Source organism: Rhizobium sp. P2_G2, assembly GCF_056403555.1.
This window is the reverse complement of the sequence record NZ_JBFUFF010000007.1, coordinates 1-182,222: the sequence shown is the minus strand read 5'-3', so window position 1 is coordinate 182,222 and position 182,222 is coordinate 1. Positions and strand designations below refer to the sequence as shown.

General features: G+C 60.5%; 191 protein-coding genes, 3 pseudogenes and 1 riboswitch. Of the genes and pseudogenes, 94 read left to right on the top strand and 100 right to left on the bottom strand.

The window, feature by feature from the left end:
* Window positions 1-154: 154 nt before the first annotated feature.
* From hslU to hslV, 3 genes are read right to left on the bottom strand one after another with little or no spacing between them, the layout of a single operon-like run.
* Window positions 155-1,459, bottom strand: coding sequence for an ATP-dependent protease ATPase subunit HslU (gene hslU / locus AC1D06_RS09080; protein ID WP_477985967.1), 1,305 nt, complete (start codon window positions 1,457-1,459; stop codon window positions 155-157).
* A gap of 7 nt (window positions 1,460-1,466) precedes the next feature.
* Window positions 1,467-1,970: a GNAT family N-acetyltransferase gene (locus AC1D06_RS09075; protein ID WP_477985966.1), complete on the bottom strand. Its 504-nt coding sequence runs from the start codon at window positions 1,968-1,970 to the stop codon at window positions 1,467-1,469.
* Window positions 1,960-2,517 carry an ATP-dependent protease subunit HslV gene (hslV, locus tag AC1D06_RS09070; RefSeq protein WP_477874598.1) on the bottom strand — a complete coding sequence of 186 codons (558 nt, stop codon included), beginning with the start codon at window positions 2,515-2,517 and terminating at the stop codon, window positions 1,960-1,962. The genes AC1D06_RS09075 and hslV overlap by 11 nt, the downstream gene beginning before the upstream one ends.
* A gap of 158 nt (window positions 2,518-2,675) precedes the next feature.
* Here hslV and hisB point away from each other — a divergent pair, with 158 nt between their 5' ends.
* From hisB to coaA, 7 genes are read left to right on the top strand one after another with little or no spacing between them, the layout of a single operon-like run.
* Window positions 2,676-3,281: an imidazoleglycerol-phosphate dehydratase HisB gene (gene hisB, locus AC1D06_RS09065; RefSeq protein WP_477985965.1), complete on the top strand. Its 606-nt coding sequence runs from the start codon at window positions 2,676-2,678 to the stop codon at window positions 3,279-3,281.
* Between the two features lie 3 nt (window positions 3,282-3,284).
* The gene (locus AC1D06_RS09060; protein ID WP_477985964.1) at window positions 3,285-3,752 is read left to right on the top strand and encodes a DUF2628 domain-containing protein; all 468 of its coding nucleotides are present in this window, start codon (window positions 3,285-3,287) and stop codon (window positions 3,750-3,752) included.
* On the top strand, window positions 3,752-4,402 hold the full coding sequence (gene hisH / locus AC1D06_RS09055; protein ID WP_477985963.1) for an imidazole glycerol phosphate synthase subunit HisH: 651 nt from the start codon (window positions 3,752-3,754) through the stop codon (window positions 4,400-4,402). Before AC1D06_RS09060 ends, hisH begins: the two co-directional genes overlap by 1 nt.
* A gap of 1 nt (window position 4,403) precedes the next feature.
* Window positions 4,404-5,132, top strand: a complete 729-nt coding sequence (gene hisA, locus AC1D06_RS09050; RefSeq protein WP_477985962.1) for a 1-(5-phosphoribosyl)-5-[(5-phosphoribosylamino)methylideneamino]imidazole-4-carboxamide isomerase — start codon at window positions 4,404-4,406, stop codon at window positions 5,130-5,132.
* Between the two features lie 13 nt (window positions 5,133-5,145).
* Window positions 5,146-5,922, top strand: a complete 777-nt coding sequence (gene hisF / locus AC1D06_RS09045; RefSeq protein ID WP_477985961.1) for an imidazole glycerol phosphate synthase subunit HisF — start codon at window positions 5,146-5,148, stop codon at window positions 5,920-5,922.
* Window positions 5,923-5,978: 56 nt separating this feature from the next.
* On the top strand, window positions 5,979-6,302 hold the full coding sequence (locus tag AC1D06_RS09040) for a phosphoribosyl-ATP diphosphatase (protein ID WP_477985960.1): 324 nt from the start codon (window positions 5,979-5,981) through the stop codon (window positions 6,300-6,302).
* Window positions 6,299-7,294: a type I pantothenate kinase gene (coaA, locus tag AC1D06_RS09035; RefSeq protein WP_477985959.1), complete on the top strand. Its 996-nt coding sequence runs from the start codon at window positions 6,299-6,301 to the stop codon at window positions 7,292-7,294. Before AC1D06_RS09040 ends, coaA begins: the two co-directional genes overlap by 4 nt.
* On the opposite strand, the gene AC1D06_RS09030 is transcribed toward coaA, so the two are convergent.
* The 6 genes and pseudogenes from AC1D06_RS09030 to AC1D06_RS09005 all read right to left on the bottom strand — a co-directional run bounded on the left by AC1D06_RS09030 (window position 7,295) and on the right by AC1D06_RS09005 (window position 10,564).
* Window positions 7,295-7,912 (bottom strand): alpha-ketoglutarate-dependent dioxygenase AlkB, encoded by a 618-nt coding sequence (locus tag AC1D06_RS09030; RefSeq protein ID WP_477874614.1) that lies wholly within the window; start codon window positions 7,910-7,912, stop codon window positions 7,295-7,297. It lies immediately after the preceding gene.
* Between the two features lies 1 nt (window position 7,913).
* The gene (locus tag AC1D06_RS09025) at window positions 7,914-8,342 is read right to left on the bottom strand and encodes a hypothetical protein (RefSeq protein WP_477874616.1); all 429 of its coding nucleotides are present in this window, start codon (window positions 8,340-8,342) and stop codon (window positions 7,914-7,916) included.
* A gap of 58 nt (window positions 8,343-8,400) precedes the next feature.
* The gene (locus tag AC1D06_RS09020) at window positions 8,401-9,285 is read right to left on the bottom strand and encodes a DMT family transporter (RefSeq protein WP_477874618.1); all 885 of its coding nucleotides are present in this window, start codon (window positions 9,283-9,285) and stop codon (window positions 8,401-8,403) included.
* A 103-nt stretch (window positions 9,286-9,388) separates the two neighbouring features.
* Window positions 9,389-9,598, bottom strand: a complete 210-nt coding sequence (locus AC1D06_RS09015) for a tautomerase family protein (RefSeq protein WP_477874620.1) — start codon at window positions 9,596-9,598, stop codon at window positions 9,389-9,391.
* A 111-nt stretch (window positions 9,599-9,709) separates the two neighbouring features.
* Window positions 9,710-9,814 (bottom strand): annotated as a pseudogene (locus AC1D06_RS09010) (SDR family NAD(P)-dependent oxidoreductase); the annotation flags it as partial.
* Window positions 9,815-9,823: 9 nt separating this feature from the next.
* Window positions 9,824-10,564 (bottom strand): SDR family oxidoreductase, encoded by a 741-nt coding sequence (locus AC1D06_RS09005; RefSeq protein ID WP_477874622.1) that lies wholly within the window; start codon window positions 10,562-10,564, stop codon window positions 9,824-9,826.
* 109 nt (window positions 10,565-10,673) lie between these two features.
* Between AC1D06_RS09005 and AC1D06_RS09000 the strand changes: the two genes are divergently transcribed.
* Complete coding sequence (locus tag AC1D06_RS09000) at window positions 10,674-11,567, top strand: LysR family transcriptional regulator (RefSeq protein ID WP_477874624.1); 894 nt, start codon at window positions 10,674-10,676, stop codon at window positions 11,565-11,567.
* Between the two features lie 39 nt (window positions 11,568-11,606).
* On the opposite strand, the gene AC1D06_RS08995 is transcribed toward AC1D06_RS09000, so the two are convergent.
* The 3 genes from AC1D06_RS08995 to AC1D06_RS08985 all read right to left on the bottom strand — a co-directional run bounded on the left by AC1D06_RS08995 (window position 11,607) and on the right by AC1D06_RS08985 (window position 15,177).
* The gene (locus tag AC1D06_RS08995) at window positions 11,607-12,860 is read right to left on the bottom strand and encodes a class I SAM-dependent methyltransferase (protein WP_477985958.1); all 1,254 of its coding nucleotides are present in this window, start codon (window positions 12,858-12,860) and stop codon (window positions 11,607-11,609) included.
* A gap of 114 nt (window positions 12,861-12,974) precedes the next feature.
* Entirely contained in the window at window positions 12,975-13,409 is a 435-nt protein-coding gene (gene arfB / locus AC1D06_RS08990; protein ID WP_477985957.1) for an alternative ribosome rescue aminoacyl-tRNA hydrolase ArfB, read from the bottom strand.
* Window positions 13,410-13,566: 157 nt separating this feature from the next.
* Window positions 13,567-15,177 (bottom strand): phosphoenolpyruvate carboxykinase, encoded by a 1,611-nt coding sequence (locus tag AC1D06_RS08985; RefSeq protein ID WP_477874630.1) that lies wholly within the window; start codon window positions 15,175-15,177, stop codon window positions 13,567-13,569.
* Window positions 15,178-15,478: 301 nt separating this feature from the next.
* Between AC1D06_RS08985 and AC1D06_RS08980 the strand changes: the two genes are divergently transcribed.
* From AC1D06_RS08980 to AC1D06_RS08960, 5 genes are all read left to right on the top strand, one after another.
* Window positions 15,479-16,210, top strand: a complete 732-nt coding sequence (locus AC1D06_RS08980; protein WP_477874632.1) for a response regulator transcription factor — start codon at window positions 15,479-15,481, stop codon at window positions 16,208-16,210.
* A 66-nt stretch (window positions 16,211-16,276) separates the two neighbouring features.
* Window positions 16,277-18,070 carry a stimulus-sensing domain-containing protein gene (locus AC1D06_RS08975; protein WP_477985956.1) on the top strand — a complete coding sequence of 598 codons (1,794 nt, stop codon included), beginning with the start codon at window positions 16,277-16,279 and terminating at the stop codon, window positions 18,068-18,070.
* Entirely contained in the window at window positions 18,070-18,531 is a 462-nt protein-coding gene (locus tag AC1D06_RS08970; RefSeq protein WP_477985955.1) for an HPr kinase/phosphorylase, read from the top strand. Before AC1D06_RS08975 ends, AC1D06_RS08970 begins: the two co-directional genes overlap by 1 nt.
* Before the next feature lie 140 nt (window positions 18,532-18,671).
* A complete protein-coding gene (locus AC1D06_RS08965; RefSeq protein WP_477874638.1) occupies window positions 18,672-19,073 on the top strand; it encodes a PTS sugar transporter subunit IIA in 402 nt (133 codons plus the stop codon).
* Window positions 19,074-19,099: 26 nt separating this feature from the next.
* Window positions 19,100-19,372 (top strand): HPr family phosphocarrier protein, encoded by a 273-nt coding sequence (locus AC1D06_RS08960; protein WP_477875121.1) that lies wholly within the window; start codon window positions 19,100-19,102, stop codon window positions 19,370-19,372.
* A gap of 29 nt (window positions 19,373-19,401) precedes the next feature.
* On the opposite strand, the gene AC1D06_RS08955 is transcribed toward AC1D06_RS08960, so the two are convergent.
* Window positions 19,402-19,746 (bottom strand): helix-turn-helix domain-containing protein, encoded by a 345-nt coding sequence (locus AC1D06_RS08955; protein WP_477874640.1) that lies wholly within the window; start codon window positions 19,744-19,746, stop codon window positions 19,402-19,404.
* Window positions 19,743-20,132: a type II toxin-antitoxin system RelE/ParE family toxin gene (locus tag AC1D06_RS08950; protein WP_477874642.1), complete on the bottom strand. Its 390-nt coding sequence runs from the start codon at window positions 20,130-20,132 to the stop codon at window positions 19,743-19,745. Before AC1D06_RS08950 ends, AC1D06_RS08955 begins: the two co-directional genes overlap by 4 nt.
* A gap of 273 nt (window positions 20,133-20,405) precedes the next feature.
* On the opposite strand from AC1D06_RS08950, the gene ahcY reads away from it, so the two are divergent.
* From ahcY to trxA, 7 genes are all read left to right on the top strand, one after another.
* Entirely contained in the window at window positions 20,406-21,800 is a 1,395-nt protein-coding gene (gene ahcY / locus AC1D06_RS08945; protein WP_477874644.1) for an adenosylhomocysteinase, read from the top strand.
* 328 nt (window positions 21,801-22,128) lie between these two features.
* On the top strand, window positions 22,129-24,645 hold the full coding sequence (locus AC1D06_RS08940) for an ATP-binding protein (RefSeq protein WP_477874646.1): 2,517 nt from the start codon (window positions 22,129-22,131) through the stop codon (window positions 24,643-24,645).
* Window positions 24,642-26,156, top strand: coding sequence for a tRNA (adenosine(37)-N6)-threonylcarbamoyltransferase complex ATPase subunit type 1 TsaE (gene tsaE / locus AC1D06_RS08935; RefSeq protein WP_477985954.1), 1,515 nt, complete (start codon window positions 24,642-24,644; stop codon window positions 26,154-26,156). The genes AC1D06_RS08940 and tsaE overlap by 4 nt, the downstream gene beginning before the upstream one ends.
* Window positions 26,157-26,162: 6 nt before the next feature.
* The gene (locus AC1D06_RS08930; protein WP_477985953.1) at window positions 26,163-26,891 is read left to right on the top strand and encodes a nucleotidyltransferase family protein; all 729 of its coding nucleotides are present in this window, start codon (window positions 26,163-26,165) and stop codon (window positions 26,889-26,891) included.
* A 3-nt stretch (window positions 26,892-26,894) separates the two neighbouring features.
* Complete coding sequence (addB, locus tag AC1D06_RS08925) at window positions 26,895-30,080, top strand: double-strand break repair protein AddB (protein WP_477985952.1); 3,186 nt, start codon at window positions 26,895-26,897, stop codon at window positions 30,078-30,080.
* Entirely contained in the window at window positions 30,073-33,615 is a 3,543-nt protein-coding gene (addA, locus tag AC1D06_RS08920) for a double-strand break repair helicase AddA (protein ID WP_477985951.1), read from the top strand. Before addB ends, addA begins: the two co-directional genes overlap by 8 nt.
* 84 nt (window positions 33,616-33,699) lie before the next feature.
* Window positions 33,700-34,020, top strand: coding sequence for a thioredoxin (trxA, locus tag AC1D06_RS08915; RefSeq protein WP_477680040.1), 321 nt, complete (start codon window positions 33,700-33,702; stop codon window positions 34,018-34,020).
* Between the two features lie 81 nt (window positions 34,021-34,101).
* On the opposite strand, the gene AC1D06_RS08910 is transcribed toward trxA, so the two are convergent.
* The 10 genes from AC1D06_RS08910 to AC1D06_RS08865 form a co-directional block, all read right to left on the bottom strand.
* A complete protein-coding gene (locus AC1D06_RS08910) occupies window positions 34,102-35,445 on the bottom strand; it encodes a bifunctional folylpolyglutamate synthase/dihydrofolate synthase (RefSeq protein ID WP_477985950.1) in 1,344 nt (447 codons plus the stop codon).
* Between the two features lie 12 nt (window positions 35,446-35,457).
* Window positions 35,458-36,387 carry an acetyl-CoA carboxylase, carboxyltransferase subunit beta gene (gene accD, locus AC1D06_RS08905; RefSeq protein ID WP_477985949.1) on the bottom strand — a complete coding sequence of 310 codons (930 nt, stop codon included), beginning with the start codon at window positions 36,385-36,387 and terminating at the stop codon, window positions 35,458-35,460.
* Window positions 36,388-36,422: 35 nt separating this feature from the next.
* A complete protein-coding gene (trpA, locus tag AC1D06_RS08900) occupies window positions 36,423-37,262 on the bottom strand; it encodes a tryptophan synthase subunit alpha (protein WP_477985948.1) in 840 nt (279 codons plus the stop codon).
* A 2-nt stretch (window positions 37,263-37,264) separates the two neighbouring features.
* On the bottom strand, window positions 37,265-38,485 hold the full coding sequence (gene trpB / locus AC1D06_RS08895) for a tryptophan synthase subunit beta (RefSeq protein ID WP_477874662.1): 1,221 nt from the start codon (window positions 38,483-38,485) through the stop codon (window positions 37,265-37,267).
* A 10-nt stretch (window positions 38,486-38,495) separates the two neighbouring features.
* Window positions 38,496-39,149, bottom strand: coding sequence for a phosphoribosylanthranilate isomerase (locus tag AC1D06_RS08890; RefSeq protein ID WP_477874664.1), 654 nt, complete (start codon window positions 39,147-39,149; stop codon window positions 38,496-38,498).
* Window positions 39,150-39,223: 74 nt separating this feature from the next.
* On the bottom strand, window positions 39,224-39,985 hold the full coding sequence (locus AC1D06_RS08885; protein WP_477874666.1) for a M48 family metallopeptidase: 762 nt from the start codon (window positions 39,983-39,985) through the stop codon (window positions 39,224-39,226).
* Between the two features lie 56 nt (window positions 39,986-40,041).
* Window positions 40,042-40,641, bottom strand: a complete 600-nt coding sequence (locus AC1D06_RS08880; protein WP_477874668.1) for a nitroreductase family protein — start codon at window positions 40,639-40,641, stop codon at window positions 40,042-40,044.
* A gap of 13 nt (window positions 40,642-40,654) precedes the next feature.
* Window positions 40,655-40,942, bottom strand: a complete 288-nt coding sequence (locus AC1D06_RS08875; RefSeq protein ID WP_477874670.1) for a DUF2218 domain-containing protein — start codon at window positions 40,940-40,942, stop codon at window positions 40,655-40,657.
* A gap of 107 nt (window positions 40,943-41,049) precedes the next feature.
* Window positions 41,050-42,138 carry a mannitol dehydrogenase family protein gene (locus tag AC1D06_RS08870; protein ID WP_477985947.1) on the bottom strand — a complete coding sequence of 363 codons (1,089 nt, stop codon included), beginning with the start codon at window positions 42,136-42,138 and terminating at the stop codon, window positions 41,050-41,052.
* Between the two features lie 11 nt (window positions 42,139-42,149).
* The gene (locus tag AC1D06_RS08865; RefSeq protein ID WP_477985946.1) at window positions 42,150-43,031 is read right to left on the bottom strand and encodes a GntR family transcriptional regulator; all 882 of its coding nucleotides are present in this window, start codon (window positions 43,029-43,031) and stop codon (window positions 42,150-42,152) included.
* 189 nt (window positions 43,032-43,220) lie between these two features.
* Here AC1D06_RS08865 and AC1D06_RS08860 point away from each other — a divergent pair, with 189 nt between their 5' ends.
* The 3 genes from AC1D06_RS08860 to AC1D06_RS08850 all read left to right on the top strand — a co-directional run bounded on the left by AC1D06_RS08860 (window position 43,221) and on the right by AC1D06_RS08850 (window position 46,377).
* Entirely contained in the window at window positions 43,221-44,240 is a 1,020-nt protein-coding gene (locus tag AC1D06_RS08860; RefSeq protein ID WP_477874676.1) for a zinc-binding alcohol dehydrogenase family protein, read from the top strand.
* A gap of 178 nt (window positions 44,241-44,418) precedes the next feature.
* The gene (locus AC1D06_RS08855; RefSeq protein WP_477985945.1) at window positions 44,419-45,729 is read left to right on the top strand and encodes a polyhydroxyalkanoate depolymerase; all 1,311 of its coding nucleotides are present in this window, start codon (window positions 44,419-44,421) and stop codon (window positions 45,727-45,729) included.
* 192 nt (window positions 45,730-45,921) lie between these two features.
* Window positions 45,922-46,377 (top strand): DUF2852 domain-containing protein, encoded by a 456-nt coding sequence (locus AC1D06_RS08850; protein WP_477985944.1) that lies wholly within the window; start codon window positions 45,922-45,924, stop codon window positions 46,375-46,377.
* A 194-nt stretch (window positions 46,378-46,571) separates the two neighbouring features.
* On the opposite strand, the gene gyrB is transcribed toward AC1D06_RS08850, so the two are convergent.
* The 5 genes from gyrB to AC1D06_RS08825 all read right to left on the bottom strand — a co-directional run bounded on the left by gyrB (window position 46,572) and on the right by AC1D06_RS08825 (window position 51,943).
* Window positions 46,572-49,019 (bottom strand): DNA topoisomerase (ATP-hydrolyzing) subunit B, encoded by a 2,448-nt coding sequence (gene gyrB, locus AC1D06_RS08845; protein WP_477874682.1) that lies wholly within the window; start codon window positions 49,017-49,019, stop codon window positions 46,572-46,574.
* A gap of 137 nt (window positions 49,020-49,156) precedes the next feature.
* A complete protein-coding gene (locus tag AC1D06_RS08840; protein WP_477874684.1) occupies window positions 49,157-49,534 on the bottom strand; it encodes a helix-turn-helix domain-containing protein in 378 nt (125 codons plus the stop codon).
* Window positions 49,531-50,094: a Smr/MutS family protein gene (locus AC1D06_RS08835; protein ID WP_477874686.1), complete on the bottom strand. Its 564-nt coding sequence runs from the start codon at window positions 50,092-50,094 to the stop codon at window positions 49,531-49,533. Before AC1D06_RS08835 ends, AC1D06_RS08840 begins: the two co-directional genes overlap by 4 nt.
* Window positions 50,084-51,196 carry a murein transglycosylase A gene (mltA, locus tag AC1D06_RS08830; protein ID WP_477985943.1) on the bottom strand — a complete coding sequence of 371 codons (1,113 nt, stop codon included), beginning with the start codon at window positions 51,194-51,196 and terminating at the stop codon, window positions 50,084-50,086. Before mltA ends, AC1D06_RS08835 begins: the two co-directional genes overlap by 11 nt.
* A 6-nt stretch (window positions 51,197-51,202) precedes the next feature.
* Window positions 51,203-51,943 carry a Tim44/TimA family putative adaptor protein gene (locus AC1D06_RS08825; RefSeq protein ID WP_477985942.1) on the bottom strand — a complete coding sequence of 247 codons (741 nt, stop codon included), beginning with the start codon at window positions 51,941-51,943 and terminating at the stop codon, window positions 51,203-51,205.
* Window positions 51,944-52,039: 96 nt separating this feature from the next.
* Between AC1D06_RS08825 and AC1D06_RS08820 the strand changes: the two genes are divergently transcribed.
* Window positions 52,040-52,519, top strand: a complete 480-nt coding sequence (locus AC1D06_RS08820; RefSeq protein WP_477874692.1) for an FxsA family protein — start codon at window positions 52,040-52,042, stop codon at window positions 52,517-52,519.
* A gap of 198 nt (window positions 52,520-52,717) precedes the next feature.
* Entirely contained in the window at window positions 52,718-53,203 is a 486-nt protein-coding gene (secB, locus tag AC1D06_RS08815; protein ID WP_477874694.1) for a protein-export chaperone SecB, read from the top strand.
* Between the two features lie 54 nt (window positions 53,204-53,257).
* On the opposite strand, the gene dnaQ is transcribed toward secB, so the two are convergent.
* From dnaQ to AC1D06_RS08790, 5 genes are read right to left on the bottom strand one after another with little or no spacing between them, the layout of a single operon-like run.
* Window positions 53,258-53,983 carry a DNA polymerase III subunit epsilon gene (gene dnaQ, locus AC1D06_RS08810; RefSeq protein ID WP_477985941.1) on the bottom strand — a complete coding sequence of 242 codons (726 nt, stop codon included), beginning with the start codon at window positions 53,981-53,983 and terminating at the stop codon, window positions 53,258-53,260.
* A gap of 3 nt (window positions 53,984-53,986) precedes the next feature.
* A complete protein-coding gene (gene coaE, locus AC1D06_RS08805) occupies window positions 53,987-54,568 on the bottom strand; it encodes a dephospho-CoA kinase (RefSeq protein WP_477985940.1) in 582 nt (193 codons plus the stop codon).
* Entirely contained in the window at window positions 54,568-55,428 is an 861-nt protein-coding gene (locus AC1D06_RS08800; protein ID WP_477985939.1) for a shikimate dehydrogenase, read from the bottom strand. The genes coaE and AC1D06_RS08800 overlap by 1 nt, the downstream gene beginning before the upstream one ends.
* Complete coding sequence (locus tag AC1D06_RS08795) at window positions 55,421-56,020, bottom strand: Maf-like protein (protein WP_477985970.1); 600 nt, start codon at window positions 56,018-56,020, stop codon at window positions 55,421-55,423. The genes AC1D06_RS08800 and AC1D06_RS08795 overlap by 8 nt, the downstream gene beginning before the upstream one ends.
* 20 nt (window positions 56,021-56,040) lie before the next feature.
* Window positions 56,041-56,859: a pyruvate, water dikinase regulatory protein gene (locus tag AC1D06_RS08790; RefSeq protein WP_477874704.1), complete on the bottom strand. Its 819-nt coding sequence runs from the start codon at window positions 56,857-56,859 to the stop codon at window positions 56,041-56,043.
* 400 nt (window positions 56,860-57,259) lie between these two features.
* On the opposite strand from AC1D06_RS08790, the gene hemE reads away from it, so the two are divergent.
* The 8 genes from hemE to AC1D06_RS08750 all read left to right on the top strand — a co-directional run bounded on the left by hemE (window position 57,260) and on the right by AC1D06_RS08750 (window position 66,212).
* Complete coding sequence (hemE, locus tag AC1D06_RS08785) at window positions 57,260-58,297, top strand: uroporphyrinogen decarboxylase (RefSeq protein WP_477985938.1); 1,038 nt, start codon at window positions 57,260-57,262, stop codon at window positions 58,295-58,297.
* A 2-nt stretch (window positions 58,298-58,299) separates the two neighbouring features.
* The gene (gene hemJ, locus AC1D06_RS08780; protein WP_477985937.1) at window positions 58,300-58,830 is read left to right on the top strand and encodes a protoporphyrinogen oxidase HemJ; all 531 of its coding nucleotides are present in this window, start codon (window positions 58,300-58,302) and stop codon (window positions 58,828-58,830) included.
* Between the two features lie 180 nt (window positions 58,831-59,010).
* Window positions 59,011-60,276 carry a transcription termination factor Rho gene (gene rho, locus AC1D06_RS08775; protein WP_477874713.1) on the top strand — a complete coding sequence of 422 codons (1,266 nt, stop codon included), beginning with the start codon at window positions 59,011-59,013 and terminating at the stop codon, window positions 60,274-60,276.
* Window positions 60,277-60,591: 315 nt separating this feature from the next.
* Window positions 60,592-61,923 carry a tRNA uridine-5-carboxymethylaminomethyl(34) synthesis GTPase MnmE gene (mnmE, locus tag AC1D06_RS08770; protein WP_477985936.1) on the top strand — a complete coding sequence of 444 codons (1,332 nt, stop codon included), beginning with the start codon at window positions 60,592-60,594 and terminating at the stop codon, window positions 61,921-61,923.
* 55 nt (window positions 61,924-61,978) lie between these two features.
* Complete coding sequence (gene mnmG / locus AC1D06_RS08765) at window positions 61,979-63,847, top strand: tRNA uridine-5-carboxymethylaminomethyl(34) synthesis enzyme MnmG (protein WP_477985935.1); 1,869 nt, start codon at window positions 61,979-61,981, stop codon at window positions 63,845-63,847.
* 38 nt (window positions 63,848-63,885) lie between these two features.
* Window positions 63,886-64,491: a 16S rRNA (guanine(527)-N(7))-methyltransferase RsmG gene (rsmG, locus tag AC1D06_RS08760; protein WP_477985934.1), complete on the top strand. Its 606-nt coding sequence runs from the start codon at window positions 63,886-63,888 to the stop codon at window positions 64,489-64,491.
* Between the two features lie 12 nt (window positions 64,492-64,503).
* Window positions 64,504-65,292 carry a ParA family protein gene (locus AC1D06_RS08755; RefSeq protein WP_477874721.1) on the top strand — a complete coding sequence of 263 codons (789 nt, stop codon included), beginning with the start codon at window positions 64,504-64,506 and terminating at the stop codon, window positions 65,290-65,292.
* 35 nt (window positions 65,293-65,327) lie between these two features.
* Window positions 65,328-66,212 carry a ParB/RepB/Spo0J family partition protein gene (locus AC1D06_RS08750; RefSeq protein WP_477874723.1) on the top strand — a complete coding sequence of 295 codons (885 nt, stop codon included), beginning with the start codon at window positions 65,328-65,330 and terminating at the stop codon, window positions 66,210-66,212.
* Between the two features lie 65 nt (window positions 66,213-66,277).
* Here AC1D06_RS08750 and holA read toward each other — a convergent pair whose 3' ends face one another.
* From holA to leuS, 3 genes are read right to left on the bottom strand one after another with little or no spacing between them, the layout of a single operon-like run.
* Window positions 66,278-67,327: a DNA polymerase III subunit delta gene (gene holA, locus AC1D06_RS08745; protein WP_477985933.1), complete on the bottom strand. Its 1,050-nt coding sequence runs from the start codon at window positions 67,325-67,327 to the stop codon at window positions 66,278-66,280.
* A gap of 31 nt (window positions 67,328-67,358) precedes the next feature.
* Window positions 67,359-67,886 (bottom strand): hypothetical protein, encoded by a 528-nt coding sequence (locus AC1D06_RS08740; RefSeq protein WP_477985932.1) that lies wholly within the window; start codon window positions 67,884-67,886, stop codon window positions 67,359-67,361.
* Window positions 67,873-70,503: a leucine--tRNA ligase gene (gene leuS, locus AC1D06_RS08735; RefSeq protein WP_477874729.1), complete on the bottom strand. Its 2,631-nt coding sequence runs from the start codon at window positions 70,501-70,503 to the stop codon at window positions 67,873-67,875. Before leuS ends, AC1D06_RS08740 begins: the two co-directional genes overlap by 14 nt.
* Before the next feature lie 160 nt (window positions 70,504-70,663).
* Here leuS and AC1D06_RS08730 point away from each other — a divergent pair, with 160 nt between their 5' ends.
* On the top strand, window positions 70,664-71,320 hold the full coding sequence (locus tag AC1D06_RS08730) for a YggS family pyridoxal phosphate-dependent enzyme (RefSeq protein ID WP_477985931.1): 657 nt from the start codon (window positions 70,664-70,666) through the stop codon (window positions 71,318-71,320).
* A gap of 7 nt (window positions 71,321-71,327) precedes the next feature.
* Window positions 71,328-71,852 (top strand): YcxB family protein, encoded by a 525-nt coding sequence (locus AC1D06_RS08725; RefSeq protein WP_477985930.1) that lies wholly within the window; start codon window positions 71,328-71,330, stop codon window positions 71,850-71,852.
* A 157-nt stretch (window positions 71,853-72,009) separates the two neighbouring features.
* Here the strand turns inward: AC1D06_RS08725 and AC1D06_RS08720 are convergent, their stop codons facing one another.
* Window positions 72,010-72,975 (bottom strand): bifunctional helix-turn-helix transcriptional regulator/GNAT family N-acetyltransferase, encoded by a 966-nt coding sequence (locus AC1D06_RS08720; RefSeq protein ID WP_477985929.1) that lies wholly within the window; start codon window positions 72,973-72,975, stop codon window positions 72,010-72,012.
* Window positions 72,976-73,128: 153 nt separating this feature from the next.
* Here AC1D06_RS08720 and leuB point away from each other — a divergent pair, with 153 nt between their 5' ends.
* Both leuB and AC1D06_RS08710 read left to right on the top strand, forming a co-directional pair.
* Complete coding sequence (gene leuB, locus AC1D06_RS08715) at window positions 73,129-74,238, top strand: 3-isopropylmalate dehydrogenase (RefSeq protein ID WP_477985928.1); 1,110 nt, start codon at window positions 73,129-73,131, stop codon at window positions 74,236-74,238.
* A gap of 30 nt (window positions 74,239-74,268) precedes the next feature.
* Window positions 74,269-75,003: a phosphatase PAP2 family protein gene (locus AC1D06_RS08710; protein WP_477985927.1), complete on the top strand. Its 735-nt coding sequence runs from the start codon at window positions 74,269-74,271 to the stop codon at window positions 75,001-75,003.
* Window positions 75,004-75,051: 48 nt separating this feature from the next.
* On the opposite strand, the gene AC1D06_RS08705 is transcribed toward AC1D06_RS08710, so the two are convergent.
* Window positions 75,052-76,926 (bottom strand): MFS transporter, encoded by a 1,875-nt coding sequence (locus tag AC1D06_RS08705; protein ID WP_477985926.1) that lies wholly within the window; start codon window positions 76,924-76,926, stop codon window positions 75,052-75,054.
* 347 nt (window positions 76,927-77,273) lie between these two features.
* On the opposite strand from AC1D06_RS08705, the gene AC1D06_RS08700 reads away from it, so the two are divergent.
* From AC1D06_RS08700 to AC1D06_RS08690, 3 genes are all read left to right on the top strand, one after another.
* Window positions 77,274-78,038: a bestrophin-like domain gene (locus AC1D06_RS08700; protein ID WP_477985925.1), complete on the top strand. Its 765-nt coding sequence runs from the start codon at window positions 77,274-77,276 to the stop codon at window positions 78,036-78,038.
* A gap of 453 nt (window positions 78,039-78,491) precedes the next feature.
* Complete coding sequence (locus tag AC1D06_RS08695; RefSeq protein ID WP_477985924.1) at window positions 78,492-79,523, top strand: aspartate-semialdehyde dehydrogenase; 1,032 nt, start codon at window positions 78,492-78,494, stop codon at window positions 79,521-79,523.
* 134 nt (window positions 79,524-79,657) lie between these two features.
* Entirely contained in the window at window positions 79,658-80,491 is an 834-nt protein-coding gene (locus AC1D06_RS08690; RefSeq protein ID WP_477874749.1) for a lytic murein transglycosylase, read from the top strand.
* A 155-nt stretch (window positions 80,492-80,646) separates the two neighbouring features.
* Here the strand turns inward: AC1D06_RS08690 and AC1D06_RS08685 are convergent, their stop codons facing one another.
* Together AC1D06_RS08685 and pdxY are read right to left on the bottom strand one after the other, a co-directional pair.
* A complete protein-coding gene (locus tag AC1D06_RS08685) occupies window positions 80,647-81,321 on the bottom strand; it encodes a carbonic anhydrase (RefSeq protein ID WP_477874751.1) in 675 nt (224 codons plus the stop codon).
* Window positions 81,322-81,336: 15 nt separating this feature from the next.
* The gene (gene pdxY, locus AC1D06_RS08680) at window positions 81,337-82,212 is read right to left on the bottom strand and encodes a pyridoxal kinase PdxY (RefSeq protein ID WP_477874753.1); all 876 of its coding nucleotides are present in this window, start codon (window positions 82,210-82,212) and stop codon (window positions 81,337-81,339) included.
* 156 nt (window positions 82,213-82,368) lie between these two features.
* On the opposite strand from pdxY, the gene AC1D06_RS08675 reads away from it, so the two are divergent.
* Entirely contained in the window at window positions 82,369-83,757 is a 1,389-nt protein-coding gene (locus AC1D06_RS08675) for an MFS transporter (RefSeq protein WP_477985923.1), read from the top strand.
* Between the two features lie 61 nt (window positions 83,758-83,818).
* Here the strand turns inward: AC1D06_RS08675 and purH are convergent, their stop codons facing one another.
* The 4 genes from purH to htpX form a co-directional block, all read right to left on the bottom strand.
* The gene (gene purH, locus AC1D06_RS08670; protein WP_477985922.1) at window positions 83,819-85,432 is read right to left on the bottom strand and encodes a bifunctional phosphoribosylaminoimidazolecarboxamide formyltransferase/IMP cyclohydrolase; all 1,614 of its coding nucleotides are present in this window, start codon (window positions 85,430-85,432) and stop codon (window positions 83,819-83,821) included.
* 76 nt (window positions 85,433-85,508) lie between these two features.
* Entirely contained in the window at window positions 85,509-87,113 is a 1,605-nt protein-coding gene (locus tag AC1D06_RS08665; RefSeq protein ID WP_477985921.1) for a heparinase II/III family protein, read from the bottom strand.
* A gap of 243 nt (window positions 87,114-87,356) precedes the next feature.
* Window positions 87,357-88,724 (bottom strand): RsmB/NOP family class I SAM-dependent RNA methyltransferase, encoded by a 1,368-nt coding sequence (locus AC1D06_RS08660; protein ID WP_477985920.1) that lies wholly within the window; start codon window positions 88,722-88,724, stop codon window positions 87,357-87,359.
* Window positions 88,721-89,743, bottom strand: coding sequence for a zinc metalloprotease HtpX (gene htpX / locus AC1D06_RS08655; RefSeq protein WP_477985919.1), 1,023 nt, complete (start codon window positions 89,741-89,743; stop codon window positions 88,721-88,723). Before htpX ends, AC1D06_RS08660 begins: the two co-directional genes overlap by 4 nt.
* Window positions 89,744-89,865: 122 nt before the next feature.
* On the opposite strand from htpX, the gene AC1D06_RS08650 reads away from it, so the two are divergent.
* Window positions 89,866-90,066: a DUF1674 domain-containing protein gene (locus AC1D06_RS08650; RefSeq protein ID WP_477874763.1), complete on the top strand. Its 201-nt coding sequence runs from the start codon at window positions 89,866-89,868 to the stop codon at window positions 90,064-90,066.
* 30 nt (window positions 90,067-90,096) lie between these two features.
* Here the strand turns inward: AC1D06_RS08650 and AC1D06_RS08645 are convergent, their stop codons facing one another.
* Entirely contained in the window at window positions 90,097-90,483 is a 387-nt protein-coding gene (locus AC1D06_RS08645) for an ester cyclase (protein WP_477985918.1), read from the bottom strand.
* Between the two features lie 246 nt (window positions 90,484-90,729).
* On the opposite strand from AC1D06_RS08645, the gene AC1D06_RS08640 reads away from it, so the two are divergent.
* Complete coding sequence (locus AC1D06_RS08640) at window positions 90,730-91,191, top strand: thermonuclease family protein (protein WP_477985917.1); 462 nt, start codon at window positions 90,730-90,732, stop codon at window positions 91,189-91,191.
* Window positions 91,192-91,256: 65 nt separating this feature from the next.
* Entirely contained in the window at window positions 91,257-91,526 is a 270-nt protein-coding gene (locus AC1D06_RS08635; protein WP_477985916.1) for an excalibur calcium-binding domain-containing protein, read from the top strand.
* Window positions 91,527-91,558: 32 nt separating this feature from the next.
* Here the strand turns inward: AC1D06_RS08635 and acs are convergent, their stop codons facing one another.
* On the bottom strand, window positions 91,559-93,511 hold the full coding sequence (gene acs / locus AC1D06_RS08630; RefSeq protein WP_477985915.1) for an acetate--CoA ligase: 1,953 nt from the start codon (window positions 93,509-93,511) through the stop codon (window positions 91,559-91,561).
* 219 nt (window positions 93,512-93,730) lie between these two features.
* Between acs and AC1D06_RS08625 the strand changes: the two genes are divergently transcribed.
* Complete coding sequence (locus AC1D06_RS08625; RefSeq protein ID WP_477874771.1) at window positions 93,731-94,432, top strand: DUF1013 domain-containing protein; 702 nt, start codon at window positions 93,731-93,733, stop codon at window positions 94,430-94,432.
* Between the two features lie 90 nt (window positions 94,433-94,522).
* Here the strand turns inward: AC1D06_RS08625 and AC1D06_RS08620 are convergent, their stop codons facing one another.
* Window positions 94,523-94,909, bottom strand: coding sequence for an ectoine synthase (locus AC1D06_RS08620; RefSeq protein WP_477985914.1), 387 nt, complete (start codon window positions 94,907-94,909; stop codon window positions 94,523-94,525).
* Window positions 94,910-95,033: 124 nt separating this feature from the next.
* Here AC1D06_RS08620 and AC1D06_RS08615 point away from each other — a divergent pair, with 124 nt between their 5' ends.
* Complete coding sequence (locus AC1D06_RS08615; protein WP_477985913.1) at window positions 95,034-95,921, top strand: LysR substrate-binding domain-containing protein; 888 nt, start codon at window positions 95,034-95,036, stop codon at window positions 95,919-95,921.
* Here AC1D06_RS08615 and AC1D06_RS08610 read toward each other — a convergent pair.
* Window positions 95,901-97,820, bottom strand: coding sequence for a propionyl-CoA synthetase (locus AC1D06_RS08610; RefSeq protein ID WP_477985912.1), 1,920 nt, complete (start codon window positions 97,818-97,820; stop codon window positions 95,901-95,903). The two genes, AC1D06_RS08615 and AC1D06_RS08610, sit on opposite strands and share 21 nt — an antisense overlap.
* A 134-nt stretch (window positions 97,821-97,954) precedes the next feature.
* Window positions 97,955-98,066, top strand: a riboswitch (TPP riboswitch).
* 44 nt (window positions 98,067-98,110) lie between these two features.
* Here AC1D06_RS08610 and thiB point away from each other — a divergent pair.
* From thiB to AC1D06_RS08590, 4 genes are all read left to right on the top strand, one after another.
* Window positions 98,111-99,118, top strand: coding sequence for a thiamine ABC transporter substrate binding subunit (gene thiB, locus AC1D06_RS08605; protein WP_477985911.1), 1,008 nt, complete (start codon window positions 98,111-98,113; stop codon window positions 99,116-99,118).
* 20 nt (window positions 99,119-99,138) lie between these two features.
* The gene (gene thiP / locus AC1D06_RS08600) at window positions 99,139-100,725 is read left to right on the top strand and encodes a thiamine/thiamine pyrophosphate ABC transporter permease (protein WP_477985910.1); all 1,587 of its coding nucleotides are present in this window, start codon (window positions 99,139-99,141) and stop codon (window positions 100,723-100,725) included.
* Window positions 100,722-101,408, top strand: a complete 687-nt coding sequence (locus AC1D06_RS08595) for a thiamine ABC transporter ATP-binding protein (protein ID WP_477985909.1) — start codon at window positions 100,722-100,724, stop codon at window positions 101,406-101,408. Before thiP ends, AC1D06_RS08595 begins: the two co-directional genes overlap by 4 nt.
* Window positions 101,409-101,539: 131 nt before the next feature.
* Window positions 101,540-103,096, top strand: coding sequence for a M48 family metalloprotease (locus AC1D06_RS08590; protein WP_477874785.1), 1,557 nt, complete (start codon window positions 101,540-101,542; stop codon window positions 103,094-103,096).
* 100 nt (window positions 103,097-103,196) lie between these two features.
* Here AC1D06_RS08590 and AC1D06_RS08585 read toward each other — a convergent pair whose 3' ends face one another.
* The 6 genes from AC1D06_RS08585 to AC1D06_RS08560 form a co-directional block, all read right to left on the bottom strand.
* Entirely contained in the window at window positions 103,197-103,787 is a 591-nt protein-coding gene (locus tag AC1D06_RS08585; protein ID WP_477985908.1) for a TetR/AcrR family transcriptional regulator, read from the bottom strand.
* A 9-nt stretch (window positions 103,788-103,796) separates the two neighbouring features.
* Window positions 103,797-104,288, bottom strand: coding sequence for a DinB family protein (locus AC1D06_RS08580; protein WP_477985907.1), 492 nt, complete (start codon window positions 104,286-104,288; stop codon window positions 103,797-103,799).
* 251 nt (window positions 104,289-104,539) lie between these two features.
* A complete protein-coding gene (locus tag AC1D06_RS08575) occupies window positions 104,540-105,112 on the bottom strand; it encodes a CarD family transcriptional regulator (RefSeq protein ID WP_477874791.1) in 573 nt (190 codons plus the stop codon).
* Between the two features lie 452 nt (window positions 105,113-105,564).
* Window positions 105,565-105,903 carry a ferredoxin FdxA gene (gene fdxA, locus AC1D06_RS08570; RefSeq protein WP_477874793.1) on the bottom strand — a complete coding sequence of 113 codons (339 nt, stop codon included), beginning with the start codon at window positions 105,901-105,903 and terminating at the stop codon, window positions 105,565-105,567.
* Between the two features lie 212 nt (window positions 105,904-106,115).
* Window positions 106,116-106,502, bottom strand: a complete 387-nt coding sequence (locus AC1D06_RS08565) for an RNA-binding S4 domain-containing protein (protein ID WP_477985906.1) — start codon at window positions 106,500-106,502, stop codon at window positions 106,116-106,118.
* 3 nt (window positions 106,503-106,505) lie between these two features.
* A complete protein-coding gene (locus AC1D06_RS08560; protein ID WP_477985905.1) occupies window positions 106,506-109,766 on the bottom strand; it encodes a helicase-related protein in 3,261 nt (1,086 codons plus the stop codon).
* Window positions 109,767-110,568: 802 nt separating this feature from the next.
* On the opposite strand from AC1D06_RS08560, the gene AC1D06_RS08555 reads away from it, so the two are divergent.
* Window positions 110,569-111,111 (top strand): dihydrofolate reductase family protein, encoded by a 543-nt coding sequence (locus AC1D06_RS08555; protein ID WP_477985904.1) that lies wholly within the window; start codon window positions 110,569-110,571, stop codon window positions 111,109-111,111.
* Between the two features lie 109 nt (window positions 111,112-111,220).
* On the opposite strand, the gene phbB is transcribed toward AC1D06_RS08555, so the two are convergent.
* Together phbB and AC1D06_RS08545 are read right to left on the bottom strand one after the other, a co-directional pair.
* Window positions 111,221-111,946, bottom strand: coding sequence for an acetoacetyl-CoA reductase (gene phbB / locus AC1D06_RS08550; protein WP_477874801.1), 726 nt, complete (start codon window positions 111,944-111,946; stop codon window positions 111,221-111,223).
* 69 nt (window positions 111,947-112,015) lie between these two features.
* A complete protein-coding gene (locus tag AC1D06_RS08545) occupies window positions 112,016-113,197 on the bottom strand; it encodes an acetyl-CoA C-acetyltransferase (protein ID WP_477874803.1) in 1,182 nt (393 codons plus the stop codon).
* A gap of 278 nt (window positions 113,198-113,475) precedes the next feature.
* On the opposite strand from AC1D06_RS08545, the gene phaR reads away from it, so the two are divergent.
* A complete protein-coding gene (gene phaR / locus AC1D06_RS08540; RefSeq protein ID WP_477874805.1) occupies window positions 113,476-114,060 on the top strand; it encodes a polyhydroxyalkanoate synthesis repressor PhaR in 585 nt (194 codons plus the stop codon).
* Window positions 114,061-114,121: 61 nt separating this feature from the next.
* On the opposite strand, the gene AC1D06_RS08535 is transcribed toward phaR, so the two are convergent.
* The 5 genes from AC1D06_RS08535 to mtgA form a co-directional block, all read right to left on the bottom strand.
* Entirely contained in the window at window positions 114,122-114,343 is a 222-nt protein-coding gene (locus tag AC1D06_RS08535; RefSeq protein WP_477985903.1) for a hypothetical protein, read from the bottom strand.
* Between the two features lie 73 nt (window positions 114,344-114,416).
* A complete protein-coding gene (locus AC1D06_RS08530; RefSeq protein ID WP_477874809.1) occupies window positions 114,417-114,821 on the bottom strand; it encodes a hypothetical protein in 405 nt (134 codons plus the stop codon).
* A 152-nt stretch (window positions 114,822-114,973) separates the two neighbouring features.
* Window positions 114,974-115,159: a 50S ribosomal protein L32 gene (gene rpmF, locus AC1D06_RS08525; RefSeq protein ID WP_449112517.1), complete on the bottom strand. Its 186-nt coding sequence runs from the start codon at window positions 115,157-115,159 to the stop codon at window positions 114,974-114,976.
* 224 nt (window positions 115,160-115,383) lie between these two features.
* Window positions 115,384-116,031 carry a glutathione S-transferase family protein gene (locus AC1D06_RS08520; RefSeq protein WP_477874811.1) on the bottom strand — a complete coding sequence of 216 codons (648 nt, stop codon included), beginning with the start codon at window positions 116,029-116,031 and terminating at the stop codon, window positions 115,384-115,386.
* A 70-nt stretch (window positions 116,032-116,101) separates the two neighbouring features.
* Window positions 116,102-116,776 carry a monofunctional biosynthetic peptidoglycan transglycosylase gene (mtgA, locus tag AC1D06_RS08515; RefSeq protein WP_477874813.1) on the bottom strand — a complete coding sequence of 225 codons (675 nt, stop codon included), beginning with the start codon at window positions 116,774-116,776 and terminating at the stop codon, window positions 116,102-116,104.
* A 245-nt stretch (window positions 116,777-117,021) separates the two neighbouring features.
* Between mtgA and AC1D06_RS08510 the strand changes: the two genes are divergently transcribed.
* Both AC1D06_RS08510 and hisC read left to right on the top strand, forming a co-directional pair.
* The gene (locus AC1D06_RS08510) at window positions 117,022-117,930 is read left to right on the top strand and encodes a polyprenyl synthetase family protein (RefSeq protein WP_477985902.1); all 909 of its coding nucleotides are present in this window, start codon (window positions 117,022-117,024) and stop codon (window positions 117,928-117,930) included.
* Window positions 117,931-118,986, top strand: a complete 1,056-nt coding sequence (gene hisC / locus AC1D06_RS08505; protein WP_477874817.1) for a histidinol-phosphate transaminase — start codon at window positions 117,931-117,933, stop codon at window positions 118,984-118,986.
* Here hisC and AC1D06_RS08500 read toward each other — a convergent pair whose 3' ends face one another.
* The 3 genes from AC1D06_RS08500 to AC1D06_RS08490 all read right to left on the bottom strand — a co-directional run bounded on the left by AC1D06_RS08500 (window position 118,987) and on the right by AC1D06_RS08490 (window position 120,136).
* On the bottom strand, window positions 118,987-119,400 hold the full coding sequence (locus AC1D06_RS08500) for a PIN domain-containing protein (protein WP_477985901.1): 414 nt from the start codon (window positions 119,398-119,400) through the stop codon (window positions 118,987-118,989).
* On the bottom strand, window positions 119,397-119,645 hold the full coding sequence (locus AC1D06_RS08495) for a plasmid stabilization protein (RefSeq protein ID WP_477874819.1): 249 nt from the start codon (window positions 119,643-119,645) through the stop codon (window positions 119,397-119,399). The genes AC1D06_RS08500 and AC1D06_RS08495 overlap by 4 nt, the downstream gene beginning before the upstream one ends.
* A gap of 89 nt (window positions 119,646-119,734) precedes the next feature.
* Window positions 119,735-120,136: a hypothetical protein gene (locus AC1D06_RS08490; RefSeq protein ID WP_477985900.1), complete on the bottom strand. Its 402-nt coding sequence runs from the start codon at window positions 120,134-120,136 to the stop codon at window positions 119,735-119,737.
* Window positions 120,137-120,466: 330 nt separating this feature from the next.
* Between AC1D06_RS08490 and sdhC the strand changes: the two genes are divergently transcribed.
* The 23 genes from sdhC (at window position 120,467) to AC1D06_RS08375 (ending at window position 140,342) form a co-directional block, all read left to right on the top strand.
* Complete coding sequence (sdhC, locus tag AC1D06_RS08485; protein ID WP_477985899.1) at window positions 120,467-120,859, top strand: succinate dehydrogenase, cytochrome b556 subunit; 393 nt, start codon at window positions 120,467-120,469, stop codon at window positions 120,857-120,859.
* Window positions 120,860-120,869: 10 nt separating this feature from the next.
* Window positions 120,870-121,253, top strand: a complete 384-nt coding sequence (sdhD, locus tag AC1D06_RS08480) for a succinate dehydrogenase, hydrophobic membrane anchor protein (protein WP_477874825.1) — start codon at window positions 120,870-120,872, stop codon at window positions 121,251-121,253.
* Between the two features lie 6 nt (window positions 121,254-121,259).
* Entirely contained in the window at window positions 121,260-123,104 is a 1,845-nt protein-coding gene (sdhA, locus tag AC1D06_RS08475) for a succinate dehydrogenase flavoprotein subunit (protein WP_477985898.1), read from the top strand.
* Window positions 123,105-123,158: 54 nt separating this feature from the next.
* A complete protein-coding gene (locus AC1D06_RS08470) occupies window positions 123,159-123,398 on the top strand; it encodes a FitA-like ribbon-helix-helix domain-containing protein (protein WP_477985897.1) in 240 nt (79 codons plus the stop codon).
* Between the two features lie 5 nt (window positions 123,399-123,403).
* On the top strand, window positions 123,404-123,853 hold the full coding sequence (locus AC1D06_RS08465) for a type II toxin-antitoxin system VapC family toxin (protein WP_477875127.1): 450 nt from the start codon (window positions 123,404-123,406) through the stop codon (window positions 123,851-123,853).
* The gene (locus tag AC1D06_RS08460; RefSeq protein ID WP_477874831.1) at window positions 123,846-124,625 is read left to right on the top strand and encodes a succinate dehydrogenase iron-sulfur subunit; all 780 of its coding nucleotides are present in this window, start codon (window positions 123,846-123,848) and stop codon (window positions 124,623-124,625) included. Before AC1D06_RS08465 ends, AC1D06_RS08460 begins: the two co-directional genes overlap by 8 nt.
* Before the next feature lie 5 nt (window positions 124,626-124,630).
* Window positions 124,631-125,455, top strand: coding sequence for a nucleotidyltransferase domain-containing protein (locus AC1D06_RS08455; protein WP_477985896.1), 825 nt, complete (start codon window positions 124,631-124,633; stop codon window positions 125,453-125,455).
* A gap of 80 nt (window positions 125,456-125,535) precedes the next feature.
* Window positions 125,536-126,078 carry an AprI/Inh family metalloprotease inhibitor gene (locus AC1D06_RS08450; RefSeq protein WP_477874834.1) on the top strand — a complete coding sequence of 181 codons (543 nt, stop codon included), beginning with the start codon at window positions 125,536-125,538 and terminating at the stop codon, window positions 126,076-126,078.
* Between the two features lie 20 nt (window positions 126,079-126,098).
* The gene (zapE, locus tag AC1D06_RS08445; RefSeq protein ID WP_477985895.1) at window positions 126,099-127,244 is read left to right on the top strand and encodes a cell division protein ZapE; all 1,146 of its coding nucleotides are present in this window, start codon (window positions 126,099-126,101) and stop codon (window positions 127,242-127,244) included.
* A 198-nt stretch (window positions 127,245-127,442) separates the two neighbouring features.
* A complete protein-coding gene (gene mdh / locus AC1D06_RS08440) occupies window positions 127,443-128,405 on the top strand; it encodes a malate dehydrogenase (RefSeq protein ID WP_477874838.1) in 963 nt (320 codons plus the stop codon).
* Window positions 128,406-128,440: 35 nt separating this feature from the next.
* The gene (gene sucC, locus AC1D06_RS08435; RefSeq protein ID WP_477874840.1) at window positions 128,441-129,634 is read left to right on the top strand and encodes an ADP-forming succinate--CoA ligase subunit beta; all 1,194 of its coding nucleotides are present in this window, start codon (window positions 128,441-128,443) and stop codon (window positions 129,632-129,634) included.
* A 5-nt stretch (window positions 129,635-129,639) separates the two neighbouring features.
* Window positions 129,640-129,942 (top strand): hypothetical protein, encoded by a 303-nt coding sequence (locus tag AC1D06_RS08430; protein ID WP_477874842.1) that lies wholly within the window; start codon window positions 129,640-129,642, stop codon window positions 129,940-129,942.
* Complete coding sequence (locus AC1D06_RS08425; RefSeq protein ID WP_477985894.1) at window positions 129,939-130,430, top strand: DUF1579 family protein; 492 nt, start codon at window positions 129,939-129,941, stop codon at window positions 130,428-130,430. The genes AC1D06_RS08430 and AC1D06_RS08425 overlap by 4 nt, the downstream gene beginning before the upstream one ends.
* 13 nt (window positions 130,431-130,443) lie before the next feature.
* Window positions 130,444-131,346 carry a succinate--CoA ligase subunit alpha gene (gene sucD, locus AC1D06_RS08420; RefSeq protein ID WP_477874846.1) on the top strand — a complete coding sequence of 301 codons (903 nt, stop codon included), beginning with the start codon at window positions 130,444-130,446 and terminating at the stop codon, window positions 131,344-131,346.
* A 100-nt stretch (window positions 131,347-131,446) separates the two neighbouring features.
* Complete coding sequence (locus AC1D06_RS08415; protein ID WP_477985893.1) at window positions 131,447-134,443, top strand: 2-oxoglutarate dehydrogenase E1 component; 2,997 nt, start codon at window positions 131,447-131,449, stop codon at window positions 134,441-134,443.
* Window positions 134,444-134,454: 11 nt separating this feature from the next.
* Window positions 134,455-134,766, top strand: a complete 312-nt coding sequence (locus AC1D06_RS08410) for a YciI family protein (RefSeq protein WP_477985892.1) — start codon at window positions 134,455-134,457, stop codon at window positions 134,764-134,766.
* A gap of 90 nt (window positions 134,767-134,856) precedes the next feature.
* On the top strand, window positions 134,857-136,065 hold the full coding sequence (gene odhB, locus AC1D06_RS08405; RefSeq protein ID WP_477985891.1) for a 2-oxoglutarate dehydrogenase complex dihydrolipoyllysine-residue succinyltransferase: 1,209 nt from the start codon (window positions 134,857-134,859) through the stop codon (window positions 136,063-136,065).
* 52 nt (window positions 136,066-136,117) lie between these two features.
* On the top strand, window positions 136,118-136,531 hold the full coding sequence (locus AC1D06_RS08400) for an MAPEG family protein (RefSeq protein WP_477985890.1): 414 nt from the start codon (window positions 136,118-136,120) through the stop codon (window positions 136,529-136,531).
* A 24-nt stretch (window positions 136,532-136,555) separates the two neighbouring features.
* The gene (locus AC1D06_RS08395; RefSeq protein WP_477985889.1) at window positions 136,556-136,975 is read left to right on the top strand and encodes a VOC family protein; all 420 of its coding nucleotides are present in this window, start codon (window positions 136,556-136,558) and stop codon (window positions 136,973-136,975) included.
* A gap of 20 nt (window positions 136,976-136,995) precedes the next feature.
* The gene (locus AC1D06_RS08390; RefSeq protein ID WP_477985888.1) at window positions 136,996-137,493 is read left to right on the top strand and encodes a hypothetical protein; all 498 of its coding nucleotides are present in this window, start codon (window positions 136,996-136,998) and stop codon (window positions 137,491-137,493) included.
* Window positions 137,490-138,242: an SDR family oxidoreductase gene (locus AC1D06_RS08385; RefSeq protein WP_477985887.1), complete on the top strand. Its 753-nt coding sequence runs from the start codon at window positions 137,490-137,492 to the stop codon at window positions 138,240-138,242. The genes AC1D06_RS08390 and AC1D06_RS08385 overlap by 4 nt, the downstream gene beginning before the upstream one ends.
* 24 nt (window positions 138,243-138,266) lie before the next feature.
* Window positions 138,267-139,673 carry a dihydrolipoyl dehydrogenase gene (gene lpdA, locus AC1D06_RS08380; RefSeq protein ID WP_477985886.1) on the top strand — a complete coding sequence of 469 codons (1,407 nt, stop codon included), beginning with the start codon at window positions 138,267-138,269 and terminating at the stop codon, window positions 139,671-139,673.
* A 156-nt stretch (window positions 139,674-139,829) separates the two neighbouring features.
* A complete protein-coding gene (locus AC1D06_RS08375) occupies window positions 139,830-140,342 on the top strand; it encodes a DUF2867 domain-containing protein (protein ID WP_477985885.1) in 513 nt (170 codons plus the stop codon).
* Here AC1D06_RS08375 and AC1D06_RS08370 read toward each other — a convergent pair.
* The 8 genes from AC1D06_RS08370 to tsaD form a co-directional block, all read right to left on the bottom strand.
* Window positions 140,318-141,412: a TraB/GumN family protein gene (locus tag AC1D06_RS08370; protein ID WP_477985884.1), complete on the bottom strand. Its 1,095-nt coding sequence runs from the start codon at window positions 141,410-141,412 to the stop codon at window positions 140,318-140,320. The two genes, AC1D06_RS08375 and AC1D06_RS08370, sit on opposite strands and share 25 nt — an antisense overlap.
* 69 nt (window positions 141,413-141,481) lie before the next feature.
* Entirely contained in the window at window positions 141,482-142,420 is a 939-nt protein-coding gene (locus AC1D06_RS08365) for a tyrosine recombinase XerC (protein ID WP_477985883.1), read from the bottom strand.
* A gap of 42 nt (window positions 142,421-142,462) precedes the next feature.
* Window positions 142,463-143,392, bottom strand: coding sequence for a cobaltochelatase CobT-related protein (locus AC1D06_RS08360; RefSeq protein WP_477985882.1), 930 nt, complete (start codon window positions 143,390-143,392; stop codon window positions 142,463-142,465).
* A 57-nt stretch (window positions 143,393-143,449) separates the two neighbouring features.
* Window positions 143,450-144,094 carry a class I SAM-dependent methyltransferase gene (locus AC1D06_RS08355; protein WP_477985881.1) on the bottom strand — a complete coding sequence of 215 codons (645 nt, stop codon included), beginning with the start codon at window positions 144,092-144,094 and terminating at the stop codon, window positions 143,450-143,452.
* Window positions 144,091-144,528 (bottom strand): EVE domain-containing protein, encoded by a 438-nt coding sequence (locus AC1D06_RS08350; protein ID WP_477985880.1) that lies wholly within the window; start codon window positions 144,526-144,528, stop codon window positions 144,091-144,093. Before AC1D06_RS08350 ends, AC1D06_RS08355 begins: the two co-directional genes overlap by 4 nt.
* A gap of 2 nt (window positions 144,529-144,530) precedes the next feature.
* Window positions 144,531-144,827 (bottom strand): YciI-like protein, encoded by a 297-nt coding sequence (locus AC1D06_RS08345; protein ID WP_477985969.1) that lies wholly within the window; start codon window positions 144,825-144,827, stop codon window positions 144,531-144,533.
* Window positions 144,828-144,838: 11 nt separating this feature from the next.
* Window positions 144,839-145,822, bottom strand: a complete 984-nt coding sequence (locus AC1D06_RS08340; protein WP_477874877.1) for an NAD(P)H-dependent glycerol-3-phosphate dehydrogenase — start codon at window positions 145,820-145,822, stop codon at window positions 144,839-144,841.
* The gene (tsaD, locus tag AC1D06_RS08335) at window positions 145,819-146,940 is read right to left on the bottom strand and encodes a tRNA (adenosine(37)-N6)-threonylcarbamoyltransferase complex transferase subunit TsaD (protein ID WP_477985879.1); all 1,122 of its coding nucleotides are present in this window, start codon (window positions 146,938-146,940) and stop codon (window positions 145,819-145,821) included. Before tsaD ends, AC1D06_RS08340 begins: the two co-directional genes overlap by 4 nt.
* A gap of 43 nt (window positions 146,941-146,983) precedes the next feature.
* Between tsaD and hemC the strand changes: the two genes are divergently transcribed.
* The 6 genes from hemC to AC1D06_RS08305 all read left to right on the top strand — a co-directional run bounded on the left by hemC (window position 146,984) and on the right by AC1D06_RS08305 (window position 152,783).
* The gene (gene hemC / locus AC1D06_RS08330; protein WP_477985878.1) at window positions 146,984-147,913 is read left to right on the top strand and encodes a hydroxymethylbilane synthase; all 930 of its coding nucleotides are present in this window, start codon (window positions 146,984-146,986) and stop codon (window positions 147,911-147,913) included.
* A gap of 6 nt (window positions 147,914-147,919) precedes the next feature.
* Window positions 147,920-148,642 (top strand): uroporphyrinogen-III synthase, encoded by a 723-nt coding sequence (locus AC1D06_RS08325; RefSeq protein WP_477985877.1) that lies wholly within the window; start codon window positions 147,920-147,922, stop codon window positions 148,640-148,642.
* 77 nt (window positions 148,643-148,719) lie between these two features.
* Window positions 148,720-149,889 carry a COG4223 family protein gene (locus AC1D06_RS08320; RefSeq protein ID WP_477985876.1) on the top strand — a complete coding sequence of 390 codons (1,170 nt, stop codon included), beginning with the start codon at window positions 148,720-148,722 and terminating at the stop codon, window positions 149,887-149,889.
* 3 nt (window positions 149,890-149,892) lie between these two features.
* Window positions 149,893-151,566: a heme biosynthesis HemY N-terminal domain-containing protein gene (locus tag AC1D06_RS08315; protein ID WP_477985875.1), complete on the top strand. Its 1,674-nt coding sequence runs from the start codon at window positions 149,893-149,895 to the stop codon at window positions 151,564-151,566.
* A 27-nt stretch (window positions 151,567-151,593) separates the two neighbouring features.
* Complete coding sequence (locus AC1D06_RS08310; protein WP_477874888.1) at window positions 151,594-152,031, top strand: tellurite resistance TerB family protein; 438 nt, start codon at window positions 151,594-151,596, stop codon at window positions 152,029-152,031.
* 14 nt (window positions 152,032-152,045) lie between these two features.
* Entirely contained in the window at window positions 152,046-152,783 is a 738-nt protein-coding gene (locus tag AC1D06_RS08305) for a glutamine amidotransferase (RefSeq protein ID WP_477874890.1), read from the top strand.
* 13 nt (window positions 152,784-152,796) lie between these two features.
* On the opposite strand, the gene AC1D06_RS08300 is transcribed toward AC1D06_RS08305, so the two are convergent.
* Entirely contained in the window at window positions 152,797-154,050 is a 1,254-nt protein-coding gene (locus AC1D06_RS08300) for an MFS transporter (protein ID WP_477874892.1), read from the bottom strand.
* Window positions 154,051-154,191: 141 nt separating this feature from the next.
* On the opposite strand from AC1D06_RS08300, the gene AC1D06_RS08295 reads away from it, so the two are divergent.
* The gene (locus AC1D06_RS08295) at window positions 154,192-154,482 is read left to right on the top strand and encodes a YggT family protein (RefSeq protein ID WP_477874894.1); all 291 of its coding nucleotides are present in this window, start codon (window positions 154,192-154,194) and stop codon (window positions 154,480-154,482) included.
* Between the two features lie 99 nt (window positions 154,483-154,581).
* Here the strand turns inward: AC1D06_RS08295 and ppa are convergent, their stop codons facing one another.
* A complete protein-coding gene (ppa, locus tag AC1D06_RS08290; protein WP_477874896.1) occupies window positions 154,582-155,124 on the bottom strand; it encodes an inorganic diphosphatase in 543 nt (180 codons plus the stop codon).
* A 171-nt stretch (window positions 155,125-155,295) separates the two neighbouring features.
* Between ppa and AC1D06_RS08285 the strand changes: the two genes are divergently transcribed.
* The 3 genes from AC1D06_RS08285 to AC1D06_RS08275 are packed head-to-tail and all read left to right on the top strand — an operon-like array spanning window position 155,296 to window position 157,221.
* On the top strand, window positions 155,296-155,919 hold the full coding sequence (locus AC1D06_RS08285) for a hypothetical protein (protein WP_477874898.1): 624 nt from the start codon (window positions 155,296-155,298) through the stop codon (window positions 155,917-155,919).
* Window positions 155,920-155,943: 24 nt separating this feature from the next.
* Complete coding sequence (locus AC1D06_RS08280; RefSeq protein ID WP_477874900.1) at window positions 155,944-156,573, top strand: hypothetical protein; 630 nt, start codon at window positions 155,944-155,946, stop codon at window positions 156,571-156,573.
* Window positions 156,574-156,576: 3 nt separating this feature from the next.
* On the top strand, window positions 156,577-157,221 hold the full coding sequence (locus AC1D06_RS08275) for a hypothetical protein (protein WP_477985874.1): 645 nt from the start codon (window positions 156,577-156,579) through the stop codon (window positions 157,219-157,221).
* 21 nt (window positions 157,222-157,242) lie between these two features.
* Here AC1D06_RS08275 and AC1D06_RS08270 read toward each other — a convergent pair whose 3' ends face one another.
* The 8 genes from AC1D06_RS08270 to AC1D06_RS08235 all read right to left on the bottom strand — a co-directional run bounded on the left by AC1D06_RS08270 (window position 157,243) and on the right by AC1D06_RS08235 (window position 165,180).
* On the bottom strand, window positions 157,243-157,752 hold the full coding sequence (locus tag AC1D06_RS08270) for an N-acetyltransferase family protein (protein WP_477985873.1): 510 nt from the start codon (window positions 157,750-157,752) through the stop codon (window positions 157,243-157,245).
* Window positions 157,753-158,000: 248 nt separating this feature from the next.
* Entirely contained in the window at window positions 158,001-158,426 is a 426-nt protein-coding gene (locus AC1D06_RS08265; protein WP_477874905.1) for an ester cyclase, read from the bottom strand.
* Window positions 158,427-158,535: 109 nt separating this feature from the next.
* A complete protein-coding gene (locus AC1D06_RS08260; RefSeq protein ID WP_477985872.1) occupies window positions 158,536-159,333 on the bottom strand; it encodes a hypothetical protein in 798 nt (265 codons plus the stop codon).
* Window positions 159,330-160,373: a GSCFA domain-containing protein gene (locus tag AC1D06_RS08255; RefSeq protein WP_477874909.1), complete on the bottom strand. Its 1,044-nt coding sequence runs from the start codon at window positions 160,371-160,373 to the stop codon at window positions 159,330-159,332. Before AC1D06_RS08255 ends, AC1D06_RS08260 begins: the two co-directional genes overlap by 4 nt.
* Before the next feature lie 143 nt (window positions 160,374-160,516).
* Window positions 160,517-162,349 (bottom strand): translational GTPase TypA, encoded by a 1,833-nt coding sequence (gene typA, locus AC1D06_RS08250; protein WP_477985871.1) that lies wholly within the window; start codon window positions 162,347-162,349, stop codon window positions 160,517-160,519.
* Window positions 162,350-162,480: 131 nt separating this feature from the next.
* Window positions 162,481-162,954 (bottom strand): hypothetical protein, encoded by a 474-nt coding sequence (locus AC1D06_RS08245; RefSeq protein ID WP_477874913.1) that lies wholly within the window; start codon window positions 162,952-162,954, stop codon window positions 162,481-162,483.
* Between the two features lies 1 nt (window position 162,955).
* Entirely contained in the window at window positions 162,956-163,432 is a 477-nt protein-coding gene (locus AC1D06_RS08240) for a hypothetical protein (RefSeq protein ID WP_477985870.1), read from the bottom strand.
* A gap of 161 nt (window positions 163,433-163,593) precedes the next feature.
* Entirely contained in the window at window positions 163,594-165,180 is a 1,587-nt protein-coding gene (locus AC1D06_RS08235; protein WP_477985869.1) for an alkaline phosphatase D family protein, read from the bottom strand.
* A 210-nt stretch (window positions 165,181-165,390) separates the two neighbouring features.
* Between AC1D06_RS08235 and AC1D06_RS08230 the strand changes: the two genes are divergently transcribed.
* Entirely contained in the window at window positions 165,391-165,969 is a 579-nt protein-coding gene (locus AC1D06_RS08230) for a DUF922 domain-containing Zn-dependent protease (protein ID WP_477985968.1), read from the top strand.
* Window positions 165,970-166,035: 66 nt separating this feature from the next.
* On the opposite strand, the gene AC1D06_RS08225 is transcribed toward AC1D06_RS08230, so the two are convergent.
* On the bottom strand, window positions 166,036-168,099 hold the full coding sequence (locus AC1D06_RS08225; RefSeq protein ID WP_477985868.1) for a M3 family metallopeptidase: 2,064 nt from the start codon (window positions 168,097-168,099) through the stop codon (window positions 166,036-166,038).
* Between the two features lie 169 nt (window positions 168,100-168,268).
* Here AC1D06_RS08225 and AC1D06_RS08220 point away from each other — a divergent pair, with 169 nt between their 5' ends.
* Window positions 168,269-168,757 carry a MarR family winged helix-turn-helix transcriptional regulator gene (locus AC1D06_RS08220; RefSeq protein WP_477874921.1) on the top strand — a complete coding sequence of 163 codons (489 nt, stop codon included), beginning with the start codon at window positions 168,269-168,271 and terminating at the stop codon, window positions 168,755-168,757.
* A 46-nt stretch (window positions 168,758-168,803) separates the two neighbouring features.
* Here AC1D06_RS08220 and AC1D06_RS08215 read toward each other — a convergent pair whose 3' ends face one another.
* Window positions 168,804-170,027 (bottom strand): argininosuccinate synthase, encoded by a 1,224-nt coding sequence (locus AC1D06_RS08215; protein ID WP_477985867.1) that lies wholly within the window; start codon window positions 170,025-170,027, stop codon window positions 168,804-168,806.
* A 249-nt stretch (window positions 170,028-170,276) separates the two neighbouring features.
* Between AC1D06_RS08215 and AC1D06_RS08210 the strand changes: the two genes are divergently transcribed.
* Window positions 170,277-170,987 (top strand): BA14K family protein, encoded by a 711-nt coding sequence (locus AC1D06_RS08210; protein WP_477985866.1) that lies wholly within the window; start codon window positions 170,277-170,279, stop codon window positions 170,985-170,987.
* Between the two features lie 30 nt (window positions 170,988-171,017).
* Here the strand turns inward: AC1D06_RS08210 and AC1D06_RS08205 are convergent, their stop codons facing one another.
* Window positions 171,018-171,437, bottom strand: a complete 420-nt coding sequence (locus AC1D06_RS08205; protein WP_477985865.1) for a nuclear transport factor 2 family protein — start codon at window positions 171,435-171,437, stop codon at window positions 171,018-171,020.
* 321 nt (window positions 171,438-171,758) lie between these two features.
* On the opposite strand from AC1D06_RS08205, the gene AC1D06_RS08200 reads away from it, so the two are divergent.
* Both AC1D06_RS08200 and AC1D06_RS08195 read left to right on the top strand, forming a co-directional pair.
* Window positions 171,759-172,622, top strand: coding sequence for an SDR family NAD(P)-dependent oxidoreductase (locus tag AC1D06_RS08200; protein ID WP_477985864.1), 864 nt, complete (start codon window positions 171,759-171,761; stop codon window positions 172,620-172,622).
* Window positions 172,622-173,263, top strand: coding sequence for a LysE family translocator (locus tag AC1D06_RS08195; RefSeq protein WP_477874931.1), 642 nt, complete (start codon window positions 172,622-172,624; stop codon window positions 173,261-173,263). The genes AC1D06_RS08200 and AC1D06_RS08195 overlap by 1 nt, the downstream gene beginning before the upstream one ends.
* Before the next feature lie 3 nt (window positions 173,264-173,266).
* Here the strand turns inward: AC1D06_RS08195 and AC1D06_RS08190 are convergent, their stop codons facing one another.
* The 12 genes and pseudogenes from AC1D06_RS08190 to AC1D06_RS08135 all read right to left on the bottom strand — a co-directional run bounded on the left by AC1D06_RS08190 (window position 173,267) and on the right by AC1D06_RS08135 (window position 180,386).
* On the bottom strand, window positions 173,267-173,671 hold the full coding sequence (locus AC1D06_RS08190) for a VOC family protein (protein WP_477874933.1): 405 nt from the start codon (window positions 173,669-173,671) through the stop codon (window positions 173,267-173,269).
* Window positions 173,672-173,700: 29 nt separating this feature from the next.
* Window positions 173,701-174,966, bottom strand: a complete 1,266-nt coding sequence (locus AC1D06_RS08185) for an RNA polymerase sigma factor (protein WP_477985863.1) — start codon at window positions 174,964-174,966, stop codon at window positions 173,701-173,703.
* Window positions 174,966-175,319, bottom strand: a complete 354-nt coding sequence (locus tag AC1D06_RS08180; protein WP_477874937.1) for a YciI family protein — start codon at window positions 175,317-175,319, stop codon at window positions 174,966-174,968. Before AC1D06_RS08180 ends, AC1D06_RS08185 begins: the two co-directional genes overlap by 1 nt.
* 96 nt (window positions 175,320-175,415) lie before the next feature.
* On the bottom strand, window positions 175,416-175,802 hold the full coding sequence (locus tag AC1D06_RS08175) for an MAPEG family protein (RefSeq protein WP_477874939.1): 387 nt from the start codon (window positions 175,800-175,802) through the stop codon (window positions 175,416-175,418).
* Between the two features lie 93 nt (window positions 175,803-175,895).
* A complete protein-coding gene (locus AC1D06_RS08170; protein WP_477985862.1) occupies window positions 175,896-176,522 on the bottom strand; it encodes a DUF1287 domain-containing protein in 627 nt (208 codons plus the stop codon).
* Window positions 176,523-176,603: 81 nt separating this feature from the next.
* A pseudogene (locus AC1D06_RS08165) lies at window positions 176,604-176,744 on the bottom strand (ABC transporter ATP-binding protein); the annotation flags it as partial.
* A gap of 5 nt (window positions 176,745-176,749) precedes the next feature.
* Window positions 176,750-177,076, bottom strand: coding sequence for a type II toxin-antitoxin system HicB family antitoxin (locus AC1D06_RS08160; protein WP_477875131.1), 327 nt, complete (start codon window positions 177,074-177,076; stop codon window positions 176,750-176,752).
* A 2-nt stretch (window positions 177,077-177,078) separates the two neighbouring features.
* Window positions 177,079-177,339 carry a type II toxin-antitoxin system HicA family toxin gene (locus tag AC1D06_RS08155; protein WP_477985861.1) on the bottom strand — a complete coding sequence of 87 codons (261 nt, stop codon included), beginning with the start codon at window positions 177,337-177,339 and terminating at the stop codon, window positions 177,079-177,081.
* A gap of 33 nt (window positions 177,340-177,372) precedes the next feature.
* Entirely contained in the window at window positions 177,373-178,545 is a 1,173-nt protein-coding gene (gene rlmN, locus AC1D06_RS08150; RefSeq protein WP_477875133.1) for a dual-specificity RNA methyltransferase RlmN, read from the bottom strand.
* Window positions 178,546-178,778: 233 nt separating this feature from the next.
* A complete protein-coding gene (locus AC1D06_RS08145; RefSeq protein WP_477985860.1) occupies window positions 178,779-179,336 on the bottom strand; it encodes an invasion associated locus B family protein in 558 nt (185 codons plus the stop codon).
* Window positions 179,337-179,596: 260 nt separating this feature from the next.
* A complete protein-coding gene (locus tag AC1D06_RS08140; RefSeq protein WP_477985859.1) occupies window positions 179,597-179,977 on the bottom strand; it encodes a YkvA family protein in 381 nt (126 codons plus the stop codon).
* Window positions 179,978-180,086: 109 nt separating this feature from the next.
* Window positions 180,087-180,386 carry a 4a-hydroxytetrahydrobiopterin dehydratase gene (locus AC1D06_RS08135; protein ID WP_477874949.1) on the bottom strand — a complete coding sequence of 100 codons (300 nt, stop codon included), beginning with the start codon at window positions 180,384-180,386 and terminating at the stop codon, window positions 180,087-180,089.
* A 30-nt stretch (window positions 180,387-180,416) separates the two neighbouring features.
* Here AC1D06_RS08135 and AC1D06_RS08130 point away from each other — a divergent pair, with 30 nt between their 5' ends.
* Window positions 180,417-180,887: a low molecular weight protein-tyrosine-phosphatase gene (locus AC1D06_RS08130; RefSeq protein ID WP_477985858.1), complete on the top strand. Its 471-nt coding sequence runs from the start codon at window positions 180,417-180,419 to the stop codon at window positions 180,885-180,887.
* Here AC1D06_RS08130 and AC1D06_RS08125 read toward each other — a convergent pair whose 3' ends face one another.
* Complete coding sequence (locus AC1D06_RS08125; protein ID WP_477985857.1) at window positions 180,888-181,274, bottom strand: hypothetical protein; 387 nt, start codon at window positions 181,272-181,274, stop codon at window positions 180,888-180,890.
* A 294-nt stretch (window positions 181,275-181,568) separates the two neighbouring features.
* Window positions 181,569-181,751, bottom strand: a pseudogene (locus AC1D06_RS08120) (thiolase family protein); the annotation flags it as partial.
* Between the two features lie 285 nt (window positions 181,752-182,036).
* Between AC1D06_RS08120 and AC1D06_RS08115 the strand changes: the two are divergent.
* Window positions 182,037-182,222 (top strand): transposase (locus AC1D06_RS08115; protein WP_477985856.1); only part of this gene is annotated, 186 nt, incomplete at its 3' end.

Below are 182,222 nucleotides of genomic sequence, written 5' to 3'. Positions count from 1 at the left end.
GGGTGAGGGCGAGTTTGGGATACGCTGGGTGCCACAAGCACACCTGCAGCAAAGGGAGATTGGGGCACCCACAGCGCCCCACACTCCCCTCACCCTAAGGCGCTTTTTCGGCGCAGCCAGAAAAGCCTCGAAGGGTCCTGCCAAAAACTCAGCCTTACAGAATATACCGCGACAGATCCGTATTCCCCGCCAGCTCGCCGACATGGCTCTGGACATAGTCCGCGTCGATCTTGACCTCGCGGTTGGCCTGGTCCGGCGCTTCGAACGAGATGTCGTCGAGTACCCGCTCCATCACCGTCTGCAGCCGCCTGGCGCCGATATTCTCGACACTGTCGTTCAGCTTGACGGCGACATCCGCCAAGGCATCGATCGCATCGTCGGTGAATTCCAGCTTGACGCTTTCCGTCTCCATCAACGCGATATACTGGCGGATCAGGCTGGCCTCTGTCTCGGTCAGGATGCGGCGGAAATCTTCCTTGGTCAGCGCCTTGAGCTCGACGCGGATCGGCAAGCGGCCCTGCAGTTCCGGCAGGAGGTCCGACGGCTTCGACACGTGGAAGGCGCCCGAGGCGATGAACAGGATGTGATCGGTCTTCACCGGCCCGTATTTGGTCGACACCGTCGTGCCTTCGACCAGCGGCAGCAGGTCGCGCTGCACGCCTTCGCGCGACACGCCAGCACCAACGCCGCCGTCACGAGCGGCGATCTTGTCGATCTCGTCGAGGAAGACGATGCCGTCGTTCTCGGCCGAAAGCACGGCCTCGCGGTTGATCTGCTCGCTGTCGATCAGCTTGTCGGATTCATCGGCGATCAGCAGCTTGTAGCTGTCGCGCACCGTCGTCTTGACCTTCTTCGACCGGCCGCCCATGGCCTTGCCGAGAATGTCAGACAGGTTGAAGACGCCGACATTGCCGCCCATCATGCCCGGCAGCTCAAACCCGCCCTGCGGTGCCTGGTCGGCGATCTCGACCTCGATTTCCTTGTCGTCGAGCTCGTTGTCGCGCAGCTTGCGGCGGAAGGAATCGCGGGTCGCGGGCGAAGCGGTGGCGCCAACCAGAGCGTCGAGCACCCGTTCCTCGGCATTCTGGTGCGCCTTGGCATTGACCTCGGCGCGCTTTTTCTCGCGCACCAGGCCGATGCCGACCTCGACAAGGTCGCGCACGATCTGCTCGACATCGCGGCCGACATAACCAACTTCGGTGAATTTCGTCGCTTCGACCTTGATGAAAGGCGCGCCGGCAAGCTTGGCCAGACGTCGGGAAATCTCGGTCTTGCCGACGCCGGTCGGGCCGATCATCAGGATGTTCTTTGGCATGACCTCGTCGCGCAGATCGCCGGTCAGTTGCTGGCGGCGCCAGCGGTTGCGCAGCGCGATTGCCACCGCACGTTTGGCTTCGTTCTGGCCGATAATGTACCGGTCAAGCTCGGAAACGATTTCTCTGGGTGTGAATGTCGTCATCTTTTTCTCATTTCGTCCCGGCATCCAGGTGCATCAGCACCACGGTGCCATATTCTGTGTTGCGAATCTCGCCTCTTGTGAAGCCGGCCTTCTCATAAGCGCGAATGGCATTGCGATTGGCCGGGTCCGGATCGGTCACGACGCGGACGGCGCCCTCGTCGAACAGTTTTCGGCAGAACGTCCGGATCAGCGCCGACCCATGGCCAAGCCCGGTCAATTCCGCCACGCCGATGAACTGGTCGATGCCGAACGTGCCGGGCGGCTGGTCCTGATACGGATGGTCTATCTCCTCATGCGGATCATAGGACTGGATGTAGCCGATCGGCCGGCCCAGGAATTCGACGATGAACGGTTTCACCGGCGAACCATCGAGGATTTCGGCAATCTCGATCACCGCGTCATCGGCATCCGGCCACCAGCGCGATACATGCGGCGTCTCCAGCCAGCTTTTGAGCATGAGCAGATCACCCTGCTCCACCGGCCGGAAATCATAGACCGCATTACTCGGCATCGAGCTTTTCGACCACCACGTTATAGTTGGTGTAGACGCAGATGTCGGCGGCGATCTGCATGGCGCGGCGGGCGATTTCCTCAGCCGACTTGTCGGTGTCCATCAGCGCACGGGCCGCGGCGAAGGCATAGTTGCCGCCCGAACCGATGGCCATCGTGCCATGCTCGGGTTCCAGCACGTCGCCATTGCCGGTGACGGCCAGGGTGATTGATTTGTCGGCGACCAGCATCATCGCCTCGAGATGGCGGAGATATTTGTCAGTGCGCCAGTCCTTGGCAAGCTCGACGCAGGCGCGCTGCAACTGGCCGGGATATTGTTCGAGCTTGGCTTCCAGCCGCTCCAGCAGCGTGAAGGCGTCGGCGGTGGCGCCGGCGAAACCGGCAATCACCTCGCCCTTGGAGAGGCGCCGCACCTTGCGGGCGTTGCCCTTCATCACGGTCTGGCCAAGCGATACCTGACCATCGCCCGCCATCACCACCTGACCGTCCTTGCGCACGGTGATGATGGTCGTGGCATGCATGGTTCCATAGGGATTGTGTTCACTCATACTTAGTTCTCTTTAATCTCTTACGCCGCGTTCAAGGCAGCCTGTTGCGGCTTATGTAATGGGATGTGATATAAATGCAATGCCGGGGATAGGTCTGGATTCTTCCTCCCCGGCCTGTTAAGGCAGCCGAGATAAACCGCCAGAAACAGGCACTTTTGATGGCAGAAACCGCCCTGACCCGCACGGCAAACGTGTCGCGCAAGACCAATGAGACGCAAGTCTCCGTCACCGTCAATATCGACGGCACCGGAACGTCGAAGATCTCGACCGGCGTCGGCTTCTTCGACCATATGCTGGATCAATTGTCGCGGCATTCGCTGATCGACATGGAGATCGAGGCCAAGGGCGACCTGCATGTCGACGACCACCACACGGTGGAGGATACGGGCATCGCCATCGGTCTCGCCATCGCCAAGGCGCTCGGCGACCGGCGCGGCATTACCCGCTATGCGTCGCTCGACCTTGCCATGGACGAGACGATGACTCGCGCTGCCGTCGATGTGTCCGGCCGGCCGTTCCTGGTCTGGAACGTCGTCTTCACCTCGCCAAAGATCGGCACGTTCGACACCGAACTGGTGCGCGAATTCTTCCAGGCGCTGGCGATGAATGCCGGCATCACGCTGCATATCCAGAATATCTATGGCGCCAACAATCACCACATTTCGGAAACATGCTTCAAGGCGGTGGCAAGAGTTCTGCGCGCGTCGACCGAGATCGATCCGCGCCAGGCCGGCCGCATCCCGTCAACCAAGGGCACGCTCTGACACATGGCCAGTTATTACGTCCTCACCCCGCCGGGCGCCACCGATCCTGAAAAGCAGACACTTTTCATCCGCGACGGCTTTTCCTGGCTGGCCTTCCTATTTCCGCTGCCCTGGCTGCTGGTCCGCCGGCTGTGGCTGATATCAGGCCTTTCCATAGCGCTTTTCCTGCTCGCCGTGCTGGCCGCTGAATATTTGAACCTCGATGGTCTGCCGCTCGCCTATACCGTGGTGCTCGGCCTCTGGACCGGGCTCGAAGGCGGCCATATCCGGGCGATGGCCTTGCAGCGCCGCGGCTGGGAGCTGCAGGCGAGCATTGCCGCCCAGTCGATCGACGAGGCAGAGGCGGTCTATTTCGACGAACTGCCGCAAACGAGCAGCAGCGGACCCGCGCCCAGCTTCTCCGGCGGATCCGGCTCGCATTCGACGCATATGGTGGCGCTCGGCCTTATTGGCCCCTACGGGGGCCGTTGATGCGCGTTGCGATCATCGATTACGGCTCGGGCAACCTGCGTTCCGCCACCAAGGCCTTCGAACGGGCTTCACGTGAAACCGGCGTCGACGCCGAGATCGAGCTGACCGACAAGGCCGATCGGGTCGCCACTGCCGACCGGATCGTGTTGCCGGGCGTTGGCGCTTATGCCGATTGCCGCGCTGGACTGAATGCCGTGCCGGGCATGGTCGAGGCGCTCTGTGACGTGGTCGAAGCCAAGGCGCGGCCTTTTCTCGGCATCTGCGTCGGTATGCAGCTCATGTCTTCGCGCGGGCTGGAGAAGACCGTCACTCAAGGCCTTGGCTGGATCAAGGGCGATGTCGTGCTGATGAAGCCGTCCGACGCCGAACTCAAGATACCGCAGATCGGCTGGAATACGCTGACACTGACGCGGTCGCATGCACTGTTCGACGGCATTCCGACCGGCGAAAACGGCCTGCATGCCTATTTCGTGCATTCCTATCATCTGGCAGCCGAGAACCCGAGCGACATTGTCGCCACAGCCGACTATGGCGGGCCGGTGACGGCCTTCGTGGCGCGCGACAACATGGCCGGTGCGCAATTCCATCCAGAAAAGAGCCAGACCCTCGGGCTTCGGCTGATTGCCAATTTCCTCAAATGGGCGCCCTGACATGATCCTCTTCCCCGCCATCGATCTCAAGGATGGCCAATGCGTGCGTCTGAAGCTCGGCGATATGGGCCAGGCCACGGTCTACAATCCCGATCCGGCGGCGCAGGCGAAAGCCTTCGAGGATCAGGGTTTCGAATGGCTGCACGTCGTCGACCTCAACGGCGCTTTCGCCGGTGAAAGCGTCAATGGCGCCGCAGTTGAGGCAATCCTGAAGGCGACGAAGAATCCGGTACAGCTCGGCGGCGGCATCCGCACGCTCGATCATATCGAGGCGTGGCTGGCCAAGGGTCTTGCCCGCGTCATCCTCGGTACGATCGCCGTGCGCGATCCGGCGCTGGTGATCGAGGCCTGCAAGCGTTTCCCCGGCAAGGTCGCCGTCGGCATTGATGCCAAAGGCGGCAAGGTGGCGGTCGAGGGTTGGGCGGAAGCATCCGAGCTCGGCGTCATCGAACTCGCCAAGCGCTTCGAAGGCGCCGGCGTTGCGGCGATCATCTACACCGATATCGACCGTGACGGCATTCTGACGGGCATCAACTGGACATCCACGTTGGAGCTTGCGCGCGCCGTCTCGATTCCCGTCATCGCCTCGGGAGGACTTGCCTCGCTCGACGACATCCGCCGCATGGCCCAGCCGGACGCCGCGATCCTCGAAGGCGCGATTTCCGGCCGCGCCCTATACGATGGTCGCATTGACCCGACAGAAGCTCTAAAGATATTGAAGGCCGTATGAGCGGAGAAGCGAGATGACACTCAAGGCCCGCGTAATCCCCTGCCTGGACGTCAAGGACGGCCGTGTCGTCAAGGGCGTGTCCTTCGTCAATCTGGTCGATGCTGGCGATCCGGTCGAGGCGGCGATCGCCTATGATGCGGCCGGGGCCGACGAACTCTGCTTCCTCGACATCACCGCGTCTTCCGATAATCGCGAGACGATCTTCGACGTCGTCGCGCGCACTGCCGAGCGGTGCTTCATGCCGGTGACGGTCGGCGGCGGTGTCAGGGCGCTTGCCGATATCAGAAAACTGCTGCTTTGCGGCGCCGACAAGGTTTCGATCAATTCGGCGGCGGTGAAGAACCCGGATTTCGTCGCCGAGGCGGCGGACAAGTTCGGTGATCAATGCATTGTCGCCTCGCTCGATTGCAAGAAAGTGTCTGCAGAGGGTGAGGCTGATCGCTGGGAGATCTTCACCCATGGCGGCCGCAATGCCACCGGCCTTGATGCGGTGGAGTTCGCGCATGCCATGGTCAGCCGCGGCGCCGGCGAATTGCTCGTCACCTCGATGGACCAGGATGGGCAGAAGAACGGTTATGACATTGCGCTGACGCGCGCCATTTCCGACGCCGTACATGTCCCCGTCATCGCCTCCGGCGGCGTCGGCACTCTCGACCATCTGGTCGAGGGAATCACCGAAGGTCACGCCAATGCCGTGCTGGCGGCGTCGATTTTTCACTTCGGCACCTATACGGTGGGGCAGGCAAAGCGCTATATGGCGGATCATGGCATCGCCATGCGCATAGACTAGTTTTGTGTTATGCTTTTTCGGGCAGACTGTCCGGAAAAGCATCCTAAGGACATCCGATGAGCGATTTCACGCTTGCCGATCTCGAAGCCATCGTTGCAGCCCGCKCGCAGGCATCCCCCGACGAATCCTGGACAGCCAAGCTTTTTCACGCTGGCCAGCCGAAAGCCGCCAAGAAACTTGGTGAAGAAGCCGTGGAGGCCGTGATTGCCGCGATCGCCAATGATCGCAAGAATCTCACCGACGAAGCGGCCGACCTGCTCTACCATCTTCTCGTCGTGCTGAAGATCGCGGGCATTCCGCTCTCCGATGTCATGGCCGTGCTGGAAGCGCGCACCGCTCAATCAGGCCTGACCGAAAAAGCTGCCCGGGTAAAGGCATGAACCAGGAAATCCGCCTCAGGGATCCCGGTGAACCGCTCGACCATCTGGTCGACGATGACTATTCGCCGTTCAAGTTTTTCACTGCCGAGGAATGGGCGCATTTCCGCGCCGACACGCCGCTGACGCTGTCGGCCAACGAAGTGCAACGCCTGCGCTCGCTCAACGACCCGATCGATCTCGATGAGGTCCGGCGCATCTATCTGTCGCTGTCGCGCCTGCTGTCGGCGCATGTCGAATCGTCGCAGATGCTGTTCCAGCAGCGCAAGCAGTTCCTCAATCTTTCCAACGACCAGAAGACACCGTTCATCATCGGCATTGCCGGTTCTGTGGCGGTCGGCAAATCGACCACGGCGCGTATTCTGAAAGAGCTCTTGTCGCGCTGGCCGTCGAGCCCCAAGGTCGATCTTATTACCACCGACGGTTTCCTGCAGCCCAATGCCTGGCTGCAAAAGGAAAACATGATGGACCGGAAGGGTTTTCCGGAAAGCTACAATATGCCGGCGCTGCTCAAATTCCTCTCCGCCATCAAGGCGGGGCAGGGTGATGTGCCGGCGCCGCTCTATTCGCACCTGACCTATGACGTGCTGCCGGATCAGTTCCAGGTCATCGACGTGCCGGATATCCTGATCTTCGAGGGTATCAACGTGCTGCAGGCGCGAGACCTGCCGGCCGACGGCAGGATCGTGCCGATGGTGTCGGATTTCTTCGACTTTTCGATCTATATCGACGCCGAAGAGCAGCTTATCCATCGCTGGTACGTGGCGCGGTTCATGCGGCTTAGGGAAACCGCCTTCCGCAAGCCGGAATCCTTCTTCCATCGCTATGCGACGATCTCCGAACAATCGGCGCTGGCGATCGCCGAGGGTCTTTGGGCCAATATCAACCTGAAAAACCTCAAGAAGAATATTCTTCCGACGCGGCCGCGCGCCGACCTCATCCTGCAAAAGGGCGAGAATCACCTGATAGAGAAGGTGGCGTTGAGGCGTCTCTGATTATTTGGCAAGTGTAACGCGGCGAAGCGTCAGGTTGATGCGCCCCTCGCGCTTCAGCAATGCGGACGTGCCCGGATAGATTCGGTCGACGCCGTGAAAGGCGAGCCGGTTGTCACCGCCGATAATGACGATGTCGCCGCTTTCCAGCCGGAAAGAGATTGTCCTCTCCTCTCGCCGCACACCGCCGACCCGGAAAAGGCAGGCATCGCCCAGCGAGATCGACAGGACCGGTGCGGAAGGTTCCTTCTCGTCTTTGTCCTGGTGCAGGCCCATTTTTGCTTCGGGACCGTAATAATTGACGAGACAGGCCTCCGGCTGGATGTCGGTGCCGGAGGTTTCGTTCCAGATGTCGACGAGCATTTCGGGGATCGGCGGCCACGGCAGACCTGTGACCGGGTGCGTCGGCTGGTAGCGATAGCCACGTTCCTGGTCTGTCACCCAGCCGAGCGAGCCGCAATTGGTCATCCGCACCGACATCGGCTGTCCGCTTCTTGGCATGATCGGCGTGTAAAGTGGTGCCTGTGCCACAATTTCGCGAATTACCTCGACCAACGCCTCCTGCCGGTCGCGGTCGAGATAGCCGGGAATGTGGCGGACGCCCTTGGGAAAGACCAGCATTCTATTGCTGCCCGTTGATGACGGTTTCGGGCACCTGGTAGTTCTTGATCCACGCAGTCTGCGCCGCATCCATCGGACCGATAATGTCGTCGATGTGCACCCAATGACCCCTAACGAGACGGGCCAGCCCCAGAACCGTCAACCCGTCCATGTCATCCTCCTGGCCGGCAAAGGCCGTTGTTTCCGGATCGATCGGCTTGCCGCCGGGACGCTGCGGATCGGCCATGACGAAGGCCCAGTCGCCATCGGTGCGCATGGCCTGGATATTGAATTCGACCGGTCCACGCATCTGCGCTTCGATCGCCGGCCGGATCGCATCGAGGATTGCCACTCGTTCCGCCGAGCCCTTTGCGGGCTCGTGGATTTGACCGGCAAGCGCGAGCGCAGCCGATGTCAGTGACAGAAAAATGGCGATGATCAGCCTCGGCATGACGATTCCCTCCGGCGTGATTGTTATGTCGGGCGAGTGCCTTGGCAAAGGAATTTATTCAGAGGCTGATCAATGCCGTACCGGCCACCGCCAAGGCCGCACCCAGCCAGGCCGGCGGCGCAGGTGCCTTGCCGGTGCGCAGCCAGACCATCGGCAGGATCACCACCGGCGTCATCGACGACAAGGTCGAAACGATGCCGACATTGCCATGCGCCAGCGCTGCCATCAGCAGCGACATGCCGAGGCCCGTGCCGCAGACGGCTGCGGTGACGGCGAGCAGCAGCATTTTCGGCGAAAAATTGTAAGGCTGCTTCCAGGCTTGCAACGGCAGGAAGGCAAGGAGGGTGAAGACGATCGCGGCCAGTCCTGAACGAATCGCCATGGCGGTGAACGGCTCGGCGCCTGCCGCCATGGCCGGCCGCGCAAACAGGCTGCCGAGCGCCTGGCCGAGTGCGGTGACGACGCCCAGTGCGATGCCGAACCACGGTACTTTCTCACCGGACGTCACAGCGGGATCGCTGCGGCCCGGCAAGCCGATTGCCATGATGATGCCGGCGAGAACGAGGACGATGCCGCCGCCCTGGCGCAGGCTGATCGTTTCACCGAAGACGAAATAGCCGAGCGCCAGCGCGAAAGGCGAGGTGAGCGAGAAGAGCAGCGCGGTCCGCCGCGGGCCGATCGAGTAGATGGTGGCAAAATAAGTAGTGCTGGCGATGATGATGCCGAACAGGCTGGAGCAGGCGAGATAGCTCAGCGCTTCCCATGTGATCGTCCGCCAGCCGCCGAGAACCAGCGACACAGCCGCCGTCATCAGGAAAGCGGCGGTCAACTGCCAGCGCGCCAGGCGCAGCACATGAACACGCCCCCTGAGTTCACCGATCAGCATGCCGCTGGTCGCGATGCAGGTCGCCGCAGCAATGGCGAGGATTTCGGAAAGGAACATGCAGAGTCGTCGATCGAGAAGATGATTCGCTATCGCATGAAGCCAAACGGCCGGCAAGCGCTCCCGCCGGCCGGCTGACCTGTGATATCGCTGAATGCAACAGCTATTTTGCCCGATAGGCATCAGGGATGACGAATACTTCGTCGGCGCGACCGTAGCCGCCATCCTTGACCTCCTCGATCAGCACCATCGTGTGCGGTCGGGCGGCTTCGGTGAAATAATCGACCATCATCGCCGTGGCGCGATGAACCAGTTCTTCCTTCTGGGCCTTGTTGAGCGCGCCTTCCGGCGTCTTGATATTGACGAAGGGCATGATGTTTCCTTTCCTGTTTCAGCGGGTTGGATGGAGGAGTCCGGTGAAGCCGATCCGCTCCAGGAACTGGGCGCGGACGCGGTCGGGCCGGCCGCCATGGGCGGAGAGGTCGCGCATAGAGGCATAGACCTGGTGGCCAGCCCGGGCGAGTGCGCGGGCCATCATGGCGCCAAAACCGCTTGCAGCCCCGGTCACGAGAACGATCTTCTTTTCCATGACATTACCTCAGATCACACCGCCATTGGCGCGGATCGTTTGGCCATTGACCCAGCCGCCGTCGCGGCCGGCGAGGAAGGAGACAAGGCCGGCGATATCGTCCGGCTGGCCCAGGCGGCCGAGCGGGTTCATACCGGATATCGCCTTGACCTGTTCGTCGCTCTTGCCGTTGAGGAAGAGATCGGTCTCGACGGGACCGGGTGCCACGGCATTGACGGTGATGCGGCGCGAYCCGAGTTCCTTGGCGAGAATGTGGGTCATCGCTTCGACGCCGGCCTTGGTCGCGGCATAGACGCCGTAGGTCGGCTGGTAGAGGCCAACGACGCTCGAAGAGAAATTGATGATCCGGCCGCCTTCCCGCAGGCGCTTGGCACCTTCGCGCATGCCGCGGAACACGCCACCGAGATTGACGGCGACCTGGCGTTCGAAGGCGGCATCGTCGGTGTCTGCGATGCGGGACAGCTGCATCATGCCGGCATTGTTGACCAGCACGTCGGCACCGCCAAAAGTCTTCTCCGCGGCGTCGAACAGCGTGGCGATGCCATCTGCACTGCCGATGTCGGCGCCGACCGCGACGGCGCCGCCGCCTTTCGCCTCGATCTCGGCGACGACTTGATCGGCCGCGGCCTTGCCCGAGACATAGTTGACGATCACAGCAAAGCCGTCGGCGGCCAGGCGCTTGGCGATTGCGGCACCGATGCCCTTGGATGAGCCGGTGACGATGGCGGTATGTGTTTCAGTACCAGACATGATCTTGTCTCCTTGCTTCAATCTGATGAGACAAAGGTATTTGTTCACGTTGATATAGACAATCACAGGATATTTGACATCTGAATTCGGCTGTGGTGAACAATGGCATATGGACCGTCTTGACCGAATGCAGCTCTTCGTCCGCATCGTCGAACGCCGCAGTTTTGCGGCCGCCGCTGCGGATATGGCGCTGGCACGTTCCACCGCGACCGAAGTGATCAAGCAACTCGAAGCGCAGATCGGCGCACGCCTGCTCGAGCGGACGACACGGCATGTGAAGCCGACGCTCGATGGCGAGGCTTTTTACCGGCGCTGTCTGTCCATTCTTGCCGAAGTGGAAGAGGCCGAAAACATATTCCTCGATGCCCAGCCGCGTGGATTGCTCCGGATCGATGCGCATCCGCTCATGACCCGCACCTTCCTGCTGCCGCGGCTGCCGGAATTCCTGGAGCGACATCCACTGCTCGACCTGCATATCGGCCAGGGTGACCGGCTGGTGGATTTGGTGCGCGAGGGAGTCGATTGCGTGATCCGCGCCGGTGCGCTGGAGGACAGCGGCATGATCGCCCGCAAGCTCACCGATATCACGGAAATCACCTGTGCGAGCCCCAGCTATCTCGAAAAGCACGGCATGCCGACATCGCCGGACGGGCTTGAAGGACACCGAATGGTCGGCTTCATGTCGTCGCGTACAAGTGAAGTCATGCCGCTCGAATTCACCATCCGAGGCGAAACACGGCTCGTGCGCCTGCCGAGCCGAATCACCGTCAACAATTCGGATACGATGGCCGATCTCGCGCGGCTCGGCTTCGGCCTGATCCAGGCGCCGCGCTATCGGCTGGTCGAGGATTTGCGCGACGGATCGCTGATCGAGGTGTTACCGGACTATCCGCCAACGAAGACGCCACTATCGGCGCTTTACCCGCAAAACCGGCAATTGGCGCCGAGGCTCCGTGCCTTCCTGACATGGGCAGCGCAGATTTTCGCCGAGGCGGAGCTTTAGACGCTTCACAATCAGACGTGCAGCGTCAATCAAGGCGGATCAGAACATCACTTTTTCCAGAGGTTTGCGCGTCTTTTCAAACTGCAGCAGCGCTGCCTCCCGCTCGGCAATATAGTTGCGGGCATAAGGCACCGTGTCCTGGTGGCGGGCCAGCTGGATCTGGAACACAAAGAGCCGGTCATGGCGGAAGGCGACTTCCGAGACTGCGAGATAGAATTCCCACATGCGGAAAAACCGCTCGTCGTAGAGCGCGACCGCATCCGCCTTCCGGGCGACGAACCGTTCCCGCCATGCCCGGAGCGTATGAGCATAGTGCATGGGCAGGACTTCGATATCCTTGATCAGCAGTCCGGCTTTTTCGATCGCGGGCAGCACTTCGGCGATCGACGGCATATAGCCGCCAGGGAAGACGTATTTCTCGATGAACGGGTTGGTCGCGTAGTTCGGCCGCGTGCGGCCGATCGAGTGCAGCACCATGACGCCCTGCTTGTCGAGGATGGAGGCTATCTTGCTGAAGAAATGCCGGTAATTGCCGATGCCGACATGCTCGAACATGCCGACCGAGACGATGCGGTCGAAACGGCCCTCGAGGTCGCGATAGTCCCTGAGCTCGAAGCGGACCCGATTGTCAAGGCCGCGCGTCAAAGCACGGTTGCGCGCGACTTTGAGCTGTTCCTGGCTGAGCGTTATGCCTGTGACATCGACATCCGCCGCTTCGGCGAGATAAAGCGCCATGCCGCCCCAACCCGAGCCAATATCGAGAACATTCTTGCCGTCCTCCAGCAGCAGCTTGGCGGCGATGTGGCGCTTTTTGGCAAGCTGGGCTTCGGCAAGGCTGATGCCGGGCGGCTCGAAATAGGCGCAGGAATATTGCCAGTCTTCATCGAGAAAGAGGTCGAACAGCTTGGCGCTCAGATCGTAGTGATGCGAAACATTGTGAAGATTACGATTGATCGGCACGCGCGATCGGATCTGCGCTGCAGCGATGCGGGCCAGTCCGTGGGTGACCATCCTCAGCGTCGCGGCTTTCTTGATGCCGTTGCGACGCACCAGCGACAGGAAGTCGAAAATATTTCCTTCTTCGACGATGAAGCGGCCATCCATATACATTTCCCCGAGCCGTAGCGCCGGGTCGCGGCCGATCGCCCGCTCTGCTGCTGTGTCGGTGATGCGCACCACGATCGTGTCTTCCGAACCGTCGCCGAAAATGTGGGTTTCGCCGGAGGCTCTGATGAGCTTCAGCGAGCCCTTCCTCACGATTTTGGCGATCATTGCAGCGATATCCAAGGCCATGCTTCCCCCAAAGCCGATGATCCAGATATGTGGCTTCCACTTTCCATGGATGAAAAAGGGGCCAGCAGCTTTAACGTGCCCGAAAAGGGAGCCAAGGACAATCGCTATCGGCGACTATTCGTCATCCACCTTGCCGCGCGCCTTTTTCACATCTGACCTGCCGGCCTTGGCCTTGAGGCGCCGTTCCACGGAGCCGCGGGTGGGCTTGGTCGGACGGCGCGGCGGAGGCGGCGGCTGATTGGCTTCAAGGATCAATTCCCTGAGCCGTTCGCGCGCGTCCTCGCGATTGCGGTCCTGGGATCGGAATTTGGCGGCAAAGATGACAACCACGCCTTCCTTGGAAAGCTTACGGCCGAAGACACGGCGGGCATTGAGCCTGACGCGTTCGGGCAGCGATGGCGAATGCAGCAGATCGAAGCGGAGTTCGACGGCGGTGGCGACCTTGTTGACATTCTGGCCGCCCGGCCCGGACGCCAGGACGAAATTCTCCGTCAGTTCCCAGCCGGCAATGGCGATCGTGTCATCGATGTAGAGCGTGTCGGCGGCCATGAAAAACTCCTTGCCGCTTCCTTGCCATGAAAGGCTGCGGGCCGGAAGAGCACCGACAAGCAAAACCCGGCGTGGTCGGCGCCGGGTTTCACGTGAATCCATTCTACCATCTCGTTCGAGAGGCGGCCTCCCTCCGCCTCTCGAACGAAAGTCTGGACTATTCAGCCGCGATGCGCATGCCCGGCGCCGCGTCACGGACAGAGCCATCGACGTGGTTCTCGAACTTGGCGAAATTGGCGACGAACATGTCGACCAGCTTGCGGGCCTGAGCGTCGTAGGCAGCGCCGTCAACCCAGGTCGAGCGCGGGTCGAGGATCTTGGTCGAGACGCCCTCGACGGCAACCGGAACTTCGAAGCCGAAATTATGGTCGCGGCGGAAGATCGCATCGTTGAGCTTGCCGGACAGGGCTGCCGTCAGCAGCGCCCGCGTGGCCTTGATCGGCATGCGTGAACCGGTGCCATAGGCACCGCCGGTCCAGCCGGTATTGACCAGCCAGCAGGTGACGCCGTGCTTGGCAATCAACGCCTTGAGCAGATTGCCGTATTCCGCCGGATGACGCGGCATGAACGGGGCACCGAAGCAGGTCGAAAAGGTTGCTTCCGGCTCGGTCACGCCCTTTTCCGTGCCGGCAACCTTGGCGGTGTAGCCGGAGAGGAAGTGATACATGGCCTGGTCCGGCGTCAGCCGGGCGATCGGCGGCATGACGCCGAAGGCGTCAGCCGTCAGCATGATGATGGTTTTCGGATGATTGCCACGGCCGCTTGCCGATGCGTTCGGAATGAAATGCAGCGGGTAGGCGGCGCGGGTATTTTCCGTCAGCGAGTTGTCAAAAAAGTCCGGCAAGCGGTTGGCATCGAGCGGCACATTTTCCAGGACCGTGCCGAAACGTTCGGTCGTGGCATAGATCTCCGGCTCGGATTCGCGCGACAGTTTGATGGTCTTGGCATAGCAGCCGCCTTCGAAATTGAAGACACCCTGCTCGCCCCAGCCATGCTCGTCATCGCCGATCAGCGTGCGGTTGGGGTCGGCCGAGAGCGTCGTCTTGCCGGTGCCGGATAGGCCGAAGAACACCGCCGTGTCGCCGTCGGCGCCCATATTGGCCGAGCAGTGCATCGGCATGACGCTCTTGGGCGGCAGCAGATAATTAAGCGCGGTGAACACCGATTTCTTCATCTCGCCGGCATAGGAGGTGCCGCCGATCAGGATCAGGCCATTGGTGAAATCGCAGGCGATCACGGTCTCCGAGCGCGTGCCGTGACGTGCCGGATCCGACTTGAAGTCGGGCAGATCGATGATCGTCAGCTTCGGCACGAAGCTTTCGAGGTTTGACCGATCGGGCCGGATCAGAAGGTTGCGGATGAACAGCGAGTGCCAGGCAAATTCGGTGACCACACGGGTGGGCAGGGCATTTTCAGGGTCGGCGCCACCGATCAGGTCCTGCACATAGAGCGATTTGCCTTTGGCATGCGCCAGCATGTCGGCTTTGAGCGTCGCGAACTGCTCCGGCGACATGGCGCGGGTATTGTCCCACCAGATCTGGCTGTCGGTGTTTTCATCGCGAACGACGTGCTTATCCTTGGGCGAACGGCCGGTATGTTGGCCGGTCAAGGCCCGGAGAGCGCCATGAGCCGTGAGCACCGCTTCGCCGTTGCGGATCGCGTCCTCATAGAGTTCCGCCTCGGAATAGTTGTAGCGAACCGACACCAGATCGATGAATCCCTGCGCTTCCAATTTGAGATCCTGGTTCGTCATTCCGAGCTCCTCCATGGCGTGTTCCTTTCCCAATGAGATAGCCGATTTGTTGAGATAGACAGAAAAATTTTAAAAATACAAGCGTCTAAAATTGGATTAAGTTAATAGTATCAATGATTTAATCGATTTAAAAAATCAGATTTAATTTTAAATCGTTTGAATCAGAGACTTAACAGATACCGCTGCCACCCAATGTCGCAGGCAAACCGCGCCAGGCAAAAACAAAGTCCAAAAGGGTTTGCCACAATTTGTTCCACGTTTATACTCATGCATGCGCCGCTGACCTCTGCGCGGACATTCGAAAATGGAGACTTTCATGGCGACAATCGCCCTGGTCGACGACGACCGGAACATCCTGACCTCGGTATCGATTGCACTTGAAGCCGAAGGCTATAAGGTCGAAACCTATACGGATGGTGCCTCGGCGCTCGACGGATTGCTGCAGCGGCCGCCGCAGCTCGCCATCTTCGACATCAAGATGCCGCGCATGGACGGCATGGAGCTGTTGCGCCGGCTCCGGCAGAAATCCGACCTGCCGGTGATCTTCCTGACGTCCAAGGACGAGGAGATCGATGAGCTGTTCGGACTGAAGATGGGCGCCGACGATTTCATCACCAAGCCGTTTTCGCAGCGCCTGCTGGTCGAGCGCGTCAAGGCGGTCATGCGCCGCGTGGCGAGCCGCGAAGCGGCAGCGGCCGGCGGTGCCATGCCTGCCAAGCCCGGCGCGGTGCAGACGAAATCGCTGGAGCGCGGCCAGCTGGTCATGGACCAGGAACGCCACACCTGCACCTGGAAGGGCATACCGGTGACGCTGACGGTGACCGAGTTCCTTATCCTGCATGCACTGGCGCTTCGGCCGGGTGTGGTGAAAAGCCGCGACGCATTGATGGATGCAGCCTATGACGAACAGGTCTATGTTGACGACCGCACCATCGACAGCCACATCAAGCGGCTGAGGAAGAAGTTCAAGATGGCCGATGACGATTTCGACATGATCGAAACGCTTTATGGCGTCGGCTACAGGTTCCGCGAAAGCCCGGGTGCCTGACAATATCGGGCCTGATAGTATCGTGAGAGTGATTCATGCCGCCACCGCGGCAAAGGCAAGCACGCAATGACCACCGTTGCGGATGTGGAGAACATCAGGAAACAGGATCGTCCGGCCTTGGCGAAAGCCCGGGCGCGGCGGCGTTCGCGCTTCTATCGCGGCTTTGTCTATATCCGGCGGCTGTTTGGCCATGCGTTGTTTTCCAGCCTGACGCGGCAGATCCTGTTCTTCAATCTTGTCGCGCTGGTCGTGCTCGTTGGCGGCATCCTTTATCTCAACCAGTTCCGCGAAGGCCTGATCGATGCCAAGGTCGAAAGCCTGCTGACCCAGGGCGAGATCATCGCCGCCGCCGTGTCAGCTTCGGCACAGGTGGATACCAATTCGATCACCATAGACCCGCAGAAACTGCTCGAGTTGCAAGCAGGCCAGTCAATCACCCCGGTGCCGAGTGATGAGGACCTGGAATTTCCGATCGATCCGCAGAAGATCGCTCCGGTGCTCCGGCGGTTGATCTCGCCGACGCATACGCGGGCGCGCATCTTCGATCCCGACGGCAGTCTGATCCTCGATTCCCGCTTTCTCTATTCGCGCGGCCAGGTGCTGCGCTTCGACCTGCCGCCGGTCAGTGACGAAAAGCAGTTCAGCGACAAGTTCGCGGCCTGGTTCAACCGCCTGCTGCAGCCTTCCAACCTGCCGCTCTACAAGGAAAGCCCCGGCGGCGATGGCTTGATCTATCCGGAGGTCAAGAATGCCCTGACCGGCGTGCGCGGCGCCGTGGTACGCGTGACCGAAGGCGGTGAGTTGATCGTCTCCGTCGCCGTGCCGGTACAGCGCTTTCGCGCCGTGGTCGGCGTTCTCCTGCTCTCCACCCAGGCCGGCGACATCGACCAGATCGTGCATGGCGAGCGCCTGGCGATCATGCGGGTGTTTGGCGTCGCCACCATGGTCAATGTGATTCTGTCGCTGCTTCTGTCCTCCACCATTGCCAATCCGCTCAGGCGGCTGGCGGCGGCAGCGGTGCGGGTGCGGCGCGGCGTCAAGTCGCGCGAGGAAATCCCGGATTTTTCCTTCCGCCAGGACGAAATCGGCAATCTGTCGTCAGCCTTCCGCGACATGACCAATTCGCTCTATGACCGGATCGCCGCAATCGAAAGCTTCGCCGCCGATGTCAGTCACGAACTCAAGAACCCGCTGACCTCCCTCAGGAGCGCCGTCGAAACCTTGCCGCTGGCCAAGAGCGACGATTCGAAGAAGCGGCTSATGGATATCATCCAGCACGACGTGCGGCGTCTCGACCGGCTGATCTCCGACATTTCCGACGCCTCGCGACTGGATGCCGAACTGGCCCGCGCCGACGCCAAGAAACTCGAGATGGATAAATTGCTGGAGAGCCTGATCGATATTGCCAGCCAGGTGCGCTCCAAGAGCAAGAAGGTCAAGGTGATCTTCGATGTCGACCGCAAGAGTGCCGGAAAGACCGGGTTCGCGGTCACGGGCTATGAATCGCGCATCGGACAAATCATTACCAATCTGATCGAAAATGCCCGTTCTTTCGCGCCCGACCCGGGCGGGCTGATCGCCGTGAAGCTGCGCAAGGACGGTGGCAACTGCATTGTCGAAGTCAACGACAATGGTCCCGGCATCGAGGCCGAGAATATCGACCGCATCTTCGAGCGTTTCTATACCGATCGGCCCAATAGCGAAGATTTCGGCCAGAATTCCGGCCTCGGCCTGTCGATCAGCCGCCAGATCGCCGAGGCGCATGGCGGCACCCTAGTCGCCGAGAACATCGTCGATGCAGCGGGCCAGCGGATTGGCGCTCGCTTCGTGCTGACGCTGCCGGAGAAAGGCCAGGGCTGATGCCACGCCTTTTTCATGGCACCGCGCTCGTCATCGGCACGACTGGATTGATCCTCGTCGGCCCTTCCGGCAGCGGCAAATCGGGCCTCGCGGTCCGTTTGATGGCCGAGGCCAGGCGTTCGGGGCATTTTGCGGCGCTGGTCGCCGATGACCAGGTGTTCATCGACTGGGTGAATGGCCGCGCGATCGCCACCGCGCCCGAGACGATCAAAGGCATGATCGAGCTCTATGGCAGCGGCATCGGTAAAATGCCGACGACCGATCGCGCGATATTGCATCTTGCCCTGCAACCTGTGGCCGCTGATTCGGCGACCCGCATTCCGGAGGATGGCCGGCGATGGCCGCCGGGGGAGGCAGACACGCTTCCGCTCGCCTTCATCGACCGTGCCGTGACCGATCCTTTCGACCGGCTGACTGTCCTGATTTCAGGCTTTCCGATCGCCGGCTGTTTTCAACTTTGAAACAAATCGTTTCAAAATTTATAGGCAGGGACTTGAACTTCCGACTTTCCTTGCCAGAATGACCGCCGGACAGTGGACGGGGCACTGCAATTCGGTTAACAGCGCGCCCTTATATCCAGCGATGAGGAGCTGTACCGCGTATGATCGGACTGGTGCTTGTGACGCATGGGCGTCTGGCGGAGGAATTCCGCTCCGCGCTCGAACATGTGGTGGGCGCACAGAAGGCCATCGAAACGGTTTCCATCGGTCCCGAAGACGATATGGATGCGCGCCGCCAGGATATCGTCGATGCGGTCAGCAAGACGGATGACGGCAATGGCGTGATCATCCTCACCGACATGTTCGGCGGCACGCCCTCCAACCTGTCGATCTCGGCCATGTCGCGCGGCAATACCGAAGTGATCGCCGGCGTCAACCTGCCGATGCTGATCAAGCTGGCCGGCGTCAGAACCGAAAACAACATGCAGAAGGCGCTTTCGGAAGCGTCCGAAGCCGGACGGAAATATATCTATGTCGCCAGCCGCGTCCTGAGCGGTAAATGAGACCAGAGCGAGGCGCCCTGACCCGTATGACGCTGGAAAAAGAGCTCCTGATCATCAACAAACGTGGGCTGCACGCACGCGCCTCAGCCAAATTCGTCCAAACCGTCGAACCCTTCGATGCCGATATCACGGTGTCCAAGGACGGGATGACGGTGGGCGGCACCTCGATCATGGGCCTGATGATGCTGGCCGCCGGGCCTGGTTCGTCAATCATGGTCAGCGCCTCCGGCAACCAGGCGCATGAAGCGCTCACCACAATCGAGGCGCTGATCGCCGACAAGTTCGGCGAGGAGATGTGACGGCAGGGTCCCCTCGGTTACACCGCACTTCAGGCGGTGGCAGCGCTTAGGGTGATTGTTCCAGGCTCTCCGCTTTTCGGATGCGGCTTCACGACGATCTCTACGTCCTGCTCGAATGCGGTCAGCATTTGCATGAGGCGGCCCACAGACCATCCCCTGAATTGGCCCCGAAGGATATGCGAAAGGTCACCCTGACTGATGCCGATAAGCTTCGCAGCGGCGGTCTGAGTGAGTTTCCGGGCTTTGATAAGCCGATGAAGCACAATCACCACCTGTGACTTAAGAAGGGTCTCCTCCGCATCCGGGAGGCCCAAATCCGCAAATATATTGCCGCTGCTCGCCTCGATAGCTACCGGCTCTTTCTCGGTTGTCATGGCTCCCGTCCTCCTTTGTTACAGTGCTCGCGATAATGCTCTTCGGCGGCCCGCAGGCGTTGCTTGACGAGGTCGATGTCAGGTTTGGGGGTTTCAGCGCCCTTTTTCGCCTTTTTCTGAAAGACGTGAAGCACATAGACCGCTTCGGCAAAGCGAATCGTGTAAACGGCCCTATAGGTGTCACTGTTGTAATCTTTGACGATTTCCAGAACCGATCGCCCACCAAAACCTTTCAACGCCTTGGCATCGATGGGCTCCTCGCCACATTGAACTCGATGGATCGCATGGCCGAAATGCTGACGCACATCCTCCGGCAAGCCTCGAATGTCCTTCGCGGCGGAGCCAACGAAGAAACATGCTTTTTGCGGCACGGTCGGCGGAATCATGAGACGATTATGGATAAATACCCATAAATGTCAACCAAGGATGAAAGATAAGTGATCATGCCGTCCCACAAGGCGAAGGTCGCCGGGATCCCACAAGGCATGAATTCATTGTGGCAGCCTGGACGCCTCATAAACACATAAAGATTTCTTTATATCATTCTTGCCTTCTCTTCCGAACGCTGGTAAAGGGCTCGCATGCCAAATTCCGGCGGGTCTTCCGCCGCTTTCCCACGCGCGATCAATCGCGGCGTGTCATCTAGCTGGAGAACAAGCATGGCCAACGACTATCTGGTTGCCGATATTGCGCTCGCCGATTTCGGCCGCAAGGAACTCAACATCGCCGAAACCGAAATGCCCGGCCTGATGTCGGCCCGCGAAGAGTTCGGCAAGACTAAGCCGCTCAAGGGCGCACGCATCACCGGTTCGCTGCACATGACCATCCAGACCGGCGTGCTGATCGAGACGCTGGTGGCGCTCGGCGCCGAAGTCCGCTGGGCCTCGTGCAACATCTTCTCGACCCAGGACCACGCTGCTGCAGCGATCGCCGCCGCCGGCATCCCGGTCTTCGCCAAGAAGGGCGAGTCGCTGATCGAATACTGGACCTATACCGATCAGATCTTCCAATGGGCCGATGGCGGCGTCTCCAACATGATCCTCGACGATGGCGGCGACGCCACGATGTATATCCTGCTCGGCGCCCGCGCCGAAGCCGGCGAGAACGTGCTGGCGAATCCCGGCTCGGAAGAAGAGGAAGTGCTCTTCGCCCAGATCAAGAAGCGCCTGGCGGCTTCGCCGGGTTGGTTCACCAAGCAGCGCGATGCTCTCAAGGGTGTCACGGAGGAGACGACGACGGGCGTGCATCGCCTCTATCAGCTGCAGGAAAAGGGCCTGCTGCCCTTCCCGGCGATCAACGTCAATGACTCGGTCACCAAGTCGAAGTTCGACAACAAGTATGGCTGCAAGGAATCGCTGGTCGACGGCATCCGCCGTGGCACCGACGTGATGATGGCCGGCAAGGTCGCCGTGGTCTGCGGTTACGGCGATGTCGGCAAGGGTTCGGCCGCCTCACTGCGTGGCGCCGGCGCCCGCGTCAAGGTCACCGAAATCGATCCGATCTGCGCGCTGCAGGCGGCTATGGACGGCTTTGAAGTCGTCCGCCTCGAAGACGTCGTCTCCAGCGCCGACATCTTCATCACCGCCACCGGCAACAAGGACGTGATCCGCATCGAGCATATGCGCGAGATGAAGGACATGGCGATCGTCGGCAATATCGGCCACTTCGACAACGAGATCCAGGTTGCGGCTCTCAGGAACCTCAAGTGGAACAATGTCAAGCCGCAGGTCGACCTGATCGAGTTCCCCAAGGGCAACCGCATGATCCTGCTCTCGGAAGGCCGCCTGCTCAATCTGGGCAACGCCACCGGCCATCCGTCCTTCGTGATGAGCGCCTCTTTCACCAACCAGGTGCTGGGCCAGATCGAACTCTTCACCAATGACGGCAAGTACACGAATCAGGTCTATGTGCTGCCCAAGCACCTGGACGAGAAAGTCGCCCGTCTACACCTTGAAAAGCTTGGCGTAAGCCTCACCGAGCTTTCGGACGACCAGGCTGACTATATCAGCGTCGAAAAAGCCGGCCCGTTCAAGGCGGAACACTACCGCTATTGATTTTCTAAAAATCGACCTACTAAATCTGGTGGCCGTGTTGTTTATGACAGCACGGCCTCTTTTTTGATCCAATCACTTTGCGAAGAAAGTCTGGCATTGTATTGTTTTTGCACATGATTCGATTGTTGCTGATTTCGGCCAAAATGCGGCTGGCGGAAAAATAAGCTTCAATCCACCGGGCTGACGTATTTGTCGTCCAAGAAAGATCATGGGTTCCCGAATGATTCTGGGGCCCCCGCCGGACATGCGGCCGGCGGAAACCGCGATCCATGGATCGGGCTGCAGCAGGCAGCATGGCAGAAGACAGGGCAGACGGGGACTGGTCTAGATGGCGGAACACAACAAGGCATTGGTGCGACGTGGAAGGGCTCGGGAGCGGAAATCCCGATCGGGCCTCTCGCTGACGCTCAAGAAGGCCTTGTTCTCGGCAAGCGCCTTGATTCCAGCGGCGGCCGAAGCGGCGGAAGTCGTTCCAGGCCGCTTTTCCTCCGTCAACATCATGGGGATCGCTGCGGCCGCCGGGCTGGTGTCGGTCTCGCTGATCGCCGCCTTCGCGCTGATGCGCAAGCGCAACGTGATGGAAAGCGAGAATCGCCAGATCCGTACCGCGCTTTTCGATGCGCGCAGCAAGATTTCCCGCTACGAATCGCTGATCGCGGACAAGAACCGTCGCATCGTCATCTGGGACGGCCAATCGAGCCAGGCCGAATTCCTCGGCCAGTTGCCGCCGGAAACCGGCGCGCCGGCCAATGACCGCGATTTCCTTGCCTTCGGGCGCTGGCTGAAGCCGCGCTCTGCCGGCGACTTGGAAAGAGCCATCGACCAGTTGCGCAGTCATGCGACCAGTTTCGACATGGTGATCGAGACGAGCCGCGACGAAGTGCTGGAGGCACAAGGACGAGTGTCCGGCGGCCGCGCCTTCGTCCGCTTCGTGGCGCTCAACAATCTGCGCGCCGAACTGGCCGAGCTGCAGATCGAGCGCGAGCAGCTGAATAGCTCGATCCGCACCTTCCAATCGCTGCTCGACGCCATAGACATGCCAAGCTGGCAGCGCGACAAGCAGGGCGCGCTCACCTGGGTAAACGAAGCCTATGGCGAAGCGGTGTCCGCCGCCAGCCCCGAAGCCGTCCTCAAGGAAAGCCGCGAACTGCTGGAGACGGTGACGCGCGAAAAGATCAAGGCGATCGCTACACCCGATAACCCGTTCCGCGACAAGGTCGGCACGGTGGTGGCCGGGAGCCGTACCTTCTACGAAGTGGTCGACGTGCGCACGCCGAACGGCTCGGCCGGCATTGCCGTCGACGTCTCGCGCTCTGAAGCCATCCGCGACGAATTGCGCCGCACGATCAAGAGCCATGCCGAAACGCTCGATATGCTGGCGACGCCGGTGGCGATCTTCGACGAGCGGCAGAGCCTGCAATATTATAATCAGGCCTTCCGCCAGCTCTGGGACCTCGATATTCCCTTCCTCGAATCCTATCCGACCCATGGCGAGCTGCTCGACAAATTGCGCAACCAGGCCAAGCTGCCGGAGCAGCTCAACTGGCGGAACTGGAAGGAAAGCGTACTTTCCGTCTATCGCGCCATCGAGCCGCACAATGACCTCTGGCACCTGCCGAATGGACAGACCTTGCGTGTCTTTGCCACGGCCCGGCCGCAGGGCGGCGCCACCTGGGTGTTCGAGAACCTGACAGAGAAGGTCGATCTCGAAACCCGTTACAACACGCTGCTCAAGGTGCAGGGCGAAACCATCGATCATCTGGCCGAAGGCGTGGCGGTGTTCACCCCCGATGGCAAGGTCACGTTCTCCAACCCCGCTTTCCGGGCGCTCTGGGGCATTACGGCGGAAGAGGCTGCGCCTGGCACGCATATTCGCGCCATCGAGACAGCCTGCCTGCCGTCTTATGAGCAGCCGGACGGTTGGAAGACGTTCACGCGCATTATCACCAGCTTCGACGACCAGCGCGCCCAGGCATCCGGCAAACTGGAGCTCAAGACCAGGCTGGTGCTCGACTATGCAGTGATCCCGCTGCCGAACGCGCAGACCATGCTGACCTTCGTCAACGTCACTGACAGCGAACTCGCCGAACGGGCGCTGAAGGAGAAGAACGAGGCCCTGCAGAAGGCCGACGAGCTCAAGAACGCCTTCGTCCAGCACGTTTCCTACGAGCTGCGCTCGCCGCTGACCAATATTATCGGTTTCACCGATCTTCTGCGCACGCAGGGCATGGACCCGCTCACCAACCGGCAGCAGGAATATCTCGACCACATTTCCAATTCGTCTTCGGTGCTGCTGACGCTGGTCAACGACATTCTTGATCTTGCAACGGTCGACGCCGGCATTATGGAACTGCATTATTCCGATGTGACGATCAACGACCTGCTCGACGAGGTGGCGATGCAGATTGCCCATCGGCTGCAGGAAAACCAGGTGACGCTGAAGATCACCGCCGATCACGATCTCGGCGTCATCCTCGCCGACCACCAGCGGCTCAAGCAGATCTTCCTGAAACTGCTCGCCAATGCGGCCAATTTCGCCCCTGACGGCAGCGCCATAGGCCTCAAATGCTGGCGCGAAGGCAGCGATTTCCTATTCACGGTCTCCGATTCCGGCCCCGGCATGGCGCCGGACATGCTGGCAAAGATTTTCGATCGCTTCGAATCCGACAGCCGCGGCGGGCGCAAGTCGGGCGTGGGCCTCGGTCTTTCGATCGTCGAAAGCTTCGTCAACCTGCATCACGGCTCGATCGAGGTCGACAGCGCACCGGGCCTCGGCACGCGCGTCACCTGCCGCATCCCGACCGGCGTGTTGTCGGCATTGTATCAGGAGAAATCCGCCGGATGACGGATTTTTCTGTATATCTGGCGGATGATGCGGCAACCGCCGCATTCGGCGAAGACCTGGCACTGACCGTCAAACCGGGGGACTGCCTGGCGTTGTCGGGCGATCTCGGCGCCGGCAAGACGGCACTCAGCCGCGCATTGATTCGCGCACTCGCCAATGATGACGACCTTGAAGTTCCAAGTCCGACCTTCACGCTGGTTCAGAGCTACGAGCTGAGAACTCCGGTCAGCCATTTCGATCTCTACCGTCTGGCGGACGAGAGTGAACTGGTCGAACTGGGCCTGGAAGAATCACTCGAAAAGGGTGTCGCGCTGATCGAATGGCCTGATCGCGCCGGCGATTCGCTGCCGAAACAATCGGTGCAAATCTCGATCATTCACGAGAATGACGGCCGGCGACTGACACTTTCGACTGGAAACCAGCGCTTCGCCGATCGGCTGAAGCGGGTCATGGCGATCCGCCGATTCCTGGAAGACCGGGGTTATCATGGCGCCCATCGGCGCTTCCTGACAGGCGATTCATCGCTCCGGGCCTATGAACGCGTCCTGACTGCCGGCGGCGAGCCCTATGTGCTGATGGATTCGCCGGCGCGCTCCAACGGTCCGCCGATCCGCGACGGCAAGCCCTATTCCCAGCTCGTGCATCTGGCAGAGAATGTCAGACCGTTTATCGCGGTTGATAAATATTTGAAAGATATCGGCCTTTCGGCGCCCGCCATCTACGAGAGCGATATCGTCCAGGGCATTTTGCTGATCGAGGACCTCGGCAACGAAGGTGTGATCGATGCGGAAGGCAAACCGATTCGGGAGCGTTACGAAGAAGCGGTGCGCTGCCTGGCGGATTTCCACAAACTGCCGATGCCGGAACGATTGCCGATCGGCAATGGCGAAGACCATGTTTTGCCGAGCTTCGAGCGTTCGACGCTGAAATTCGAATGTGAAGTGCTGCTTGACTGGCATATCCCTTGGCGGCGCGGAGCGCCTGCAAGCGAGGCCGAACGCGCCGAATATCTCGATATCTGGGACCACTTGATCGATGAATTACAAAGCGTCGAGAAACAACTGGTTTTGCGTGACTACCATTCGCCGAATCTCATCTGGCTCAAGGAGCGAATGGATTTCGACCGGATCGGCATCATTGATTTCCAGGATGCGATCATCGGTCCATCCTCCTATGACGTCATGGCGCTCAGCCAGGACGCTCGGGCGACTGTGCCGCGGCCGCTGCGCGACCGGTTGATCGAGATCTATATGGATGCGCGCGAAAAAGCCGGGCCATTCGATCGCGACCTGTTCCTGAAATCCTATGCGATCATGTCGGCGCAGCGCGCCTGCCGCCTGAACGGCCTCTGGGTGCGGCTGATGAACCGCGATCATCTGCCCGGTTACATGCGCCATATGCCGCGCACGCTCTGGCATTTGACCATGTCTTTCGAACATCCGGTGACAGCCCCCTTGCGCGATTGGTGCAAGCGGGCTGGAATCCCGACAGCCGAATCACCGGAAACCTGAACATCCATGATTGAAAATGCGATGGTGCTGGCAGCGGGCCTCGGGACCCGTATGCGGCCAATTACCGATACGATCCCCAAGCCTCTGGTGAAGATCGCCGGCAAGCCGTTGATCGACTATGCGCTCGACCTGCTGAAGGAAGCCGGATCCAGCCGCGCCGTGGTCAATGTGCATTATCTCGCGGATCAAATGCTCGCCCATCTCCAGCATTATCCGGGTCTGGACATCCTGATTTCGGACGAGACCGCCCTACTCCTGAATTCCGGCGGCGGGCTTGCCAAAGGCCTGAAACTGCTGCCGAAAGAACCGGCCTTCGTGATGAATTCCGATCTCTTCTGGATCGGTGAAAGACCTGGCTGCGAGAGCAATTTGCGGCGACTGGCGAAACTCTTCGAGTCCGCGCCGATGGATATGGCCATGCTCTGCGTCCGGCTCGAGGACACGACCGGCCATGACGGCAAGATCGATTTCTCGCTGCTGGACGATGGCCGACTGGTGCGCTACCGGCCCGATGCGCGACAGGGCGTGATCTATGCCGGCGCGATCGTCGTCGATCCGGCCATGTTCGACGACGCGCCGGAGGGACCGTTCAATCTCAACATCTACTTCGACAAGGCGATTGCCGCTGGCCGGCTTTTCGGCATGATTCTCGACGGCCATTGGGTGACGGCCGGCACGCCGGAAGCGATCGGTGCCGCCGAGGACGCGGTCGAACGCTATTCGGAAAGGGTATAGAAAATGTCCGGCGGCCGCGTCTTCACCATCCCGCCCGGCGCGCCCTTCCTCAAAACCCTGGCGCGGTCACTGGCGGACGGATTGTTGATCCCGAGCTTCCGGCTGACGCCGGATAATCCGATGAGTTTGGCACGCGCGACGATCTACGTGCCGACACGGCGCGCGGCGCGGGCGCTGCGTTCCGAATTCGTCGACCTGATGGATGGCCGCTCCGCCATTCTGCCGGTCATCCGGCCGCTTGGCGAAATCGACGATGATGCCGGCTATTTCGACGAAATCCCCGATAGCAATCTCGACCTGCTGCCGCCGGTCTCGCCGCTGACGCGGCTGATCGAGCTGGCGCGGCTGATCCTCATCTGGCGCAATCGGCTGCCGGACATGCTGCGCGACATCCACAATGATTCGCCGCTGGTGGCGCCGGCCAGCCCCGCCGATGCGATCTGGCTGGCGAAGGCGCTGGCCGAATTGATCGATCAGGTCGAAACCGAGGAAACCGGTTGGGAGGGGCTCGACAGGATCGAGCTCGGCGACCGGGCACTCTGGTGGCAGCTGACCGGCGAATTCCTGAAAATCGCCAGCGCCTACTGGCCGTCGCGTCTGGCGGAGCTCAACCGCTCCTCGCCAGCGCTGCGTCGCGGCGAGGCGATCCGTGCCGAAGCCCGCCGTTATGCGCGTGAGCGGACGCCGCATCCGGTCATCGTTGCCGGCTCGACCGGATCGATCCCCGCCACCGCCGACCTGATTTCGGCCATCCACGATCTCGAATGCGGTGTCGTGGTACTGCCTGGCCTCGACCAGACGATGAGTGACGCTCATTGGCAGCTTGCCGGCGCCATCCAATCCGATGGCACGACCAGCACCGACCCTGCCAGCCGCAGCCATCCGCAATATGGCGTTTACCATCTGCTGCAGAAGCTTCGTACGTTGCGGCGCGATGTCATTCCACTCATTGACGAACCACGGGAATTGCAGGCGCGGGGCGCCGCCGTCTCACAGGCCTTTACGCCGGCCGAAGCCGACGTCAATCATCGCCAGTGGCGTGAAGACGGAACCAAAGGCGATGCGACGCGACTGCAGGACGCCTTTGCAGACATCGCTCTGATCGAGGCCACCAATGAGCGCGAGGAGGCGCTTTCCATCGCCATCGCGCTTAAGCTCGCACTGACCGGCAATGACCAGGCGCAGGCAGCGTTGGTGACGCCGGATCGCGATCTGGCGCGCCGCGTGACGGCCGAGCTCAAGCGTTTCGGCATCGAAGCGGACGATTCGGCCGGCACGCCACTGATCTCTTCGCATCACGGCGCGCTCGTCCAGCTCCTGCTCGAATGCGTTCTGCGGCCCGGCGATCCAGTGGCACTGATCGGTCTATTGAAACATCCGCTGATCCGGCTCGGCCGCAGCCGCACCATTCTGGAAGGCGCGGTCAACCGGCTGGAAATGCTGACCATGCGTGGCGGCACAACGCTCGCCAATCCCTCGCAATTGACGCCGTTGATCGGCATTGCGATCGCGGAATTGCAGGAGAACAGGCACAAAAAGCAGTGGCAGGCGCATCTCGTCGTGCTCGATCACCTCGATGAGCTGACGCAGCTGGGTGCCACGATCGAGAAGGCAGTCGAACCGCTGGCGGCACTGCTGGCCCGCTCCGAAGACGGGCGTTCCTCCAGCCGCTTGTCCCTGAACCAGTGGGCGGAGGCGACCGGCCGGGTGCTGGAAAGTTTTTGCGCCGACGAGAGCGGCGATCTCGGCAGTCTCTGGGGCTGCGATGCCGGTCTGGCCCTTGCCAACCTGTTGCGCGACCTGATCGACACCGGCGATACGCTGGAAGCGGATGGGCCGCAATGGATCGATGCGATGACGGCGCTGATTGCCGGCATTGGCATCAGGCCGAAATCGGTCGACCATCCGCGCGTGATGATCTGGGGCACGCTGGAGGCGCGGCTGCAGAGTGTCGATACACTGGTTCTCGGTGGCTTGAACGAAGGTGTCTGGCCAGGTCAGACCGCCAACAATCCCTTCCTGTCGCGGGCGATGAAGACTGAGATCGGCATGGAGCCGCCGGAGCGACGTATCGGCCAGGCGGCCCATGATTTCGTCATGGGCCTCGGCACGAAGAAGCTGGTGCTGACGCGCGCGGTGCGGCAGGGCGGCGCGCCGTCGGTCGCCTCACGGTTTTTGCAGCGGCTGCTGTCGGTCGCCGGCGACGACTTCGGCAGGGTCATGATTGCCGCGGGCGATCGTTACAAGGAGATTGCCGGCACGATCGACCTCGGGCAAGACCAGCCGTTTTCGCCGCGACCCGCGCCGACGCCTGACGCCAGTCTGCAGCCCAAGGGTTATTCCTTCAGCGAGGCCGGGCGGCTGCGGCGCGATCCCTATGCGATCTATGCGCGACGGGTCCTCAAGCTCGATCCGATGGATCCGTTCAACCAGGATCCGGGGGCACTGGAGCGGGGCAACATCTACCACGCAGTGGTCGAGCAGTTCACACGCGAGGGCATCGATCCCCGCGCCCCAAATGCTTTCGTCGCGATCCAGGAAATTGCCCAGGACGTCTTCGACCAGGCGCAGTTGCCGCTGCATATCGATGCCATCTGGAGGCCGCGCTTCATGGACGTGGCGCGCGAATTCCTGACATATGAGGCGGCGCGGCGATCCGATATTATCAGCACTTCTGTCGAAATCGATGCGCGGATGGAAATGCCGGGGCTGACGGTCTCCGGCCGTGCCGACCGCATCGATATCCGCAAGGACGGCAAGGCGGATATCATCGATTACAAGACCGGGCTTTCGCCGTCGGTGAAGGAGGCAAGGTCGCTTCTCGATCCGCAGCTGTCGCTGGAGGCTGCCGCGCTCAGGGCCGGCGCTTTCAAAGGGTTGAAGGCGCTGGATACGGAAAACCTGATCTATGTGCGGTTGCGTCCCGGGCGAAATTTCAAGGCGGAGCCGGTCAACAACGACAAATCCCAACGCACCAGACCAGAGGATCGCAAATCGGCGGAGGATCTGGCCACCGAATCAATCACCCAGCTTGCCAAACTCACCGAAGCCCTGAAAACCGGCCGGGCCGGTTTCAAGTCGCGAGTCGCCCCCTTCCGCGACCGCGACTATGGCGGCGACTACGACCATCTTGCCCGCGTCGCCGAATGGTCCGCGGCGGATAGCGAGGAGGAGGCCGGCGATGAATGACACCATTCGCGACAGGCCAGCGCTGACCGCGCTGGACGAAACCACCCGGCGTCAGCGTCTTGCGTCTGGTCCTTCGCGCTCGGTCTGGGTGTCTGCCAATGCCGGGTCCGGCAAGACGCATGTGCTGACTCAGCGCGTCATCCGCCTGATGCTCGCCGGCACACGGCCATCCTCGATCCTCTGTCTCACCTATACCAAGGCAGCGGCCTCGGAAATGTCCAACCGGGTGTTCGAGCGGCTGTCGCACTGGACCTCGCTTGATGACGCGGCGCTGGCTGAGGAAATCTCCGAGATGGAAGGTGCCCGGCCGGACCGGATCAAGCTCGGCGAGGCGCGAAAACTGTTTGCCCGGGCGCTCGAATCGCCGGGCGGGTTGAAGATCCAGACAATCCACGCCTTCTGCGAAGCGCTGCTGCACCAGTTTCCACTGGAGGCCAATGTCGCCGGTCATTTCAGCGTCCTCGACGACAAGGCCGCTTCGAGCCTGCTCTCCGAGGCTCGCCGCATCCTGTTGACCGCCACGCAGGCGAAAAACAATCCTGCGCTGGCGAAAGCCTTCTACGACGTGCTCGGCATTGCCGATGAAAGCGGTCTCAATCGCTTGCTCAGCGATGTCATCAGCCAACGCACGGCGATCCGCCGCTTTCTTGCCTTTGCCGCGCCGCGCGGCGGCTTTGCGACAGCACTGGCCCAGTCGCTGGGGTTGAAGGGTGGCCAGACGCTCGAGGATATCGCCCGAAAAGCCTGGCCGCTGCCGGGCCTGGGGGCAGGTCAGGTACAGGATTATCTGGCGCTCGCCAATTCCACCGGTGGCGTCAAGGTGCAGGAAACGGCTTACAAGCTCAACCTCGCTGTGCATGAAAACGAACCGGTAAGCAGGCTGGAATTGTTGCGCTCCACTTTCCTGAAACAGGACGAGACGCCCTATGCCGATGCCAGCTTTTCAAGCGCGGCGATGCGCAAGGTCAACCCCGGTCTTTGCGATCGTGTCGCGGGTCTGCGCGACTTTATTCAGACGGTCTGGCAGGAATACAAGACATTTCGGATGTACGAGGCGACCGTCAGCGCGCTGACACTGGCCGAGCAGTTGATCGACAATTACGAACAGCTGAAGAAGGAACGCAGCTTCCTCGATTTCGAGGATTTCATTACCCGCACCGAGTCGCTGCTGAAGAAAGAGGACATCGGCCCTTGGGTGCACTATAAGCTCGACCAAGGCATTGACCATATCCTTGTCGACGAAGCGCAGGATACCAGCCCGACACAATGGCAAATTATCAACTCGCTTAGTGACGAGTTTTTTGCCGGCGCTGGTATGAGGCTGCTGACCCGAACCATGTTCGTCGTTGGCGACGAAAAGCAATCAATCTATTCATTTCAAGGCGCCCGACCTGAAAGATTCGCGCTCGAACGCCGCGCCACAGGAGAGCGTGCCAAGACAGGTGGCCAGGAATTTGAGCCGGTCAGCCTCTACGTTTCCTTCCGTTCCACCGAGGATGTGCTGACCGCCGTCGACAAGGTGTTCGAGAACCCCGACAATGCCCGCGGGCTGAGTTTTGAGCAGGAGGCGGTGGTGCACGAAACCAGCCGCCAGGGTCAGGCCGGTACAGTCGACATATGGGAGACGATCGCCGACGAGACGGAAACCGAGGAGGACGAGGACTGGCTGGCGCCGTTCGACCGGCTGCCCGAACAATCTTCCGCTGTGCGGCTGGCGCAGCGCATGGCTGCGTCTATTCAGGAAATGATCGGAAAGGCGACACTGAACACGCGAAAGGGACCGCGTGCCATCGTTGCCGGCGACATTCTTGTGCTGGTGCGCAAGCGTGACAGCTTTGCCGCGGCTCTGGCGCGCGAGCTGAAGAGCCGCCGCAATATTCCCGTTGCCGGCACCGACCGGCTGGTTCTGGCGAACCACATCGCCGTGCGCGACCTGATGTCGCTCGGCCGGTTCATTCTCCTGGTCGAGGATGACCTGTCGCTGGCGGAACTGGTGAAATCGCCGCTCTTCAATCTCGACGAAGACCGCCTTTTCGAGCTCTGCGCCAATCGGAACGCGTCCGAAAGCGTCTGGCAGAAGCTGAACCGGCTGGCAGGGACTGATCCTGTCTGGAGCTCGATGCGCGACGTGCTGGAGCGCTGGCGCCGGTCGGCATGGACGCTTCGAGTCTATGATTTCTATGCCACTTTGCTTGGCGCCGACGGTGGGCGGGCGAAATTCCTGGCTCGTTTCGGCAGCGAAGTGAGCGATGTGCTCGACGAATTCCTCAATTTCGCCCTCGATCACGAGCAGGCCGGCCTGCCGGGGCTGGCCGCCTTTATCGCCACGCTGGAACAGGATTCGCCGGAGATCAAACGCGAGCAGGACAAAGGCCGCAACGAAGTGCGGATCATGACCGTGCACGCCTCCAAGGGTCTGGAAGCGCCGGTGGTTTTCCTCGTCGACGGCAGTTCGAAACCGTTCGACAAGACGCTGCTGTCGAAGCTGCGGCTGATCGAGGATACCCGCGTGCCGGTGGCGATTCCTGTCTGGTATCCCGGCAAGGATTTTCTCAATCCGACGATCAGCGCCGATGACCTGCGTCTGGAACAAGCGGCCGAGGAAGAATATCGTCGGCTGCTCTATGTCGGCATGACACGCGCCTCGGACCGGCTGATTCTCTGCAGCTTCCGCAAGAAGCGCGATGTCGATGGCACCTGGGCGAAGATGACAGCCGCAGCGCTGAGCGGCGACGGTGCACGCTGCACGGAGGTGACGTTCCGAGCCGGTGCATTGGAATGGCAGGGCTGGAAATGGCGGCACAGCCCGGAAAGCGAGAACGTGGCGGCCGCCCCGGTCGAGGCTGTCGAGCGGAGCCAGGCGGAGCCTCCCGCAGCACTATTTTCACCGCTGCCGGCCCAGAGGCACCTGCCGAGGCCGCTTGCACCGTCCGGGGCGCATGTGATCATTGACGAGCAGGAGGGCGAGACAATCGTTCCATCCGCCCTGTTCGCCGAGAAGCAGCCGGCGGGACATGCGCAGATTCGCGGCAAACTTATCCATCGCCTCTTGCAGACGTTGACAGAGTTCGCACCGGAAGACCGAGCGGCGGCGGCAGAACGCTATTTGGCGCGCGCCGTGCCGCATTGGTCCGAGAGCGAGCAGCGGACTTTAGCCAACCGCGTGCTTGCGATCCTTGAGGAGCCGCAGTTTGCCGTCCTGCATGGCGAGAACTCACAGGCAGAAGTGTCGATCATGGGAATGATTCATATCGGCGGCCGTGACTATGCGGTCTCCGGCCGTATCGACCGGATGGGTGTGGATGGAGACGACGTCTTCATCCTCGATTACAAGACCAATCTGGTGCCGCCGGCGACCGCTGACGACATCCCCTTCGCGCATCGGGCGCAGCTGGCGCTCTATCGCGAGGTTTTAAAACCTATTTTTCCAGGCAAAACCGTGCATTGCCTGCTGATCTACACCGAGGGGCCACATCTTTATTCTTTGGGCGAAGCGGAACTTGGAAAAGCCCTGCTTGCTATTTCAAGCCAATGATTTACCCATTGAATATCAAGCGGCACATACACACATATTGTTGCAAGTTAGAGGCGGGCGGTGCCCGCATAGAAGGAGAGCATCATGGCAACCGTGAAAGTCGACACCAACAATTTCCAGACAGAAGTCCTCAATTCGGCCGAACCCGTGGTCGTTGATTTCTGGGCGGAATGGTGCGGCCCCTGTAAGATGATTGCTCCGGCTCTGGAAGAGATCGCCAATGAGATGAACGGCAAGGTGAAGATCGCCAAGCTCAATATCGACGACAATCCGGAGCTCGCTGCCCAGTTCGGTGTGCGCTCCATCCCGACGCTCGCGATCTTTAAGAACGGTCAGGTCGCCGACATCAAGGTCGGCGCTGCGCCGAAGACCGCGCTCAACGCCTGGATCAACGGCGCTGCCTGATTCACGTGAAACAATTCTGTGGAAAAGCTCGGTCATTGGCCGGGCTTTTTTATTGAAGGTTAACGGGAACCGGGATGGCCGCTATTCCGGCAGCGTTCCATTCTCTTCCAAAATATTACCGGCGAAATAAAGCGATCCACCAATGAGGATGCGCGGTGGCCGTTCATTTTCCTCGATCTCTGCGGAAATGTCGCTCAGCGCTGCGGCGGCGGATGCAGCCGGTGCGGCAACAAGACCGACTTCTGCCGCATCGCTCGCCAGCGCCACAGGGTCAAGGCCTGAATCCGAATTGCGGATCGCCACCGTAAAGACCTTTCGCGCCACCCCCTGGAAGGCCTCGAAGTAGCCTTTTGGATCCTTGGTATTGATCATGCCGGTGATCAGATAGAGCGGCCGCGGGTCACGCTCCTCAAATGCCACCATCGCCTCTGCCACGGCGCGGCCGCCATGCGGGTTATGGCCGCCGTCGAGCCAGACTTCGGCGCCCACCGGCGCGAATGGCATGAGATCGCCGGTCTTCAGGCGCTGCAAGCGGGCCGGCCAGGAAACATTCTTCATCGCGCGCGCGACGATGTCGGTCGTCAGTCTGAAGCCAGCGCTCTTGATCGCGCGGATTGCGGCGGCGGCGTTGGCATGCTGATGCCGTCCGGGCAGCGCCGGAAGCGGCAGATCCATAAGCCCGTCCTGATCCTGATAGACCAGCCGGCCATTTTCCTCATAGGCCAGGTAATCCTGGCCATAGACTTGCAGCCGGCTTCCTGCCTTCTCGGCCGTTTCGACCAGCAGGTCCAGCGCCGCCTGCTCTTCCTGGCGACCGACGACGACCGGGCGCCCCTTTTTGATGATACCGGCCTTGGCCTTGGCGATATCGGTGATCGTTTCGCCGAGCCAGGCCTGGTGATCATAGGCAATCGGCATGATCAGCGAAACGGCAGGATCGGTGATGACATTGGTGGCGTCGAACTCGCCACCCAGCCCGACTTCGACGATCGCGGCATCGGCCGGATGTTCCGAAAACAGAATGAACAGTACCGCCGTCAGGATCTCGAAAACCGTGATCGACTGCCCGGCATTGGCCTTTTCGGCGCGCAGCACCGCATCGCACAGTTCGTCGTCGCTGACCAGCCGGCCGCTGCCATCAGGCACACCGATGCGGTAGCGCTCGTGCCAGCGCACCAGATGCGGCGAGGTATGGACATGGGCGGAAAGGCCGGAAGCTTCGATCAATGCGCGGCTGAAAGCCGTCGCGGAACCCTTGCCGTTGGTGCCGGCGACATGGATGATCGGCGGCATTCGGTCCTGCGGTCGACCGAGGTCTTCCAGCAGACGGACAATCCGGTCGAGCGACAGATCGAAACCGCGCGGATAGATGCCGAGCAGCCGCTCGATCTCCTGTTCGGCGCGGCTGGGCACGGAATTCGACATGCTTTCGTCCGATTATTCGGCAGCCAGGGCTAGGACCGGCTTGCCCGCTTCGAAGCCCTCTTCCAAATCCTGCTCGACACCCGCGCCCGGCAAGCCGGTCATCATGCGGGTGAGGCGGGCAAGCGTGCCGGGAATGTCGTGGCGCTTGATGACCATGTCGACCATGCCGTGTTCCAGCAGATATTCAGAGGTCTGGAAGCCATCCGGCAGCTTTTCGCGGATCGTCTGTTCGATGACGCGTTTGCCGGCAAAGCAGATTTCAGCGCCTGGTTCGGCGAGATGCACGTCACCCAGCATCGCATAGGAAGCGGTGACGCCGCCGGTGGTCGGGTTGGTGAGCACGACGAAATAGGGAAGGCCGGCTTCCTTCAGCATTTCCACGGCAACGGTGGTGCGCGGCAATTGCATCAGCGACAGGATGCCTTCCTGCATGCGGGCTCCGCCGGAAGCCGGGAAAATCACCAGCGGACAACGTTCCTGGATGGCGCGCTCGAAAGCCTTGATGATCGCTTCGCCGGCGGCCATGCCGAGCGAGCCGCCCATGAAGGCGAATTCGTGGATCACGGCGACCATCTTGACGCCGCGCACCTGGCCGAGGCCGGCGAGGATCGTGTCTTCCTGGCTGGTCTTGGTGCGGCCGTCCTTCAGCCGGTCGGCATAGCGCTTGGAATCGCGGAAACGAAGCGGGTCCTGCGCCACTTTCGGCTGCGGCAGGGCTTCGTAGATACCATCATCGAAAAGATCGGCCATGCGATCCTTGGCCGGCATCTTCATGTGATAGCCGGAGCCGGGAATGACATATTTGTTGGCTTCCAGCTCCTTGTGGAAGACCATTTCCCCGGTTTCGGGGCACTTGATCCAGAGGTTCTCCGGAGTCTCGACCGCAGGACGTCCGAGCATCGAGCTGATCTTCGGCCGGACGAAATTGGTAATCCAGTTCATGGCAGTGAACTCCTTTTCCGGATCATATGGCGATATTATTCGGCGGCCGCAAGGCGAGCGCTGCGGACACCGGATGATAGGCCGTTAACGAAGGCGACGACCGCCTGCACCGTATCTGCGCTGGCATGACCGTCTTTATCGAGCGAAGTGGCAACCTGATTGACGATAGCGGTACCGACGACGACGCCATCGGCGGCCGCGCCGATCAGGCGGGCATGTTCAGCTGTCTTAACGCCGAAGCCGACACAGACCGGCAGGTCGGTGTGACCCTTGATGCGACGGACAGCGGAAGCGATCTTCGACGGATCGGGCAAAGCCGAGCCGGTGATGCCGGTCATCGACACATAATACACGAAGCCAGATGTGTTCGAGAGCACCTTGGGCAGGCGGCGATCGTCTGTGGTCGGGGTCGCCAGGCGGATGAAATTGATGCCTTTGGCCAGCGCCGGGATGCAGAGTTCGTCATCCATCTCGGCCGGCAGATCGACGATGATCAGGCCGTCAATGCCGGCTTCGACCGCCTCGTCGAGGAATTTGTCGACGCCGTGGACATAGATCGGATTGTAATAACCCATCATCACCAGCGGCGTGGTCTGGTCGGCCTTACGGAATTCGCGGGCCATATCCAGCGTTTTCACCAGGGTCTGGCCAGCCTTGAGCGCCCGCTGGCCGGCCATCTGGATCGCCGGGCCGTCGGCCATCGGGTCGGAGAAGGGTGCGCCGAGCTCGATAATGTCGGCGCCGGCGCCCGGAAGCGCCTTCATGATCGCCAAAGACGTTTCATAATCAGGGTCGCCGGCCATGAAATATGTGACCAGGGCCGGACGGCCTTCGGCCTTCAGATCGGCGAATTTCTTGTCCATGCGTGCAGTCATTCTCAGAGCCCCATTCCCAGAATCTTGCCGACGGTAAAGATGTCCTTGTCGCCGCGACCGGAGAGGTTCATCAGGATGATCTGGTCTTTATCCATTTTCGGTGCACGTTTGATCACTTCGGCAATAGCATGGCTCGGTTCCAGCGCCGGAATGATACCTTCGAGCTTGGTGAGCAATTGGAAGGCTTCAAGCGCCTCGGTGTCCATGATCGGCACATATTCGGCGCGGCCGATATCATGCAGCCAGGCATGTTCCGGACCGATGCCCGGATAGTCGAGGCCGGCGGAGATCGAATGGCCTTCGAGGATCTGGCCGTCGTCGTTCTGCAGGAGATAGGTGCGGTTGCCATGCAGCACGCCGGGCGAACCGGCAGTGATCGAAGCACAGTGCTCGACACCCTGGAGGCCGTGGCCGCCCGCTTCGACGCCGACGATCTTGACGCTGTCGTCATCGAGGAACGGATGGAAAATGCCGATGGCATTGGAGCCGCCGCCGACAGCCGCAATCACCATATCGGGCAGCTTGCCCTCGGCTTCCAAAAGCTGCGCCTTGGCCTCGGTGCCGATCACCGACTGGAAGTCACGCACCATTTCCGGATAGGGATGCGGGCCGGCCGCGGTGCCGATCAGGTAATAGGTGTCGTCGACATTGGTGACCCAGTCGCGCAACGCCTCGTTCATCGCGTCTTTGAGCGTGCCGTTGCCGGCCGTGACCGGCACGACCTCTGCCCCGAGCAGTTTCATGCGGAAGACGTTCGGTGACTGACGCTCGACATCGGTGGCGCCCATATAGACGACGCAAGGGTAGCCGAAGCGCGCGCAAACAGTGGCCGAGGCCACACCGTGCTGGCCGGCGCCGGTTTCGGCGATGATGCGCGTCTTGCCCATCCGCTTGGCCAGCAGGATCTGGCCGATGCAATTGTTGATCTTGTGCGAACCGGTGTGGTTCAGCTCTTCGCGCTTGAAATAGATTTTCGCGCCGCCGAGGTGCTGGGTCAGGCGTTCGGCATAATAGAGCGGGCTCGGGCGGCCGATATAGTGGGCGCCAAGCGACTTCAGTTCGGCCTGGAATTCCGGGTCGGTCTTGGCCTTTTCCCATTCCGCCTGCAGATCGAGGATTAGCGGCATCAGCGTCTCGGCGACGAAACGGCCGCCGAAAATCCCGAACCGGCCGTCTTCATCGGGACCGGTTCGAAGTGTATTGGGTTTGAAGGCCTCGTTCACTGATGTCTCCCTAGGCCGCCTGCATTGCCTGGCGCACGGCGGCGAAAAATGCGTCGATCATGTTCAAATCCTTGACGCCCGGGCTCGACTCCAGGCCGGAGGAGGCGTCGATGCCCCGCGGGCGGGCGATGCGCAGTGCTTCGCCGATATTGTCCTTGTTGAGCCCGCCGGACAAAAAATAGTCGATGGACGGGTCGAGGCCGACCAACAGGTTCCAGTCGAAGGACACGCCATTGCCACCTGGAAGTTCTGAATTCTTCGGCGGTTTGGCATCGAACAGGAACCGATTGGCAATCCCGTCATAGGGCTCGATCTTCCGGAGATCGTCGGCAGTCTGGATCGACAGTGCCTTGATCACCGGCAGGCCGGTCACGGCCTTGAGGTTGAGAATGCGCTCGGGCGTTTCCCTGCCGTGCAGCTGCAGCATATCGGGGCGAAGGAGATCGATGATCTCGTCGAGATCATCGGGGTCAGCATCGACGGTAACGGAGACGATCTTGGCCTTGCCGCGCACGCGGTCGGCCAGCCGGCCGGCATCGGCGGGCTCGATATAGCGAGGGCTCTTTTCAAAGAAGATGAAGCCGATATGCGTGGCCCCGAGCGCCACCGCGCGATCGACCGCTTCCTCGGTCTTCAGCCCGCAGATTTTGATATCGAGTGTCATTTGGCCCAAGTCGCACGAAATGCCTGCGAAGTCGAGTGTTTTTGCGCCGCAAATGCGCTGACATTACGTCAGTTTCAGCTTCCGAAGTCATGGACGTGAAGCAACGCGCCGTTCCTCTTCAACCAATGCTTGGCTTCGAGCGATTGCGGGCAGAGTTTTTCGCAGATCGCCCAGAACCTGTCAGAATGGTTCATTTCGGCAAGATGGGCCACTTCGTGAGCCGCGAGATAGTCGATCACATAGGGGGGCGCCATGACGATGCGCCAGGAAAAGCTCAGGTTTCCGTCATGGGAACAGGAGCCCCAGCGGCTCTTGGTGTCCTTGAGGGTGATCGAACTGACCTTTTTGCCGATCGCGCCAGCATGGGCCGCAGAGCGTTCAGCGAGGTCCTTGCGTGCCTCCGCCTTGAGAAAATCCTTAAGGCGGCGGGAAAGATGATCTTCGGCGCCGCCAACCAGCAGCACTTTTTCACCTTCGATCTCGACCGCTTCGGTCAGGCCGCGCAGCTTGCCGGTGCGCTCGACGCGATGCGGCACGCCGCGCAGCGATACATAGCGGCCTTCGGTCAAAGCATTGTTGCGGGGAAAACGGGCGAGCTTGGTCATCAGCCAGCCCTGATGACGCGCCAGGAAATCATCGATCTCGCGCGGCTTGAGGCCGCGCGGAACGGTGAGTTTCAGGGATTGGCCGCCGGGATCGATGCGTAGCGTCAGACGACGCGCCCGCGCATCGGTCTTGATCGTCAAGGGTAGCTTGCGCCCCTCGATCTCGATCGTGCGCGTTTGCTGGGCGCCCGGCCGCTCCGGTTTCTGCAGAAAGGTCAGTCGCGAAAGCATGCGCGAGACCTAGCAGATTCGACTGCGATCATAAACGGTATTCTCGGGGCACCCGCTCAGGCCTTGAACTCGCCCTTGAAGACGATTTCCGACAAAGGCTTGCGCTGGCTTTGCACTTCGCGGCCACGAAAACGCTCCGACAGCATCTCTTTCGGCGCAAGCCGGCCAACGGCGATGGCAGCCTCGACCAGGTATTCGGACTCGGGGATACCGAGTTCGGCGCTGATCTTGTCGGCATGGATGCCGGCCATCGGGTGGGCGATATAGCCCAGCATCGTTGCTTGCAGCGTGAAGGTCTGCATCGCGGCTCCGGCATCGAGCGAATGCGTCCGGTTTGGACGCGGCTCGGAACCGTCCTTCGGCATGGTGTGAAGTTTCGACGCCACGATCACCAGAGCCGAAGCATTGACCACCCAGGCACGGTTTCCCTCGACCAGGAAGTCGAGATATTGCTCCCAATTGGCGTCATTGCGCATGGCATAGCTGAAGCGCCAGGGCTGGTGGTTGCTGGCCGACTGCGCCCAGCGGGCGGCTTCGAACATGGTGAGCAGATCGCTTTCCGGCATCGGTTCGCCCGGGAAAGAGCGCGCTGCCCAGCGTTCGAGGAAGACCGGATCAATCGGGTGATCGGCCTTGCGATTGTTGATTTCAGTCATCTCCTGCCTGCCCTTACGCCGACTTCCGCCAGGCGAATTCAAGCTCTTCGCGAAAAGCGAAACGCTTCAGGTGATCCGCCACGACCGTTTCCATCCGCTCCAGAGCGTCATCATCGGCGGTGAGTGCCAGATGCAGTTCTGCGGCGTCGGCCTGGAGGTCGAGCCGCGCGCCCGAGGGAAATTCCACCCGGCCCTTTTCCGGATCGAATTCGGTGGTCATCTTGTGGGACCAGTGCTTGCAGAGCTGTTGCAGGTAGCGGCTGGCATTTTCGGTTTTCACATCGGCACGGGCTTCAACCATCGGAGATCCTCTTTCGCAAAATCCCCCCGTATGTGGTCGAAAAACAGCCCTTCGCCAAGGTGCAATGCAGCGACAAATCGTTCACTGGATGGCGATTGGCAGCAATCTCAGCCGGCTGAGGCCAGAAGTGCCTCAAGCGCAGGCGCGCGATTGCCGGACCAAGCGAGGAATCCACCCGCGCGGCGGCGGATTTTTTCCGCATGATTGTCGGCGATATCGGCCAGGCGATGGTTGAGGAAGGGGTTTTCGAAGCGCTCGATTGTCTGCGCCACGTAGGTTTCGGCTTCGCTGCCCATGCCCATGCGGGCAAAACCGGGCACCACGTCTTCGCCATAGAGACGCGCCAGCCGTTCGCGTTGGTCCGGGATTGCCAGGATCTCTCGCACGGTCAGGTCGCGCGGCAGGTCCGATTTCAGCCAGCCGTCCGTGAGGAAAGTGTGGCCGAGATTGAGGATGAAAAGCTTGAGATGGGCGAAGGAGGAAATATCGTCGGTAACGACGATCGAGGGATGCGTGCACGGCAGGACCTGACCCGGCCGGCTCTCGATTGCCCAGAGCGCATAGGGTTCGGCCACTGCGCCGGCAGGTTCGAGCGCTTCGGAGACGATCCGATCGACGAGAGTATTGGAGAAAATCACCGAGGAATCGAGCCATTCGAGGAAGGATGGCCTGAGGCCCCAGCGTTTTGCCAGTGTCCGGACAATGTCTCCCAGCACGTCGCCGTTGCGGCTGACAAGCTCCGCCGGCAATATGGTCAGCGGTTCGCCGCTGCGGTCGAAACGATAGTAGAGCAGTTTGGCAAGCTTGCCGGGAAACGAGGCTGGAACGCTTGCCGGATAAGCGCTCTTCTCGGCGGATATGTCATATCCCTTGTCGGCGGTGTTGCAGATCACGACTTTCGCTTCGTCGCCAAAAATCCGCTCGGTCTCGTCCCAGTCGGAATGCGCCGAGATCGCCCGTTTCACCGAGGTCACAGCCGTCACCCTGTCGACCACCGCGCCATCCTGCTTGCCGCGGATATGGACTGGAAAACCCTCCGGCGACGCCAAAGCTGCAAGTCTGTGGCTACGCTCGGCCGAACCGGTCGTCTGCACGACGGTGATGCCGCCCAGCGCGTCTTCGGCCTCGCTGACGAACAAATCGGCATGGGCCTGCAGGAAACGGCTGGTACCGAACTGGAGGATGGGCGTCCGCATTGCAAGTCTCCTCAATGGGGCACGGATTGCATCAAGGTCTCGCGCGCCGAACGCAGATGGAGGCGACAGGCCTCATCGATCCTGGCCGGGTCGCGCGAGCGCAGAGCTGCGATATAGTCGAGATGTTCGCGCAGCGCCCGCTCGTTGCGAATACGCGCGAAGGCTTTGTTCCACTGGTAGTGATAGTGGAAGATGAAGGCAATGACGTCGTAGAAATCGACGACGAAACGGTTTCCCGACGCCTTGTGCACCAGGAGATGGAAGCGCTCGTCGAGCGGCGAGAAATCCTTGTAGCGGCGGTCGATATCCGCGAGCATCTCGCGATGTTCTTGTTCGATTGCCTCCAGGTCGGCCCAGGCGGGATGGCTGGCGGGCAGCATTGCAAAGGCCGCGGCCGAGCGCAATTCGAACATCTCGCGCACTTCCGTCAGTTCGAGCGCGAAGTCCATGGTGAAACCCTTGAGCACCCAATGGCTGTTCGGCCGCTTTTCAATCAGGCCGAAGCGCGAGAAACGGATCAGGAATTCGCGGACGCTGGTGGTGCCGGCGCCGATCTCGCGCGCCAGTTCCGTCTCATTGATCTGCGTGCCCGGTTCGACCTGGCCGGTGAGAATCCGGCGCATGAAGCTGCGCTCGATGATTTCATTGAGCGAGTTGGTTTCGTCGTCGGGGAAATAATCCTGGTCCTGCGGCGGGCGCAGAATGACTTTCTGCCGCTTGTCCCAGGTGATCAGCCCGGAATCGCGCATGCGCGACAGAATCGCGCGAACCGTGGTGCGGCTGATGCCGTATTTCTCTCCGAGTTCCGGCTCCGAGGGCAGGTTTTGCCTGCCATCGAGATCGCCCAGGCAGCGATTATAGGCTTCCTTGAACACTGTGTTCTGCCGAGCCATGCAGCACCTACTCCCGTCTTTTCGTTCCCTTTACGACGCGCGGCAGCGGCGCGCGTTTTGTCATTGACGGCTAATTGTATATTGTAGATAAAAGACAAAATCAAATATGCAGAATGCTGTTCGCACAGCTTGGCCCTATCCGAGGCGGACCGCAGGCCGCAAGGGATTGCCCACAAAGGAAATTTCCAAATGAAAGCAGTGATCTGCAACGCGCCTGGCGATTTGGCGGTGATCAATCGAGATGCGCCGGGCGCGCTCAGGCCCGGCGAGGTGCGGCTTGCCATCAGTCATATCGGCATTTGCGGCACGGATTATCACATCTATGAGGGCAAGCACCCCTTTCTCGAATATCCGCGTGTGATGGGACATGAGATTTCCGCGCATGTGCGCGAGGCCCAGCCTAGTTCGGCCCTTCGCGAAGGCGACCTGGTGATCGTCAATCCCTACCTCTCCTGCGGCAAGTGCATCGCCTGCCGGCGCGGCAAACCGAACTGCTGCATGGCGATCAAGGTGCTGGGCGTGCATACGGACGGCGCCTTCTGCGAAGAGATCGTGGTGCCGGAGACCAATGTCTATCCGGCCGGCAATCTCAGGCCGGAACAGGCGGCGACTGTCGAGTTTCTCGCGATCGGTGCGCACGCCGTGCGCCGCGCCGGCTCCCAGCCAGGGGCGAAGGCGCTGGTGATCGGCGCAGGCCCGATCGGGCTCGGCACGGCGTTGTTTGCCCAGATTGCCGGCTATGACGTCACGATGATGGACATGAGCGAAGAGCGGCTAGAAGTCGCTGCCGACCGTTTCGGCTTCGCCAGCGCGATCGATGCGTCTGGCGATGCGTTGAAATCAGGCATGCAGATCAGCGGCAATGAGGGTTTCGAGGCGGTTTTCGACGCCACCGGCAATGCGAGATCGATGAATGCGGCGCTGCCCTTCGTCTCGCATGGCGGCGTGCTGGTCTTCGTCAGCGTGGTCAAGGACGATATCATTTTCGCCGATCCGGAATTTCACAAGCGCGAAATGACAATGATCGGCAGCCGCAACGCCCTGAAGGCGGACTTCGAACATGTCGCGGCGTCAATCGCATCGGGTGCTATAGATACAAATAAGCTGATTACCCATCGCACCGATTTCACTGCGGTGATCGGCGATCTGCCGCGCTGGGCGCATCAAAAAACCGGGCTCATCAAGGCGGTTATCCAGGCGCAAGCTTAACGGCGCATCCTCCTGATCACGCTTTGGATTGCAATCGTCATACTTTTTGATGTTTTGCACCGAAACAGGCCATATTGTTTCTTGTCGATCAAGACGGAACTGTTACAATTTGTTTTGTGTTGAATAAATTAGCATATGTTAAATAAAGCAAAACAACGCTGGAAGTGTGCAGGCTCTAATGTTCTATCAGTTCTATGAGTGGGGCCACGCGGCAATGGCCCCCGTCCGTGCCACAGCAGAAACCATGCGGGCAGCATACAAGAATCCGTTCAATCCGATCTCCTATACTTCCTTCGGCCGCTCGATGGCGGCAGGATTGGAAGTGTTCGAGCGCGCCACGCGGCGTTACGGCAAGCCGGAATTCGGCCTGGCGCAGACCGTGATCGGCGACAAGACAGTTTCGGTGCACGAAAAAGTCATCTGGTCGAAGCCGTTCTGTGATCTCCTGCATTTCGAACGTTGTCTGCCAGCCGGCCATAACAGCTACGATCCGAAAATCCTCATCGTCGCGCCGATGTCCGGCCATTATGCGACGCTGCTGCGCGGTACGGTCGAGGCGCTGTTGCCCTCCGCCGACGTCTATATCACCGACTGGAAAGACGCGCGCATGGTGCCGCTCTCCCAGGGTCTGTTCGATCTCGACAGCTATATCGACTACACGATGGAGATGATCCGTTTCCTCGGGCCGGACACGCATGTCGTGGCCGTCTGCCAGCCTTCGGTGCCGGTTCTGGCCGCCGTGGCGCTGATGGAGGAAGCCAATGATCCCTTGTCGCCGGCATCGATGACGCTGATGGGCGGACCGATCGATACGCGCATCAACCCGACCGCCGTCAACAAGCTCGCCCAGGAGCGGCCGCTGAAATGGTTCGCCGACAATGTCGTCATGGATGTGCCATGGCCGCAGCCCGGCATGATGCGCAAGGTCTATCCAGGCTTCCTGCAGCTCTCCGGTTTCATGTCGATGAATCTCGACCGTCACATGATCGCCCACAAGGATTTCTTCGTCCATCTGGTGAAGAACAATGGCGACTCGGCGGAGAAGCATCGTGAATTCTATGACGAATATCTCGCGGTCATGGACCTGACGGCGGAGTTCTATCTGCAGACCGTCGACACCGTGTTCATCAAGCATGCGCTGCCGAAGGGCGAGATGACGCATCGTGGCCACCGGGTCGATGCGTCTAAGATCCGCCGCACGGCGCTGCTCACCGTCGAAGGCGAGAATGACGACATTTCCGGTGTCGGCCAGACGCACGCAGCGCAGACGCTTTGTTCGGGCCTGACGGAGTCGATGCGCATGCACTACCTGCAGCCGGATGTCGGGCACTATGGCGTCTTCAACGGCTCGCGCTTCCGCCGGGAAATCGCGCCGCGCATCGTTCAGTTCGCCCGCGACCATCACCGCTCCGACGAGGTCGTCAGCAGCAATGTCGTCGCCCTGACCAAGCCGGTGCCGCGCCGCCGGACGCCCGGCGCTACGGCCTGAAGCTTCCAAACATGTCAAAGATGGCTGGCAAATCAAGGGTTTGCCAGCCTTTTCGTATGCGGAATTATCCCCGGATTATCAACGCTTTGTTCGATTTTAGCGAACGACATTCTTGAAGGTGCTGTTTTCCTTCCCACATCGATTACACCGGTTCGCACGGGGCGGCCGGGGTTACTATGAGGAAAACGACCCATGTACCGCAGCGCACTCTTACGGCCCGACTGGACGCCGGCCACCATCGGTCTGATGGTGCTCGGATTCATTGTCTTCTGGCCGCTTGGATTGGCCATGCTTGGCTACATTCTGTTCGGCGAACGCCTGCATGCTTTCAAACGTGAAGCCAATGAGAAGTTCGACGGTTTTACCCATTCCTGCCGCGGCGCCTGGCGCCAGAACGGCGGCCATTCCAGCTGGGGCCGGCACCATCATTTCTCCAGCGGCAATATGGCTTTCGACGACTGGCGCAAGGCCGAGATCGAGCGTATCGAGGAAGAACGCCGCAAGCTCAACGAGATGCGCGCCGAATTCGACAATTACATGCGCGAACTTCGCCGCGCCCGCGACCAGGAAGAGTTCGACCGCTTCATGCGCGAACGCAACGCTAACAGGAACCAGCCGCAGGATCCGCAAAACGGTTTTTCCGGTTGATGGAATAGGGCTGGCGGAACCGCCTTTCCGTCGTGCCCGACGCCGCCTGGAGACAGGCGGCGTTTTTGGTGAGGGTCACTCGATTTGCAGGGGCCGCGCCCATCCGCCCTCCCTGCTCTATTGTTTCACGTGAATCCAAAAACAAAAGGCGCCAGATCGCTCCGACGCCTTTTGTTTCTTGAAATGATCCGGGATCAGATATCCAAGTTCGCCACGCTCAGCGCGTTATCCTGGATGAACTCGCGCCGTGGCTCAACTTCATCACCCATCAGCCGGGTGAACAATCCATCGGCATCTGTAGCGTCCGTAACACGCACCTGCAGCAGCGAACGGACATTCGGGTCAAGCGTGGTTTCCCAGAGCTGCTCGGCGTTCATCTCGCCGAGGCCTTTGTAGCGTTGCATGGTCAGGCCCTTGCGGCCAAACGCGAAAATCGCCTCAAGCAGCCTGCTTGGGCCGGAGATTTCCACCGATTCTTCCTTGCGGTTCAGCTTCGGCGGGACGCCATAAATCTCCTTCAGCCGCGCTGCCATCTGGTCGATCAGGCGTGCGTCCTGCGAACCAATCAGCGCCATGTCGATGAACAGCAGTTCCTTGACGCCACGCACCATGCGCTCGAAGTTGAGGTTGCCGCTGTCGCTGATATTGCCGGACCAGCCGCGCTCGGTTTCCTCGGCAATACGGTCGAGACGCTGGGCGATCTCACCGATCACGCCTTGGCTRCGCGTGCGGTCGACCATCAGCTCGGCATTGAGGCCGCCGGCGATCGCCGCCTGCTCAATGAGCGGCCGGCTATAGCGCGAATGAAGGCCAGCGAGGAGGTTGCGCAGTCGGATTGCGTCTTCGACAATGTCTCGCAGATCAGCGCCGGCACGCATCTCGCCATTGGCGAGCGTCAGCGTTACATCCTCGAGACCGGCATTGATCAGATATTCCTCGAATGCGCGCTCGTCCTTGAGATAGGTCGAGGACTTGCCGCGGCTCACCTTGTAGAGCGGCGGCTGGGCGATATAGATATGGCCGCGCTCGATCAGCTCCGGCATCTGCCGGAAGAAGAAGGTGAGCAACAGCGTACGAATATGGGCGCCGTCGACATCGGCGTCCGTCATGATGATGATCTTGTGGTAGCGCAGCTTGTCGGGGTTGAAGCCATCGCGGCTTGTGCCGATCGGAATACCCGTGCCCAGCGCGGTAATCAGCGTGCCGATCTCCTGGCTGGAGAGCATTTTGTCGAAGCGAGCGCGCTCGACGTTGAGAATCTTACCGCGGAGAGGCAGAATCGCCTGATTTTCCCGCGAACGTCCCTGCTTGGCCGAGCCACCTGCCGAATCACCTTCGACGAGGAACACTTCGGATTTGGTCGGGTCACGTTCCGAGCAGTCAGCCAGCTTGCCCGGCAGCGAGGCAATATCGAGAACGCCCTTGCGGGTCGTCAGATCACGTGCCTTGCGCGCAGCCTCGCGCGCCGCCGCCGCCAAAACAACCTTGTCCATCACCACTTTGGACTCCGTGGGATGTTCTTCCAGCCAGTTGCTCAACGCCTCGCTGACCAGGTTCTCAACAACCGGCCGGACCTCGGACGAGACCAGCTTGTCCTTGGTCTGCGAGGAGAACTTCGGATCCGGCACCTTGACCGACAGCACTGCCGTCAGACCTTCGCGACAATCGTCGCCTTGCAGCCCCACCTTCTCTTTCTTGATAACGCCTGAGGTCTCGGCATAGCCCGTGATCTGCCGGGTCAGCGCAGCGCGGAAACCGGCAAGATGCGTGCCGCCGTCGCGTTGCGGGATATTGTTGGTGAAACAAAGCATGCTTTCGTGGAAGGTTTCGTTCCACCACATCGCCACCTCGACGGTGATGCCATCCTTCTCGCTACGGATGGAGATCGGCTTGCCGAGCAGCGGCTTCTTATCACGGTCGATGAAGCGCACGAAGGCTTCAAGGCCGCCGTCATAAAGCATCTCCTCCTGCTTGACATCGGAGTGGCGACGGTCGGCCAATATGATGCGGACGCCGGAATTCAAAAAGGCGAGCTCGCGCAACCGCCTCCCCAGCGTCGCATAGTCGAACTCGATATGGGTAAAGGTTTCGGAGCTTGGTGTGAAGGTGACCTCGGTGCCGGACTGATCCGCTGGGCAATCGCCGGTGATCGCCAGCGGGCCGTCGGCCACGCCATGCGTGAAGCTCATCTCATGGAGATGGCCCTTCTGGTAGATCTTCAGGGCAAGCTTGACCGACAGCGCATTGACGACCGAGACGCCGACGCCGTGCAGACCGCCGGAGACCTTGTAGGAATTCTGGTCGAACTTACCGCCGGCATGCAGCTGGGTCATGATGACTTCGGCCGCGGAGACGCCCTCGTCATGCATGCCGGTGGGGATGCCGCGACCATTATCGGTGACGGTCACCGAGCCATCGGCATTGAGCGTCACCGTCACCAGATCAGCCCAGCCGCCCAGCGCCTCGTCAATGGCATTGTCGACGACCTCATAGACCATGTGATGCAGGCCCGAGCCGTCATCCGTATCGCCGATATACATTCCGGGGCGCTTGCGCACTGCGTCGAGGCCCTTGAGGACCTTGATGCTGTCGGCACCATATTCAGTACCCGCCGGGACTGCTTCTTCGGACGATCCGGTCATGAAAATCTTTCTCTTTTCAATTGAATTCGGAGGTCTCCCCAGACGCTCCGAATCACTCGTGAAGGTGTATTTGAATATAGGTATTTTGCCGCGTCAGGCCAAATCCTAGCCAGAAAATTGCGGCAGAAAACCGTGTTTCAGCCGCGTTTTTCCCGGGAATTCTCTGCTCTCGACAATAAATCCGTCATCTGACGGATGGTCTCCAGCGGCAACTCGCGAATCTCACCGGCAAGCCGGTTGGCCAAGGCTGTATATTCCGCCGGCAAGCCTGTCGTATCAACCACAACGCGTGGATGCGAGATCGCCGCGACACGGAAAAGATCGTCCGCTTCGTCCCAGATGATGTGCAGATAGCCGGCGACACGCTGCAGGAAATCAAAGCCCGGACGGCCGCGCTTGCCGCTTTCGAGCGCCGAGAGATAGGCCGGCGACACACCAAGCGCCTCGGCCATGGCCTTCTGGGTAATGCCGCGCTCCGTGCGGATTTTCCGCACTGCCTCGCCGAACGGCGTCATTTCTCCTCCCGCGCCGGCCTGGAAAGGCGGACATAGAGCGCACCCTCGCCGCCATGGTTCTGCGCCGAGGTTTCGTAAGACGAGATCAGATGGCGGAATTCCGGCTTGGAGAACCACATCGGCACCGCTCGCTTCAGCGCACCGTCGCTGCCCATCGATGCGCCCTTGCCGGTGATGACAAGCACATGCCTGAGACCGCGCTCATGCGCCCGGACGATGAAACCATGAAGCAGAGCATGCGCCTCGGATTGAAACAGGCCGTGCAAATCGATGCGCGCTTCAAGTTCCAACCGACCCTTGGCGAGCTTGCGCTTCACCGGCCTTTCCAGCGGCTGATGACGGCCGGATGGTTTCTTTGGCGGCTCTGCAGGCGCCTCGGTCATGGTGACGGCTTTTATCGGCGGCACTTTCTGCGCTGCATTCGCGGCTGTCTGCGCTTCCAGCTCCCCCTCGAATTCCTCGATCGACTTCATACGGCCGGGCATGGGCCGGGTGCTGCGAGCCACCTTGCCCCACAGGATCCGGTCGTCGTCCGTCAATGTCTTCTTGCTATTGCGCATGGATGAAATTTGCCGCGATCGTCTTTGGAATCAATATATAGAAGTCCGCGTCGTTTTTCACATTGCCGGCGAGATTTCCAGCCGCTTCACCGGAGCCGGTGAAGATATCGCCGCGCGCCGGACCAATGATCGCGGTGCCGGTATCGAGTGCAAGCATCAGTCGCTGCAGTGGCCTGCCGCCGGTCAAATGCTTGAGGCTTTCGCTGCGGATATAAAAGGGCGAGCCGAATGTATGGATCAGCCTGTCGACGGCGATCGAGCGCATCGGCTCGAGCTGCACCTTGGCGGCGGCAATCGGCCCCAGTTCGGGATCATCGACCGGCGCGTCGCGAAAAAAGACGTAGGAGCGATTCTGCCAGAGGATTTCATTCTGGCGATCCGGGTGATCTGCGAGCCATTGGCGGATCGATTGCATCGAAACGTCAGCCAATGGGATTTCGCCGATATCTGCGAGATGCCGACCGATGCCGGTGAAAGGGTGGCCGGCCTTTGCCGCATAGGTGATACGGCGGATCGCACCATCCGGATAGCGGAGCCGGGCCGCGCCCTGGACATGAGCGAAGAACACGTCGACGCGGGATTTTGCCCAGGCGATTTCCAGTCCCTTGTTTGCCAGCGCGCCTTCGTCGATTGCCCGCCGATCGGAAAAGACGCCGATGCCATCCTTCGTCCGACGCCCGAAGGCATAGGACGGGTCCATTTCCACGGGACGGTTGGAATCATCGACATCCATGAGATCTTCGGGACGGCGATAGAAAGGATAGCACCAGGTCGAATCCGGCGCGTCCCGAACCTCGACCTCGGGCTCGTAGAACGCGGTGACGAAGCCTGGCTTGCCATCATTGCGGCTGATCAGGAAAGGCTGAAACCGACTTTCAAAGAAAGCCCTCGCCGCTTCGGCCGAGCCTGGATGCATGCCGGCGGCCTCGGTGAAAACCGCTTCGAGCGCCTCTGAGGGAATGCCGACTGCGCCCGTGCGATACGGCTTGACGTCGCGCATGTGCCGAAGACATCGTGCCATGACGGCAAAAAGGCTGGAAGGGTCATCCTCCTCCCAGCCTGGCAAGGCCGCGAAGGCCAAAGGCGTCAGCCGAAAATCCATGAGGCCTCAGCCCTCGGACTGGGTCGAGACAAGTCTCCAGTTCGGATCGCGGGAGCGCGTGTCGCGGGCGAAGGTCCACTGGTCCTTCACCTCGGCGACCGTCTCGGCATTGCCGTCAACCACGTCGCCGGCGGCATTGTAGGTCGCCGAAATCAGCTGGCTGACGATACGCATGGTGATCGTCGCTTCCGATCCCACCAGATCGGCCGAACTCATCTCTGCCCTGCCGACGCCGACGAAGCTCGACTTGACCTTCTCCCCGGCCTTCTCGCGCTCGCTGATCGCGGCATTGAAGCCCTCATAGACTTCGTTGGACAGCAGATTCTTCAGCGTCTTGCGGTCGCCATCGGCGAAGGCCATGACGATCATTTCATAGGCGGCCTTGGCGCCATCGACGAACTGCTTCGGATTGAACGACGAATCAGCGTCGAAGACGCGGCGCAGGCCCGCATTCAACTCCGTGCCTGGTGCGGCAAAGCTGTCAATCTCCTCATAGCGGTTGTCGACACTGACCGGACCCGCGTCCCCCGGCTGCGACGCTGTCGGACCAGACGTCCGACGCGGCAGCGTGATCACCTTGCCATCATCGGAAGGGGTGGGCGCGGAACGATCCGTATCCCTGCGGGTAAACGGGTCATATGGCGGCTTTTCACTGCCCGTCCGCTTGCCCAGTACGCTCCTCAGATTGAGRAAAATCAGCGCTGCGACAATCAGAAAAAACAGAGTGATGATACTGTCGGTACCCATATTGTAGCCTTGGCCCTTTGCTCTTCATTTTCTCGACTTGCTTCCCATATAGTCGTGATTTCAATATCATTCAAATGAATGGAGAAGGAACCGGCCATGCCTGCAATCGTGCCGCTGTTCGTATTGCTCGCCTTTCCAGTCCTGGAAATCGCGACCTTCGTCTATGTCGGTCAATGGCTCGGCGTATGGAAGACGGTTGGCCTGGTGGTGCTTGCGGCGATCCTCGGCGTGGCGATTCTGCGCTATCAGGGGCTCGGCGCGCTCCGAAAAATCAATCAGGACATCAAACTGCATCGACCGCCGGCGCGGGGCATTGCCAATGGTTTCATGATCGTCATCGCCTCCTTCCTGCTGATCATTCCCGGTTTCCTCAGCGACGTTGCCGGGCTGCTGCTGCTCGTGCCGCCGGTGCGGCAGCTGATCTGGCGGCTTGTCGGCCGCCGTATCAATGTCAGCTACCACACGCGTTACCGACGCGGCCGGCGGCAGGACGATTTCGTCGATCTGTCAAAAGACGACTATAGGCGCAACGACAATTCTCCCTCCTCCGGGCCACGGCTCAGGGGGCCTGACTGATCCCGAATCACCTGCGAGAGCCGAGGGTTGTAAGCCTCGGTGCGAAGTGCTAGATGGCAGGGCCCCTGTGTCGGGCAGCATCCGGCCGCGACCTGTTCCATGACGCGAACACTGGTTCGGTGCCGAAGAGCCTGACATGTGAAATTCCATCCGGCGGATCGAGGAGTGTGGATCCGCCCAGGCTTCGAGGACCAGCCCATGGCAGATGAAACCGCAAACGGCGGCGACGACCAGCGTCAGCCTTCGATCAATATCCTTGCACAATATACCAAGGATTTCTCCTTCGAAAATCCCGGCGCACCGCGCTCGCTGCAGGCCCGTGAACGGGCTCCGCAGATCAATATCTCCGTCAACGTCAATGCCAATCCGATGTCGGAAACCGATTTCGACGTGGTGCTGACGCTCGACGCTTCGGCCAAGGACGGCGACAAGGTCGTCTTCCATGCCGAACTTGCCTATGGCGGCCTCTTCCGGATTTCCGGTTTCGCCCAGGAGCACATGCTGCCGGTGCTGTTCATCGAATGCCCGCGGCTGCTCTTCCCCTTCGCCCGCCAGATCGTTGCCGATGCCACCCGCAATGGCGGTTTCCCGCCGCTGATGATCGACCCGATCGATTTCGCCGTCATGTTCCAGCAGCGCATGGCCGAAGAGCAGGCCAAGGCTCGCGTCGCCGCCAACAACTGACCAACTTGGTCGGATTTCTTTTTGATGAGCGCCCGGATCGATGATCCGGGCGTTCTATTTTGCGATCTCTGGTGTGACCGTGGTTTCCGAATATTTCAGCCAGATCGCCTTGTCGCCCATCTTCTTGACAAGCTCGGCATGGGCTTGGACCTCTTCGATGCGCAAGCGCGAACCGAGCGGGAACGGACGAGGCCGGAGGTGCACCGCGCTCTCCTCGGCTCGCGAGCCGCCGCCTCGGTTCTCCGCCGCACCAAAACCAAAACCTGCCTGCCGACCGCCGATCAGCTCGATATAGACTTCGGCCAGCAGTTCGGAGTCGAGCAGAGCGCCGTGTTTCAAACGGTGGGAATTGTCGATGCCGTAGCGTCTGCAGAGCGCGTCGAGCGAATTCGGACCCATGGGATGCTTGCGGCGGGCGATCTGCAGCGTATCGACCACCTTGGTGTTCGGGATCGGCGGCCGCCCGAGGCGGGCGAGTTCGGCGTTGATGAAGCCCATATCGAAGGTGGCGTTATGCGCGATCCACAGCGCATCGCCGAAGAATTCGGCGATCTCGTCGGCAAGCGCGGCAAAATTCGGCTTGTCCATCAGGGATTCGTCGCTGATGCCGTGGATGGCGAGCGCATCCGGATGCACCTTGCGGCCATCCGGATTGATGAACAGGTGAATGGTGCGGCCGGTCGGGAAATGATCCCTCAGCTCGACGCCACCGATTTCGATGATCCGGTCCTCACGCGAATCGAGGCCGGTGGTTTCCGTGTCGAAGATGATTTCCCGCATTCGCTACGCCTTCAATTGCATGAGTATCTCGCCGACACGCTGCCTTGCATGTTCAAGCCCCTGCCCCGTGTCGATGATGAAATCCGCCCGCCTGCGTTTTTCCGAATCAGGCATCTGACGAGAAAGAATCATCTGAAATTTTTCCTCTGTCATCCCGGGCCGTTCCATCACGCGTGCCTTTTGCACATCTGCATCGGCGGTGAYGACGACAACCTTGTCGACACGCGCCTCGGCGTGGTTTTCATAGAGCAGTGGTATGTCAAGCACCGTCACCGGTGTGCCGGCCTTTTCAAAAGCCTCGACCTGCTCTCTTTCCTTCCGCCAGACGAGCGGATGAACGATCAACTCGAGCGTCTTGAAGCCGGCTGGGTCGGCAGCAAGTTTCGCAGCCAGCCGGTGCCGGTCGACAACACCATCCACGACGGCGCCAGGAAAAGCGGCTTCGATCGGCGCCACCGCCTCGCCACGATAGAGATCGTGGACAATCGCATCCGCGTCGATAACCGGCACGCCGTGATCCCGGAACATCTGCGCCGTCGTCGATTTGCCCATGCCGATCGAACCGGTGAGGCCGAGCCGGATCATCAATGGCGCCCCAGGTCAGCAACGATTTTCGCCCTGAGTTCCTCAGTCACTTCGGGCCTACGGCCGAACCATTTTTCAAAACCCGGCACCGCCTGGTGCAGCAACATGCCAAGTCCGTCGGCGGTCCGCCGACCCTGCGCCTCCGCCTGCTGAAGGAAGGGGGTCATCAACGGCACGTAGACGATATCGGTGACCAGCCCGTCATCGGCCATCGGCGAGAAATCGATCGCCGGCGCTTCGCCGTCATCCATACCGAGCGAAGTCGTGTTGACGAACAGGTTTGCGCCATCGAGGCGTTCGGCCAGTGCTGCGATCGGCGCGGCATGGATCCGTTCGCCAAATCGATCGGCAAGTTCCTGCGCGCGCTCGACGGTACGATTGAAAACATGGATTTCGGCGAAGCCGCGATCGCGAACGGCCTGGATGATCGCCCGGCTGGCGCCGCCAGCGCCGAGGATCACGGCGATGTCCTTCTTTTCATCCCAGCCCTGGGCTCGATCATCGAGATTGGCCAGGAAACCGTAACCGTCGGTATTGGTCGCGCGCAGCCGGCCTTCCTGCTTATAGAGAGTGTTGGCTGCCCCGAGTTCGCGAGCCAATTCATCCGGTGCGTCAGCAAGCGCGAAGGCTCGCTCCTTGTGCGGGATCGTCACATTGCCACCGACAAATTCCGACTCAGCCGATTTCAGTCGGCCGATGAAGGCGGCGAATTCATCCGGCGCGACATCGACGGCGCGGTAGCCGCCTGCGATCCCAAACATTTTCAGCCAGTATCCATGGATGATCGGCGAGCGGGAATGCTTGATCGGATGACCGCAGACGAAGGCCTGCGTTAACGATGTTTCACGTGAATCACGCATCGATGACACCCAGGTTGCGCAAGCCGGCCAGCAGCTTCAGCATCGGCAGGCCGAGAATGGTGAAATAGTCGCCTTCGATAGTCTCGAAGAGCTGGATACCGGGGCCCTCGAATTGATAGGCGCCGACGCTTTGCAGAATGCTGTCGCCGGCCATGTCCAGATAGGTCCGCAGGAAGGACGGCGAGATCGCCCGCATGGTCATCGCTGCGATCGAAACATCCGACCACAATACCGCGCCTCGAAAGGCAATCGCCACACCGCAATTGAGATGATGCGTCTGGCCGGCCATGGCACGGATATGGTCACCCGCCTCGCCCATACTGAGCGGTTTGTGGAACAGGCGCATGCCGAGCGATAGGACCTGATCGGAGCCGATCACATAGGCATCCGGATGTCGATCCGACACCCATTGCGCCTTGGCCCGCGCAAGCTCGAGTGCGACATCCGGCGGCTTGGCATAGCGCGTCGACAGGCTGGCTTCGATGGCGCGCTCATCGATGTCAGCGGGGATCGATTCGTATTGCAATCCGGCACCGGTCATCAGCAACTGCCGGGAGGCGCTCTTCGAGGCAAGGATCAATTTCGCATTCATCGCTACCGGTCCGGTTTGCATCATCTCAGTCTCGGGCGCAGGGCGACAATGGCCGCGGCAGTTTCTTCAATCGATTTCCTGGTCACGTCGATGACCGGCCAGTTGTGACGCGCGCAGAGCTGCTTGGCATATTTCAGCTCCTCGGCGATCATCGACCGGTCCGTATAGGAATCCTGGTACCCGATCGCCGACCCTATCACGCGATTTTGCCGCACCTGTGAAATATGGTCGATCTGCGCGATCAGGCAGACGATCAATGGCTTGGTCGCGGCAAACAGTTTTTCCGGCAGCTTCAAACCGTTGACCACGGGGATGTTCGCCGTCTTGATGCCGCGATTGGCAAGATAGATCGCCGTCGGCGTTTTCGACGTGCGACTGATGCCGAGCAGCACGACGTCGGCTTCATCGATATCATGCGGCAGCTGACCATCATCATGGTCCATGGTGAAGTTGAGCGCTTCGATGCGCTTGAAATAGCCGGCGTTCAGCGCATGTTGTGCACCCACCCGGCGCCGTGACGGCGCACCCAAATAGGATTGGAAGATTTGCAGCACGGGCTCGATCACCGACACGCAGGGCACGCCCATCTCCCGGCAGGTCTGATCGATGACCGCCGCTAGTTCCTGATCGATGACGGTGTGCAGCACGATGCCGGGCGCGGCGTCGATCTCCGCCAGCACATCCGTCACCTGCTTGCGGTTCCGGACCAGCGGATAGACATGTTCCACCGCCATGCTGTCACCGAACTGCGATGCCGCGGCGCGGCCGGCCGCGATCAGAGTCTCACCTGTCGAGTCAGAAATCAGATGCAGATGAAAGAACTTTTTCTTGTTTTCCACGCTATAGAGTCCGGCCTGTTGATGGCGGTGGACAGAGCACCGATTTCTTCCGTCCGATTTCCTCTGTCGGGGAAAACCTGCGATTTGTCCACAGCGCTTCGCCGCGCGGAGAGTTTTGCGCCGCGCCTGTGCAAAAATCCATTAACCGAAAGTTAACTCTATTGCATTCATGGATTATCCACAGCAGCCAGCCAAGAGCGACGCCTGCTAGCCTCTTGAATCTCAAAACGGAATCCGAAAGCCACCTTATTTCCCACAGAGAGTTTCAGATAGAGTACATGTCGATGCGAGGGCGCGCGGGGCTCTGGAAAACGGACTGAGACACTTTAATCCTTGAATCTCACCGACTCTTAAGAAATAGCAAACCTTTATAGATCCTTTATTTTTTAAGAGGTGGGATGTGGAAAAGCCGAAACGGGCGATCATGGCGGTGCTGGAGGGCGAGACCGTCACGCCTCCGCCTGTATGGCTGATGCGCCAGGCCGGACGCTATCTTCCCGAATACCGGCAGACACGTCTACAGGCGAAAACCTTCCTCGAGCTCTGTTACACGCCGGAACTTGCGACAGAGGTGACGCTGCAGCCGATTCGGCGATATGGTTTTGATGCCGCGATATTGTTCTCCGATATCCTGGTCATTCCCGATGCCTTCGACCGCAATGTCCGCTTTGTCGAAGGAGAAGGGCCGAAACTTGATCCGATCGATGTCGCCGGTATCGATGCGCTGACCATGCCCGATATCGAAAAACGTCTGGCACCCGTGTTCGAGACGGTGGCACGACTCCGTTCGCAGCTGTCGGTCGAGACGACATTGCTTGGTTTCTGTGGGGCGCCCTGGACGATCGCCACCTACATGATTGCCGGGGAGGGAACACCGGACCAGGCGCCGGCGCGGCTTTTTGCCTATCAGCATCCGAAAAGCTTCGAGAAGTTGCTGGCATTGATTGCGGAAGCCTCGGCACGTTATCTGGTGGCTCAGATCGATGCTGGCGCCGATGCGGTACAGATCTTCGATTCCTGGGCTGGCGTGCTGGGCGACCGGGAATTCGAAACCCATGCCGTCAAGCCTGTGCGCAGGATCATCGATGCCGTGCGGGCCGAGCGGCCGCAGGCCCGGATTATCGCTTTTGCCAAAGGCGCGGGCTTCAATCTGAAGACCTATCGGCAGGGCACGACGGCCGACTGCATAGGCCTCGATTGGACTGTACCGTTGGATTTCGCCGCGGAACTGCAGAAGGCGGGCCCGGTGCAGGGCAATCTCGATCCGCTGCTTATGGTGGCGGGTGGAGCGGCGCTGGATGCTGGGGTGGATCGTATCCTGGACCGACTTGGTCATGGGCCTCTGATCTTCAATCTCGGCCACGGAATTACGCCGCAGGCCGATCCCGCCAACGTGACGCAGCTGCTTGATCGCGTTCGCGCCCATCGGGGGGCCTAATCATGACGTCGCCTTCCCCCTCGGGCAGCAAGGCCTGGCTGCGTGCCGGCATCGCACTTTCCGTCTGCGTCATTGTCATGGCTCTGATCGCGGCGCTCGATCGGGACAATCTCTATCTTTGGATCAAGGCCTTCCACATCATGGCGGTCATCGCCTGGATGGCGGGCCTGCTTTATCTGCCGCGGCTGTTCATCTATCACTTCGATACCAAATCCGGCTCGGAAGCGTCGGAACTATTCAAGCTGATGGAGGGCCGGCTCTACCGAATCATCATGACGCCGGCGATGATGCTCGCCTGGTTGCTCGGTCTCTACCTGGCCTGGACAGCGTTCCATTTCCAGGGCGGCTGGCTGCATGTCAAGCTTCTCGGCGTCGTGCTGCTGACCGCCGTGCACGTCTATTATGGCCGCAGCTATCGCGCTTTTCTACGCGATGAAAGACCTGGTAGTCAGCGCCATTGGCGGATCATGAACGAAGTGCCGGCGCTGTTGATGATTGTCATCGTGCTGATGGTGGTGTTGAAACCTTTCTGATATATCTTGCTAATCCATGGCATTTCTGGCAGACCGGTCTTGCGATGACGCAGACGAAGCATTATTTTTAACACAGTGCTTCACCGCATCGCGGCATGTCCCCATCCCCCTCGCACATGCCTTTCTCTCAAAACCGGTGTCGGTTTATTTCCCCTACCCCAACACTTTGTGGTCCCCTTTATGGCTGAAATGAAGCTTCAGGAACTTAAGAATAAAACAGCAACCGACTTGCTTGCTTTCGCCGAATCAGTGGCCGTCGAAAACGCGAGTGTGATGCGCAAACAGGAATTGATGTTTGCGATCCTCAAGAACCTTGCGGCCCAGGAAGTCGAAATCATCGGCGAAGGCGTGGTCGAAGTGTTGCAGGACGGATTCGGCTTCCTCCGCTCGGCCAATGCCAATTATCTCCCCGGTCCGGACGATATTTATATCTCTCCCTCGCAGATTCGCCGTTTCTCGCTGAAGACCGGCGACACGGTCGAAGGCCCGATCCGCAGCCCCAAGGAAGGCGAACGCTATTTCGCGCTGTTGAAGGTCAATACGATCAATTTCGAGGATCCCGAAAAGATCCGCCACAAGGTCCATTTCGACAATCTGACGCCGCTCTATCCGAATGAGCGCTTCAAGATGGAACTGGATATCCCCACCAACAAGGATATGTCGCCGCGTGTTATCGATCTCGTGGCGCCACTCGGCAAAGGCCAGCGCGGCCTGATCGTTGCGCCGCCGCGCACCGGTAAGACGGTGCTCTTGCAGAACATTGCCCATTCGATCACGGCGAATCACCCCGAATGCTATCTGATCGTGCTGCTGATTGACGAACGTCCGGAAGAAGTGACGGACATGCAGCGCTCGGTGCGCGGCGAGGTCGTCTCTTCGACCTTCGACGAGCCGGCGGTGCGCCACGTCCAGGTCGCCGAAATGGTTATCGAAAAGGCCAAGCGCCTGGTCGAGCATGGCCGCGACGTTGTCATCCTGCTCGATTCGATCACCCGTCTCGGCCGCGCCTACAACACCGTCGTACCGTCCTCCGGCAAGGTGCTGACCGGCGGTGTCGACGCCAATGCCTTGCAGCGGCCGAAGCGCTTCTTCGGCGCCGCGCGCAACATCGAAGAAGGCGGTTCGCTGACGATCATTGCCACCGCACTGATCGATACCGGCAGCCGCATGGACGAAGTCATCTTCGAAGAATTCAAGGGCACCGGCAACTCGGAAATCGTGCTCGACCGCAAGGTCGCCGACAAACGCATCTTCCCGGCTATGGACATCCTCAAGTCCGGCACCCGCAAGGAAGACCTGCTGGTTCCGCGTCAGGATCTGCAGAAGGTCTTCGTGCTCCGCCGCATTCTCGCGCCGATGGGCACGACCGATGCGATCGAATTCCTCATCGACAAGCTCAAGTCGACGAAGAACAATGGCGATTTCTTCGATTCGATGAATACCTGAGTTTTTGATCTTCCACTTCGGCCCGGTGTCCCACGCGAAAGCCGCTTGAGATGCCGGGCCGTTTCGTTTATGGACCCCACTCCTTCGTGCGATCACCGGATTTCTGAGGCTTGAGCTTCATATTGCCGCTACTTCTCGCGCCTAAAGGCATGTCTCCCGAAAGTGGTCACCGGCTTCGGGAGACATGCAAAAAATAAAGAGCTAAAGCGCCGGGAGCAAATCCCGGAGATCACGACGCGCTTTAGAGTCACTATTTTTGGCATGCTGACGCAGAACGCATACTGCGCTTCTGGAAAAGCATGCCTGGGGTAAAACATGTCGCGTGCTCAAGACACGATCTATGCTCTGTCGAGCGGCGCGCCGCCATCGGGCGTCGCCGTGATCCGGATTTCCGGACGCGACGCTGACATGGCGCTTGAGGCTATGTGCGGTCCGCTGCCCCAGCCAAGAACAGCGAGCCTTCGCCGGATTCGTGACCAGGACGGCAATGTCATCGACAAGGGCGTCGTCCTAGTTTTCCCGTCGCCCAATTCCTTCACCGGCGAGGACTGTGCCGAACTCCAGCTTCACGGCGGACGCGCCGTTATCAACGCCGTTCTGGCGCGGCTGGCTCAGCTCGGCCTGCGCATGGCCGAGGCCGGTGAGTTCTCCCGTCGCGCCTTTGAGAATGGCAAACTGGACCTTGTGGAGATCGAAGGTCTGGCCGATCTGATCGCCGCGGAAACCGAAATGCAGCGTCGTCTGGCGATCGAACAGAGCGACGGCCATTTGTCCGCGCTCTATCAGGGCTGGATGCGGCAGCTGACCCGGGCGCGGGCACTGATAGAAGCGGCCCTGGATTTTCCGGAAGAAGACGATATCCCCGGCGATGTCAGCGACAGCGTCTGGGAGCAAGTTTCCCGCCTGGCTGACGACATTCGCGATCATCTTGGACAGCAGAAGTCGGCCGAGATCATTCGGGATGGTTTCAAAGTGGTCATCGCCGGCCGGCCAAACGCTGGAAAATCAAGTCTCCTCAATGCCTTGGCTCGGCGCGACGCGGCAATCGTCACCGCTCTCCCAGGAACCACGCGCGATATCATCTCCGTGGACATGAATATTGGTGGTTTTCTCGTGACGCTCACCGACACGGCGGGCCTGCGCGAAACCGCCGATGTCATAGAAGTCGAAGGTATCCGCCGCACGCGCCGCTCATTGCAAGGCGCCGATCTGGTGCTTTTGTTGAAGGATATCCGTGACACTGGCCCCGATGAAGAAATTGGTGTACAGGCTGCCGTCGAGAGAATTGTGACGAAGGTCGATCTGGCAGAGAATCACCCTGGCGCGATGGATAGCGCCGGTGCCGCAGCAGCGATCTCTACATTGACTGGCGAAGGAATCGATTCACTTACGAAACGAATCCTGGCGCATGTCGAACGCGCTACGAGCATGCCGGGTGGCGCCACAGTGGTTCGGGAACGCCAGGCGGCGTTGTTGCGGGAAGCCCTGGAAATCCTCGAGAGGAGCGTCAGGGACCACGCACTGAATATCGAAGTCAGGTCCGAGTATTTGCGGCAGGTATCGCATATCCTCGGGAAGCTGACTGGGTTTGTCGACGTCGAAGAGCTGCTCGGGGTGATTTTCTCGGAGTTCTGCATCGGAAAGTGATCGGCGATCCATTTCGCGTGAGACCTCATGTGTGGGCTCGCAGAAGGACAGTGATATGAATACGCATTTTGATGTCATCGTCGTTGGGGGCGGTCACGCGGGCAGCGACGCCGCCGCGGCTGCGGCTCGATTCGGAGCCAGAACGGCTTTGATCACCCATAAGCGCGAGACGATCGGCGTCATGTCCTGCAATCCAGCCATTGGTGGATTGGGAAAAGGTCACCTTGTCAGGGAAGTCGATGCGCTCGACGGTGTGATGGGGCGCGTCGCCGATGCAGCGGGTATCCAGTTTCGCATGCTGAACCGGCGCAAGGGTCCCGCGGTCCGTGGCCCACGGACGCAGGCGGACCGAAAGCTCTATCGTCTCGCCATGCAATCGGCCCTGTCCGAGTATCAGAATCTGGAGATCGTCGAGGGTGATGTTTATGATCTTCGTATCGCCGACGGTTCGATCAACGGTGTCGTGCTCGCCGATGGCCGCGAATTTGGGTGCCGTTCCGTTGTCCTGACGACGGGCACATTTCTGCGTGGCTTGATTCATATCGGAGATCGCAAGATTCCGGCTGGTCGTGTTGGAGAGGATCCTTCTCTAGGCCTTTCAGGCACGCTTGCGCGGGCTGGATTTTCCCTGGCGCGATTGAAGACGGGCACTCCGGCGCGCCTGGACGGCAAGACGATCGACTGGGATTCCGTCGGGCGCCAGGGCGCTGATGACGATCCCATCCCGTTTTCGTTCATGACCGAAACGATTGCCAATCGACAGATCGAGTGCGGTGTGACGAGAACGACTCCGGAGACCCACAAAATCATCTCGGAGAATATCGGTCGCTCGGCGATGTATTCCGGGCAGATCGAGGGCATCGGTCCTCGCTATTGCCCGTCGATCGAGGACAAGATCGTTCGCTTCGGCGAGCGCGACGGGCATCAGATCTTCCTGGAGCCGGAAGGACTGGATGACGAGACCGTTTATCCGAACGGGATCTCTACCTCGCTGCCTGAGGACGTTCAGGAGGCCTTTATCCACACCGTTCCAGGGCTGGAAAAAGTTCGAATTCTACAGCCGGGCTACGCTATCGAATATGATCATGTCGATCCGCGGGAGCTCCATTTCTCCCTCGAAACGAAACGACTGCCCGGGCTTTTCCTCGCCGGCCAGATCAACGGCACGACTGGCTATGAAGAGGCCGCAGCCCAAGGCCTGGTCGCTGGATTGAATGCAGCGCGCAAGGCCGGCGGGTCGGATGCGATCGAATTCAGCCGGACAGAGTCCTATATCGGCGTAATGATCGATGATTTGACGTCGAAGGGTGTTTCGGAGCCCTATCGCATGTTCACGTCCCGGGCGGAATATCGTCTGTCGCTGCGCGCCGACAATGCGGATCAGCGCCTGACGCCACTCGGCATCGAGCTCGGCATTATCAGCCACGAGCGGCGAGAGAAATTCGAAATCTGGGCCGAAGAGCTTAATTGGGCGCGGGACTATGCGCAAAATGTCTCGCTGACGCCAAAGCAAGCGGTGGAATTCGATCTCAAGCTGAACCAGGATGGACAGAGACGGTCGGCCTATGATCTTCTGTCCTATGCGGATATCGATTTCGCCCGGATTGCGTCAATCTGGACTGATCTGGAGAAAACATCCGGGCGCGTTCGTGAGGCGCTGGAGATCGAAGCCGCCTATCATGTCTATATGGACCGCCAGGCTTCGGACATTGCTCAGGTCAAGCGAGAAGAAAGCCGCAGAATTCCCGATACTCTCGATTTCGCTACGTTGTCAGGGTTGTCAAACGAACTAAAGCAGAAGTTGCAACGGCACAAGCCGGCGAATATTTCGCAAGCGTCTCGAATTGACGGCATGACGCCTGCCGCGATATCGCTTCTTCTGGTGGCGATACGCCGTCACGGCGACGAGCGGATCGCCTCCTGATTGCAACATTTGAGAGTCTGATCCTAGTGACAACCGTAATGAGTGTTTCACGTGAAACGCGGGACCGCTTGGAGCGTTTTGCGGCGCTGTTTCAAAAATGGTCGCGCAGCATAAACTTGGTCGCTTCTTCGACGCATGCCGAGCTTTGGGATCGGCATATTCGCGACAGCTTACAGATTTATGCGCTGTCGCCCGGCGCATTCTCCTGGGTTGATCTGGGCAGCGGCGGCGGCTTTCCTGGAATAATTACTGCCATTTGCCTCGCCGAACTCGGCGACGGTTGGGTCCACCTGGTCGAAAGCAACCACAAGAAGGCGTCCTTTCTCAGAATGGCGCTGCTTGAAACAGGCGCTCGAGGTTCCGTTCATTCGATAAGAATTGAAACGGCTACGGAATTGCTCCCGTCTTGCGATCGTGTTTCGGCGCGGGCGCTCGCAGACCTGGATAGTCTTTGCGAATTTATTGAACCTTGGGCGACGCGAAATCAGAATCTCAAGGCATTTTTTCATAAAGGCCGGGATTACCGGCGCGAAGTCGAAATTTCGCATAGGCGCTGGAAATTCGATCTGGTAGAACATTCCAGTGTGATTGAAAGCGACTCTGTCATCCTTGAGATCAGCGATCTCACACGGAAGTCAATGTAATCGGTGGGCGGTATGAGAAAGAATCGTATCATTACCATCGCCAATCAGAAGGGTGGCGTCGGTAAAACGACGACGGCCATCAATCTGGCGACTGCGCTGGCGGCGATTGGCGAGAGTGTCCTTATTGTTGATCTGGATCCTCAGGGGAATGCCAGTACCGGTCTCGGCATCAATCGGCGGGACAGAAAGCTGTCGACCTACGATCTGCTTGTGGGCACACATAGCATAGCCGAAGTGGCGATTGCGACCGTGGTTCCCAATCTCTTCATTGCAGCATCCACGATGGACCTCCTTGGTGTTGAAATGGAGATCGGTCGTGAGAGCGACCGTGTATTCCGGCTCAAAAAGGCGCTCGCGGGCGGTGGCGCGGAGGCCTACGACTATATTCTAGTAGATTGTCCTCCCTCGTTCAATTTGCTGACAATGAATGCCATGGCCGCGGCGCAGTCGGTTCTGGTGCCGCTGCAATGCGAATTTTTCGCGCTTGAGGGCCTTAGCCAGCTGCTGGAAACCATCGATCAAGTACGGCAGACGGTCAATCCAACGCTGGATATCCAGGGCATCGTGCTGACAATGTTCGATGCCCGTAACAATCTGGCGCAACAGGTTGTTTCGGATGTACGAGAACATCTCGGTGAAAAGGTCTATCACACGCTGATCCCCAGAAATGTCCGCGTCTCCGAGGCTCCCTCCTATGGCAAGCCGGCGATCCTCTACGATCTCAAATGTGCCGGCAGCCAAGCCTATCTTCAACTCGCGTCGGAAGTCATTCAGCGAGAACGGCAGAGCAAAGCTGCCTGATTTGATTCACCTCCGAAATAACTGGTGCATGCGTTATGAACGATGATCCCTCAAAACGCCGTCTCGGCCGTGGACTTGCCGCACTCATTGGAGAGATGGACCAGCCGTTGACAGCGGCTCCAGGCCGTCCCGCGATCAGCGCGGACCGCAAGGTTCCGATCGAACTGATCAGCCGTAATCCGAAGAACCCGCGAAAGAATTTCTCCGAGGACGAATTGCAGGATCTGGCGTCTTCGATCCGGCAGCACGGGATTGTGCAGCCGGTCGTGGTGCGTACGGTCGGTGACAGTAAATACGAGATCATCGCTGGCGAGCGCCGCTGGCGCGCGGCCCAGCTGGCGGGGCTTGTCGAAATTCCGGTGATCATTCGCGATGTCGATGATCGCACGGCGCTCGAACTTGCAATTGTCGAAAACGTTCAGCGCTCCGACCTCAATCCGGTCGAAGAGGCGATGGGCTATGAACAGTTGATTGCAGAGCATGGCTACACGCAAAATGATCTTGGCGAAATCATCGGCAAGAGCCGATCGCATGTCGCCAACAGCTTACGGTTGTTGAAACTGCCGGATCCCGTGCGCCAGATGCTGTTCGACGGCAGCCTTTCCGCCGGTCACGCACGTGCTCTGATCCCGACGTCCGATCCTGTGGCGCTGGCCAAGGCGATCGTCAACAAGGGGCTTTCCGTGCGCGATGCCGAGCGGCTGGCGCAGAACGACATCAAGGCGCAGAGCAATCCCGCCGGCACCGAACCCAAAGCGCCGGAAAAGGATGCCGATACGATGGCGTTGGAGCGCGATCTTTCCAACCGGCTCGGCCTGCAAGTCAAGGTGTCTCACAACGGCGAGGGCGGACGCCTGGTGATTGCCTATAAGTCCCTGGAACAGTTGGAGCAGATCTGCCGGCTGCTTGAGCGAGTCTGATAGCGGATCGTATTGATCTATAGAATCGAACTGTGCCCGGGCTAGACGCAGTTTCCTTTGCCGCGTCAGCGACGGGTACTCTTGTTTCTCTCGGCAATCAACGTGGTCGCGAGCAGGGTTTGCATCGCGATCGTATCTTCCAGGGCGGCGCGCTGGCGTGTCTGCAGGATGGCAGACTGCAGCCGGTTGAGTTCGATGGAAATGGCCGTGGATGTCCAATTCCGCAGCGCGTTCTCGATGATCGGGCGACGTCGGAAATGCAGCGATCGCGCGTGTTGGCTCAGTGCATCGCCTGTGGAGATTTTCCGGGCGTCCATGTCGGAGCGCATGACGTCCAATAATTGAAATTGCCGCAGGCACCCCTGTAGGATCAGGAACACGCTGGTTTTCGAGGCGATGACTTTTTGGGTCGCGTGCAGGAAGCCGGCCTTGTCGCCTTGGAGGACGGCGTCAACGGCGTCATCGGTGGAAATAGCGCTCGCGTCGCCAATGATATCAAGCACATGCTGCAGTTTGATGATGGGCTCGCCCATGGCGTAGAGCGCGAGCTTGCGGATTTCACCACGGGAAGCGATGCGGTCCCCGCCGAGACTTTCCAGGAGAGACTGCCGCGCATCCGAGTCGATTCGCAGCTGAAACGAAGTCAGTTCTTCGTCGATCAACGCGTTCAGGCTCTTTGTGTCGTCGGCGTAACAGGGTATGGCGACCGCGGCGTGACCACTCTCAGCGGCTTTTCGCAGATTGGCGCCCTTCTTCAGGTCGCCGGCTTCGATGATGATCCAGGCATTCTCCGGCGCCTTCTCGGAGAGTGCCGCGAGTGCCTCCGACAGGTTCTTGTCGGCGCCGGCGCCTTTGATCCAGATGAGTTTCTCGCCGCCGAACAAGCCGGTCGAATAGGCTTCATCGAATAGACGGCCGGGGTCACCGGCCAGGTCCGATGCGTCGAGGCGCATGAAGGAAAAGGCGTCGTCGGTGCTGACGCCTGTGATCTTGACGAGCTCGCCGGCGCGTTCGGAAACCAGGCCCCGATCAGGGCCGTAGATCAGGAAGATGCGATAATCGCGGGCGCGCCGCTTCACGAATTGGTCGAATTCGTGGGCCTTGATCTCCGCCATGCGTCAAAATCCAGAAAAAACAGGTGGTTCGTCAGCGCGATATCCAGACCGCGAGGTCGGCGCGGATGAGTTCGGCGAGTTCGCGAGCGGAGCGGTCTTCGGCATCCTTGATGGCGCGCAGCTTGGCATATTGCTGGCCGGGGAAGTCGACGAGCGCCACGGAAGAACGATGACCGGTGCGCAGGACTTCGCCGGTCGAAATGCGCTTCAGCGTGAAATCCGCCTTCAATACCAGACGGCCGGCGCGCGGCAGATCGGTGGTCAGATCGAGCAGCACGCCGACATTGCGTTCGACGAGCTTGATATCGACCTGATATTCCGGATTTGCTGGCTCGCCGGCGCCGCCGGATGTCAGGAAGATCAGATCATTGCGCAATTGCAGCTCGACGCGCGTTTCGGCTTCCGAAAACACGATCGATTTCAGCGCCGGATCCACCTTGCTGTCCGTGGCATAAAGCGGCCGCACGGTGCAGCCGCTCACCAGCAGCAGAAGTGGCAGGACCAGCGCCGCCAGGAGGGTTTTTGCGCCGGACCGGACTTTCAGCTCAAACCACGACATTCACGATCCTCTGCGGAACCACGATGATCTTCTTCGGCATCTTGCCGTCCAGCGCGGAACGGACGCTGTCGAGCGCCAACACTGCTTCTTCGACCGAACTTTGATCCGCATCGCGCGCGATTGTCAAATCCGCCCGCTTCTTGCCGTTGATCTGCACCGGCAGCGTGATGACGTTTTCAGCCACCAGCGCTTCGTCATAGGCGGGCCAGCCGGCTTCGCAGACCATGCCGGTATTGCCGAGCAGGCCCCAGCACTCTTCGGCCAGATGCGGCGTCATCGGCGCAACAAGGCGGACCAGGATTTCCACGGCCTCTCGGGCGGCTGCGATTGTCACCGCGTCCGCCTTGCCGGAGGCAACCTGGGTCAGGGGTGCCGCAAGGGCATTGACCAGTTCGTAGATGCGGGCGACGGCCTTGTTGAAGCCCAACCGCTCATAGTCATATCCGACAGCCTTCAGCGTCTTGTGGGCAATCTGCGAGATGGCCAGCGCTTCGCCATCCTGAGCCGGCTTGCTTTGTACGCCCCTCAAAACGTCGGCCGCTTCGGAGACCAGCCGCCAGACGCGCTGGACAAAACGGTGCGCGCCCTCGACGCCGGCCTCGGTCCAGATCACGTCGCGATCGGGCGGCGAATCGGACAGCACGAAAAAGCGAGCCGTATCAGCACCATAGGAGCCGATAATGTCGTCGGGATCGACGACGTTCTTCTTCGACTTCGACATCTTTTCGATAGAGCCGATGGCGATCGGCTCGCCGGTGTCCATATGCGAGGCGATGCGCTTGCCGTCGATCTCGTCGACCTTGACGAAGGCCGGCTCGATCCATTCGCGGCCATGGCCTTCGCCGCGGCTATAGGTCTCGTGCACGACCATGCCCTGGGTGAATAGGCCCTTGAACGGCTCGTCGAGACCGACATGGCCGGTCTCGCGCATGGCGCGGGTGAAGAAGCGCGAATAGAGCAGGTGCAGGATCGCATGCTCGATGCCGCCGATATATTGGTCGACCGGCAGCCAGGCATTGGCGACGGCAGGGTCGGTCGGCGCATCTTCCCAGGGCGCGGTGAAGCGGGTGTAATACCAGGAGGAATCGACGAAGGTGTCCATCGTGTCGGTTTCACGACGCGCGTCGGCGCCGCATTGCGGGCAGGCGACGTGGCGCCAGGTCGCATGGCGATCGAGCGGATTGCCGGGCTTTTCGAAGTCGACATCGTCAGGCAGCTTGACCGGCAAGTCCTTCTTCGGCACTGGCACGACGCCGCAGACTTCGCAATGGATGACCGGAATCGGGCAGCCCCAATAGCGCTGACGCGAAATGCCCCAGTCGCGCAGGCGGAAATTCACCTTGCGTTCGCCTTGCGGCTGGTCGTGGATGAAATGACTGGCCAGGCGATTGGCAACCTCTTCGAAGGCGGCATCCGTGGTCATGCCGTCGAGGAAACGCGAATTGATCATCACGCCGTCGTCGACATAGGCGGTGTCGGTGACCTTGAACTCGTCCTTGTTGCCATCCTTCGGCATCACCACCGGCACGACCGGCAGGCCGTATTTGTTGGCGAAATCGAGGTCGCGCTGGTCGCCCGACGGGCAGCCGAAAATGGCGCCCGTGCCATATTCCATCAGCACGAAATTGGCGATGTAGACCGGAATCTGCCAGTCGCGGTCGAAGGGATGCAGCACGCGGATGCCGGTGTCGACACCCTTTTTCTCGGCTGTCTCCAAGGCAGCGACCGACGTGCCGGAACGGCGGCATTCCTCGCAGAACTCGGCGATCGCCGGATCGCGCTCGGCGGCAGCCTTGGCGACCGGGTGATCAGCCGAGATGGCCAGAAAGGAGGCGCCGAACAGCGTGTCCGGGCGGGTCGTATAGACCATGATGTCGCGGAGATCGCCGATCGTGTTGCTCGGCACCGTCTCCCAGCGAACGGTCAGGCCTTCGGAGCGGCCGATCCAGTTCTTCTGCATCAGCCGGACCTTTTCCGGCCATTGGTCGAGCGTGTCGAGCCTGTCCAGCAGATCCTGGGCGAAGGCGGTGATCTTGAAGAACCATTGCGTCAGCTCGCGCTGTTCGACCAGCGCGTCGGAGCGCCAGCCGCGGCCATCGATGACCTGCTCGTTGGCGAGCACGGTCATGTCGACTGGGTCCCAATTGACCTTGGAATTCTTGCGATAGACCAGGCCCTTTTCCATCATGTCGAGGAAGAGATGCTGCTGGCGGTGATAGTAGTCGACGTCGCAAGTGGCGAATTCGCGCGACCAATCCAGCGAAAGTCCCATGGATTTCAGCTGCTTGCGCATGGCGGCGATGTTGTCGTAGGTCCAGGATTTCGGATGGACCTTGTTCTTCATCGCCGCGTTTTCGGCCGGCATGCCGAAGGCGTCCCAGCCCATGGGATGCAGCACGTTGAAGCCGCGGGCGCGCTTGTAGCGGGCGACGACATCGCCCATGGCATAGTTGCGCACATGGCCCATATGGATGCGGCCCGACGGATAGGGAAACATTTCGAGGACGTAATATTTTTCACGCGGGTCGGTGTTATCGGTTTCGAAGACTTTCGCCTCGGCCCAATGCTGCTGCCAGCGCGGTTCGACCTCGCGCGGATTATAACGTTCTGATGCCATGTGATGCTGTCCGGAACCCAGAATTCTCGAATAAATTTGGGGCTGACCTTCATCATGAAAGCCGCGTCGCGTCAAGTTTTTCGGCGGAATGGATCGGCCCCGGTCTTGGCAATCATATGGTGGTTCCGCTACGGAGAAACCAGAAGTTTGGGAGTATGACATGTCGGTCGTCGAACAGTTCAACGAAGTCAAGGCGAGGATGGAAAAGGCGGCGGAAGAGGCGGGATGCCAGGATCGTGCCGACCTCGTCGCCGTGACCAAGACTTTTTCGGCCGAGCATATCCTGCCGGTGCTCGAAACCGGACACCGGTTTTATGGTGAAAACCGGGTGCAAGAGGCCGAGGGCAAATGGCCGGCGCTGAAAGCACAGTTTCCGGACATTGAGTTACACCTGATCGGACCGTTGCAATCCAACAAGGCGGTGGATGCGGTGGCGCTGTTCGACGTCATCGAGACCGTCGATCGAGAGAAGATCGCCCGCACCATCAAGGCGGAGATCGACAAACAAGGCAAGGCGCCAAAACTCTATGTCCAGGTCAATACCGGCCTGGAGCCGCAGAAGGCGGGGATTGCCCCGGATGACACGCTCGCTTTTGTCACATTCTGCCGCGACGAACTTTCCCTCAGAATTGAAGGGCTCATGTGCATTCCGCCGGCGGATGAAAATCCGGGGCCGCATTTCGCCCTGCTTGGCAAGCTGGCGCGAGAATGCGGTGTAGCGAAACTGTCCATGGGCATGTCGGGGGATTTCGAGACGGCGATCGGTTTCGGTGCGACCAGCGTGCGGGTCGGTTCGGCGATTTTTGGGCATAGATAGGAGAAGTATGGACCAGGATGTCGCTGTCGACAGATCCGTCACCTTAACTCTCACGCCGGACGATTTCGTTCGAGCATCTCAGTTAAGCATGATCCGATGGTACAAGAAGCCGGGGATATGGTGGCGATACGCGGCAGTTGGTATTCTCATGGGACTGGCGGTGATCGGACTGCTGGACGGCCAGTTGCCCCCGAACCCAATGGTCTTCATTGTCATCGTTATGGCGGCCTTGTACATCAGGCTGGTTTTGGCCTATTTCTTCTTTGTTCCGGCAACTGCACGGAAACGGTTTTCCCAAAGCAAGGCATTTCTTGGCCCGATCGTGTATTCCTGGTCGGAGCAGGAAATACAGTTTTTCGGCGAACTCGGCAGCGCTCGACTTCCGTGGAAGGACATGGCCGATCACGCGGAAAACGACGCTATGCTGTTGTTCTATCCGACGCCGCGAGTCATCTATATCGTACCGAAGCGTTTTCTCACCAGGAGGCAAATCGCGGACCTGATCAACTGCGCCTCTGCAAATATGGAATGATAACGGTTCATCCGCCTGCGTCCACCCTCATTGGGTCACTCGCACGGTGGACCCTTCAAGGCCTCATTCCGCTTCGCGTCATGAGGCGCTTTTTCGACACAGTCGGAAAAGCCTCGAAGGGTCCGGCCAAGCGCCGAAACAGACCCGGCAGGCGCACCTACATGGCCGCCGGCACCTTCCGCACGAACCGCTGCTCCGGCAGATCGAAACCCCATTGCGTCCCCCGCCACTCCTCCGCCAGTTCAAACCCAAAGGACTCATAAAGCTTTCGCGCTGCATCCAATCCCCGGAACGTCCAGAGGTGAATCTCCGGAAACCCGTACGCATCGCAGAATTTCACCGCCTCGGCCACGAGCTTTCGTCCGGTGCCCGTCCCGCGCAAATCGTCCTCGACGATTACCCAGCGCAGATGTGCCTTGCCATCACCCAGGTCTTCGCCATCGATGGCGATCGAGCCCTTGATCTGGCCGGTCTCGACGGCAAGCCACATCTGGTTGCCGGGACGATCCAGGCGGGGAACGAAATCGGCGAGGCCGCTCGCGACCTTGGCTTCGAAGACGGGCGGAAAATTCCAGTCGTCGGCATAGTAGCGACCATGCATTTCGGCAACGCGGCCAATGGCGCCCGGCAGAAAACCAGGGACGATTTCAACCTTCTTGTCCGTCCGTGAAACCCCGTCACCGCGTGTCATGCTCAGTGCACCGGCATAGGCGGAAAGCCCATCGATCACTTGCGTCCGCGCATGGTCTTCCAGCGAATTCAGCGCGCGGTCGACACGTGTGTTGGCGTATCGGTCGATATCGGCGAGCAGCGCTCGGCCGGACGGGGTCAGCATCAGGATTTTTGCGCGGCCATCGGTCTCGCTTGCGATTTCCGAGATCAGCCCGCGATCGACAAGTCGTGCCAACATACGGCTGATCGTGGATTTCTCCAGTCGCAGCGTCTGACCGAGTTCTCCGGCCGTCAAACCAACATGGTTGCCGATCTCGATGATGGCGTGCACGGCGGATGGCGAAAGATCGGTCTCGGCGAGGGTCGGCCGCATGAAGCCGAGGTCTCGCACCATGCGCCGGGAGGCATCGCGGACGGAAAGGATATCGGCACGGGTCAGGGCGGCATTCACGGCGGGACCTCGAATATAGTTGTATACTACAACTATATTCGAGGCGGTAACGTCTGACAAGAGCGTACTGCAAATCCTCGCATCGGCTTGAAAACCCGGATGTTGCGGACTAAGAGACGCCAGCCTCAACTCCAACCTTCAGAAAGTCTGGCAATGTCACGCACGCTTTTTCTGCTGCCCGGTGACGGCATCGGCAAGGAAACCATGGCGGAAGTCCGCAAGATCATCGCCGCGATGAACGAAAAGTTCGGCGCGGGTTTCGAGACCGATGAAGGTCTCGTCGGCGGCTCGGCCTATGATGCGCATGGCAAGGCGATTTCGGAAGAGGATATGGCCAAGGCGCTCGCCGCCGATGCGGTTCTGTTCGGCGCCGTCGGCGGCCCGAAATGGGATGGCGTGCCCTATGACGTGCGGCCCGAGGCCGGGTTGCTCCGGCTGCGCAAGGATCTGGCGCTGTTCGCCAATCTGCGGCCGGCGATCTGCTATCCGGCGCTCGCCAACGCTTCGTCGCTCAAGCCCGATGTGGTCGAAGGCCTCGACATCCTCATCGTCCGCGAATTGACCGGTGGCGTCTATTTCGGCTCGCCCAAGGAGATCATCGATCTCGGCAACGGCCAGAAGCGCGGCATCGATACCCAGGTCTATGACACGTTCGAGATCGAACGCATTTCCTCGGTCGCCTTCGAGTTGGCGCGTACGCGCAACAATAAAGTCTGCTCGATGGAAAAGCGCAACGTGATGAAGTCCGGGGTTCTTTGGAACGAAGTCGTAACCCAGACGCACAAGGCCAAATATCCCGACGTTCAGCTCGACCACATGCTCGCCGATGCCGGTGGCATGCAGCTGGTGCGTTGGCCGAAGCAGTTCGACGTCATCGTCACCGACAATCTGTTCGGCGATATGCTCTCCGACATCGCCGCCATGCTGACCGGCTCGCTCGGCATGCTGCCGTCGGCGTCGCTCGGCGCCCCCGATCCGAAGACCGGCAAGCGCAAGGCGATGTACGAGCCGGTGCATGGTTCGGCGCCCGACATTGCCGGCCAGGGTATCGCCAACCCGATCGCCATGATCGCCTCGTTTGCCATGTGCCTGCGCTATTCCTTCAACATGATCAAGGAAGCCGACACGCTGGAAAAGGCCATCGCCAATGTGCTCGACCAGGGCATCCGCACCGGCGACATCATGTCGGAAGGTGCCAAGAAGGTCGGCACAACCGAGATGGGCGATACGATCCTGGCGGAATTCCTCAAACTCTCTGCTTGATTTGCCGGAAGGCCGACGCATATCTCTGCAATGACAGAGAAAAAGCCCGGTCTTCTTGCACTCTACAGAGATCGCTATCGCGCCACGCAAGCGGAGCATCGGCCTGTGCCGGTGCTCTTTCCATTCCTGGCGGCTGTTGTTCTGGTGGCCGCTGCCTTCCTGTTCCTGGATCCGATCGCAGGTCGGCTCTATGGCCACTGGCCGGCCTGGCTCGCCGATCCTGCCGCGCATGTGACGGATGTCGGCCGTTCGTGGTGGATACTCACGCTGGCAACGTTGGTGGTTGTCGGTGCCCGGGCTTTTCAAAAATTGTCAAAGAGTGCTCGCGGCGGACAGATTGCGGCGCGCCTCATTCCGATCGCCATCTATATCCTTGTCTCGGTTGGCCTTGCCTCCCTGATCGTCAACACGGTCAAGCGGGTGATCGGGCGGCCGAGACCCGTGCTCTTTGCCGAGGATGGGCTGTTTTCCATGCACCCCCTGAGCTGGAATTTCAACCTGGAGAGCTTTCCATCGGGCCATTCGACGGTGAATGGCGCGCTGTTCATGGCGCTGTCGCTGCTTTTTCCGCGCTTTCGCTGGCCACTGCTGGTGTTGGGTTTTTGCTTCGCATTGACGCGCGTCTTCGTCGGCGCGCATTTTCCAAGTGACGTTACGGCGGGCTTTGCCTTCGGCATGTGGTTTTCGTTCGCCACGGCCTTGCTGTTTTCCCGCTTTGGCATCCTGTTCGACGGCAGCGGTGGAAAACGGATGGCGCGGATATAAAAACCCGGCGCGATCGCTCGCGCCGGGTAAGTCTGGGGGCGGGAGAACTCAGATCGTATGAATGTTGTTGTTCTTCGTCTCGCGCAGGAAGAGCGTGCCGATCACCAGGCTCATGACTGCGATGACGATCGGATACCAGAGACCGTAGTAGATATCGCCCTTCGCGGCGCTGAGTGCGAAGACGATCGCCGGAAGAAGGCCACCGAACCAGCCATTGCCGACATGATAGGGCAGCGACATGCCGCTATAGCGGATGCGGGTCGGGAACATTTCCACCAGCATGGCCGCGATCGGGCCGTAGACCATGGTCACGTAGATCACCAGCACGAAGAGGATGGCGATGCACTGGAACCAATTGACCTGCGCCGGATCGGCATAGATTTTGAAGTCACCGCCGCCCGGCACCTTGTAGACGGGCAGGCTGGCCGTACCGTTGAGATCCGCCGCGGTCATGATCTTTTCGCGGATCAGTTTGGCGGCCGACATGGTCTCCGGCGCCGTGGCCTTGACCTTGGCTTCGTCAAGGCCGAGTTCGGGATTGGCAGCGACGAAGGCGGCGATCTTCGGTTCAGCCACCTGGGCGGGAGCACGGGTGAGCGGATAGCCAGCGGTCTTCAGCGCCGTGAATGCCGCCTTTTCGAATTTGGCCGTGTTGGCCTTGGCGTCGGCGCCTGTGTTGACGAAACTCGGGATTGTCGCATCGCCGATCTTGACGGAGGCCACCGTGCCGGCTGCGGCTGGCGCCACGGTATACGAGACCGAGTTCTTGGCAAGGAAGGCAGTCGCCACGTCGCACGACGTGGTGAACTTGCTGGTGCCGGTCATGTTGAACTGGAACGAGCAATCTGCCGGATCAGCGGTCACCGTCGCATGGATGGTCTGCTGGGCGGTGTAGAGTGCCGGATTGCCGGCCCAGGTCAGCGCCTTGAACAGCGGGAAATAGGTGACGGCGGCAAGCAACAGGCCGAGCATGATGATCGGCTTGCGGCCGATCTTGTCTGACAGCCAGCCGAACACGACGAAGAAGATCGCGCCGAGGCCGAGAGCCACCGCGACCATGATGTTGGCCGAGGCGAGGTCGATCTTCAGCACGTTCTGCAAGAAGAACAGCGCGTAGAACTGGCCGCCATACCAGACGACGGCCTGGCCGGCGACGGCGCCGAACAAGGCGAGCAGCGCAATCCTGGCGTTTTTCCACTGGCCGAAAGCCTCGGTCAGGGGCGCCTTGGAATGTGTGCCTTCTTCCTTCATGCGCTTGAAGACAGGCGATTCGTTCATCCGCATGCGAATCCAGACCGAGATACCCAGCAGGATCGATGAAACGATAAAGGGAATGCGCCAGCCCCATTCGGCGAAGCCGTCCTTGCTCATCATGAACTGCACGAGCAGGATGACGATCAGCGACAGGAACAGGCCCATTGTCGCGGTCGTCTGGATCCAGGACGTATAGAAGCCGCGTCGGCTATCGGGCGCATGTTCGGCAACGTAGGTCGCCGCACCGCCATATTCGCCACCGAGTGCAAGGCCCTGCAACAGGCGAAGCGCGATCAGGATGATCGGGGCGGCGATGCCGAGCGTGGCCGCGCCGGGCAGGAGACCGACCAGGAAGGTAGACGAACCCATGATCAGGATCGTGACCAGGAAGGTGTATTTGCGGCCGACCAGGTCCCCCAGGCGTCCGAACACCAGGGCGCCGAAAGGCCGCACCAGGAAGCCCGCGGCAAAGGCGAGCAAAACGAAAATGTTACGGGTCGTTTCCGGATAGGAGTTGAAGAAGGCGAAGCCGATATAGGTACCGAGCGAGCCGTAAAGATAGAAGTCGTACCATTCGAAGACGGTGCCGAGGGAGGAGGCGAAGATGACCTTCTTCTCCTCCGACGACATGGGCCGCGATTGGGCCATGGACATGGTCATGTCTGCCATTGCAAATCCTCCAAAGTGCCGGCGCAGCAACCCTCCTCAAGGCTTTCCTCTGCGCGGATTGCAAAAAGATGGCAGAATTCGGCCGCACGCGGCAGCCTTGCTTTATGCTTATGACGAAAGTCTTAGGTGCAGTGCGGGATGGAAACGGATGGCTCCTGCAGGCAACAATCCTTGTCATCACAACGCCTCGGAAGCCCAGTGCGGACCGGTTTTTCCTGGACGCCTCTATGCCAGCCCGGAAAGCTTGAAGCATGCTGCCTGCGCTAGGCTAAAGACATCTCGCCAAGCCGCTGGCCAGCCGCTCGCATCAGCGCGGCGGACGATCAAATCAATGAAGCAGGACCGCAATGAACGCATTGTTATTGGCCTCATGTGTCTTCGTGATCCTCGGATTGTCGATGTCAGCCGGCATGGCCGTTCGCGATCGGCTTCCGGCGCATCACCTCAATACGGATTCGAAAGAGGTGATGCAGCTGGCAACGGCGGTTGTCGGAACGCTCGCAGCGCTGGCCCTTGGCCTGTTGATCGCTTCGGCCAAAACCGCTTATGACGATGCCGAGCGCGACCTCAAGGCAACGGCGGCCAACATTGTCCTCCTCGATCGCGTCATGGCGCAATATGGATCGGAAACCCATGACACCAGGCTCCTGCTGCGCAAGCTCATCCAGAACCGGCTCGACCGCGGTTGGAGCATCCAAACGAGCGATCAGGTAGGGGCCGGGACGCCACCGGAATTTCAGGACATTGAAACCATTCAGGCCGGCCTTCGGTCGCTCGACCCGCAGGACCATGCCCGAAAATTTCTCCAGAGCCGGGCGCTCGACGTGTCGGGAAAAATAGCCGAAGGCCATTGGCTGCAGGTTGAGACCGCGGACGAGGGCCTGCCATGGGGATTCTTCGTCGTTCTGATCTTCTGGCTCGCATTGCTGTTCGGGACCTTTGGGCTGCAGGCGCCCCCGAACGCCACGGTGATGATCATCAACACGATCTGCGCCTTGTCGGTGGCCGGCGCCATTTTCGCGATCTCCGACATGGACAATCCCTATGCGGGTTTCATCCACATATCCGATGCGCCGCTGCAGGGCGCGCTGACGCGGTTGGGGCAGTCCTGACATCCGGCCTCCGAATTTCAGGTGACATGATCGCCTTTTGCAAACTTTGCCATGCGAATGATCCCGAGCTGGCGGCATATGGATCATGGCAATTGCGGCGTATGCCTATGGTTCCCGGTCATTGGCGACTGCCTGGCGGCGTTGATGGCTGGCTTTTCCCTTGACTTGCCGGGAAAACACGCTACAGGAAATCCCGTTGAAAGGGACCACTTCATGACGGGTTGCTTGAGAGCGCCGGTTTCCATGTACCGTTCGGACGTCATGTCCGGCGCAGGTTCGCTTTTTTCTCCTGAATACAAAACCAGGGCCACCAAAACGACGACGAAAACCGTCTGACGTTCCTGGCCCGCCGCTCTCTCCCCGGCTCAAGGCCGGGAGCGGGACCTGACGCGGTTTTGGCGATCAAGGTCCGATCTCATCAACCGGTGGAGAGAAAAGAAAGAGACGATCACAATGGGTTTCAAGATTGCAGTCGTAGGCGCCACCGGCAATGTCGGGCGCGAAATGCTCAACATCCTCGCCGAGCGCGATTTCCCGGCCGACGAGGTCGTGGCGCTTGCCTCTGCGCGCTCGCATGGAACCGAGGTTTCCTATGGCGACAAGACGCTGACGGTTAAGAATCTCGAAAACTACGACTTCAAGGGCACGGACATCTGCTTGATGTCGGCTGGCGGCGCAGTATCGATGAAGTGGTCGCCGAAGATCGGCCAGCAGGGCTGCATCGTCATCGACAATTCCTCGGCATGGCGCTACGACGCCGAAGTGCCGCTGGTCGTGCCGGAGGTCAATCCGGATGCGGTGGTCAACTTCCGCAAGAAGAACATCATTGCCAACCCGAATTGCTCGACTGCCCAGCTCGTGGTAGCGCTGAAGCCGCTGCATGACCATGCCAAGATCAAGCGCCTCGTCGTTTCGACCTATCAGTCCGTGTCCGGCGCCGGCAAGGATGGCATGGACGAGCTCTTCAACCAGACCCGCGCCGTGTTCGTCGCCGATCCGATCGAATCGAAGAAGTTCACCAAGCGCATCGCCTTCAACGTCATCCCCCATATCGATGTCTTCATGGAAGACGGCTATACCAAGGAAGAATGGAAGGTGCTGGCCGAGACCAAGAAGATCCTCGATCCCTCGATCAAGGTGACCTGCACGGCCGTGCGCGTGCCGGTGTTCATCGGCCATTCGGAATCGGTCAATATCGAGTTCGAGCGCGAGATCACTGCCGAGGAAGCCCGCGAGATTCTGCGTGACGCACCCGGTTGCCAGGTGATCGACAAGCATGAGAACGGCGGCTACATCACGCCATATGAAAGCGCCGGTGAGGATGCGACCTTTATTTCGCGCATTCGCGAAGATGCGACGGTCGAGAACGGCCTGAATATGTGGATCGTCTCGGACAATCTGCGCAAGGGTGCGGCGCTCAACGCCATCCAGATCGCGGAACTTCTTGTTAACCGTGGCCTGATAAAGGCCGCCAAGGCAGCCTGAATCCAGTAGGGATGAATAAAACCCGCCCGGCAAACGTCTGCTTGGCGGGTTTATCCTTTGAAAAATTTAGGGCAGGCTAATCTTCAGTTCGGGCGATTCGACCCGTGACGGCCGGATCGACAATAGAGGACATCATGATCACGACACGAAAACTTGCTGTCGCATTCGCATTTCTCGCTGCTTCTTTCTCCATGACCTCCGGCGCGCTTGCCGCGTCCTGCAGCAAGACATCTGCCGGCTTCGACGAATGGAAGACCGAGTTTTCCGCCGAGGCTGCGGGAAAGGGCATCAACAAGCAGACGCTCGACCGGGTCATGGCCGCCATCATCTACAATAAGGCGACGATCCGTGCGGACCGCGGCCAGCATTCGTTCAAGCTGTCGCTGGACGAATTCATGCGCAAGCGTGGCTCGTCCACCATCGTTGCCCGTGGCCGGCAGATCAAGCGCGCGAATGCGGCGCTGTTCGCTTCGATCGAGAAGCGCTTCGGCGTTCCGGCGGGTCCGCTGATCGCCATCTGGGGCATGGAGACCGGCTTCGGCAGCTATATGGGCCACGAGAACACCTTGTCCGCCGTGGCAACGCTCGCCTTCGATTGCCGCCGCAGCCCCTATTTCACCGACCAGTTCTATGCGGCGCTGAAGCTCACCGAACAAGGTACGATCTCGACAGCGTCGCGCGGTGCCGCCCATGGCGAAATCGGCCAGACACAGTTCCTGCCGAAGAACGTGCTCACTTATGGCGTCGATGGCGATGGCAACGGCCGCATCGACCTGATCGGTTCCAAGGCCGACGCGCTTGCTTCGACGGCCAACCTCTTGCACGGCCATGGCTGGCGCGCCGGCGCCGGCTATCAGAAGGGCCAACCGAATTTCGCCGCCATCAAGGGCTGGAACGATGCTGCCGTCTACCAGCAGGCGATCGCCATCATGGGTGCCCAGATCGATGGGGACACGAAGGGCGAGTGAGTTAGGCGGGCCGGTTTCTCGGGCTTCGTCAGATTGAATATGCAAAATCGCCCGCGCTGATAGCGCGGGCGATTTTGCTTGGTGGCCTATGTTGCTTGATTTCGTGAGAGGCGTTTATGGCGTAGCCGGAAAAGCCTCGAAGAACCAATCCCGAACTACCCCTCGCCTTCCTCCGACACTGTCTCCTCTGCCAGCTGTGGGCGGCTGAAATCGCCGGTCTCCGGGTCCATTATCCAGAGCTCACCGGTGGAGATGTCGAACCAGGCGCCGTAGATCGCCAGCTCACCGCGCTTTTCCAGTGCTGCGATATCCGGAAATGTCCGGAGGTTCTCGATCGAATTGCGGATCGAGATGCGCTCCAGCGCCCGCTGCCGCTCAGCCGGGGTCATGAATTTGTATTGCGTCACCTCTTCGGCGGCCGGCCGCAGCAGGCTCATCCATTTGCCGATGAAATTGCCCGGCGACAGCGGTTCCCCATCGTTGTTGAGCGCCGCGCGGATGCCGCCACAGCGTCCATGGCCCATGACGACGATCTCGCGGATTCTGAGCCCCTGTATGGCGAATTCCAGCGCTGACGAGGTGCCGTGATAGTGCTCGTCCGGACCGTAGGGCGGCACCATATTGGCGACGTTGCGGACGACGAACAGTTCGCCCGGGCCGCAGTCGAAGATCGTCTCCGGCGCGGAGCGCGAGTCGCAACAGGCAATCATCATCGTCCGCGGCTCCTGGCCCTCGGACGCGAGCGAGCGATATCGATTCGATTCGGCCGAATAGCGGCCGTTCATGAAAGAGCGATAGCCGTTGAGCAAATGATCGGGAAACGAACTCATGGGACTTCCTTTCTGCTACCTCTTTTTCGCGCGGGACGGATGCATGAGATGGCGGAGCTGGACCATCGCCATCGGTGTGGCAAAACTCGAATAGTCTTCCGACAGCATAAGCTCGTCGGCGCCGCGCTTGACCGAGCGGGCGAGGATTTCGAACACCGCCGCGGTGGTCATCTGCAAAGCCCGTTCCTCGTCCTCGCCGCTGAGCAGGCGCGACAGGAAGAGCGCCGCGGTGAGGTCGCCCAGGCCGTTCGGCGGATTGTCGACCATGCGGTGCTCGGCGAGTAGCGCCAGTCGGTCGGTGAGCAGCAGATTGCCGACGCCGCCCGACATCATCGGCACGGCGGAGGTAACCAATACGCGGCGCGGTCCTAGCATCAGCGCCGCTTCCATGATTTTGGTATTGGTTTCGAGCGGCGCGCCGGAGAGCCAGGCGAGCTCATATCGGTTCGGCGTGGCAATGTCGGCCAGCGGCAACAGCTGGTCGCGGATGGCCACCGCGATTGGTTCAGGCACGTAGAGCCCCTGCAAGTCGCCGATGACAGGATCGCAAAGGAAGAGGAAATTTGGGTCTCGTTGCTTGAAGGCGCGCGCCAGCCGTGCAACCGCCGCGACCTGTTCCGGATCGCCGAAATAGCCGGTGATCAAAGCCTTGGGGCTGTCGGCCCATTTGGCAGCAATGATGTCATCGATCGCCGCTGAAAATTGCGCCGGCGGCACTGGAATGCGCGTCGAGCGACCGTGGCCGGGATGCCAGGGCAAGATGACGGTGGGCATCGACCAGACAGGATGGCCCATGGTCTCGAGGCTGAAGGCAACAGCGCGGTTTCCCACCGATCCGCGCACGACATGGCTGGAAATGGCGATGATTTCCGCCGGGCTTGGTCTGTCCATATTTTTGTCCTTACTCCCGGGCCTTTGATTGCCGCAGCGCAGCAAAAAGTCAACCGGATTCGGCTGCGGCGCTTTTGCCAGTCGCATGCGGCTCTCGTCTTGCCTTGTTCACGCCAAAATGCCAAGTTCGCCACGGCAAGTGAAGGGGGCGAGCAAGTGGCTGATATTGCTCAGAGAAGCGACAGGCGTGCCGGGCCGCTGGCCATCTTCGGCTGGATGATGTTCGACTGGGCGGCGCAACCCTTCTTCACAGTGGTGATCACCTTCGTCTTCGGCCCCTATTTTGCCGCCAGGATGGTCGCCGACCCGGTGGCCGGCGCATTTGCCTGGAGCAATATCGGCACGATTTCGGCTGTGTTCATCGCCGTGCTCTCGCCCGTGCTCGGCGCCGTCGCCGACGCCACCGGCAACCGCAAATTCTGGATCGGTTTCTTCGCCATCTTCCAGATCGGCGCGACCACGGCGCTCTGGATCGCGGCGCCCGGCAGTTCGGTGGTGTTGATCGGGTTTCTGATCGTCGTTGCTTCCATCGCCGCCGAATATTCCATCGTCTTCAACGATTCCATGATGCCGCGGCTGGTCGGCAGTGAGCAGATCGGCAAGATCTCAAACATTGCCTGGGGGCTTGGCTATGCGGGCGGGCTGATCGCGCTGTTCTTCGTGCTGCTCTGCCTTGCCGGCAATCCGGCGACGGGCAAGACGATCATCATCGGCATGACGCCGCTTTTCGGTCTCGATCCCGCCACCGGCGAAGATGCACGCATCACCGGGCCGCTCGCAGCGATCTGGTATTTTGTCTTCATCCTGCCGATGTTCCTGTTCACGCCGGATTCCTCCAAGCATGTGCCATTGCTGCCGGCGGTTCGTCAGGGGCTCGGCGAACTTCGCGAGACGTTGCGGCGGCTGTCGCACCGGCCGGGATTGATGAAATTCCTGATCGCCCGAATGATCTATCAGGACGGCGTCAATGGCCTGCTCTTCCTGGGCGGTGCCTTCGCTGCCGGCATGTTCGGCTGGGGCACGACGGAGATCGGACTCTACGGCATCATGCTGGCGACCGTGGCGATCTTCGGCTGCCTGGCCGCCGGCTATCTCGACTCCGCACTCGGATCGAAGCCTGTGGTGGTGGCCAGCCTCGTCGTCCTGATCATCGCTACATTCGGCAATATCTCCACCGGGCCGGGCTTCACCCTCTTCGGTCTGGTGCCGCTCTCGACCGCCGACAGCGGCGGTCTGTTCGGCACCGCGGCGGAAAAGGTCTACATTGTCTATGGTGCATTGATCGGCCTGGTCTTCGGCCCTGCACAGGCCTCATCGCGTTCCTACCTGGCGCGTAGCGTCGACATCGACGAAGCCGGCCGCTATTTCGGCATCTATGCCTTTTCAGGCCGCGCGACGGGATTCATGGCCACACTGGTCAACAGCATCTTGATTGCGTTGACCGGATCGGCGCGCGTCGGCATGGCTTCGCTGATCGCGTTTTTTGTCATTGGACTGGCGATCATGGCGTTTACGCCTTATCCAGCAAAAGAGGAAAATAAATAGCCTGCGATTGGATTTTCATCGCAGGCTATTTTATTTCGCGCAAGTTCTTGAGCGAACAGTCTTAATGCCGGAAATGCCGCATTCCGGTAAACACCATGGCGACGCCATGCGCATCGGCGGCATCGATCACCTCCTGGTCGCGCATCGAGCCGCCAGGTTGGATGACCGCCGTGGCGCCGGCGCCGATCACCGACAGCAACCCGTCGGCGAAGGGGAAGAAGGCTTCCGAGGCCGCAGCCGAACCGCGCGTCAGCGGCTGTGACCAGTTATTTGCCTTCGCCGCTTCTTCGGCCTTGAGGCCGGCGATACGGGCGGAATCGACGCGGCTCATTTGGCCGGCGCCGATGCCGGCGGTCTGGCCATCCTTGGCATAGACGACGGCGTTGGATTTCACATGCTTGGCGACCGTATAGGCGAATTTCAGGTCTTCGAGTTCCTGCGCTGTCGGCGCACGCTTGGTGACGACCTTGAGTGTGGCGTCGGCGATCACGGCATTGTCGCGGGCCTGCACCAGGAGGCCGCCGGAGACGGTCTTGGCAGTCAGGCCGGCGGTGCGCGGATCGGGAAGGCTGCCGGTTACGAGGAGCCGCAGGTTGGGCCTGGCGGCAATGATCGCCCTGGCTTCGGTGCTGACCTCGGGGGCAATAATCACCTCGGTGAACAGCTTGACGATCTCGGTCGCGGTGTCGGCGTCCAGCAGCGAATTGAGCGCGATAATGCCGCCGAAGGCGGAGGTGGAATCACAGGCGAGCGCCTTGAGATAAGCCTCCTTCAGGTTCGCACCTGTCGCCACGCCGCAGGGATTGGCGTGCTTGATGATTGCGCAGGCCGGGCCATTCCCCGGTGCGAATTCGGCCACCAGTTCAAAGGCGGCGTCCGTGTCGTTGATATTGTTGTAGGAAAGCTGCTTGCCCTGGATCAGCGTTGCATTCGACACGCCCGGGCGCGTATCGCCGGTGACATAGAAGGCAGCCTTCTGGTGCGGGTTTTCGCCATAGCGCATTTCTTCGCGCAGGACGCCGCCGATGGTGCGGTAGCGCGGCGTCTCGACGCCGAGATCCTCCGCCATCCAGTTGGCAATTGCCGTGTCATAGGCTGCGGTGCGGGCATAGGCCTTCTGGGCCATCAGCTGGCGGAAGCGATAGGGCACAGTGCCTTCGGCCTGCAGCAGTGCGATGAATTCGGCATAGTCGGCAGGGTCGGTCAGCACAGTGACATAGGCGTGGTTCTTCGCAGAAGCGCGGATCATTGCCGGGCCGCCGATGTCGATATTCTCGACGCTTTCCGGATAGTCAGCGCCGCGAGCCCGAACCTCCTCGAAGGGATAGAGATTGATCACCGCAAGATCGATGCCGCCGATACCATGTTCGGTCATCGCCGCCTGGTGCTCGGCGTCATCGCGGATGGCGAGCAGGCCGCCATGCACTTTGGGATGCAGCGTCTTGACCCGGCCATCCATGATCTCGGGAAAGCCGGTGACCTCGGAGACATCGGTCACCGCCACGCCGGCATCCCTAAGCGCCTTATAGGTGCCGCCGGTGGAAAGGATTTTTACGCCTTTGCCGGCAAGCGCCGCAGCCAGTTCAACGATGCCGCTCTTGTCTGAGACGGAGAGCAGCGCCGTCTTGATCTCCACGCGATCGGGTGCCGGAATGCGCTTGGAGTGGACTGCCATGATGATCTCCTGCCTGTGAATGGACGCCGTGGCGTTAGCACAGCGAAAGGCGGGATAAAACCCTCAAATCGGCAGATCAGGAATGCGGAGCGGCCTTCTTCATCAACACCCATTGCACTTCCGGCAGCTGTGCAGGGGCGAAGGCAAGTTCGATTTGCCTGGAAGCACGGATGCCGCTCGGATCGGCGAAGAATACGTCATCTTCGACAGCGAGTTCGACATCGATGGAGGACAGCGTCCAGCACTCGCCGTCCGGTGCCAGGAGCTGCACTTCATGCGCATCCACGGTCTTGATCTCGATCTGCGGATGGATATGGAAACGGATGACGGCCTGGTCCGTGGATGTTTCCGCGGGATCGCCGTTCTCGGCGGTTTTCAGCCGGTCCTTGCCACGGATCATCGTGCCGGTGGAATTGATCTGGATGGCGCGCTCGTGGATCAGCCCGAAGAGTTCGAGATAGCCGTCATGCGCCGCCGTCACTCCGCCGCCGTCGCCATCGCTATCGTGCCGCTCCAGCAGCACTTCGCTGACGCCGTCGGAGAAGGCGCCGCCCGCCGCCGATCCCTTGCCAACTCGGCTGGACGACGTGTCGTTGAGCGTCAGTGTCGAATGCGCCGCGGTGGCCCGCGCCAGCTGCCGGTAGTGATCGCCCGCAAAGCGGGGAGAACCGGAATTGATGATGTAGCGATGCTTGCCCGACGAAAGCTCGAATGACAGGCAGCCGGCATGGGCCGTCCTCGACAGTTCCGCCGATTGCGCCACTCCGGTATCCATCAGGATCACGGTGTCGCCGATGGTCAGCCGCTGGTAGCCCGCATGTGGCAGCGCCTTGAAGGGTGTGCCGGCGGTTTCGTCATAGCGCAGCACCGACATCAGCTCGTTGGCAAGCGTCGTCGTGGCGCCGTTGAACAGTGCCAACTCGCCGCCCTGATGGCGGAAGAAGCGCAGCGCCGGATACATGCGGTCGATCGCCGGGATCAGCCGCGGTGGCAGGTCGATGCCGAGATTGACATAGGTTTGCCGGAGCGGCAGCAGGTCGAGCAGGAGTTCGAGGCCGGCGCGCGGATTACGCGAGACATGGCCGCCATCGGCAAGAATTTGCCGGTCGAGTTCGGCATCGAGCATCTGCGCGGCCCGCCGCACCACACGCGGTGACGACGGAATGGCCATCGAGGCCGCGGCCAGCGCGATCCGCACCCTCAGCCGCGATTCGCCTTCGGGCAGGAAATCTGCCGTCTTTTCGAGATAGCTGACATTGGTCGCCAGGCTGCGCAGGAAGCGTCGATAGAAGGCGATATCGGCGTTGCGCAGCAGCACGGTGGAATGCGACAGCCAGGCAATGACGCGCTGCGCCACCGTATCGGCCTCCCAGGCCGGGCCGCTGGCCCGGCGGCCGGGACCGGCCAGCCATTCCTCGGCCAGCCGCCGGGCGACAATGGCATGGCTGTCTGACTTCGAAGCCCGCACATGCCGCAGCCATGAAAAGCTGTGCAGACGACCGGCGAATTCCCGCGAGGGCAGTTCCATGGCGAAGGGGGACTGCCCTTCCGTGGACAGGAGCCGCCCGGCCAATGGAAAGCGGCCTTCGGCGATCTCCGCGGCGACGAAGGAATCTGCAGCTCTAAGATCGGTCGGGGCAACGACAAGTCTGTCGGGCACGCGCTTGAGCGACGGCAGCATATCGGCGCGCCATACTGCAAAACGCAGCGAGGCCCGACGAAGAACTTCTCCGACAGAATGTGACAGGGTTCCTGGCCGCTTCGGTCCGCTCATATCGAATGTTAGTAATATCTTCGGATGGTAATCAAAATATTAATCGCGACGCGGCGAAAAGTCCGCCTTTGGAGCATCCGCACAGCAATAAAGTTTTTTTGCGGAAATCTTGCGAAATGAGCAGTGTCCTGGACGCGCGCGCCGGCATCTCTAATTCTTGGCCAGCACGGCGGCAAAGAAACCATCCATTCCGCCCAACATGGCAGGCGTCGTGCGGATTTCGCCATGCATGTTGATTGCCTGTTCCAAGCCCGGCCAATCCGTCTGCGAAATCGGTATCCGTGTAATACCGGGATGATTGGCCAGGAATTTCTCGATCAGCTCTTCGCCTTCCAGCGGATCGAGCGAACAATTCGAGAAAACGATTCGTCCCCCGACTTTTGTCAGCGACAGCGCGCTGTCGAGCAGCCGGTACTGCACGTCGGCGAGTTTTTCGATGTCCGCCGGGCCCTTGGTCCAGAGGACATCGGGATGGCGGCGTATGGTGCCGGTCGAGGAGCAGGGGGCATCGAGCAGGACGGCATCGAAGAGTTCTTCCGGCTGGAATTCTTCCAGTCGCGCCTGCATGAGATTGGCTTCGAGCTGCAATCGGGCGAGATTGGTTGCGAGCCGCTTGAGCCGGCTTGCCGACTGTTCGACGGCAGTGACGTCGGCTCCCTGGACGATCAACTGTGCCGTCTTGCCGCCCGGGGCGGCGCAGAGATCAGCGACGCGCTTGCCGGCAATGTCGCCCATCAGCCGGGCAGGGATGGCTGCGGCCGCATCCTGCACCCACCAGGCGCCCTCGGTAAAACCGGGAAGATCGGTCACCGCGCCTTCGAAACTGTCGAGCCGCACCGAACCGGTCGGCAGCAGCGTACCGCCCAGCGTGTTTGCCCAATGTTCAGGGTTCTGCTTGATGGTGAGGTCGAGTGGCGCGAGTTCCAGGAAGGATGCAGCGATTGCGGCGGCTGTGTCAGCTCCATAGGCGGTTTCGAGCCGCTCCCGAAACCAGGCAGGGAAGACGGAAGTCCCGGCCCGCACTTTCTCCAGCGCTTCCGTTTTCTCGCGCGACAGGCGGCGTAGAAGAGCATTGACGAGATTGGCGAAGCGGGTCGAACGCGGATCGTGCCGTGCCTGCTCGACCGCGATATCGACAGCGGAATGATCGGGCACGTCGAGGAAAAGGATTTGTGCAGCAGCGACAGCGAGGATGTGGCGCAGATGTCTTGCACCGTCCGGCAGCGGCTTTTCGAGGAATCCATCGAAGATGGCGTCGATCCAGGAGAGATGCCGGAGTGCGGAGTTAAGGATCGCCCGCACCAGCGCTCTATCCTGCATGGAGAGTGCCCGGAAGGCGGCGTTGCCATGATCTTCGTCGATCATGCCGTCGAGCGGCGTCTTCTGCTCGACTGCGGCGCTCAGCATCTTGGCAGCCGCCGCGCGGGCGGCATAACCCGGTTTGGTGGGCTCCGATACACGGTTTTGAGGTTTGCCTGATCTCGGCTTCGGTTTCGGGCGCTGCCCGGATTCGGTCATGGAGAATAAGGCCCTTCCGGCGGCTTGCGGTCACCACGACCCCATTGGATATTGGGTGTCGAAGCGGGTTTCGGCGCCGGTTTATCAGCCGCGGGCGTCTCCGTCGAGCGGCCCCAGGGGCCGGCAGGCGCATTTTCCGTCTCGTGCGGCTGGTTCACCCGCTGCTGGCCACGCATTTCCTTGGCCAATTCCTCAAGTGCAGCGATGCGGTTCTCGGTGCTTGGATGTGTCGAAAACAGGCTGTCCATTCGCTCGCCGGAGAGCGGGTTGATAATGAACATATGCGCGGTGGCCGGATTGGCCTCGGCATATTCATTGGGGATCTGATGGGCATCGGCCTCGATCCTGCGCAGCGCCGAAGCGAGCGACAGCGGCTTGCCGGAAATCTCGGCGCCGCGCCGGTCGGCGGAATATTCGCGGGTGCGGCTGATCGCCATCTGCACCAGCATGGCGGCGAAGGGCGCCACGATCATCGCCACCAGCACGCCGACGAAGCCGAACGGATTGTTGCGGTCATCGCGCGAACCACCGAAGAAAAAGGCGAAATTGCCGAGCATCGAGATCGCGCCGGCTATCGTCGCCGTGATCGTCATGGTCAGCGTGTCGCGATTCTCGATATGGGCAAGCTCATGCGCCATCACGCCGGCGACTTCGTCGGGCGTGAGGCGCCGCAGCAGGCCGGTCGAGGCAGCGACGGCAGCATTTTCCGGGCTGCGGCCAGTGGCAAAGGCGTTCGGCTGGTCGGAATTGATCAGATAGACGCGCGGCATCGGCAGGTTGGCGCGCGCCGAGAGATCGCGGATGATGCGGTAGAATTCCGGCGCGTTGTGCTCGTCGATCTCCTGTGCGTCATAGGACGACAGCACCATGTCGCCGGAATTCCACCAGGAAAAGATGTTCATGCCGGCGGCGATGACAAGCGCGATCAACATGCCGCTCTTGCCGCCGATCAGGAAGCCGACGCCCATGAACAACGCCGTCAGGAAGGCGAGCAGCATGGCGGTGCGGACGAAATTCATACCTTTCTCCTCTGCGTCGGGAAACAAAGTGTCTCCGGGGCACGGTTTTGCACTCTCGATTTTGTTGTCATATAGAATGGGATGACGCGGGGGAGAGTTCAATACGCTTCGAGGTGACCGCCATGAGCACGGCCGACAACGACAATGATCAATCCGGTAAGCGCCCGCTGCCGCCGGCGGCTATTCGCGCACTGAAAGAGGCCGAGGAACGCCGCCAGGCTGAGAAACCGTTCGAGATGCCGAAGGAAGTCGGCGGTCGTGGCGGCGCCGACCCTGCCCGGTTCGGGGACTGGGAGGTCAACGGCCGGGCGATCGATTTCTGATCCGGACCGGATCGTCTGGCGGTGCTGCACCTAAAGCTGGGCTTCGATCGCCTGCTTGTCGACGATCGACCAGACTTCAACGATCCTGCCGTCCCGGAATTTGTAGAAGACGTTTTCGGTGAACGACACCTTCTTTCCGTTCACGTCGAGACCGAGGAACCGGCCTTTCGGGCTGCAATCGAAGGCGAGCCGGCTGGCTATGAACGGCGGATTGCAGACCAGGAGTTCGATATTGAAAGCCAGGTCTGGAATGTCGTCGAAATCCTTTTCCAGCATTTGCCGATAGCCGGTCAGGCCGAATGGCCGGTCATTGTGCCGCGCGTCACCGGCGACGAATTGGCCGAGATTTTGCCAATCCTGGCGGTTCAGGCAGGCAATGTAGCTGCGATAGATTTCGGCGAGTTCGGTTTCGGTCATGGGGGCCATCTTTGCGGTGTCGTTGTCGTGCCTCTTTTCAAGCAGACAGTATCCCAGATTGTCCGACCATAAGCCGTCATTGCAAGTTCCATAGGCCGGGGTTCGGTCGTTTATCGAGTGGCAATACGTGGATTTCCATTTGCGGCCCCGTTTCTTAGGCCGGCGGCTTGCCGGCGCCTGTCGCAGCTCCGTATCAAGGATATAATTCCTATTGTCGTGCGAAGTTGCAAGGAATAAATTCCTTGTATGATGATCTCGCGATTTTTCATTGCCGTCCTGATTTTGCCGCTGCTGCCCGGCGCGGTCTCAGCCGAGACGCGAGACCAACGTTATTACATCGCTGGTCCTGTCGAAGCGGACCTCGTCTCGGTCATCGATGGCGACACGGTGATGGTCAATGCAAGGCCCTGGCCGCAGCAGACCGTATCGGTCCTGGTCCGCATTCGCGGTATAGATACGCCGGAACTGCATTCGAAATGCGAGAATTTCCGTCAACTGGCGCTGGCGGCAAAGGACGTGCTGGCGGAAGCGCTGGCAGCTGGAGGCGGCAAGCTGGCACTATCGGATATTTCAGGTGACAAGTATTTTGGCCGGGTGGTTGCCAGGGTCAGTTTCAACCACGGCCATGACGCCGGCGAGACAATGCTGGCTGCGGGGCTCGCAAGGCCATATGACGGTGGCAGGAAGCCAAAGGAAGGGTGCAATTGAACTGGTTGCAGATATAGCTGGACTTTCTCCCTGGATTGCGGTTGCCTCTGAATAGGGGCTTTTCCATGCAATTTCGAGCCGATCCCGCAACAAGCCTGCTTCTTGCCGCCATGATGGTCCTGCCGTCGTTTCATGGTGACACGGTTGTCGTCCTCGCCCGCGGGACCTGCAAGCAGGTCAGCTCCTGCGAGGAGGCCGTCGCTCTCTGGTGCGGCGGCTACAGTCGTGCGGATGCCGACAATGATGGCATTCCCTGTGAGAATGTTTGCCATTCCGTCGAGCAGGTCGAGGAAATCAAGCGGCGGCAAGGCTGTCCGGACATGCCTCCCCAATAGACTGTTTGGGAAGGCACGCGCGGAGTGGCGACTTAGCCCTTCTTATTCTGCCGATTGTTGATCAGCTCCTCGACCACGCCGGGATCGGCGAGCGTCGAAATGTCGCCCAGCGAGCCAAAGTCATCCTCGGCGATCTTGCGCAGGATGCGGCGCATGATCTTGCCGGAGCGTGTCTTGGGCAGGCCCGGTGCGAACTGGATCTTGTCGGGCGAGGCGATCGGGCCGATTTCCTTGCGGACATGGCCGATCAGCGCCTTGCGCAGGTCCTCGGTCGGCTCAACGCCGGCCATCAAGGTAACATAGGAATAAATACCTTGACCCTTGATGTCATGCGGATAGCCGACGACGGCGGCTTCCGACACATCGTGATGCGAGACCAGCGCCGACTCCACTTCCGCCGTGCCGAGGCGATGGCCGGAGACGTTGAGCACGTCGTCGACGCGGCCGGTGATCCAGTAATAACCATCCTTGTCGCGGCGGCAGCCGTCACCAGTGAAATATTTGCCCTTGTAGGTGGAGAAATAGGTCTGGATGAAGCGCTCATGGTCGCCATAGACGGTGCGCATCTGACCCGGCCAGCTGTCGGCGATGCAGAGATTGCCGTCGGCCGCACCCTCGAGGAGCTTGCCTTCATTATCCACCAGTTCCGGCTTGACGCCGAAGAAGGGCAGCGTCGCGGAGCCCGGCTTCAGGTCGGTGGCGCCGGGCAGCGGCGTGATCATATGGCCGCCGGTCTCGGTCTGCCACCAGGTGTCGACGATCGGCGAGCGCGCGCTGCCGACCACGTGGTAATACCATTCCCAGGCTTCCGGATTGATCGGCTCGCCCACCGTGCCGAGCAGGCGCAACGAGGCGCGCGAGGAGCGTTTGACGAAATCGTCGCCGGCGCCCATCAGCGACCGGATGGCCGTCGGTGCAGTATAGAAGATATTGACCTTGTGCTTGTCGACCACTTCCCAGAACCGGCCGGCATCCGGGAAGGTCGGGATGCCCTCGAACATCAGCGTCGTGGCGCGATTGGCAAGCGGGCCATAGACGATATAGGAGTGGCCGGTCACCCAGCCGACATCGGCCGTGCACCAGTAAATGTCACCATCATGATAGTCGAAGACATATTCATGCGTCATCGAGGCCCAGACGAGATAGCCGCCTGTCGTGTGCAGCACGCCCTTCGGCTTTCCGGTCGAGCCTGATGTATAGAGAATGAACAGCGGGTCTTCCGCTTTCATCTTCGCCGGCGGACAATCGGCTTTCACGCTTGCGGTTTCGGTGTGATACCAGAGGTCGCGACCCTCAGCCCAGCCGGTCTTGCCGCCCGTGCGGCGCACGACCAGCACGTTCTTGACATGCACATGGTTGCGCGCGGCGATGTGGATCGCCGCGTCGGTGTTTTCCTTGAGCGGCACCGGTTTGCCGCCGCGCAGGCCTTCGTCGCAGGTGATGACGAAAGTCGACTGGCAATCGATGATCCGTCCGGCGAGCGCTTCCGGGCTGAAGCCGCCGAACACGACAGAATGGATGGCGCCGATGCGCGCGCAGGCGAGCATGGCATAGGCCGTTTCCGGGATCATCGGCATGTAGATGGTGACGCGGTCGCCTTTCTTGACGCCGTGCTTTTTCAGCACATTGGCGAGGCGGCAAACGTGGTCGTAAAGCTCGTTATAGGTGATCTTCTTGTCGATATAGGGATTGTCGCCTTCCCAGATGATCGCCACCTGCTCGCCATGCTTCTTCAGGTGCCGGTCGATGCAGTTATAGGAAATATTGGTCTGGCCGTCCTCGAACCACTTGATCGACACCTTGCCCTTGAACGAGGTGTTCTTGACCTTGGTGAAGGGCTTGAACCAGTCGATGCGCTTGCCATGTTTCGCCCAAAAACGCTCCGGATCCTCGACGCTGTCCTGGTACCAGCGCTGGTATTTATCCTTGTCGATCAGTGCTCTATCCTTGGCGGACTTCAGCACGGGATAAGTCTTGGACGACATGCATTCCTCCCAGATCCAAAATGTGAAGCGCCTCCCGGGCGCTTTTGTGGTACATACATAGCAGCAAGTTTTGGCGCAGCAATGAGACTTTGGTCAATCGAATCTCAAAGAATTGCAATTACGCGACACTTGCGATATAAGCGCGCCGATTTCCCGGACATTGTGGATGACACAAACGGCCTGCGACCCCGGCGCAGGTGGCTTAGAAGGACTATATCCATGGCTCAGCAAACGCTTCTCATGCCCAAGGCAACTGCCGTCTGGCTGGTCGACAACACGGCGCTCTCTTTTGACCAGATCGCCCAGTTCACCAAGCTGCACCCGCTTGAGATCAAGGCGATTGCCGATGGCGAAGCTGCGCAGGGCATCAAGGGCCTGGATCCGATTTCCACCGGCCAGCTGTCGCGCGACGAAATTGCCCGCGCCGAAGCCGATCCGATGCGCAAGCTGAAGCTTTCCGACCCGAAGGTCCGGGTGCCGGAATCCAAGCGCAAGGGCCCGCGCTACACCCCGGTTTCCAAGCGCCAGGACCGCCCCAACGCCATTCTCTGGCTGGTGCGCAATCATCCGGAACTCAAGGATGCGCAGATTTCCCGCCTGGTCGGCACGACCAAGACGACGATCCAGCAGATCCGAGAGCGCACCCACTGGAATTCGGCCAACCTGACGCCGATGGATCCGGTGACGCTCGGCCTCTGCTCGCAGATCGACCTCGACATGGAAATCGAAAAGGCCGCCAAGAACCGTCCGTTCCAGACTGCCGAGGAAATGGGCGCGACGCTGGAATCGGCCCGCGAGACTGAGCGCGCCCCGGTCAGCCACGAGGACGATTTCAAGGAAATCGACGCCGATGCCGTGTTCGCCAAGCTGAAGTCGATGAGCGGCAAGCGCGATGAAGACGAGGAGGAGGATCGCTACTGATCCTCACGTCTTGTCAAAAATGTCAGGCGGCTCGATCGGGCCGCCTTTTTAGTTGCCGAAAATATCTGCGCAGACTGTGATGCCGCTTTTTCAGTAAGCCGATCCCTGTGCCGCATCGAGGCTGTGGCGCTCCCGGCCGGTCAGCGGCGGGTTGAAGACGCTGACCAGGATCAAGTCCTTGTCCTTGCCACCGCGCAGAAAATGCTTGTCGTGCCGGTCGAGCACATAGATGTCGCCGGGACGGATCGGGTAGACATTGCCCTCCATATCCTCCACCTCGCCCTCGCCGGCAATGCAGTAGCACGCTTCCAGATGACGGCGGTATTCGAGCAGGGATTCGCTGCCGGCCGCGACAATCGTGTGGCAGACGGTAAAGCCCATGCCGTCGGTTTCGGTGAGCATGCGGTGGCTGGTGCCATTGCCCCAATTGACGAAGAAATCCGTGGCTTCGACATCGGCAAGGCTGCGCTTGAACATGACTGATCTCCCAGTTTTATTGACATGTAACGACGCCTTCGCGACGCCGCATGCCGAAAATTATGATGGAATCGCAGCCCGAACCATTGATGTGTTTTGTTCGATAAGTTAGTTTTCCTCACATATGGATCTGCCGCCCGCCAACGCTCTTCGCGCCTTCGAGGCCGCCGCGCGCCTGCTCAGCATTTCGCGGGCCGGTGATGAATTGAACGTGACGCATGCGGCGATCTCGCATCACGTCCGCCATATCGAGGATTGGATCGGCCAGCCGCTGTTCCGGAAATCCGGCCGCGCCATCGCGCTCACTGAGACGGGACTGGCCCTGAGCCTGGTGGTGACCGACAGCTTTCGCCAGATCGAGGCACAGTGCCGCGCGATCCGCCGGCCCGGCGCCGGTCATGGTCTGACTATTGCCTGCATTCCGTCGATTGCCGCCCGTTGGCTGATCCCGGCGCTGGCGGATTTTCGCTCGGCCCAGCCGGAATTGGCACTCAGGGTCGTCTATGCCCGGGCGAGCGACCGCCTCGGCGACCTCGACGCGGATGTGCTGATCACACTGACAGCGGGCGACGAACGCGGAACGTTGAATCACAGGCTTTTCTCGCGCGCCAATCGGCCGGTGGCGAGCCCACATTATCTGGCGCGCCGACCGGCGCCACTCGTCACTGTGATGGACATCGCCTCCGCCGACCTGCTGCATGATGAGAATCCGGCCAACTGGGCCGATTGGTTCCGCACAGCCCATGTACCATTGCCGCCGCTCAACGGCCCGATCTTCCAAGATTTCAACCTGCTGGCCACGGCCGTGGTCGCGGGCCATGGTGTGGCGCTCTGCCCGGTCGATGTCTTTTCGCGTGAAATCGCCGCCGGCGATCTCGTCGTGCTCTCGGACATCGCCACCCTGGAAAGCGAAAGCTACTTCATGGTCACTTCGGCGCGGGCATCGCATGAAACCCGCGCCTTCACCGGCTGGTTTTCGGCTCTGGTCGCCTCAGCGCGCGGGCTGGCATAGGCCGCGCGCCTTGAGCGCCTCGGTGATTTCCGTGAGGATGGCAGGATCGTCGATCGTTGCCGGCATTTTCCACGGTTCGCCATCGGCGATCTTCTGCATCGTGCCACGCAGGATTTTGCCCGAGCGCGTCTTCGGCAGCCTGCCAACGCAAAGCACCATCTTGAAGGCTGCGACGGGACCGATCTCCCGGCGCACCAGCGACACGACCTCCTGTTCGATCGCCGACGTTTCCCGTGAAACATTGGCCTTGAGCACCAGGAAGCCACAGGGGATCTGGCCCTTGAGCGCATCGGCGATACCGATCACGGCACTTTCGGCGACATCGGGATGGGTGGCACAGACCTCTTCCATCTGTCCGGTCGAAAGACGGTGGCCGGCGCAATTGATGATGTCGTCGGTGCGGGACATGATGAACAGATAGCCGTCCTCGTCGCGATAGCCGGCATCCGCAGTCTTGTAATAACCGGGGAATTCATCGAGGCAAGCTTTGTGGAACCGCTCGTCGGCATTCCAGAAGCTCGGGAGGCAGCCGGGCGGCAGCGGCAGCTTGATTGCGATATTGCCGAGCGTGCCAGGCGGCACGGCATGGCCGGCATCGTCGAGCACGTCGACCTGGTAGCCCGGCATGGGCAGGCTGGTCGAACCATATTTCATCGGCAGTGCCTCGATGCCAAGCGGATTGGCCGCGACCGGCCAGCCAGTTTCCGTCTGCCACCAGTGATCGACGACGGGTATGCCGAGCTGGTGCTCCGCCCATTTGAGTGTTTCCGGATCGGCCCGTTCGCCGGCGAGGAACAGGGCCCGCAGATGCGACATGGGATGTTTGCGGACCAGATCGCCGTTGGGATCGTCGCGGCGGATCGCTCGGAAGGCCGTGGGAGCGGTGAAGAATGCGTTGACGCCGTGCTCGGCAATGACGCGCCAGAAAGCGCCGGCATCGGGTGTGCCGACCGGCTTGCCCTCATAGAGCACGGTGGTGCAGCCGGCGAGCAGCGGACCGTAAACGATATAGGAATGGCCGACCACCCAGCCGATATCGGAGGCCGACCAATAGACCTCGCCCGACTTGACACCATAGATATTCTGCATCGACCAGCGCAGCGCGACCATATAGCCGCCATTGTCACGGATCACGCCCTTCGGCTGGCCCGTCGTGCCGGATGTGTAGAGAATATAGAGCGGATCGGTGGCGTTCACCGGCACGCAATCGATATTGTCCCCGCCTTCAGCGCGGATGCGGGCGATAGAATCGGAAAAATCCACGTCGCGACCGGGCTGCATGTCCGCCGCAAGCTCGGGCCGCTGCAGCAACAGGCAATGCTGCACCTTGTGGCGGGCAAGCGCGATGGCCTGATCCACCAGCGGCTTATAAGCGACGCTGCGGCCCGGTTCGAGCCCGCAACTCGCGGTGACAATCAGCTTCGCCTGGGAATCGTCGATACGGGTTGCCAGTTCCTGGGCGGCAAAGCCGCCGAACACGACGGAATGGATCGCGCCGATGCGGGCGCAGGCGAGCATGGAAAACAGTGCCTCGGGAACCATCGGCATATAGATGATCACCCGATCGCCCTTCTCGACACCCAGCGAGCGCAGCACACCGGCCACCGCCTTGATCTCGGCGAGCGCTTCCGCATAGGTGAAACTCGCCTTCCGGCCGGAGACGGGACTGTCGTAGATGATCGCCTTCTGGCCGCCGCGACCGGCGGCGACATGCCGGTCGATACAGTTGAAGCAAGTATTGGTCATGGCGTCCGGAAACCAGCGGCCGTAAGCGCCGGCTTTGGGATCGAAAATCTGCGTTGGAGGCTCGAACCAGTCGATTGCTCCTGCCGCCGTCCGCCAGAATGCCTCCGGATCACGCCGCCATTCGGCATAGACGTCACTATATGGACCCGCCATGTTTTCCTCCCAGGCCAGTCGTCGTTTGGAAGGATTATGAACAAATTTTCGGGGCTGGCAAAGCGAGACGAAAGCCGACAAGCCGACCGTCACCATGCCGCTTGTCAATTTCGTGACAGAGGTCTAATCATTGCCTTGCTCTAACGGGGTGCCTGGGCCGCTTGCGGTTCCTGGCTGAGAGGTTTCGACCAACCCGAAGAACCTGATCCGGCTCGTACCGGCGGAGGGATTAGACGGCAAAGAAGATTTCAGCGCCCTATTCCCGGTCATTTGAAACCATGGAGGCGCTGATGCGCAAGATTTCATTCCTGTCACTCGCTGCTGCGGCAGCATTGTCGTTTCTCTCGTCGGCGCATGCCGCCGAGAACACGCTGACCATCTATACCTATGAAAGCTTCACCGCCGATTGGGGGCCGGGACCGAAGGTCAAGGCGGCATTCGAAAAGGTCTGCGGCTGCAAGGTCAACTATGTCAGCCTTGCCGATGGCGTCGCCATCCTGACCCGACTCAAGATGGAAGGCGGGGCGACCAAGGCCGATATCGTGCTCGGCCTCGACAACAGCCTGACCGAAGAAGCCAAGGCCACCGGCCTGCTTGCGGAGCATGGCATTGATACGTCCAGCCTCGACGTGCCGGGCGGTTTCAAGGACCCTTATTTCGTGCCCTTCGACTACGGCCATTTCGCCATAGTCTACGACACGCAGACGGTGAAGAGCCCGCCGAAAAGCCTGAAGGAACTGGTCGACGGCGATCCGAAGGAGAAGCTCGCCATCGAGGATCCGCGCACCTCGACGCCCGGTCTCGGCATGCTGCTCTGGGTGAAATCCGTCTATGGCGACAAGGCGCCGGAGGCCTGGGCGAAGCTCAAGAAGCGTATTCTCACCGTTACCCCCGGCTGGTCGGAGGCCTATGGCCTGTTCACCAAGGGTGAGGCGCAGATGGTGCTCTCCTACACCACCTCGCCCGCCTATCACATGATTGCCGAAAAGGTGAATCGCTACCAGGCCGCCGATTTTGCCGAAGGCCATCCGATCCAGGTCGAAGTGGCGGCGATCACCAAGAGCGGCAATGCCGATCTGTCGCGGCAATTCCTGAAATTCATGATCAGCCCGGCTTTCCAGGACATCATCCCGGAAAACAACTGGATGATGCCAGTCGGCAAGACCTCGGCGCCGCTCGATCCGGTGTTTGGCAAGATCGTGCATCCGAAGATCACGCTCAACATCCCCGCAGCCGAGGTCGCCAGGAACCGCAAGGCCTGGATCGACGAGTGGCTGGCGGCAATGAGCATGAATTGATCGCTTAGCCGGACTGGGCAATGGATCGAGACCGGAAGATCTGGATTGCGCTGGGCTCTCTGAGCCTCGGCGCCATCCTTTTGTTCGTTGCGGCGGCCATTGGCATGTTGTTGGTGGCCGGTGGCGCCGATGCGTCCTGGCCGCCTTTTTCCTATATGGGGCATGTCACGTTGTTCACGCTCGAACAGGCGCTGGCATCGACGGTGCTGTCGATCGGGCTGGCGCTGCCGGCGGCGCTGGCGATCGCGCGGCGAGCGGATTTTCCCGGTCGGCCGCTCGTGCTTGGCCTGATGCTCCTGCCACTCGGCCTGCCGGTGCTGCCGGCCGTATTCGGCATCGTATCCATCTGGGGCCGGCAGGGCGTCGTCAACGATCTTTTCCGCATGACCGGCGTCGAGGATGCGGTGTCCATTTATGGGCTCGCCGGCATTCTCGTCGGCCATGTGTTCTTCAACCTGCCGCTGGCCGCGCGGCTGATGGTCAAGGCGCTGGAAAGCGTGCCGCGCGACGAATGGCGGCTGGCGGCCGGGCTTGATTTTTCTCGGATTTCGCTGTTCCGCTTCGTCGAATGGCCGGCGCTGCTGCGGGTCATTCCCGGCATTGCCGGACTGATCTTCATGCTCTGCGTCACCAGTTTCACCATCGTGCTGACGCTTGGCGGCGGTCCGCAGACCTCGACTTTGGAAGTGGCGATCTACCAGGCGCTGAAATTCGACTATGATCCGCCGCGGGCGCTGGCATTGAGCGCAGTGCAGCTGGTGCTGACGCTGCTCATCTTTTTGCTTTTGCGATTGTTTCCCGATCCGGAACAGGATCGTAGCGCAGTAAAGGGCAGGGCTTTCCGCACCGATGGCAGGACGGGTCTGTCGAAATTTTCTGATAGCCTGATTCTGGCGCTGTTTCTCATCTTCGTCGGTGCGCCGCTCGCGGCTCTGGTGGTCAGTGGCCTGCGCTCCAATCTTTTCCATCTTATCACCGATCCATTGTTCCAGCAGGCGCTGGTCACCAGTCTCGCGATCGCGGCCTGTGCCGGCCTTGTGGCGGTGCTGATCACCTTCGTCATGGCGCGGGCGCGGCTGGCGCTCAGGGTGTCGGGCGTCGCCGGCCTGTTTCGGCTGCCCGAATTCATGCTGCTCGTCCCGCCGCTGGCGCTCGGCTCCGGCTGGTTCATTCTCCTGCTGCGCAGCGGCATCGACGCGAATATCGCGCCGGTGCTCGTCGTGGCAATCAACATACTGATGGCCCTGCCCTTTACCGCCCGCGTGCTGGCGCCGGAGCTGAAGACACACCTCATTCGCACCAGCCAGCTCGCCGACAGCCTCGACCTCGAGGGCTGGAGCCGGCTCCGGCTGATTGACTGGCCAGTGCTTCGCCGGCCATTGTTCACGGCGCTTGGTTTCGGCATGGCGCTGTCGCTGGGCGATCTGGGTGCGGTCGCGCTGTTCGGCAGCGAGAACTTCATCACCCTGCCGGCGTTGCTTTACGCCAAGCTCGGCAGTTACCGCTCCACCGATGCTGCAGGACTGGCGCTGATTCTAGGCGCCATCTGTCTCGCGCTGATGCTGCCCGCCGTCCGCTCCAACCGCGCGCCCGGAGAATTGCCATGAGCACCGCCCTCCGATTGGATGCAGTCGAGACCCATTTCGGCCAGCGCCGGTTCTGTTACGATTTCGCCCTTGAAGGATCGGGAATCGTGGCGATCAGTGGCCCGTCTGGCGCCGGCAAGTCGACACTTTTCCATTTGCTGGCCGGTTTCGAGATCCCGAAGGCAGGTCGCGTCATTCTTGATGGGGCGGATGTCACGGCCTTTCCACCAGGAAAACGGCCGCTGACCTACATATTCCAGGACCACAATCTCTTTGCCCATCTCGATGTCTTCACCAATGTGGCGCTTGGTCTGTCGCCTTCCTTGAAGCTCGGCACCAATGACAAGGCGCGGATTTCGAACGCGCTTGCCGATGTCGGCCTGGCCGGCTTCGAAAAGCGCATGCCGCAGCAATTGTCGGGGGGCGAGCGGCAGCGTGTCGCCTTTGCCCGCGCTCTGGTGCGCAAACGACCCTTCCTGCTGCTCGACGAGGCCTTTGCCAGTCTCGACGAAACATTGCGGATCGGCATGGGCGAGCTGCTCGTCCGGTTGCAGCGGGACAATCAAATGATGGTGCTGATGATTTCGCATGACGCCCAGGAAATTTCCCGGCTCGCCGACCGCGTCGTGGAAATTCGCAATGGCCGCAATGTGTTCGCCGGCGATGTTGCAGTCTGGCAGCAATCCGCAGAATTCGCGGTTTAACGCCCTGCAAGCCTCAAATTCGACCGATTCCTTTAAGACTTTGTCATCCGCTTCCTCCCACTTTGTGCTATGCATCCGGGCTGGAAATCGGATAAAGGTCGGCCCGTGCCCGCCCGGCATGCCATGGGCAAATGAAGGACAGTGCTCTGACCGTCGAGAGCGTGAAAACAACCGGAAGCTCGATCGCAGCGGCCGTCCCACGGCAGCGGCGAAGCCGTGCGCGCGCCTTCTCGCGCGTCCTGCCGGTCCTCGCCACCACTCTGGCACTCACCGGATGCCAGTCGCTTCTCGAGCAGAGCTATCAGCCGGATGTACAGCCATCGCAGACGCCGCAAATCGTCGACGAGGTGCAGAAGAACGACCCGCGGGCAGAAATGGGCGCTCGCGAACGCCCGCGCATTCTCGCCACCTATGGCGGTGAGTATCAGGATGTGAAGACCGAGCAGCTTGTCGCCCGCATTACCGGTGCGCTGACGGCGGTCTCGGAAAACCCGAAGCAGACCTATCGCATCACCATCCTCAATTCGCCGGCGATCAACGCTTTCGCTTTGCCCGGCGGATATATCTATGTGACCCGCGGCCTGCTGGCATTGGCCGACGATGCTTCCGAAGTTGCAGCCGTGCTCAGCCATGAAATGGGTCACGTCACCGCCAATCACGGTATCCTTCGCCAGCAGAAGGAAGAGGCCGAAATGATCGCCAGCCGGGTGGTCACCGAGGTGCTTTCCTCCGAGCTCGCCGGCAAGCAGGCTTTGGCCCGCTCCAAGCTGAGGCTCGCGGCATTCTCTCGCGCCCAGGAGTTGCAGGCCGACCAGATCGGCGTGCGGATGTTGGGCGAAGCGGGCTACGATCCCTATGCCGCGGCGCGCTTTCTCGATACGATGGGCGCCTTCCAGAATTATAACGCCGGCGATCAGAACAGCGATCAGGGGCTCGACTTTCTCTCCACCCATCCGAGCACGCCGCAGCGCGTCGAACTGGCACGCATGCATGCGCGCCAGTTCGGCATGGATGGCAAGGTGGGCGACAAGGGTCGCGACTATTTCCTCGCCGGCATAGATGGTCTGCTCTATGGCGACAGCCCGACAGAAGGCTACGTTCGTGGCGAGACCTTCCTGCACCCCAATCTCGGCATCCGCTTCGACGTGCCGCCGAATTTCCGCATCGACAACAAGGCGGAAGCGGTTATGGCGACCGGTCCGAACCAGGTGGCGATCCGCTTCGATCTCGTCGACGACACGTCCGGGGGTAGCCTGACGGACTACATTTCCAGCGGCTGGGTGACGGGTCTGATGCCGGAGACGATCCGGCCGGCCTTCGTCAACGGCATGCCGGCTGCCACGGCGCGCGCTTCGGCCGAGCGCTGGGATTTCGACGTCACCGTGGTTCGCAACGGGCCGAAAATCTATCGGTTCCTGACCGCGGTGCCGAAGGGTGACGCCAACGACCTGCAGCTGACGGCAGCAAAGCTGCGTGCCAGCTTCCGCCGACTCACCCCGGCCGAAATCACCAATCTCAAGCCGCTACGCATCCGTGTCGTCGTCGTCGGTGCATCGGATACGGTCGCGACGCTTGCCAATCGCATGCTCGGCACCGAGCGCAAGCCGGAACTCTTTCGCCTTTTGAACGGCATGTCGGTCGACGCGACGGTGAAGCCTGGCGACAAGGTAAAGATCGTCGCCGAATAACGCGCTAAGCGCATCGCGATCCTTCAGATCGCTTTGGCGCTTGGCTCTTTTTGCGCATATCTTTATCCCGAAACCGGTGACCACTGTCGGGAGACATGGTCTATTCCTCCACGCCGACCGATCGGAAGAAATGAGTGATGATCGCTGCGAGCAGTTTTTCGCGGTTTTCCATATCTTCATTGCCGGGCTCGTTGACTGCACCGTGCAGGGCGTTGAACAGGAACACTGCTGTGAGGTGGGGATGGTCGACTGCCCAGGCAGCGGTTTTCGCACCGGCCTCCAGAAGTTCTTCCAGACTGTCGATCAGGACGTTGCGCGTCAGCCCCTCACGATTCGGTGGCGGGGCGATAACGAAAACCAGGTGATGCAGCGGTCCCGACTCAAGATACTGGATCGCGCAGCTTCTTGCCCAGCCGGCGAGCCGGCCTTCGAAATCCGCCGGCTTGCATGCCTCGACCGCTGCGGTGACGGCATTGGCCATGTTCTGCACGAAGCGCTGCCGCAAGGCGTCCAGGATTTCCGTCTTCGAGGGGAATTGCAGGTAGAACGTTCCCTTGGCGACCTCGGCAGCGGTGGTGATGTCCTCGACGGTCGTCTGTTCGAAGCCCTGTGCCAGGAAGAGTTTTTCGGCGGCGTTCATGAGATCGTCGCGGCGCTCGGTGGCGGGTTTGGTTCTTGGTTTGGACGACATTTGATGTGCTCAGCCGCGGCGAGAGGGATCGGATCGATGCAGATAGCCGGTGAAGACGTCGCGCGCGCCAACGGCACTGATCTCGGGCAGCATGCTGCCGATTTCGCCGCGGTGGTAGCCGTCATGGGTGATGATATGCGCCAGCATTTCGGCGCGGGTCATGCGGCCTCGGCCGCCATCGGTAAAGGTAAACTCGATGCTTTCGCCCAGCATGTCATCGTCCAGGGTCGCGGCGAAATCGACGTACCAGCTGTCTATCTCGCGAAGGTCGGCTGAGAGTTGTGGCAGGGGTGGAACGTCATCGCTCCAGCTTGTCGAATAGGTGTGGGCGCGTTCTTGCAGGTTGGCGGCAAAGATGCGGTCGACCATGTAGACGTGGTTGAGGGTACGGAGAGCGGCCTGAAGTTCCGGCGTCTGAGCGAGGCCGGCGAGAGCGTCGAGGAGCTCGGCGTCGGCACTGGCTTTATACTGCAGCAGCGAAGTGAGAAGAGCTTGCGTCATTGGGTCCTCGTTGGCGTTTGAAATTATCGATGGTATGAAGCCTTTTAGCGAATGACTGTCGGTCAGTCAATATCTGAAAATGGCTCGAGACTATCATGGTCGTCGGGCCTGGATCCTTCGAGGCATCGCGAGGGCTCCGCCTACGAAATGCACCTCAGGTTTGGCTATTGCCACAAGGCCCAATCGCCAAACTGCAGACAACAAAAAACCCGGGACGAGCCCGGGTTTTTGCATTCCAGACGGGACGAGCCTTATGCGGCTTCGTCCTGCTCGTCTTCCTCGGTCAGCTTGCCGGCGCGACGCGGGCTCTTGGCGAGGTTGGTCTCGACGAGGCGAACGGCTTCGGTCTCGGACATCTTGTTGACAGCGGCGATTTCGCGCGCCATGCGGTCCAGGGCCTGTTCATAGAGCTGGCGCTCCGAATAGGACTGTTCCGGCTGATTGTCGGCACGGTAGAGATCGCGCACGACTTCGGCGATCGAAATCAGGTCGCCGGAATTGATCTTCGCGTCATATTCCTGCGCACGGCGCGACCACATGGTGCGCTTGATGCGGGCCTTGCCCTGAACGACCTTGAGGGCACGATCGACGAAATCCGTCTCCGAAAGCTTGCGCATGCCGATGCTCACGGCCTTGGCGACCGGAACCTTCAGACGCATTTTGTCCTTTTCGAAATCGATAACAAAAAGCTCAAGCTTCATGCCGGCGACTTCCTGTTCCTCGATGGTCACGATCTGACCCACGCCATGGGCGGGATAGACGATCGATTCACCGGTCTTGAAGCCCTGGCGGGTGGAAGAGGGTTTCTTGATCTGGGTTGTCATGCTTGTCACAAACTCCCTAATATGCTTCCGGCGAACCGGGTACGGCCTCGCATGGCCGGGGATAGGCGGATAGTGCCTGGCTGCCTCTGACTGGGCCCGCATGCAAATCGCAGACAAAACCGTTCACGCGGTACATATGAAAACAGGCAACCGTGGAGGCGCATATTTCAAAGAAACCGCATTTAGGGATCGGTGCTTTCGTGATGTGTGGGCAAATTGTGCCCCTCGGGATCAGTGGGGCGTTGTATAACACAAAAATCCGTGGAAATCAATAATTTGCTTTGACTGCGGCAAAGCGATGCGCCAGCCGCTGCAAATCACCTGTGCAGCTTGCGCCCGGAAGCCGCGCTCGCCTACGCATCGCCCGCAATGTGCCGACGGCCTGTCCCGTTCGCGCCGCCGCAGAAAAGACAGCCTCCGTCTGGAGGCGCCATCCGTCACACTGGCCTGTCTCAGTCGCCCTGTCCAGGCTCCGACGAGAAATATTTCTCGAACTTGCCTTCGATGCCGTCCATCTCCTTGGCCTCCGGCAAAGGGTCGCGCTTCTGCGTGATGTTGGGCCAGATCGACGCGTATTCCGCGTTCAATTTCAGCCACTTGTCGAGGCCTGACTCCGTGTCGGGCTTGATCGCTTCGGCTGGGCATTCCGGTTCGCAGACGCCGCAATCAATGCATTCGTCCGGATGGATCGCGAGGAAATTTTCGCCCTCGTAAAAACAGTCGACCGGGCAGACTTCGACGCAGTCGGTATATTTGCACTTGATGCAGTTGTCGGTCACGACATAGGTCATGTGACACTCCAGATGATATTCCATTTCGGGGGATCCGGGCGATCCCCATTTTCGTCGTCAACTACCGAGTTTGACCAGCCTTTGCAAGGACTGGACGGCCAAAAGCAGCCCTGCATTTATTGCAATTCTGCCCTGCTTTCTTGCCCGGTTGGTAAAATTTTCCAGGAAAGCCGCCATGGCGCTCATGGCTCCCGGCGAAAGAGGAAATTTCGTCAATCCTCGCCGAAGTCGAGCCGACCCTTGAGGCGGTCGATCTCGCGCCGCTCTTTCTTCTCCGGACGTCCGGCGCCGGGATCGCGCGTCGCCTGCTCGAAACGACTCAGCTTCTCGCGCGGCGGCGAGATGTCTTCATAGAGCAGTTTTGCTTCTTCGTAAGGCCTGCGGCTTTCGCCGGGCGCCTTGACGATGACCACGACGTCGCGCTCGGCAGTCATGACGCCCAGTCGGTCGCCGACCCTGACGTCGGCACTTGGGCGCTTGACCTTTTCATTATTGACTGTGACATGACCCGCCTCGACCCAGGTCTGCGCCAGCGTCCGCGATTTGGCGATGCGGGCGAAGAACAGCCATTTGTCGATGCGCTGTCGGTCGGCGGCCATGGACTATTTCTTCATCTGCTCCTTCAGGATCGCGAGCTTGGCGAAGGGAGAGTCCGGATCGATCGGCTTGTCCTTGCGGGCCGGCTTGGCTTCGAAGCGCTGCGGCTGTGCGGAGGGACGGTTACCCTTGTCGGGGCGCGGACCACGATGCTGCTCGCCTTCCGGGCGCTGGCGATTTTCGCGCGGCGGCCGATTGTCGGCTCGCTGTTCGCCATGACCGTCGGCCGGCCGACCCTCGCGACGCTGCTCACCACGCTCGCCCCGGTCCTGGCGTTCGCCGCGCTCGCGCTGCGGTCCGCGATGTTCGCCCTGACGCTGCTCGCCTTGGCGATGTTCACCCTGACGGGGTTCACCCTGGCGCTGCTCGCCGCCAGGACGGCCCTGGCGATCGTTGCGGCGGCCGCCTTCGCGGCTGTTCTGGTTGCCGGCTTCGCGACGCTGTCCGTTGCGGTTCTGGTTTTGGTTCTGATTTTCCTGGCGTCCGCCACCGGGCCGCCAGAGGAGCACGCGCTTTTCCTCGACCGGTGCAGCTTCGGCACTTTCCAATGCCGCGCTCTCAACAGTCGATGCCTCGGCCTCTGCAACTGGTTCGGCTGCAGCGGCTTCGGTCGTCTCCTCGGTCTTCACCTCTGCAGAGGCTTCTTCGGTCTCCTCGGTTTCGGCCGGCGCATTGTCGGCAGCGGCCTCTTCCGGCTTGTCTTCATCGATGGATACAGCGCCTTCCTCGGCAGTTGCCGCAACCGCGGTCGCAGTCGACTCGGCGGCCGCCGGCTGCGCCTGGGCCGGCGCGGTGGAAGCGAGATGGGCGGCGGCTTCTTCGGCGGTCACGCTGTCGGCGCGGTAACCGAGGCCCTTTAGAATCTCTTCCATGTCGTCAGCGGTGGCGCCGAGAATGGAGAGCATGGCCGGCGTGGCGACGAAGCGGCGACCGTCATAGGCGCCTTCGGGACGATTCTGTGCACCGGGCTTCCATTGCAGCAGCGGACGGATGAGGTCGGCCAGGCGTTCGAGGATATCGATGCGGACGGCGCGCTTGCCCAGGAACCGGAAGCCGGCGAGACGGTAGAAATTGCGCTCGAAGGACTGATCGGTGACGATCGATGTGCGGCCGGCGGCCAGCGCCGGGATCAGGTCGCCATAACCAGGCTTGCTGAGCGCGTCGTTCCTGAGCGACCAGAGAAGCGTGATCAGTTCGGCCGGAGCGGGCTTCAAAAGCGCCGGCATGAAGACGTGATAGGCGCCGAAGCGGATACCATATTTGCGCAGCGAGGCACGGCCTTCCTGATCCAGCGCCTTGACGTCGTCGGTGACGTCGCGGCGGAACAGGACGCCGAGATTTTCGGCGATCTGGTAGGCCAGGCCCTTGGCGATGCCCTGCAGGTCTTCGGCACGCGTCAGGTCGTCGAGCGGCTTCAGCACAGTGGCGATGTGGTGATTGACGAAGCGCTCGATGCGGGCCTGGACATGCTCGCGGGCGTGGCCGGAAAGCAATTCGTCCGCCAGAAGCACGATGCGCGGCCGCATGATGTGGTCGGACGCCGTCAGCCTTGCCACGGGTTCGCCGAGCCAGCGCACCAGGCCGTCATTGGCGAGCGCCAGATCGTTGTTGCCGGCAGCATGCAGGCGCGCGGCGCGTGCCTCGTATTCCAGGGCAAGGGCCTTGCTGGCAGCGCTTTCGACTGCCTTCAAATCCTGGCCGTCGGTTGCACTCGCCAGAGTGAACCGGAAGCCCGATAACTGACCCACATGATGCCCTTCGACAAAGACATCGCCATTCACACTGATTTCAGCTTCCAGCATAGCATTCTCTCTTAGGCGCCTCATGAGCACAGATGTCCTGCGATCAACGAAGCGTTTGGTCAACCGTTCATGCAGCGCGTCCGAGAGGCGGTCCTCGATATCGCGCGTTTTTTCCTGCCAGTGTGCCGGGTCTGCAAGCCAGCCCGGCCGGTTGGACACATAAGTCCAAGTCCTGATTTGTGCAATACGCGCCGACAGCGTATCCATCTCGCCATCCGTGCGATCGGCGCGGCGCACCTGCTCGGCAACAAAATCCTCATTGACGGCACCATGCCGGACGATGTCCTTGTAAATGGCGGCGACGAGATCGGAATGCTGCAGCGAGGTGATCCGCCGGTAATCGGGGAGTGCGCAAATCTCCCAGAGCTTTTCCACCCTTTCGCGCGTCGTGGCAAGCTCCAAAATGTCCGGATAGCGCTCCAAATGTTCGAGCGCCTGCAGATCGTCGGACGGTAGCGCCTTGGTCAGGCCCTGTACGCGCGGCGGCATTTCAAGGCTCGCCTTGAGGGCGACGATCGAAGAATAGTCGAGCACCTTGGAGCGCCATTGCATCACACGCACCGGGTCGAATTCATGACTTTCGATGCGCCGCACCATTTCATCGTCGAAGGGCGGGGTCTGGCCGGTGACACCGAATGTGCCGTCCTTGATATAGCGGCCGGCACGGCCGGCGACCTGGCCGAGTTCGCCTGGATTGAGGTTGCGGTATTGGAAACCGTCGAATTTGCGGTCCTGGGCGAAGGCGACGTGATCGACGTCAAGGTTCAGGCCCATGCCGATCGCGTCGGTGGCGACGAGATATTCGACATCGCCTTCCTGATAGAGCGCCACCTGGGCATTGCGGGTGCGGGGGCTCAGCGCGCCGAGAACGACGGCCGCACCGCCACGCTGGCGCTTGACCAGTTCGGCAATGGCATAGACCTCGTCGGCCGAAAAGGCGACGATGGCCGAGCGATGCGGCAGGCGGGTGATCTTCTTCTGGCCGGCATAGAAGAGCTGCGACAGCCTGGGACGCTCGACCACCGTGATGCCGGGCAGGATCTGGGTAAGGATCGGCTTCATCGTCGCTGCACCAAGCAGCAGCGTTTCCTCGCGGCCGCGCAGGTTCAGGATGCGGTCGGTGAAAACATGGCCGCGCTCGAGATCGGCAGCAATTTGCACCTCGTCGATGGCGACGAAGGCGGCGCGAGTCTGGTCCGGCATGGCCTCGACGGTGCAGACGGAAAAGCGGGCTGTGGGCGGGGCGATCTTCTCCTCGCCGGTGATCAGCGCCACATTGGCGACACCCACCTTGTCGGCGACGCGGGTATAGACCTCGCGCGCGAGGAGCCTGAGCGGCAGGCCGATGATGCCGGAGGAATGCGCCACCATGCGTTCGATCGCGTAGTGCGTCTTGCCGGTATTGGTGGGCCCGAGCACCGCGGTGACGCCGCGGCCGCTCAATATCAGGGGATCGGAATTCAAATCAGTCCAGTCCAGGCTTCATTTCGGCCGGCGCGAAGCCGGGGTGGCATTCCTTGCATCTCCTTTGTTGCAATTGCAAGACAGGATCTCGGCAAGGTCGAAAACGCACAAAAGGTCAGCCGCATACATAGGGAGGAATTGAGGAAACGACAAATCCGCAAGGTTCGGAACAGGTTAAGAACGAATCAGCGACGAATCGATGACTCGCTCGTGTTCTTTTTATGTTCTACACAACATGTAGTAGGTAGTACAAGATTCACGGCGACATCCTGAATCGATTCAAATTGCAGCGCTTATCCGGCAAATAACGTCATCGAAGTCGCAAAATGTGCGTCAAATACGCCTATAGGATATGGTTAATGATTTGATACCGCTTGATTTCTGTCAATCGAGAACGAAAGGTGTGAGACGCGAACCAATTTCGAACGAATCGCAGACGAATCAAGGCGGTAGCCAAGTTTCCGATTTGTTCGACACAAAATATAGTGGTTTTGGAACGCATTAACCATGCTCGGAGGCCATGCGTGAAAAATACAAGAAAAAAGAACGGCGAATAGCTGTTTCGCGGTACTGGCGCCTGGTTGCATTGTGGGGAAATCGTACAGGTGCGCTGCGAAAGGCGATGAATGCGCTGCATGAACCGAGGCGGAACGAATCGCTGACGAATCGGTGACCTCCATCGCTTCCCGGTTTGTTCACCGCAATATGTTGTGTAATAACAGATCGTTAACCCTGTTGCTGGAAGTCACGGCGGTTCACTGTTTTCCGCTTGCCGGCATTTGAGAGTGTCGAAGGAGCAGAAATGATCGACGGACGCGTGTTCATTGCCACCAGTCTTGAAGGTTTTATCGCCCGCAGCGACGGCGCGATAGACTGGCTGCCGGGGCTGGATACCGACGGCGGCGACTATGGCTATAGCGCCTTCCTTGAAACCGTCGACGGAATCATCATGGGACGCGGCAGCTTCGAGCAGGTGCGTCGCTTTGATCCATGGCCGTACCCCAAACCTGTCATCGTGATGAGCCGGTCGCTGAAACAGCACGACCTGGAGAGTTCCTTTGAGGGCAAGGTGACGATTTCGGCAGAGGCGCCGGAAGCGCTTGCAGCAGAATTGGCGGGCAGAGGCTGGAAAGCGGCTTATGTGGATGGCGGCAAGATCATCCAGTCCTTCCTTCGCGCCGGACTGATCACGGATATGATCATCACGCGTATCCCGATTTTGATAGGAGATGGGATTCCTCTCTTCGGGCCGGTCGACGAGGACATTCAGCTGCAACATTGTGAGACGACGGCTTATCCGTCGGGTCTGGTGCAGTCACGGTATGCGGTGAGACGACAAGAGTAAGCGCGTCGCATCTGTAGCGCGCTTGTGGTGGACGGGGCCGTCATCGGGTCGAGCCCGAAAACGACACCGTCCAACACTGTGCCTGTATCAGTTCCTGATGGTGCAGCGATCAGACGAAATACTGGCCGCCATTGGCGGTGATCGTCGAGCCGGTGATGAAGCCGGCATCGTCGGAGGCGAGGAAGACGACGCAGCGGGCGATCTCTTCCGGCTCACCCAGCCGGCCGACCGGGATCTGCGGGATGATGCGTTCGTTCAGCACCTTTTCCGGCACGGCCCTGACCATTTCCGTGCCGATATAGCCCGGGCAGATGGCGTTGACGGTAATGCCCTTGGCGGCACCTTCCTGGGCGAGCGACTTGGTGAAACCGAGGTCGCCGGCCTTGGCGGCGGAATAGTTGGCCTGACCCATCTGGCCCTTCTGCCCATTGATCGAGGAGATGTTGACGATGCGGCCGAAGGAGCGGTCGCGCATGCCCGACCAGACCGGATGCGTCATGTTGAACAGGCCGGTGAGATTGGTGTTGATCACCGCATTCCACTGATCCGGCGTCATCTTGTGGAACATGGCGTCGCGGGTGATGCCGGCATTGTTGACGAGAACCTCGACGGGGCCGAGATCGGCTTCGACTCTGGCGATGCCGTCGGCGCAGGCTTCGTAGCTCGACACATCCCATTTATAGGCGGCAATGCCGGTTTCCTTGGTGAAGGCCGCGGCGGCTTCGTCGTTGCCCGCATAGTTGGCGGCGACCTTATAGCCGGCATTCTTCAGTGCGATGGAAATCGCGGCGCCAATACCGCGGGTACCGCCGGTGACGAGGGCTGTTCTGCTCATCTGTTCCTCTCCCCTTTAAGCTGTTATTTAAAAGCAAGACGGCCGGGCATTGCCCGGCCGTCGATCTCATCACATCGCTTCGACGCACATGGCGATGCCCATGCCGCCGCCGATGCAGAGCGTGGCCAGGCCTTTCCTTGCCGAGCGGCGCTTCATTTCGAACAGCAGCGTGTTGAGAACACGGGCGCCGGAAGCGCCGATCGGATGGCCGATTGCGATGGCGCCGCCGTTGACGTTGACGATTTCCGGGTTCCAGCCGAGGTCCTTGTTGACGGCGCAAGCTTGGGCGGCGAAAGCCTCGTTGGCTTCGACGAGATCGAGGTCGCCGACCGACCAGCCGGCCTTTTCCAGCGCCCGGCGCGAAGCGGGGATCGGGCCGGTGCCCATGATCTTCGGGTCGACGCCAGCCGTGGCCCAGGAGACGATGCGGGCGAGCGGAGTGATGCCACGCTTGGCAGCTTCGGCTTCGGTCATCAGCAGCGCGGCCGCGGCGCCGTCATTGAGACCCGAGGCGTTGCCGGCGGTCACGGTGCCGTCCTTGTCGAAGGCCGGGCGCAGCTTCTGCATGCCTTCGAGCGTGGCGCCGAGGCGGATATATTCGTCGCTGTCGACGATGGTGTCGCCCTTCCGGCCCTTGATTGTCACCGGTATGATCTCGTCCTTGAAGCGGCCGGCCACCTGAGCGGCTTCGGCTTTGTTCTGCGACGCAAGCGCGAAGGCGTCCTGTTCGTCACGGGTCAACTGCCACTGCCGAGCGACGTTTTCGGCGGTGATGCCCATATGATAGCCGTGGAAGGCGTCAGTCAGGCCATCCTTGATCATCGTGTCGATCATCTTGAAGTCGCCCATCTTCACGCCGGAGCGCAGATGCTGGCAATGCGGCGCCATGGACATCGATTCCATGCCGCCGGCGACGATGATGTTCGCATCACCGCTGACGATCTGCTGCATGCCCAGCGCCACGGCGCGCAGTCCGGAGCCGCAGAGCTGGTTGATGCCGATGGCGGTCTTCTCGACCGGGATGCCGGCCAGGACGGCGGACTGGCGAGCCGGATTCTGGCCTTCACCGGCCTGCAGCACCTGGCCGAGGATGACCTCGTCGACTTCCGCTGCCTCGACATTGGCGCGCTCGAGTACGCCCTTGATGACGGCAATGCCGAGCTCATGCGCCGGCGTATTGGCGAAGCTGCCGTTGAATGAGCCGACCGCGGTGCGGGCCGCGCTGGCGATGACGATGGACGGGCTGCTCATGGTATTTCCTCCGTGTAATTTAGCGTGACAGTGGCAAACGGCCGTAGAGCTGTCAATGACGTGCAATTGCGACGTTGGTTTAACGCTCCGCGGATTTGTTCATTGCTGAACCATATCATGCCGCAGTGCGTTCATTGCGCAACAAAAAATTTTGGCACCTCACGCCGCAATGCACAAAACCGATTGTCTTTGCTTGGGTTTCGCATAGACTGGACAAAACGCCGCAAAGTCCGGGAGGGCGGCGTCGCAATAAAAATAAGTGGGATCAGGAGGAATTCATGGCAAAGAGCGACGGCCAGATCATTATTAAAAAGTATGCCAACCGGCGGCTCTATAATACGGGTACAAGCACTTATGTGACGCTCGACGATCTGGCCCAGATGGTCAAGCGCGGCGAGGATTTTGCCGTGCAGGACGCCAAGAGCGGCGATGACATCACCCATTCCGTGCTCACGCAGATCATCTTCGAGCAGGAATCGAAGAACGGCAATACACTTCTGCCGATCTCCTTCCTGCGGCAGCTGATTTCCTACTACGGCGACCAGATGCAGTCCTTCGTCCCGTCCTATCTCGAACAGTCGATGCATGCCTTCGGCGAACAGCAGACGCAGATACGCGAGCATATGGCCAAGACTCTGGGCGACACGCCGCTGGCGAAGAACTTACAAATCCCGATGCAGCTGATGGAAGAGCAGATCAAGCGCAATACCGAGATTTTCCAGAAGGCCATGGAAGCCTTTACGCCATTCTCGGTTGCCGCCAAGGCGGAGAGCAAGGAGCCTGCGCGGAAGGCGGACGCCAAGGACGTCGAGGACCTGAAAGAGCAGCTCAGAGCGTTGCAGGCGAAGATCGAGAATATGTGAGGGGCTGACCTCACGACATCGCCGGAAGCCGCTTTCGGCGTGGCGTCAAGCTCAGACGCGCTCACGTCGGATCATCGAAGATATGATCATCGCGGTGCCTGGCATCGCGCCATGCAGAGCTTTCATCCACAAGCCGCTTCGCCTGCATCAGCCGCAGGCCAGCATCATGAAAGGCTGAGACAGACTCCAGCTTGGAATAGCCGCGGTGTCGCAGCTTCGCCAAAATCTCATCCTCGGTTTCACCTGCTTCGGGTGAGCGCTTTATCTCCGCGCCGAGAAGCATGCTTGCGAGTCTTTCCCTGTGGTGCCCGATCGATCGCAGAATTTCACATCTGGTGTGATGTGAGACTGTCGCCTCACAGCCCGATCGAGACATCCCTGCCGGCAGACTTGATCGACACGGTGAAGCCGGCGACCACGTCGACGAGGCTGATCAGCATCAGGATGAAGAAGATCTGTGTCGCCGCACCCTTCACCAGCAGAAATTCGATCAGGAATACGACGAACAAAACCAGGGAAAACAGGTGATCGAGCAGCGCCACCGAGCTGCGGCGGGTCGCCTTAAAGATTTCCATGAACAGGATGACGAGGCTGATGACGATGAAGAGATCGCCGAGCGACATCGTCCAATCGGCGCCGGACACCATGTGAACGCTGAACACTTCCTTCTGCAGCGAGGCTGTGCCGCCGCCGCCAAACAGGCCGAACATGTCGAGATTGTAGAGAATGAAGGGAATGAGCATCAACGGGATAACGGCCATTGTTCGGATTCCTCGAAAAAGCGTTCTCGGCGAAAGATTGGCGCAGTCTTAATACAGAATCCGCTTACCGCAACACGGATTCCTCTTCCTATCGAGGCAATAAAAAAGCCGGCAACGATGCCGGCTTCCAACTCATTGCGCAGGAAAAGCGATCAGGTGCTTTCCTTCGGCGTCAGCACCTGGCGACCGCGGTACATGCCGGTCTTCAGGTCGACGTGATGCGGACGGCGAAGCTCGCCGGAATTCTTGTCTTCGACATAGGTCGGAGCCTTCAGACCATCGGCGGAACGGCGCATGCCACGGCGCGACGGGCTGGTCTTTCTTTTCGGAACTGCCATTGTTTTAACTCCAATCTCACCGCGCTTTCGCTGAAGCGCACTATTCTTTCGATACAATTGCGGGCAAGATCATGCCTGTCATTGCTGCAATATTCCAGCGATCAGCCAGACGGGCCGGTACCTGTCAGTGATCATTTCCGGAAAATTTGCCGGGCTTATACATGCCGGAGGCCCGTTTGACCAGTCCCCAGAAAAATTTTTCTTGCGCCGGATGAATCCGTCATTCAGGCTTCATCTTCGGCAACGACCCAGGTTTCCTTCGTAGCATCCGCCGCCCAGGCGAGCCATGCCGGATGTGATTTCATCGCGTCGATATAAGCCAGCGTCTTCGGGTTTTCGGAGAGGACATAGGCTTCAAAACGGTTGATGACCGGCCCGAACATGGCGTCCGCCGCTGAAAATGCACCAAACAGGAAGGGGCCGCCGCTACGGGCGATGCTGCCGTGCCAGATTGTTTCGATCCGGTTGATGTCGGCGCGCATCTCGGGGGTGATCGGCATCGGTTTTTTCGGCCGGCGGAGGTTCATCGGGCAGGCATTGCGGATGCCGCGGAAGCCGGTGGCCATTTCCATTGCGTAGGCGCGGGCCAGTGCGCGGTCCTTGCGGTCCGCAGGCCAGATGGGTTTGTCGGGGAACAGCTCGGCGACATATTCGATGATGGCAAGCGATTCCCAGACCTTGAAACCGTTATCGACGAGCAGCGGCACGCGGCCGGTTTCCGATACCGCCTTGATCGCGGGATTGTCGTTGGGGAAATCGAAGGGGATGACTTCATCGATGAAATCGATACCGGCGGCCTTCATCGCCAGCCAGGGCCGCATCGACCAGGAGGAATAGTTCTTGTTGCCGACGATCAGCTTGAGTTCGCCCATGTTCCGCTCCGTTGGTTATGGCGGGAGTGTAGCGGGGCGAAGACGCGCTCACAAATGAAGAGAATTGGCCTCAGTCATAAAGGCATTTGATGTAAGGGCCGGAACCCCGGGCGCGGCGCTCGATCAGCGTCGCCAGCCGTTTCATTCCCTTGGCCGGCTTGGAGGCGTTGCGCATGATCGGATTGGGCAGCGAAACGGCGAGCAGGGCGGCCTGCTTGCGGGTCAGTTTCGAGGCCGGGACCTTGAAGTGATATTGCGCCGCCGCCTCGATGCCGTAGATGCCGGGACCCCATTCGGCGATGTTGAGGTAGATTTCCATGATCCGCTTTTTTGACAGGATGAGATTGGCACTCAGCGCCAGCGGCAATTCCAGTCCCTTGCGAATGAAGGAGCGGCTGTTCCAGAGAAACAGGTTCTTGACCGTCTGCATCGGAATGGTCGAGGCCCCTCGGGTGGCTTCGCCCTCGAGCGCGTCCTCGACGACGCCATTCATCTGCACCCAGTCGACGCCGCTGTGATTGCAGAACTGGCCATCCTCCGACATCATCACCGATTGCACGAGATTCGGAGAAATATCCTCGAAATCCACCCAGCGCCGGTCATAGCCCTGCAGCGTTGCGAGATCGGCGAACATCAGCGTCGAAACAGGATGGATGAATTCCAGCTTGTAGACGAGCATCAGCACGAAAGGCAGCAGCAGAATGCCAGTGATGAACTTAAGCAAGAGTTTCAGCCGGCGGCGCATCGGCGTCTCAATGCGAGTTGCAATATTCGCCGGGACGGCGTCTGCCGGCAACGGTTGCTGGACCAACTGTGCGTCGGGCGTGATGTCCAAATTGCAAAGCTCCGGCTATCCTCGCTCCTGAGAGCCTGTCGCGAGGGAATTTCATAAACTGCCGGAAGTTCCATTGCCAGTGGTTTGACCAAAGTTTGTTAAATCGGCTGTTTTGACGTGTTGCAAGTGCGAAATCGGCGTGCCAAAGAGCGGGCATGCAGGACGCAGAATTTTTCGAGAGACTGAAGGCGCATGCGGCGGCCGTCGAGGCGCTGTTGGCTGATCTTTTGTCTGCATCGCGGCGGGATGGCGAGATCGCCCGGCCGGAGCGTCTGTTCGCCGCCATGCGTCATGGTGTCCTCAATGGCGGCAAGCGCATGCGCCCGGTATTGGTGATCGAAAGTGCTGCGCTGTTCGGAGGCGACAGGGCCGCAGCGTTGCGTGTCGCAGCGGCGCTTGAATGCATTCACTGCTATTCGCTGATCCATGACGACCTGCCGGCGATGGACAATGACGACTTCCGTCGTGGCCAGCCGACCGTGCACAAGGCTTTCGATGACGCCGCAGCCATTCTCGCCGGCGATGGCCTGCTGACCTACGCCTTCGACATTCTTGGCGCACCGGAAACGGATTTGCCGGCGAAGCGTAAGCTGGAATTGACGCTTCATCTTGCGCGTGCTGCCGGACCGGGTGGCATGGCCGGCGGACAGGCGCTTGATCTCGAAGCAGAAAAAGGTGGGCTCGGCGAGGCCGAAACCACGGTGATGCAGTCGATGAAGACCGGCGCCCTGATCCGTTTCGCTGCCGAGGCTGGCGCAATCATTGCCGGTGCCGATTCGGAGGAACGCGGCCGCATGGTGCGTTTTGGCGAGATCGTCGGCTTAGCCTTCCAGCTGCGCGACGACCTGCTCGATCTCACGGCCGACAGCGCCACGCTCGGCAAAGCGGCCGGCAAGGATGCGGCGCGTGGCAAGGCAACATTGCCGTCGATCCGCGGCCTGGACTGGGCGAAGGGCCGCCTTGCGGAACTCGTCGAGGAGGCACAGAGCGTGCTTTCGCCCTGGGGCGAGCAGGCGGATATGCTGATTACGTTCGCAAGCTATGTCGCCACCCGGGAAAAATAGATGAGCAAATTCTGGTCGCCGATCGTCTCCTCACTGAAACCCTATGTCGCCGGCGAGCAGCCGCGCATCCAGAATCTCGTCAAGCTCAATACCAACGAGAACCCTTACGGCCCGTCGCCGAAAGCAATTGCGGCAATCGCTGCGGAGGCCGGCGACCGGCTGCGGCTCTATCCCGATCCAGCCTCGACCCGGCTCAGGCAGGCGATTGCCGATCTGCACCACGTTGCGCTGGATGAGGTCTTTGTCGGCAATGGCTCGGACGAAGTGCTCGCTCACACCTTCCAGGCGCTCCTGAAGCACGAACGGCCACTTTATTATCCGGATATCACCTACAGCTTCTATCCGGTCTATTGCCTGCTCTACGGTATCGAAGCGCGGCCAATCCCGCTCGGCGAGGATTTCCGCATTCGCCTGGAAGACTACGATGAGGATTGCGGCGCGATCATTCTCGCCAATCCGAACGCGCCGACCGGCATTGCCTTGACGCTGAGCGAAGTGGAAACGCTTGTTGCAGCGCATCCTGACGTGCCTGCGGTGATCGACGAGGCCTATATCGATTTCGGCGGCGAAAGCGCTGTGCCGCTGACGCGCCGATACGACAATCTGCTGGTCGTCCACACGCTGTCGAAATCGCGTTCCCTTGCCGGCATGCGCGTCGGCTTCGCCATCGGGCAACGGCCGCTGATCGAGGCCCTGGAGCGGGTCAAGGACAGTTTCAATTCCTATCCGATCGACCGGCTTGCCGAAGCGGGTGCTACGGCTGCGATCGAGGATGTCACGTGGTTCGACGAGACACGCCGCAAGGTGATGGAGTCGCGCGATCGGGTGACTGGCGCGCTCAGGCAGCGCGGCTTCGACGTGCTGCCTTCAGCGGCAAATTTCGTCTTCGCACGGCACCCGGGACATGAAGGAGCAAAGCTGGCGGCGGCGCTGAGGGAGAAATCCGTGCTGGTCCGGCATTTCGCCAAGCCGCGGATTTCGGATTTCCTAAGGATTTCGATCGGCACGGCGGAGGAATGCGACCGGCTGATCGAGGCGATCGACGAGATCGTCTGATCAGGCATCCCATGGTGAGATCGCGTCGATCTGCGCCGCGCGAAAATCTTTGAGATTGCGGGTTGCCAAACGACCACCGTTAACAAGAACGATTGCAGCGATCATGCCGTCCTGCACAGATAGGCCGGCGCCTCTTCTCGAAGCAGCCCCCATGATGTTGCCGTAGGCCAGGGCCGCGTCTTCAGTGAAACCGAATATCCGATTGGCGAACCGTTGCCGCCAGCCAGTCAATCCCTGCTCGAGTCTCCGAGCTCGCTGATCGGGGTGAATTTTCTCGATTCCATAGGAGATTTCGGCGATCACGATTGTCGACAAAGCAAGCTGCGCATCATTGTGTATAAGCCAAGTAACCACCTTAGGGTCTGGGGCTTTCTTCAAAGTTTCGGAAACTACATTAGTATCAAGGAAGATCAAAGATCTATCCCTTTATGAGGTTTTCGACTCTCGGCGATCAGTGCGTCCAGATCGACATCGCTGCCGCTATCCCTGGTCAACCTCGCATAAAACAACGAGGCCGGTTCCCTTTCCGATTCGAGGCTTTCGTAGGCTTCAAGCGCTCTTTCGACAATCTCGGCAACAGAGCGGTTCTCCTGCCGAGCAAGTCGCTCTGCAATATCAATGGCTCGGGCGCTGTTAATGGAAAGCTGGTGTTGGGTCATTCCATCTCTCCTCCAGCATGACAAGTGTGATGCCAGCTAAAATGACACCTCGACTGTCCTAGCGCAAGACCACCCAACCGTAGTGATGGCTACGGCCGAATGACGCAGACGCCGTGCTCCATGCTGCAGTCGTTCTTGCCCTTCGTCATATCGATGATCTTGAGCGTTACACCCGTTGCGACCAGATCGGCCGGCGCGCGTTCGGTGCCATAGGACCAAGAACCGACATTGTCGCGGGAATAGATGTCGATGCCGCCGGAATAGGTGTTGACCTCGCCGGGCGCGCGATAGGGCAGGCGATTGTTGTTGGCGTTGACGATTGTGCGGCGGTCGATGATGCGGACAGCGTTCTTGATCGTCACATGGCGGATCGGGACGTGCTTGATCCGGTGGATGCGGTAGCGGTGATCGCCGGCGGTGGCGCCTGAAGCCAGGGCGGTCGCGAGCAGCAGCGTCGACAGAGCAATCAGGGTTTTGGAACGCGAAAACATGGCCAGACCTCCCGGTTCCGATCCGCTGCGCGGGACGAGCAGCAGCGTAATCGTTAACAAAAGGTTAACACTGAGTTCGCGATTGAATCAATGCCGGAAAGCTGCGCTTTCACAGCACTTTAGCAAAAGGTTAACGGCCGTCGTGAAGTCGTTGAAAGAAGTGGAATAAAATAATCGATTAAATCCGAGATACGTGTTTGGCAGGGCTTGCCGCGGCGCATTCACGCGATTAAACACCGTTTTGACGCAATGCACATAAGCTTGCTTGCCGTGTGTTGCAGCCTCCTTGTGCCGGCTCTCCGGCACAGACATTGCCCGGGAGCTCCCCCTATGGCGAATGCCGCAAATAACCGCCCGCTTTCTCCGCACCTTCAAGTCTACAAATTTATCCCCACCATGGCCGCCTCGATCTTCCATCGCATTACCGGTGGAGCGCTCTATTTCGGCACCGTGCTGGTCGCCTGGTGGCTGATCGCCATCGCCTCGGGCGAGGGATACTATAACGCCGCGCAATGGGTGTTCGGCTCGATCGTCGGCCGGCTCGTCCTGTTCGGCTTCACCTGGGCGCTGGTGCAGCACATGCTCGGCGGGCTGCGCCACTTCATGTGGGACCTCGGCTATGGTTTTGAGAAACATTTCACCACCATGCTGGCGAAGGCAACCTTCATTGCCGCGCCGATCATCACCGTGATCCTCTGGATCATCGGCTATCTCGTTCGCTAGGGGGCCCAAAATGGTCGATATGCGCACGCCGCTCGGCAAGGTTCGCGGGCTCGGCTCCGCCAAGGAAGGCACGGATCACTTCTGGCGCCAGCGGCTGACGGCCGCCGCCAATGTGCCGCTGATCATCTTCTTCGTCATTTTCGTCATCGCTCACACCAACTCATCCTATGCGCAGATTCGAGCGGCGCTCGGCAATCCGTTCGTCGCAGTGCTGATGGGCCTTGTGGTAATTTCGGGCCTCGTCCACATGCGCATCGGCATGCAGGAGATCATCGAGGACTATGTTCATCACGAGGGCGCTAAGGTCGTGTGCCTGATGCTCAACACATTCTTCACCGTCGTCGTCGGCGCACTCTGTCTTTTCGCCGTGCTGAAGACCGGCTTCGCAGGATAATTCATCATGGCTTCCGTTTCCTCCCCAGCCCAAGGCGGCAAGGCCTACAACTATGTCGACCACTCTTATGATGTGGTGATCGTCGGTGCCGGCGGCGCCGGCCTGCGCGCCACGCTCGGCATGGCCGAACAGGGGTTTAAGACCGCCTGTATCACCAAGGTTTTTCCGACTCGCTCGCATACGGTCGCGGCCCAGGGCGGCATCGCCGCATCGCTCAAGAACATGACGCCGGACAGCTGGCAGTGGCATCTCTACGACACCGTCAAGGGCTCGGACTGGCTCGGCGACGTTGACGCCATGCAGTATATGGTCATGGAAGCGCCGAAGGCGGTTTATGAACTCGAGCATTATGGCGTGCCGTTCTCGCGCACCGAGGATGGCCGCATCTATCAGCGTCCGTTCGGCGGCCATATGCAGAATTATGGCGAAGGCCCGCCGGTGCAGCGCACCTGCGCTGCCGCCGACCGCACCGGCCATGCCATCCTGCACACGCTCTATGGCCAGTCGCTGAAGAACAATGCTGAATTCTTCGTCGAATATTTCGCTCTCGACCTGATCATGTCCGAAGATGGCAGCCGCTGCACCGGCGTCGTCGCCTGGAACCTCGATGACGGCACGATCCATCGTTTTTCGGCTAAGATGGTGGTGCTGGCGACGGGCGGCTATGGCCGCTCTTATTTCTCCGCCACCTCGGCGCATACCTGCACCGGCGACGGCGGCGGCATGGTGGCGCGCGCAGGCCTGCCGCTACAGGACATGGAATTCGTGCAGTTCCATCCGACCGGTATCTACGGCGCCGGCTGTCTGATCACCGAGGGCGCGCGTGGTGAAGGCGGTTACCTCGTCAATTCCGAGGGCGAGCGCTTCATGGAGCGCTATGCACCGACCGCCAAGGATCTTGCCTCGCGCGACGTCGTTTCACGCTGCATGACCTTGGAAATCCGCGAAGGTCGCGGCGTCGGCAAGAACAAGGACCATATCTTCCTGCATCTCGACCATCTCGACCCGGCCGTGTTGCATGAACGCCTGCCGGGCATTTCGGAATCGGCGCGTATCTTCGCCGGCGTCGACGTGACGCGCGAGCCCATCCCGGTCCTGCCGACGGTGCATTACAATATGGGCGGCATCCCGACCAATTACTTCGGCGAGATGCTCAATGCCGACAGCGCCAACCCGGAACGTATCCTTCCCGGCCTGATGGCTGTCGGCGAAGCCGGCTGCGCCTCGGTGCATGGCGCCAACCGGCTTGGTTCCAATTCGCTGATCGACCTGGTCGTGTTCGGCCGCGCATCGGCAATCCGAGCCGGTGAGGTGATCAATCGCGAAGAGCCGATCCCGCATCTCAATATCGCCGCCTGCGACAAGATCATGGAGCGCTTCGACCGCCTGCGTTACGCCAGCGGCAGCACGCCGACGGCTGTGTTGCGCGAAAAGATGCAGCGCACCATGCAGGAAGACGCCGCCGTGTTCCGTACCCAGGAATCGCTGGAATCGGGCTGCAAGCGCATCAGCGCTATCTGGAAGGAGCTGCCGGATATCAAGGTCACCGACCGCTCGATGATCTGGAATTCGGACCTGGTGGAAACGCTGGAACTCGAAAACCTGATGGCCAACGCGATCACCACGGTCTACGGCGCCGAGGCGCGCAAGGAAAGCCGCGGCTCGCATGCCCGCGAGGACTATACCGAAGGCAAGTTCGGTGGCCGCGACGACGAGAACTGGCGCAAGCACACGCTCGCCTGGGTCAACGATGCGGGCGATGTGAAACTGGATTATCGGCCGGTGCACAAGGACCTGATCGCCGAGGGTATCGATCCGCACAAAATCGAGCCGAAGGCGCGGGTGTATTGAGCGAGCGTAGATGATATCCTCAAGAGCATAGGAAGCTGATATCGGAGCGATACAATGGGTGAAATGCGTATAAAGATTGATGATGAAAGTCTGTTGACTCGTATTTCTGATCTCGCCCGTCAGCACAATCGCTCTATCGAACAGGAAGTCGAAGCCTTGTTGCACGCAGCGCTGCCTGAACCTCCGCGACGCGAAGACCTTCCAGCGCTTGCTGCGCGCATCGCGGCGATGACACCGAAGGATGTGAAGCAGACTGACAGTGTTGAATTGTTGCGTGAGATTCGTGGCAATTGAAGCTGGTGATCGATACCTCTGTTGCAATTAAATGGTTCGTTGAAGAGGACGGCTTTGAGGCTGCACGGTCTCTGGTCGATCCAAGACTTGAACGAACGGCGCCGGAGCTTGTCATCGCTGAAGCCGCAAATGTATTGCAGCGGAAGGTTCGCACCGGTGAGCTGAAAGATGCGCAGGCGTTGAATGCCGTGAATAACTTGCGTTACTTCTTTGATCGGCTGGTTCCATCGGTTGATCTTGTGGAAGCGGGATTTGTCTTGTCTCAGTCACTCGACCACTCCGTATATGACTGTATGTATCTGGCGCATGCGTTGATGGACAAGGATGCCAAGCTGGTCACAAGTGACATAAAATTCATAGGCAAGGCGAAAATCGCCGGCTTTGGTGACAGGATATTAGATTTGAACGTGGCTAGAGACGCTCTTGCCAACGGACAGGAAAACGAAAATGGTTGAACTCGCTCTCCCCAAGAATTCGACGATGTCGGACGGCAAGACCTGGCCGAAGCCGCAGGGCGCAAAAAATGTCCGAGAATATCGCATCTATCGCTGGTCGCCGGACGACGGCAAGAACCCGACAATCGATACTTACTATATCGATGTCGATGATTGCGGGCCGATGGTGCTCGATGCGCTCATCTATATCAAGAACAAGATCGACCCGACGCTGACCTTCCGCCGCTCCTGTCGCGAGGGCATTTGCGGCTCCTGTGCGATGAATATCGACGGGACCAACACGCTCGCCTGCACCAAGGGCATGGACGAGATCAAGGGCACGGTGAAGATTTACCCGCTGCCGCACATGCCTGTCGTCAAGGACCTCATCCCGGACCTCAACAATTTCTACGCCCAGCACCGCTCGATCGAGCCCTGGCTGAAGACGGTATCGCCTGAGCCGGCCAAGGAGTGGAAGCAGAGCCACGAGGATCGCCTCAAGCTCGATGGCCTCTATGAATGCATCCTCTGCGCCTGCTGCTCGACTTCCTGTCCGAGCTATTGGTGGAACGGCGATCGCTATCTCGGCCCCGCCGTGCTGCTGCAGGCCTATCGCTGGCTGATCGACAGCCGCGACGAAGCCAAGGGCGAGCGTCTCGACAATCTCGAAGATCCTTTCCGGCTCTATCGCTGCCACACGATCATGAACTGTGCCCAGGCCTGCCCGAAGGGGCTCAACCCGGCCAAGGCGATCGCCGAGATCAAGAAGATGATGGTGGAGCGCCGGGTCTGAGCCGCATGCTCGATGGATTTGATCCGACAGCGGTCGCTGAAATCCGGACGCGGCTGGACCGGGTGCGCCAGAGCGGCCTGACGATCCTGTTCGCGATCGAAAGCGGCAGTCGCGCCTGGGGCTTTCCATCGCCGGATAGCGATTATGACTGCCGCTTCGTCTATGTCTGGCCGGCAGATGCCCATTTGGTGCTGTATGTCCAGCGTGATGTGATCGAGTTTCCGATCGAAGGCGAGATCGATGCCGGTGGCTGGGACTTGCGCAAAGCGCTGCTTCTCGCGCTCAAGGGCAATGCTGTGATCCACGAATGGGTGACCTCGCCGCATGTCTATGAAGAGGCAAGCGGCTTCCGTGTTGCTCTTCGCGCGCTGCTCGATCTGATTACCGAGCCACTTCTCGTTGCCCGACATTATCGAGGACTGCTCTGGCATCATCTCTTTTCGTCTGAAGATGGTGACATCAAGCTGAAGAAACTGTTCTATGCGCTTCGCCCGGCGCTTTCGTTGCAATATATGGAAGAGCACGGTTTTCGCGAACTCCCGCCAATGGATTTGGCTGGCCTGCTTCGCGGTGTGACGATCAAGTCCGATCTCCTCGACCTCGTCACGTCCATGGTCGAGGCGAAGGCGCGAACACGTGAAATGGGAACGGGACCGGTGCCGCCGCTTCTGGGTGAGTATCTGAACCAGACATTGAATCGCCATCAGGCACTGGCAAAAAGGCCAGCGGTCAGTTCGGCAAAAACCAAAGAACGCTTTGCCTTGGCGGAGCGTTTCTATCATAGAACCGTGATGGAATATGGCGTTCCGGCAGGGGTTACGACTTGTTAACCATACTGTCTTACGCTAATTCCGCCATATTTTCCCGGTTGTGAGAACTGCCGGGTTTTTCGAGTTTCAAGGAGTTGGGGATGCGGGTTTCTTTCGCTGTCGGTGCGGTGTCGATCGCGCTCATGCTGACGGGATGCGCCAGCGACCGGATGGATGACATCGATACGGGTACCAAGCCACAGCCGCTTGAAGCCCAGCCGGTGCAGCCCGTCCAATCCAACAACCTGCCCGATCCGTCGACATCGACCGACTCGTCGCAATTCCCGCAGAAGCCGGCAACCGACCAGACGCTGTCGCAGAACCAGAACGCCAACGCCAATATGCAAGTGGCGGCCAACGCGCAGGACATCAAGAAAGAATCGCTGGTTGGTGGCTGGAAGGTCAACAATGGCGGCACCACCTGCGACATGTTCCTGACGCTGACCAACCTTGGCTCCGGCTCGCGCGGCGGCACGCGCGGCTGCGTCGGCCCGCTTGCCAGCATGGGCTCCTGGGAAGTCGACGGCAAGCAGGTGACCCTCAAGGATCGCAACGGAAATCCCCTGGCGCGGTTCTACAAGACCGCCGACAACCGCCTTGATGGCGCACTCACCTCCGGCCAGACGGTCAGCCTTTCCCGCTAATCATCACATGGATCTTGCAGATGCTGGCTCCGCCTGACTATTCCCAGAGCGTCGTCGAGCGCCTGGAGAAAATGGTGGCGGATGGCGATTTGCAGCGTGATGCGCAGCAATTCGCCATCGCCAGGAAGCTGGACACGGTTCTCTCCACCCTGAAGTCACGACAGCCGGCAGCCAAATCCTCGGTGCTTGGCTGGCTGTTCGCCTCTCAGCGCAAGATCGAAGAGCCGGTGCGTGGGCTCTATATCCACGGCAGCGTCGGGCGCGGCAAGACCATGCTGATGGATACGTTCTTCGAAGTCGCGCCGATCCAACGCAAGCGGCGGGCACATTTCCACGAATTCATGGCCGATGTGCACAATCGCATTGCCGCGCATCGCCAGCGACTGAAGAATGGCGACACAAAGCAGGCTGATCCGATGCCGCCGGTGGCCGCGAGCCTCTATGAAGAGGCGATCCTCCTCTGCTTCGACGAATTTTCCGTCACCGACATCGCCGACGCGATGATTCTATCGCGCTTGTTCACCGAGCTTTTCCGGCTCGGCGCGGTGCTGATCGCCACCTCGAACGTGGCGCCGGACGATCTCTATCGCGACGGATTGAACCGGCAGCTCTTCCTGCCCTTCGTCGATCTGATGAAGCGCTATGTCGATATCGTCTCACTCGACACGCCGACCGACTACCGGCTGGAAAAGACCCGCAGCCTGCCGGTCTGGCTGGTGCCGATCGATGGGCTCAACGATACGCGCATCGAGCAGGCCTGGCATGAACTGACGGAGGGGGCGAAATCCCGTTCCGAGACGATCGAGATGAAGGGCCGGCAGATCCTGGTGCCGCAAGCGGCGGCCAGCGCTGCCCGTTTCACCTTCAAGGACCTGTGCGAGGCGCCGCTCGGTGCGACCGACTATCTGGCGATCGTGGCGCGCTACAAGACCATTGTCATCGAGCACATTCCGGTCCTGACAACAGAGATGCGCAGTCCGACGAAGCGCTTCATCAATCTCATCGATACGCTCTACGATCATCATGTGCGACTGATTGCCTCAGCCGCCGTCATGCCTGAAGAATTGCTGCCGGTCAGGCGCGGCCACGAGGGTTTCGAGTTCGACCGCACGGTCTCACGACTTTTTGAAATGCGCAGCGCCGATTATATCGCCGAATGCCATTGATTTGTGACATTCGTATTATAAAATCACGAAAATAATTGACGTTTACGTAAGAAAATAATGATCTAACCGATTGAATTTGCTCACCCAAAATTTACCGGTTGAATTATTCACCTTTTGGGTCTAGGCCATTGCGCCATCGGGACCCTGAAAGCGCAAATCAGTCTCCTGCGGTCTAATAAACGTTGAAGGACATTTCTCATGGCGCGTAAGAAAATCGCACTCATCGGTTCGGGCATGATCGGCGGCACGTTGGCGCATCTCGCTGGCATGAAGGAACTGGGCGATGTGGTTCTGTTCGACATTGCTGATGGCATTCCCCAGGGCAAGGGTCTCGATATTGCCGAATCCTCTCCGGTCGATGGTTTCGACGCCAACTATCATGGTGCGAGCGACTATTCGGCCATCGAAGGCGCTGATGTCTGCATCGTCACCGCCGGCGTGCCGCGCAAGCCGGGCATGAGCCGCGACGATCTGCTCGGCATCAATCTCAAGGTCATGGAACAGGTCGGCGCCGGCATCAAGAAATATGCCCCGAACGCTTTCGTGATCTGCATCACCAATCCGCTCGACGCCATGGTCTGGGCTCTGCAGAAATTCTCAGGCCTGCCGAAGAACATGGTCGTCGGCATGGCCGGCGTGCTTGATTCGGCCCGTTTTCGCTATTTTCTGGCGCAGGAATTCAACGTTTCCGTCGAGGACGTCACCGGCTTCGTGCTCGGCGGCCATGGCGATACGATGGTGCCGCTCGCCCGCTACTCGACCGTTGGCGGCATTCCGCTGCCGGATCTCGTCAGCATGGGCTGGGTCACCAAGGAGCGCCTGGAAGAAATCATCCAGCGCACCCGTGACGGCGGCGCCGAGATCGTTGGCCTACTCAAGACCGGCTCTGCCTTTTATGCCCCGGCAGCGGCTGCAATCATGATGGCCGAATCCTTCCTCAAGGATAAGAAGCGCGTTCTGCCCTGTGCCGCGCATCTGACCGGCCAATATGGCGTCAAGGACATGTATGTCGGTGTGCCGACCGTGATCGGCGCCGGTGGCGTCGAGCGCATTATTGAGGTCGAGTTCAACGGCGCGGAAAAGGCTGCCTTCGAGAAGTCCGTCGCCGCCGTCCAGGGCCTTTGCGACGCCTGCGTCGGCATTGCTCCCAGCCTGAAATAAGCCTCTTCAAACGTCATTTCCGACAGGATAGATCCATGAATATCCATGAATATCAGGCCAAGGCCCTGCTCAAGGGTTTTGGGGCTCCGGTGGCCGACGGCGTACCCGTCTTCAAGGCCGGCGAAGCGGAGGCTGCGGCCAAGAAGCTCCCCGGCCCGCTTTACGTGGTCAAGAGCCAGATCCACGCCGGCGGTCGCGGCAAGGGCAAGTTCAAGGAGCTCGGCCCGGACGCTAAGGGCGGTGTGCGGCTGGCCAAGACGATCGAAGAGGTCGTCACCAATACCAACGAAATGCTCGGCCACACGCTGGTGACCAAGCAGACCGGCCCGGCCGGCAAGCAGGTCAACCGCCTCTATATCGAGGATGGCGCCGATATCGACCGCGAGCTCTATCTCTCGATCCTGGTCGACCGTTCGGTCGGCAAGAACGCTTTCGTCGTTTCGACCGAAGGCGGCATGGATATCGAAACCGTGGCGCATGACACGCCGGAAAAGATCGTCACCGTGGCGATCGAGCCTGCGGCCGGCGTGACGGATGCCGATATCAAGGCGCTCTCGGATGCGCTGAAGCTCTCGGGCGAAGCGGCGGCTGATGCGGCAAAGCTCTTCCCGGTGCTCTACAAGGCCTTCGTCGAGAAGGACATGAGCCTGCTCGAAGTCAACCCGCTGATCGTCATGAAGAACGGCCGTGTGCGCGTCCTCGACGCCAAGGTGTCGTTCGACGGCAATGCGCTGTTCCGCCATCCGGACGTGCAGGAACTGCGCGACCAGACGGAAGAGGACGACAAGGAAATCGAGGCGCATAAATATGACCTCGCCTATGTCGCGCTCGACGGCAATATCGGCTGCATGGTCAATGGCGCCGGCCTTGCCATGGCAACGATGGACATCATCAAGCTCTATGGCGCCGAGCCGGCGAACTTCCTCGATGTCGGCGGCGGCGCGACCAAGGAGAAGGTGACGGCGGCGTTCAAGATCATCACGGCCGATCCGGCGGTGAAGGGCATCCTGGTCAACATCTTCGGCGGCATCATGAAATGCGACGTCATCGCCGAAGGCGTGATCGCTGCCGTCAAGGAAGTCGGACTTGAGGTTCCGCTCGTCGTGCGCCTCGAAGGCACCAATGTCGAATTGGGCAAGCAGATCATTCGCGATAGCGGCCTGAACGTCATTCCGGCCGACGATCTCGATGACGCCGCCCAGAAGATCGTCAAGGCGGTCAAGGGCTGAGTGTCGTGGATCAACTGTTCTTTGCCTCGATCGTGTTTGGGCCTCCAGCAGTCATGCTGCTGGTCGCTCAAGCATGTCGCCTGGGGCTGAACAGATTGATCGCAAGTCTTGTCGTACTGACCATCCTCGTGGCCGGCATACTCTGGGCTTGTTCCGAAGTAACCGAAACCTACGCAAGGTTCGGTGAATCGGAAGGCAACGGCGCAGTCGCATCTTTCTGTCTCTTCGGTGCCATTTGGGTCATAGGCGCCGCAGTGAGCTTGTGGATGGTTCTGCCCATGAAAAATGCGCGGAGCGCCAAGTCATGACGTCCCCGCTTCCCCCAACAGCTCAGCATCTCCGCCTGGCGGCCTTTGCCGGCCGCTGGGAAGGTGAAGAGCGCGTGGCGGGATCAGCCTGGACAGCGGCAGGCGAAGCCACCGCAAGCGTCGACGCCGAAAGCCTGTTCGACGGTTTTTTCGTCGAGCAGCGCTATCGGCAGATGCGCGACGGCGCGGTGAGCTTCGAATCGCGCAACGTGCTGGGCTTCGATCCGTCGGACGAGAGCTACAAGCTCTACCAGTTCGACTCGATCGGCTTCGTGCCGCCCTCGCCTGCATCGGGTGAATGGCGGGACGAGGCTCTGGTCTTCACCAGAACATCGCCGCGCGGCCGCCAGCGCACCGTCTATCAATTCGAGAATGCAGACTGCTACCGGATGAGCGTGTCCTTCGCGCCCGCCGGCAGCGACACATGGCAGGACGTGGTCAGCGGTCGTTATCGCCGCGCCCGTTCCGTTTCTTCCAATCACTCCTAAAGGCGAAGTCTGAATGTCCATCCTGATCAACAAAGATACCAAGGTTCTCGTGCAGGGCCTGACCGGCAAGACCGGCACGTTCCATACCGAGCAGGCGCTTGCCTATCACGGCACGAAAATGGTCGGCGGCATTCACCCGTCTAAGGGCGGGGAAACCTGGACCGGCGCCAAGGGCGAGACTCTGCCCATCTTCAAGTCGGTCGCCGAGGGCAGGGACGTCACCGGCGCCAATGCGTCGGTCATCTATGTGCCGCCGGCAGGTGCTGCCGCCGCGATCATCGAAGCGATCGATGCCGATATCCCTTTGATCGTCTGCATCACCGAAGGCATTCCTGTGCAGGACATGGTCAAGGTCAAGGCCCGGCTCAACGCGTCCAAGTCGCGGCTGATCGGGCCGAACTGCCCGGGCGTGCTGACGCCGAACGAATGCAAGATCGGCATCATGCCCGGCAACATCTTCAAGAAGGGTTCGGTGGGGGTTCTTTCCCGCTCGGGAACGCTTACATATGAGGCAGTTTTCCAGACCTCGAACGAGGGCCTCGGCCAGACGACCGCCGTCGGCATCGGTGGCGACCCCGTCAAGGGCACCGAATTCATCGACGTGCTCGAAATGTTCCTCGCTGACGACGAAACCAAGTCGATCATCATGATCGGCGAAATCGGCGGCTCGGCCGAAGAGGACGCGGCGCAGTTCCTCAAGGACGAAGCCAAGAAGGGTCGCAAGAAGCCGATGGTCGGCTTCATCGCCGGCCGCACCGCTCCTCCCGGCCGCACGATGGGCCATGCCGGCGCAGTCATTTCCGGCGGCAAGGGCGGCGCGGAAGACAAGATCGCGGCGATGGAATCGGCGGGCATCCGCGTGTCGCCTTCGCCGGCGCGTCTCGGCAAGACCCTGGTCGAAGTGCTCAAGGGCTGAACATCATGAGGCGGGACAAAGGTCCCGCCTTCGCAATCTCTGCCGGCAGTCCCGGCAGCGGCAATTAAAAGGAGGCGGAGAAGATCTCCGCATTGGAAACATGGCAAGGCAAGAGGCCAACCAGCAGTTTGCGGCGACATCGTTCCTCGATGGCGCCAATGCGCATTATATCGAGCAGCTCTATGCCCGCTATCAGGACGATCCGTCGTCCGTGACGCAGGAATGGCAGCAGTTCTTCAAGGCGCTTGAGGATAGTCCCTCCGACATTTCCAAGGCGGCCAAGGGCGCCTCCTGGCAGAAGAAGAACTGGCCGGTGCCGATGAACGGCGAACTGGTCAGTGCGCTCGATGGCGACTGGCCCACGGTGGAGAAGGCGGTTACCAAGAAGCTCGAAGCCAAGGCAGCGCTGGCGCCGGCTGCGGCAGGCCAGGCCGTCAGCCCGCAGGAGATCGAGCGCGCGGCGCGCGATTCTGTGCGCGCCATCATGATGATCCGTGCCTATCGCATGCGCGGCCACCTGCATGCCAAGCTCGACCCGCTCGGCATCGCTGCCCCGGTCGAGGACTATCATGAACTGTCGCCCTCCAATTACGGCTTCGGCCCGGAGGACATGGACCGCAAGATCTTCATCGACAACGTGCTCGGTCTTGAATATGCGACCGTGCGCCAGATGATCGAGATTCTTGAGCGTACCTATTGCTCGACGCTCGGCGTCGAGTTCATGCACATCTCCGATCCGGAGATCAAGTCGTGGATCCAGGAGCGCATCGAAGGCCCGGACAAGGGCGTGGATTTCACCCCGAACGGCAAGAAGGCCATCCTTTCCAAGCTGATCGAGGCCGAAGGTTTCGAGCAGTTCATCGACGTCAAGTACAAGGGCACCAAGCGTTTCGGCCTCGACGGCAGTGAGTCGCTGATCCCGGCGCTGGAGCAGATCATCAAGCGCGGCGGCCAGGACGGCCTGCAGGAAATCGTCGTCGGCATGGCCCATCGCGGCCGCCTCAACGTGCTGACCAATGTCATGCACAAGCCGCATCGCGCCGTGTTCCATGAGTTCAAGGGCGGCTCCTATGCGCCCGACGATGTCGAAGGTTCGGGTGACGTCAAGTACCATCTCGGCGCTTCTTCGGATCGCGAGTTCGACGGCAACAAAGTACATCTGTCGCTGACCGCCAACCCGTCGCATCTCGAAATCGTCGACCCGGTCGTCATGGGCAAGGCGCGCGCCAAGCAGGACCAGCTTGCCACCCAGTGGGATGGCGACATCATTCCGCTCAAGGAGCGCTCGAAGGTGCTGCCGCTCCTGCTGCATGGCGATGCAGCCTTTGCCGGCCAGGGCGTGATTGCCGAAATCCTCGGGCTTTCCGGTCTGCGCGGCCACCGCGTCGCCGGCACGATGCATTTCATCATCAACAACCAGATCGGCTTCACCACCAATCCGRCCTTCTCGCGTTCGTCGCCCTATCCGTCGGATACGGCCAAGATGATCGAGGCGCCGATCTTCCACGTCAATGGCGACGATCCGGAAGCCGTGGTCTATGCCGCAAAGATCGCCATCGAATTCCGGATGAAGTTCTACAAGCCGGTCGTGATCGACATGTTCTGCTATCGCCGCTATGGCCACAATGAAGGCGACGAGCCGTCCTTCACCCAGCCGAAGATGTACAAGGTGATTCGTTCGCACAAGACGGTCGCGCAGATTTATGCTGACCGCCTGATTGCCGAGGGGCTGATCACCCAGGGCGAGTTCGAAAAGATGAAGGCCGACTGGCGCGCCAATCTCGAGCAGGAATTCGAAGCCGGCCAGTCCTATAAGCCCAACAAGGCCGACTGGCTGGACGGCGTCTGGTCGGGTCTTCGCACCGCCGACAATGCCGACGAGCAGCGCCGCGGCAAGACTGCCATGCCGATGAAGACACTCAAGGAGATCGGCAAGAAGATTTCCGAGATCCCGGAAGGCTTCAACGCCCACAAGACCATCCAGCGTTTCATGGAAAACCGGGCGCAGATGATCCAGACCGGGGAAGGCATCGACTGGGCGACGGCGGAAGCGCTGGCTTTCGGCTCGCTCTGCCTCGACGGCCACAAGATCCGGCTCTCGGGCCAGGATTGCGAACGTGGCACCTTCTCGCAGCGCCACTCGGTGCTCTACGATCAGGAAACGGAAGAGCGCTATATCCCGCTCGCCAATCTGTCGCCGACCCAGGCCAAGTATGAAGTCATCAACTCCATGCTCTCGGAAGAGGCGGTGCTGGGCTTCGAATATGGCTATTCGCTGGCCCGTCCGAATGCGCTGACGCTCTGGGAAGCGCAGTTCGGCGACTTCGCCAACGGCGCGCAGGTGGTGTTCGACCAGTTCATCTCCTCGGGCGAACGCAAGTGGCTCAGAATGTCCGGCCTGGTCTGCCTGCTGCCGCATGGCTATGAAGGCCAGGGTCCTGAACATTCTTCGGCTCGCCTGGAGCGCTTCCTCCAACTCTGCGCCGAAGACAATATGCAGGTTGCCAACTGCACGACGCCGGCCAACTATTTCCATATCCTGCGTCGGCAGATGAAGCGCGACTTCCGCAAGCCGCTGATCCTGATGACGCCGAAGTCGCTGCTGCGTCATAAGCGGGCGGTTTCCGCGCTGGCCGAACTGGCCGGTGAATCCTCGTTCCATCGCCTGCTCTGGGACGATGCCGAGGTGATCAAGGACGGCCCGATCAAGCTGCAGAAGGATAGTAAGATCCGCCGCGTCGTCATCTGCACCGGCAAGGTCTATTTCGACCTCTTGGAGGAACGTGAGAAGCGCGGCGTCGACGACATCTACCTGCTGCGCATCGAGCAGCTCTATCCGTTCCCGGCCAAGGCGCTGATCAACGAGCTCAGCCGCTTCCGCAATGCGGAAATGGTCTGGTGCCAGGAGGAGCCGAAGAATATGGGCGCCTGGTCGTTCATCGATCCGTATCTGGAATGGGTGCTGGCGCATATCGATGCCAAGTACCAGCAGGTGCGTTATACCGGCCGTCCGGCCGCTGCCTCGACAGCGACGGGCCTGATGTCCAAGCATCTGGCGCAGCTCGCGGCCTTCCTTGAAGACGCGCTCGGCAGCTGAGGACGGAGGCGATGGGCTATTTCCACCTGAAGCTTCTGCCGCCGCGCGCGACCTTTCCCTTCGACATGAACGAAGTGGAAAAGAGCGCGATGACGGAGCATTCCAAATATTGGCGCCGGCTCGCTGAGGATCAGCGCGCCGTTGTCGTTGGCCCGGTCTTCGATCCGAAGGGGGCCTATGGAATTGCCATCGTGGAAACCGAAAACGAGGCGGAGGCCGAGGCATTGGCCGCCGCCGATCCCGTGGCGATCGCCAATCTCGGCTTTCGCTATGAAGTCTCCAACATGCCCTCGCTGATCATCCGCGATATCGACGACCTCTAGGCAAAGCCCGCTTTGCCGTCCTAGGCAAGCCCGCTTTGCTCTCAACCGACCCGAACGACCAACACAAGTCAACATTCAGGACTAGATCCCATGGCAACCGAAATCCGCGTCCCGACATTGGGCGAATCCGTCAGCGAAGCCACCGTCGGCACCTGGTTCAAGAAGGCCGGCGAGGCCGTCAAGGCCGATGAAATCCTTCTCGAGCTGGAAACCGACAAGGTGACGGTGGAAGTGCCGGCGCCGGCTTCCGGTGTGCTCTCCGAAATCACCGTCAAGCAGGGCGACACGGTCGAGCCGGGCGGCCTGCTTGGCCAGATCTCCGAAGGCGGCGCCCAACCGGCTGCGGCCGCACCCGCCGCCAAGGCCGAAGCGCCTGCTCCGGCGGCTGCGCCGCCGGCCCCGGGCGCGATGCCCGCCTCGCCGGCCGCCGCCAAGGTGGCCGCGGACAATAACATCGCCGTTTCCTCCGTCGACGGTTCCGGCAAGCGGGGCCAGGTGCTGAAGGAAGATGTGCTCGCGGCGATCGCCAAGCCGGCCGCCGCAGCAGTGCCGGCACCCGCGCCCGTCCAGGTGCGCGCGCCGTCCTCGGCCGACGATCAGGTCCGCGAAGAGCGGGTCAAGATGACCCGTCTGCGCCAGACCATTGCCAAGCGCCTCAAGGACGCGCAGAACAGCGCCGCCATGCTCACCACCTATAACGAGGTGGATATGACGGCGGTGATGAGCCTGCGCAACAAGTACAAGGACCTGTTCGAGAAGAAGCATGGCGTCAAGCTCGGCTTCATGGGCTTCTTCACCAAGGCCTGCACGCATGCGCTCAAGGAAATCCCGGCGGTCAATGCCGAGATCGACGGCACCGACATCATCTACAAGAACTATTGCCATGTCGGCGTCGCCGTCGGCACCGACAAGGGCCTGGTGGTTCCGGTGGTGCGTGATGCCGATCAGATGGGCATTGCCGAGATCGAAAAGGAAATCGGCCGGCTGGGTAAGGCAGCGCGCGATGGCGCGCTCTCCATGGCCGACATGCAGGGGGGCACCTTCACCATTTCCAATGGCGGCGTCTACGGTTCGCTGATGTCCTCGCCGATCCTCAATGCGCCGCAGTCGGGCATTCTCGGCATGCACAAGATCCAGGAGCGGCCGATGGCGATCGGCGGCCAGGTGGTGATCCGGCCAATGATGTATCTGGCGCTCTCCTATGACCACCGTATCGTCGACGGCAAGGAAGCGGTGACCTTCCTCGTTCGCGTCAAGGAGAGCCTCGAAGATCCGGAACGCCTGGTTCTCGATCTCTGATCGGCAGATGCCGGCAAGGGCGCGGGATTCCCCGCGTCCTCCTCGTGAAAGAGTGGCCATGAACGTCTTCGTGTTTACGACATTTCCCGTGCTTGTCGCGTGGAGCGTTATGCTGCTCGTCGTTCACATCATGCTGCAGGCCAATCTGGCGACGCATGAGCTCGGTTCCGACTGGAATGCTGGGCCGCGAGACGACCGGAGACCGGTGAAGAGCGCATTTGCCGGCCGGGCGGATCGCGCCTCGCAGAATTTCCGCGAAAGTTATCCAGCTTTTGTCGGTCTGGCGCTGGCGCTTGCCATCACCCATCCGGCCTCGACTTGGGGACATGCCGGGGCGCTCACCTGGTTTGTCGCCCGCATCGCCTACATCCCGCTTTATCTCGCCGGCATTCCCTATATCCGCTCGCTGGTCTGGCTCGTCTCGATGCTCGGCCTGCTCATCATGTTTCTTAGCGTGCTTTTCTAGTCCACCATCCGGCAGGAGGAAGACATGGCATTCGAAAACATTCCGGCCATCCAGGCGCATATCTGCGTCAGCGGCGGCGTCGAGGCGATCGAATTCTATAAGCGGGCGCTCGGTGCGGAGAATACGTTCTTCAAGCTGCATGACGATGGCCAGCGCGTCATGCATGCCAATCTTGCCATCTACGGCGGCGAGGTCATGCTGCACGACGAATTCCCCGAGCATGGAAGTACGGTGCGCGCGCCGACGACGCTGGGTGGCACGAGTTTCGCGATCAACATCAACATGAAGTCGGCAGCCGAACTGGACGCCGCCTATGCCCGTGCCGTTGCGGCCGGCGCGACCTCGATCATGGAGCCGGGCGATATGTTCTGGGGCGCGCGTTACGCCCGTATCGCAGATCCCTATGGCCACGTCTGGGCTTTCAACGCAGCGATCGGGAGCTGAGCCATGCCGGCGGAGCCAAAATGGTAATGTTTCGGCCCTTTGCCATTGTTGCTTTTCTCGCGTGCGGCATGTTGCCGGCGATGGCTGCCGAATGCCCGCAAGAGCACGCCATCTATGAGGATTCCAAGGGTGCCTATACGCTGACCTTCGAACCGGTCGACCTCGCCTCCTCATCCTCGACGCATCGGTTCATCGTGAAGGTGAAACAAGGCGGTGCAGTGCTCGACGGCTATGTCATGCCGTCGGACACGGTCGAGCGCACCAACGGCATGCTGTTCTACAATTGCCCCGACGGCGATGTGACGGGTGCTGACCTTGCCGCCTGCACGGTCTGGCAAGGCGTGATCTATGGCAATGACCAGGGCAAGCTGCAACTCCTGCCGCAGCAGGGCGCCAAGGCGGCTCCGGAAATTCTGTTGCCCGGATTCGGTCCGGCGCTGCAGGCGTCCGATGCCTGGAAGAAGATCAAGGCTACGGTCGTGCCTTGGGATGTATTAGCCTTGAAAGGGTGCTCATGAGCGACGATCGCGTTCTTCTCGTCACCGGCGGCAGCCGCGGCATCGGTGCTGCCGTCTGCCGCAAGGCTGCTAGCCTGGGTTGGCAGTTGATGATCAATTATGTCTCGAACGAAGCGGCGGCCCGCGCGCTTGCCGACGAGATCGTCGCCGCGGGCGGTTTGGCGAAGATCGTCCAGGGCGATACCGGCAGCGAGGAGGGCGTGATGGCGATCTATGCTGCTGTCGACCGTGAATTCGGCCGGCTCGACGGCGTGTTCAACAATGCCGGCGTGGTCGATACCGTCGCCCGCGTCGACGAGATGGGCTGGGCGCGGCTGGAGCGGATGTTCAATATCAATGTGCTGGGTGCGATCCGCGTTGCCGGCGAGGCGGTGAAGCGCATGTCGACGCGCCATGGCGGTCGTGGCGGCGTAATCATCAACAATTCCTCGATGGCTGCCGTGATCGGCGGCCCGAATGTTTATGTTGACTATGCCGCCTCCAAAGGGGCGATCGATACGCTGACGATCGGGCTTGCCAAGGAAGTGGCGACCGAAGGCATCCGCGTCAATGCGGTGCGCCCAGGCATTATCGACACCGAGATTCACGCCTCCGGCAGCCTGCCGGATCGGCCGCGCCAGGCCGGTCCCGACATTCCGATGAAGCGGGCAGGCACGGCCGATGAAGTCGCCGATGCGGTCACCTATCTACTCTCCAACCAGGCGTCCTACATTACCGGCGCCCTACTGAATGTCAGCGGCGGACGCTAACCGCCGGAAGCGAAGGGATTTTCCATGTCATACGACGTCATCGTTATCGGATCCGGCCCTGGCGGCTATGTCTGCGCCATCAAGGCGGCTCAGCTCGGCCTGAAGACCGCTGTGGTTGAGAAGCGCGCCACGTTCGGCGGCACCTGCCTCAATATCGGCTGCATCCCGTCCAAGGCTCTGCTGCATGCCTCCGAACTCTATGCGCATGCGCACCATGGCATGCAGAGCCTCGGCATCGAGCTTTCCGGCGTGAGCCTCAGCCTCGACAAGATGATGGCGCACAAGGATGCCGTGGTGAAATCGAATGTCGACGGCGTCGCTTTCCTGTTCAAGAAGAACAAGATCGATGCCTTCCAGGGTACCGGCAAGGTGCTCGGCCAGGGCAAGGTCTCGGTGACCGCCGACAACGGCGAGACGCAGGTGCTGGAGACGAAGAACATCGTCATCGCCACCGGCTCCGACGTCGCCGGCATTCCGGGCGTCAAGGTCGATATCGACGAGAAGGTGATTATCTCCTCGACCGGTGGCATTGCGCTGGAAAAGGTGCCGGAACATCTGATCGTGGTCGGCGGCGGTGTCATCGGCCTCGAACTCGGCTCGGTCTGGAGCCGGCTGGGCGCCAAGGTTACCGTGGTCGAATATCTCGATGCGATCCTCGGCGGCATGGATGGCGAAATGTCGCGGCAGTTCCAGCGCATGTTGGCCAAGCAGGGCCTGGACTTCAAGCTCGGCGCCAAGGTGACGGGTGTCGTAAAGAGCGCCAAGGGCGCCAAGGTGACCTTCGAGCCGGTCAAGGGCGGCGCTGCCGAGACGCTGGAAGCTGATGTCGTGCTGATCGCCACCGGCCGAAAGCCCTATACCGACAGCCTCGGTCTCGCTGAAGCCGGGGTCACGATCGACAATCGCGGCCGGGTCGAGATCGACGACCATTTCCGCACCAATATGCCTGGTGTCTATGCCATCGGCGACGTGGTGCGCGGGCCGATGCTGGCACACAAGGCCGAAGACGAGGGCGTGGCCGTGGCCGAGATCATGGCTGGCCAGCATGGACATGTGAACTACAACGCGATCCCGAGCGTCGTCTACACTCAGCCGGAAGTGGCTTCGGTCGGCAAGACCGAGGAAGAGTTGAAGAAAGAAGGCGTGGCCTACAAGGTCGGCAAATTCCCCTTCACCGCCAATGGCCGCGCCCGCGCCATGGAAGTGACGGAAGGTTTCGTCAAAATCCTCGCCGATCAGGCGACGGATCGGGTTCTGGGCGCCCATATCGTCGGCTTCGGTGCCGGCGAGATGATCCATGAGGCGACGGTGCTGATGGAATTCGGCGGCTCGTCGGAGGATCTCGGCCGCACCACGCATGCGCATCCGACGATGTCGGAAGCGGTGAAGGAAGCCGCGCTCGCGACTTTCTTCAAGCCGATCCATATCTGATTGGTCCAGGAATATTTCCAGGGGCGCTGCGATGGGAACAGCGGCGCTCTTTCCATTTCGGCCTATCGCCGCACGATTTGCCGCAGCCATTGAAACGACTGCCCTTGCCTTCGCCGATCAGTTAGAGTGTGCCGATCCGATCAAGGGGTTTTGCCCATGGAAAAGCCGGTCTCGACCACACCGCACTTGCCGAATCCGGCCCTGCCAGCGGCCGATTGGGCAGACTGCTATGAGATAGAGATTCGGGCGGATGTTTTGTCGGCAATCGATGCGACGCGGATGGCGATCGGCCGCTTCCCGCTGTGGGTCCGGTTGCTGATGCAGTTGCGCAATGCGGCGGTCGGTGTCGTCGGATTGAAGGCGGCTACGGATCAGCCGACCGACGAGATCGAGATGATCGGGATTTTTCCCGTCGTCAGCCGTGCCGACGACGAGGTCGTGCTCGGCTTCGATGACCGACACCTGGATTTTCGTATTGTCATGCACGTCCGGGATGCGGGACATGGCCGCAAGATCGTCAGCGCGACCACGCTCGTTCGCCGCAAGATACTGCTTGGCAGAATCTACATCGCGTTTGTGACGCCATTTCACAAACTGATTGTCAAGACGACATTGATGAATCTCGGCAGGAGGCTTGCCTTGGCTCAATCCACCGGCGTGACGGTATAGCCCTTTGCCCTGAACAGTTCGACGAGCCCCTGGTCGCCGATCAGGTGCAGGGCGCCGACGGCCATGAACACATCGCCCTTGGCGAGCATAGGCTCGGCCCGGTCAGCCATGTGGTGATTGCGCTGTGTAACGATGCGATTCTCGAACTCATTCATGTCCTTGAAATCGCTCTCCTTCTTTTCCGGCGCAAAATAGGCGCCGGCGGGGAAGATCATGCCGATCTGGCTGCGCAGATAGAGCTTGATCGTCGTCTCCATCATGTCGCGGGTATAGTCGGGATAGCGCACAGTGCTTATCAGCGATCGGACATGGAATTCGACCGGCATGCTGGCCATGGCTTCGAGCTGTTCCTGCAGAGTTTCGACGCCCTTTACCTCCTTGCCAGCAGCCTGGGCTTCGACGGCCAATTTCTGGTCGAGGAAGGGCACGCCCTTGTTTTTGCGGGAGATTTCGCAGGTCGACAAAGCCACCATTGAGGTCAGGACATAAGGCTTCATCTTGACCACCGAGCCGAGCGGAATGCCGCGGCCCATCAGCGCTTTTTCCAGCACCTTCTGGTCATCGGGCGAGAGATAGTCGATCAGCGTCTTCGCATCGGTGAACATCATCAGGCCCGGTTGGGCGAACAATTTCAGCGATGCCTTCTTCGCGTCGAGAATTTCGTCGGATTCGAGGATGATCGTCTTGGCGCCGGCATAGGCTGCCTTGGCTTCCGGCGGCAGATCGGTGACGCGCGGGTCGGCGACGTGCATGGTGCCGAGCAGCCAGTCGGTCGGCTGGCCGGCTTTTTCCATTTTCCAGAAGCGATGGGTGGAATTCTTGACCTTTTCGCCCTCGGCCTTCAATTTTTCGTAAGCAGCCGGATCGCTCTTCTCAAGATCGGCCACCCGATCGCGGGCGCCACAGCTTGCGTCCTCGTCGGCATGTGCCGGCGGCGAGAAGAGGATGAAGGCGACGGACATCAGCGCCAGGAAATGAATGAGGATGAGAGCATAGGTCAATCCACTCGCCATGCGGTCAAGCTTGGACGGGGAGAGCCGGTCGGCGGAGGAGAGCGATGCGAGCGTCATGTCCAACCTTGTCGTTAACGTGGCCGGAACGATAACGGCTCAGCTTCTCATTTTCATTAATAACTATGGTTAACCGGCACGCGGATGGGCGCGCTCGAAGGCGTCGAGCAGGCGCGCGGCGTCGACGCCGGTATAGACCTGCGTCGTCGACAGACTGGCATGACCAAGCAATTCCTGGATGGCGCGCAGATCGCCGCCGGCGGAGAGCAGGTGCGTGGCGAAGGAGTGCCTGAGCGCATGCGGCGTTGCCGTGTCCGGCAGGCCGAGGGCCGAGCGCATCTTCTGCATTTCCCGCTGGATGATCGCCGGCTGCAGCGGCCCACCGCGGGCGCCGAGGAAAAGCACTTTATCCTCTGCGATCGGATAGGGGCAAAGACGGATATAGGTTTCGACGCCCTCAAGTGCTGCGACCAGCAGTGGCACGATGCGGGTCTTGTTGCCTTTGCCGGTGATCCGGAGCGTCGCCGCACCCTTCGGGAAATCCATTTTCTTCAGCGACAGCGCTTCGGATATACGCAGGCCCGAGCCATAGAGCAGGCCGAGCAAAGCGGCATTGCGTGCGGCGATCCATGGCTCTTCGGCGAGCTGGCCGTGATCGGACGAGACGAGGATCGCCTGTTCGGCGGAGAGTGGTTTCGGCAGGCTCTTCGGTTGCTTTGGCGAGCGCACGGCCCGGGCGCCCGCGGCGTTCACCAGGCCTTTCTTTTCCAGATGGCACAGGAGAGAGCGCAGGCCRGCGAGACCGCGGCCAAGGGTGCGCGCGCCGGCGCCATCCTTGCGGCGGCTGGCGAGGAAGGCGCGCAGGTCTGCGGGGCGCAAGTCGCGGATGTCGGAGAGCTTTGCTGGCCCGGCGGCGTGTTTTGCCAGGAATTGCAGGAATTGCCGCGTATCGCGCTCATAGGCCTCGATCGTGAGTTCCGACAGCCGCCGTTCGCCGGAGAGCGAATCGAGCCAGACTTGGCGCTCGGCCAGAAGCTTTTCGTCGGCCATGATCAGGATTTCGTTCACGGGCATCTCCGCGGGTCGGTGCCCGATCGTGTCGGAGAAAGGTTAGCGATCCGTTATCGGCGACAGCATCTTCCCGATGAGCCGCAACAGGCCCTTGCCGGCCGATTCGGGCTCGATGCCGATTTCGGAAAAGCGGAAGTCACGCTCCCTCGCTTCGCCGGTCAAGAGGAGATAGCCGACACCGACACCAGATTTTTGCGCGGCCTCTTCCGCCAGGGTGAGGTGATTGCGAAGAAGTTGCGGATCGACATTCTCCGCCAGCCCCGATTCGTCGGAAGGTAACGCGTTGGAGAGAAAGCAGACGACCCGCTTCTGCCAGTCACCTTTCTCCAGTCGCGAGACGGCCCATTCCAGCGCTTCGCCATCGATATTGTCACCGGGCACGTCGGGGTGTAGGGCAAAGATGAGATTGCGCTGCCAGCCGGTCGACTGGTCCGCGGACTTGTAGATCATATGGCGGAGGTCACAGAGCCGGCCGGGATTGGTGGGTGAGCGGGCTTTGCGCCATTTCTTGCGTGATTGGCCGCCATCGACACCGCGTGTCGTGAAGCCGAGAATTTCCGAGCGGATGCTGCATTGGTCGAGAACCGAGATCGCACATTCAACCGCGACCAGCGCCGACAGCATTTTCAGCCCACGCATCACCGCGGAATGGTCGATCAGCAGGGTGACCGCCATCTGCTCGCGCTCGGCCTGCGGATAGTGTGCAGCCAGCGCACGAACCAACGGCAGGGAGGATTCGAGTATTTCCAGCCGCTCGCGCTGGAAGCGTCGCTGAAAATCCTGGATCGCCGCATCGAAACGGACATTGATGAGGTCACGCGACGGCGTCAGAATTTGCTGGATGTCTTCGCCGGTGATGATTTCATCGAATTCGCGGGTGAAAACCGAATAGGACTGTGGCGGCGTGCCGGGCTCCAGCGGCGGCGGACGATACGGCTTTTGCGGGATGAGGCCGTCGAAGATCCCCATGCGGTCAGTCCTTGGATTCGTTGCTTTGATCTCGGTATCGTTAACCGCATCTACGGCTCAGGCAAACCGCCATACGGTCGTCTTTTTGACCTCGGCGTCTTCCAGCGCCCGCGTTACCGGGACCTCATAAGTCGCAAGGGCCTGCATCCGCTGACGCGGGCAATAGCTGCGGCCGGGATCACCGACGATGACGGTCTTGCCGGTTTCGACGAGTGCTTCAAACCACGGGATCAGCCGCTCGGCGAAAGACTTGTCGTAAAAAACGTCGCCGGCCAGCAGGATATCGGCGTCGATTGTCGTGCCGATGATGTCGGCATTGGAAAAGGCGATCTCGACCTGGTTGAGCCGGCTGTTCAGGCTGACCGCGTGACCAGTCCAGGGATCGATGTCGATGGCCTGAACCGACCCGGCGCCTGCCTTGACCGCCACGATCGCGAGGAGTCCCGAACCGGTGGCGAAATCGAGCACACGCTTGCCGGCTACCGCCTCGGGATGATCAAGGATATAGCGCGCCAGCCCCTGTCCACCGGCCCAGGCGAAGGCCCAGAAGGGCGGCGGCAGGCCGATTTCTTCCAGTTCCGCCTCGGTCTTCAGCCAGAGATCATGCGCTTCGTCGGCGAGATGCAGCCGGATTTCCGGCACATGCGGCGGCGTCATGATCGCGGTATTGTCGAGGATGAAGCGGACCGGATCGGTCTTCATGGAGAAAGCGGTGGTTTCTCCAGGCCGCCCATCCTGCAGATTTCGAGATATTCCTTCTCGGTGACCGGCTGGACGGAGAGGCGGGAGAGCTTGACCAGGGCCATTTCGGAGAGCGAGGCGGTGTTCTTCACCGTATCAAGCGTCACGGGCTTCGGTAAGTCGACCACGGCGCGGATGTCGACGCATTCCCATGTCGGCGCATCGGCGGTCGAATCGGGATGTGCCAGCGCGCAGACCTCAGCGATGCCGACGATCTCCAGGCCCTCGTTGGAATGATAGAAGAAGCCTTTGTCGCCGATCTTCATGGCGCACATATTGTTGCGGGCGGCATAATTGCGCACGCCATCCCATTCCTGACCGGCCTCGCCCTTGTCCTTGAGCATCTGCCAGGAAAATTTGAACGGTTCGGATTTGAACAGCCAATAGGCGGCCATGATCAGAACCCTTCCGCCTTGTTGAAGGTCCAGTTCCACGGGCGGATGTCGACGGAAGCGAACAGGCCGGCCTGGGCATAGGGGTCGGCGGCGGAAATCGCCTTGGCCTCTTCCAGGTTTTCGGCTTTCACCACCACCAGGCTGCCGTTCGGCTTGCTGTCGGCATCCAGAAAGGGACCGGCGAAAGCCAGCGTGCCTTCGGCATTGATCTTGTTCAGCCATTCGACATGCACCGGTCGTGTATCYATCCGCAATTGCAGGGCATTGGGTTTATCCTGGCAGACGAAGGCGAAGAGCATGGTCATTCCTTTCATTCGGTGGTGATGGGGCGGGACATCAATGCCGCCATCGCGGTCTTCACATCAAGTTGTCCTTCTATGATCGAAGCGACCGCATTTGTCACCGGCATATCAATGCCGCGTTCGGCCGAAAGCCGTGCGGCGATGGCTGCGGCATGCGCGCCTTCCACGAGTTCGCCGGACGGAAGCGTGGCACGGCCGGTGCGGCCGGTCTCGATGCCGAAGCGCAGGTTACGCGACTGGTGGCTGGTGGCGGTCAGCACGAGATCGCCAAGACCGGAAAGGCCGCGCACGGTCTCCGATCTGCCGCCAAATGCTTCGACGAAGCGCGACATCTCGGCGAGCCCGCGCGAAATCAGCGCTGCGCGTGCCGAATCGCCGAGCCCCGCGCCTTCGACGATGCCGCAGGCGATCGCCAGAACATTCTTAAGCGCGCCGCCGAGCTGCACGCCGATGCGGTCATCCGACGGATAAAGCCGGAAGGTGGGGCCGGAGATCAGCCTGGCGATACGCTCGGCCTCGTCGAGCTCGGGCGAGGCAATCACCATGGCTGTCGGCAGGCCGCGCGCGATATCGGCGGCGAAGCCGGGACCCGACAGCACCGAGATCGAATGGCCTGGTAGCTCCGCCTCCAGCACCTCGGTCAGCAGCCGGCCGGTCATCTTGTCGATGCCCTTGGCGCAGGTGACGATCGATTGCTGCTGGCGGAGATGGCCGGCGAGGTGGTGTGCTGCTTCGCCTTGCATCTGGCTCGGCATGACGAAGAGCACCACCGAAGCGTCCTCAAGGACCATCGCGTCTGCCGTGTAGCGTATATTGTCCGGTAGGCTGATGCCGGGCAGGTTGCGGGCATTGACATGCGTTGCGGCCATGGTGCGCGCAAGATCCGGGTCGCGGCAGAGCAATGTGACCTCGGCATTGTCGGAGATCGCAGCGGCGGCGGTGAGTGCCGTGCCGAAAGCCCCGGAGCCGACGATGACAATGCTTTCCTTCATGCTTTGGCCCCGCGTTTGCCGGAACCCAGCAGCGTTTCGGCATTCTGGTCGAGCGGCCAGCGTGAGCGCGGCGCAACTGTGAGATCGTCGGGCCCAAAACCTTCGGCCATCCGCTCCAGCCCGGCCCAGGCGATCATGGCGGCATTGTCGGTGCAGAGCGCCATCGGCGGAGCGATGAAACGGAAGCCGTATTTGTCGGAAATTGCCTGCAGGGTGCCGCGCAGTTCGCGATTGGCGGCGACGCCGCCGGCAACGACCAGCGCCCGCTCGCGGACGTCGGGAAAGCGTTCGCGGAAACGCTGCAAGCCGCGGCCGATACGGTCGCGCATCGTGCGGCTCACCGCATTCTGGAAGGAGGCGCAGATATCGGCAATGTCCCTGTCGGTCACCGGGGCGATCGATTCTGCCGCCTGCCGCACCGCCGTCTTCAGGCCGGAGAAGGAGAAATCGAGTCTTGCTTCGCCCACCAATGGCCGCGGGAAGACGAAGCGCTCGGGGTCGCCGTCCCGCGCCGCCTTCTCGACCGCCGGGCCGCCGGGATAGGGCAGGCCGAGCAGTTTGGCGGTTTTGTCGAAGGCCTCGCCCAGCGCATCGTCGATCGTCGTGCCCCAGCGCTCGTAGTCGCCGACGCCCTTGACGAGGATGAGCTGCGTATGGCCGCCAGAGACGAGCAGCAGCAGGTAGGGGAAGGCAAGCCCATCCGTCAGCCGCGCGGTCAGCGCGTGACCTTCGAGATGGTTGATGGCGTAGAGCGGCTTGCCGGATGCCATGGCGATCGCCTTGCCGGTCATCAGGCCGACCAGCAGGCCGCCGATCAGGCCGGGACCGGAGGTGGCGGCGATCGCGTCGATGTCATCCAATGTCGTTCCCGCGCGAGCCAGAGCCTCAGCGATCAGCGTATCGAGAGCCTCAACATGGGCGCGGGCGGCGATCTCCGGCACCACGCCGCCATAGGCCGCATGTTCGTCGAGCTGGGAGAGCACGACATCGGCGACGATCCGGCCGCTGCCATCGGCTGCGCGCTCGACGACGGCCGCGGCCGTTTCGTCGCAGCTGGTTTCAATGCCGAGAACGCGCGTGGGAATGGTGTTAGCCCTTTTGTCCGATTGCGGAAGCATGGAAAGACGGATAGTGGGAAGCCGATTATAGTGGATTCTGCGGATGCATATAAAACCTTTCAGGATCGGCACAAGAGGCAGTCCGCTCGCGCTCAAGCAAGCACATGAGGTGCGCGACCGGCTGATGGCGGCCCATAGCCTGCCGGAAGAGGCATTCGAGGTCGTGCCGCTCTCGACCCGTGGCGACCGCGTCACCGATCGTTCGCTGGCCGAGATCGGCGGCAAGGGCCTGTTCACCTTCGAGCTGGAAGAGCAGCYGAAATCAGGCGAACTCGATTTCGCCGTGCATTCCTCCAAGGATATGGCGACCCTCCTGCCGGCAGGGCTTGAGATTGCCGCCTATCTGCCGCGCGAGGATTTTCGCGATGCCTTTATCGGCCGCGCCGCGCCGCGCCTGATGGAGCTGCCGGAAGGCGCCATGGTCGGCACTGCGTCATTGCGACGGCAGGCACTGGTGCGCAAGCTCAGGCCGGACCTGAACGTCAAGATATTCCGCGGACTGGTCGATACGCGACTGAGGAAGCTGGCTGACGGCGAAGCGGATGCCACTTTGCTCGCTTATGCCGGCCTGAAGCGGCTCGGCAAGCCGGAGGTGGCGACCGAGCTTCTCGACCCGGAGATTTTTCCGCCGGCGCCGGCGCAAGGCGCCATCTGTGTCGAAGCGCGGACCGGCGATGGTCGCGTCGGTGAATTGCTTGCTGCCGTCAACCACGCGCCCACCTTCGCCGCGGTCACTTGCGAGCGGGCTTTTCTCGAAGTGCTCGACGGCTCATGCCGTACGCCGATCGCCGGTTATGCGGTGATCGAGGGCGACGATCTCGTCTTTTCGGGCATGATCCTGACACCCGACGGCGCCAGGCATCATTCGATCGCAGCCCGCGGGCCGGCGTCACAATGCCGTACCATCGGCCTGACCGCCGGAGCGGATATCCGCAATGCGGCAGGCTCATCCTTTTTCGAATTCTGGAGTTGAGAGCCAATGCGTGTGCTGATCGTGCGGCCCGAACTGCAGGCCAGGCAGACGGCCGAAAAGCTGGCGGCTTTGGGTCATGAGCCGGTTGCGTTTCCGCTCTTCCGGCCGATCCACGATCTGCCGCATCTTTCAGATGCCTTGCGGTCGAAATATTCGGCGCTGGCCATTACCTCGGCCGAGGCGGTGCGCTGCCTTCAGGCGCTCGGGCCGGATCTGAAGCCCTATCTCGGGGTAACGGTGTTCACCGTCGGCAAAGCGACGTCGCGAATCGCCAAGGAAGCCGGCTTCACCGATGTGATCTCCGCCAGCGGCAGCGGCAACGACCTGGCGGGGCAGGTGGCTGGTTTTGCCGTGGGCTCGCTGGATACCAACCCGATCCTTTATCTCGCCGGCCACAAGCGCAGCGGCATTTTCGAGGAAACGCTCAGGGACAATGATGTCGACTGCGTGACGGCGGAAATCTACGAGATGGAGCCGATCGTCTATCCGATGCCGAAGCTGCAGCAACTCGTGGTGAACCGGCCGGTCGATGCCGTGTTTCTGTTTTCGCGGGAGAATGCCAAGGCTTTCTTCGATCTGGAGATTTTTCGGCAAAGCAAGGAATCGTTAAGGAAAACGCTGTTCTTTTGCCTCAGTCGCAATATAGCCGATGCAGTCCCGGAGGAATTGCGGGAAAGTGTCGTCGTCAGCACGAATCCGGACGAGGACGAACTCATCGATCTGCTCTGACCGCGGAAGCGGCAGAAAGGCCTTGCGGTGCGGCGGCGCTCCGCTAAGGTTCTGACCATAACCAAGAAGGGCTTACCATGGACACGGACCCGACCCGCCATTCCAAAAGCAATGACGATCCGCGCACCATCGATCTGTCGCCGGAAGAGGTGAAACCTGTCACGCCCGGCGAGGCGGAAGGCACCGACGAGGACGTGAAGGCATCTCCTTCGGACGAGCCGGTGGAGGCGGCCGAGGAGCCGCAGACTGCACAGGCGGAGCAGCCTCAACCATCGCAACAGCCGGCGGCACAACAGGGCAGCCGCGGCTCGCTATTGGCCGCAAGCTTTGTGGTCGGTGTCGTCGTGCTGGCGGGTGCCGCCGGCCTGCAATATTGGGGCGTCCTGCCGAATATGGGGTCTGACGACAAGACGGCCGGCACGCTCAACATGTTGTCGGGCGATGTCGAAGCGATGAAGTCGTCGGTCGCGGCGCTGAAGGAAGCCAAGCCCGAGGTCGATTTTACTCCGGTCAACGACAAGATCGCCGCGATCGAGAAGAAGCTCGCCACCGTGCCGCAGCCGAACGGCCTCTCGGCTGATGCCGACGCGCGGATTTCGGCGCTGAACGACGAGGTCGCTGGGCTGAAGACGGCACTCGCCGACCAGAAGAAGACCGAAGATGAGATGAAGGCAGCGCTCCTGCTCAGGCTTGAAGCCCTGGAGAAGAAGACGAGCGAGCCACGTGACGATATCCAGGTCGCCGTTGCCATTGCCTCGGCCGGCCTGAAGGCGGCGATCGATCGTGGCGGCCCGTTCACAGCCGAGCTCGACACGCTGGCCGGCATCGATGCCAATGACCCGGCGGTCAAGGAGCTGAAATCCTTTGCCGCGACCGGCGTGCCTTCGCGCACCGATCTTGTGGCGCAATTTTCCGATGTCGCCGATCGCATTATCGGCGCGATCAATGCCGGCAATCCGAACCAGAGCCTGACCGACCGGCTGCTTTCCAGTGCCTTCTCCGTCGTAAAGGTTCGGCCGGTCGGCAATGTCGAGGGTGATACGCCCGAGGCGATCGTGGCGCGCATGGAGACGAAGCTTACCAATGGCGACCTGAAGGGCGCCGATGCGGAATGGCAGAAGCTGCCAGCCGCAGGCAAGCAAGCCTCCGCTGATTATGCCAAGTCGCTGAGCGCACGCATCCGCGTCGAAGAACTGGTCGGCTCGACACTGACCAAGGCGGTGCAGGGCACCGAGACCAAGGGCTGAACCATGATCCGTATCCTCATCTATTTCCTGGTGATCCTGGCGCTGGGTTTCGGCTTTTCCTGGCTCGCCGAACGGCCGGGCGATCTCTTCGTCATCTGGCAGGGCAAGCGCATCGAAATGAGCCTGATGGTGGCGGCGACCATGCTGGTCGTGCTCGTCGCGCTCATCATGTTTACCTGGTGGCTCATCCGCACCATCTGGACCTCGCCGCATTCGGTGACGCGCTATTTTCGTGCCCGCAAGCGCGATCGCGGCTACCAGGCGCTGTCGACCGGCCTGATTGCGGTAGGTTCGGGCGATGCGCCGCTGGCGCGGAAAATGCTGGATCGGACCAAGGGACTGATCCGAGCCGACCAGGAGCCGCTCATTCATCTGCTCGAAGCCCAGGCCTCGCTGATCGAGGGCAAGACCGAGGATGCGCGCAAGAAATTCGAGGCGATGGCCGAGGATCCCGAAACCCGCGAACTCGGCCTGCGCGGGCTCTATCTCGAAGCCCAGCGGTTGGGTGCGCACGAGGCCGCCCGCCACTATGCGGAAAAGGCAGTGGAGAAGGCGCCGCATCTGCCCTGGGCCGCCGATGCCACGCTCGAATATCGGGCGCAGGCGGGGCGCTTCGACGATGCCATTCGGCTCTTGGAGCAGCAGCGCGTGCTTGCCGGCATGGATCGCAAGCAGCATGACCGCAAGAAGGCCGTGCTGCTCACCGGCCGGGCGCTGGCACGGCTCGAAAGCGATCCGAAGGGCGCCCGCGACGATGCGGGTGCCGCGCTGAAGCTGGCGCCGGCGCTGATTCCGGCCGCGACGATCGCGGCAAAAGCCTATCTGCGCGAGAACAACAGCCGCAAGGCGATGGCGACGCTCGAACAGGTCTGGCGGCTGGCGCCGAATTCCGAACTTGCCGCCGCGTATCTCGCGGCCGGCGGCGCGTCTGCGGCTGACAAGCAGCGTCGCGCGGAGCGGCTGGAGGCGATCCAGCCGACAGCCTACGAAGCGCTCTACGCCTCTGCATCCGCTGCCTATGATGCACGCGATTTCGCCACTGCGCGCCGCAAGGCTGAAGCTGCGGCGAAGATCGACGAGCGCGAGAGCATTTATATGCTGATGGCCGATATCGAGGAGGCCGAGACCGGCGATCAGGCGCGCGTGCGCCATTGGCTGTCACAGGCGCTGCGGGCGCAGCGCGATCCGGAATGGGTGGCGGACGGCCGGGTGTCGCCATACTGGCTTCCGATCTCGCCGGTCAGCGGCCGGCTCGACGCCTTCGAATGGAAGCGCGCCGTCGCAGCAGCACCGCTTGCGATCGAAGGCAAGGATTTCAACAAGGCCGCGGAAGCGTTCCGCCAGCTTCCGGATGCCAAAACCGAGCCGGCGCCAGAGTCCAAGGTAAGCTACAATCAAGTGAAGGCTCCTGAGAGCGCTAGGATTGCCGAGGTGTTGAACGGTCGGACGACGGAGACAACTCCTGTCATCGCCGCCGAGGCCGTTCCTGCCAAGCCGGTCGTGGAGGTGTCGACAGCGGCTGTCGTGGCAGAGGCGTCGCCGAAAGCAGAGGCGCAGAAGCCAGTGCCGGCGCGAGAGGCGGCTGCTGACGACAAGCCGTTCTTCGGCGGCGCGCCGGATGATCCGGGCGTCAAGGCCGGCAAGCAGCCGGAAAAGAACGGCTTTCGGTTATTCTGACAGCGAGGGGCGATGTTCGATAGGCTGATGGCATTCCTGCATTCGCTCTCCGCCGAGGCACCGGCGGAGGAGCCCGATACTGTCGTCGTCGCGATCGTGGCACTGGCGCTGCATGTCATCCAGGCCGACGGCATCATCCGCGACGTCGAGAATGATGTGCTGGAGGCGGCGATCCGCTCCTATTTCAACCTCAGCAAGGGCGAATTCGAGGCCATGCTGAAGGCAGCGAAGCGCGAGGAAGAGGATTCTGTCGATCTTTTCCGCTTTACATCGCGCATCAATCGGGCTCTTGATGACCGCCAGAAAGCGGAATTCATCGCCATGCTCTGGCAGATCGTTCACGCGGACAACGATCGCAACGAACTCGAAGACCATCTGGTCTGGCGCATTGCGGAGCTGATCGGGGTGTCCGGTCGTGATCGTGTGGATCTCAGGCAGGAGGCGGAAGGCCGCCAGAAACACTGACTGTCCGGACCATCATGCTGCGCGCTGCCCCAAGAACCAAGAAGGTCGACGACCGGCCCATCCTCATCGTTCTCCACCAGGAAACCTCCACACCCGGCCGCGCCGGCCAGATGCTCGTCGAGCGCGGCTACAGGCTCGATATCCGTCGTCCGGCGCTCGGCCAGAAGCTGCCGCATACGCTGCGCAATCATGCCGGCGCCATCGTCTTCGGCGGCCCGCAGAGCGCCAATGACGAGCATGATTATGTCAAGGAGGAGATCGATTGGGTCTCCGTGCCGCTCAAGGAGAACCGGCCGTTCCTGGGCATTTGCCTTGGTGCGCAGATGCTGGTCAAGCAGCTCGGCGGCAAGGTCGGCAGCCATACCGAAGGGTTCACGGAAATCGGCTGGTATCCGCTGGAAGCGACCGAGGCCGGCCGCAAGCTGATGGACTGGCCGAACATGGTCTATCATTTTCACCGCGAGGGTTTCGACCTGCCCTCGGGCGCGACGCTGCTTGCGCGCGGGCACACTTATGAGAACCAGGCGATCCGCTATGGTCAGAATGCCTGGGGCGTGCAGTTCCACGGCGAGCTGACACGGGTGATGATGCAGCGCTGGGTGGTGCGCGGTGCGCATCGGTTCGAGCTGCCGAACGCGCAGACCGGCGACAGGCATCTCGAAGGGCGGTTCCTGCATGATGCGGCGCTAAAGATCTGGATGGGCAATATGCTCGACACCGTTTTCGGGCACAGATTGGTGCAGGCGGCTTAGTCAGGCCTGACGATCAGCTCACCGCAATCTCCTCTCCCTTCGGCGCCTGCAGCGTATCGATCCGGCGAAGTTGCGGGAAGATCAGCGACCAGGCGATCGACACCGCGAGTGTGCCCAGCCCACCGATGACGACGGCGGGAACGGCGCCGAAGACGGCCGCCATCGAGCCGGCGCGGAATGCGCCAAGTTCGTTGGACGCACCGATGAAGACCGAATTGACGGCGTTCACCCGGCCGCGCACGTGGTCCGGCGTCCAGAGCGCGATCAGGGTTTCGCGCACATAGACCGATATCATGTCGCCGGCGCCCATCAGCGCCAGAGCAACGACCGACAGCCCGAACGAGGAGGAGACGCCGAAGACGATGGTCGCAGCGCCGAACAGCGCCACGCCGGAAAACATCTTGAAGCCGGAATAGCGGCGGATCGGGAAGGCGGCGAGGTAAAGCGCCATGGCAATCGCGCCCAGGCCGGAGGCGGCGCGCAATATGCCGAGGCCGATCGGACCAAGCACGAGAATTTCCGATGCGTAGATCGGCATCAGCGCTGTCGCGCCGCCGAGCAGCACCGCGAAGAGATCAAGCGAGATGGCGCCGAGCACGATCTTCTGCCGCTTGATATAGCCGAAACCCGCCAGCAGATAAGTCCAGCTTGTCGGTTCGCCCATGGTCTTCTGTGCTGGCTTGGGGATCATGAAGACAAGGACCGCGCCGGCGATCATGAAGGCAAGTGCGACGACATAGGCGACCGACGAACCGATGCCGTAGAGCAGGCCGCCGGCGACAGGGCCGGTAATCGAGGCGACCTGCCAGGACGACGAGTTCCAGGCGAAGGAATTCGGCAGATCCTCGGCCGGAACGAGATTGGGCGAAAGCGAGGACACGGCCGGGCTCATGAAGGCGCGCTCGATGCCGAAGATGGTGAGGATCACGAAGACCAGCAGCGGCGAAAATGAGCCGGTCAGGGTGATCAGCAGGAGTGCGGCGCTGCAAAGCGCGCTGACCATCATGCAGATCGAGACGATGACGCGGCGATTATATCGGTCTATCACCGTACCGGTCACCAGGATCAGCAGCAGCGACGGCAGGAACTGCACCAGGCCGACAAGGCCGAGATAGAAGGCACTTTTCGTCTCGGCGAACATCTGCCAGCTGACCGCGATCGAGATGACTTCCGCGGCGAAGGCTGCCATGAAACGCGCGAAGAAAAGCAGCACATAGGAACGATGCCGGAAGGCGGCAAAACGGTCGTTCGCCGTAGAAGCATTCATAACCGCAACTTTCGTGAAGGATTCACGCGTTAAGCATGAGAACCGAGCGCGTCGGGGCGCTCTTGCCCGATAAAGAGCGAATGATTATCTGTCTGTCAACTYCAAACCCTCCGTCCAGCCGGAGGAAACCAAGAGGACCCTATGCTGATCGTCATTCTTTCCACGTTGAATTACATTCTCAACATAGTGTGGTTCTTCGTCATCGTTTCAGCCATTTTCTCTTGGCTTTATGCATTCAACGTCATCAATACGAGAAATCAGTTCGTCAATCAGATCGGCAGCGCGCTCTATGCGATCACCGAGCCAGTCTATCGGCCGATTCGCCGCTTCCTGCCGAACATGAATGGGCTTGATCTGTCGCCGCTCGTCGTTCTGGTCATTATCTTTTTCCTGCAGCAAGTGATCGTCTGGGTCGCCAACAACTACGGCTGAGCGGTTGACGGCACGGCGTACCTGTAGCGGGCTCTACGAAAAAACCCTCCGGATCGAGTGCGATCCGGAGGGTTTCAGCAGAAACTCGGATATTCCGGCTTACTTGGCCGTCTTTGCTGCATTGGCCCGGTCGATGGATTCGAGGATCAGTTCCTTGGCCTTGGCCGAACCTTCCCAGCCGAATACCTTCACCCATTTGCCGGGTTCCAGATCCTTGTAATGCTCGAAGAAGTGCTCGATCTGCTTGAGCGTGATCTCCGGCATATCGGTATATTCGTGCACCTTTTCATAGCGCAGCGTCAGCTTCGGCGACGGCACGGCAATGATCTTCTCGTCCTTGCCGGAATTGTCTTCCATCATCAGCACGCCGATGGGGCGGACATTGATGACGCAACCCGGCACCAGCGGGCGGGTGGAGGCGATCAGCACATCGATCGGGTCGCCGTCATCGGAGAGCGTGTGCGGCACGAAGCCGTAATTGCCCGGGTAGGTCATCGGCGTGTAGAGGAAACGGTCTACCACCAGCGTGCCGGCTTCCTTGTCCATCTCGTACTTGATCGGGTGGCCGCCGACCGGCACTTCCACGATCACGTTGACGTCTTCGGGTGGGTTCTTTCCGATGGCAATGGCGTCTATACGCATAGGAGTCTCCAATGACCGCGATATTGCACCGCGATATAGGAATCCCCCAGGGAAAACAATATTGTTCTTCGGAACGATGCCGGATGCTTAAGAAAGGCCTGAACTGCCGGGGTTGGGAATGAATACAGCGGCACGCTCGACCGTTTTCCCTGCTGAACAAGGATCGGGTTCATGCGTCATTCTGTCTTTGCAATCGTACTGTTGACTGCGCCTCCAATGGCTGGCGGGGCTGTTGCGGCGGAGAGCGCCTATACGGTGCTCGACATCGACAATGGCAGCTGCAAGCAGGTGGGCGATGCGGCGACCCAGGAGGACATCGACCTCGGGGTAATGTCGGTCATCTGTCCGGGCTACAAGGCCTATCCGGTCGAGTATCATACCGACGACGAGCGGACGACGGTGCATTACGGCGATCCGGCCAGGACCACGACGGCAAGCATGTGGGAATCGTTTTCGCCGTTCAACAGTGCAGCCGATAAGATCGAGTGGCGGATCGATGCGAAAGACAGGCCGTTTGCGGCGATCCACCGGTTCTATGTCGGCTCCGGTGGAGAAGATGGGAAGGAACCGCGGGCCGAGGTGCTGGTAATCTCCAAGGTCGGCCAGCCGGGCGGGCGAGCCGGTTGTGTGGTGGGCCTTGTCGATGCGCTGGCCAACAAGGACGCCAACGCGATGGCGCGGGAAGTCGCCGATCATCTGGCGCCTGGCTTTGCCTGCGGCAAGGACAAGGCGGATTATCACGGCCAGCGTGAGGATAAGGCGGCCGATTTCCAGACCTATTTTTTTGATCAGTAGGTCATTGCATTCGGGGGGAACGAAATGTCGAGATGGATTGTGTCATTGGCCCTTGTGGCCCTTATCGGTGCAGCGCCGGCTTTCGCCAATGAGAGCGTCTACACTGACTTTCCGCTGCAGAATAACAAGTGCAAGCCGGTCGATCCGGCAAAGGCCGACAACGATGCCGAAACCGGTTCGGTCGAACTGATCTGCCCCGGCTACAGGGATTATGATGTCTACTATGACGAAGGCGATGCGCGGGTGAGCATCCATTACGGTCACCTGTCGCAGGATGTGATCACGAACTATTGGGAATCCTTCACGCCGTTCAACAGCGCTGCCGAGAAGATCGAGTGGCGCCTGGATGCGCAGGGCGTGCCACGGGCGGCGATCCACCGCTTCCTCCTCGCCAATATCGATCCGGCGACAGGCATGTCGAGCGACAAGCTGAAAGGCCAGGTCCTGGTGATCTCGAAAGTCGGTCAGCCGGGAGACGAGACGGGCTGCGTCGTGGGCATGGTCGATGCGCTTGCGAACAAGGATGCCAACGACATTGCACGCCAGGTTGCCGACGACATCGCGCAGGGCTTCCGCTGCAAGAAGGATCAGGCCGTCTATCACGGCAAGCGCGGCGACAAGGCGTCTGATCTCAGCGCTTCGTTCGGGGAGTGATGGATGTATTATAGACGATCCATCCTGACCGCAGGCGCCCTCGCTGCATCGTTCCTGCCAGCTTTGGCCCTGGCAGGAGCAAGTGTCTATACCGATCTCGACACCGACCATTGCCAATCCATGGCGAAACCCGATGCGAATGACGGGCCGGCCGACTTCGTGTCGCTGCGCTGCAGGGGCTACAAAGACTATCCGGTTTATTACGCGGAAGGCGATATGCGTCAGACCCTGCATTTCGGCTATCTCGACCAGGCGATCATCGACGGGGCGTTCGAGACCTTCGGCCCGTTCAACTATGCCGGCCGCAAGATCGAGTGGCGGCTTGGCGCGGATGGCAAGCCTTATGCGGCGATCGTGCGATTCTTCATCCAGAATCCCGATCCCGACACCGGCATGATCGACAAAGGCCATGAGGGACAGGTGCTGGTGATTTCGCGCGTCGGCCAGCCAAATGACAAGCGCGGCTGCGTCATCGGCTATGTCGATGCGCGAAAAAATCCCGATCCGAATGGAATAGCGCGGCAGGTGGCCGACGAGATGGCGGCTGGCTTTGTTTGCGGCAGGGATCGGGCAAGTTTCCACGGCGCCAAAACCGAACCGGGCAACGATCCATCGACAAATTTTCCAGGCCCCGAAAAACAACAGTAGGCGATATATCGCCTACTATATTCAATCTGGCCAGACGAAGCCGAGTTTCTTCAGCGACACGCTGCCGAAATCCTCCATGCCCTCGGCAATGTCCATGCCGCCGGTGGCGCGGAAGAAGGTGGCGGCGTGGGCGCTTTCCTCCAGGCACCAAGCGGCGAGCCCGGCAAAGCCGAGGCCGCTCAGCACATTGCGGCATTCGCGGAAGAGATAGTGGCCGAGCCCGGTACCCTGGAATTCCGGCAGCAGGTAAATCTCGTAGATCTCGCCTTCTTGCTGCAGGGCGCGGGCGCGATTGAGACCGATCGTGGCATAGCCGGTGATCCGGCCGGCAATGTCGAGGACCAGAAGCGTCGAGGTTCCGTGGGCGGCGCGGCGCCACCAGTCCTCGCCGCGGCGCTCCAGCATCTGCTGCAGCACCTTGTGCGGGATCAGGCCGCTATAGGACTGCAGCCAGGAAACCCGGTGCACATCGGAGACGGCGCGCGCATCGCGCGGCTCGGCTTTCCTGACTTCGATCGACAATGTACTCATTTTGCGACCGCCGAATTCACTTATGTTTCAATATGATACAGATCCTATGGCGTCACCTGCGCGACACCTTGATAAAAAGTTAACGGCTTTTTAAGGCGTAGGGCAAGCGGGTTTCTGCGATGTACCCAACAAAAAACCCGGCGCATCGCACCGGGCTCCAGATGACGTGTGGAAATAGGTTGGGCTTTGGGTGGAACGGGGCCTCGAAGGGTCCTTCACCAACAACACCCTGGCCAGCTTGCCGCCGGTCAGGCAGCCATCGCAATCGCGCCCATCTGGGCCATCAGGCCGAGCATGTCGGCGCTCGACCAGCGTTCGATCACGGCGCCATTGCCGAACTGCAGGATTGTCATTCCGGGCAGAACATAGTCGTTGCCGCTGGCGGGAACATTCATGAATGTTCCCGAATGCCGTCCGGACATGACGAACCGCGTAGCGATCTTGTCGCCATCTTCAATCATGTCGACAATGTCGAGTTTGGGCGCAGGTTTGCCCGGCTCGGTCAGGCCTGCGAAAACCGACCTGTAGAATTCTGTCACGCCTGCCTTATTCATCGGCTCCGGCGAGAAGCCGTGCAGCCGGATATTCGCGTCATAGAGCCTGAGATAGCCATCGAGATCGCCGGCGTTCCAGCGCTCGACGGCACGCGTAATCAACTCCCTGTTCGATGCCATGATAACCTCCCTTGAAACGCGAAAGCCGCGCAGTCCTTTTACGGAGCGCGCGGCCTTGCGGATGAACCGGACAGGAAATTTTGCCGGAAGAATCGGTGGATTTCCGAATTCAGGCGTCGCCACTCAACTGATGTTGCCGGAAGAATTCCGCCCAGAACAAGGCGCCGTATTGGCTGTTGAGGTGGAAAATGTCGCCGAATTCGGACTCTTCCGGCTCCTCGTCCGCCTGATCCGTCGCTTGGGAGAGACCGGGACCACGCGCAAACTCCACTTTCGTCAGCAGTGGGCCGTCCAGCGTCTCCGGTAGTTGGAACAGGATTTCCGTGGCATTCGAGAAGACGCTTTCGACCGTCTCGGTGAAAATCGCCCGAGAAAGGTCAAAACCATTCCGCGCCTCCACTTTCAACACGGCGTCCAGGGAACGCGCCAGCACATCCCGCTCATTGCTGAGATGTGGATCCGGGACGTAGAAAACCGGCGCCGTAGAGGCTGCGGTCAGAAGGTCGACCAGATGCTTTGCTGCCGAGCTTCGCAGGCGAGCTTCGTAGCACGCCCGAAGATAGGCTTCGGATATATACATCTCCCCCGAATTGGCGCCGCCGTAGGGCATGTGATTGGCCTGCATCAGCAGCAGGATTCGGGAGCTGGCGCCGCCGCCGGAGACGCAGAAGAAATCATAGGATCGAAGGTCGATCTTGTCGCTGCCGCCGGTCAGCCGGAGATTTTCGGCCACGATTTCGTCCTTTGTCGTCAGGACGCCCTTGCGGACGAATGTCTTGCCGAGGCGCTGTCTCGGGCCGGCGAAGAAATCGAGCTCGATCTCCGGGTAATCAGCCTTCACTGCCTGCCAGCCGAGCTTGAGCGCGGCAACATGGGAATTGCCGATCACGCATCCCCTGGTGCTCATTTGGCGAATGCCTCAAGCAGCGCGCCTTCGCAGATGACGTCCCTGCGGTTGCTCTGACCTTTGCGCTTGCGCGACGCAGGTGGGGCGCCGACGTCGGAATGTTCGGAAAAGAACACCTTCATCACGGTCTCGACGCCCATTTCCGTGATGCTGCGCATATTGGGCTCGTAAAAGAAGCCCTTGGAAAACGGCGATGCAATGATCTCGAACGACGGGAAATAGTCGATATCGTCGAATTCCTTCGTCAGCGAACCGCAGACGGCGCGCAGGACGGACTTGGAATAGGTCGTCGCCGCCAGCACATGGTCGGTCGACGCAGTGGCTGTGAGCGGCACGGGCGATACGGTGAGGAGCAGCCGGATCGAAGGGTTTATCGCCTTGAGGATCTTGCGGGCTTTTTTCATGTCCCGATAGACATCGACGAAATCGAAATTGACGAATTCGTGGCGGCGGTTGTCGAACGCACCGGCGAGCACGCCGGGGCAGGTCGGATAAACCGTGCCGCTCTCGCTATGTTTCCAAGCTTCGGTCAGGCCGAGCGTGAACACCAGCACGTCCGTCTCGCGCATCAGGCGATCGACGCGCTTGAGATGATCGAGGCGCTGCGCCTTGACTTCCTCTCTGGTTGGCAAGCCGCCAGGCTCGACGCTGGGCCGCAGGCCGTCAAAGTACCGGCCGTCCTTTTCCCAGATGTCCTCGTCGCGAACTTCCAGCGTGTCGGCGTCCTGCAGGAGCTGCAGCAGCTGCCGGGCGGTGTAGATATTGCCGTAGCGCGCGGAATAGACGAGGTAGCCATATTTCTGCGCAATGTCGTGCGGTGTGCCTTCGATCGGCGGCTCGACATCGAGGATGTTGTAGCCGCGTGCCCGCATGTGGCGCGCGACATGCTGGGCAAAGCAGCTGCCCGCGGTGGCAATCCTGTCGGTCGCCGCGATCGGGAATTTCTTCCGGTAGAGGTTTTGTATCGTGGACGGATGAAGTTCGGCGACGCCCGTCTTCCAATAGCGCTCCGGCGGGAGATCAGAATAAGGCGTCTTCATCCAAGTACCTGCGACAGTGATGACTGCCGTCTTAGACGCCGCAAGTTTGGGGCATGTCAAGCGCCACAACTGGTCAGCGATATGCAAAAACCGGGAGCCTGTGGAGGCGCCCGGTGCAGAAAATCACATCCGATCCGCAGGGATCAGGCGGCGCCGGCCGCCTTCTGTTTGTCAAAGCGCTTGCGGTCGTTGGCGTCGAGGAACATCTTGCGCAGGCGGATCGACTTCGGTGTCACCTCGACCAGTTCGTCTTCCTGGATCCAGGAAAGCGCACGGTCGAGCGTCATGCGGATCGGCGGGGTTAGCTTGACGGCCTCGTCCTTGTTGACCGAACGGATGTTGGTCAGCTGCTTGCCCTTGAGCACGTTGACTTCGAGGTCGTTGTCGCGCGTGTGGATGCCGACGATCATGCCCATATAGACCTTCTCGCCCGGATCGATGATCATCGGGCCGCGGTCTTCGAGGTTGAACAGCGCATAAGCCACAGCTTCGCCGGCGGCATTGGCGAGCAGAACGCCGTTGACGCGGCCACCGATATTGCCCTTGAAGGGCTGATAATCGTGGAACAGGCGGTTCATGATCGCGGTGCCACGGGTGTCGGTCAGCAGTTCCGACTGATAACCGATCAGGCCGCGGGTCGGGGCGAAGAAGCGCAGGCGGACGCGGCCGCCGCCGGAGGGACGCAGCTCGACCATTTCGGCCTTGCGTTCGCTCATCTTCTGCACGACGACGCCGGAATGGTCCTCATCGACGTCGATGACAACTTCTTCGATCGGCTCGAGCAGCGTGCCGGCATCGTCCTTGTGCATGACGACGCGCGGACGCGAGACAGCGAGTTCGAAACCTTCGCGGYGCATGGTTTCGATGAGAACCGCGAGCTGCAGTTCGCCGCGGCCGGAGACGTAGAAGGAATCCTTGCCTTCGGCCTCTTCGATCTTCAGCGCCACATTGCCTTCGGCTTCCTTGAGCAGGCGGTCGCGGATGACGCGGCTCGTCACCTTGTCGCCTTCGGTGCCGGCAAGCGGGCTGTCATTGACGATGAAGGACATGGTCACGGTCGGCGGGTCGATCGGCTGGGCATGCAGCGCTTCGGTGACCGAAGGATCACAGAACGTGTCGGCGACCGTGCCCTTGGACAGGCCGGCAATGGCGACGATGTCGCCCGCATGGGCTTCATCGATCGGCGTGCGCTCGATGCCGCGGAAGGCGAGGATTTTCGAGATACGGCCGGTTTCGATCTGCTTGCCGTCCTGGCCGAGCACCTTGACGGACTGGTTCGGCTTGATCGAGCCGGAATGGATACGGCCGGTGATAATGCGGCCGAGGAAGGGATTGGCTTCGAGGATCGTGCCGATCATGCGGAAGGCGCCGTCCGCCTCGCCGACGCTCGGCTCCGGAACGTGCTTGAGCACGAGGTCGAGCAAGGGGGCCAAGCCTTCTTCGGTCGGACCTTCCGGATTGTAGTTCATCCAGCCGGCGCGGCCCGAACCGTAAAGGATGGGGAAATCGAGCTGCTCGTCGGTGGCGTCGAGATTGGCGAAGAGGTCGAAGACTTCGTTGACGACTTCCTCGTGGCGTGCATCCGGGCGGTCGATCTTGTTGATCGCCACGATGGGCCTGAGGCCGACCTTGAGTGCCTTGCCGACCACGAACTTGGTCTGCGGCATCGGGCCTTCGGAGGAGTCGACGAGGACGATGGCGCCGTCCACCATGGAGAGGATGCGCTCGACTTCGCCGCCGAAATCGGCGTGGCCGGGCGTGTCGACAATGTTGATGCGGTGACCGTGCCATTCGACCGACGTCGCCTTGGCGAGAATGGTGATGCCGCGTTCCTTTTCGAGGTCATTGGAATCCATCACGCGTTCTGCAACGCGCTGGTTTTCGCGGAAGGAACCGGACTGTTTCAGGAGTTCGTCGACCAGCGTCGTTTTGCCATGGTCAACGTGAGCAATAATCGCGATATTGCGAATCTTCATCGGACAAATCTCTGAGCTTGGGGCGCAATGCTGGGAGGGGGCGCCAATTCATTTGGCGGCCTCTTACCTTCTTTTTTGCATTTGCGAAAGGGGGCGGGCCGATAAAGGCGAATCGCGCTTAATTCGCTGGCTCAGGACCGGATTTTGCCTGCCTTCCACCAATGGAGCAGCGGTGGTACGGAAATCAGGATCAGGCCGAGGACGGAAAACACCATGGCCACCTGCTGGTCGTCGGTATCCTCCGGTCCCAGGCAATCGATCATCAATTGGTAGCCGACAACGATCACCACGGCCGACAGGATCGCCAGGACCAGGCTCGCCGTCGGCGCCGCCTTCCAGCGGGCATAACGGAGGATGATGCCGACGGCCAGTACTGAGAAGCAGACGCCGCTCTCGGCGGCGATCAGGATGAGAGATGTGAACGAATAGGGCGATCGATCGAATTGAAAGCCGTTGTGCAGCCAGTCGCCAAGCAGCATGCTGAAGGCGATAAGACCGACGATCCCGGGTATGCCGAGCAGGATAGCGAGGATGAAACGGATGACCACCGGCGCGTTGCCGCGCGGTGTCGGCGATCCCGGAATGCTTGCCGTCGGCTCGGTCATGTCAAGGCGCCTTTGGCAGATTGCCGGCGACCGCTGCCCGCCGCCGGGCCAGGAGCCAGTGCAGGAAGGGCGGCAGTGCCACGACGAACAGGCCGAGAATGCACAGGCCCTCAAGAATGACGATCTCGATGCTGTCAGGTGGATTGCCGGTGCGCGAATAGATCAGGAAGGTGGCGAGCAGGAATCCGGCAGCGATGATCGACAGCAGCAGGCTGCCCACGGGCCAGCGGACGATACGCAGAAAAATCCCGAAGAAGACCAGGCCGAGCGCGATGATGCCCGCGCCGATGAGGCCGAACACCCAATCGAAGGCCATCTCGATATTTTCGAAGACGTAGCCGTGCGCGATCCAGTCGGACAGGACGAAGCTGAAGGGTGTGCCACCGACGCTAAGGCAGATCAGACCCATGATAACGAGAATGACGCCGACGGTGCCGCCCAGCCAGCCGGTTCTGCGTTCGCCCGTCGTATCCACCATCATCCCCTCCAGTCCCTTCTTCGCGAGACTAGCGCATCCGTTGTTTTGCGCAGCAGAAAAATCGTCGCGCGGCTGGAGCAGGAACGGTGTGGGAGAGAGATTTATTCGGGGGAGAGACGAGGCGCATAGGAGTGCGCCTCGTCGATGCCGGAATGAGCCGATCAGGCCGTGCGGACCGGATCGAGCGTCACCTTCCACAGTTCCTTGTCGTCGCGGTTCATCAGCCGCACAGTCAGCTGTTCGGTGGCGCTGTCGATATCGATCAGGCCGAAGAATTGCAGGCCGGCTGACGGCGGCAGGTTCTGGCCCTGTTCCTTGGTCGGCGCGCTGATGAACTTCACTTCCGGGCCGAAGGTCATGTCGAGTTCGTTGGGGCCGAAGGTGCCGGCATGGATCGGGCCGGAGACGAATTCCCAGAACGGGTTGAAGTCCTGGAACTGCGCCTTGCTCGGATTGTAGTAGTGAGCGGCAGTATAGTGCACGTCCGCCGTCAGCCAGATCGTGTTGTTGATATTGGCGTCCTTGATGAAGCGCAGGAGATCGGCGATTTCGAGCTCGCGGCCCTTCGGCGCGCCGTTGTCGCCATTAGAGACGGCTTCTGCGCCATGCCCCTTGTTGTCCTTGTCGAAGGTATTCCAGACCACGAGGCTGAGCGGCATGTCGCAGGCCAGCACCTTCCAGGTGGCGCGGGAATTGGCGAGTTCGCGCTTCAGCCAGCGGACCTGTTCGGCGCCGATAATGCGCGACTTGTCGTCCAAAACCGTTTCCATGTCCGGACCGTTCGGGCCGCGATAGGTGCGAAGGTCGAGGAAGAACACGTCGAGCATCGGGCCATAGGAGATTTTACGATAGACCCGGCCCGGCTCGGCCGGCTGGTAGCGGATCGGCGTCATCTCGTGGAAGGCCTGGGCGGCGCGGGCCGAGAGCAGGAAGATCGACTTTTCCTTGTAGCGGTCGTCGTGCGACAGGTCCTTGGAGGAAGACCAGTTGTTGAGTACTTCATGATCGTCCCACTGAAAGAACGTGGGACAGATTTCCGAGAGCGCACGGACATGTTCGTCCATCATGTTGTATTTCCACTGGCCGCGATATTCGTCGAGCGTTTCGGCGACCTTGGTCTTTTCCGGGGTGATCACCTTGTTGACCCATTTGGTGCCATCCTTAAGGTCGATGCTTTCCTTGAGCGGGCCATCGGCATAGATGGTGTCGCCGGAATGGATGAAGAAATCTGGCTGGTGCTTGGCGATCGTCGAATAGGAATACATGCCCTTGTCATCGATGCCCCAGCCTTGGCCGACCGTGTCGCCCGACCAGGCGAAGCGGACGCTGCGGCGCGACGACGGGCCGGTGCGGAAACGGCCGGTGATGGGCTGCGAGACGACATTGATGTCCTGCAGGTCGGCAGCGGTGAAGCGGTAGAAGATCTCCTGGTCGGACGGCAGGTTCTCGACCAGGCGCTTGACGGTGAAGTCGGTGTCCGGCAGTGCGTTCATCGGCGGCAGACGGATCGGGTCCTTGAAACTCTCGACGGTCGAGACTTCCATCATGATGCGCGAGGGGCGGTCGACGCGCGTCCAGATCATGCCGGAACCGGCATCGACATCGCCGGACTGAACACCGTGGGTGAAGGCGGGCGCACTGGCGGCGCGGGCATAGAAGGGGGTGGCGAGGCCCGACATGGTCAGGCTCGTGGCGGCGCTGCCCTTGAGCAGCGTGCGACGGGTGACGGAATTGAAGATGTTCGACATTGATCTCTCCTGTCTGTCGGCGGGTGCGTGCGCCGAAGCGCGGAGCAAACAGGGAATTCGTGTCAGGGCGGTAAATAAGCGATGATGTTTCCGTTATGCTTTTGTGACAAAGATAACATCACGTTTTCAGGCGGTTAGAAGAGGATGCCAGCGATTGTGACTGAATTGTCTGTGTATTGTTGGGGCGCTTTTTTGTCCAATTTCGCCAAGATGACGCTGGTGGTCGCTTGCTTCGCGCCATCCGCGGTGATGGCTGAGGATTGGAAGGCGGTCGAAGTCATCAGGACCTACGCGATTTCCGGCAGGACCGGTGCCGAACTCTATGCTTCGATTGGAAAGCATGGCCCGAAGGCTACCAATGGACAGCGCGTCATCGCTCATACCAGTTTCAAGCTGACCTGGACGAGAGATTACCAGCCCCGGGACCGTGCCTGCATGCTGGTTTCGGCGTGGCCGAAATTGACGATCACCTACGCTTTGCCCAAGCCGTCGACCTCGCTGCCGTCAGGCGTTCGTGGCAACTGGGAACGGTTCATCACCGGCGTGCGTGCGCATGAGCGACAGCATGGCGCGATGATCGTGGAGCTGGCCCAGCAGATCGAAACCACGAGCGTCGGGTTGACCGTCCCGGACGATCCGGACTGCACAAAAATTCGAACTGAATTGACGAGGCGGCTGGCGGCGCTTTCGGCCGCGCATCAACAGCGCAACCGTGATTTCGATCGCGCTGAACTCGCCGATGGCGGCAATGTCCACCAATCGATTTTGGCGCTGGTGAATGGGCCGTAGCTCCGAAGCCGCATGGCGAGTGGAAATGATCCGCCGCCATGCCGATATGCCGCAGCCGAAGAAAGATTAGGCGGCCAATCCCTTCTTCCTCAACATGGCATCCGGGCTCGGCAGCTTGCCGCGGAAGGCCTTGTAGGCGTCTTCCGGATCGACCGAGCCGCCGGCCGAGTAGATGTTGTCCTTCAGTTTCTTCGCCGTTTCCGGATTGAACGGGTTGCCGGTTTCCATGAAGGCGTCGAAGGCGTCGGCGTCGAGCACTTCCGACCACATGTAGGAATAGTAGCCGGCCGAATAGCCGTCGCCGGAGAAGACGTGGGAAAAATGCGGCGTGCGGTGGCGCATGACGATCGAAGACGGCATGCCGATCTCCACAAGCACTTCGCGCTCGACCGTCATCGGCGGTTCGGTGGGTTCGCGGGTGTGGAAGGCCATGTCGACCAGGGCCGAAGAGGTGAATTCCACGGTAGCGAAGCCGGAATTGAAGGTACGGGCTGCCAGCACCTTGTCGAGCAGCGCCTCGGGCATCGGCACGCCGGTCTCATAGTGCACGGCGAATTCCTTGAGGATCGCCGGCACTGTCAACCAATGTTCATAGAGCTGCGACGGCAGCTCGACAAAATCGCGCGCCACGCCCGTGCCGGAAACCGACGGGTAGGTGACGTTGGAGAGCATGCCATGCAGGGCATGGCCGAATTCGTGGAACAGCGTGCGGGCATCGTCGAGCGACAGCAGCGCCGGACGACCCTCGGCCGGCTTGGCGAAATTGCAGACATTGTAGATGATCGGTATTTCGCCGTGCGCGCCATTCTTCAGTGTCAGCTTATGCTGGCTCTGGAACGAGCTCATCCAGGCGCCGGAGCGTTTCGACGGCCGGGCAAAATAGTCGCCGAGGAACAGCGCAATCAGGTTGCCGTTGAAATCGCGGATCTCGAAGACCCGGACATCAGGGTGATAGCCGGCAATATCCGTGCGCGGAACCGCCTTGATGGCGAAAAGCCGCGACGCGGTGGCGAAGCAGGCGTCGATGATCTTTTCGAGCTGCAGATAGGGCTTCAGTTCGCCTTCGGAGAAATTGAATTTCTGCGTCCGCAGCTTTTCGGCATAGTGGCGCCAGTCCCAGGGCTCGACGGAATGGTTTTTGCCATCCTCGGCGATCACGCGGGCAAGATCGGCCTCTTCCTCAAGCGCCCGGAGCCGTGCCTTTTCCCAGACCTGCATCAACAGGCCGTTCACGTTCTCGGCTGTCTTGGCCATGGTATTGTCGAGCTTGAGCGCGGCAAAATGCGGATAGCCGAGCAGCTTTGCCTTCTCGGCGCGGAGCGCAAGCGTCTCGGCGATGATGGCGCGGTTGTCGGTGGGGCCTTCGTTCTCACCGCGGGCGATCCAGGCCCGAAAAGCCTGTTCGCGCAGATCGCGATTGTCCGAGAAGGTCAGGAAGGGTTCGATGATCGAGCGCGACAGCGTGACGGCGAATTTGCCCGCCTCGCCGTGGTTGGCGGCCGCACCCGCCATCGCGTCGCGCAGGAATTCGGGCAGGCCGGCAAGTTCCTCCTCCGTCGAGAGATACAGCACCCAGCTCTTCTCGTCGGCGAGCACGTTCTGGCCGAAATTGGCGCCGAGGCTCGCCAGCCGCTCATTGATGGCGGCCAAGCGCTGCTGCTGCTCCTTCGGCAGCTTGGCGCCGGATTTCACGAAACCTTTCCAGTGACGCTCCAGCACGCGGGTCTCTTCGAGCGTCAGGCCGAGCGTGTCGCGGCTTTCCCAGAGCGTGTCGATGCGCTTGAACAATGTCTCGTTCTGGCCTATGCGCGAATAGTGCCGCGACATTTCCGGCGAGATTTCCCGCTCGAGATGCTGGATCGTGTCATTGGCGTCGGATCCGGCCTTGTTCCAGAAGAGCGCGGAAACCCGCGACAGAGCATCGCCGGCGATTTCCAGGGCGGTGATCGTGTTGGCGAAGGTCGGCGCTTCCGGATTGTTGGCGATCTCGTCGATTTCCGCATCGTGGGCGGCAAGCGCATGGTCGAAGGCGGGTTTGAAATCCTCGTCTTTCACCTGATCGAAACGAGGCAGGCCATGCGGTCCATCCCAGGTGAAAATCGCTTGGTTTAGGGCATTAACGTCCGTCATTTCTGGTCTTCCTTGCAAATCAAAAATCGGTCTCCCGCCTATATAGGCGCAAAGACAACGGAATTGCGACTGCGCCCAACACCTGCTACGGAAATCTCCCATCACGTTTTCGCTTGAAAACCATAACAATATATAATAAGTTTATCTTATTATTAACCGAGACCAAAACATGCCGCTGAAAGCCAATCCTGACTCGCTCGGATTCCTGATCACCGAGACCGCCCGCCTGCTCCGCGTCGCCTTCGAGCGGCGCATTACGGAGGCGGGGCTCGACATCACCCCGGCCGAGGCGCGCACGCTTGTCTATGTCGCCGCTACGGAAGGCGCGCGGCAGAACATTATCGCCGACCGCATGGGCGTCGAGCCGATGACCGTCTGTGCCTATCTCGATCGCTTGGAGAAGCTCAATCTCATCGCCCGCTGTCAGGACCCCAGTGACCGGCGCGCCAAGAACGTGCGCACGACTGACGATGCCGACCGCATGCTGGCCAGCGTCCAGCAGGAAACGTCGAAACTGTTCGACCAGATCCAGAACGGTCTCGACGCCGAAACCCGCAAGGTGTTTCAGGCGGCGCTGAAGACGGTGCGCAACAATCTGCAGGGGCTGCTGGCCGACAAGCCGGCGCAGGAGCCGGTCGTCGAAGCGGTCATCGCATAAAAAGCGGCGGATTGCTCCGCCGCCTCTCAACTCCAATTCTTAGCGATCAGACCTTCAGGTTACGCTTGCCGAGCGTCCTGAGACGTAGCGCGTTGAGCTTGATGAAGCCGGCTGCGTCCTTCTGGTCGTAGGCGCCCTGGTCGTCCTCGAAGGTGACGAGCTGGTCGGAATAGAGCGATTTCGGGCTCTCGCGGCCGGTGACCATGACATTGCCCTTGTAGAGCTTCAGCGTCACTTCGCCTTCGACATGGCGCTGCGACAGGTCGATCGCGGCCTGCAGCATTTCGCGCTCCGGCGAGAACCAGAAGCCGTAATAGATGAGCTCGGCATAGCGCGGCATCAGATCGTCCTTGAGGTGCGCCGCGCCGCGATCCAGCGTGATCGACTCGATCGCGCGATGGGCGGTGAGCAGGATGGTGCCGCCGGGGGTCTCGTAGACACCGCGCGATTTCATGCCGACGAAGCGGTTTTCGACCAGGTCGAGACGGCCGATGCCATTGTCGCGGCCGTAATTGTTGAGCGTGGCAAGCAGGGTGGCGGGGCTCATGCGCTCGCCATTGATCGACACGGCGTCGCCCTTTTCGAAGCCGATCTTGATGACGGTGGCCTTGTCAGGGGCGGCTTCCGGCGAAATGGTGCGCATGTGCACATATTCCGGTGCTTCCTGGGACGGATCTTCCAGCACCTTGCCTTCGGAGGAGGAGTGCAGGAGGTTGGCGTCGACGGAGAAGGGGGCCTCGCCCTTCTTGTCCTTGGCGACCGGAATCTGGTGCTTTTCGGCGAATTCGAGCAGGTCGGTGCGGCTCTTGAACGACCATTCGCGCCAGGGGGCGATGACCTTGATGTCCGGGTTCAGCGCATAAGCTGAGAGTTCGAAGCGGACCTGGTCGTTGCCCTTGCCTGTGGCGCCATGGGCAATGGCGTCGGCGCCGGTCTTCTTGGCGATCTCGACAAGATGCTTGGAGATCAGCGGACGGGCGATCGAGGTGCCGAGCAGGTAGACGCCTTCATAGACGGCATTGGCGCGGAACATCGGGAAGACGAAATCGCGGACGAATTCCTCGCGCACGTCCTCGATGAAGATCTCCTTGATGCCGAGCATTTCAGCTTTCTTGCGCGCCGGCTCCAGTTCCTCGCCCTGGCCGAGATCGGCGGTGAAGGTCACGACCTCGGCGCCGAGTTCGGTCTGCAGCCATTTGAGGATGATCGAGGTGTCGAGGCCGCCCGAATAGGCCAGCACGACTTTCTTTACGTCTTTGGGGAGCGCCATGTACGTGTTCCACTGTTGAGGCGAGGAAATGCGGTCTTTTAGCCTGATTGGCGGCAGTTGCAAGCCCTAGCGACATCGGCGCTGCGCGGGTTCGGGCGATGAATGTTGTTGGTTTTCCGAGCACGGAGTCGCGACAGGTTACCGGCGGCAGGAATCCGTGATCGCCGGTGCGGTGCGGCCGGCCGAAAATCGGGAACCGGATTCGGCGTGAAACATTCCTCCACCAACAAGTCAATCAGGAGAAGGCCAATGAAGACGATCGCAGCTCTGATAGCGGGTCTGCTTCTGTCCGTTGCGACCTATCTCGGCGGCGTGGTGACCGGCGCCACCTTTTCCCACGGCACGACGCAACTCAAGCCGCAGAATATGGATACGGCATCCCTTTGGACAAGCGAGCCGATGCTGGTCCATCGCGAGCGGCAAGTGCTGACACGGCTGCCGGCGCGACGCCAGCCCGGTACCGAGACAGTCACCACCACAAACAAGGCGGGTATCGAGGGGAACGTGGCATATTCGCCTCGAAACGGTACGAATCTGCCAGGGGCGGACGCGCAAGGTGGCGTGGACGACATGACCACGGGGGCCATAGAACCCAGTCAGACGGTCGATCCGAGCCAGCAGGCGCATATCGAGTGGTGTTCGCGTCGCTATGCGTCCTACCGCCCGGCCGACGACACGTATAAGCCCTATAGTGGTGGCTGGCGTCGCTGCGTGTCGCCGAAGTTGGATATCGTGGCGACGGAAACCGGCCTGGACAGTACTGCCGCAACTGCCCAGCAGCCATCCGAGGTGACAGGCAATGAGAGCCAGGCGGAGGTTCAGGCAGCCTCCTATAACGAGCCCTCGATCGTCGACGACGGCGCCCATGCCAGATCCTGTGCYAGCCGCTATCATTCCTACGACGCAGGGGACAATACGTATCAGCCCTATGACGGCGGGCCGCGTCGGCAATGCAAATGAGGTGGCCTTCGCGGCTCGACTGCCCATCGATCAGGCTGTGGCCGGCGCGCCCGCATCGATCGGGTTCTGACGGAAGAGCTCGCCCACCAGCCAGCTGTCGAGATAGGCCCGGACTTCCACGATCTGCTTGTCGGCAAAGCGGCAGAGCCAGCAATAGTGGTTGTCGAACCGCATTTCATTCCTGGCCGTCGCCATCGAGCGCAGCTCGACAATCGCCCAATCGCCGTCGATGAGCACGTTCTGCACCACGAGCTGTGTGCCCTGCGGCAGGACCTTGTAGAGCTTGGCGAACGTGCCCGCCTGGAAAGCCTGCTTTGAATGATAATGGCCGGCGAGCGGGTGCGTGCCTTGGACAATCCAGTCAACATCATCCGCAACATGGTCGAAAAACTTTGTGCCTTCGCCGTGTTCCAGATGTGCGAAGAGTTCTATGACGTCCTGCTTGTCCATCCTCTTGTTCTCCATGGATTGGTCGATGCCCGCGTGGCGCAAAGCGTCGCTGCTCAGCAGTCTTCCCCCACCGCAGAGTGCTGCATACTACCGAAGGCTGCAAGTGAAGTTCCACGACCACATTCTTATTTTTCGAGGCGATGCGCTGACGCGCCTTCTGAATCGGCGATAGCCGCCCTGCCTGCCAGCAAGCTTTCGGAATTGTCTTTGGAAGGGATGGAAGTGACGTTGCGCTTGGTTTAATCGTGAAATGAATACCGGCTATAGGTGAAAGCCTCTGTTCCGGCCCCCAGCGAACTGGCAATCCAGCAGGAGCGACCCATGTCAGATTTCCATCCCGTGTTCAAATCCGGCAATACCGCCGTCATCACCGGCGCCGCCTCCGGCATCGGCCTTGCCGCGGCGAAGAGTTTTGCCAGGCTGGGCCTCAATGTCGTGCTCGCCGACCTTGGCAGTGATCGGCTGGAAGAGGCGGAAAAGGCGGTGATGGCGCTGTCTCCACGCGGCGCCGATGCCATTATCGGCATCCCGACGGATGTCGCCAATCTGGCTGACATCGAAATCATGGCAGAGGACACCGAAAAGCGCTTCGGCAAAGTGCATGTGCTGATGAACAATGCCGGTATCGGTCCGGGAAGCTCGATATTCGGGCCGCTCGAGGATTGGGAAAAAGTGTTCCACGTGAATCTCTGGGGCGTGATCTACGGTTCGCGCACCTTTGGGCCGAAAATGCTGGCGCATGGCGAGACGGCTGTGATCATCAATACCGGTTCCAAGCAGGGCATCACCACACCGCCCGGCGACCCGGCCTACAACACCGCCAAGGCCGGCGTGAAAGTCTTCACCGAAGCGCTGCAGCACGAATTGCGCAACACGCCCGGCAGCGCCGTCTCGGCGCATCTGCTGATCCCCGGCTTCGTCTTCACAGGACTGACGACGGGTGGACGGACTGAGAAGCCCGCCGCCGCCTGGACGCCGGAACAGACGATCGAGTTCATGATGGACTCACTCTCTCTCGGCGATTTCTATATCCTCTGCCCGGACAATGACGTGCCGCGTTCGCTTGACGAAAAGCGTATCTATTGGGCCGCGCACGACATTATCGAAAACAGGCCGCCGCTGTCGCGCTGGCATCCTGACTATGCCGAGGCATTCAAGGAATTTCTCGCCAAGGACCTGAAATAATGACGTTCCTGCCCGATTTCGCCACCATCGCCACGTTCACGGTGATGGGCTGGATTCTCGCGATCACGCCCGGCCCGGATATGACGATTTCGATCAGCCGGGCGCTCGCCGATGGCCGGCTCGGCGCCATGTGGGTCGTCCTCGGCACCACATGCGGCGTCGTGGTGCACACCATGCTGGTGGCGTTCGGCGTGTCGGCGCTGATTGTCGCTTCGCCCACGGCGTTCATGGTGCTGAAAACGGGCGGCGCCGGTTATCTCGTCTGGCTCGCCATTCAGGCGATCCGCAAGGGTTCCAGCTTGTCGGTGAAGCGCGCTGCCGGCCCGTCCAACGGCGCGCGCAAGAATTTCTTGACAGGGTTGGGTGTCAACCTGCTCAATCCCAAGGTCATCATCTTCTTCATGACCTTCCTGCCGCAATTCGTCCATGCCGGCGATCCGCATGTGACCGGCAAGCTGATCTTCCTCGGCCTCTGGTTCATCGTCATCGGCATGCCCGTCAACATTCTCGTCGTACTGACGGCCCAGTGGCTGTCCGGCTGGCTGCAGCGGAACCGCAGTGTCCTGCGCGGCATCGATTACACCTTCGCCGGCGTGTTCTCGCTGTTTGCGGTCAAGATCTGGATGACGCAGGCGCGGTAGGCGTCAACTGGCGAAAGCCAGAAGATTGCCGTCGGGATCGCGGACGATGAACGTATCCGATCCCCACGGCTCGCGGCGCAGGTGCTGATGGAACGGCGCATCGGCGGTGCGAAACTCTTCATAAAGCGCCTTGGCATCGTTGACGGTGATCGCGGCGCTCAGCGCGTCCTCTTCCCGTTTGCGGAAACCGGCGTCGAAGACGGCGCCGTCGACATGGCGCAGATTGAGCCGTGCGCCATCCCGGCCAACCTGAGCATAGAAGGGTGGCTCGCCATAGGCGAAAATCACGTCGAAGCCGAGCGTCTTCGTGTAGAAATCGATCGATAGGCTGATGTCGCCGACGAAGAGCTGCGGCTCCGCCGAAATCAGGATCGGCTTCAAGGCGGTTGAAACGGACGGACTCGGCATAGGTGCCTCCACTGCTCCGAGCGCGCAGCTTAGGCGGAAGTCGCCGCTGAGCCAAGCATTTCCATCTTCCGCGTGAGGAAYTGCCGCTCTGCATCGGATTGCGACAGGCGGATGGCGGTCTGGTAGGCGAGCCTTGCGGCATCGGCCTGCCCCGTGCGGGCCAGGAGATCGGCCTGCACCGCATAGAAGGGCTGGTATTGCACCAGCGCCTGGGCAATCGGTTGCAGCAAAGCGAGCGCCGCGTTCGGTCCCTCGACATAGGAGAGGGCGACGATGCGGTTGAGCTCATAGACCGGATTGTTGGCGGTGCGCGCCAGCTCGCGATAGAGCAGCGCGATCTCAGCCCAGTTCGTTTCGGCGAAACTTGGCGCTTCTGCATGCACGGCGATGATCGCAGCTTGCAGCTGGTAGGGACCCGGCCGGCCATGCCGGAGCGCGCGTTCGAGAATGGCGATCCCTTCGGCGATTTCACCCTTCTGCCAAAGCGATCGGTCTTGGTCTTCCAGCGACAGGATTTCGCCCTTCGCACCCAGCCGGGCATTGCGCCGCGCGTGATGCAGCAGCATCAGCGCCAGCAGGCCTTCGATCTCGCCTTCATTGGGGCGGAGCTGCGTCAGGAGCCGCCCGAGCCGGATCGCTTCTTCACAAAGGTCGCTACGAATGTGGTTGTCACCGCCCGACGCGTAACCTTCGTTGAAGATCAGATAGACGACAGCGAGCACGCTTTCGAGCCGTTCCGCCCAACCGTCCGGACCGGGAACTTCATAGGCGATGCCGGCGGCGGCGATCTTGTGGCGGGCGCGAACCAGGCGCTGGGCCATGGCGTCATGGCCGTCGAGAAAGGCATCGGCGATTTCTTCGGTCTTCAAGCCGCAGACGGAGCGCAGGGTCAGTGCCACGCAGGTCTTGCTGTCGAGCGCGGGATGGCAGCAGGTGAAGACCAGCTTCAGCCGCTCATCGCCGAACGGGTCGGGGTCGTCGTCCATGACGGAGGCATTTTCCATTTCGATAAGATGCGCGATCTCGCCCGATTTCGAACGGAAATTGGCCGAGCGGCGCAAGCGGTCGATCGCCTTGCGCTTGGCGGTCTGCATCAGCCAGGCATTCGGCGCGGCCGGCAAGCCGTTGCGGTTCCAATGGATCAGGGCCGATTCCAGCGCATCCTGCAGACTGTCCTCGGCCAGCTGGAAATTGCGGATCGTGCCGACGAGACTGGAGAGAAGGCGCCCGCCATCGAGGCGCGCGATACGATCGATCGCCTTGGCAACGGACGCCTTCTCGCCAACGTCATGCATCAGTGATCGAACACCATGATCGGGCGAAGCTCGACGGAGCCATTGGCCGCATGCGGAATGAGCGACGCATATTTGATCGCATCGTCGAGATTGGCGCAGTCGAGAATATAGAAGCCGCCGAGCTGTTCCTTGGTCTCGGCGAAGGGACCGTCCATCGTCTCGGTCTTGCCGCCGCGGACGCGCACGGTAGTTGCGGTGGTCACCGACTGCAGGGCATCGCCCGCCACCCAGACACCGTCGTTCTTATAGGTGTCGGTGGCGTTCTGGTAGCCGCCCATCATTTTGCCGAATTCCGCCGTCTCCGGCAGGACCGGGTTTGCGGAATCCATGTAGATCAAAGCGATATATTTCATTTCGGTCTCCTCTGTTGTTTGACCCGCCCGGCCTTGCCGTCGAGTGAAAGGGTGACGAACGAAGTTTTCGAAATCGACATCAGCCGCAGAAAAATTTCAGTAGAGCGACCATAGCAGGAAAACCACGCAGGCAAGGACGCAAAGATGCGTGCCGACGGCACCCAGGACCCGCAGCGGATTGGCCGGATATGTCGCATTGAGCCCGATGGGATGGATGAGGCGCGAGATGAGCAGCACGATGCCGATGACATGCACCCATTTCGACGGCATGCCGGCGGCTTCGGCAAGCGCCATCATGAACAGGGTGAAGGGCACATATTCGACGAAATTGCCGTGCCGCCGCATCCAGACGGCCAGATCGGCATTGCCGCCGTCGAGGATCGCGACGCCGACTTTGCCGCGCTTGGTCGAGACAATGATGGAAAGGACGATGCCGGCGATCGCCAGGATCGATGCGTAAAGCGCTGTGACATGAAAGGCCATGGGTCTACTCCCCCGTGTTGACGATGCAACGCGGTAACGAACGGCTTTCGCGCGGATCGACATGGGACCGGAAAAATAATCGGTGAGGGAAGTTCAGCCCGAAAAGCGGTAGCGACCGGTGATCGGATAGCCGAAGAGCGCATCTGCCAGGCGCGCGCCCCAGCCGATATTATGGATCATCAGCGGCCGTCCGCCGTCCTCGCTCAGCAGATTGGAGACGATGAGGATATGCGGCCTGCCCCCCGGCAGCATCTGCGTCACGATATCGCCGGGTGCGTAGCCGAGAGCATCGTCCGGCACCGGCAGTTGGGCGCCGTGGCGCTTCAGGTAGGTCTGTAGGTTGGGCACGCGGCGATGGTCGATATTGCTGTCGGCGTGGCTTAGTCCCCAGGTCTTCGGATAGGCGGAGAAGGCGCGCAGCATGTCCTCGTGTACGAGGCGCTGCAGGTCGATGTTCAGGCCGTCGCGATAGGCGCGGACGATCACGTCGGTACAGACACCGCGGAAGCGAGGCACATCGCCGCCTGGATAGGATATCCGGGTATAGGAGGCGTCATAGAGCAGCGTCACGCCGATCTGCGTTTGTGCCGCAGCGATCAGCTTTCCCGCCCAGGGTTCCGCAGGCAATGTTCCGGCGGAGGCTGGACGTCTGAACGCCGAGAACAGGCCGATAGCGGCCGCGGCCGATCCGCCTACAAGAAGAAATCGACGCGAAAGCATGGCAAGGTCTCCGCTCCGGATATGAAGTTCGTCCTATGTGAAACAGGCAAATTGTGGGCGCTGAACTCAGACGTCAGCCGATCAGCGATGCATTGTCTCCAGCGTCTGGCCGCTTATCTTGCGGAACATGGTGATCAGATCCTCGACCTGCATGTTCTTGCGGTTGTCGCTGCCGACATCGAGCATGATCTCACCGCCATGCAGCATGATGGTGCGGGTGCCGTTGGCTAATTCGCGACAGCTCGTTCTAAGGTTTTCGTTACCCACTTGTTGAGGCTGACCCCTTCTCGTCTGGCTGCGGCAGACAAGGCGCGGTGCAGAGTTGGCTCGGTGCGGATGACGAACTGGCCGGAATATGGCTTTTCCGGTTCCTCACCGCGCTCGGCGCAAAATGCCAGGTAGTCTTCGATCGAGTCCGCCATGGCGGATTTCAGTTCCTGTGCGGAATTGCCCTGGAACGTGATGACATCGCGGAGATTGATGATTTCGCCGTGGAAAATCTCGGCCTCCTCATCGAATTCGATGATGGCCTCATAGCCTTTGTAGTGCATCATATTCACGGTTTTACCTCCGCTTCGAGCAGGAACCGTCGCACCGATTTCACTGCGCCTTTGTCTGTTTCCTTCTGCGGATGCGGCCGATGGAACACTGCGCGTACGCCATTCAGCGCGACTCGTATTCGAGAGCCTTGCCCTTCCGCGATTTCACCGCCGCATGCCAGGAAAAGCAATTCTATATCCCGCCAAGCTATGTTCGATCGCACGGGATCAGCGAAGATCGCCAACAACGTCGCCCTGTGTTTGCCACTCAGCTCCATGCAGTATCAATCTATGATATCATCGAGGAAGTTTCAATCTTCGCCGTGGTTGGCGATCATCATCGCTTCGAAGGCAAGGCGGTCGGTCTTGCGCATGCGCTCGGATTCCGATTTCAGCTGGCCGCAAGCGGCCAGGATATCGCGGCCGCGCGGGGTGCGGATCGGCGAGGCATAGCCGGCCTGGTTGATGAAATCGGCGAAAGCCTCGATCGTCTCCCAGTCGGAGCATTCATATTTCGAGCCCGGCCAGGGGTTGAAGGGGATGAGGTTGATCTTGGCTGGCACGCCCCTCAGCAGCTTGGTCAATTCCCGGGCGTCGTCGAGGCTATCGTTGACACCCTTGAGCATCACATATTCGAAGGTGATGCGACGGGCATTCGACAGGCTCGGATAGGCGCGGCAGGCCTCCATCAATTCCTTGAGCGGAAACTTTTTGTTGATCGGCACCAGCTTGTCGCGCAGATCATCGCGCACGGCATGCAGCGAAATGGCCAGCATGACCCCGGTCTCCGAACCGGTGCGGTAGATTTCCGGCACGACGCCGGACGTGGAGAGCGTGATGCGGCGCTTGGAAAGCGACAGGCCGTCACCGTCCGAGGCGATCAGCAGCGCCGTCTTGACGTTGTCGAAATTGTAGAGCGGCTCGCCCATGCCCATCATCACCATATTGGAGACCTTGCGGCCCTCGGCGGGGACGATGGCGCCAGCCGGCGTTTCCTTGTCGGGGAAATCGCCCAGCCGATCGCGGGCGAGCAGCAGCTGGGAGAGGATTTCCTCCGACGTCAGATTGCGAACCAGGCGCTGTGTGCCGGTATGACAGAAATCGCAGGTGAGCGAACAGCCGACCTGAGAGGAGACGCAAAGCGTGCCGCGGCCCTCTTCGGGAATATAAACGGTCTCGACCTCGACCGGCCGGCCGGCACCACGCGGCGGGAAGCGGAGCAGCCATTTGCGGGTGCCGTCATTGGAAATCTGTTCCTCAACAATTTCCGGCCGGGCAATGGTGAAATGGGTCTTGAGCAGCGTGCGCAGATCCTTGGAGACATTGAGCATGTCATCGAAATCGGAAATGCCGCGGATATAGAGCCAGTGCCAGATCTGTTGGACGCGCATCTTCACCTGGCGTTCCGGCACGCCTTTTTCGACCAGCGCCTCGGCGACTTCTTCGCGCGTCAGGCCGATCAGCGACGGGCGGTTTTCGAACATCGCCGGCGAAACGGCCGGGGATTTCTGAGCGGCCGGGCTCAATGCTTCCATTGCAGTCATGTCTGAATTCCTATGCGCCGCGCATCGCCGAACAATTTCCGGTCGCGGCAAGTCCCTGGATATGGGGAAATTGGGCGCCCTTTACCACTGTTTTGCGGCGGAGTCATCCCTGAACCATAAAATGCAAAGGCCGGGCAAGCCCGGCCTCGAAATCAGTGTGGAAGCGGATGCCTTTACTGGCACCGCTCAATTTTCTTCAGCGCGGCCGAAATGCCTTTCAGCGAGAAGACATAGCCGGTCTTGGTGCCCTTGCCGGAGACGGCGCCCATGGTCATCTGGTGACCGGAACGCAGGGCGGCCACCAGCGCCGGCTCCTCGGCGGCGTTTTCAAGCCAGGCGGAGCGGCCCTTGGTGAACATGGTGAAAGGCTTGCTGTCGACCGTGACCGTCACCTTCGAGCCGGGCTGCAGGTCGTAGCCCACCATCGCCTGCGGCTCATAGGAAATGTTCTGGCCGGGACGTTGCGTCACCAGGAAGAAGACGTCGCCATGGTCGACCTTCGCCGGGGTCGACTGCTTCGGATCCGGCACCGTCAAGACATAGCAAACCTTGCCGGTACTGTTCTTGTAGAAATAAGCGCCCCAGGCCTGGAACTGCTCGATGCGGGTCGGAGCCGGAGTAGACGCCTGTACGGGCTCTTTCTTGATCTTTTTGGCCGCAGACGCGGCATCGGTGAATGAGGCAACAGCCATGACGGCCAGAAGGGCGGCAGCCAGTTTTTTCGCGAACATGATTTCCTTCCGATTTTACTCGAGGCCGGCACGCTAGAGACAGTGCACCACTTTTTGCATTTATTGTGACTTAATTCAGGTTACCAAACCGTCAATACCGGCCTCAACTGCCTGAATATTGTTCCGAACCGGAACAATCGAGATGAGATACGACAGACCGCGCCTGAAGGTTTCGCGACCGATCATAAACTGTTGCTCACAGAGGCAAAGATTGGGGCAAGAATTGGGCAGGGGCGGTCTCTCCACTGAGACACTTGTACTCAGCCGCCCTTGGATTCCTCGGCAAGAGCTTTGTCAGCCCTTTCATAATGCTCCACGCGCATATGGCCGCGCACGGCGGCGATTGCGGCGCCCAGAATGGCAATATCGTCGGTGAAACCGACCACTGCCAGCATGTCCGGAATCGCGTCGAAAGGCAGGATGAAATAGGCAAGCGCGCCGAGCAGGATCGCCCGGACGCGCGTGGGCGTCGCGGGATCCATTGCGCAATAGAAGGCAGCCACGACGTCACGGGCAAATGGGATTTGCCTGACGGCGCGCTTGAACACCGGCCAGAAGCCGGCTTTGACCTTCTTCGCCTTCTTCTCGGTGTCGGCTTCCTCGCCGGGCAGCAGGATTTCACCGTGTTTGACGTCGTCCATCTCAGTCCTCATCGACCCAAAGCGTATCGCATCCGTCTGGAGCCAGCAGACCGGCTCCAAGTAGATGCGACACACCCGAGGTAGCGATATGGTGAGGGTTTTGCCGGATTCAATGGTGGCTTGCGGCACGCTCCATGAAAGCGGCGAAATCGACGTCGAGCTGGCTTAGGCCCTTGGCCGAATGGGTGGTGAGCGTCACATCGACGGTGCGGTAGACATTGAACCATTCCGGATGATGGTCGATCTTCTCGGCAAATATTGCGCATTCGGCCATGAAGCCGAAGGCCTGGATGAAGCTGGCAAACTTAAAGCTTTTCTTAATTGCCAGTCCGTCCTCGCTGAGCGTCCAGCCGCCCAACGCTTGTAGCATGGCCTCGATCTCACTATTGCTAAGTCTCTCTCGATTCATCGCCCGTCTCCCTTTTCGTGGCAGTCTATCATGGATAAAAGGCGAATTCTGTTTGTTTGTCTCGGCAATATTTGCCGCTCGCCCCTGAGCGAGGCGATTTTGCGGACAAAGGCGGAGGCGCTGGGCCTTGGCAGGCTGGTCGAGGTTGATTCGGCCGGCACCGGCGGATGGCATTACGGTGATGCGCCCGACCCGCGCTCGATTGCGGTGGCATATCGGCATGGAATCGATATTTCAGGCCTCAGGGCGCGAAAGGTGCGGACCGTCGATTTCAATGATTTCGACATGATCTTCGCCATGGACCGCAGCAACCTGCGTGATCTCGTTAAGATCGCACCGCATGATTCGGTCGCCGACATCCACCTGTTCATGGATTTCGTCAGCGGCCAGAAGCGCGACGTGCCGGATCCGTATTACGGCGACGAAGGCGATTTCGAGACGGTCTACCAGATGCTGTCGCAGGGCTGCGACCGTCTGCTGTCGATCCTGTTCGGCCGCTGACTACTTCTTCCTGGGCTCGCTATCCATCTTGGGCTTTTTGTCGATTGGCGTCTCAACCTGGGTGGTGCAGCCCTTGGACTGATAGGCCTGATCGATGGCGCTGACCTCGCCTTTCAGCCGCCCGATTTCGTCGGCATTGTCGCCCTGTGTCATGGACGCGACCGGCACATGCACCATCGCCATCCAGGCTGCATCGCGATTGGCGACTTCGGCCTGCTTGTCGGAGAGCGCGTCGAGCTGTTGCTGCTTGTCCGCCTTCTGCGTCGTGAGATCCTGGCAGCGCATCTGTGTGTAGGAATCGGTTGGAACCGACACCGCGACAATATCACCCGGCTGCCTGGCGCATCCTGCCAATAGCAGGAGCGCGCAAGGGAGAATTTTCTTCATTGACCTACGCTTATATCCGTCACCACACCTCGCTTATCGGATTTTGCCGCTTGCTTGTAAAGCATGCGATCCCGCCGATACGCGATAGTATGTCTACGGACACCAGGTGGCGTTGGATCGCTTAAGCGCGTCGCAATCGCTCTGCGCGCTTAAATTCCCTGTTTTTGGAGCCTGTCTTTGTCCTGAGCCGGTTCCCGCTTCCGGCAGATAGGATCAGGGCCTCAATTCGCTGACAGCGAAGGATTTCGGCGCCAGCGGCACGTCGAGCGGATAGGCTTCCTCCACCACATAGGGGCCGCCGCCGACCGAAGCTTGCCTTGCCGGATTCATCCGGTTGCCCGCCTGGATAACGTCGCCCATGACCACAGCGCCAATTTTGTCGCCCGAAAGCCCGGCGCGCTGCAGCGTCTCCCGCACAACGATTGCGCCGAGTTCAGTGGCGGGCGTGCCTTTCAGACAAAACGAATCCGCCAACAATCACTCTATTGCGCGCAAACGCCTTGGTTTGACGCCAACACAGCGCTCCCCCAATTATTGCTTTTGATTAGGTAGAAATTGGTCTCACTCACTTTCTTCTAGAGCATCTGCTCGTGTTAGGTTTCCGCAATTTTCCATTTCAACAGGCTCTCAAGTTGCAGGAAGAATGCCAGCACACCACCAACGGTGTCAGCGAACACCCGGAGCTGATCCTGGAGGCTCTGACCTGCCACGGGTAATTTCCTCCAGAATGGATTAGAGTCCGGCCCATTGAAGGACGGACGCATGAAGAAGCAGAGATTTACGGAAGAGCAGATTATTGCGGTTCTGAAGGAGCAGGAGGCTGGCGCGAAGGTAGCCGACCTGTGCCGCAAGCACGGAGTTTCCGAAGCGACATTTTACAATTGGAAAGCCAAATACGGCGGCATGGAAGTGTCCGAGGCCAAGCGTCTGAAGGCGCTGGAAGAGGAG

Coding starts and splice junctions, on each gene's coding strand:
- AC1D06_RS08860 (WP_477874676.1), top strand. CDS start 43,221: ATGAAAGCAGTGATCTGCAACGCGCCTGGCGATTTGGCGGTGATCAAT.
- phbB (WP_477874801.1), bottom strand. CDS start 111,946: ATGAGCAGAACAGCCCTCGTCACCGGCGGTACCCGCGGTATTGGCGCC.
- AC1D06_RS08960 (WP_477875121.1), top strand. CDS start 19,100: ATGACGCTGGAAAAAGAGCTCCTGATCATCAACAAACGTGGGCTGCAC.
- AC1D06_RS09025 (WP_477874616.1), bottom strand. CDS start 8,342: ATGCCGAGGCTGATCATCGCCATTTTTCTGTCACTGACATCGGCTGCG.
- AC1D06_RS08125 (WP_477985857.1), bottom strand. CDS start 181,274: ATGAAGAAAATTCTCCCTTGCGCGCTCCTGCTATTGGCAGGATGCGCC.
- AC1D06_RS08300 (WP_477874892.1), bottom strand. CDS start 154,050: ATGAATGCTTCTACGGCGAACGACCGTTTTGCCGCCTTCCGGCATCGT.
- mdh (WP_477874838.1), top strand. CDS start 127,443: ATGGCGCGTAAGAAAATCGCACTCATCGGTTCGGGCATGATCGGCGGC.
- holA (WP_477985933.1), bottom strand. CDS start 67,327: ATGGCGGAGATCAAGGCCCACGAATTCGACCAATTCGTGAAGCGGCGC.
- AC1D06_RS08965 (WP_477874638.1), top strand. CDS start 18,672: ATGATCGGACTGGTGCTTGTGACGCATGGGCGTCTGGCGGAGGAATTC.
- AC1D06_RS08880 (WP_477874668.1), bottom strand. CDS start 40,641: ATGACTGAAATCAACAATCGCAAGGCCGATCACCCGATTGATCCGGTC.
- addA (WP_477985951.1), top strand. CDS start 30,073: ATGAATGACACCATTCGCGACAGGCCAGCGCTGACCGCGCTGGACGAA.
- hslV (WP_477874598.1), bottom strand. CDS start 2,517: ATGAGTGAACACAATCCCTATGGAACCATGCATGCCACGACCATCATC.
- AC1D06_RS08885 (WP_477874666.1), bottom strand. CDS start 39,985: ATGCTTTCGCGACTGACCTTTCTGCAGAAACCGGAGCGGCCGGGCGCC.
- AC1D06_RS08395 (WP_477985889.1), top strand. CDS start 136,556: ATGGCATTCGAAAACATTCCGGCCATCCAGGCGCATATCTGCGTCAGC.
- AC1D06_RS08260 (WP_477985872.1), bottom strand. CDS start 159,333: ATGAGCACCAGGGGATGCGTGATCGGCAATTCCCATGTTGCCGCGCTC.
- AC1D06_RS08390 (WP_477985888.1), top strand. CDS start 136,996: ATGGTAATGTTTCGGCCCTTTGCCATTGTTGCTTTTCTCGCGTGCGGC.
- AC1D06_RS08955 (WP_477874640.1), bottom strand. CDS start 19,746: ATGACAACCGAGAAAGAGCCGGTAGCTATCGAGGCGAGCAGCGGCAAT.
- AC1D06_RS08530 (WP_477874809.1), bottom strand. CDS start 114,821: ATGGCCGTTATCCCGTTGATGCTCATTCCCTTCATTCTCTACAATCTC.
- AC1D06_RS08360 (WP_477985882.1), bottom strand. CDS start 143,392: ATGGGGATCTTCGACGGCCTCATCCCGCAAAAGCCGTATCGTCCGCCG.
- AC1D06_RS08200 (WP_477985864.1), top strand. CDS start 171,759: ATGTCAGATTTCCATCCCGTGTTCAAATCCGGCAATACCGCCGTCATC.
- AC1D06_RS08940 (WP_477874646.1), top strand. CDS start 22,129: ATGGCGGAACACAACAAGGCATTGGTGCGACGTGGAAGGGCTCGGGAG.
- AC1D06_RS08385 (WP_477985887.1), top strand. CDS start 137,490: ATGAGCGACGATCGCGTTCTTCTCGTCACCGGCGGCAGCCGCGGCATC.
- AC1D06_RS08730 (WP_477985931.1), top strand. CDS start 70,664: ATGTCGGTCGTCGAACAGTTCAACGAAGTCAAGGCGAGGATGGAAAAG.
- AC1D06_RS08245 (WP_477874913.1), bottom strand. CDS start 162,954: ATGACCGAGCCGACGGCAAGCATTCCGGGATCGCCGACACCGCGCGGC.
- AC1D06_RS08755 (WP_477874721.1), top strand. CDS start 64,504: ATGAGAAAGAATCGTATCATTACCATCGCCAATCAGAAGGGTGGCGTC.
- AC1D06_RS08190 (WP_477874933.1), bottom strand. CDS start 173,671: ATGCCGAGTCCGTCCGTTTCAACCGCCTTGAAGCCGATCCTGATTTCG.
- acs (WP_477985915.1), bottom strand. CDS start 93,511: ATGTCGTCCAAGACTTATCCCGTGCTGAAGTCCGCCAAGGATAGAGCA.
- AC1D06_RS08280 (WP_477874900.1), top strand. CDS start 155,944: ATGTCGAGATGGATTGTGTCATTGGCCCTTGTGGCCCTTATCGGTGCA.
- AC1D06_RS08135 (WP_477874949.1), bottom strand. CDS start 180,386: ATGAATCGAGAGAGACTTAGCAATAGTGAGATCGAGGCCATGCTACAA.
- AC1D06_RS08985 (WP_477874630.1), bottom strand. CDS start 15,177: ATGGAGGAGCTCGGAATGACGAACCAGGATCTCAAATTGGAAGCGCAG.
- sdhC (WP_477985899.1), top strand. CDS start 120,467: ATGGCGAATGCCGCAAATAACCGCCCGCTTTCTCCGCACCTTCAAGTC.
- AC1D06_RS08510 (WP_477985902.1), top strand. CDS start 117,022: ATGCAGGACGCAGAATTTTTCGAGAGACTGAAGGCGCATGCGGCGGCC.
- AC1D06_RS08155 (WP_477985861.1), bottom strand. CDS start 177,339: ATGGAGCTGAGTGGCAAACACAGGGCGACGTTGTTGGCGATCTTCGCT.
- AC1D06_RS08295 (WP_477874894.1), top strand. CDS start 154,192: ATGCTGATCGTCATTCTTTCCACGTTGAATTACATTCTCAACATAGTG.
- AC1D06_RS08490 (WP_477985900.1), bottom strand. CDS start 120,136: ATGTTTTCGCGTTCCAAAACCCTGATTGCTCTGTCGACGCTGCTGCTC.
- rsmG (WP_477985934.1), top strand. CDS start 63,886: ATGAGTGTTTCACGTGAAACGCGGGACCGCTTGGAGCGTTTTGCGGCG.
- AC1D06_RS08545 (WP_477874803.1), bottom strand. CDS start 113,197: ATGAGCAGCCCGTCCATCGTCATCGCCAGCGCGGCCCGCACCGCGGTC.
- AC1D06_RS08750 (WP_477874723.1), top strand. CDS start 65,328: ATGAACGATGATCCCTCAAAACGCCGTCTCGGCCGTGGACTTGCCGCA.
- AC1D06_RS08220 (WP_477874921.1), top strand. CDS start 168,269: ATGCCGCTGAAAGCCAATCCTGACTCGCTCGGATTCCTGATCACCGAG.
- AC1D06_RS08585 (WP_477985908.1), bottom strand. CDS start 103,787: ATGTCGTCCAAACCAAGAACCAAACCCGCCACCGAGCGCCGCGACGAT.
- AC1D06_RS08800 (WP_477985939.1), bottom strand. CDS start 55,428: ATGCGTGATTCACGTGAAACATCGTTAACGCAGGCCTTCGTCTGCGGT.
- AC1D06_RS08870 (WP_477985947.1), bottom strand. CDS start 42,138: ATGCGGACGCCCATCCTCCAGTTCGGTACCAGCCGTTTCCTGCAGGCC.
- AC1D06_RS08855 (WP_477985945.1), top strand. CDS start 44,419: ATGTTCTATCAGTTCTATGAGTGGGGCCACGCGGCAATGGCCCCCGTC.
- secB (WP_477874694.1), top strand. CDS start 52,718: ATGGCAGATGAAACCGCAAACGGCGGCGACGACCAGCGTCAGCCTTCG.
- AC1D06_RS08685 (WP_477874751.1), bottom strand. CDS start 81,321: ATGAGTTCGTTTCCCGATCATTTGCTCAACGGCTATCGCTCTTTCATG.
- AC1D06_RS08625 (WP_477874771.1), top strand. CDS start 93,731: ATGGCTCAGCAAACGCTTCTCATGCCCAAGGCAACTGCCGTCTGGCTG.
- AC1D06_RS08310 (WP_477874888.1), top strand. CDS start 151,594: ATGGCATTCCTGCATTCGCTCTCCGCCGAGGCACCGGCGGAGGAGCCC.
- AC1D06_RS08455 (WP_477985896.1), top strand. CDS start 124,631: ATGCTCGATGGATTTGATCCGACAGCGGTCGCTGAAATCCGGACGCGG.
- htpX (WP_477985919.1), bottom strand. CDS start 89,743: ATGAATTTCGTCCGCACCGCCATGCTGCTCGCCTTCCTGACGGCGTTG.
- AC1D06_RS08340 (WP_477874877.1), bottom strand. CDS start 145,822: ATGAAGGAAAGCATTGTCATCGTCGGCTCCGGGGCTTTCGGCACGGCA.
- thiP (WP_477985910.1), top strand. CDS start 99,139: ATGGATCGAGACCGGAAGATCTGGATTGCGCTGGGCTCTCTGAGCCTC.
- AC1D06_RS08195 (WP_477874931.1), top strand. CDS start 172,622: ATGACGTTCCTGCCCGATTTCGCCACCATCGCCACGTTCACGGTGATG.
- AC1D06_RS08595 (WP_477985909.1), top strand. CDS start 100,722: ATGAGCACCGCCCTCCGATTGGATGCAGTCGAGACCCATTTCGGCCAG.
- AC1D06_RS08305 (WP_477874890.1), top strand. CDS start 152,046: ATGCTGCGCGCTGCCCCAAGAACCAAGAAGGTCGACGACCGGCCCATC.
- rlmN (WP_477875133.1), bottom strand. CDS start 178,545: ATGTTCGAAAACCGCCCGTCGCTGATCGGCCTGACGCGCGAAGAAGTC.
- AC1D06_RS08970 (WP_477985955.1), top strand. CDS start 18,070: ATGCCACGCCTTTTTCATGGCACCGCGCTCGTCATCGGCACGACTGGA.
- mltA (WP_477985943.1), bottom strand. CDS start 51,196: ATGGATTTTCGGCTGACGCCTTTGGCCTTCGCGGCCTTGCCAGGCTGG.
- arfB (WP_477985957.1), bottom strand. CDS start 13,409: ATGGCCGCCGACACGCTCTACATCGATGACACGATCGCCATTGCCGGC.
- AC1D06_RS08325 (WP_477985877.1), top strand. CDS start 147,920: ATGCGTGTGCTGATCGTGCGGCCCGAACTGCAGGCCAGGCAGACGGCC.
- ppa (WP_477874896.1), bottom strand. CDS start 155,124: ATGCGTATAGACGCCATTGCCATCGGAAAGAACCCACCCGAAGACGTC.
- AC1D06_RS08645 (WP_477985918.1), bottom strand. CDS start 90,483: ATGACCGAAACCGAACTCGCCGAAATCTATCGCAGCTACATTGCCTGC.
- AC1D06_RS08695 (WP_477985924.1), top strand. CDS start 78,492: ATGGGTTTCAAGATTGCAGTCGTAGGCGCCACCGGCAATGTCGGGCGC.
- hisC (WP_477874817.1), top strand. CDS start 117,931: ATGAGCAAATTCTGGTCGCCGATCGTCTCCTCACTGAAACCCTATGTC.
- AC1D06_RS08255 (WP_477874909.1), bottom strand. CDS start 160,373: ATGAAGACGCCTTATTCTGATCTCCCGCCGGAGCGCTATTGGAAGACG.
- mnmG (WP_477985935.1), top strand. CDS start 61,979: ATGAATACGCATTTTGATGTCATCGTCGTTGGGGGCGGTCACGCGGGC.
- rho (WP_477874713.1), top strand. CDS start 59,011: ATGGCTGAAATGAAGCTTCAGGAACTTAAGAATAAAACAGCAACCGAC.
- pdxY (WP_477874753.1), bottom strand. CDS start 82,212: ATGGACAGACCAAGCCCGGCGGAAATCATCGCCATTTCCAGCCATGTC.
- AC1D06_RS08875 (WP_477874670.1), bottom strand. CDS start 40,942: ATGGTTGAAGCCCGTGCCGATGTGAAAACCGAAAATGCCAGCCGCTAC.
- mtgA (WP_477874813.1), bottom strand. CDS start 116,776: ATGCGCCGCCGGCTGAAACTCTTGCTTAAGTTCATCACTGGCATTCTG.
- AC1D06_RS08640 (WP_477985917.1), top strand. CDS start 90,730: ATGATGATCTCGCGATTTTTCATTGCCGTCCTGATTTTGCCGCTGCTG.
- AC1D06_RS08890 (WP_477874664.1), bottom strand. CDS start 39,149: ATGACACTCGATATCAAAATCTGCGGGCTGAAGACCGAGGAAGCGGTC.
- AC1D06_RS08910 (WP_477985950.1), bottom strand. CDS start 35,445: ATGTCGAATTCCGTGCCCAGCCGCGCCGAACAGGAGATCGAGCGGCTG.
- hslU (WP_477985967.1), bottom strand. CDS start 1,459: ATGACGACATTCACACCCAGAGAAATCGTTTCCGAGCTTGACCGGTAC.
- mnmE (WP_477985936.1), top strand. CDS start 60,592: ATGTCGCGTGCTCAAGACACGATCTATGCTCTGTCGAGCGGCGCGCCG.
- AC1D06_RS08270 (WP_477985873.1), bottom strand. CDS start 157,752: ATGAGTACATTGTCGATCGAAGTCAGGAAAGCCGAGCCGCGCGATGCG.
- AC1D06_RS08795 (WP_477985970.1), bottom strand. CDS start 56,020: ATGAATGCGAAATTGATCCTTGCCTCGAAGAGCGCCTCCCGGCAGTTG.
- AC1D06_RS08145 (WP_477985860.1), bottom strand. CDS start 179,336: ATGTTCGCGAAAAAACTGGCTGCCGCCCTTCTGGCCGTCATGGCTGTT.
- AC1D06_RS08930 (WP_477985953.1), top strand. CDS start 26,163: ATGATTGAAAATGCGATGGTGCTGGCAGCGGGCCTCGGGACCCGTATG.
- ahcY (WP_477874644.1), top strand. CDS start 20,406: ATGGCCAACGACTATCTGGTTGCCGATATTGCGCTCGCCGATTTCGGC.
- AC1D06_RS08850 (WP_477985944.1), top strand. CDS start 45,922: ATGTACCGCAGCGCACTCTTACGGCCCGACTGGACGCCGGCCACCATC.
- dnaQ (WP_477985941.1), bottom strand. CDS start 53,983: ATGCGGGAAATCATCTTCGACACGGAAACCACCGGCCTCGATTCGCGT.
- rpmF (WP_449112517.1), bottom strand. CDS start 115,159: ATGGCAGTTCCGAAAAGAAAGACCAGCCCGTCGCGCCGTGGCATGCGC.
- AC1D06_RS08635 (WP_477985916.1), top strand. CDS start 91,257: ATGCAATTTCGAGCCGATCCCGCAACAAGCCTGCTTCTTGCCGCCATG.
- AC1D06_RS08180 (WP_477874937.1), bottom strand. CDS start 175,319: ATGAAATATATCGCTTTGATCTACATGGATTCCGCAAACCCGGTCCTG.
- AC1D06_RS08835 (WP_477874686.1), bottom strand. CDS start 50,094: ATGCGCAATAGCAAGAAGACATTGACGGACGACGACCGGATCCTGTGG.
- AC1D06_RS08175 (WP_477874939.1), bottom strand. CDS start 175,802: ATGGCCTTTCATGTCACAGCGCTTTACGCATCGATCCTGGCGATCGCC.
- AC1D06_RS08840 (WP_477874684.1), bottom strand. CDS start 49,534: ATGACGCCGTTCGGCGAGGCAGTGCGGAAAATCCGCACGGAGCGCGGC.
- AC1D06_RS08580 (WP_477985907.1), bottom strand. CDS start 104,288: ATGACGCAAGCTCTTCTCACTTCGCTGCTGCAGTATAAAGCCAGTGCC.
- odhB (WP_477985891.1), top strand. CDS start 134,857: ATGGCAACCGAAATCCGCGTCCCGACATTGGGCGAATCCGTCAGCGAA.
- fdxA (WP_477874793.1), bottom strand. CDS start 105,903: ATGACCTATGTCGTGACCGACAACTGCATCAAGTGCAAATATACCGAC.
- AC1D06_RS09015 (WP_477874620.1), bottom strand. CDS start 9,598: ATGCCCTTCGTCAATATCAAGACGCCGGAAGGCGCGCTCAACAAGGCC.
- AC1D06_RS09000 (WP_477874624.1), top strand. CDS start 10,674: ATGGACCGTCTTGACCGAATGCAGCTCTTCGTCCGCATCGTCGAACGC.
- AC1D06_RS08460 (WP_477874831.1), top strand. CDS start 123,846: ATGGTTGAACTCGCTCTCCCCAAGAATTCGACGATGTCGGACGGCAAG.
- AC1D06_RS08700 (WP_477985925.1), top strand. CDS start 77,274: ATGAACGCATTGTTATTGGCCTCATGTGTCTTCGTGATCCTCGGATTG.
- AC1D06_RS08370 (WP_477985884.1), bottom strand. CDS start 141,412: ATGACGCTCGCATCGCTCTCCTCCGCCGACCGGCTCTCCCCGTCCAAG.
- AC1D06_RS08665 (WP_477985921.1), bottom strand. CDS start 87,113: ATGCTGCCGTCGCTCAAGCGCGTGCCCGACAGACTTGTCGTTGCCCCG.
- AC1D06_RS08995 (WP_477985958.1), bottom strand. CDS start 12,860: ATGGCCTTGGATATCGCTGCAATGATCGCCAAAATCGTGAGGAAGGGC.
- AC1D06_RS08470 (WP_477985897.1), top strand. CDS start 123,159: ATGGGTGAAATGCGTATAAAGATTGATGATGAAAGTCTGTTGACTCGT.
- lpdA (WP_477985886.1), top strand. CDS start 138,267: ATGTCATACGACGTCATCGTTATCGGATCCGGCCCTGGCGGCTATGTC.
- AC1D06_RS09030 (WP_477874614.1), bottom strand. CDS start 7,912: ATGCTGGTCTTTCCCAAGGGCGTCCGCCACATTCCCGGCTATCTCGAC.
- tsaD (WP_477985879.1), bottom strand. CDS start 146,940: ATGCTTCCGCAATCGGACAAAAGGGCTAACACCATTCCCACGCGCGTT.
- leuB (WP_477985928.1), top strand. CDS start 73,129: ATGTCACGCACGCTTTTTCTGCTGCCCGGTGACGGCATCGGCAAGGAA.
- AC1D06_RS08590 (WP_477874785.1), top strand. CDS start 101,540: ATGAAGGACAGTGCTCTGACCGTCGAGAGCGTGAAAACAACCGGAAGC.
- hisB (WP_477985965.1), top strand. CDS start 2,676: ATGGCAGAAACCGCCCTGACCCGCACGGCAAACGTGTCGCGCAAGACC.
- trpA (WP_477985948.1), bottom strand. CDS start 37,262: ATGACTGCACGCATGGACAAGAAATTCGCCGATCTGAAGGCCGAAGGC.
- addB (WP_477985952.1), top strand. CDS start 26,895: ATGTCCGGCGGCCGCGTCTTCACCATCCCGCCCGGCGCGCCCTTCCTC.
- thiB (WP_477985911.1), top strand. CDS start 98,111: ATGCGCAAGATTTCATTCCTGTCACTCGCTGCTGCGGCAGCATTGTCG.
- AC1D06_RS08375 (WP_477985885.1), top strand. CDS start 139,830: ATGGAAAAGCCGGTCTCGACCACACCGCACTTGCCGAATCCGGCCCTG.
- leuS (WP_477874729.1), bottom strand. CDS start 70,503: ATGGCATCAGAACGTTATAATCCGCGCGAGGTCGAACCGCGCTGGCAG.
- AC1D06_RS08350 (WP_477985880.1), bottom strand. CDS start 144,528: ATGGCCGCCTATTGGCTGTTCAAATCCGAACCGTTCAAATTTTCCTGG.
- AC1D06_RS08610 (WP_477985912.1), bottom strand. CDS start 97,820: ATGGCGGGTCCATATAGTGACGTCTATGCCGAATGGCGGCGTGATCCG.
- AC1D06_RS08425 (WP_477985894.1), top strand. CDS start 129,939: ATGACGTCCCCGCTTCCCCCAACAGCTCAGCATCTCCGCCTGGCGGCC.
- AC1D06_RS08520 (WP_477874811.1), bottom strand. CDS start 116,031: ATGGGCGAACTCAAGCTGATCGTCGGCAACAAGAACTATTCCTCCTGG.
- accD (WP_477985949.1), bottom strand. CDS start 36,387: ATGAACTGGATTACCAATTTCGTCCGGCCGAAGATCAGCTCGATGCTC.
- AC1D06_RS08725 (WP_477985930.1), top strand. CDS start 71,328: ATGGACCAGGATGTCGCTGTCGACAGATCCGTCACCTTAACTCTCACG.
- AC1D06_RS08130 (WP_477985858.1), top strand. CDS start 180,417: ATGGATAAAAGGCGAATTCTGTTTGTTTGTCTCGGCAATATTTGCCGC.
- AC1D06_RS08950 (WP_477874642.1), bottom strand. CDS start 20,132: ATGATTCCGCCGACCGTGCCGCAAAAAGCATGTTTCTTCGTTGGCTCC.
- AC1D06_RS08615 (WP_477985913.1), top strand. CDS start 95,034: ATGGATCTGCCGCCCGCCAACGCTCTTCGCGCCTTCGAGGCCGCCGCG.
- AC1D06_RS08660 (WP_477985920.1), bottom strand. CDS start 88,724: ATGACCGAATCCGGGCAGCGCCCGAAACCGAAGCCGAGATCAGGCAAA.
- purH (WP_477985922.1), bottom strand. CDS start 85,432: ATGGCAGTCCACTCCAAGCGCATTCCGGCACCCGATCGCGTGGAGATC.
- AC1D06_RS08225 (WP_477985868.1), bottom strand. CDS start 168,099: ATGACGGACGTTAATGCCCTAAACCAAGCGATTTTCACCTGGGATGGA.
- AC1D06_RS08170 (WP_477985862.1), bottom strand. CDS start 176,522: ATGCTTTCGCGTCGATTTCTTCTTGTAGGCGGATCGGCCGCGGCCGCT.
- AC1D06_RS09075 (WP_477985966.1), bottom strand. CDS start 1,970: ATGCCGAGTAATGCGGTCTATGATTTCCGGCCGGTGGAGCAGGGTGAT.
- tsaE (WP_477985954.1), top strand. CDS start 24,642: ATGACGGATTTTTCTGTATATCTGGCGGATGATGCGGCAACCGCCGCA.
- AC1D06_RS08275 (WP_477985874.1), top strand. CDS start 156,577: ATGTATTATAGACGATCCATCCTGACCGCAGGCGCCCTCGCTGCATCG.
- AC1D06_RS08820 (WP_477874692.1), top strand. CDS start 52,040: ATGCCTGCAATCGTGCCGCTGTTCGTATTGCTCGCCTTTCCAGTCCTG.
- AC1D06_RS08450 (WP_477874834.1), top strand. CDS start 125,536: ATGCGGGTTTCTTTCGCTGTCGGTGCGGTGTCGATCGCGCTCATGCTG.
- AC1D06_RS09020 (WP_477874618.1), bottom strand. CDS start 9,285: ATGTTCCTTTCCGAAATCCTCGCCATTGCTGCGGCGACCTGCATCGCG.
- AC1D06_RS08265 (WP_477874905.1), bottom strand. CDS start 158,426: ATGGCATCGAACAGGGAGTTGATTACGCGTGCCGTCGAGCGCTGGAAC.
- hisH (WP_477985963.1), top strand. CDS start 3,752: ATGCGCGTTGCGATCATCGATTACGGCTCGGGCAACCTGCGTTCCGCC.
- AC1D06_RS08495 (WP_477874819.1), bottom strand. CDS start 119,645: ATGACCCAACACCAGCTTTCCATTAACAGCGCCCGAGCCATTGATATT.
- trxA (WP_477680040.1), top strand. CDS start 33,700: ATGGCAACCGTGAAAGTCGACACCAACAATTTCCAGACAGAAGTCCTC.
- AC1D06_RS09060 (WP_477985964.1), top strand. CDS start 3,285: ATGGCCAGTTATTACGTCCTCACCCCGCCGGGCGCCACCGATCCTGAA.
- AC1D06_RS08650 (WP_477874763.1), top strand. CDS start 89,866: ATGAGCACGGCCGACAACGACAATGATCAATCCGGTAAGCGCCCGCTG.
- sucC (WP_477874840.1), top strand. CDS start 128,441: ATGAATATCCATGAATATCAGGCCAAGGCCCTGCTCAAGGGTTTTGGG.
- phaR (WP_477874805.1), top strand. CDS start 113,476: ATGGCAAAGAGCGACGGCCAGATCATTATTAAAAAGTATGCCAACCGG.
- AC1D06_RS08620 (WP_477985914.1), bottom strand. CDS start 94,909: ATGTTCAAGCGCAGCCTTGCCGATGTCGAAGCCACGGATTTCTTCGTC.
- hisF (WP_477985961.1), top strand. CDS start 5,146: ATGACACTCAAGGCCCGCGTAATCCCCTGCCTGGACGTCAAGGACGGC.
- sucD (WP_477874846.1), top strand. CDS start 130,444: ATGTCCATCCTGATCAACAAAGATACCAAGGTTCTCGTGCAGGGCCTG.
- AC1D06_RS08565 (WP_477985906.1), bottom strand. CDS start 106,502: ATGGCCGCCGACCGACAGCGCATCGACAAATGGCTGTTCTTCGCCCGC.
- sdhA (WP_477985898.1), top strand. CDS start 121,260: ATGGCTTCCGTTTCCTCCCCAGCCCAAGGCGGCAAGGCCTACAACTAT.
- AC1D06_RS08285 (WP_477874898.1), top strand. CDS start 155,296: ATGCGTCATTCTGTCTTTGCAATCGTACTGTTGACTGCGCCTCCAATG.
- zapE (WP_477985895.1), top strand. CDS start 126,099: ATGCTGGCTCCGCCTGACTATTCCCAGAGCGTCGTCGAGCGCCTGGAG.
- AC1D06_RS08575 (WP_477874791.1), bottom strand. CDS start 105,112: ATGACAACCCAGATCAAGAAACCCTCTTCCACCCGCCAGGGCTTCAAG.
- AC1D06_RS08555 (WP_477985904.1), top strand. CDS start 110,569: ATGATCGACGGACGCGTGTTCATTGCCACCAGTCTTGAAGGTTTTATC.
- AC1D06_RS08215 (WP_477985867.1), bottom strand. CDS start 170,027: ATGGCGCTCCCCAAAGACGTAAAGAAAGTCGTGCTGGCCTATTCGGGC.
- AC1D06_RS08230 (WP_477985968.1), top strand. CDS start 165,391: ATGACGCTGGTGGTCGCTTGCTTCGCGCCATCCGCGGTGATGGCTGAG.
- AC1D06_RS08240 (WP_477985870.1), bottom strand. CDS start 163,432: ATGGTGGATACGACGGGCGAACGCAGAACCGGCTGGCTGGGCGGCACC.
- AC1D06_RS08235 (WP_477985869.1), bottom strand. CDS start 165,180: ATGTCGAACATCTTCAATTCCGTCACCCGTCGCACGCTGCTCAAGGGC.
- AC1D06_RS08315 (WP_477985875.1), top strand. CDS start 149,893: ATGATCCGTATCCTCATCTATTTCCTGGTGATCCTGGCGCTGGGTTTC.
- AC1D06_RS08980 (WP_477874632.1), top strand. CDS start 15,479: ATGGCGACAATCGCCCTGGTCGACGACGACCGGAACATCCTGACCTCG.
- coaA (WP_477985959.1), top strand. CDS start 6,299: ATGAACCAGGAAATCCGCCTCAGGGATCCCGGTGAACCGCTCGACCAT.
- hemJ (WP_477985937.1), top strand. CDS start 58,300: ATGACGTCGCCTTCCCCCTCGGGCAGCAAGGCCTGGCTGCGTGCCGGC.
- hisA (WP_477985962.1), top strand. CDS start 4,404: ATGATCCTCTTCCCCGCCATCGATCTCAAGGATGGCCAATGCGTGCGT.
- AC1D06_RS08690 (WP_477874749.1), top strand. CDS start 79,658: ATGATCACGACACGAAAACTTGCTGTCGCATTCGCATTTCTCGCTGCT.
- AC1D06_RS08740 (WP_477985932.1), bottom strand. CDS start 67,886: ATGTCGTGGTTTGAGCTGAAAGTCCGGTCCGGCGCAAAAACCCTCCTG.
- AC1D06_RS08140 (WP_477985859.1), bottom strand. CDS start 179,977: ATGGACGACGTCAAACACGGTGAAATCCTGCTGCCCGGCGAGGAAGCC.
- AC1D06_RS08535 (WP_477985903.1), bottom strand. CDS start 114,343: ATGCTTCTCGGCGCGGAGATAAAGCGCTCACCCGAAGCAGGTGAAACC.
- AC1D06_RS08320 (WP_477985876.1), top strand. CDS start 148,720: ATGGACACGGACCCGACCCGCCATTCCAAAAGCAATGACGATCCGCGC.
- AC1D06_RS08410 (WP_477985892.1), top strand. CDS start 134,455: ATGGGCTATTTCCACCTGAAGCTTCTGCCGCCGCGCGCGACCTTTCCC.
- sdhD (WP_477874825.1), top strand. CDS start 120,870: ATGGTCGATATGCGCACGCCGCTCGGCAAGGTTCGCGGGCTCGGCTCC.
- AC1D06_RS08705 (WP_477985926.1), bottom strand. CDS start 76,926: ATGGCAGACATGACCATGTCCATGGCCCAATCGCGGCCCATGTCGTCG.
- AC1D06_RS08205 (WP_477985865.1), bottom strand. CDS start 171,437: ATGGACAAGCAGGACGTCATAGAACTCTTCGCACATCTGGAACACGGC.
- AC1D06_RS08160 (WP_477875131.1), bottom strand. CDS start 177,076: ATGATGCACTACAAAGGCTATGAGGCCATCATCGAATTCGATGAGGAG.
- AC1D06_RS08355 (WP_477985881.1), bottom strand. CDS start 144,094: ATGAAGACCGATCCGGTCCGCTTCATCCTCGACAATACCGCGATCATG.
- AC1D06_RS08710 (WP_477985927.1), top strand. CDS start 74,269: ATGACAGAGAAAAAGCCCGGTCTTCTTGCACTCTACAGAGATCGCTAT.
- AC1D06_RS08865 (WP_477985946.1), bottom strand. CDS start 43,031: ATGGCTCGGCAGAACACAGTGTTCAAGGAAGCCTATAATCGCTGCCTG.